This window comes from Streptomyces sp. NPDC049954 (genome assembly GCF_040656295.1).
In the GTDB taxonomy this organism is placed as follows: domain Bacteria; phylum Actinomycetota; class Actinomycetes; order Streptomycetales; family Streptomycetaceae; genus Streptomyces.
Map to the genome: position 1 here is coordinate 56,805 of NZ_JBFALS010000011.1, position 171,222 is coordinate 228,026.

Here is a 171,222-nt window from a genome sequence, read left to right on the forward strand (position 1 = left end):
CAGGGCGGCGGCGGTGATCAGGGCGAACGCGGCGGCCCGCCGCCGGGCACCCGGGGTCGTCGTCAGATGAGCGCGCATGGGCGTCGGTGCTCCAGAGGGATCGGGAATCGGGGAAGAGCGAAGGGCAGCGGCGAAGGAGGGGAGGGGATCGCGCGTGAAGGCAGGAAGGACTGAGGACTGAGGACGGAAGAACTGGGGACGGAAGAGCTGGGGCGTGCTGAAGGCGAGGCGTGCGGAAGGAGTCGACGCCGGTCGAAGGCGCGAGGAGGTACCCCACCGGCGGGTGGGGCGGACGGGTGGAAGCAGCCGCGGCAGTGCTCGCGGAAGCGGTCGCGAATCAGCGCGTCAGGCGCGGAGGGCGCGGGCAGCGCGGAGATCGCGGAGAGGAAGGAAAAGGGAGCGCCGGGACCGGCCGCGCCAGAGGCGGCGCGGGTGGATCAACAACAGGCCGCGCGGGCGCCGGGCAGGCGACAGGAGGCCGACCACACGCGACCGAAGTCGATGTGGGACCGCGTGACGAGCCGCTGCCGCAGATGCATGCGGACCAGTGGAGCAGGCGAGCGGGGCTCCGTCAACGTTCTGAGACGGCAGGCTCAGTATGCGGACAGATGGTGGTGAGCTGCTCCGCAGCGCGATGCCCGGCCCGGTACCGGAGTGCGCCGCACCTTGTCATACAGCGTTCACACAACGGCACTTGACCGCGGTGGTGCGCCCGGCCGTACGCTCTTGGGGCGGTACGTGCTGAGGGGCGCGGGCCGCGTGAAGGCGGGACCGTGTCGCTCATCGCATCCACGGAGCCCCCGCATGTCGTCCTCCGACACACTCGTCAAAGCCTCGGCCGCGGCCGAGGAACCGCCCGGGACGCAGCCCCGCGTCGTGCCCGTCCGCAGGACCGGGCAGTGGGCCGCCGCGCTCGTCGTCCTCCTGCTGCTGGCCATGGCGGTCAACTCCGTCGTACGCAACGACGCCTTCCAGTGGGACGTCGTCGCCGACTACTTCACCACCACCGCCGTCCTGCGCGGGCTGGGCCTGACCCTGTGGCTCACCGCCGTGGTGATGGTCCTCGGCTTCGCGCTCGGCACCCTGCTGGCCCTCGGCAGACTCTCGTCCAACCCCGTGCTGTCCTGGGTGAGTTACGGCTACATCTGGTTCTTCCGCTCCACGCCGATCCTCGTGCAGCTGCTGTTCTGGTTCAACATCGGCGCCCTCTACCCCCGGCTCGGCCTCGGCATCCCCTTCGGGCCCGAGTTCCTGACCGTCAGGACCGTCGACCTGCTCGGTCCCGTCACCGTCGCGATCATCGGCCTCACCCTGCACGAGGCCGCCTACGCCGCCGAGGTCGTGCGCGGCGGACTGCTGTCCGTGGACCGGGGCCAGATCGAGGCCGCGCAGTCCCTCGGGCTGAGCCCCGGGCGCAGGCTGCGCCGGATCGTGCTCCCGCAGGCCATGCGCGCCATCGTGCCCCCGGCCGGGAACATGCTGATCGGCGCGCTCAAGGGCACCTCCATCGTCAGCGTCATCGCGGTCCAGGACCTGCTGTACTCCGTGCAGCTCGTCTACCACCGCACCTACCAGGTCATCCCGCTGCTGCTCGTCGCGACCATCTGGTACGCCCTTGTCACGACCGTGCTCAGCATCGGCCAGCACTACGTCGAGAAGCGCTACGCGCGGGGAACGGGGCGCTCGTGAGTCGCCGCAGACGCAGCCTCGTCCTCGTCGGCGCCGGCCCCCGCGCCACCGGCCTGCTGGAGCGGATAGCCGCCAACTCGCCTTCCCCATACGGGTATCCGGGGCTCGACGTGCACCTCGTGGACCCCTATCCGGCCGGTCCCGGGCGGATCTGGCGGCGCGCGCAGTCCCCGCTGCTGTGGATGAACTCCATGGCCGAGGACGTCACCCTGTTCACCGACGACAGCGTGGTGATCGAGGGGCCCGTCGTGCCCGGGCCCACGCTGCACGAATGGGCCGGGATCGAGGGCGCGGACTTCGCCGACCGGCGCACCCAGGGCGGATACCTGCGCTGGGCCTACGAGTCGGCCGTCGAGGCCCTGCCCCCCGGGATCGCCGTCCACGAGCACCGGCGGCGCGCCCTGCGGGTGACGGGACCGCGCCGCGGCGGACCGCAGGAGGTGTGGCTGGAGGGCGTCGCGCAACCGCTGACCGCCGACCTCGTCGTCCTCACCCTCGGCCACCAGGACGCCGAACCGGACGCCGAACAGCGGGCGTTGAGCGCCCACGCCCGGCGCCACGGGCTCACCTACCTGCCGCCCGACTACACCGCCGACAGCGACCTGTCCCCGCTCGCCCCCGGGGAGCCCGTCCTCGTGCGCGGCTTCGGACTCGCCTTCGTCGACCTCATGGTGCTGCTGACCGAGGGGCGCGGCGGCCGCTACGACGAGCACGGCCGCTACCTGCCCTCGGGACGCGAACCCGTCCTGTACGTCGGCTCGCGGCGCGGAGTGCCCTACCACTCGAAGATCGGCTACCAGTGGAGCGGCCAACGCCCGCCGCTGCCCCGGTTCTTCGGACCCGAGCAGACCGAGGAGCTGCGCTCCCGCCCGGTGCCGCCCGACTTCCGGCGTGACGTGTGGCCGCTCGTCGTCAAGGAACTCGGCTTCGCGCACTACCACCGGCTGTTCCGCGCGCGGCCCGGGAGCACCACCATGGACTGGGCGGACTTCGAGGAGCGGTACGCGCGCGCCGAGCCGCTCGGCCGTGAACTCGACGCCCTGGTGGCCGTCGCCGTGCCCGACCCGGCCGACCGGCTCGACCTCGACGCCCTGGACCGGCCGCTCGACGGGGTGCGCCTCGACAGCTTCGACGCGCTCCAGGAACACCTGCGCGGCCACATCGACGCGGACCTCGCGCGCCGCCACGACCCCGGGCACGGCGAGGACCTCGCGGTGTTCCTCGCGCTGCTCTCCGTCTACGGGCAGATCATGCGGCTCGGCGACATCGGCCCCTGGTGGCACGGGTTCTTCAGCTACCTCGCCTCGGGCCCGCCCGGACCGCGACTGCGGCAACTGCGGGCCCTCTCGGAGGCCGGGATCGTGCGCTTCCTCGGCGCGGACACCACCGTGACCGCCGTACCCGAGGGGTTCAGCGCGCGCTCGGCGACCGTACCGGGGCACCCGGTCACCGCCCGCGCCCTCGTCGAGGCCCGGCTGCCGCAGCCCACCGCCGACCGGGTCCGCGACCCGCTGCTGCGCGCCCTGTTCGCGGACGGCGCCGCCGCCACCTCCGACGGGCTGCTCACCGTACGGCCCGAGGACGGACGGGTGCGGTACGCCGACGGGTCAGCGCACCCCCGGCTGTTCGCGCTGGGCCCGCACACCGACGCGCGCGGCGCCGGGGCCTTCGCCCGGCCCCGTACCAACAGCCCGGCCTTCCGGCAGAACGACGCGACGGCCCGCGCCCTGCTCGACGCCTTGCGCGAGAGCGCGCACGAAAGCGGCCCCGGCGGCCCCGGCCGGGCCGCGGACCTGCCGAAAGCGCCCACCACGACCGAGAGGGAGACCACGCGATGAGCGTCACCGCAGCCACCACCGGGAGCGGCCCCGCACCCGCCGACGCGCAGGACGGCGCGGGCCCCGCGCCCCTGGTCGAGATCCGGGGCGTGCACAAGAGCTTCGGCTCCCTGGAGGTGCTGCGCGGCATCGACCTCGCCGTGCGGACCGGGGAGGTCACCGTGATCCTCGGCCCCTCCGGCTCCGGGAAGTCCACGCTGCTGCGCACCATCAACCACCTGGAGAAGGTGGACCGGGGCACCATCACGGTCGGCGGGGCGCTCGTCGGCTACCGGCGCTTTGGCGACAAGCTGTACGAACTGCGCGAGCGGGAGATCCTGCGGCAGCGCACCGCGATCGGCTTCGTGTTCCAGAACTTCCACCTCTTCCCGCACCTCACGGTCGAGGAGAACATCGTCGAGGCGCCGCTCTCCGCGCTGCGCAGGCCGCGCGCCGAGGCACACGCGAGCGCGCGGCGGCTGCTGGAGCGGGTCGGCCTCGCCGACAAGGCCGGCGCCTATCCGCGGCAGCTCTCCGGCGGCCAGCAGCAGCGCGTCGCCATCGCCCGCGCCCTCGCGCTCGAACCCCGGCTGCTGCTGTTCGACGAGCCGACCTCGGCGCTCGACCCCGAACTCGTCGGCGAGGTGCTCGACGTCATCAAGGACGTGGCCCGCCAGGGCACCACCATGATCGTCGTCACCCACGAGATCGGCTTCGCCCGGGAGGTCGCCGACACCGTGGTCTTCATGGACGAGGGCCGCGTCCTCGAACAGGGCCCGCCCGGGCAACTGCTCGACCGGCCGGCCCACGACCGCACCCGCGCGTTCCTCTCCAAGGTCCTGTGAGCCGAGTCCTGTGAGCCCGAGGTTCGCGAGAGCCGGGGCCGGCCCGCGTCGAGCCGGTGTCCCGCCCCGCCCCGAGTCCCGAGCCCGAGTCCCGAGAAAGGCCCCCCACCATGACCGTCGCACACGGCCCCGGGCGATTCCACCTCGCCGCGGCCATCGACCTGCCCGGCGCCACCCGAGCCGAGGACTTCCGGCGCCTGGCCGCCCTCGCCGAGCGGGGCGCCCTGGACTTCGTCACGCTCGGCGACTGTCTCGCCCGGCCCGGACTCGACGCCCTCGCGGTGCTGTCCCGGCTCGCGCCCCTCACCGACCGGGTGGGGCTCGTGCCGACCGTGACCACGACCCACACCGAGCCCTTCCACGTCCAGGCCGCCCTCGCGACCCTCGACTGGGTCAGCCACGGCCGGGCCGGCTGGGGCGTCGACGTGTCCACGACCGTCGCCGAGGCCCGGCTGTTCGGCCGCAGGCCCGCCGCCCCCGCCACCGCGCTGTGGCAGGAGGCGGCAGAGGTCGCCGAGGTGGCGCGACTGCTGTGGGACAGCTGGGAGGACGACGCGGAGATCCGCGACCTGTCCACCGGCCGCTTCGTGGACCGCGGGAAACTGCACTACACCGACTACGAGGGCAGCACCTTCTCGGTCCGCGGCCCCTCCATCGTCCCGCGCCCCCCGCAGGGCCATCCGGTGATCGTCGTGGACGCCACCGAGGAACTGCCCCGGCGGACCGCCGCGCGGTACGCCGACGTCGCCCTCGTCCGCGTCTCCGGGCGGGCCGAGGCCGCCACGCTGCGCCGCGAACTGCGGGAGCGGGCGGCCGAGTCGGGCCGCGACCCCGACACGCTGCGGGTCCTCGCCGCGCTCACCGTGGACCTGTGCGACGGGGAGGGGGCGGCGCGGCCAGGACACGGCGGCGGCGGGCCCCGCCCCGGACCGCGCGGGCCCTTCTACCGGGGCGGCCCCGTCGACCTCGCCGAACTCCTCGTCGACTGGCACGGCTCGGGCGCCGTCGACGGCTTCCACCTCACCCCCGCCGAACCCCTGCCCGACCTCGAACGCCTCGTCAACGGCACGGTCGCCGTGCTCCAGCACCGGGGGTTGTTCCGCACCTTCTACCCGGGCGCGACCCTGCGCGAGCACCTCGGACTCGCCCGCCCCGCCAACCTCCACGCCGGGGAGCACGCATGAGCACCGACGCGTCCGCCGAAGCACCCGCCCCCGCCGGCCGCCCCCGGCAGATCCGTCTCGCCGCGCACTTCCCCGGCGTCAACAGCACGACCGTATGGGCCGATCCGCGTTCCGGCTCACAGATCGACTTCAGCTCCTTCACCCACCTCGCGCGCACCGCGGAGCGCGGGCTGTTCGACTTCTTCTTCCTCGCCGAGGGGCTGCGGCTGCGCGAGCACAACGGCCGCATCCACGATCTCGACGTCGTCGGCCGGCCCGAGTCGATCACCGTGCTGAACGCGCTCGCCGCCGTCACCGAACGGCTCGGCCTGGCCGCGACCGTCAACACGACCTTCAACGAGCCCTACGAACTCGCCCGCCGCCTCGCCTCCCTCGACCACCTCAGCGCGGGCCGCGCCGCGTGGAACGTCGTGACCTCCTCCGACGCCTTCACCGGGGAGAACTTCCGGCGCGGCGGCTACCTCGACCGCGCCGACCGCTACACCCGCGCCGCCGAGTTCCTCGACACCGCCCGCGAACTGTGGGACGCCCCGGGCGAGAACGGCACCGGCCCCTTCGCCCACCACGGGCCGCAGTTCTCGATCGAGGGGGTGTGGCCGGTGCCCCGCTCGCCGCAGGGCCACCCTGTCGTCATCCAGGCCGGGGACTCCCCGCAGGGGCGGGAGTTCGCCGCGAGCGCCGCCGACGTCGTCTTCACCCGGCACGGCACCCTGGAGGCCGGCCGCGCCTTCCACGCCGACGTCAAGGGCCGGCTCGCCCGGTACGGCAGGCGGCCCGAGGACCTCGTGATCATGCCGGGGGTCACCTTCGTGCTCGGCGACACCGACGCCGAGGCCCAGGAGAACGCCGCCGAGATCCGCCGGCAGCAGGTCTCCCCGCAGAACGCCCTGCTCGCCCTCGAACTGGTCTGGGGCGTCGACCTCTCCTCCTACGACCCGGACGGGCCGCTGCCCGACATCGACCCGGTCCCCGACTCCGAACTGGTCCAGGGCCGGGTGCGGCACGGCGACCCCTTCGCGGTCGCCGAGAAGTGGCGCGCCCTCTCCCGCGCCAAGGGCCTGTCCATCCGGCAGACCGTCATCGAGGCATCGAGCCGGCAGTCCTTCGTCGGCACCCCCGCCACCGTCGCCGCCGCGATGCAGCGGTACGTCGACGCGGGGGCCGCCGACGGATTCATCCTCGTCCCGCACCTCACCCCCGGCGGGCTCGACCCCTTCGTGGACCGGGTCGTCCCGCTGCTCCAGGAACGCGGCGTCTTCCGCACCGCGTACACCGGCACCACCCTCCGCTCCCACCTGGGGCTGCGCGAACCCGCCGCGCGCCGCGCCCCGCGAAAGGAACCCGCGTGACCACCGAGACCCCGGCCCCCGCCGGACCGCAGACACCGCAGACATCGAAGGTGCGGGAGGCACAGGACGTCCAAGAGGTGCGGGAGGCACAGGAGGTGCAGGTGTGGCAGGAGTGGCGCGCCCGCAGGTCCGAGGCGCTCACCGCTCCCCTCGGACCGCTCTCCGTGACCGGCACCCACTGGCTCGCCGACCACCCGGACGGCCTGCTTCCGGACATTCCCGGGCGCTGGCGGCCCGCCGGGGAGAGCCTGTCCCTGACCCGCGGCACCGGCCTCACCGTCGACGGCAGGCCGTACGCGGGGGAGGCGCTGCTGAGCCCCGACACCGGGGGGCCCGCCGCCTCCCGGGTCGCCGCGGGCCGCCGCCGGCTGCTCGTCCTGCGGCGCGAGGGGGAGTGGGCGGTACGCGTCCACGACCCGGCCGCGCCCGCCCGTACCGCCTTCCCCGGACTCACCGTCAGCCCCTGGGACGCGCGCTGGAGCGTGGCCGGCCGCTTCACCCCGTACGCGTCCACCCGCACCGAGCGGGTCGCGAACGCCGACGGACGTGAACGCGGGCTCGGCCTCGGCGGTGACCTGGACTTCCGTCTGGAGGGACACGAGCACCGGCTGCGGGTCGCCGTCGAGGCGGACGGCGGGCTGTGGGCCGTGTTCGCGGACGCCACGAGCGGATCGGGCAGCTTCCGGTTCCGCTTCCTGCGCACGCCGGCCCCCGACGCCGAGGGCCGCGTCCGGGCCGACTTCAACCGCGCGGTGCTGCCACCCTGCGCCCTCGCCGATCACTTCCTGTGCCCCTTCCCGCCCGCGGGCAACACCCTTCCGATCGCCGTCGAAGCCGGGGAGCGGAACCTCGTCGAAGGGTGAACTCGCGTGCTGTGCCGGTGGGTTGACCGTTCATACCGACGGCCGAAAGCCGCCCTTGTGCGTTCACAGCGTGGTCACAGAAACTCCCGAACAGCGCTTGTCAGGGCCGCCGCCTTCCGGAACCCGGAAGGCGGCGGCCCCGGCTGCGCCTCACGGGCCCGACCCCACAGACGGGCCCCCGATTCCCCAATTGGGAGGAACCACGTGAGGATCAAGCGCACCACCCCCCGCAGCGGCGTGACGAGACGGACCCGGCTGATCGCCGTGGCCACCGGACTCGTCGCCGCGGCCGGACTCGCGATTCCCGCCGCGCAGGCCGGACAGGAGACCACGTACTCCACCGCGCAGCTCACCTCCGCGAGCGATGCCGTCCTCGCCGCCGACATCGGCGGCACCGCCTGGAACATCGACCCGAAGACCAAGAAGCTCCAGGTCACCGTCGACAGCACCGTCAGCCAGGCCGAGATCCAGAAGATCAAGGACGCGGCCGGGGCCAACGCGGGCGCCCTGACCATCGAGCGCACCCCCGGCACCTTCAGCAAGCTCATCTCCGGCGGCGACGCCATCTACGCCACCTCCTGGCGCTGCTCCCTTGGCTTCAACGTCCGCAGCGGCAGCACCTACTACTTCCTGACCGCCGGTCACTGCACCGACGGCGCGGGCACCTGGTGGTCCAACTCCGGGCACACCACCACCCTCGGCACCACCGCCGGATCCAGCTTCCCCGGCAACGACTACGGACTGGTGCGCTACACCAACAACTCCGTCGCCAAGGACGGGACCGTCGGCAGCGTGGACATCACGAGCGCCGCGAACGCCACCGTCGGGATGAGCGTGACCCGGCGCGGTTCCACCACCGGTATCCACAGCGGCACCGTCTCCGCCCTCAACGCGACGGTGAACTACGGGGCCGACGGCGTCGTCAGCGGGCTCATCCGCACCAACGTGTGCGCCGAGCCCGGCGACTCCGGCGGCCCGCTGTACTCCGGCAACAAGGCGATCGGCCTGACCTCGGGCGGCAGCGGCGACTGCTCCTCGGGCGGTACGACGTACTTCCAGCCGGTCACCGAGGCGCTGAGCGCGTACGGCGTCAGCATCTACTGACACCGGCCCCGCCCGCGCGGGGTGCCGGTGGCTGTCCGCGGCGGCCACCGGCACCCCCGCACCCGAGCCTCAGACGCCCGCGCCGCCGGGCCCCCGGTGCCGCTCCGCCCCCGGGCGGCTGTGCTCGCACATCATCCGCAGCGCCTCCTCCACGCCCATCGACACGGGCCGCCGGTCCTCGCGCGGCCGCAGGCTGACCCCGCCGCTGCGCGCCTCCTGCTCGCCGAGGACCGCGACGTACGGCGCGAGGCGGGCCGCGCGGACCCGGGCGCCGAGGCTGCCCCGGTCGGCGAGGACCGGCTCCGCGCGCAGGCCCGCCGCGCGAGCACGCCGTACGAACTCCCCGGCGAGCGCCTCCTGGGACGCCGACACCGGCAGGACCCGGACCTGGACCGGGGCCAGCCACGCGGGGAACGCGCCCCCGTGCACCTCGACCAGGTGGGCCACCACCCGCTCCAGACTGCCGAGGACGCTGCGGTGGATCATCACCGGCCGCCGCCGTGAACCGTCCGGCGCCACATAGCGCAGACCGAAGCGCGCGGGCTGGTGGAAGTCGGCCTGCACGGTGGAGAGAGTCGACTCCCGGCCCGCCGGGTCCGCGATCTGCACATCGATCTTCGGCCCGTAGAACGCGGCCTCCCCGGCCACCGCCTCGTACAGCAGGCCGGAGCGCTCCAGCGCCTCGGTGAGCACCGCGACCGACCGCTCCCACAACGCCGGCTCGGCCACGTACTTCCCGCCCTCGCCCGGCAGCGACAGCCGGTAGCGGGCCGCCCGCAGGCCCAGCGCCGCGTACGCCTCGCGGATCAGCCCCAGCGCGGCGTCCACCTCCCCGGCGATCTGCTCCGGGGCGCAGAACACGTGCGCGTCGTTGAGCCCGATCGCGCGCACCCGGGTCAGCCCGCCCAGCACCCCCGAGGGCTCGGAGCGGAACATGCCGCCCAACTCGGCGAGGCGCAGCGGCAGTTCGCGGTGGCTGCGGACGCGGGAGCGGTAGATCAGCGCGTGGTGCGGGCACAGGCTCGGGCGCAGCACGAACTGCTCCCCGCCCAGCTCCATGGGCGGGAACATGTCCTCGCTGTAGTGCGCCCAGTGCCCCGAGCACTCGTACAGCTCCCGTTTGCCGAGCACGGGGGAGTACACGTGGCGGTAGCCGGCCCGCACTTCGAGACCGCGTACGTACTCCTCCAGGGTGTGGCGCAGGGTGGCCCCGTCCGGCAGCCAGTACGGCAGACCGGAGCCGAGCAGCGGATCGGTGCCGAACAGCTCCAGCTCACGCCCGAGCCTGCGGTGGTCGGGCAGGGCGGTCGCAGGCGGGGTGTGCAGGGGTGAGGCGTTCACGGGCGGGCTCCTCCGGTTCGGGTGAGGAGCGGGTGACCGCACGGAAAAGCCCCGGGGCACCCGCCCCGGGGCTTCGCTTCAGATCAGCGGTCAGCGCGCCGGGACACTCTCCGGCGTCGTCGTGATCATGGCAGCGCGCTTCATGCCGGGACCGTAGCAAGGGGGGTCGCGGGAGGGCATCCGGTTTTCCGGGCCCGGGAAGCGGTCGGCGCGGGCTCCGGGCCCGCGTCCCCCAGCCGTCCGCAGGTCCTTCACGGGGCCTTTGCTTCTGCTCATGCCGTTGGCACGCCGGTCACGGAGCCCTCGCGGCGCCAGGGGCGAGAACGGGCCAGGTCTGCTCCTCACGTGCGGTCACCCGGCAGGGGCTCAGGGCTCCGTTCCCGCTTTGCTCCGTGAACGGAGCAGGTGTGACCGGCGGCCACGGCCCAGGGCGGAGGCATTCGCTCCGTTCGAAGGCGAGGCCGGATCTCGACCTTGTGTGCGGCTGTGAGCCCTCGCAATAGTGGGCGTCACACGTTGGCATGAACGCGGCTTTTCCTGCGCCATGGCGACGTGTGCGAACGCCTTCCGGTCCCGGCCCCCCACAGCGGCCGGGACCAACCCCCCACAGGAGGACGTGAAATGACGCACCGACGGACCACCGGGCGGCGTGCCGCCATCGCCGGCACGGGAGTGGCCGCACTGCTCGCGGCCGGTTTCACCTTCCAGACCGCGAACGCGACGGAGGCGACCCCCACCGCCGCTCCGCACACCCTCACCGCACCGAAGGCCGAAAAGCTCGCCTCGACCCTCACCGGACACCTCGGCAAGGAAGCGGCGGGAACCTACTACGACGCACGGGCCAAGCAGCTCGTCGTCAACGTCACGAGCGACGAGGCCGCGCAGACGGCCCGCGCCGCCGGGGCCAAGGCGAGAGTCGTCCAGCACACCCTGGCCGAGCTGAAGTCCGCGCGTTCGGCCGTGGCCGAGCAGACCACCGCGATACCCGGCACCGCCTGGGGCGTGGACCCGGTCTCCAACAAGGTCGTCGTCACCGCCGACCGCACCGTCAAGGGCGCGAAGCTCGCCAAGCTGACGGCGGCCGTGGAGAAGCTCGGCTCGAAGGCCACGCTCAAGCAGAGCAAGGGAGCGTTCAAGCCCTTCATCTCCGGCGGGGACGCCATCAACGGCTCCGGCGGACGCTGCTCCCTCGGCTTCAACGTGACGGTCGGCGGCGCGCCCGCCTTCCTCACCGCGGGCCACTGCACCGAGGCCATCGACAACTGGACCGACGCGAACGGCAACGCGCTGGGCAGCAACGCGGTCTCCGAGTTCCCGGGCAACGACTTCGGTCTCGTCAAGTACAGCTCAAGCGTCTCGCACCCGAGCGAGGTGGACCTGTACAACGGCAGCAGCCAGCAGATCACCGGCGCGGCCAACGCCCAGGTCGGCCAGACCGTCACCCGCTCCGGTTCCACCACCGGCGTGCACGACGGCAAGGTCACCGGCCTGAACCAGACCGTGAACTACGGCGGCGGCGACATCGTGGAGGGCCTGATCCAGACCACCGTGTGCGCCGAGCCCGGCGACAGCGGCGGCTCGCTCTTCGCGGGCTCCAGCGCGGTCGGCCTCACCTCCGGCGGCAGCGGTGACTGCTCCTCGGGCGGCGAGACCTTCTTCCAGCCGGTGACCGAGGCGCTCTCCGCCACCGGCGCCCAGATCGGCTGACCCGGCTCCCCGTGCCCCGGAGCTGAACCCGGACGTCCCGGCCCCCGTACCCCGGGGACCGGGACGTTCCGCGTGCGGCGGGGAAGCGGGGGGAGTGGCGGGAAGGGGAGCGGGCTCAGGAGGCCGTGGCCCCGGTGCCGGGCCCCGCCGGGCCCGGCCCTTCCGGCCCCGGCTCTCCCCGTCCCGGCCCCTCCGGCACCGGCCGCCGCACCCCGTAATGGCGTCCCGCCGAAGTGCCCCGGCCGCGGAAGGCGGTGCCGAGGAGGGTGACCAGGGCGCCGCCCGCGGCCCACGCGGACAGCACCAGCAGCGGCCCGGTGAGGGCGTTGCCGCGGAAGTACGCGATCGAGCGGGCCGACCAGGTCCCGGCGCCCGGGGGCAGGGCCGGCCCGATCGCGCGCCAGAAGTCCGGCAGCAGCGGCGCCGGGAAGGCACCGCCCGCGCTCGGGTTGCCCCCGACCACGACGAGCAGGATCGCCAGGCCGATGCCGACGATCCCGAAGACCGTCTGCAGGGCCAGGGTCGTCGCGCCCACCGCGAACACGACGAGGGCGCCCAGCCCCCACAGCCCGAACACGCTCCCGGGCAGCGCGCCGAGGACGGGGCCGACGATCACCGCGCCGACGATCCCCGAGACCACGGCGTACAGGGCCGTCACCGCGAGCCGGATCACGGCCCGCGCGCGGTTGGCGGGCCGGGCGCCCGCGCTGATCGCGAGGATCGCGGCGCACAGGTAGCCGCCCACGCACCAGCCGACCACGAGATAGAACGAGGACAGCCCGTCCGCGTCCCCGGGATCGGCCGGAGCGACGTCCTCGACGGCCATGAGCCGGTCGTGGGAGCGCACCAGTTCCCCGAAGATCTCCTGGATCACCCGGGTCTCGGTGGCCCCCTGCCCGGTCGCGACGAGCAGCCGGTCGCGTTCCCCGCGCGGATCGACCAGCAGGGCCGCGTCGACGTCCCGGTTCAGCATCTGGTGCCGGGCGGCGGACTCGTCGGCGAGGACCCGGGGGGAGAACGGTCTGCCCGGCAGCCGTTCGATCCGGCGGGCGCTCTGCTGCGCGATCCGCTCGTCCTGGGCGACCAGCGCCACCTTGATGTCCGTGGGAACGGGGTGGTGCAGGGCCCCCACGTAGGAGGCGATGAACAGGAGCTGGAGCGCGAGGACGCCGAGAACGAGCAGTGCGGCACGCGGGGTGACCGCACTCCTCACCTCGTCCCGGAAGCGTCCGGACGGCGCGTCGGCGGTCTGCGTCATAGCCACCACGCTCCGTGTTCCGCCCCGTTCCCGCAGGTGGGCGGGGTCCGAATGGCGTAGCGGCGCTCTCGCCGGGCCACGGGCCACCCCCGCACCCGCTAATCGTACGAGCGTTCGAAAGTGGTCTATGGTGGTGGTGAGGGGGTGGGAACGACTGGTCCGAGGAGGTACGGAGATGACGCTTTCTCCGCACCCCGAGGGCGCGGGCGCTTGCGCCGTGGACCCGCCGGGGAACGGGGCCGCACGCCCCCAGCCCTTCACCCACCTGCACACCGTCTCGGGCTACTCGCTGCGCTACGGCGCCTCGCACCCCGAGACGCTCGCCGCCCGCGCCGCGCGGCGCGGCATGGACGCGGTGGCCCTCACCGACCGCGACACCCTCGCCGGCTCCGTACGGTTCGCCAAGGCGTGCGCGAAGGAGGGGGTGCGGCCCCTGTTCGGCGTGGACCTCGCGGTGGCCGAACCGGCGCCCGCTGGGCCGCGCGGACCCGTGGCGGCACGGCGGCGCACCCCCGTGCGCGGCGGAGCCTTCCTCGACGAGTCCGCGCCCCGGGTGACCTTTCTCGCCCGCGACGGGGCGCGCGGCTGGGCCACGCTGTGCCGGCTGATCACCGCCGCCCACGCCGGGGAGGGGACGCCGCTGCTGCCGTGGGAGGAGAACCACGGGGAGGGCGTCACCGTCCTGCTCGGCCCCGCCTCCGACGTGGGCCGCGCCCTCGCCGCGGGCCGCCCCGACCGCGCCGCCCGGCTGCTCGTGCCCTGGCGCGAGCGGTACGGGGACGCCCTGCGCCTCGAAGCCGTCCACCACGGCCGCACCGGGACCGGACCGGGCTCGCTGCGCCTGGCCGCCCGCACCGTGGGCTTCGCCGCCGAGCAGCGGGTACGGCCCGTGCTCACCAACGCCGTGCGCTACGCCGACCCGGGCCAGGGGCAGATCGCCGACGTCCTGGACGCGGCCCGCAGGCTCGTACCGATCGACCCGCGCGGGGAACTCGACAGCGGGGAGCGCTGGCTCAAGGACGGCGACCGGATGCTGCATGAGGCCGGACGGATCGTGACGGCCGCCGGCCTCCCGCCGCACACCGCCCACCAGCTGCTGGAACAGACCCGCCGCACCGCCGCCGAATGCCTCGTCGACCCCGAGGACGACCTCGGCATCGGCTCCGTCCGCTTCCCCGAGGCCCACCTCGTCGGCGCGGGCCGCCGCACCGCCCAGCGCACCCTGGCCTCCCGCGCGGTCGCCGGGATGGTCCGGCGCGGCTACGACCGGGGCCCGAGGGCGGACGAGTACTGGGAGCGCACGCGCCACGAGCTGGACATCATCGCCCACCACGACTTCGCCTCGTACTTCCTCACCGTCGCCCAGGTCGTCGACGACGTGCGGGGCCTGGGCATCCGGGTCGCGGCGCGCGGTTCGGGCGCCGGCTCCCTGGTCAACCACCTCATCGGCATCGCGCACGCCGACCCGCTGGAGCACGGGCTGCTCATGGAGCGCTTCCTGTCCAAGCGGCGCCCGGTGCTGCCCGACATCGACATCGACGTCGAGTCGGCCCGCCGGATCGAGGTCTACCGCGCGATCCTCGACCGCTTCGGCCCCGAACGCGTCGCGACCGTCGCGATGCCCGAGACCTACCGCGTGCGGCACGCGATCCGCGACGTGGGCGCCGCCCTGTCCATGGACCCGGCCGACATCGACCGCATCGCCAAGGCGTTCCCGCACATCCGGGCCAGGGACGCGCGCGCCGCGATGGACGAACTCCCGGAGCTGGCCGAGATCGCCGGGGAGCGCGAGAAGTACGCGAAGTTCTGGGAACTGGTCGAGGGGCTCGACGCGCTGCCGCGCGGGATCGCGATGCACCCGTGCGGGGTCCTGCTCTCGGACGCCTCGCTGCTCTCGCGTACGCCCGTCGTGCCCACGAGCGGCGAGGGGCTGCCGATGGCCCAGTTCGACAAGGAGGACGTCGAGGACCTCGGCCTGCTCAAACTGGACGTGCTGGGCGTGCGGATGCAGTCCGCGATGGCCCACGCGGTCGCCGAGATCGGCCGCGCCACCGGAAGCCCGCCGGACATCGACGCGATCCCGGAGGGCGACCCGAGGACGTACCGGCTCATCCAGTCCACCGAGACGCTGGGCTGTTTCCAGATCGAGTCGCCCGGCCAGCGCGACCTGGTCGGCCGGCTCCAGCCCGCCACCTTCCACGACCTGGTCGTGGACATCTCCCTGTTCCGGCCCGGACCGGTCGCCGCCGACATGGTGCGCCCCTTCATCGAGGCCCGGCACGGCCGCGCCCCGGTCCGCTTCCCGCACCCCGACCTCGAAGGGCCGCTCGCCGACACCTACGGGGTGGTCGTCTTCCACGAGCAGATCATCGACCTCGTGGACATCATGACCGGCTGCGGCCGGGACGAGGCCGACCGGGTGCGGCGCGGGCTGTCCGACCCCGAGTCGCAGGGCCGCATCCGCTTCTGGTTCGCCCAACGGGCCGCCGCGCGCGGCTACGACGCGGACACGGTCACCCGCACCTGGGAGATCGTGGAGGCCTTCGGCTCCTACGGCTTCTGCAAGGCGCACGCCGTCGCGTTCGCGGTGCCCACCTACCAGTCCGCCTGGCTCAAGGCCCACCATCCGGCCGCCTTCTACGCGGGTCTGCTCACCCACGACCCCGGGATGTACCCCAAACGACTGCTGCTCGCGGACGCCCGCAGGCGCGGGGTGCCGATCCTGCCGCTGGACGTGAACCGGTCGGCGGTCGCCCACCGTATCGAACTGGTGTCCGGCCAATCTGGCCGCGCGGGCGGCGAACAGGAGCGGGACGCGCCTGACGGGCGGAACCGGAAAGCGGCCGACGACCGGAAGAGCGCCACCGGCGGCCGGGAACGGTGGGGGGTGCGGCTCGGCCTCGCCGACGTGCACGGAATGAGCGAGGCCGAGGCCGAACGCCTCGTCGCCGCCCAGCCGTTCACCTCGCTGCTCGACTTCTGGCAGCGCGCCCGCCCCTCGAAACCCGTCGCCGAACGCCTCGCCCAGGTCGGCGCGCTCGACGCCTTCGGCGGCAACCGCCGCGATCTGCTGCTGCACCTGACCGAACTGCACCGCATGGGCCGGGGCGCCGCCTCGCACGGCGCCCAGCTCCCGCTGTCCGGCGGCCGCCGCACCGCGCCCGCCGGGCTGCCCGACCTCGACGAGACCGAACGGCTCAGCGCCGAACTCGGCGTCCTCGGCATGGACACCTCCCGCCACCTCATGGGCGACCACCAGAAGTTCCTCGACGAACTCGGCGTGGTCTCCGCGCGCCGCCTGCGCGAGGTCCCGCACGGCACGACGGTCCTGGTCGCGGGCGCGAAGGCGGCCACCCAGACCCCGCCCATCCGCTCCGGCAAACGCGTCGTCTTCACGACGCTGGACGACGGCAGCGGACTCGTCGACATCGCCTTCTTCGACGACAGCCACGAACGCTGCGCGCACACCGTCTTCCACTCCTGGCTGCTGCTCGTGCGCGGCACCGTGCAACGCCGGGGCCCGCGCAGCTTCAGCGTCGTCGGCACCGCCGCCTGGAACCTCGCCGAACTCCTCGAACTGCGCGCCGAGGGCGGGCTCGCCGCGGTCTGCGCCAGACTCGCCGAACCCCTCGCCGAGACACCGGGGGAGCCCCCCTCGGCGGCCCGCCGCATCACCCTGCCCACCGGCTTCGAGCTCAACCCGTGGGCCGACCTCAAACCGGCGGGCGCCGACACCGCCGCGACCGGCCGCACCCTGGCCGGCGGAAAACTGTGGCACCAGAGCCAGGGGAGCGCCGGATGAGGGCCCCCACCAGGGGGTGCCCGCGATGACGGTGATCTGTGTACGGTTCCGGCTCGCCCCCGAGACCGAGGCCGCCCTGCCCGCGCTGCTCGCCACCGTCGAGGGCATCACCCCCCTCGTCCAGGCGCTGCCCCCCGACACCGCGCTCGCCGACGTGCGCGGCGCCCACCGCTACTTCGGCCGGGACGCCGGCGAACTCGCCGCGCTCGTCCGGCTGCGCGCGCTCGCCCTGCACGGCGTGGAATGCGCGATCGGCCTCGGCCCCACCCCGCTGATCGCCCGGATGGCGGCCCGCGAGGCACGGACCGGCGCCACCGTGACCGTCACCGAGGACGGCCTCGCCGCCTACCTCGCCCGCAAACCCGTCGCCGCCCTCCCCGGCGTCGGCGCCGCCACCGCCCGCGCGCTGTGCTCCTACGGCCTCGACTCGGTGGACCGGGTCGCCGCCGCGCCTCTCGGCACCCTCCAGCGCATCCTCGGCGCCCGCGCCGGACGCGAGGTGCGCACCCGCGCCCACGGCATCGACCCCACCCCCGTCACCCCGAACGCCCTCGCCCGCTCGACCGGCGCGCACCGCGCCTTCGACCGCGACGAGACCGACCCCTTCCGGCACCGCCGCGCCCTGCTCTCCCTCACCGGGGAACTCGGCACCCGGCTGCGCGAGGAGGGCCAGGTATGCGCCTGTCTGACCCTCACCGTCCGCTACGCCGACCGCACCACGACCACCCGCTCCCGCAGACTTCCCGAGGCGAGCGCGCACACCGCCGACCTGACCACCGCCGCGTACGCCCTGTACGAGGCGCTCGGCCTGCAACGCGCCCGGGTCCGCGGCCTCGCCCTGCGCGCCGAGGGCCTCGGCCCCGCCGAACGCGCCGCCCACCAGCTCACCTTCGACCCCGCCGACGACAAGGCCCGCCGCATCGAGGCCGCCGCCGACCGGGCCCGCGCCCGCTTCGGCCCCGACGCGATCGTCCCGGGAACCCTCGCGGCCTGAGCGCGCCCGGACCGCGCGAGCCCCGAGAGAACGGGCAGGCCCCGCGTCGCGCGAACACCGGGTAGAACAGAACACATGAGCCCCACCGTCCGCCTCGCCACCCCCGCCGACGTCCCCGCGATCCGCGAGGTCACCGAGGCCGCCTACCGCCGCTACCGCGACCGCGTCCCCGTCGTCCCCGCCCCCGTCGAGGCCGACCACGCGGCCGAGGTGGCGGCGGGCCACGTGTGGCTCACCGGCGAACCGGTCGCCGCGGTCCTCGTCCTCGTCCCGCACCCCGGCCACCTGCTCCTGGAGAGCGTCGCCGTCCACCCCGACCACGCGGGCCGTGGCCTCGGCACCGCCCTGATCACGTACGCCGAGGACCACGCCCGCGCCCTCGGCCTCCCCGAGGTCCGGCTCTACACGAACGCCCTCATGCACGAGAACCAGCGCCTCTACCCCCGGCTCGGCTACGAGGTGACGGAGCGCCGGGTGGACGGCCCCTACGACCGGGTCCACTACCGGAAGGCGGTGTGAGGGACCGTTCCGGTGTGCCGGGGCCGGAGACCGGGCCTCCGGCAGGAGGAACCGGCTCGGGCGCCGGTTTCGCTCGTTGTCCTGGAAGGGCGCACATCTGATTGCCTGTGAACGGAGAGCGTGCCGCTCCGCACCGGAACAGCTCTTCCGTTCAGATGTGCTGTTCACCACCGGTCACCCGAGGTCAGGCCGTGCCCGATCCCCCCGAACCGCGCATTTCCCGGCCCGGCGGCGCGCCGCTCACTTAATCACTAGCGGTCAGCCATGGAAAACACTGCGAATTCAGGGCACCATAAGGGGGTCCGCGCCTTTAGTGACCTGTGTCACGCCCGCCGGGCACAGTGCGCGGGTACTGGCCGGTAGCCTTGTTACGCGCGCGCAGCACGAAGGCCCCACCCTTGCGCCTGGCCAAGGTTTGAGGTGGAGCCTCCGTGTCCCAGCAACACCGCGGTGCGCAGCGATCCCCGACCTGTCAGGTCGGGGATTTCGCGTTACAGGGGCCAGACGCCGCGCACGATCCGGTAGATCGCGTAGGCCGGCCCCAGCCAGCGCGCCCAGCGGTACGGGTCACGCCTGCTGCAACAACGACAGTGCCCCTCCGGCGCATCGGCCATCGGTGACCACCTCCTTCGTCCGGGACCCACGACTGTCGTGGTCCTCCGGAAAGGCGCGAAAGCCTGGGGCCCGAGAGGTGGTGGGTAGAGATTACCGGCACCGCGCGCCGGGGCGGGATGCGTGGCCGGGCTCTCCTCGTTCCCCCGTTCCGGCACTCGGTGCCAGGGGTCAGGTGCGTAGCTTTTGAAGGGACCTTACGTAATCCGGCGGATTCAGCTGATCAGCGAAGATGTCCTGATCGATCATGTGCCTGAGTGCCTGTCCGGCACCCAGGTCCGTGGGTGTGCGTCAACGCCCGTGTGATTCATGGCACTTGTGATGCGGTCACCGAACCATGACGTAGCGCTACCATCCCATGCCGTCAGCATATGCCTTCGGTTTCCCTGCGGCTCGGGGCCCTTGAGGCCGGTCGGCTCTCCCCGCCGCCCCGGCCCCCGCGAGGCTTCTCACCCGGGCTGAAGCACGCTGAGCGCACGCCGTCACGAAGGGGGCGCACGTCCTCCTGTCCTTTCCTCCCGTCACCGAGCCGCGCTCGAAGTCGCGGTGTCAGTGGCGGGTGGCACGATCTCGGGAGAGCACCGGTCCGGCACGAGAAACGACGGAGAGCACCCCGCATGACGGCATGTGAAGCGACGGGCGCCGAGCGCGGCACGGGCACACCGGAAGGCACGCCTCCCGCCACCGCCCCGGCCCCCGGCACCGACTGGGACCACCGCACCGACTGGGACCACCGCACCGACTGGGACGCCGTCGCCGACACCTTCGACGAGGAGGCCGATCACGGGCTGCGTGATCCCGAGGTGCGGGCCGCGTGGGCCGGGCGGATGGGGCGCTGGCTGCCCGAGGCGCCCGGCGACGTGCTCGACCTCGGCTGCGGTACCGGAAGTCTCGCGCTGCTCGCCGCCGAGGCGGGGCACCGGGTGACGGCGGTCGACCGCTCCTCGCGCATGGCCGGGCGGGCCCGCGCCAAACTCACGGAGGGCGGGTATGCCGGGGCCCGCGTCCTGACCGGCGACGCCGAACACCCGCCGTTCGCACCCCGCTCCTTCGACGTCGTCCTCGTCCGGCACCTGCTGTGGGTCCTGCCCGATCCGGCCGCCGCGCTGCGCCGCTGGTGCGCGCTGCTGCGCCCCGGCGGCCGGCTCGTCCTGGTCGAGGGCTTCTGGAACGGCACCGGAATCCCCGCCGCCCGGCTCACCGCCCTGCTCGCCCCGCTCAGCGAACGCGTCCACACCGAATCCCTCAGCGAGGACACCCGGTTGTGGGGCCGCCCGGTGGACGACGAGCGGTACGCGGCACTCGCCGTGCCCGCGCCCGTGCGCCGGCACCAGGAGATCGTCGACGTCCACCTCGTGCTGCGGCGCGGGGACGAGGTCCTGCTCGCCCGCCGCGCGAACACCGGGTACGCGGACGGCCTCCTGCACGCACCCTCCGGTCACGTCGAGGACGGCGAGGACGTCCTGGAGGCGATGGTGCGCGAGGCGGCGGAGGAGGTGGGCCTGCGGCTGTGCCCCGAGGACCTGCGGGTCGCGACCGTCATGCAGCACGCCGCGCCCTCCGGCGCCCCGCGCATCGGCTGGTTCTTCGAAGCGGAGTACGGCGCCGGCGGGGAACCCTTCAACGCGGAGCCGCACAAGTGCTCCCAACTGGACTGGTATCCGCTGTCCGGCCTTCCGCACGATCTGGTCGCCTACTGCAGGGCCGGTCTCCTCGCCTACCGCGAAGGCCACCGCTTCGTCCTCCACCGCCACGAACCGGCCGACCCGATCGCCGCCGACCCGGCGGTGCCGGACCGGGCCAGGGTGCTGCCGGAGACGACTGTCGCGAGGGGTGCGGCCTGGCGGGGCGGGCGGTAGGGTCGGCGCCCGTGGAACGCAAGAGCCGGCGGACCTCCCGCGTCCTCCTGATCGACGAACGCGAGCGCCTTCTCCTGTTGTGCGGACGGGACCCGCGCCGACCGGGTGCGCGATGGTGGTTCACCGTCGGCGGCGGCCTGGAAGGGGCCGAGGACTACCCCCGGGCGGCGGTGCGCGAGATACAGGAGGAGACAGCACTCGGCCTCCCCGTCACGCGGCTGAGCCCGCCCGTCTGGACCCGGCAGACCGTCTTCAGCGTCGACGGCCAGGGGTTCGACCAGTACGAGGAGTACCGCCTCGTCCGCGTCACCCGGGAAGAGGTGGACACCGTCAGGATCGACCCGGCGGAAGCCCGCTACGGCCACCGGTGGTGGACGGTCGGGGAACTGGCCACGACCGCCGAGACCGTCCGCCCCAGACACCTGGCCGCCCACCTGGCCGACCTGCTGGAAACCGGCGGGCCCGGCCCGCGCCCCCTGCACCTGGGCGACTTCGACGAGGACACCGACCCCGACGAGTAGGCCGCGCGCCGGCCGCGTGCCGGCCGCGCCACGCGCCCCGCCAGGCCTCGTGGCTCAGCCCCCCACCAGCCCCCGCAGTCCCGCCGGGCCCCGCTCACGGGCCAGTTCCTCCAGGTGGCCGAGGGCGCGCAGGGCCTCGCCGGCCGCCTCCGGGTCGCGTCCCGGCAGGCCGCTCCCGGCGAACTCGTCCTCGTCCAGGCGCAGTACGCGTGTCCCGTCGGCCGAGACCCACAGGTCGAGTTCCAGGTCCTCGACCACGAGCTCCGGGCCCGTCAGACGGGCGGGGCGCGTCATGTCGCAGTACCAGCCCTTGAGCCGGCCGTCCGCCGCCCGGACCTCCTTCGCCGCGTACCAGGCGGAGCGCCAGTAGTGCTCGGTGAACACGTCGCCCGGCTCGAAGCGGACGAAGCCGAAGTCGCGCACCCCGGGGGAGGACCACGGGGCGCGCACCGTGATGTGCTCCCCGTCGTCCGACAGCCACCGCGCCCGGTACCGCTTCTTGGTGCGGCCCGCCTTGGTGAGCACCACGGTCACCTCGGTGAGGCCGCCGGGCTCAGCCGAGTGCGTGGACATGGCGCACCTCCGTCGCGGCGATCTCGTAGCCGAGCCGGCGGTTGATCGCGAGCATCGGGCCGTTCTCCGTGTCGTTGCCCGTGAACGCCTCCGTCAGCCCCGCCGCCCTCGCCCGGTGCAGCGCCGTGGTCTTCGCGAGCCTCGCGAGGCCCCGGCCCCGGTAGGCGCGCAGCGTTCCCGTCATCGCCGAGGAGTACCGGCTCACCCGGTCGCAGTGCGCGGCGCTGAACGCGGCGGGCACCCCGTCCACGACGGCCACCGTGGTCAGGTCCCGGTCGAACAGCGGATGGTTCCAGGTGTGCTCCAGCCAGTCCGCGTAGTCGTCCAGCTCCGCGCCGACGTCGCTCGGCTCGTCCCCGGTGCACTCGGCGTCCAGCAGGAACAGCGGACGCGGGTCCCCGGCGAAGGCGGCGGCGGGCAACAGGGCGACGTTGTCCGGCACTTCGCCCACCTCCGGCAGCCCCGCCGTCAGGTCCAGGCGCAGGAAGTGCGCGGAACGCGAGGGCGTGTAGCCGAAGGAGGCCGCGAAGGCCCGGTTGCCCGGCCCCTCCAGCACCCAGGAGTAGACGGACCTGCCGCCCACCTCGGCGAGGTGCTTCTCCGCCTCCCGTACGAGCGCCGAGCCCACGCCCCGGCGTACGTGCTCCGGATGGACGTAGACGTTGCAGAAGGCGGCGCCCGGAGTGGGGCTCTCGTGGGCCAGACCCACCTGGGCCCGCCCGAGCACCAGCCCCTCCTCGTCCTGGGCGAGCAGGAGACGGAAGCGCTGCGCCCCGGGGGCACGGGTGACGGACCACCTGATGGCCTCGGGGGTGGTCAGCAGGGGCGGAACGGCGGCCCGCAGGACAGCGGTCACCCCCTCGGCGTCGGTGGGGGAGGCGGGGTCGAGATCACGTACGGAAAAGGAAGGAGTCATCGCCGGGAAAGTACCGGACGTGTGCCGACGGGCGCCCGTTCTTTTTCCTCGCCCTCTCCTGCTCGTCCCGCCCGCGTCGCGCCCCGCGTGCGGGACAATCACCGCGTGAACCTGAAGATCGACATCGACCATGACGCCGCCCTCGCGCCGTACGAGCAGGTGCGGGCCGGGATCTCCGGACAGGCGCTGTCCGGCGCGCTGCCCACGGGCTACAAGCTGCCCACGGTCCGGGGCCTGGCCCAGGAACTCGGTCTGGCCGCCAACACCGTCGCCAAGGCCTACCGGGCGCTGGAGAGCGACGGGGTGATCGAGACACGGGGCCGCAACGGCACCTTCGTCGCCGCGGCCGGGGACGCCGCCCGGCAGGAAGCCGCCCAGGCCGCCGCCGCGTACGCCGAACGGGCCCGGCGCCTCGGCCTCGACGCGGCGGCGGCCCGCACGGCCGTCGAGGACGCGCTACGGGCCGCCTACGGCAACTGAGCCCGACTGGAGGGGACTTGGGGGCTGTGACGCACAGGGCTCACAGGGCTCACAGATAGAGTCCCGCGTCCGCGCCCTCCCGCGCCCCCGGTACGGAGGCCGGGCCGGAGCCGCGGCGCAGGGCGTACAGCTCGGCGAGCGTCGCCCCCTCCCGGCCCACCCGGTGCTCGGTCTCCGGGACCGCGCCGTCCAGCCACTCCAGGGACTCGGAGCGGGTCAGCGGGCCCACCTCGATCCGCGCGAGGCAGCGGCCGGGACGGACCACGGCCGGGTGCAGCCGCTCCAGGTCCTCGTTGGTCGTGACCCCGACCAGGACGTTGCGGCCCTGCCCGAGCAGCCCGTCCGTGAGGTTCAGCAGCCGCGAGAGGGCCTGGCCCGCCGCGTGCTTGGCCTCGCCGCGGATCAGCTCGTCGCAGTCCTCCAGGAGCAGCAGCCGCCACCGGCCGCCCGCCCCGTCGTCCTCCCCGATCGCGATGTCCATGAGATAGCCGATGTCGTTGAACAGCCGCTCCGGGTCGAGGACGCAGTCCACCTGGCACCAGTCCCGCCAGGAACGGGCCAGCGTGCGCAGCGCCGAGGTCTTCCCGGTGCCCGGCGGGCCGTGCAGCAGGAGCAGCCGCCCCGAGATGTCCTCGGGCGTCAGCTTCATCAGCGAGTCCATCGCGTCCGCGACCGGCGCCGTGTAGTTCTCCCGCACCTGCTCCCAGGTGCCCGCCGAGATCTGCCGGGTCGTACGGTGCGGGCCCCGGCGCGGCGACAGGTGCCAGAAGCCCATCGTGACGTTCTCGGGCTTGGGCTCCGGCTCGTCCTCGACGTCCTTGACGGCCGAGGCGACCACCGTCTGAGCGAGTTCGGCGCTGGTCGCGGTGACCGTGACATCGGCGCCCCGGCTCCACCGCGAGGCCAGCAGCGTCCAGCCCGCGCCCTCCGCGAGGACCGCGCTGCGGTCGTCGTCCTTCGCGCTGCGCAGCACTCTCGCCTCCGGAGGCAGCAGACTCGCCTCCCTCTTCACGCGTTCCACGTGGCGGCTCACCGAGAAGGGCTGCTCTCCCGTCGCGAAACGGCCCAGGAACAACGCGTCGACGACGTCCGTCGGGGAATCGCTGTCGTCGACGTGGAGCCGGACCGGGAGGCTGGCGTACGGGTTCTCGGACATGCCGCCATGATCCGGCACGGGATGCTCCCGCGCACCCTTTTTCCACCGTCGCCCCGTTTCGGCGAACACCACGCGCTGATGAGGAGCCCCCCAGAGCGGTCGTCAACTTCGAGGCGCAAAAGGGGTTCCCTGGTTCGGGTGAACATGCGGGTGTGCCTCCACTCGGCCCGCGCTCCACCGCGGCCCGGTGGGCGCCGGCCACCACGGCGTACGGGGGGCCCAGGCCGGCAAGGCGTCGCGCGCGGGCCCCGGTTCAGGTGCAGGTGGGCCGATCGGAGCCGCCCTCGCGGCAGTTGAAACCCGGCTCCGGTGAAACTTTCCGCCCGGTAACTTCTTGGCATGGACACTCCCGCCACCCTCCGGGCGGTGGTACCACAGTCCTGGCAGAAATCCTGCTAAGGGAGGTTCCATGAGATTGTCCCGTTTCACGGCATACATGTCCTCGCTCCTGCTCGCCGCCACCGCCTCGATCGCCGGGGCGGGACTCGCGAACGCCGCCGAACAAGCAGCGCCCACCGGCTATGTGGCTCTCGGCGACTCCTACTCCTCCGGCGTCGGCTCCGGCTCCTACGACAGTGCGAGCGGTGACTGCAAGCGCAGCAGCAAGGCGTACCCCGCCCTCTGGGCCGCCGCGCACTCGCCGTCGAGCTTCAGCTTCACGGCCTGCTCCGGGGCCGTGACCAGTGATGTGCTGGCCAAGCAGCTCGCGCCCCTGTCCGCCTCCACCGGCACCGTCAGCATCAGCATCGGCGGCAACGACGCCGGGTTCGCCGACGTCATGACGACCTGTGTGCTCCAGTCCACGGACACCTGCGTGGCGCGGGTCGACACCGCGCGGAACTACGTCAACTCGACGCTGCCCGCCAACCTCGACAAGGTCTACGACGCGATCCACGCCAAGGCCCCGCAGGCCCGCGTGGTCGTCCTCGGCTACCCGCGCTTCTACCAGCTCGCCGGCAGCTGCATCGCGGGGCTGAGCGAGACCGAGCGCTCCGCGATCAACAACGCCTCCGACCTGATGAACAGCGTCATCGCCAAACGCGCCGCCGACCACGGATTCGCCTTCGGGGACGTGCGCACGACCTTCGCCGGGCACGAGATCTGCTCGGGCGACTCGTGGCTGCACAGCCTCGACCTGCTCAACGTCGGCGAGTCCTACCACCCGAAGCCGGCCGGGCAGTCCGGCGGCTACCTCCCGGTCTTCACCGCCGCCGCCCGCTGACCCCCGCCCGGCCGGCCCGACCGCCTCGGCGGACTTCGGGCCGACCGGGTCCCGCGGTCCCTCCGTGACGCGCGGTGCGCGCGTCACGGGAGGCGGAACGAGACCGCTTGCCCCAAGTTGCCCCACTCGCCCCGTAATGCTCCGCACTTCGTGAGTAGTCGTCAACCTCCTTACGGGGTAGGTAAATCCTGTGATGCGGATGCACGGGTGTCACACGAGGACGATAGGGTTACTCTGCCCGGGGCCGGGTGCCTGTCGTACGGGTGGGGAGTGAAATGGAACAGATAACGGTCCGCAGCAGGCCGCGAGTGCCTGCGATCACCTGCGGAAGCAGTGCGAGCAGTTCGCGTCTCGACCGCCATCTCGCGGTGCTCGGCGGTCCTGCCGTCGCCCAGCGTGACGTGGCCGAGGCGACCTCGCTGATGCGCGAGGTCACCGCACGCGTGCCGGCGCCGCCGGCCAACGCGACGAACAGCAGGGCGCGTCTGCGCAGAGTGTCGCTGTTCGCCCCGTTGAAGCGTCTGCGCAGGACACTCTTCGGCGGTCACTGACCGCGGCGGACCCGGTCCGCCGCGGTCCCTCCCCGCTCCCTCGTCCCTGCCTCCGGTCCGCCCGCGGCCGGGCCCGCGTCCGCCTCCCCACGGACGTCGGTGGCCCCTGCGGGCGTACCGCCGTACCGCGAGCGGTACGCACACCCCGAGCGGCAGCCCCGACCACGCGAGACTCCCCGCCACCGGATGCGCCACCGGCCAGGCCGCGTCCGTCGGCACCGGCGCGTCTCCGCACAGTTCGCGTACAGCTGTCGTCAGCGCCCTCACAGCAGGGCGAACTGCCCCTCCGGCCCCTCCTCCAGGTGGTCCAGGACGGAGGCCGGCCTGCGCGCCGCCGCCGGGGCCGGCAGCACCCCGGCCGCCCGCAACCGCTCCACGCCCAGCGTGGGCCCCTGCTCGGCGGCCAGCGCCGCGCACCCCTCACGGGCCTCGGCCACCAGGGTCAGAACGGTGATCAGCTCCAGTAGTCGCGAGGTCCAGGACTGGGGCCACTCGGCCGGGCCGAGCGCCGCCAGCCCGCCGGTCGCCTCCGAAGTCCCCTGCCCGGTGCCCGCCGGGAGCCGCTGCGCGAACCACCGTTCGATCACCCGCTCCCCGCGGAAGCGGAACTCCCAGGCCGCCCGGGACACCGGGGAGACCACGCCGGTCGCGCCGACCCGCAAGGTCTCGTCCTCCGGGCCGAAGGACAGCGGGGGTACGGGGCCGCGCCCGGTCAGGGGCAGGGCCTGACGCACGTACGGGCGTCTGCCGCCGGGCAGCCGGGGACGCTCCGCCCCGCCCGCCCCGCGCGTGAGCGCCGCGTGCAGCCCACGGCCCAGCGCCACGCCCCGCTCCCACACCCGCGCCCCGTCCGGCAGCGGCACCGCGAGAGAGCTCCGCGCGGGTCGCGCGGCGGCGAGCGCCCAGGCCGCGAAGTCCCGCTCCGTCACCGCCGCCCCGTACTGCTGGGACAGGAACGCCAGCAGCCCGGGCGCGAGGTTCGGTTCCGCGCCGCCCGGCCTGCGGTAGAGGGGACGTACCCGGGCCGGGCGGTCCTCGCCGAAGGGCAGCCGTCCGCTCACCGTCAACGCGGGGAAGTCGCCCTCGGCGGACCGGCCGCGCTCCACCAGGAACCACTGGTGGGCGTCGGCGACCCGCCACAGCTCCGGCCGTGGCGCGTCCAGCAGCCGGTGATCGGGCAGCAGGAACCACTCGTCGAAGGGGCCGTGCGCCACTCGGACCGGCTCGGGGCACGGGCCGTTCTCCCTGGCCAGCCGGGCCGTACCCGCCGGACCGCCGGGCAACTGCGGTACGGCGGTGTGCAGTCCCCGCGCCCGGCTCGGCACCAGCAGCCGCTCGCGCTCCGCGGGCCCGGCCGCCGTGAACGCGGACCACCGCGCGCGCAGGCCGGCCTCGTCGGCCGACAACGGCCAGTCCCGGCCGGCTCGCGGCGCCGCCACCGACCACGGCATCAGCTCGTCGAGGAGGGGACCTGCTTCTTCGCTCACCCCAGCATCGTAGGCAGCGCACGGCGCCGGGCCCAGAGGTCGCGGCGGCGGCGAGCGGCGGCGGGGGAGCGGACGGACGGGGGCGGGCGCCCCCTGGTGCCGGAAAACTAACGCCGCTAGTTTGGTGGTGGGTGACGAGGCCGTTCCCCGGCGGTCCCGCGCCGTCCGTGCCCGGTCCGGGCGGCCGGCGCGCGGTGCGCGTGCGGCGGGCGGCGGCCGGTTCGCCCGCCGTTCACCTCAAGCGACGTCGGGAGTCAGATCGTGGTCCGAGCAGCCGTTCTTTCCGCCGTGGGTGCCCCGCTGGAGATCCGCGACATCGACCTGCCCGCGCCGGGGTCCGGGCGGGTGCGGGTCCGGCTCGCCGCGGCCGGGGTGTGCCACTCGGACCTCTCGCTGTCCAACGGGACCCTGCGCGTCCCGCTGCCCGCCGTACTCGGCCACGAGGGTTCGGGAACGGTCCTCGCGGTCGGCGAGGGCGTCACCCGGGCCGCGCCCGGCGACCAGGTGATCCTCAACTGGGCCCCCTCGTGCGGCCATTGCCACCCCTGTTCGATCGGTGAGGTGTGGCTGTGCGAGCAGGCGCTGACCGGGGCCGCGGCCGTTCACGCGCACGCCGCCGACGGAACGGAACTGCACCCCGGGCTGAACGTCGCCGCCTTCGCCGAGGAGACCGTGGTCGCCGAGAACTGCGTACTGCCCGCCCCGGAGGGCGTCCCCCTCGACCAGGCCGCGCTGCTGGGCTGCGCGGTGCTCACCGGTTACGGCGCGGTGCACCACTCGGCGCGGGTCCGGGCGGGGGAGTCCGTCGCGGTGTTCGGCGCGGGCGGGGTCGGGCTCGCCGCGCTCCAGTCGGCGCGGATCGCCGGCGCGCGGACGGTCGTCGCCGTGGACGCGTCCCCCGCCAAGGAGGAACTGGCCAGGAAGGCCGGCGCCACCGAGTTCGTGCTCGCCTCCGAGACGACCGCGAAGGACGTACGGCGGCTGACCGGTGGCCGGGGCGCGGACGTCGCCGTCGAGTGCGTGGGCCGGGCCGCGACCATCCGCGCCGCCTGGGAGTCGACGCGCCGCGGCGGCCGCACCACGGTCGTCGGCATCGGCCCCGTCACCGAGCGGGTGAGCTTCAACGCGCTGGAGATCTTCCACTGGGGCCGCACCCTGAGCGGCTGCGTCTACGGGAACAGCGACCCGGCGGCGGACGTCCCGGTGCTCGGCGAGCACATTCGGGCCGGCCGCCTCGACCTGGGGACGCTGGTGACCGGCCGGATCGGACTCGACGGCATCCCGGACGCCTTCGAGGAGATGACGGCGGGACGCGGCGGACGCGCCCTGGTGGTCTTTCCCCAGGGGTGACCCGGGGGCGGCCTCCTCCCGGGGCGCGCCAGGTGGCGCCGGGCGGGCCTTCCGCGGCGGCCCCGGGCTCCCTCCCCGGGTGCGCCGGGCCCCGGCCCTCGGCTCGGGCCCCCTCTCGCGGGCCCCGGCCCTCGGCTCGGGCCCCCTCTCGCGTCCGGTCCCGGTCGCGGCACCCGCCCGTCGGGCCGCCGCCCCTTCAGCCCCGTGCCGCCCCGGCCTCGGCCGCGAGGGCCGCGTACTGCTTCTCCAGTCCGTCCAGGAGCGCCCGCAGCCCGGTCTCGAAGGCGCGCTCGTCCACCGCGCTCCCGCGCTCCGCGAGCAGGTGTGCCTGGCCCAGATGCGGATAGTCGGCCGGATCGTAGGCCCGCGCGTCGTCGACGAAGCCGCCCGCGAAGGAACCGAGCGCGGCGCCCAGGACGTACCAGCGCAGGACCGCGCCGATCGAGGTGGCCTGGGCGGGCGGCCAGCCGGCCGTCGTCATCGCGCCGAACACCGCGTCCGCCAGGCGCAGCGCGGCCGGCCGGCGGCCCGGTCCGCGCGCGAGCACCGGGACGATGTGCGGATGCCGGGCGAGGGCCGCGCGGTAGGACAGCGCCCAGTCGTGCAGCGCCCCGCGCCAGTCCCCGGCCCGCTCGGAGCCCTCCTCGAACATCGACAGGTCGACCTGCGCGCTCACCGCGTCCGCGACCGCCTCCAGGATCTCGTCCTTGGTGCGGAAGTGGTTGTAGAGGGAGGGTCCGCTCACCCCGAGTTCGGCCGCGAGCCGGCGCGTCGAGACAGCACCGAGCCCTTCGGCGTCCACGAGCGCGCACGCGGTCTCCACGATGCGGCCGGTGCTCAGCAGGGGCTTGCGCGGTCGGGCCATGCGGCACATAGTAGAGCCGTCCAGTAAAACTAGCACTGCTAATTAACGGGCCGTCCGACCTGAGGGGGCGGGCGGCGCGGGTACCGGGGAGTGTCCCGTCATGAACCTTGAGCTGAGTGAGGAGCAGTCGGCCGTGCGCCGGCTCGCGAAGGACTTCGTGGACCGCGAGATCGTCCCGCACGTGACCGCCTGGGACCGCGCCGAGAGCGTGGACCGCTCGGTCGTCGGAAAACTCGGCGAGCTGGGCTTCCTCGGACTGACCATCGACGAGGAGTACGGCGGCTCGGGCGGCGACCACCTCGCGTACTGCCTGGTGACGGAGGAGCTGGGGCGGGCCGACTCCTCGGTGCGCGGGATCGTCTCGGTCTCCCTCGGACTGGTCGCGAAGACGATCGCCGCGTGGGGGGACGAGGAGCAGAAGCGGCGCTGGCTGCCCGGTCTCACCTCGGGCGGACAGCTCGGCTGCTTCGGGCTCACCGAACCCGGTACCGGCTCCGACGCGGGCAACCTGTCCACCCGCGCGGTGCGGGACGGCGGCGACTGGCTGCTGAGCGGCACCAAGATGTTCATCACCAACGGCACCTGGGCCGACCTCGCCCTCGTGTTCGCCCGCACGGGAGGGGCGCCCGGCCACAAGGGGGTCTCCGCCTTCCTCGTCCCGGCCGACAGCCCCGGCTTCGGCCGCCGGACCCTGCACGGGAAGCTGGGCCTGCGCGGACAGGCCACCGCCGAACTCGTCCTGGAGGACGTCCGGGTGCCCGGCTCGGCGATGCTCGGTCCCGAGGGGAAGGGTTTCTCCGTCGCCATGTCGGCGCTCGCGAAGGGCCGTATGTCGGTCGCGGCCGGCTGCGTGGGGATCGCCCAGGCCGCCCTGGACGCCGCCGTCGGCTACGCGAAGGAGCGCGAGCAGTTCGGCAAGCCGATCGCCCGCCACCAGCTCGTCCAGGAACTCCTCGCCGACATCGACGTGGACGTGGACGCCGCCCGGCTGCTGACCTGGCGCGTCGCCGACCTCATCGACCGGGGTGAACCCTTCGCCGTCGCCTCCTCCAAGGCCAAGCTGTTCGCCTCCGAGGCCGCCGTCCGGGCCGCCAACAACGCGCTCCAGGTCTTCGGCGGCTACGGGTACATCGACGAGTACCCGGTCGGCAAGCTCCTGCGGGACGCCCGTGTCATGACGCTGTACGAGGGCACGAGCCAGATCCAGAAACTCGTCATCGGCCGTGAGCTGACCGGGGTCTCGGCCTTCTGAGAGCAGCCCCCGGCCGAACGGTCCACGCCCGTCGGCCGCGGCCGCCCGTGCTCGGCGGGTGCGGGCCGACGGCGTCCGGCCCGGGCGGCCGGGGCGCGGGGAGTTGTGGAAGCAGGTGCCGAGCGGCGCGGCCACGGTGTCCGGCGCCGCTCGCGGATCGGAGCGGCGGATCTCGACGGTGTGCGGACCGGCCGCTCCGAGCGGTTGGGCGGTGGATCTCGGCGATGGCGCGGGGCCCGGCGTGCTTGGCCTCCCGTGTGGTGACCGACGACGGCCTCGGCCTCGGTGCTGTGCGCTTCCCGGAGGTCACCTCGTCGGCGCGGGTCGCCGCAAGGCCCGGCGTGCCCCGGCCTCCCGTGTGGTCGCCGGATGGTCCGGCGCGCTACGCGGGGTCCCAGGGCGGACGAGTACGGGGAGTGGACGCGTCAGGAGCACGTACTCCTCGCCTGTTTTCGCATCCGCTCCCTCAAGGCGGTGGCCAACTGCTCCTTGCGCTCGAAACGGCGGTGGATCGAAGCGGCCGAAGACACCGGCGCTCCGCGACGCCCGCTCCTCCGCGACGCCCGTGATCGTCATTTCCTCCGGGCCGCCCGAACCAGTGAGTTCCCCGACCGCCCGCAGTACCGAGGCGAGTTCACCGGCGGGACGACGGTGCTGGAGGCGCGGGGCCTGACGGCCGGCGAGTTCCTGGCCTGGATGGAGACCGCCTTCGCCGACGAGGACGTCCTGCTCGCCGCGCACCCCGAGCGCTACGCGATGGTCGACCAGCCCGACGGTTCGGTCCGCGTGGTGGAGAACATCGGCCCCCACGTCTGCTCCTTCCTCATGGGAGGCTGGGGCGCGGGAGAGACGGCCTGGGCGGCGGACGCCGCGGAACTCCTGCCGGAACCGGATGTTCCGCACGAGCGGGCCTCCAACCTCTCGCTGGACGACGGCACGGTCGTCGGCCGGGTCCTGACCCAGTTCGGCGACACCGGCGAGGGCTTCTCCTGCCGCCTGACGGTCTACCTGCCCGCCTCGTGCCCCGACGGGATCCTGGACCACCCCCGCAGGCGCGCGTGCGGGGGATCTGAGTACGGCCTGAGTACGGGGACGGATGGGCGCCGCCCGGTGCGGCGCCCATCCTCTCCCTATGAGTGAGACACCCGTCAAGAGCCGGCCCACCGGGGCGTACTACGGCCAGGCCGTCGCCTCCTTCGCCATCGCCCTCGGGGCCTCCGTGCTCGGCATCGCCCGGCTGGACGCGGACGCCTGGGTCCGGGGCTTCCTGGGCATCGCCGTGCTGTTCCTCGTGACCTCGGCCTTCACCCTGGCCAAGGTGATCCGGGACCGCGAGGAGGCCGGGCAGATCATCAGCCGCGTCGACCAGGCGCGCCTCGACAAGCTGCTCGCCGCCCACGATCCCTACGCCAACGGCCCCGGAACGCTCTGACCTCCTGGCCGGCTCCCGGCCCCCGCGCCTCGTCCCGCACGCCCACGTCTAAGCGCTCGCTCAGTTTTGGGGATAGGGTGTCCGTCCGGTGACACGCGGACGGCGGAAGGGGCGAGCGATGAGCGCGGTGGAGCGGTCTGCGGACGAGGCGGGGAACCCGGGCGGGGGCCCCGGGGCCGATACGGAGGAGCCCTGGGGCGAGGTCGCGCCCGAGGCCGCGCGGCGGCTGCTGGTCGCAGCCGTCGAGGCCTTCGCCGAGCGCGGCTACCACGCGACCACCACCCGTGACATCGCGAGCCGGGCCGGGATGAGCCCGGCCGCGCTCTACATCCACTACCGGACCAAGGAGGAGCTGCTGCACCGCATCAGCCGGGTGGGCCACGACAAGGCCCTGTCCGTGCTGAGCGAGGCCGCCGACTCCCCGGGGGACGTCTCGGCGCGTCTGTCCGCGGCGGTCCGCTCCTTCGTCCGCTGGCACGCCGAGCACCACACGACGGCCCGCGTCGTGCAGTACGAGCTGGACGCGCTCGGCGAGGAACACCGCACGGAGATCGTCGGGCTGCGCCGCCGCACCGAGGCGGTCGTCCGGGACGTCATCGAGGACGGAGTGCGCTCGGGCGACTTCGACGTGCCCGACGTCCCCGGCACGACCCTCGCGGTCCTCTCGCTCTGCATCGACGTGGCCCGCTGGTTCAACGCCTCGGGCCGCCGCACCCCCGACGAGGTCGGCGCACTGTACGCCGGGCTCGTGCTGCGGATGGTGGGGGCGGCGGCGGAAGGCGCCTGAGACCGGCGGCGGGCAGGCGTGACGGTTCGCCGGCGCGGGCGGGCTCGGGCAGGTGCGGGTCCCGGCGTCAGCCGGCGGACAGCGGATGCGGGCGGGAGCCGCTCACGGGCAGCGGGTGCCGATCCGAGCGACTCCGCCGCCCGCAGCCCGGCGGCACAGTCGGTGGGGGTTCACAGATAGAAGCGGCTCACCGACTCCGCGACGCACACCGGCTTCTCGCCGCCCTCGCGCTCCACCGTGAAGGCCATCGCGACCTGCACCCCGCCCGGCACGTCCGTCACCTCGCTGATCCGGGCCGTCGACCGCAGTCGTGAGCCCACCGGGACCGGGGCGGGGAAGCGCACCTTGTTGGTGCCGTAGTTCACGCCCATCTTCACGCCCTCGACGGCCAGGAGCTGCGGGGCGAACAGCGGGAGCAGCGACAGCGTCAGGTAGCCGTGCGCGATCGTCGTCCCGAAGGGGCCCTCCTTCGCCTTCTCCGGGTCCACGTGAATCCACTGGTGGTCCCCGGTGGCCTCCGCGAACAGGTCGATGCGCCGCTGGTCGATCTCGGTCCAGTCGGTGTACCCGAGCTGCTCCCCGACCGCCCCGCGCAGCTCCTCCACCGAGGAGAAGACCTTCGGCTCCGCCATGACAACCGCCTCTCCGGGGACAGGTCCCCGTCTTTCGTCCGGGCATTTCTAAGCGCTTGCTCAGCATTGCCCGCCGGTGTTCCGCTGTCAACGGACGGCCCCGCGAACGAACGGTTAGGGTCGGTCGCGTGCCGCAGATTCCGAACACCGTGCATGAGCTGACCGTCGGGCAGGTGTCGGCCCGCAGTGGGGCCGCCGTGTCCGCCCTGCACTTCTACGAGGCCAAGGGCCTGATCAGCAGCCGCCGCACCTCCGGCAACCAGCGCCGCTACGGCAGGGACGCGCTGCGCCGCGTCGCGTTCATCCGGGCCGCGCAGCGAGTGGGCATCCCGCTGGCCACGATCCGCGAGGCGCTGTCCGAACTGCCCGAGGAGCGCACGCCCACCCGGGAGGACTGGGCCCGGCTCTCCGAGGTGTGGCGCACCGAGCTCGACCAGCGCATCAAGCAGTTGCACCGGCTGCGCGACCACCTGACGGACTGCATCGGCTGCGGCTGCCTGTCGCTGGAGACCTGTGTCCTGTCCAACCCGGACGACGTCTTCGGGGACCGGCTCGTCGGCTCCCGGCTCATGGCCGCCGGGCGCGAGGCCGAGAGCTGACCTCGCCCCCGGCCGGCGAAAGGCGTGGACAACTCCTTTCGCACACCGCAGGGTTGGCGCACAGGCGCGTCCCTGCCCCGAGCGGCGCCCAAGGCGGGGGCCAATGGCGGCCAACCGCACGGCGGACCGAGGACGGACCGGCACGCGGACACGTACCGGGGGAGGAGCAGGGCGCAGCGCCGGCGGGCCCCGCCTCCGCCCGCGCCCGGCGGGCCCCCTCGCGAAAGGGCTGTACCGGACGGCCGAGGCGCCGGCCTTCCTGCTGGAACTCGCCGCGCTCGCCGCCCTGTCCTGGTGGGGAGCGAAGCGGGACCCCGCGGCGCTCGGCGTGCCCCTCGCCCTTCTCCTCCCGCTCCTGGCGGCGACCGTGTCGGGCGCTTTCGCGGCGCCCCGCGCGCGGGGCCCGCTTCCGCTCGCCGGGCTTCTCGCCGTGAAGGCCCTCGCGCACGGCGCCGCGACGCCCGCCCTGGCCCTCGTCGGCCGCCGGTCGCCTGCCGGCGGGACGCGAACGCCCCCTCCCCGCGCCGGCTCGCGGGCGGCGCGGGCGCGGGCACCGGCACCGAGGGGGGGGCGCTGGGCGACGGCTGAAGGGCCGATGCCGGCAAGGCCCGTACGGAGGTGATCGGCCGGGCCGGGGGCACAGGAACCACGAGAACGGGCACAGTGCCCGTGACCGCCCGCGGGGACACGTGGCCCCGGCGCCGACCCACGTCACCGCGCTCACTCACGTATCAGCGCTCACCCACGGTCCCGGCGCCGGCGCACGCCTCGACGACCGGCACGGTGTGAGAACGACCGACGACAGGAGTCACCCATGGCGAACGCCCCGCTCCCGTTCACCCTCTCCGGCGTGGTGCTCGACTGCCCCGACCCCCGGGAACTGGCCGGTTTCTACGAGCGGCTGCTCGGCTGGCCCCGGGTCCAGGACGAGGAGGGCTGGGCGAAGATCGTGCCCCGTCAGGGCGGCACCGGGATCTCCTTCCAGGCCGAGGCGCACTTCACCGCCCCGGTGTGGCCCGCCGCGCCGGGCGCCCAGCAGATGCAGGTGCACCTGGACTTCGAGGTCGCCGACCTGGCCGCCGCCGTCGCGCACGCCGTGGACTGCGGGGCCAGGCTCGCCTCGTACCAGCCCCAGGACGACTGCCAGGTGCTGCTCGACCCGGTCGGCCACCCGTTCTGCGTGTTCCTGCCGGGAGCCTGAGCGGGGGACCGCCCCGGCCCGCGCGCGCCCACCGCGAACGGCCCACCAGGGCGCGGCGGCCCGGAGGGACCGGCCTCTGGGGCTCCGGGTCTCCGGGCCGGGGCGCGGGCCACCGCCGTACCCGCGCGGACTCACACGCCGACGAGTGCCCGGCCGTCGCGCCGGGCCCGCCGTACCGCCTCCTCCGTGAGGACCGGACGCGGTACGGCGATCCCGCAGCGCACGCACAGCGCCGCCGAGGACGGTTCGTGGTCCAGGCCCTCGTGCCACCGCAGCGACTCACCGGCGCACACCGGGCAGCACCTGCCCGGCGCGCGCTCCAGCGCGCGGATGAGGCGGCGCAGCACTTCGGCGAGCGGCATACCGGGATGGACGCCGGGGTCCTCGCACCAGGCCACCCCGAAACCGCCCCAGGTCATCCGGTGCCAGTCGTCCACGGCGGCGGGCCGGCGCAGCCCGTCGTGCTTCTCGCGCCGCCTGCGCTGGGCGAACTCGCTCTCGTAGCGCAGCCAGACCTCCCTGGCCTCCTCCAACTCCTCCAGCGCGCCCAGCAGCCGCCAGGGCTGCGGAGCGCGGTCCTGCGGGCCGAAGCCCCAGCGGGCGCACAAATGGTCCCAGGTCGCCCGGTGCCCGTACGGGGCGAACCTCTCCAGGCACTTGCGCAGCGAGTACCGCCGCAGTGCCAGATCGTTGCGCGGATCGCGCGCCTGTCTCGCGAGACTCCGGAATCCGGCCATCAGCCCTGCACCTCCGTCACCCGTACCCGGCATCGTCCAAGGGACGTCGCCGGATAGACGTATCGGCCCCCGGTTCGGCTCCATCGCCTGCACGGCAGCGGCCCCCGGCAGGGGTACGGCGGAGGCGAAAACCAGGTCCTCCGGGGTCTTCTGCCCGGGCGCTACCGGCGGTAACGTCCCGCTCACCGTCGTCGGGAGGAGCAAGAATGCGAAAGCCGCCACCCCCGTACCGGCCGCCCTGTCCACCGCATGCGCACCACCGTCCGTGCCACCGCCCGCACCACCGCCTTCGTCGCCACAGCCGTCCTCGCGCTCACCGCGGGCCTGATGTCCCCGGGGCGACCCTCGCCGAGATCCTGGCCCACCAGGTTCTCGGCACCCAGCCCCAGCACGCCGAGGACCAGCTCGGTCCCTACGACGCCCTTTCCTCCGGCTACCCCTCCCTCACCGATGCACGGCTCGGAGATTTCTTCGACGACGCCTCCTTCGGAGTGAGTGCGGCGCAGACGGGGTCCGTCACGAAGCCGCGCGGGGACGTCACGATCACCCGGGACAAGCAGTACGGCATCCCGCACATCAAGGGCACCACGCGCTACGGAACCGAGTTCGGCGCCGGTTACGCGGCGGGCCAGGACCGGCTGTGGCTCATCGACCTGTTCCGGCACATCGGACGCGGCGAGCTGACCTCCTTCGCGGGCGGCGCCCTCGCCAACCAGGGCCTGGAACAGGAGTTCTGGCCGCAGGCCCCGTACACCGAGGACGACCTCCAGAAGCAGGTCGAGTACATCCGCTCCCACAACGGGGAGCGCGGCAAACAGGCGATGGACGACGCCCAGGCGTACATCGACGGCCTCAACTCCTACCGGGACAAGGCCAAGAAGGGCCGCTACTTCCCCGGGGAGTACGACCTCACCGGGGAAGATCGACCCCGTCACCAACGCCGGGGACATCGAGCCCTTCGAGGTCACCGACATGATCGCGCCGGCCTCCGTGGGAACTGTGCGACCCCGACGGTGCCGCACCGTCCAAGGACGCCACGTACTACCGCTACCACGGCACCTGCAAGCCGATGGAGAAGCTGGAACGCGTCAACTCCTGGAAGCCGACGCTCGCCGACTCCACGGCCAAGGGCTCCTACCGCATGCAGGTGTACCGCACCGAGTACGGCGTCGTGACCCACCGCGCGACCGTCGAGGGGAAGCCGGTCGCCTACACGGCGCTGCGCTCCACCTACCGCCACGAGGCCGACTCGATCGTCGGCTTCCAGATGCTCAACGACCCCGGCTACGTGAGCGACGCGAAGAGCTTCCAGCAGGCCGCGCAGCACATCAGCTGCGCCTTCAACTGGTTCTACGCGGACTCCAGGGACATCGCCTACTACAACAGCGGCGCCAGCCCGCGGCGTCCCGCCGACGTGGACCCCTCGCTGCCACTCAGGGCCGAGCCCGCCAACGAGTGGCAGGACTTCGACCCCACCGACAACACCTCCGCGCGGACCCCGCCCGAACAGCACCCGCAGTCGGTCGGCCAGGACTACTACGTCTCCTGGAACAACAAGCAGGCCAAGGGCTACACGGCCGCCGACTTCAGCCTCGGCGCCGTGCACCGCGCCGACCTGCTCGACGACCGCGTCAAGAAGCTCGTCGCGCAGGGCGGAGTGACCCGCGCCGCCCTGACCCGGGCCATGGCCGACGCCGCCGTCACCGACCTGCGCGGCGAACAGGTCCTGCCGGAACTGATCGAGGTGCTGCGCAGCGCACCCGTCACCGACCCCGCCCAGGCCGCCGCCCTGCAGCAACTGGAGTCCTGGCAGGCCGACGGAGCCCGGCGCAAGGAGACCTCGAAGGGCTCGAAGACCTACGCGCACTCCGAGGCCGTACGGCTCATGGACGCGTGGTGCCCGCGCCTGGTCGAGGCCGAGTTCCGGCCGGGACTCGGCGACGCGCTGTACTCCTCGCTGACCGCGCAGCTCACTGTCGACGAATCGCCCTCGGCCGGTCACGGGCCGACCGGGGCACACGCCGGCTCCGCCTTCCAGTACGGCTGGTGGGGATATGTCGACAAGGATCTGCGCAAGGTGCTCGGACAGCCCGTCAAGGGCGCCCTCGGCGCGGACTACTGCGGCGCCGGGGACCTGTCCGCCTGCCGCGCCACCCTCCTGAAGACCCTCGGCGAGGCCGCCGCCGTCCCGGCCGACGCGGTCTACCCCGGCGACGACACCTGCCGGGCCGGCGACCAGTGGTGCTCCGACGCGATCGTGCACCGCGCTCTCGGCGGCATCACGCACCAGCCCTTCCAGTGGCAGAACCGCCCCACGTACCAGCAGGTAGTGGAGTTCCCGCAGCACCGGTAGGGGCCAGAGGGCGGGGGCGCGTCGCGGCGGCGCGCCCCCGCGCCTTCACCCCAGTGCGCGTTCCCGGGTCTCCGGAAGCGCCAGGACGCACAGCAGCGAGACGACCGCCATCGCTGACACGTACCAGCCCACCGAGGCCGAGCCGAAGGCGCTCTGCAGGCGGGTGGCGACGAGCGGGGCCACCGCACCGCCGAGGACCCCGCCCAGGTTGTACGCGAACGAGGCCCCCGAGTACCGCACCCGCGCCCCGAACAGCTCCGGCAGATAGGCGCCCATCGGGCCGTACACGACGCCCATGCAGAACAACGCCCCGCCCAGGGCCAGCGCCACGAGCAGCGGCCGGCCGGTGTCCAGCAGCGGGAACAGCACGAGACCCCACACCGCGGCGAGCGCCGAACCCGCCAGCACCAGGCGCCTGCGGCCCGCCCCGTCGGAGCGGGTCGCCGCGATCCAGGTCCCGGCCGCCAGGAACAGGCAGGCCACGAGGGAGGCGACGAGCATCGTGTTGCGCGGGATGCCCAGCGTGCCCGTGCCGTAGGACAGGCAGTACGTCGTCGCCGTGTAGAAGAGGCCGTAGGCGACGACCATGCCGCCCGCGCCCAGCAGGATCTCCCTCGGGTGCCTGCGGAACACCTCCAGGGCGGGGGCGCGGCTCGCCTCCTGGTCCGCCATGACCTTCGCGAACACCGGGGTCTCGCTGATCCGCAGCCGGACGAACAGGCCCACCGCGACCAGCAGGAAGGACAGCAGGAAGGGCACGCGCCAGCCCCAGGCCCTGAACGCCTCGTCGTCGAGCGTCGCCGACAGCGCCCAGAAGATCCCGGTCGCCGCGAAGAAGCCTACGGAAGGCCCGAGTTGGGGGAAAGCGGCGAACAGCCCCCGCCGGCCGCGCGGGGCGTGCTCCACCGCGAGCAGGGCCGCCCCGCCCCACTCCCCGCCCAGGCCCACGCCCTGCAGGAAACGCAGCAGGACCAGCAGCACGGGTGCCCACACGCCGAGCGTGCCGTAGCCGGGCAGCAGCCCCACGCAGGCCGTGGACAGGCCCATCAGCAGCAGCGAGGCCACGAGCACCGACTTGCGGCCCACCCGGTCCCCGAAGTGCCCGAAGACCAGGGAGCCCAGCGGCCGCGCCACGAAGGCCACCGCGTACGTCGAGAACGAGGCGAGCGTCGCGTTGACCGGTGAAAGGGTCGGGAAGAAGGCCGCGTTGAGCGCGAGCGCCGCCGCCGTCCCGTACACGTAGAAGTCGTAGAACTCGATGGCCGTCCCGATGAAGCTCGCGACGGCCACCCGGCGCAGGCTCTCCTGGTGACCCCCGTCCTGCCGCTCCCCGGCGGCCGGGGCCCCGACGGCAGGAGTCCCGGCCGACGGAGCCCCGACGGCAGGAGCCTCGGCGGCGGGGGATGCTGAGGTGATCTCGTCCTTGAACACGTCCGCACTGTCCCGGTGCGTGCACAGGGCAGTCAATCACCGGGACGAGTGATCCCACATCGTGAGCCGCACGATCGGAAGCCGTGTGCGAAAGCCCGACTCACCGGTACAGCAGGTACTTTTCCCGCGTACGGCGGAAGGCGGACAGCTCCGCGCGCCACGCGCCCGTCACCCGGTCCAGGTCCGCGCCCGCGTCGATCAGGGTGCGCACCGAGGTGGAACCGGTCAGTTTGTCGATCCAGTCGTCCTCGCGCCAGGCGAAGCCGCTCCACACCCTCCGCGCCGTCACCAGCAGCCCGATGCCGGTGCGTACCGGGTCGAACGCGGCCCGGTCGTGCACGTGGATCTGCACGCCGCCCACGGTCTTGTCGGCGAACTTCGAGAAGGTCGGTGCGAAGTACGCCTCCCGGAAGTGCACGCCCGGCAGCCCCAGCGCCTCGGCCGCCGCCGCCCACCGGCCGTCGATCCCCTCGGCGCCCAGGAGTTCGAAGGGGCGCGTGGTACCGCGGCCCTCCGAGAGGTTGGTGCCCTCGAACAGACAGGTGCCGGGGTAGACGAGCGCGGTGTCCGGGGTCGGCATGTTCGGGCTCGGCGGCACCCACGGCAGCCCCGAGGCGTCGAAGAAGTCCGCGCGCCGCCAGCCCGACATGAGCACCGTCTCCAGCTCCACGGGCTTCGCCAGGAACTCGCCGTTGAACAGCAGCGCCAGTTCCGCGACCGTCATGCCGTGCTGCTGGGCGATCGGTTTGCGCCCCACGAAGGTCGCGAACTCCTCGTGCAGTACCGGGCCGAGGGCCGCGCGCCCGGTCACCGGGTTCGGCCGGTCCAGCACCACGAACCGCTTCCCGGCCAGCGCCGCCGCCTCCATGCAGTCGTACAGCGTCCAGATGTACGTGTAGAAGCGGGCGCCCGCGTCCTGGATGTCGAAGACGACCGTGTCCACGCCGGAGGCGGTGAAGACGTCCGCGAGCTCCTGACCCGACTTCAGGTACGTGTCGTAGACCGGCAGCCCGGTCGCCGGGTCCTCGCTTCTGCCCTCGGAACCGCCCGCCTGCGCCGTGCCGCGGAAGCCGTGCTCGGGGCCGAACACGGCCTTGAGGTCCACCCGGTCGTCGGCGTGCAGGACGTCGACGATGTGCCGCAACTCCCGCGTCACCCCGGTCGGGTTGGTCACGATCCCGAGCGCGCGCCCCGCGAGCCGGCGGTAGCCCTCGGCGGCCAGCCGCTCGAAACCGGTGCGCAGCGCACCGCGGCCCGGGTCCCCGCCCCCGCCGTGGCCGCTCGCCGAGGCCGGGGCGAGGCTCCCGGCGGCGAGCGCGCCCGCCGCCCCGGTCGCCGCGAGCAGCCCTCTCCTGGACAGGTTCATGTGGTGCCCTCCGTGATCGCGGACGCTGTCATGGCCACGCACGCTAGCGCTCGGACCCCGCGAGGGGAACGAGGCGTACGGGACGCGTGGGCCACAAGAGGCGGGGCACGCGGAGGGGCCGCGGCGGGACGGCGCGGCCGAAAAGGCCATGTCCGACCCCTTTCCCGACCACATACCGACTGGTTAGTCTGCCAGGGCAGTCGTCGAGTCGAAGGAGACCGATGGTGGAATCCGTGCAGGGTGCGGCCGTGGTCGTGACCGGTGCCGGCAACGGGATCGGGGCGGCGCTCGCCCGCCGGTTCGCCGCCGAGGGGGCCCGGGTCGTGGTCAACGACCGGGACGCCGCCCGAGCCCACGAGGTCGCCCGGGAGATCGGGGCGCGGGCCGTCCCCGGTGACGCCTCGCGGATCGTGGAGGAGGCCCGCGCCGCGCTCGGCGGGCACGTCGACATCTACTGCGCCAACGCCGGACTCGGCTCCGAGGGCAGCGAGGCCGCCCCCGAACAGGTGTGGGCCGACGCGTGGGACGTCAACGTCATGGCCCATGTCCGCGCCGCCCACCTCCTGCTCCCGGACTGGCTGGAGCGCGGCGCCGGGCGCTTCGTGTCGACCGTGTCGGCCGCAGGACTGCTCACCATGATCGGCGCCGCCCCCTACAGCGTCACCAAGCACGGCGCTCACGCCTTCGCCGAATGGCTCTCGCTCACCTACCGGCACCGGGGGCTGAAGGTCCACGCGATCTGCCCGCAGGGCGTACGCACCGCGATGCTCGACGCGGCCGGCAGTGCGGGGGAACTCGTACTCGCGCCCACCGCCGTCGAACCCGAGGACGTCGCCGAGGCCCTGTTCGCCGGGATGGCCGAGGACCGCTTCCTGATCCTCCCGCACCCCGAGGCCGCCGCGTACTACCGCGCCCGCGCCGAGGACCCCGACCGGTGGCTGACCGGAATGAACCACCTCCAGCAGAAATGGGAGGGCACGCAGTGAACGCCCCGCACCCCGCACAGACCCCTGCCCCGACCGCGCCGGGCTCGCCCGCCCGGCCCTCGGCGGACGCTTCCGCCGCGTCCTCCCTCTACGCGGCCAAACCGTGGCTGGGTCTGCTCAACGACGCCCAGCGGGCCCCCGTCGAGCCGCCCGTCAGCGTCGTGCACGCCTTCCGGGCGCAGGCCGCGGCCCACCCCGGGCGCACCGCCCTCGCCTACTTCGACGGCCGCCTCGACTACGCCCGGGCAGACGCGCTGTCCGACGCGGTCGCCGGACGGCTCGCCGCCCGCGGCACGGGCCCCGGCGACCGGGTCGCCCTCATGCTCCAGAACACCCCGCACTTCGTCCTGGCCCTGCTCGGCGCGTGGAAGGCGGGCGCCGTCGTCGTCCCCGTCAACCCCATGTACACGAGTGGCGAGGTGCGGCACGTCCTGGCCGACGCCGAGGCCGGCGCCCTGATCTGCTCCGGCCGGGCCTGGGAGAAGTACCTGCGCGAAGCCGTCGAGGGCACCACCGTCCACACGGTGTTCACGGCCGAGGAACACGGCTTCCAGACCCGGGACGACCCGCGCGTCCTCGGCTTCCCGCGCGGCGGGCGGCCCGCGGACACCGAGGACCTGGAGGAGGTCGCCCGGGCCGGGCACCCCGCCCCCGCCGTACCGCTGCCCGCCTCCGGCGACACCGCCCTCATCAGCTACACCTCCGGCACCAGCGGCACCCCCAAGGGCGCGACCAACACCCACGGGAACATCGCCTACAACGCCGAACGCCAACGCACCGGCTCGGGCATCGCCGAGGGGGCCTGCTACTTCGCGCTCGCCCCGCTGTTCCACATCACCGGCATGGTGTGCGAACTCGGCGCCTGCCTCCTCAACGGCGGCACCCTGGCCCTCGCGTACCGCTTCGAGGCGGGCGCCGTGCTCGACGCCTTCGCCGAGCACCGTCCCGCCTACACCGTCGGCCCCGCCACCGCGTTCATGGCGCTCGCCGCGCGCCCCGAGGCCACGCCGGAGCACTTCGCCTCCTTCCGCCTCATCTCCTCCGGCGGCGCCCCGCTGCCGCCGGCCCTGGTCGACACCTTCCAGGCCGGATTCGGCCCCTACCTGCACAACGGGTACGGGCTCACCGAGTGCACCGCGCCCTGCGCCTCCGTCCCGCCGGGGCTGCGCGCCCCCGTGGACGAGGCCTCGGGGACGCTCGCCGTCGGCGTCCCCGGACCGGACACCGTCGTACGGATCGTGGACGACGAGGGCCGGGACGTGCCCTTCGGCGAGCAGGGCGAGATCGTCGTGCGCGGCCCCCAGGTCGTGCCCGGCTACTGGCGCCGCCCCGAGGCCACCGCCGAGTCCTTCCCGGACGGCGAACTGCGCACCGGGGACATCGGGATCATGGACGCCGAGGGCTGGCTCTACGTCGTGGACCGCAAGAAGGACATGATCAACGCCTCCGGCTTCAAGGTGTGGCCCCGCGAGGTCGAGGACGTCCTCTACGGCCACCCCGCCGTACGCGAGGCGGCCGTGGTCGGCGTCCCCGACTCCTACCGGGGCGAGTCGGTCAAGGCGTACGTGAGCCTGCGCGAGGAGGGCGCCGCGAGCGCCGAGGACCTCGTCGCCCACTGCAAGGAACGGCTCGCCGCCTACAAGTATCCCCGGCACATCGAGATCCTGCCCGAGCTGCCCAAGACGACGAGTGGGAAGATCCTGCGACGGGAACTGCGTTCCCGTACCAGCTGACGCGCGGCGGACGACCGGCCGGCGCGCCGGCTCGCGGAGGCTGACCCGAACGACCGGAAAGGCAGGTGGCGGCAGTGCCCAGGACGACGGACGGGGACGGCACACCCGTGCCCCAGCGGCTGCTGGCCGCCGCCACCCACCTCTTCGCCGAGCAGGGCTACGACCGCACCTCCGTTCAGGAGATCGTCGAGGCCGCCGGGGTCACCAAAGGCGCCCTCTACCACTACTTCGGCTCCAAGGAGGACCTGCTCCAGGAGGTGTACGCCCGCGTGCTGCGCCTCCAGCAGGAGCGCCTCGACGCCTACGCCGGCTCCGCCGAACCGGTCGGGGAGCGGCTGCGCGCCGCCGCCGCCGACGTCGTCGTCACCACGATCGACAACCTCGACGACGCGGCGATCTTCTTCCGCTCGATGCACCACCTGAGCCCGGAGAAGAACAAGGAGGTGCGCGCCGAACGCCGCCGCTACCACGAGCGGTTCCGGGCGCTGATCGAGGAGGGCCAGCGCCAGGGCGTCTTCTCGGCCGCGACCCCCGCCGACCTCGTGGTCGACTACCACTTCGGCTCGGTCCACCACCTGTCCACGTGGTACCGCCCCGAGGGCCCGCTCACCCCGCAGGAGGTCGCCGACCACCTCGCCGACCTGCTGCTGAGAGCACTGCGGCCCTGAACGCGAACGACCCCCGGGGCCCGGCCCCGGGGATCGCCCCCATGTGCGGCGCAGTCACAGGTACTTCTTCAGTTCCCGCCGGGCCAGCGAGCGCTGGTGCACCTCGTCGGGGCCGTCCGCGAGCCGCAGCGTGCGCGCCGCCGCCCACAGTTCGGCGAGCGGGAAGTCCTGACTGACCCCGCCCGCGCCGTGCAGCTGCACCGCCTTGTCGAGGATGTCCACGACCGTGCGCGGCGTCGCGATCTTGATGGCCTGGATCTCGGTGTGCGCGCCCTTGTTGCCGACCGTGTCCATGAGCCACGCGGTCTTCAGCACGAGCAGCCGCAACTGCTCCACCGCCACCCGGGAGTCCGCGATCCACTCCTGGACGACGCCCTGCTGACCGAGCGGTCTGCCGAAGGCCGTACGCGAGACGGCGCGCCGCGCCATCAGCTCGATCGCCCGCTCCGCCATGCCGATCAGCCGCATGCAGTGGTGGATGCGGCCCGGGCCCAGCCGGGCCTGCGCGATGGCGAAACCGCCGCCCTCCTCGCCCACGAGGTGCGAGACCGGGACCCGCACGTGGTCGAAGACGACCTCGGCGTGCCCGCCGTGCGTGTGGTCCTCGAAGCCGTACACCCGCATCGCCCGCCGCACCTCGACACCGGGGGCCTCGCGCGGCACGAGCACCATCGACTGCTGGCGGCGCGGGTCGGCGCCCGCGGGGTCGGTCTTGCCCATCACGATGAAGACCGCGCAGTCCGGGTTCATCGCCCCGGAGATGTACCACTTGCGGCCCGTCACGACGTAGTCGTCGCCGTCCCGCTCGATGCGCGTCTCGATGTTCGTCGCGTCCGAGGAGGCCACGTCGGGCTCCGTCATCGCGAAGGCCGAGCGGATCTCGCCCGCGAGCAGCGGCTCCAGCCAGCGCTCGCGCTGCCGCTCGTCACCGAACTGCGCGAGCAACTCCATGTTCCCGGTGTCCGGGGCCGCGCAGTTCGTCGCGATCGGCGCGAGATGCGGGCTGCGGCCGGTGATCTCGGCGAGCGGCGCGTACTGGAGGTTGCTCAGCCCCGCCCCGTACCGGGCGTCCGGCAGGAACAGGTTCCACAGCCCCCGCCGGCGCGCCTCGGCCTTCAGCTCGTCGACGATCGCGGGGGTCCGCCACGGCGAGTCGAGGGCCGCGCGCTGCCCCGGCTCGACCTGCTCCGCGGGGTACACCTGCTCGTCCATGAAGGCGAGCAGCCTCGCGCGCAGCTCCTCGGTGCGCGCGTCGAAGGCGAAATCCATGGGTCAGCCCTCCTTCAGGGTCGCAAGGCCGTGCTCGACGAAGACGGGAACGAGGTCCCCCATGCGGTCGAAGCCCGCGCCGACGGTCTGCCCGAGGGTGTACCGGTAGTGGATGCCCTCCAGGATCACGGCGAGCTTGAACCACGCGAAGGCCGTGTACCAGGACACCGCCGACACGTCGCGGCCCGAACGTGCCGCGTACCGCTCGATCAGCTCGGCGGGCGAGGGGTGCCCGGGGGCCGCCGCGCTCGTGCTGATCGGCGAACCGGGCAGTTCCAGCGGGACGCTGTACATCGACAGCAGCCCGAGGTCGGTCAGCGGGTCGCCGAGCGTCGACATCTCCCAGTCCAGTACGGCCGTGATCGCGCCGTCCTCGCCGACCAGCGCGTTGTCGAGACGGAAGTCGCCGTGCACGACGGTGGGCGCGGGGGAGGCGGGCAGCCGTGCGGCCAGCCCCTCCTGGAGCGCGTCGACGCCGGCCAGCACCCGGCTGCGGGAGGCGTCGAGCTGCTTGCCCCAGCGGCGCAACTGCCGCTCCAGGAAACCCTCCGGCCGCCCGAAGTCCCCGAGGCTCGCGGCCCGCGGGTCCACCGCGTGCAGGTCCACGAGCGTGTCGACGAGCGAGAGGACGGTGGCCCGGGTGCGTTCGGGGCCGAGCGAGGCGAGCTGTTCGGCGGTGCGCAACGGCGTCCCGTCCACGAAGTCCATGACGTAGAAGGGGGCGCCCAGCACCTCGGTGTCCTCGCACAGCAGGACCGTGCCCGGCACCGGCACGGCCGTCTCCGCGAGCGCCGTCATCACCCGGTGCTCGCGGAGCATGTCGTGGGCGGTCGCCAGGACGTGCCCCAGCGGCGGTCTGCGCACCACCCAGCGGCCGGTGCCGTCCGTCACCGCGTACGTCAGGTTGGACCGGCCGCCCTCGATGAGCCGGGCCGACAGCGGCCCGGCCACCAGACCGGGGCGCTCCCGGTCCAGATGCTCCCGCAGACGCACCGGGTCCAGTCCCGGCGGATGCTCCCCACTCATGCGCGACTCCCTCGATCGGCGCGGCGCCCGTGCGCGTACGGGCCCGCAAGAGCATCATGCCGACCAGTCGGTATGTCGTCCAGGGGGCCGCACGGGACCGGGCCGTGAAACGCCCCACGCCCGGTGGCCGCGCCCGGCTCCCCGCCCGGCCCGCCGCTCAGCTCCCGTCGGCCGGGCGGCCCAGCAGCGCGCCGAGCCGGCCGGCCTGCGCGCGCACCGCGCCCTGCGGATTCCTGGGCCGTTTCGGATCGTCCTGCGCGAGCAGCAGCAGCCACACCAGCGCGACGAGCCTGCGGCACTCCAGCAGCCGAAGCCGCTCCCCCCGGTCCAGCGCGACCAGCGAGCAGAACGCCTCCGCGTCGAATTCCGTGTCCCGCTCCACCCAGGAGCCGACGTGCTCGGTGATCTCGGCGAGTTCGTAGGCCAGGTCGCTGCGCCCCGACTCCTCGAAGTCGACGATCCGCACCCGCTCGCCGTCCCACAGGAAGTTCGCGAGGTTCCCGTCACCCTGCCCGAGGACCGGCCGCAGACCCGCCTGTTCCGCGAGGTCCGGCCACGGCCGCTCCAGCCAGCGCATCCCCTCCGCGAGCACCTCGGCGACCTCCGGTTCGCGCAGGGCGGCCGGGCGCCGCGCGTGCCACTGGTGAATGCGCGCGGTGACCTCGGTGCGCGCCGAACGCCGCTCGGGAAGCGCGATGACGGCCCGCTCGGGTACGCAGCCCAGCAGCCGGGTCACCGACTCGGCGAGCGCCGCCGTCTGCCGCGGCCCCACCCGGGTACCCCGCAGCGGGGCGCCGGGGACCCTGCTCATCACGAGGAACGGGTCGGGGTCGTCCGGGTCGAAGCGCAGCGGGCGCGGAGCGAGTCCGGGCGCGTGCCGCTCCAGCAGGCGCAGGGCCCGCCACTCCCGCTCCGGGCCGCCCGGGTGCGGATGCCGATAGCGTTTGCCGACCTCCTCCTGTCCGAGTCTCAGTTCGTGCGTGTGCCAGCGCGGCGCGGATCTCCGGGTCAGTACCGTCACGGGATCAGAGGATCACGGCGGCGGCGCACAGCGCCATAGCGAGGACGCACCCCACGCACACCGCCGCGCTCACGGCGGTCAGGGCCGACGGGCGGCGCGCCGTGAGGGCCCGCGCCCGGTACTGGGCGAGTGCGAGGAAACCCAGCCAGGCCAGCGCGCAGCCGCCCGCCGCGTACGATCCGCCCCCGGCGAGCGCCGACTTGAGCGCGAGCACGGCCGCGACCGAACAGGACAGGCTCGTGCGGCGCCAGGCCAGCCGGGTGCGCTCCGGCTGAAGGCCCGGGTCGCGGACCCCGGCCGGGCCGCTCATCCCGCCCAGCCGAACAGCACGATCACCACCATGGCGACCGCGACGGCGGCCACCACGAGGCTCAGCAGCACCGGGAACCGCGTCACCGGAAGGTCCTCGCCGCGCCGCATCGCCCGCTCGCAGCGCACCCAGTGGTTGACGGCGCGCAGCGCGCACAGCACCCCGCTCGCGATGAGCGCGAGCGCGAGCCCCGCCCGCCAGGCCCACCGCAGGTCCGGCAGGAACTGGTCGACGGCGAAGCCCCCGCCGATCAGCGCGAGCGCCGTGCGCACCCAGGCCAGGAAGGTGCGCTCGTTGGCCAGCGAGAAGCGGTAGTCCGGGGTGTCGCCCTCCTCGGCGATCCGCGCCGGGGCGAACCAGCGGGCGAGCGACCGGCCGGGGGACTGCGCCCGCGCGGCGGAGGCGGCCCCGTCTCCCGGCTGCGCTCCGTCTCCCGGCTGCGCCCCGCCCCCGGGCTCAGACGGCACCGTGTCCGCCTTCCCCGGCCGCCGCCTCGCGGTGCGCGCGCAGCCGGTGGTAGGCGGCGAGGCCGTCCGGCACCCAGTCCCAGGAGCCGAGCAGTCCGTCCACCTCGGCCTCGGGCAGGAAGTCGTACCAGTCGATCTCCTCCGGCTGCGGCCGCACGGGCCGGGTGCAGCGCACCTCGTACACCGCCGACCACCAGGACCGCGCGGGCCGCTCGCCGGGCGCGGCCGGCTCCTCGTACAGGAAGCGGAACAGGGGCACGGGCCGGTCGAGACCGGACACGCCCAGTTCCTCCTCGGCCTCGCGCAGCGCCGCCTCGTCGTAGCTCTCCCCGGCCCCGACCACGCCGCCGACGAACATGTCGTACATCGAGGGGTACGCGAGCTTGACCGGGGTGCGGCGGTGCACGAACAGCCGGCCCTCCCCGTCCCGGACCTGGACGAAGGCGCAGCGGTGCCGCAGCCCGCGCGCGTACGCCTCACCGCGGCGGGCCTGTGCCACCACCCGGTCCCGGTCGTCGACGATGTCGAGCAGTTCGTCAGCGGGGTTCGCAGTCATGCCGTCATCCAATCACCGCCCCTCCCCGCTGCCCGGAGCCCGGTGGGCCGGGCGGCGCGGTGTCGGGTCTCAGCCCGCCCGCAGGTCCTTCCTGGCGTGCGGCGGGGAGGAGCCCGAGGGCATCGCGGGGTGCCGGCCCAGCAGGACGATGCCCAGGACGATCGCGGCGAGCCCGACGGCCTGCCAGGCCAGGGCGCCCGTGTCCATGCGCAGTTGGTCGCCGAGGAAACCGACCCCGCACACGATCCCGGCCAGCGGCTGGGTCGCGGACAGGGCCGGCAGGGAGTTGCGCAGCGGGCCCGCCTCGAAGGCGCTCTGCACGAGGATCAGCCCGGAGACCCCGAGTACCAGCACCACGTACGGCTCCCAGGTGCTCAGCAGCGCCCCCCAGCCGCCCGAGCCGAAGTACTCGCCGCTGACCCGGGTCAGCGCGTCCTGCACGCCGTAGAGGAGACCCGCGCCCGTGGCCAGCAGGGCGGGGGCCGCCGTGAGCCGGGAGCGGCTCGCGAACGCGGCGAGCAGCAGGGCGAGGCCCAGCATGATGCCGATGATGAGCCAGCGGCGCAGCGGATCGGTGATCGCGTCCCCGCCGCGCGCCTGCCCCGCGAGGATGAACGCGGTCACCCCGCCGGTCAGCAGCGCGAGGCCGCCCCAGCCCTGCCGGCCGAGCGGCTGACCGGTCTGCCAGCGCGACAGGGCCATCGCGAACAGCAGGTTCGTCGCGAGCAGCGGCTCCACGAGGGAGATCTCGCCGTCGCCCAGGGCCAGCGCGCTGAGCACCATGCCGACGACCATCAGCCCGAGCCCGGCCAGCCAGCGCGGTTTGCGCATCAGGTCCAGCAGGATGCGCGGCGAGAGGAAGTCGTTGAGCGGGGCGTGGCGCGCGGCGTTCTGCTGGAAGACGAAGCCCGTGCCGAGGCAGAACGCCGCGGTCACGGCCAGGACGACAACCAGTACCGACACGGAGCGCACCTCAAGACCTGGCGGGGGGCGGCTACTGGGCAGACGATATCGTCCCGGCGACCCGCCTGCCCTCCGACTACCCGCCATCGGCAGGTTGACGCGGCATCGCCGGGTGCCCAAGATCTGACGCACCGGTAACCCGTTCGATTCCTGACAGGAACGTGAGTCCATGGCCTACGACGCAGACGTCATCGTGATCGGCGCGGGGCTCGCCGGGCTCGCGGCCACCGCCGAGCTGGCGGACGCCGGTCGCCGGGTGATCCTGCTGGACCAGGAGCCGGAACAGGCCCTGGGCGGCCAGGCCCACTGGTCCTTCGGCGGACTCTTCTTCGTGGACTCGCCCGAACAGCGACGGCTGCGCATCAGGGACAGCCACGCCCTCGCGCTCCAGGACTGGATGGGCACCGCCGGTTTCGACCGTGCGGAGGACTACTGGCCGCGCCGCTGGGCCGAGGCGTACGTCGACTTCGCGGCCGGTGAGAAACGTGCCTGGCTGCACCGGCAGGGCGTCCGCTTCTTCCCCGTCGTGGGCTGGGCCGAACGGGGCGGCTACGACGCGGGCGGACACGGCAACTCCGTCCCGCGCTTCCACATCACCTGGGGCACCGGACCCGGACTGCTCGCCCCCTTCGAGCGCCGCGTGCGGGCCGCCGCGGAACGGGGCCTGGTCACCTTCCGCTTCCGGCACCGGGTCACCGGCCTGACGCGCAGCGCCGGCGCCGTGGACACGGTGAGCGGGGAGATCCTCGAAGCCTCCGGGGTCGCGCGCGGGGCGGCCAGCAGCCGGACCGTGACCGGCACCTTCGCACTGCGCGCCCAGGCGGTGATCGTGACCTCGGGCGGCATCGGCGGCAACCACGACCTCGTCCGGCGGTACTGGCCGAAGCGGCTGGGCGAGCCGCCCGCGAAGCTGCTGTCCGGGGTGCCCGCGCACGTGGACGGCCACATGCTCCAGGTCGCCCAGGACGCGGGCGGCCGCCTCGTCAACGGCGACCGGATGTGGCACTACACCGAGGGCATCGAGAACTGGAACCCGATCTGGAACCGGCACGGCATCCGCATCCTGCCCGGGCCCTCCTCGCTGTGGCTGGACGCCGAGGGCAAGCGGCTGCCCGTCCCCCTGTTCCCCGGCTTCGACACGCTCGGCACCCTCGAACACATCACGCGCACCGGGTACCCGTACACCTGGTTCGTGCTGAACCAGCGGATCATCGGCAAGGAGTTCACCCTCTCCGGCTCCGAGCAGAACCCCGACCTCACGGGCAAGTCGGTGCGCGGGGTGATCGACCGGGCCCGTTCCGAGGTGCCCGGGCCGGTGCGGGCCTTCATGGAGCGGGGCGCCGACTTCGTCGTGGAGAAGGAGCTGGGCGCCCTCGTACGCGGTATGAACGCGCTCACCGACCAGCCCCTCATCGAGGAGGAGGCCCTGCGCCGGGTCCTGGTCGAACGCGACCGGGAGGTGGCCAACCCCTTCACCAAGGACCTCCAGATCACCGCGATCCGGGGGGCCCGCAAGTTCCTCGGCGACCGGATCGTCCGCGCGGCGGCCCCGCACCGGATCCTCGACCCGAAGGCGGGCCCGCTCGTCGCGGTCCGGCTCAACATCCTGACCCGCAAGTCCCTCGGCGGACTGGAGACGGACCTGTCCGCGCGGGTGCTGACCGAGTCGGGCGAGCCCCTGCCCGGGGTCTACGCGGCCGGGGAGGCGGCCGGTTTCGGCGGCGGCGGCGTCCACGGCTACCGCTCCCTGGAGGGGACCTTCCTCGGCGGCTGCCTGTTCTCCGGGCGTACGGCCGGGCGAGCGGCGGCCGAGGCGCTCGGCTGAGCCCCGCGTCGCGGCGGCCGAGGCGCCCGCTGAGCCCCACGCAGAGCCCCACGCACGGACGGCGGCGCCCCCGGGAGTCCGGGAGGCGCCGCCGTCCGTGCGCGGGGTCCGTGTCGCTAGACGACCAGCGACAGGAGCAGGACCATCACGATGCCCATGACGGACAGGATCGTCTCCATGAACGACCAGGTCTTGACGGTCTGCCCGACATCGAGTCCGAAGTAGCCCTTGACCAGCCAGAAGCCCGCGTCGTTGACGTGGCTGAAGAACAGCGAGCCGGCGCCGATCGCGAGCACCATGAGCGCGGTGTGCGAGGTCGACATGCCGTCGGCGAGCCCCGAGGCGAGACCGGCGGCGGACACCGTCGCGACGGTCGCAGAACCGGTCGCCAGGCGGATGATCACGGCGATCAGCCAGGCCAGCAGCAGCGCCGGGACCGACCAGTTCTTCGAGATGTCGAGGATCATGTCGCCGACGCCCCCGTCCACCAGGACCTGCTTGAAACCGCCGCCTGCGGCCACGATGAGCAGCACGCCCGCGATCGGGGCGAGCGAGGTCTCGACGGTCGTGTTGATGCGGTCCCGGGTGAAGCCGGCCGCGCGGCCCAGCGTGAACAGGCCCACGAGCACGGCGACCAGCAGGGCGAACATCGGATTGCCGATGACGTCGAACACGCGCTGGGTGAGGTCGGCCGGGTCGTCGACGATGATGTCGACGAGCGCCTTCACGAGCATCAGGACGACCGGCAGCAGCAGCGTCGAGACGGTCGCGAGGAAACCGGGGGTCTTCTCCAGGTCGTCACTCGCGCGCTGCGGCGTCATCTTCTCGGGCGCCCGCACGTCGACCCAGCGGGCCGCGTACCGCGAGAACAGCGGGCCGGCCACGATCACCGAGGGGATCGCGACGACGATGCCGAGGGCCAGGGTGATGCCGAGGTTCGCGTCCAGCGCGTCCACCGCGACCAGCGGGCCGGGGTGCGGGGGGATCAGGCCGTGCATGACGGACAGACCGGCCAGCGCCGGGATGCCGATGCGCATGAGGGAGTAGTTGCCGCGCTTGGCGACCATCAGCACGACCGGGATCAGCAGCACGATGCCGACCTCGAAGAAGATCGGCAGCCCGATCACGGCGGCGATCAGGACCATCGCCCAGGGCATGGCCTTGCCGCTCGCCTTCGCGAGGATGGTGTCGACGATCCGGTCGGCGCCGCCCGAGTCGGCGAGCAGCTTGCCGAGGATCGAGCCGAGCGCGATGAGCACACCCGTGCTCGCCACCGTGGAGCCGAGCCCCGTGGTGAAGCTCGTGATGGTCTTGTCGAGCGGGGCGCCCGCGACGGCGCCCAGCACGAGTGCGCCGATCGTCAGGGACAGGAACGCGTGAAGCTTGAACTTCGCGATGAGGACGACGATGACGGCTATGCCGAGGACGACGGCTATGCCGAGCTGTGCGTTGCCCGCCGAGGTGATCGGCTCGGGGTCCGCTGCCAGCAACTCGACGCTGAGACTGGTCACGGTCTCTTCCTAAGGGTGGGGTGGAGAAGGGGGAGTGGGGGAGCGGACGGCCCTTGGGGGGAGAGCCGTCCCGGGGCACGGGGGCCGGGGCGCGGCGGCCCGCTGAGCGCGGGCCGTGGCGCCGCTCGGCTACGGGGCGCTCGCCTCGGGGGAGGGCAGGGCACGCAGCGCTTCCAGCGCGCGGTCCGCGATCTCCTCCGGGCCACCGCTCACGTCGACCTCGACCCCGAGCTCGTCGGGGCCCAGCGGCTGGAGCGTCGCGAACTGCGAGTCGAGCAGCTTGGCCGGCATGAAGTGGCCCTGCCGGTGGGACATGCGGCTCTCGATGAGGGCGCGGTCCCCGGTGAGGTGGACGAAGACGGCCCCGGGGGCCTCGGCGCGCAGCCGGTCCCGGTAGGAGCGCTTGAGCGCGGAGGAGCTGACGACGCCGCCGAGCCCCGCCCGGCTGTGCGCCCAGCGGCCGATGGCGTCCAGCCACGGCCACCGGTCGGCGTCCTCCAGCGGGGTCCCGGCGCTCATCTTGGCGATGTTGGCCGGGGGATGAAAGTCGTCGCCCTCGGCGTAGGGAACGCCGAGCCGTTCCGCCAGGAGCGGGCCGATGGTGGTCTTGCCGGTACCGGCCACACCCATGACCACGACGACATGGGGGGTTCTCATCTCTGCCTCGCTGTCTTTTCGCTGTCTTCGTCGACATCGGTTTGTCACGCCACTGAAACTCATTACGTCAGACTTATTCAAGGGAGTGTGACGTAAAAGTCGTATCTTTCGCAGATGCAGACCGCACCGTACCCTGACGCCATGACCACTCAGGGTGGGGGCCTGCACGCCCGCGTTCTCGACAGCCTCGGGCCTGCCATCACCTGTGGCGCCTACCCACCGGGGAGCGTTCTGCGCACCGATGAACTGGCCCAGCGCTTCGAGGTGTCCCGCTCCGTGATCCGCGAGGCCGTCCGCGTCCTGGAGTCCATGCACCTCGTGGAATCCCGCCGCAGGGTCGGCGTGACGGTGCGCGCGAGCGAGGAGTGGAACCTCTACGACCCCCAGGTCATCCGCTGGCGCCTGGCCGGAACCGACCGCTCGCGGCAACTGCGCTCGCTGACCGTCCTGCGCTCGGCCGTCGAACCGGTCGCCGCCGGGCTCACGGCGCGCCGGGCCACCGCGGAGCAGTGCGCGCGGCTCACCGAGGCCGCGCTCGGCATGGTCGCCACCTCGCGCGGGCAGCAGCTGGAGGCGTACCTCGTGCACGACGTCGCCTTCCACCGCATCGTGCTGAGCGCCTCGGGCAACGAGATGTTCGCGCGCCTGGGCGACGTGGTCGCGGAGATCCTCACCGGCCGCACCGAGCACCAGGTGATGTTCCTGGACCCCGATCCGCCCGCCGTCACCCTGCACGTCCAGGTCGCCGAGGCGGTCCGGATGCGGGACGAGGCACGGGCCGAGGCGCTGACCCGGGAGATCACCGTGGGCGCCCTGCACGAACTCGACATCCTGGCCCCCTGAACACCACGCCCGGTGTGCCTGGCCGCACGAGCGGTGGGCCCAGCCCCACTCCCCGGCCGATCCGGCCGCAGTGGACCGCCGCCGGGTGCACTGTGGACCCACCGAGCCGTACCGGTCCGCACAGGCGGTCCCCGGCAGCTCGGAGTGGGCCGGAGCGAGAAGGAGTGGTCATGCGTCAGCCGGTGTCGTGGGCGACCGGTGTCCCCCGGGGGTTCCTCCGGGCCTGTGCGGTGGTGGCCGTGAGCTTGCCGGTCCCGGCCGTGTGGGCCGCCGCCGTGGCGCTGGGCGTGTGGTGGGGCGCGGCGAACCCGTGGTCGTGGCTCGCGCCGCTCGTGCTCGTGTGCACCGGCACGCTCGCCCTCTCCCGCCCGGTGTGCCGGACCGTCCGACGGCTCGTCAGCGGATGGACGGGTACTGCCCTCGCGCCCGGCCACCGGGAGGCCGGTCCGGTCACCCGGATGTCCACCGGGTACTGGTGGAACGGCTTCGGCTACGAACGCAGCAGGCGCGACGCCCTCATGGACCAGAAGTGGCGGGTGCGGTGGCGCGACCCCGCGGTGCCGCGCGATCTGCGCTTCACCGTGATCCTGCCGCTCACCGCGGGCCCGGTCGCGGCCCTCCCGCCCGCCTCGCTCGCCGGGGCGGTCCTCGCCCTCGCCCGGAGCTCCCCGCTCTGGCGCCTGTCGGGGGTGCTCGCTCTCCTGGTGGCGATCGCCACGGCACCGTACGCCTGGCGCTGTCTGAAGCCGGTGGCCGTCCGCTTCCTGCGCCCCTCGCCCGCCATGCTGCTCGCCGACCGGGTCGGTGAACTCACCGCCCAGCGCGCCGACTCGACCGCCGCGCAGGCCGCCGAGATCCGCCGGATCGAACGCGATCTGCACGACGGGGCGCAGGCCCGGCTGGTCGGCCTCGGCCTGTCCCTGGCGATCGCCGAGAAACTCATGGAGAGCGACCCCGAACAGGCCAGGGCCCTGATGCGTCAGGCGCGGGCCGGGGCCGCCGGCTCGCTGACCGAGCTGCGGGAACTGGTGGCCGGGATCAGCCCGTCGGTGCTGAACGAACGCGGACTCGTCGACGCCGTGCGCGCGCTCGCCCTGGACAGCCCGCTCGACGTCGCCGTCCGCGCCGAGGGGGTGCCGGCGCTGGACCCGCCGGTCGAGTCCGCCCTGTACTTCGCGGTCGCCGAACTCCTGACCAACGCAGCCAAGCACGCCCGCGCCACAGGAGCCCTCGTCCGGCTGGCTGTTGAGGACACCGATATCGTCGTGGAGGTCGGGGACGACGGCCGGGGCGGCGCCGCCGAGCGTCCCGACGGCGGGCTCGCGGGGCTGCGCCGCCGCCTCGCGGTCTTCGACGGGACCGTGGAGATCACCAGCCCGGAAGGTGGTCCGACCCTCGTGAGAATGGTGCTGCCGTGCGTGTCGTCGTAGCCGAGGACCTCTATCTCCTGCGCGAGGGCATGGTGCGCCTGCTCCAGGCGTACGGCCACGAGGTGGTCGCGACGGCCGGCACCGGGCCCGAGACGCTCGACGCGCTGCTGACACACCGTCCGGACGTCTCCGTGGTCGACGTGCGGATGCCGCCCGGCCAGTCGGACGAGGGCCTGCGCGCGGCGCTCGCCGCCCGCCGGGCACAGCCGGGACTGCCGGTCCTGATCCTGTCCCAGCACGTCGAACAGCTCTACGCCCGCGAACTCCTCGCCGACGGGACGGGCGGCGTCGGCTACCTCCTCAAGGAGAGCGTGTTCGACGGCGACCAGTTCTTCGACGCGCTGGAGCGGGTGGCCGGGGGCGGAACCGCCATGGACCCGGCCGTCATCGCGAAACTGCTCACCAGCGGCGGGCCCCCGCAGCGAGGCGCGGGCCTCGGACGGCTCACCGAACGCGAACACGCGGTGCTCGGCCTCATGGCGGAGGGACTGTCCAACCAGGCCATCGGCCGGCGCCTCTTCCTCAGCGAGTCCACCGTCGGCAAGTACACGACCTCGATGTTCGGCAAACTCGGCATCACCGACCACGACGACACCAACCGCCGCGTCCTCGCCGTCCTCGCCTACCTGAACGCGGCCTGAGCGCCGGACGCTCTCAGCCCAGGAACTCCCCGTCCACGTACACCCAGTCGCCGTCCACCCGCGTGAACCGGCTGCGCTCGTGCAGCGTGCCCGGCTCCCGGCCGTCGAGGTAGTGGGCCCGGTAGGTCACGGTGCCGTCCTGGTGGAAGGCGCTCCCGCGCTCCGTCCCCTCGATCTCCAGCCCCGTCCAGCGGGTGCCCTGGCCGGTGTCCACCCGGGCGGGGCGCGTGCCGGGATGCCAGGTGCGCAGCAGGTACGCCTCGTCGCGCACCGCGAAGGCGCTGTAGCGCGAGCGCATCAGGGCCTCGGCGGTCGGCGCGGCGGCCTGCCCGGAGTGGAACCGGCCGCAGTGTCCGGCGTACGGGGCGTCGGGCGCCCCGCACGGGCACGCGGAGGGCGCGGCGGGAGCGGGAAGGGGGCGGGGGGTTCTGCGACGGGCCATGGGCCCATTGTGCCGTCAGGCGTTCCTGAGCCAGTCGCCGTACCTGGTCGGCGCGATGCGCGCGTCCGGGCCCGCGGTCAGCACCGCGCCGGGAACGGCGGAGAACAGGCCCGCCCCGTCGTCGGTGACCACCGTGCGGCCGTCCGGCCTGGCCGCGAGCGTGAAGCGCCCCAGCTCGTCCAGCGGGAACACCTCGGGGCCCGCGACATCGAGAGTGGACCGGGTGGGGCCGCCCAGGGCCGTCTCCACAAGCGCGTCGACCACGTCGGCGGCCGCGATCGGCTGGAGCGGGGTGGAGGGCAGACGCACGACCTCGCCCTCGGTCGTGTACGACATGACGCTCTCCACGAACTCGAAGAACTGCGTCGCCCGCACGATCGACCAGGGCGTGGGCCCCTGCTTGAGGACCTGCTCCTGCACGGTCTTCGCCCGGTAGTAGTCCAGGCCGGGGACCTGGTCCACGCCGACGATCGACAGGACCAGCTGGTGGCGCACCCCGGCCTCCAGGCCCGCGTCCAGGACATGCCCCATGGACGTGCGGAAGAACTCCACGGAGGCCGCGTCGAAGGTCGGCGAGTTCGTCAGGTTGACGCACACGTCGGCGCCCTCCAGATCGGGCAGCAGCCCCGCGCCCGTCAGGACGTCGGTACCCGTGGCCCGCGCCAGCGCCACCGCGTCGTGACCGCCCGCCCGCAGATGGGCGACGACCTTCGTGCCGATCAGACCGGTACCGCCGACGACCGCGATCTTCATGTCCGAACTCCTTCGCCGTGCTGCGGGCCCCCGAACGGCCTTCGGCCGCGCGGGCCCCTTCCCCGGCCACGCTAGACGCTCAGCCCCGTATCGGTACGGTCTGTCCCGGCGTGCCCCGTAGCGGCTGCTGCCGGGCCCTCGCCGCCCACCGCTCGGGGCCGGCGCTCACCACCGTTCCGGCGTCGTCACGTTCCACGCCGAGACGACCGGCCGTCCGTGTTCCGTCCCCAGCCGGCTCACCGAACCGGTGTCCAGCCGGAACAGCGCGCCCGAGGCCACGTCCAGACCGAGCCGACGCGCAGTGAGGGCCCGCAGGAAGTGCGCGTGCCCGACCAGGACCACGTCGCCGCCGCGCCCGTCGAGGTCGGCGTCGCGCAGCGCCCGGTCCACCTTCGCGAGGACGCGGTCGGCCCGGTCGCTGACCTGCTGCGGGGACTCGCCCGGATGCTCCGGCGAGCCCTGGGCCACCCCGTCGTGCCACAGGTCCCAATCCGGCCGCTGCTGGTGGATCTCCACCGTCGTGATCCCCTCGTACGCCCCGTAGTCCCACTCGACCAGATCCGGGTCGGTGAAGGTGGGGCTCAGCCCCGCCAGCTCCGCCGTCCGCGCCGCCCGCTTCATCGGACTCGTCACCGTCAGCGACACGCGCCGCGAGGCCAGCAGGGGAGCGACGGCCTGCGCCTGCTCCTCACCCACCGACGTCAGCGGCAGCTCCGTCCAGCTGGTGTGCTTCATGGTCCGGCTCCAGCTCGTCTCGCCGTGCCGCACCAGAATCAGCTCACCCATCACCGTCTCCTCACAGGTCGCGGGCCGCACGCCCGCACCTCCACCCTGCCACGCGGGGCCCCACCGGCGGCCTCCCGGACACTCCACCCGCATGATGGTCGGGTGATCAGTGTCCTGTTCGCCGTACTCACCGCCGTCAGCAACGGATCCGCCTCCGTCCTGCAACGACGGGCCGCCGCGACCGTGCCCGACAGTGACGCTCTGCGGCTGTCGCTCATCGGGAAACTCCTGCGGCAGAAGGTGTGGCTCGCGGGAATCGGCATGGTGCTGGTCGCCGCCGTGTGCCAGGCCGTCGCCCTCGCCACCGGCCCCATCGCCGTCGTCCAGCCGATCTTCGTCGTCGAACTGCCCGCGACGCTGCTGCTGGCCGCGCACATGTTCCGGGTCGGGCTCCCGGTGAAGATCTGGGCCGGGGCCGCCGCGGTCACCGCGGGGCTCGCGCTCGGCATGGGCAGCGCCGCGCCCTCCGGCGGCACCGAACAGGTCCACGGCCTCGTGTGGGTGCCCGCCCTGATCGCCACGGCCGTGTTCGAGGCGGTGCTGATCTTCCTGTCCCTCGGTATCCGCGGCAATCTCCGGGCCGCCCTGCTCGGCCTCGCCGCGGCGTGCGCCTACGCCCTGACCGCCGCCCTCATGAAGGACGCCCTCGCCCGGCTGGAGGACGGCGGCGGGATCGGCGCCCTGTTCGCGTCCTGGCAGCTGTACGGGACGGCGGTGGCCGGCGTCGGCGCGCTGTTCCTGTTGCAGAACGCGCTCCAGGCCGGCTCGCTCGCAGCCTCCCAGCCGATGCTGACCCTCGGCGACGCGCTCATCAGCATCGCCTACGGGGTCTTCCTCTTCGACGAACACCTGCGCACCGGCTGGTGGCTGGTCCCCGAACTGCTCTCCGTCGCGCTGATCGCCGCCGGAGTCGTCGAACTCGCCCGCTCCCCGCTCGCGGCGGGCAGCCCACCGCCGAAGAAGAGGACGCGGGCGACGTAGGGCCCGCCTCGCGGCAGCCCCGCCCCACCCGCGCCCCCGCCCTACCTGACTCGCTCCAGCAGGCCGTCCGCGAGATCCCCCGCGACCTGCTCGCGCAGCCGGAAGTGCACCTTCTTGCCGGTCGAGGTCACCGGCAGGGCGTCCACGAACCGGTAGGCGCGCGGCCGCTTGTAGGCCGCGAGCATCGGATGCGCCCTGGCGTGCTTCTCGCAGTCCTGGACCGTCAGCGAGGGGTCCTTGCGCACGACGTACGCGGTCACCAGCTGCCCCCACTCGGGGTCGGGCGCGCCCACGACGGCCGAGTCGGCGATCCCGGGATGCTCGTTGAGCACCTCCTCGACCTGCACCGGGTGCACGTTCTCGCCGCCCGAGAGGATCATGTCGTCCCGCCGGCCCACGATCGTCACGTACTCGTCGGCGTCCCAGGTCGCCAGGTCCCCGATGTAGAGCCAGCCGTCCCGGAAGTTCTCCGCCTGCTCCTCGGGCCGCCCGACGTAGCCGTAGCCCGACTTCGGGGAGCGCACGATGACCTCGCCGACCTCCTGGCCGTCCTTCGCCACCAGCTCCCCGGGCGCCGCGCGCCGCCCCTCGTACACCTTCACCACGGCCACGTCGTCGTCCGTGCAGGCGCGGCCCGCGCTGCCCGCGTGCTCCGGCAGGTCCGCGGGGCGCAGGAAGGTGTTCCAGAACGCCTCCGTCGTCCCGTAGCCGTTGAAGATCGCCGGGGTCAGCGTCTCCTGGTAGCGCAGACAGGCCGCGCGGTCCAGCGGGGCGCCCATCGTCACGATGCCGCGCAGCGAGGACAGGTCGCGGGGCGCGTGCTCCTGCGCGTCGGCCAGCCGCTCCAGGTTGGTGGGCGCCCCGATCAGGAAGGTGATCCGCCGCTCCTGCACGAGGTCCAGCACCACGTCCGCGTCGAAGTGCCGCAGCGGCACCACCTCGCCGCCCACGTAGAACACCGGGTTCGGACCGCCCGAGTACAGTCCGCCCCGGTGGAACCACGGCGACATGTTGAGGGTCCGGTCCTGCGGCGACAGCGGGAAGTGCATGATCACGTCGTGTGCCGACAGCACCTCGACCGCGTTGTTGAGCGGCACCCCCTTCGGCATCCCCGTCGTTCCCGAGGTGTACAGCCGGGTCGTCTCCGCGTAGATCCCGCCCGTGGGGGCGGCCGGCAGCGGCTGCCCCGCACCCCGCTCGGCGAGCTGCACGAAAGGCACCGAGGAGGCGAGCGGATGGTCCCCGTCCTGCCCCGAGGACACGTGGACCACGAGTTTCGGCGCGTGCCCCGCGAGCTTCAGCGCCTGCCCCGCCGACTCGGCGACCGAGGTGTCGTACACGAAGACCGCGGGCCGGCCGGTGTCCAGCACGTGCGCCGTCTCACCGGGCGCGAGGCGGAAGTTGACCGGCGAGCCGACCGCGCCCAGCCGCTGCGTGGCGAGGTAGAGCAGCGCGAACTCCGGTCCGTTGAACAGCTGGTAGGCGACGAGATCGCCGGGGCCGACCCCCGAGGCGGCGAGACCGGCGGCCAGCCGCTCGACCTCCGCGCCCAGTTCGGCGTAGGTCCAACTGCGGCCCGTGGCCGGGTCGGACAGCGCGACCGAGCGCGCGTAGCGGTGCGTGTTGCGCTCGAACCCGGCCCAGTACGTGAACCGTTGCTCGAAGACGTCCCGGAAGGCGGAGGCGTCGTAGGCGGGGGTGGTGTTCATATCCGTATCTCCATGGTGGCTTCGGCCTCAGACGGCTCTCAGCACGGCGACGCAGTTCTGCCCGCCGAAGCCGAAGGCGTTGACGGCGGCCGCGCGTACGTCGGTCTTGCGGGCGGTGTGCGGCACGTAGTCGAGGTCGCACTCCTCGCCCGGGGTGTCCAGGTTGATGGTGGGCGGCACGACACCGTCCCGGATGGCGAGCGCCGCGACCATCGCGGACAGCGCGCCGGCCGCCCCGATGAGGTGTCCCACCATCGACTTCGGCGAACTCACCGCGAGGTCGTAGGCGTGCGCCCCGTACACCTCGCGGATCGCCTTCGTCTCCGTCAGGTCGTTGATCCGGGTGCTCGTGCCGTGCGCGCAGATGTAGTCCACGTCGCTCGCCTCCGTACCCGTCGAGACCAGCGCCCGGCGCATCGCCGACACCGCCCCCGCCCCCGTCGGATCGGGCGCGCTCACATGGAAGGCGTCCGAGGTCAGCGCCCCGCCCGCGACCTCCGCGTAGGCCCGCGCCCCGCGCGCCGCCGCGTGCTCTGCGGACTCCAGGACGCAGACGACGGCGCCCTCGCCGAACACGAAGCCGTCCCGGTCCGCGTCGAAGGGGCGGCTGGCCCGCGCCGGGTCGTCGTTGCGCTTCGAGAGGGCGCCCATGTTCGACAGCCCCTGGAACATGACCCGGGTGATCGCCGAGTCCGTCCCGCCCGCGAGGACCACGTCGGCCTCCCCGGACAGGATCAGCCGGCGCGCCTCCAGCAGGGCGTAGACGCCGCTCGCACAGGCCAGCGCGCTCGCCGTGACCGGACCGCGCACCCCCAGGTCGATCGCGACCTCGCAGGCCGGCATGTTCGGGATGACCGAGGACACGAAGTACGGCGAGATGGTGCGCGGATCGGCGTGCAACTGGTCCACGGCCCTCTCCACGCCGTCCATCCCGGCGACCGCGTTGTTCAGGACGACGCCGACCCGCTCCGCGTCCACGCCGCCCCCGGCCGCGCCGACCGTGAGCGAGGCGTCCGCGACCGCCTCCCTGGCCGCCGCGACCGCGAGCTGCGAGAAGCGCGCGGAGCGCCGCTCCCGCTTGCGGTCCAGCAGCGCCGACGGATCGAAGCCCTTCACCTCACCGGCGATCGTGGTGGGCAGCCCCACCGCGTCGAAGCGCGAGATCGGGGCGATGCCCGACCTGCCCGCGAGGAGCGCCTGCCAGGTGCTCTCCCGGTCGTTGCCGACCGGGGTGAGCGCGCCGAACCCCGTCACCACGACTTGTTGATTGCTCTGCACGGAACTCCTCCTGCTCGCCCCGGACCGGTGCCCGGGGCGTGATCGAAAACCTTTGCCGTGCGCGCGAGGCCGGGCCGGGCGCGCGAAACGGCTAACCGCCCACGGGCACCCGGTGCCGCGCGAGCAGCCGGTGCGCGGCCCGCAAGCCCTCGGCGGTCGCGCGCACCGCGTTGAGCGCCTCGGTGCCGGCCGCCCCGCCCGCCGCCTCGAACGGCACCCCGGCCCGCTCCAGCAGCTCCGCCACGTCCCGCTCCGGCTCCTGACCGGAGGCGAGCACCACATGGTCGGCCGCGACCAGTTCGACGGCGCCCTCCGCGTCGCGCACCACGACCCCTTCGCGGGTGATCTCCTCGTACGAGATCCCGGTCAGCAGCCGCACCCCGGCCGCGCGCAGCTCCCCCATCACGACCCAGCGGGTACTGGGCCCGATGCCCCGGCCCACGCGCCCGCCCCGCCGCATGAGGGTGACCTCGCGGACGGGGCCGCGCGCGGGAGGCGGGGCGAGCGCCACCCCGCCGCCCGCCGTCAGCGGGTGCGAGGACAGGAACCGCTCCGGGGTGGCCTTCGCGTCGGGGCGAGCGGTCAGCAGATGCGCGAGGTCCACCGCGATGCCGCCCCCGCCGATCACCGCGACCCGGGAACCGAGGGCCTGCGGATCGGCGAAGGCCTGGTGGTAGTCGAGGACGTGCGGCAGCGCGAGCCCCGGCAGCTCGGGCCGCCGCGCGAGCACCCCGGTGGCCAGGACCACCCCGTCCAGGGAGCGGAGCAAGGGCACGTCCCGGTGTCCGATCCGGTGCCCGAGGCGCACCTCCACCCCCAGCTCGGCCAGTTCGCGCACATGGTGACGGACCGTCTCGCCGAACTCGGCCTTGCCCGGTACCAGCGCGGCCAGCCGGAACTGCCCGCCCACCTCCTGCCGCGCCTCGAACACCTCGACCCGCTGGCCCAGGCGCGCCAGGGTCCGCGCCGCCTCAAGTCCCGCGGGACCCGCCCCGATCACCGCGTACCGGCCGCGCCGGACCGGCGAGGGCAGCAGCGCGGGGAACTCGCTCTCGTGGCCACTGCGCGGATTGACCAGGCAGGACACCCGCTCACTGCCGAAGGACCGGTCGATGCACGCCTCGTTGCACGCGATGCACAGATCCACCGCCTCGGTGCGCCCCGCCCGGGACTTCGCCACGATCTGCGGGTCGGCGAGGAAGGGCCGGGCCAGCGCCACGAAGTCGACCTCGCCGCCCGCCAGCACCTCCTCGACCTGCGCGAGCCGGTTGAAGCGGTTCGAGGCGATCACCGGCAACGCGGGGTGGCCGGCCGCGCGCAGCGCCCGCTTCACGTCCTTCGCGTACCCGGCCCAGGCCCCGGCCGGCACCTGCGCCTGCACCGTGGGCACCGGCGACTCGTGCCAGCCGATCCCCACCGCGAGGGCGTCGACCCCGGCCTCCGCGAGGGCCACGGCGAGCGCCGCCGTGTCCTTCGCGGGGGTGCCGTCCTCGACCAGGTCGGCACCCGACATCCGGAACAGCACCGGGAACCCGGGACCCACCGCCTCCCGTACGGCGGTGGCCACCGCGACCGGGAAACGGCGCCGCCGCTCGGCGTCCCCGCCCCACTCGTCGGTACGCCGGTTGGTGAGCGGCGCCGTGAACTGGTTGATCAGATAGCCTTCGGAGCCCATCACCTCGACCGCGTCGAAGCCCAGCTCCCGGGCGACACACGCGGCCCGCGCGAAGTCCTCGACGGTGGCGCGGACCTGGCCCGCGGTCAGCTCCCTGGGCGTCGACCGCGCGAACCGGCTGTGGACCGCCGAGGGCGCGAAGGGCGGCCCGCCGTCGGTGCCCGCCGCCCCCGGCAGGGCGTAGCGCCCCGCGTGGAAGAGCTGGAGCGCGATCGTGCCGCCCGCCTCGTGCACCGCCGCCGCCGTACGCGACAGCGCCGCCCGGTGCCCCGGATCGTCCACGATCCCGTACGAGGGACCGCCCGCACCGGCCGCGCTCACCGCCGTCCCGCCGGTCACCAGCAGGGCGGCGCCGCCCCGTGCGCGCTCCGCGTAGAACGCGGCCAGCGCCTCGCCGCCGTCGTCGAGCGTTTCGAGGTTGAGGTGCATGGCGCCCATGACGACGCGGTGCGGCAGGACGAGCCCACCGATCGCGCCGGGGCAGAAGACGTGGTCGAACACGGTCGGGTCCTCTCCTCGGGTCCGAAGGGATCAGGGATGGCCCGCCAGGAACCCGCGGTGCCGGACGGGGAGCGGGCCGGCGACAGTGCGTGCATGGCGCCGCGCGGCAGGCGCCAGTTTGAAGACAGGCCCTAAGGGCTGTCCCGCGATTCCTGGCGGGCGCACGACGACAGCTACGGCACCTCGCCGCGTTGTCGAAACGCCCGAATGCATCCGGTATGCGGGCGCTTCTCCGCCTTGCGATGCACCGCATCTGACGCCGTGCGCTGGTCCACCAGGAATTGCGGGACAGCCCTTAGCGGGTGGGGCGCGGCGGCAACTGCAGCTCCGGGCCCGCGTCGGCGAAGAACGGCGGCGCGACGACGCTCAGCCCGCCGTCCACCACGAGGGTCTGCCCGGTGATGTACCCGGCGCCCTCGCCCAGCAGGAAGGCGATCGTGTCGGCCATCTCCTGGACGGTGCCCGGACGGCGGGCCGGAATCCGGTCCAGGACGCCCTGCATGTCGGGCATGCCCTCGACGTTGTAGAAGTACTCCAGCGAGTCCGAGTCGATCAGCCCGCCGTTGACCGCGTTCACGTTGATGCCGTACGGCGCGAACTCCACCGCCATGTACCGCACCCACGCCTCGATCGCGGCCTTCATCGCGCCGAGCGTCGCGTACGTCGGGTAGGCGCGGACCGAACCGTACGAGGACAGCGCGACGATCCGCCCGCCCCGGTCCATGAGTTTCACGGCCTCCTGCGCGCCGAGCACGAAGGGCCGCAGGTTCATCGCGTAGGAGCGGTCGAGGTGGTGCGGGCCGAGGTCCACGATGTTCTTGAAGGCGCTGGCCGCGGCGTTGGACACGAAGTCGTCCAGGCGCCCGCAGCGCCGCGCCACCTCGTCGAACAGCGCCTTGACGCCCTCGGTGCTCTCGACGTCGGCCTGTACCGCGAAGCCCTTGCCGCCCGCCTCCTCGACGTCGGCGACCGTCTTCTCCGCGAGGTCCTGGTTCTTCTTGTAGTTGACGACGACGGTGCCGCCCTGCCGGGCCAGCGTCAGCGCGAGCTGCCGGCCGATGCCCCGGGAGGCCCCGGTGATCAGCGAGACGCGTTCGCCCGCCTGCTGGGTGGAGTGCTCAGTGCTCATGGGAGCCGTACCTCAATCTGCTGCTTCAGTGCGGGATGTTCAGTGGGCGTTCTCGACGGCGGGCGTACGGCGCAGCACCTCGCGGAAGACCACGGCCTTCTGCACCTCGTTGGTGCCCTCCTCGAAACGCTGGGCGCGCGCGTCCCGGTAGACCCGCTCGATCTTCTGGGACTTCCAGTAGCCCAGACCGCCGTGGATCTGGAGCGCCTTGTCGGTGACGTTCGTCAGCATCGTCACGGCGTGCATCTTCGCCATCGAGGACTGCATCGACGCGTCCTCGGCGCCCTGCTCGAAACGGCGCGCCGCGTGCAGCACGAGCTGCTTGGCGGCCTCGATGTCGGCGGCGTTCTCGGCGAGCATGAACTGGATGGCCTGCCGCCCGGTCAGCGCCTTGCCGAAGGTCACCCGGTTCCTCGCGTAGTCCACGGCCAGCTGCTGCGCCCGTTCGGCGAGCCCCACGCAGCTCATCGCGACCGAGATCCGCGAGGGCGTCAGGAAGCCGCCGAGGAACACCTCCAGCCCCTCGCCCTCGGCGCCGAGCCGGTGGTCGACCGGGACGGGGGTGCGCTCGAAGGTCAGCGAGGCGTGGTCGGTGCCCGTGACGCCCATCGTGTGCGAGGTGTCCTCGACCGTGACGCCCTCGGCGTTCCTCGGCACGAGCAGCGCCACCGTGCCCTCGTGCCCCGTGCTGCCCTCGACCCGCGCCGCCAGCAGGAAGTAGTCGCAGCGCACCCCGAAGGTGATCAGGTGCTTGCGGCCCGACAGGTAGTACGTGTCGCCCTCGCGCACCACGGACGTCGTGATGTCCGCGCCCGTGCCGTTGCCCGGCTCGGTCAGCGTGAAGGCGATCTTGATCTCGCCGGTGACCGAGGGGATCACGAAACGCTTGCGCTGCTCCTCGGTGGCGTGCCCGTCCATGGCCCGCCAGATCCCGTTCACGACGTGCACGATCATCCGGACCGATCCGTGGGAGCGGGAGAAGATCTCCATCAGCTCCATCCAGCGGGAGAACGCGAGCCCGTGCCCGCCGTACTCCACCGGGGCGGCGATCCGCAGGAAGCCCAGCTCGTTCAGCTCGGCCCACAGCGCCTCGGGCACCTCGCCGGTCTCCTCGATGCGCTCCGCCCAGCGCTCGCCGGGACCCTCCACCCACCGCGCGACCCGGGTGCGGAGCCGGTCGAAGGACTGATCGTCACTCATGTGCTGCCTCTGTCTTCCGTCTTCCGTGTGGTGATGGCGGTGTACGGCCTCGCCGCACGCCACCGGACGCGACCGCGCCGCCGGGGCGGGCGGACAGCGGCCCGAGGCCCCGCCCACCCGCCCCGGCGCCGCTCACGCCTCCTGCGGACGCAGCGCTCTCGCCCGCTCCCGCAGTGCGAACTTCTGCACCTTGCCGACCGGGTTGCGCGGCAGGACACCGACCGGCTCCAGCCGCTCCGGCCAGTACTGCTTCGCCACCTGGTGCTCGTCGAGATACGCCCGCATGTCCGCGAAGGACAGCGCGGCGCCGTCGGCGAACACCACGAACGCGCAGGCCCGTTCACCGAGCCGGGGATCGGGCATCGCCACGACCGCGACGTCCTCCACCGCCGGATGCGCGAACAGCAACTGCTCGATCTCCGCGACCGGGACCTTCTCCCCGCCCCGGTTGATGACGTCCTTGACCCGCCCGGTGATCCGCAGATACCCCGAGGAGTCGATCGTCGCGAGGTCACCGGTGCGGTACCAGCCGTCCTCGGTGAACACCTCCGCCGTCAGATCCGGCCGGTCCAGATACCCGTCGAACACCGTCGGCGAGCGGATCTCGTAGTTCCCCTCGACCCCGGCGGGCAGCACCCGCCCCTGGTCGTCGGTGACCCGCAGCTCGATGCCCTCCAGCGCCCGGCCGTCCGAGCCCCAGCGCTGCGCCGGCTCGTCGCCCGGCGCCGACAGCGCGCCCAGACAGGTCTCGGTCGTCCCGAAGGCCCCGCACACGTCGGCACCCAGCACCCGCCCGGCCCGCTCCGCGAGCCCGCGCGGCACCGTCGCCCCGGTCGCGACGAAGATCCGCAGTTCGCGCGGCACCTGCCCGCCCTCCTCGACCGCCCTGACGAGGTCGGACAGGAACGGCGTCGCCGCCTGCACGAAGGTCGCGCCGTGCGCGTTGAGCGACTCCAGCGCCCGCTTCGCGTCCCACTCCGACTGCACGATCTGCGGCACGCCCAGCACCAGCGCGAGCGTCATCCCGTAGAGGAAACCGGTCTGGTGGGCGAGCGGGGAGGGCACCCAGATCGCGTCCCCGGCGCTCAGTCCCAGGTGACGCACCTCCATCGAGACGGCCCGCACCAGGTTCCGAGAGGACTGGGTGACGCCCTTCGGCTCCCCGGTCGTCCCGGAGGTGAACAGCAGCTGCGCCGTCATCTCCGGCGTCGGCACGACGGCGTCCAGCGCCGCGCGGTCGATCTCCGTCCCGGCGAGCGCCTTCTCCCAGTCGTGCAGTGCGGGACCGCCCGCGACCTCCTCGGGCAGCAGCGCGGGGCCGCCCTCCTCGGACAGCACGACGAGCTGCTCCAGAGCGCCCCGGTCCTCCGCGTCCAGCCCGAGCACCTCCTCGGCAGGGCGCCGCGAACGGTACCGGTCGGCGACGACCAGGACCCGCGCCTTCGAGCGGCGCAGCACGAAGCCGATCTCCCGCTCCCGGAAGAACGGGATGACCGGACAGCACACCGCCCCGACCCGCAGCGCGGCCAGCGAGAGCACCACGAACTCGACGCGGTTGGGCAACTGGTAGGCGACGTTCTCACCCGGCCGCACGCCCAGGCGCAGCAGCAGCGCGGCGGTCCGCTCGACCCGCTCGTGCAGCTCCCGCCAGGTCACCGTCTCGTCGTGACCGGGCCGTACGTCGACCACGGCGGTGTCGTGCGGGCGGCTCCGAGCCCGCCGGCGCAGCCACTGGGGCAGCGTGACCCGGGCCGCGAGCTCCGGCTTCGCCACCCCCCGCTCCAGCCGCCGCCCGGCCGCCCGCCCCGAGGGCGCCGGCCCGTCCTCGACGCTCATCGGCACCCCGAGGGTGTTCATCGCGTCGAGGAAGGTCGGGTACGAGATGCGGTAGGCGTTCGGATAGGTGAGCGTCGAGTGGCCCCGCGCCCGCGAGGAGGCCACGGCCAGCGACATGAGGACGCGGTGGTCGTTGAAGGAGGACAGCTTCGCGCCGACCAGCCCCTCCACCCCCCGCACCCGCAGCGCGTCCCCGTCCAGCTCCAGGTCCCCGCCCATCGCGTTGAGCTGGAGCATCGCGGCGGCCCGGTCCGACTCCTTGAGCCGGGTGTGCGCGATGTTGTGGAACACCGACTCGCCGTACGCGAAGGAACCCAGCGTCGAGAGGATCGGCAGCATGTCGGGCACGTCCCGGCAGTCCACCGAGACCCCCTTCAGCTCCGGCCGGTCCTGCCGGACGCGCACTCCGCCCGCCGCCTCGTCCAGCTCCATCGGCACGCCCATGGCCCGCGCGATGTCCAGGAAGTGGAACTCGGGGTGGTCGGCGGGGCCGCCCTCCAGCCGGTTCATGCCCTTGAGCAGGACGTCGGAGGGGTGCAGGGCGGCCGCGGCGATCCCGAAGGCCGCCGAGCCGATGTCCGGGGGCAGCGTCAGCTCGGTCGCCACCGCCGACTGACCGGGTCGTACGTCGAAGCGGCGCCAGTTCCCGGACACGGTGACGTCGAGACCGAACTGCCTCATCATCGCGACGGTCAGCTCCAGGTACGAGCGTTCGTTCAGCTCGCCCTCCACCTCGATGGTGGTGGGCCCGGTCGCGAAGGGCGCGAGCAGGATCAGCCCCGAGATCCACTGCGACAGGGTGCCGGCGATCCGCACGTGCCCGCCGCCGGGCCGGTGGTCCTGGACGTGCACCGGAGGGCAGTCGTCCGCGGAGTCCAGCCGGACGCCCATCTGGCGCAGCGCGTCCAGCAGGGGGCCCACCGGACGGCGCCGGAAGTACTTCTGGCCGGTCACCGTGACGGGACGGTCCGACAGCGAGGCCAGGCCGATCATGAAGTAGAGCGTGGTGCCGGAGGAACCGGCGGAGACGGCCGCGCGGCGCGGACGGTAGCGACCGCCCAGACCGTGCACGACGAAGGTGTCACCCTCCGTGGTGATCTTCACCCCCAGTCCGCGCAGCAACTGCACGGTGTACTGGACATGCCGGGCGTCCGACAGCCCGTGGACACGGCTGACCCCCTCGGCGAGCGAGGCGAGGATCAGCGCGCGATGCGCGTGGTACTTGGAGTTGGGGACGAGAACTTCACCGCTGAGCTGGTGCTGAATCCCTTTGACAAGAAGGTGCATGGGTCGTGCTACTCCCTGGCCATGGGCGGGCACACCGGACCGCGAGCAGGCTCACGCCGACCCCGCGGCCGCCCCGGGCCCCACGGGGCCGGGCAGCACGAACAGGGCCCCGGGGCATGCCGTGGCTCGATGATGGAACCGTCCGCAAGACGGCAGTGGTTACGTTATGGAAGCAAGGCCCGGCAGGCGTGCGACGCCGCCGCAGGAAGCGGCGCATGGCCCGTTCGGGGGACCGACTGGCCGACAGCCGGCTTCAGTAGGAGAGGAGGAGCGCCGCCAGGGGCGCTCCGGGGGCTAATCGGTACGCGCGCGCTGCGACATCCGACGACGCCTGGAAGTACAGATCGGACGGCTGTCATGGCACGGGGCCGCAAGGAGGCCCGTCGGTCGTGGCAGTAGCCGAGGTGCGCTCGTGGACCCAAGGCAGGGCCGCACGGGAAAGAGCGTCCGGATGACGAGCCCGCGCGGGGCGCGGCCGGTACGGCGCGCCCTCGGTTCACGTTGCTCAGTCACCTGAGCTTTATATCAATGTCCGATGCATCTATGCGGCCGGGGGTCTCTGAGTGAGACGGGGAGCGCCTGGGGAGCGCCGGACGACCGCGGCGGACCACATGAAAAAGACCCCAGATCGCTGATCTGGGGTCTTCGAGCGGAACGCTCTGGTGTCCGAGGGGGGACTTGAACCCCCACGCCCGATAAAGGGCACTAGCACCTCAAGCTAGCGCGTCTGCCATTCCGCCACCCGGACAAGGTGTCTGCCGCCTGGCCGGTGGCCTTGGCGACGTGGAAAACCATAGCAAACATTTCGGGGGCCCCGATCACCCGCCCGGTCCGTGTGAACGGTGCGTGACGTGGGGTGGGCGGCCTTTGGGTCCGGGGGAGGGGCGCGCGAGGATAGGGGCAACCACACGAGCGACCGCGGAGGAACAAGCGTGAGCGAGCCGAGCACAGGCAGGGCCGTCTCCGGTCAGGACGAGGTCGTCGATCTCTGCCGCGACCTGATCCGGATCGACACCAGTAACTACGGCGACCACTCCGGGCCCGGTGAGCGCGCCGCCGCCGAGTACGTCGCCGAGAAGCTGGCCGAGGTCGGCCTCGAACCGAAGATCTTCGAATCCCACCCGGGCCGCGCCTCCACGGTCGCCAGGATCGAGGGCGAGGACCGCTCGCGGCCCGCCCTGCTCATCCACGGGCACACCGACGTCGTCCCGGCCAACGCCGCGGACTGGACGCACGACCCCTTCTCCGGGGAGGTCGCCGACGGCTGCGTGTGGGGACGCGGGGCCGTCGACATGAAGGACATGGACGCGATGACCCTCGCGGTCGTCCGCGACCGGCTGCGCACCGGCCGCAAGCCCCCGCGCGACGTCGTCCTCGCCTTCCTCGCCGACGAGGAGGCGGGCGGCACCTGGGGCGCGCGGCACCTCGTGGACAAGCACCCCGAGCTGTTCGAGGGCGTCACCGAGGCGATCGGCGAGGTCGGCGGCTTCTCCTTCACCGTCAACGAGCAGCTGCGGCTCTACCTCGTGGAGACGGCCCAGAAGGGCATGCACTGGATGAAGCTCACCGTGGACGGCACCGCCGGACACGGGTCGATGATCCACAAGGACAACGCGATCACCGAACTGTCCGAGGCCGTGGGCCGCCTGGGCCGGTACGAGTTCCCCATCCGGGTCACCAAGACCCTGCGCCACTTCCTGGACGAACTCGGCGACGCCCTCGGCACCGAACTCGACCCCGAGGACATGGACGGCACCCTCGCCAAGCTCGGCGGCATCGCCAAGCTCATCGGCGCCTCCCTCAAGAACACCGCCAACCCGACCCAGCTCGGCGCCGGCTACAAGGTCAACGTCATCCCGGGCGAGGCCACCGCCCACGTCGACGCCCGCTTCCTGCCCGGGTACGAGCAGGAGTTCCTGGCCGATCTCGACCGCGTCCTCGGCCCGCGCGTGCGCCGCGAGGACGTGCACGCCGACAAGGCCCTGGAGACGAGCTTCGACGGCGCCCTCGTCGACGCGATGCAGATCGCGCTGCGCGCCGAGGACCCGATCGCGAAGGCCGTGCCGTACATGCTCTCGGCGGGCACCGACGCGAAGTCCTTCGACGACCTCGGCATCCGCTGCTTCGGCTTCGCCCCGCTCCAGCTGCCGCCGGAGCTGGACTTCGCCGGGATGTTCCACGGGGTGGACGAGCGGGTACCGGTGGACGGGCTGAAGTTCGGCGTCCGCGTCCTCGACCGCTTCCTCGACGCCTCCTGAACACGCGCCGCCGCCCGGGTGCGGGCGGCTGAGCCTTCGCAGTCGCCGGTCAGCGGGCGGGCCGCACACTTCGGTGGGCGACCCGCCCGCTGTCGCGTACCCGCCCGCTGTCGCGTACCCGCCCGCTGTTCCGCGTTATTCGTCCACCTGTGCGCTCGACACCGGTACGAGTGAATGGTCCGGTCAGGTCGTAGCTCGATTACTCCCTCTTCGTTACTGGTGTGCGGTCCGCGGCTGGGATCGCATGTCCAACTAGGAGGAAACATGATCAAGAAGATCGTCGCCACGGTCGCCGCCACGGGCGGTCTCGTTCTCGCGGGTGCGGGCCTCGCCGCCGCCGACGCGGGCGCCCAGGGTGCCGCTGTCGGCTCCCCCGGTGTGCTCTCCGGCAACGTCGTCCAGGTCCCCGTGCACGTGCCGGTGAACATCTGCGGCAACACGGTCAACGTGATCGGCCTGCTGAACCCGGCCTTCGGCAACACCTGCGTCAACGCCTGACGTTGTTCCACAGCCCCCAGAGGGCTGACATTCCAGCGGCCCCGGAGTGCGCGCCATGTGCTCCGGGGCCGCCGGTCTCAACAGGCGCACGCGCAACGGGCCGTGCGCACTCCGGAGAAGGTTAAAAAGGCAGGGAATTGCTATGCGACAGGTCACGCGTAAAGGCCTGATCACTGTGGCGGCCGCGTCCGGCGTACTCGCCGTGACCGGCGGCTACGCGCACGCCGACTCGGGTGCGCAGGGTGCCGCCGTGGGCTCACCCGGCGTCCTCTCGGGCAACCTCGTGCAGGCCCCGGTCGACGTTCCGGTCAACGTCTGCGGCAACACCGTGGACGTCGTCGGTCTGCTCAACCCGGTGTTCGGCAACGGCTGCGCCAACACCTCGGCCGACCGCCACCAGGCGGACGACGGGCACCACACCGGCAACAAGGGCGGCGGCCACCACGGCGGCGGCTACGGCGAGGAGCGCGGCTCCGGCGGCGGTCACAGCTGGGGCGGCGGCGCCCACGCGGGCGGCGCGGCCGTCGGCTCCCCCGGGATCGGTTCGGGCAACCAGGCCCAGGTCCCGGTCGACGTCCCCGTGAACGCCTGCGGGAACAGCATCTCGGTCATCGGCCTGCTCAACCCGGCCTTCGGCAACAACTGCGCCAACGTGGAGACCCCGGCCCCGCCGCGTCACGAGACGCCGAAGCCGCCCAAGCCGGAGAAGCCGCCGGTCACCCCTGAGACGCCGAGCACCCCGAAGCCGCCGGCCGAGCACGTGGTCCCCAAGGCCCCCGAGCACCCGGTCGTGCCGGTCGCGGTCAAGGCCCCCAAGCCGCAGGCGCAGCTCGCCGAGACCGGCAGCGAGCTGCCGATCGGCGCTGCGGGCGCCGCCGCCGCGGGCCTGCTGCTCGCGGGCGCCCTCGTCTACCGCAAGGCCCGCGCCGGCGCCTGAGCCGCCGCGGTACACCGCACGCCGAGGGGCCCCGCGACACTCGCGGGGCCCCTTTCCGGCCGGTCACCCGTACGCGGGGCTCAGCCCGCGCGGCACCGGCTCACCACGTCGCTCTCGGCTGACGGATGATCCGGCGGCGCAACCGCACTCTGCGGCTGCCGTCCGGGTGCAGTCTCAGTCGGTCCAGTTCCCAGTGTCCGTACTCTGCGTGGTCTGTGAGCAGACGGGTCGTGTCCTTGCGGCTGACGCCCCGCGGCACGTACACGTCGACGAATTCGTATTCCGGCATCGCATCTATTGTGCGGGCAGCGGCCCGGTACGGATAGCGTCTGCTCTATGTCTGATGCTGAGCAGCCCCCGGTTGCCGAGGTACGCGCCGCCGCCGAGGCGGTCAAGGCCGCGCTCGACCGCCACCTGGCGGCGGTGGAGAACCGGTCGGGCGAGGACGATCCGGCCGTCTACCAGGCGTTCAACGAACTGGCCGCCGCCTCCGAGACGTACGACGAGCTGCTGTACGAGCGCTTCGACGAAGTCACCCCCTTCGAGATCCCCGGCCCCGAGGACTCCCTCCCGCCGTACACCGGGCCCGAGGAACCGCACGCCCTGAGCGTCCTCATCCGGCGGGACTACACGGTGAACCGGCCCGATCTCCTGCTGACCCAGGCCCAGCGGGTCGCCGACCTCGATCCGAGCGCCCCCGGATCGGGGGTGCACGCCGCCCTCGGCGTGCTGTTCGGCGAGTACGAGCCCGACGAGGTCGCCTCCCGGCACAAGGAGTTCGGCCTGGAGGAGGGCGATTCGACGCTGTGGGTGGCGGCGGGCGGGGAACCGGCCGAACCGGGGGAGTGGCTCGACGCCCCCTTCGAACAGGCCGATCCGCAGCAGGTGATCTGCCGCTTCGACGTGAGCGCCGTCTTCGACGACGACCCCGAGGACGATTTCGAACCCTCGCACCGGCCCGGACTGCGCTCCAGCCGCCGGTACGCCGACGAGGTGGACGCCGCTGGGGACGAGGAGGAGCTGGAGGCCCTCGACGCCGACAGCTGACGCGGCCGGTACCTCGCGCACGGTCGCCCGCCGGGCGGGCCTTCACGGCCCGTCCGGCGGGCGTCTGCTGGTCGGGGCGCCCGCTGATCCGGGGGACCGTGGTGCCCGTGCGGGTCAGTCGGCCGCCGGCTGCGCCTGTTCCCGCAGCAGCGCGGCCAGGCGGGTCGTGCGCTCCTTCGCCGGGGCCCCGGCCACCGCGCGGCCCAGCGCCTCGCCCACGCCCTGCACGACCGACAGGTGGCGGGCCGCCCGGCCGAAGGCGGTGTAGACCCAGGGGCGGGTCAGCGCGGGCGTCGCGTCGCCGGGCAGCACGGCCACGACCGCGGGCCAGCGGTGTCCCGCCGACTGGTGCGCGGTGATCGCCCAGCCGTGCCGTACCCGCCCCGCGACCTCCTCCCTGGGCACGTGCACCGGCAGCCCCTCGCACTCCAGGCGCAGCCCGGCCTCGTCGGCGCCCACCACCCGGCCCAGCGCCGTACGGCCCGGCACCGGCGAGTACGCCACCCGGTCCCCGGGGTCGAAGCCCGCGAAGCGGCCGGGACCGGGGTTCAGCCGCTCCTTGAGCGCCGCGTTGAGCACCCGCGTACCGGCCGCCCCGCCGTGACCCGGCACGAGCACCTGGGTCTCCTCGGCGGGCACCCCGATCGCGCGGGGCACCGAGTCGCACACGAGCTGCACCGTGCGGTGCACGGCCTCCCCGGGATCGCGCACCGGCACCATGACCAGCTCCCGGCCGGGCGCGTCCACCTCGCTCAGCTCGCCCACCCCGATCCCCGAGACCAGTTCACCGAGCGGACCGGGATCGGGGGTGCGGGAGACGACGAGCGGCGCCCGGCGCAGCGCGAGCAGATCGGCGAAGACCCGCCCGGGCCCCGCCGACCACAGCACGCCCGGATCGCCGCTCAGCACCAGCCGGGCCCCGTCCGGGACCGACTCGGCGAGCAGCGCCGCGTTCTCCACGTCGAGCTGCGGGGCGTCCAGGACGACGAGCAGGTCCAGCGCGAACTGCCCCTCCGCGTCCCGCCCCGGGCCCTGTGCGCCCGAGAGCAGGCCCGCGACGGTGAGCGCGGGCTCCTTCGCGCCGAGGTCGGCCGCGAGCCGCTGGCGGCCCTGGGCGGTGTGGGCCGCCGCGTACGCCCGCAGGCCGAGGGCCCGGGCCGCCGTGACCAGCCGTGCGGGCTCGGCGCGGGCGCTCTCCCCGCCGGAGTGCAGGACCAGGGCGTGGGCGGCCGCGGCCCGGATCAGCTCACCGGCCGTGGAGCCCGCCGCCTGCGCGGCCGGAGCCCAGCCGGCCTCCTCCTCGGCCTCCGCCTTCGGTACGCAGCCCGCGATGCGGCCGAGCGCGTCCGCGAGGGACTCCTCCGCCATGGCGTACCGCTCCAGCCCCACCAGGACCCGCACGGGCCGCTGCGCGGGCTCCTCGCCCTCCTCCGGGGCGGGGGAGGGCGCGGGCGCCGCCTCCAGGGCGTCCTGGAACAGCAGGAGATCGCCCTCGGCTACGGCCGCGTGCACGGCCTCCTCCGGTTCGGGCACGCGCGCCGCGGACAGCTGGGAGACGAGCGCCGACAGGTCGAGCGCGGTGTGCCCGAGCAGGGCCGACTGCTCCAGCAGCCGGACGCACAGGGCACGCCCGCGCCGGGCGTCGCCCGGGTCGCACTCCTCGCCGAGCAGCGCGCGGGCGAAGCCGTCCGCCTGCTCCGGCCGCACGCCGGGCAACCGCAGCAACTGCCACGGGTCCTCACGCAGGACCTGCCCGGCGCCCTCGCCGAGGACGCGCACGGCCGGGCCCGCGAGAGCGGCGGGCGCGGAGCCCTCCGCCAGGACCTCGCCGGTGGCCGCCACGGCGGACTCGGCCGCAGGCGGGGCGGCCACCGGCTGCTCGGCGCGTGGCCGCGCCGGCGCGGGGGCCGAGCGGCGCGGGGCGGGCGTCTCGCGCGGGGCGTCGAAGGTCGGCGGGGGAGTGGCGCCGCTCTCCACGGCGCGCACGGCCGCGAGCAGTTCGGCGGCGGTGCCGGTCAGCTTGGTCCCGGCCTCCACCGGGGCGGCGCGCGCCGCCTTGCGTTCCTCGATCCGCTGCCGCTCGGCGCGCTGGGCGGCCAGTTCCGCCTCCGCCTCGGACAGGTGCTGTGCGGCCCCCGCACCGTCGGTGGCGGGCCTCGCGCCCTGCTCGCCCGGTTCCCCGGCCGCTCCGACGGGTGCCGCGTCCTCCGGGGCCTCGGGGGCGGCGGGGGCCGCGGGCTCCTGAGCGCCGGGCTCCTCGGTCTCCTCGGCGGGTGCCGGCTCCGTACTCACAGCGTGCTCCAGTCCTGATCGGGATAGCGGTGCACGGGCGCCGACACGTCGTCGAGCGCCTGGCAGATCTCGTCAGGAAGACTAAGGGCCTCCACTGACAGGACCTCCGTCAGCTGCCGCGCGGTCCGGGCGCCGACGAGCGGCGCGACGACCCCGGGCCGGTCCCGCACCCAGGCCAGCGCCACCTGGAGCGGGGTGGTCGCGAGACCGTCGGCGGCCGTGCGCACCGCGTCCACGATGCGGCTCGCCGCCTCGTCCAGGTACGGCGCGACGAAGCCCGCCATCGCCCCGGAGGCCCCGCGCGAGCCCGCGGGCATGCCGTCCCGGTACTTGCCGGTCAGCACGCCCCGGCCCAGCGGCGAGGAGGGCAGCAGTCCCACGCCCAGGTCCCGCGCGGCGGGCAGCACCTCGCGCTCCACCCCGCGCTGGAGCAGCGAGTACTCCATCTGCGTACTGGCCAGCCGGGTCCGGCTGCCGCCGCCCGCGAGCTGCCAGGTCGCGGCCTTGGCGAGCTGCCAGCCGCTGAAGTTGGAGACGCCCGCGTACCGGGCACGGCCGGAGCTGACCGCCAGGTCGAGCGCCTGGAGGGTCTCCTCCAGCGGGGTCTGCGCGTCGAACGCGTGCACCTGCCACAGGTCGACGTAGTCGGTGCCCAGCCGCTGGAGCGAGGCGTCGAGCGCGGCCAGCAGGTGCCCGCGCGAGCCGTTGAAGCGCCGGTCGGGGTCCGGGACGCTGCCCGCCTTGGTGGCGATGACCAGGTCCCGGCGCGGCACGAGCCCTTCCACGAGCTGCCCGAGCAGGTACTCGGCCTCCCCGTCCCCGTACACGTCCGCGGTGTCCACGAGGGAGCCGCCGGCCTCCCAGAACACCTTGAGCGAGGCGGCGGCCTCGTGCTCGTCGGTGTCCCGGCCCCAGCCGAGGGTGCCGAGACCTATCCGGGACACGCGCAGGCCGGTGCGGCCGAGATGCCTCTGCTCCATGAAGGCTGAGGTTACTGGCCACACGTCAGTTCGTGGGGTGGTCCGCGCGGGGAAAGGAAGGTCACGTCCCCGGTCCGGGCCTGTCCCTGTCGGAGCCCGTCCGTGCGCGCTAGAGTCCCCCGGAAGCAACGTTACTGATCAGTAAGGGGTGTGGACCATGCAGCTCGGGATCAATCTCGGCTACTGGGGCGCCGGTATGGACGCGGACAACCTGGCCGTGGCCCAGGAGGCCGACCGGCTCGGCTACGCGGTCTGCTGGGCCGCCGAGGCGTACGGCTCGGACGCGCCGACCGTCCTGTCCTGGGTGGCCGCGAAGACCGAGCGCATCGACGTGGGCTCCGCGATCCTCCAGATCCCGGCCCGCCAGCCCGCGATGACCGCGATGACCGCCGCGACCCTCGACTCCCTCTCCGGCGGCCGCTTCCGGCTCGGCCTCGGCGTCTCCGGACCGCAGGTCTCCGAGGGCTGGTACGGCGTGAAGTTCGACAAGCCGCTCGCCCGCACCCGCGAGTACGTCGAGATCGTGCGCCGCGCCATGAGCCGCGAGCGCCTCAGCTACGAGGGCGCGCACTGGACCCTGCCGCTGCCCGACGGCCCCGGCAAGCCCCTCAAGCTCACCGTGCACCCGCAGCGCGAGCACATCCCGCTGTACGTCGCGGCGATCGGCCCGAAGAACCTGGAGCAGACCGGCGAGATCGCCGACGGCGCCCTGCTCATCTTCCCGGCCGCCGAACACCTGGAGGAGACCGCGCTGCGGCACATCCGGGCGGGCCGCGAGAAGGCCGGGCTCACCATGGACGGCTTCGACGTCGTGCCCACCGTGCCGATCGCGGTCGGCGAGGACGTCGACGCGCTCGCCGACACCTTCCGCCCCTACACCGCCCTGTACGTCGGCGGCATGGGCAGCCGCAAGCAGAACTTCTACAACCAGCTCGCGCGGCGCATGGGCTACGAGAAGGAGGCCGCCGAGATCCAGGACAAGTACCTGGCCGGCGACAAGGACGGCGCCGCCGCCGCCGTCCCGCGCAGCCTCATCGACTCCACGACCCTGCTCGGCTCCGTCGACCGGATCGCCGACCGCATGCGGGCCTACGCCGAGGCCGGCGTCACGACCCTCACGCTGTCGCCCGCCGGATTCACCCTCGACGAGCGGATCGCCGCGCTGCGGGCCGGGACCGAGGCGGCGGAGCGCGCCGGCCTCGGCTGAGCCGGACGCGGACGGCCGCTCCCCCTGCCGTCCCGCACCTGCCCCTCCCCGGCCGGGTCGCCCGTTCGGCCCAGCCGGGGGCCGCTCCTGTTGCCGCCCGCCCCGGCCGCCCGTTGACTGCACAGGTGCGAGCAGTGCCGGCGAGTGGAGGTGGCAGCGATGCTTTCGGCCAGGAGTCTCTTCGAAGAGATCATCGACAACGACGAGACCTACCAGTTGTTCTGCTCCGTCGCCGCCAGCGGCGAGGCGCAGGGCGGCTGGGAGAACGGGCGGATCGCCGCCCTGCTCCCCGAGAGCATGCGGCACCTCGCGCCGAAGGTCGCGCGGCACGGCGCCGACGAGGACAAGCACGGCCGGATCTTCCACGGACTGCTGCGCCGGCGCGGACTGAGCGCCGTCGAGGTCCCCCCGGAGACCGACTACACGATGCTCCTGGAGCGGTCCGGCATCGGCCTCGCGCACGACAAGCTCCGGCGCGAGGAGCCGCTCGACGAGGCCGACATCGTCACCTACCTCGCCCACAGCCGCGTCACCGAACAGCGCGCCTCCGACCAGATGGACATGTTGCGCCGCTGCTTCGCCGACCACGCCGAGGTCGGCAACGCCGTGCGCATCATCTCCGGCGACGAGGACAACCACCTCGCGTACTGCCACGAGGAACTGCTGCGGCTGGCCGGCGAGGGCCACGGCCGTACCATCCAGCGCACCCTGCGCGACTGCGCCCGCTCGGAGAACCGGGTCTACCGCGACGTGAGCCTCGCCGTCATGGCGCACATGGGCCGCCTCCTCGGCTGGCCGCGTTCCAAGGCCGCCGTGCTGGCCGGCGCGATCCACGCCTCCTACGCCTACGAGCGCACCCACGGCTGGCGCCGCATGGTCACCCTGCGGATGCCCGAACGCCGCGACGCCCTCGGCGGGCCCGCCACACCGGAACCCGAGTTCGCCTGAGCCCGGTGCGCCGCGCGGCGGGCCTACAACCAGCCCCGCCGCTTGAACTGCCGGTAGAGCCCGAACTCCAGCACCACCATGAGCGCGATCACCGCCGGGTAGGCCCACACCCAGTGCAGTTCCGGCATGTGGTCGAAGTTCATCCCGTAGACCCCGGCGATCATGGTCGGCACCGCCGCCATCGCCGCCCACGCGGAGATCTTGCGCATGTCGTCGTTCTGCCGCACGCCCATCTGCGCCAGATGCGCGGACAGTATGTCCGACACCAGCCGGTCCAGGCCCTCCACCGACTCGTTCACCCGGGTCAGGTGGTCGCTCACGTCCCGGAAGAAGGGCCGCACCTCGTCGTTCACGAACGGCACCGCCGCAGCGAACGGGCCGGTGCCCGCGAGCCGCAGCATCGGCATCGCGAGCGGCCCCGTCGCCCGGCGGAACTCCAGGATCTGCCGCTTGAACGTGTAGATCCTGGAGGCCGTGTTGTTCGAGGGCGCCCCGTCCGGCGAGAACACCGCCGTCTCCAGCTCCTCCAGGTCCGTCTGGAGTTCCTCGGCGACCTCCAGGTAGTGGTCCACCACCTGGTCCGCGATCGAGTACAGGACCGCCGTCGGCCCGTGCCGCAGCATGTCCTGGTCCGATTCCAGGCCCTTGCGCAGGTCCGCTATCGGCGTCCCGTCGCCGTGCCGCACCGTCACCACGAAGGAGTCCCCGAGGAACAGCATCAGCTCTCCCGAGGAGACGGTGTCGCTGTCCGGCTCGTAACTCACCGGCTTGAGCACGACGAACAGCGAGTCGTCGTACACCTCCATCTTGGGCCGCTGGTGCGCCTTGAGGGCGTCCTCCACCGCGAGCGGGTGCAGCCGGAACTCCTCGCTGACCTTCTCGAACTCCTCCCCGGTCGGCTCGTGCAGCCCGATCCACACGAAGGAGTCGCCGGCCGCGCGCGCCGCGTCCAGCGCGTCCGACAGGTCGTCCGGTCCCTCGGTGCGCTTGCCGTCCCGGTAGATGCCACAGTCCACGATCACGAAGCCGATTGTTCCCCAGTACCGGGAGCACACACGTACAGCCGTCCGGCGGCCACGCCCTACGCTGGGCCGTATGCCCACCCTGATCCTCGTCCGGCACGGACGCTCCACCGCCAACACGGCCGGCCTGCTGGCCGGCTGGACCCCCGGCGTCGCCCTCGACGACCGGGGACGCGAGCAGGCCGCCGCCCTGCCCGCGCGGCTCGCGGGGCTGCCGCTGGCCGCCGCCGTCAGCAGCCCCCTCCAGCGCTGCGAGGAGACGCTCGCCCCGCTCCTCGCAGACCGGCCCGAGCTGCCCCTGCACACCGAGGAGCGCGTCGGCGAGTGCCACTACGGGGACTGGACGGGGCGCAAACTCAGCGAACTGAACGACCAGCCCCTCATGGAGGTCGTCCAGAACCACCCCTCCGCGGCCGCCTTCCCCGGTGGCGAGTCGATGCGCGCCATGGCCGCGCGCTCAGCGGAGGCGGTACGCGAGTGGAACACCCGGATCGCGGACGAGCACGGCGAGCAGGCCGCGTACGTCCTGTGCTCCCACGGCGACATCATCAAGTCCCTCGTCGCGGACGCCCTCGGCCTCCACCTCGACCAGTTCCAGCGGATCTCCGTCGAGCCCTGCTCGGTGACCGTCATCCGCTACACCCGGCTGCGGCCCTTCCTGGTGCGGCTCGGCGACACCGGTTCCCTCGCCTCCCTCGCGCCCCGGCCCGCGTCCGGCGGCGGGAGCGGCGACGAGGGCCGGGCCACGGTCGGCGGCGGCGCGGGCGCATCGTGATCGTCACCCGCAGTAGGGTTGGCCCCACCAACCCGCCGCACCGGTTGGTGCACTCGAATCCGACGATCCCAACGATTCCAATGGAGAACAGGACGTGTCCCGTCAGGTGTTCCTCTACGACCCGCCGGAACGCTTCGTAGCCGGTACGGTCGGGCTCCCCGGGCGCCGTACCTTCTTCCTTCAGGCTTCGGCCGGAGGCCGGGTCACCAGCGTCGCCCTGGAGAAGACCCAGGTGGCGGCGCTCGCCGAGCGGATGGACGAGCTGCTGGACGAGGTCGTGCGGCGCAGCGGCGGCAACGCCGCGGTCCCGGCCGTCGCCCCGTCCGAGATCGCCGACTCCGCGCCTCTCGACAACCCGGTCGAGGAGGAGTTCCGTGTCGGCACCATGGCACTGGCCTGGGACGGCGACGAACAGCGCATGATCATCGAGGCGCAGGCCCTCGTCGAGCTCGACGCCGAGTCCGAGGACGACCTCGCCGCCGCCGAGGAGCAGTTGCTCCAGGACGACGAGAACGGCCCGCCCATGCTGCGGGTGCGGCTCAGCGGTGCGCAGGCCAGGGCCTTCGCCAAACGGGCCCTCGACGTCGTCAACGCCGGCCGCCCGCCCTGCCCGCTGTGCAGCCTCCCGCTCGACCCGGAAGGACACGTATGCCCGCGCCAGAACGGATACCGCCGGTCGGCGTGAGCGATCCGCTGCGGGAACTGCTGACCGAGGGGGAGCTGACCGTACGCGGCCAGATCCGCGAGGCGTCCAACGCGGTGCTGCTGTGCGAGGCGAGCCTCGACGGCCGCACGGCCTCGTGCGTCTACAAGCCGGTGGCCGGGGAACGCCCGCTGTGGGACTTCCCCGACGGCAACCTGGCCCGCCGCGAGGTCGCCGCCTACGAGGTCTCCGAGGCCCTCGGCTGGGGCCTGGTCCCGCTCACCGTGCTGCGCGAGGGCCCGTACGGCGAGGGCATGTGCCAGCTGTGGATCGACGCGAGCGAGGTGGACGGGGAGGACGGGGCGCTGCTGGCCCTCGTGGAGGCCGAGGAGCCCGAGGAGGGCTGGAAGGCCATCGGGTTCGCCGAGGTCGAGGAGGACCGCACCGCGCTCCTCGTCCACCGTGACGATGCCAGGCTGCGCCGTCTCGCCGTGCTCGACGCCGTCATCAACAACGCCGACCGCAAGGGCGGCCACCTGCTGCCCGCGCCGGACGGACGGCTCTACGGCATCGACCACGGAGTGACCTTTCACACGGACGACAAACTGCGCACCCTGCTGTGGGGCTGGGCCGGTCTCCCGCTGCCGGACGAGGCGACCGGGGCGCTGCGCGGACTCGGCGAGGCGCTGGACGGCCCGCTGGCCGGACGGCTCGCGGAGTTGCTGACACCGGACGAGGTGGCGGCCCTGCGGGCCCGGGTGCGGACCCTGCTCGCCACGGGCACCCACCCGGAGCCGAGCGGCCAGTGGCCCGCGATCCCCTGGCCCCCGGTCTGAGCGGGCTCGCCAGCGGCGAGTGAGCCGAAGGGCGCGTGGGTGTCGAGAGAGCCGCCGCGCGCAGGCCCGACGAAGGAGGGCCGAGCACGCCGGGGGGCTCGACACCCACTGAAGCGCCCGGAGGCGAACCGAGCCGCAGAAAAAGAGTGCGTGCGCACCTCCGGTGGATGTGTGGAGCGCGGGCCGGTTACGCTCATGACATGCATGCCTGGCCCGCTTCCGAGGTCCCCGCCCTGCCCGGTACGGGCCGCGACCTCCGCATCCACGACACCGCGACCGGGGGGCTCGTCACCCTGACCCCCGGCCCTGTCGCCCGTATCTACGTGTGCGGCATCACGCCGTACGACGCGACCCACATGGGGCACGCGGCGACCTACAACGCGTTCGACCTCGTGCAGCGCGTGTGGCTCGACACCCAGCGCCAGGTGCACTACGTCCAGAACGTGACCGATGTCGACGATCCGCTGCTGGAGCGGGCCGTGCGGGACGGCATCGACTGGACCGGTCTCGCCGAGCGGGAGACCGCCCTGTTCCGCGAGGACATGACGGCTCTGCGGATGCTCCCGCCGAAGCACTACATCGGGGCGGTCGAGGCCATACCCGGGATCGTCCCGCTGGTGGAGCGGCTGCGTGAACTCGGCGCGGCCTACGAGCTGGAGGGCGACATCTACTTCTCGGTCGCCTCCGACCAGCACTTCGGCGAGGTCTCCGGCCTGGACGCCGAGGCGATGCGTCTGCTGTCCGCCGAGCGGGGCGGCGACCCCGAACGACCCGGCAAGAAGAACCCGCTCGACCCGATGCTGTGGATGGCCGCCCGCGAGGGCGAACCGAGCTGGGACGGCGGCAGTCTCGGCGCGGGCCGGCCCGGCTGGCACATCGAGTGTGTCGCCATCGCCCTCGACCACCTCGGCATGGGCTTCGACGTGCAGGGCGGCGGCTCCGACCTCGCCTTCCCGCACCACGAGATGGGTGCCTCGCACGCCCAGGCCCTCACCGGTGAGCACCCCTTCGCGAAGTCCTACGTGCACGCCGGGATGGTGGGCCTGGACGGCGAGAAGATGTCGAAGTCGAAGGGCAACCTGGTCTTCGTCTCCCGGCTGCGCCAGTCCGGGGTGGACCCGGCGGCGATCCGGCTCGCGCTTCTCGCCCATCACTACCGTGCCGACTGGGAGTGGACCGACGCCGGGCTCCAGGAGGCCGTGGACCGGCTCGCCCGCTGGCGGGCCGCCGTCTCCCGCCCCGACGGCCCGTCCGCCGACGCCCTCGTCGAGGAGGTCCGCGAGGCGCTCGCCGAGGACCTCGACTCCCCAAAGGCGCTGCTCGCCGTGGACCGCTGGGCCGAGACACAGCAGTCCACCGGCGGTACCGACGAGGGTGCTCCCGGGCTCGTCTCGCGCACTGTCGACGCGCTGCTGGGCGTGGCCCTCTGACCTGCCGTACGGCGCCGCACGGTCCCGTGCGGCGCTGAGCACGACCGAGGGGCGGGGTGCCGGGCACCCCGCCCCTCGGTGATGACGTCCCGCGCCGTCGCCCTGTTCCCAGAGGTGTGGCTCCGCGGTCTCAGCTGTGCCGTTCAGTCCGCTACGGGACCGCCCGGCTCGCCGTCCTCGCCCTTGTTCCCGCTGTCCTTGGGCTCGGTGTTTTCGGTGTGCTCGGTGTTCTGGTCGCTGTGGCCCTGGTCCGCTCCCTCGCCGTCCCGGGGCTTCTTGTCCTCGCCTTCGCCTTCGCCTTCGTCAGCGGGGTCGGACGGCGGTGTGGGCTCGCGGCCGGTCGTGGGGCGCGGCGGCTTCGGCGGCCGGGTGCGGTCCGCTCCGGCCGGCGGGGTGTCGCGCAGGAAGGGCGCCGTGTCGCCGCCCTCCGTGGCGTGCCCGCCCGCCGACTGCCCCGGCTCCCGGCGCCGCAGATACCGCTCGAACTCCCGGGCGATGGCCTCGCCGGAAGCCTCCGGAAGCTCCGCGGTGTCCCGCGCCTCCTCCAGCGACTGCACGTACTCGGCGACCTCGCTGTCCTCCGCGGCCAGTTGATCGACGCCCAGCTGCCAGGCGCGCGCGTCCTCGGGCAGCTCCCCGAGCGGGATGCGCAGGTCGACCAGGTCCTCCAGGCGGTTGAGCAGGGCCAGCGTGGCCTTCGGGTTGGGGGGCTGCGACACGTAGTGCGGCACCGCGGCCCACAGGCTCACGGCCGGTACGCCCGCGTGGGTGCACGCCTCCTGGAGGATCCCGACGATGCCCGTGGGGCCCTCGTACTTCGACTCCTCCAGGTCCATGGTGCGGGCCAGGTCGGGATCGGAGGTGACGCCGCTGACGGGCACCGGCCGGGTGTGCGGGGTGTCGCCGAGCAGGGCGCCCAGCACCACGACCAGTTCCACGCCCAGCTCGTGCGCGAAGCCCAGCAGTTCGTTGCAGAACGAACGCCAGCGCATCGAGGGCTCGATGCCGCGCACCAGCACCAGGTCGCGCGGACGCTCCCCGCCGACCCGCACCACCGAGAGCCGGGTCGTGGGCCAGGTGACCTTGCGGGTCCCGCCCTCCACGAACACCGTCGGCCGGTTGACCTGGAAGTCGTAGTAGTCCTCGGCGTCGAGCGCCGCGAACACCTCGCCCTTCCACTCCTTCTCCAGATGCGCGACCGCAGAAGAGGCGGCGTCGCCGGCGTCGTTCCAGCCTTCGAACGCGGCCACCATGACGGGGTCGATCAGCTCGGGTACCCCTTCGAGCTCGATCACCCGGCGCCTCCTTCGGACGTTTCCTTGCGTACGCCCCAACCTTACGGCTTCGGCGGGGGGCCTCCGCAGCCCCCTCGCAGGGAGAATGCCGGATCACTGCCCCGTCCGCGAGGGCTTACTCCTGTGCCGGGCGGGGTGATCCGCGCGCTGTCGCGGCGGGGCGGACACCGGGGTGCCGACCGGCCGTCGACGGCACGCCGTGACCTCCCCTCACCCCTCCTCGTCCGGCGCCCACAACGTGCTCGGCGCCTCGCGCCGCAGAACGGGCGCGATGTCCCGGGCGAAGCGCTCCAGGGTCTCGATCTGCTCCGGGCGCCCGAGGCCGTACCCGTCCACGCTGATCGACTGGAGGTCGTGCCCGTAGGCGGAGTGGAAGCCGAGGACCTTGTCGATGATCTGCTGCGGGGAGCCGATGAGCTGCGGGCCGTTCTCGATGGCGTCCTCGATCGTGCGGAAGGGGGTGTTGTAGCCGGCCTTCCCGGCCAGATGCGGTTTGAAGCCCTGCCGGACGCTCGCCTCGTACGCCTCCCGGTAGCGGGCCACCGCCTGTTCGTGGGTGTCCGCGATGAGCAGTCCGCCCGAACCCGCCGCCACCCGGGCGCGCGCCGGGTCGTGCCCGTACGCCTCGAAGCGTTCGCGGTAGTGGGCGACGAGCCGCGCGTAGGCGGCGCGCGGCTGGATCGCGTTCGCGGTGAACAGGGGGTCCCCGTGTTTCGCGGCGAGTTCCGGCGATTCGAGGCTGGTCGCCGAACCGTGCCAGATCCGGGGGAGCCCGGCGTACGGTCTCGGGACGGTCGTGACGCCCTTCAGCGCGGGGCGGAACTCGCCCTCCCAGTCCACGCCCTCCTCGGTCCACAGGCGGCGCAGCAACTCGTACTTCTCCCGCTGGAGATCCCACTGCCGCGCCTCGTCGAGGCCGAACAGGTCGAAGTGGCCGGCTTCCGCGCCCTTGCCGACGACGAGTTCGACCCGGCCCCGGGAGATCTGGTCGAGCGTCGCGAAGTCCTCGGCGACCCGCACCGGGTCGAGGATCGCGACGACCGTGACCCCGGTCAGCAGCCGGATGCGGGAGGTGCGCGCGGCGAGCGCGCCGAGGACCACGGCGGGACCGGAGGACAGGAAGGCGCCCGCGTGCCGCTCGCCCACGGCGAAGGCGTCGAAGCCGAGACGCTCCGCCGCCTCACCGAGCGCGAGGACGTCCTCGAAACGGTCGGCGGGGGAGCGCAGTTCACCGGTGAGCGGATGCGGGGCGTGCTGGATGAGGCTGAGCACCTGAAACTTCATACCGACCACTGTCGTCGCGCAGTGTTGCGGCACTGTGGCGGCCGTGTGGCACCGTCGCCGGGCGAGCGGCCGGGTCCGTGCGGACGGACAAGCCGGGCGCCGGTAGCGGACAGCCGGGCACGGGTAAGGGGCGCCCACCAGGTGGTGCGCCCCTTACCCGGATGGAGTGTCGGTCAGTTCTTCCGCTCCGACAGGACCTTCGCGACCCGCTCGCGCAGCGCGTCGTCGGCCAGGCCCCGGATGGTGAGCGTGGTCCGGCGGCGCAGCACGTCGTCGGGGGTCTGCGCCCACTCGCGGTCACGGGCGTAGACGACCTGGGCCCAGATCTCGGGCGCCTCGGGGCTGAGGCGCTCGGCCAGCTCCGGGTTCTCGTTGGCGAGCCGCGCGATGTCGAAGGCCAGCGAGCCGTAGTGCGTCGCGAGGTGGTGCGCGGTGTCCTGCGCCATGCGCGGTCCGTTCGCGTCCCCGTCCATGAGCAGCCGGTGCTCCACGGCGTGCGGGTTGGCGACACCGGGCAGCGGCAGCTTGCTCGGCAGGTCCGAGACCGGCTCGATGCCCTCGCCCAGCGGGTGGCCCGGCAGCGAGGCGAGCTTGTTCATGACGGTGCGCCCGATGTGCCGGAATGTCGTCCACTTGCCGCCCGCCACCGACAGCATCCCGCCGCTGCCCTCGGAGACCACCGTCTCCCGCTTGGCCTTGGAGGTGTCGCCGGGGCCGCCCGGCAGCACCCGCAGGCCCGCGTACGAGTAGGTGATCAGGTCGCGCGAGAGCTGTTCGTCGCGGACTGAGAAGGCGGCCTCGTCGAGGATCTGCGTGACGTCCTTCTCGTTGACCGCGACATCGGCCGGGTCGCCTTCGTACTCCTCGTCGGTGGTCCCCAGTACCAGCATGTCCTCCCAGGGCAGGGCGAACGTGATGCGGTACTTGTCGATGGGCGTCGCGAGGGCCGCCTTCCACGGGGCGTTGCGCTTGAGGACGAGGTGCGCGCCCTTGGACAGCCGGATGGAGGGCGCCGCGTGCGGGTTCTCCAGCCGCCGCAGGTGGTCCACCCACGGGCCCGTCGCGTTCAGGACCAGGCGCGCGTTCACCCCGAACTCGGTGCCGTCGAGGCCGTCGCGCAGCTCGGCCCCTGTGACCCGGGTGCCCGTGAAGCGCAGCCCGGTGACCTCCGCGTGGTTGAGGACGACGGCGCCCGACTCGACGGCCGCGCGCACCGTCATGATCGCCATCCGCGAGTCGTTCATCTGGTCGTCGCCGTAGACCGCGACGGCCTTCAGGTTCTCGGTGCGCAGCTCGGGCACGTCCTGCACCGCCTTGGCGGGGCTCAGCAGGTGGCCGACGCCGTCCCCGAACGCGGAGAGCGCCGAGTACGCGAAGACGCCGGCCCCGAGCTTCGCCGCGCCGTGCGGCCCGCCCTTGTACACCGGGAGATAGAAGGTGAGCGGGTTCGCCAGGTGCGGGGCGACCTGGCGGGAGACGGCGCGTCGCTCGAAGTGGTTCTCCGCGACGAGCTTGACCGCGCCGGTCTGCAGGTAGCGCAGTCCGCCGTGCAGCAGCTTGGAGGAGGCCGAGGAGGTGGCGCCGGCGAAGTCGCCGGCGTCCACCAGGGCCACCCGCAGCCCGGTCTGCGCGGCGTGCCAGGCGGTGGAGATGCCCAGGATGCCGCCGCCGATCACCAGGAGGTCGTACGTCGCCCTGTTGAGCTGTTCCCGGGTTTCGGCGCGGCTCGGGTCCGAGCCGACGGCCGGATGGGTCCCGAGACTCGGGACGTGCTGGAGGGTGGTCATGTCGTGCTCCTCGTCAACTGTTGAGGCCGCTGGCTCAGCTCTCGTCCAGCCAGCCCATCGTGCGCTGAACGGCCTTCAGCCAGTTCTTGTACTCACGGTCACGGACCTCGTCGTCCATGTGCGGTGTCCACTCGGCGGCGCGGCGCCAGTTGGCGCGCAGCGTCTCGGTGTCCGGCCAGAAGCCGACCGCGAGGCCCGCGGCGTACGCGGCCCCCAGACAGGTCGTCTCGGCGACCATCGGCCGCACCACCGGTGCGTCCAGGACGTCCGCGAGGGTCTGCATGAGCAGGTTGTTCGAGGTCATGCCGCCGTCCACCTTGAGGGCGGTCAGCTCGACCCCGGAGTCCTTGGTCATGGCGTCCGCGATCTCCCGGGTCTGCCACGCGGTGGCCTCCAGGACGGCGCGGGCGATGTGCGCCTTGGTGACGTACCGGGTGAGCCCGGTGATGACTCCGCGCGCGTCGGGCCGCCAGTAGGGCGCGAACAGGCCGGAGAAGGCCGGGACGAAGTAGGCGCCCCCGTTGTCGTCCACGGAGGAGGCCAGCGTCTCGATCTCGGCGGCCGAGTTGATGATCCCCATCTGGTCGCGCATCCACTGCACGAGGGAACCGGTCACGGCGATCGAGCCCTCCAGCGCGAACACCGGGGGCTTGTCGCCGATGCGGTAGCCGACCGTGGTCAGCAGACCGCTGTAGGAGTTGATCGCCTTCTCGCCGGTGTTGATCAGCATGAAGGTGCCGGTGCCGTACGTGGACTTGGCCTCGCCCTCGGCGAAGCAGGTCTGCCCGAACAGCGCGGCCTGCTGGTCGCCCAGCGCCGAGGCCACCGGGACCCCGCCGAGCAGGTCGCCGAGCGGGCCGCCGGTCACCTCGCCGTACACCTCGGCGGAGGAACGGATCTCCGGCAGCATGTTCATCGGCACGCCGATGGAGGCGCAGATCTTGTCGTTCCACGTCAGCTCGCGCAGGTTCATCAGCAGCGTCCTGGAGGCGTTGGTCACGTCGGTGACGTGCACTCCGCCCCGCGCGCCGCCGGTCAGGTTCCAGATGACCCACGAGTCCATCGTGCCGAACAGCAGCTCGCCGCGGTCGGCGCGCTCCTGGAGACCGTCGACGTTGTCGAGCAGCCAGCGGACCTTGGGGCCGGCGAAGTACGAGGACAGCGGCAGCCCCGTCTCGCGGCGGAAGCGGTCCTGGCCGACGTTGCGGCCCAGCTCCTTGCAGAGCGCGTCGGTACGCGTGTCCTGCCAGACGATGGCGTGGTGCACGGGCTCGCCCGTCGCCTTGTCCCACACCAGGGTCGTCTCGCGCTGGTTGGTGATGCCGATCGCCTTGACGTCGTTCTTCGTGATGCCGGCCTTGCGGATGGCGCCGGCCACCACTTCCTGGACGTTGGTCCAGATCTCGGCGGCGTCGTGCTCGACCCAGCCGGGCTTCGGGAAGAACTGCTCGTGCTCCTTCTGGTCGACGGCGACGATGCGTCCGTCGCTGTCGAAGACGATGCAGCGGCTGGAGGTCGTGCCCTGGTCGATCGCGGCGATGAACGGTCCGCTGCCGTGGCTGCTGGTCGTGTTGCTCACTGTGCGCTCCTGGAAAAGTCGTGACGGCCGGGTCGCGTCGGCCCGGTCCCGGGAAGCCGCCGCCGGTGGGGCGGCCGCGCCCTCAGGCGAAGCAGAGCCGGTACAGACCGCCCGCGGCGGCGGCGCCGATCAGCGGGCCGACGATCGGCACCCAGGCGTACGTCCAGTCGGAGCCGCCCTTGTTCTTCAGCGGCAGTACCGCGTGGATGATGCGCGGACCGAGGTCACGTACCGGGTTGATCGCGTAGCCCGTGGGCCCGCCGAGCGACAGGCCGATGCCGACCACGACGAGGGCGGTGATGAGCACGCCCAGCGTGCCCAGGCCGTTGCCGTCGTCGTTGAGGCCCTGCGTCAGGATCGCGATGACCAGGACGAAGGTCGCGATGATCTCCGTCATGACGTTCTGGACCATGTTCCGGATCTCCGGGCCGGTCGAGAACACGCCGAGCACGGGACCGGCCTTCGGGGCCTCGTCCACGTCGACCAGTCCCTCGTCGCCGAGGTCCTTGCCGGGGTTCGGCGGACCGACGATCTCGGGGTCGCTCAGGTGGTCCTTGAACTGCCCGTAGTAGGCGAGCCACACGAGGACCGCGCCGATCATCGCGCCCAGCAGCTGCGAGCCCATGTAGAGCGGCACGTCGCTCCACTTGGTGCCGCCCTGAATGGCGAGACCGAGGGTCACGGCGGGGTTGAGGTGCGCACCTGAGGGCCCGGACGCCAGATAGGCGCCGGTGAGGACCGCGAAGCCCCAGCCGAACGCGATGGCGACCCAGCCGGCCTCGAAGGCCTTGGAACGCTTGAAAGTGATGGCGGCGCACACACCGCCACCGAGGAGGACCAGTACGGCGGTACCTATGGTCTCGCCGAAGAAAATATCGGAGCTGGACACCCGCGACTCCTTTGTCCTTCGTCCAGGGGATGACGACCCACCCTTGCCCTCGGGTGGCTCGCAGCCTCCAATGAGAGGGGGCGAACGAATTAGCCGGCCCGTGGCACTGTCGCCACCCTAACGCTGTTTTCCGTTAAGCGTTCGACAATGCCGACCGGTGACCGGAAGTTTTCTCCTCCCGGGAGTGCCCGTCAAGCCTTTGGCGGAGCGGATCACGGACGCCGCGACCCCCTCAGTGTGTTTCCCCGCACACCGCCCCGCGACCCGGGCGCCGCCGACCGTACGAAGCCGCAGGTCGGAACGGTTCCCCGGGAACGAGGACGCACACCTGGTCGCGCGCACGCGACAGGGCGCGGCCCGCGGCCACGCCCTCTGCCCGCCGGCGCCCGGTTCTCCCGGGCACTCAGAACCGGCTGGCCCCCAGGTCGCGCGAGACCGCCCGCGCGCAGTCGCGGACGGCGGCGACCAGCTCGGGGCGCAGCTCACCGGACGGGCACAGCCGCTCCACCGCGCCGGTCACGGCTATCGCCCCCACCGGCAGCCCCCTGCGGTCGTGGATCGGAGCGGCCACCGAGGTCACGCCCTCCCACGTCTCCTCCAGGTCGGCGGCCCAGCCGCGGGCCCGCACCAGGCCGAGGACCTCCTCGAACGCGGCCGGCTCGACGACGGTGCGCGGGGTGAACTGCTTGCGCTCGCTCTCCAGTGCCTCGCTGTGCGCCACCGGGTCGTACGCGCACAGCACCTTCCCCAGACCGGTCGAGTGCAGCGGCTGCATCGCCCCCACCTCCAGCACCTGACGGCTGTCGTCGGGCCGGAAGACGTGGTGGACGATCAGCACCCCCCGCAGGTGCAGCACGCCCAGGTGCACGCTCTCCCCGCTGGAGCGGGCCAGGTCGTCGGTCCACACCAGGGCCCGCGCCCGCAGCTCGTGCACGTCCAGGTAGCTGTTGCCCAGGCGCAGCAGCTCCGCGCCGAGCTGGTAGCGGCCCGAGGCGGGGTCCTGCTCGACGAAGCCCTCGGACTGGAGGGTGCGCAGAATGCCGTGCGCGGTGCCCTTGGCCAGCCCCAGCGTCGCCGCGATGTCCGACAGCCCCAGCCGCCGCTCCCCGCCCGCCAGGAGCCGCAGCATGGCCGCGGCCCGTTCCAGCGACTGGATGTTCTTCGCCATCGCCCGGCCTTTCTTCGTGTCGAGTGAGCCGTGCCGCCCTCGGCCCGCCCGCGCCCATGATCCCGCACGGACGGTTCCCCGGGGCCCGCCGCCGAACCGGTCCCAGGACCTTCACCCGTTCGGCGATGCTGAACAGTATTGGTCAATGCCGAAGGGCGTGTCACCCCATCGCGAGCATTCGGGCCGAAAACCCACGCCCGGCCGGCCCCGCCCCGTCCGGCCTGCCCCGCCCGCGTCCGGTCGGTCCGGAGGCCAAGTACGAGGCCGCCGCGCCCGCTCCCACCCGCGCCGACACCCGTGCCCGGCCCGGCGCCCGTCGTCCCGCCGGGAGCGTCGCCGTCCGCGCGGCGGGCGTGAAACGAAGCCGCGGACGTCCGCACGCTGGGACGCTACGGCGTCCCGGAGCGCCTCCCGGTTACGCTGGCCCGGTGCGCCGCCCGGACGGGCGGCGCAAAGCCGACAGCCGTCGCACTCCAGGGAGCAGACCCATGGCCTCGTCGCCTACCCCTTCCGCTGACAGCCGCACCCGTACCGCCGCCCTGCGCGAGGCGCTCGCCTCCCGGGTGGTGGTGGCCGACGGGGCGATGGGCACGATGCTCCAGGCCCAGGACCCGACCCTGGAGGACTTCCAGGACCTTGAGGGCTGCAACGAGATCCTGAACGTCACCCGCCCCGACATCGTGCGCTCCGTGCACGAGGAGTACTTCTCGGTCGGTGTGGACTGCGTGGAGACCAACACCTTCGGGGCCAACCACTCGGCCCTGGGCGAGTACGACATCCCCGAGCGCATCCACGAGCTGTCCGAGGCCGGAGCGCGTATCGCCCGCGAGGTCGCCGACGAGTTCGGCGCCGCCGACGGCCGTCAGCGGTGGGTGCTCGGCTCGATGGGGCCCGGGACCAAGCTCCCCACCCTCGGTCACCTGCCCTACGCCCCGCTGCGCGACGGCTTCCAGCGCAACGCCGAGGGCCTGATCTCCGGCGGCGCCGACGCGCTGATCGTCGAGACCACCCAGGACCTGCTGCAGACCAAGGCCGCCCTGCTCGGCGCCCGCCGCGCGATGGAGGCCCTGGGCGCCGAGGTCCCCCTGATCTGCTCCCTCGCCTTCGAGACCACCGGCACCATGCTGCTCGGCTCCGAGATCGGCGCCGCGCTCACCGCCCTCGAACCCCTCGGCGTCGACCTCATCGGCCTCAACTGCTCGACCGGGCCCGCCGAGATGAACGAGCACCTGCGCTACCTCGCCCGGCACTCCCGCATCCCGCTGATGTGTATGCCCAACGCCGGTCTGCCCGTCCTCACCAAGGACGGCGCGCACTTCCCGCTCACCGCGCCCGAGATGGCCGACGCGCAGGAGAACTTCGTCCGCGACTACGGGCTGTCCCTGGTCGGCGGCTGCTGCGGCTCCACCCCCGAGCACCTGCGCCAGGTCGTCGAGCGCGTGCGGGACATGACCCCGCCCGAGCGCACCCCGCACCCCGAGCCCGGCGCCTCCTCCCTCTACCAGACCGTCCCCTTCCGTCAGGACACCGCGTACCTGGCGATCGGCGAGCGCACCAACGCCAACGGTTCGAAGAAGTTCCGTGAGGCCATGCTGGAGGGCCGCTGGGACGACTGTGTCGAGATGGCCCGCGAGCAGATCCGCGAGGGCGCGCACATGCTCGACCTGTGCGTCGACTACGTGGGACGGGACGGGGTCGCCGACATGAGGGAACTGGCGGGGCGCTTCGCGACCGCCTCGACCCTGCCGATCGTCCTGGACTCCACCGAACTGCCCGTCCTGGAGGCGGGCCTTGAGCACCTGGGCGGCCGCGCGGTCATCAACTCCGTCAACTACGAGGACGGCGACGGCCCCGAGTCCCGCTTCACCAAGGTCACCCGGCTGGCCGCCGAGCACGGCGCCGCGCTCATCGCGCTGACCATCGACGAGGAGGGCCAGGCCCGCACCGTCGCGCACAAGGTCGCCGTCGCCGAGCGCCTGATCGCCGACCTCACCGGCGTCTGGGGCATCCACGAGTGCGACATCCTCATCGACTGCCTGACCTTCACCATCTGCACCGGTCAGGAGGAGTCCCGCAAGGACGGCATCGCCACGATCGAGGCGATCAGGGAGCTCAAGCGCCGCCACCCCGAGGTGCAGACCACCCTCGGCCTGTCCAACATCTCCTTCGGCCTCAACCCGGCCGCCCGCGTCGTGCTCAACTCGGTGTTCCTCGACGAGTGCGTCAAGGCGGGCCTGGACTCCGCGATCGTGCACGCCAGCAAGATCCTGCCGATCGCCCGCCTGGAGGAGGAACAGGTCGCCACCGCCCTCGACCTGATCTACGACCGCCGTGCCGAGGGCTACGACCCGCTCCAGAAGCTCATGGAGCTGTTCGAGGGCGCCACGACCAAGTCCCTCAAGGCCGGCAAGGCCGAGGAGCTGGCCGCCCTGCCGCTGAACGAGCGGCTGGAGCGCCGCATCATCGACGGCGAGAAGAACGGCCTGGAGGCCGACCTCGACGCCGCCCTCCAGGAACGTCCCGCCCTCGACATCGTCAACGAGACCCTGCTGGAGGGCATGAAGGTCGTCGGTGAACTCTTCGGCTCCGGGCAGATGCAGCTGCCCTTCGTGCTCCAGTCCGCCGAGGTCATGAAGACCGCGGTCGCCCATCTGGAACCGCACATGGAGAAGTCGGACGCCGAGGGCAAGGGCACCATCGTGCTCGCCACGGTGCGCGGCGACGTCCACGACATCGGCAAGAACCTCGTCGACATCATCCTGTCGAACAACGGCTACAACGTCGTCAACCTCGGCATCAAGCAGCCCGTCTCCGCGATCCTCGACGCGGCCAGGGAACACCGGGCCGACGTCATCGGCATGTCCGGACTCCTCGTCAAGTCCACCGTGATCATGAAGGAGAACCTCCAGGAGCTCAACCAGCGCAAGATGGCCGCCGACTACCCCGTCATCCTCGGCGGCGCCGCCCTCACCCGGGCCTACGTGGAGCAGGACCTCCACGAGATCTACGAGGGCGAGGTCCGCTACGCCCGCGACGCCTTCGAGGGACTGCGCCTCATGGACGCCCTCATCGGCGTCAAGCGCGGAGTCCCCGGGGCCGCGCTGCCCGAGCTGAAGCAGCGCCGGGTACGGCCCGCCGCGAGCGTCCTCGCGGAACCGGTCGAGGAGGACCTGCCGGCCCGCTCCGACGTCGCCGTCGACAATCCCGTACCCACCCCGCCGTTCTGGGGCACCCGCGTCATCAAGGGCATCCAGCAGAAGGAGTACGCCTCCTGGCTGGACGAGGGCGCCCTGTTCAAGGGCCAGTGGGGCCTCAAGCAGGCGCGCACCGGCGACGGGCCCGACTACGAGGAACTGGTGGAGAGCGAGGGCCGTCCCAGGCTGCGCGGCTGGCTCGACCGGCTCCAGCGCGACAACCTCCTGGAAGCCGCCGTCGTCTACGGCTACTTCCCCTGCGTCTCCAAGGGCGAGGACCTCATCATCCTCGGCGAGGACGGCTCCGAGCGCACCCGCTTCACCTTCCCCCGCCAGCGCCGCGGCCGGCGCCTGTGCCTGGCCGACTACTTCCGCCCCGAGGAGTCCGGTGAGACCGACGTCGTCGGCCTCCAGGTCGTCACCGTCGGCTCGCGCATCGGCGGGGCGACCGCCGAACTCTTCGAGGCCAACGCCTACCGCGACTACCTCGAACTGCACGGGCTGTCCGTCCAGCTCGCCGAGGCCCTCGCCGAGTACTGGCACGCCCGGGTCCGCTCCGAACTCGGCTTCGCGGGGGAGGACCCCGCCGACGTCGAGGACATGTTCGCCCTCAAGTACCGCGGCGCCCGCTTCTCCCTCGGCTACGGCGCCTGCCCCAACCTGGAGGACCGCGCCAAGATCGCGGACCTGCTGCGTCCCGAGCGCATCGGCGTCGAACTCTCCGAGGAGTTCCAGCTCCACCCCGAGCAGTCCACCGACGCCATCGTCATCCACCACCCCGAGGCGAAGTACTTCAACGCGCGGTAGGAACACGAGGGCGGCGCACCCCGCGGCCGGTCCGGTCGGCCCCCGACCGGACCGGCCGCGCCTGCGGACCGCTCGTGCGGCGCCGTACCCGCGTGCGCGCACAGCGCCACGGTGGTGTCCTATTCGACAGGCATCGCACCCTTTCCCGACGTACACTGATCGGCCCTGACCGCCGATACCGGAGGTACGCCGGATGACCAGCACCGTTCCCCCGCCCGGCACCCTCACGAGGGAGTCCGCTCCCGGTCTGCACGCCGTCCTGCTGGACATGGACGGCACCCTGCTCGACACCGAGGGCTTCTGGTGGGAGGCCGAGGTCCAGGTCTTCGCGCGGCTCGGGCACCGCCTCGACGAGGCATGGCGCGACATCGTGGTCGGCGGGCCGATGAGCCGCAGCGCCGGCTACCTCATCCAGGCCACCGGCGCGGCGATCGAGCTCGCCGAGTTGAGCGTCCTGCTCAACGACGCCTTCGAGGAGCGGATCGCCGACCGGCTGCCGCTCATGCCGGGAGCGGCCCGGCTGCTCGCCGAACTGCACGCCCAGGCGATCCCCACCGCCCTCGTCTCGGCCTCCCACCGCCGCATCATCGACCGCGCGCTGCTCTCCCTCGGGGCCCACCACTTCGCCCACACGATCGCCGGTGACGAGGTCGAGCGCACGAAGCCGCACCCCGACCCGTACCTGCTGGCGGCGGCCCGGCTCGGCGTGGACCCGGCCCGCTGCGCGGTCATCGAGGACACCGCGACCGGGGTGGCCTCCGCCGAGGCGGCCGGCTGCCTCGTCGTCGCGGTGCCCTCGGTGGCACCCATCGCGATGGCCCCGCGCCGCACCGTCGTCCCCAGCCTGGAACACGTCGACCTGCGCTTCCTGCGGGGCCTCCTGACGGGCTGACAGCCCCGGTACCGACCCTTCCGGTCACCCTGTTCCGACCCCGGCCGCGGCCTCTTCGCCGCGGCCGGGGTCGGAACAGTCGTGTGCCGTGTCCGCGCTCCGGGACGTCGTACCGGAATGCGGACGCGAGCGTTCCGCGCGCCGTTCCCCTTCCGGACTGCGGCAAGGAGCGGCCGAAAAGCTTCACGCATTGCCCTGATTCGACCGCTATGAGGTGAGCTTTATCACGCTGCCCGCAGCTCGACAGTCGATACGCTCTGTGCCTCTGTCCGATAACCGGTGCGCTTCGCGGCGCCTTTGTATCCCGATTTGCTGATCCATTGACCGAAAACGCACCGCCCCCGCGAATCGATCCGCTCACCGTCCGTGTCTCTGCGTGATGCCCCCTCGGTCCGGGCGCCCCCGGGCCCGCGGAAGAACCGGCTGCGCGGCCCATTAATCTCAACGCGGGAAACTTTGGCGTTACTTCTCGCACAACCGGGCCGGCCAGCCTCTGCCTGCCGGGTGGCCGGGATCGACAGCTCTGGAGAACTACGAGCATGAACCGCAAGACCTGGGTACTGCCGGTGACCGTCGGCATACTCGCTCCCGTGCTCGCCGGCTGCGGCGGCTCCGACAGTGGTGGCGGCGGTGGCAAGCCGATCGTCGTCGGGACGACCGACGCCTACGAGAAGAACGCCGACGTCCCGGCCCCCCTCGACCCGGCCTACGCCTACGACGCCTCCCTGTGGAACGTCCTGCGCCAGACCGTGCAGTCCCTCGTGCGCGTCCCCAAGGGCGGCGGCGAACCGGAGCCGGACGCGGCCAAGAGCTGCAAGTTCGAAGGCGGCGGCGGGCTGGTCTACACCTGCCAGATGCGCGACGGGCTCCAGTTCCCCGACGGCACCGCGATCACCTCGAAGGACGTCGAGTACTCGATCCAGCGCTCCCTCGACATCGAGAGCGACAGCGGTGTGGTCGGTCTGCTCGCCGGGATCAAGTCGATGGAGACGCCCAACGACAAGACGATCACCTTCCGTCTCAGCAGCGCCGACGCGACCCTGCCCTACAAGCTGGCCACGCCCGCCGCCGGCATCGTGGAGCGCAAGTTCTACGACCCGAAGAAGCTGCGCAACGGCTTCGTGCTCGACGGCTCCGGCCCCTACACCATGAAGGCCGAGACCAAGGGCGACGCGATGACCAAGGTCGTCTTCACGCGCAACCCGAAGTACAAGGGCAGCCTCACCGTCAAGAACGACAAGGTCGAGCTCAAGCCGTTCGCGTCCGCGCAGGCCATGGGTAAAGCCCTGGTGCGCGGCGACGTCGACGTCATCAACGGGAAGTTCGACCCCAAGCAGGTCCAGCAGTTCACCGACGACCCGCCCGAGCACGTGCAGTTCCTGGAGATGCAGGGCCTGGAGACGCACTACATCATCTTCGACACCGCCAACCCGGTGACGAACAAGCCGGTGCGCCAGGCCGTCTCCCAGGTCATCGACCGGGGCGAGATAGCCAGCAAGGTGTACGCCCCCACCGCCGAGCCGCTGTACTCCCTCGTGCCCGCCTCCATCTCCGGGCACACCAACTCCTTCTTCAACAAGTACGGCGACCCCGACGTGGCCAAGGCCAGGGCCATCCTGGAGAAGGCCGGCGTCAGCACCCCGGTGAAGTTCGACATGTACTACTCCGAGGAGCACTACGGCCCCGCCAACAAGCAGGAGTACGAGCTGATCCAGAAGCAGCTCAACAGCAGCGGGCTGTTCGACGTGACCCTCAAGGACGTCGCCTCCTGGACCAAGTACCGCACCGACGGCCAGAAGGGCAAGTACGCGGCCTACGCGATGGCCTGGGCCCCCGACTTCCCCGACGCCGACAACTATGTGGCGCCCTTCCTCGACAAGGACAACTTCCTCGCCTCGCCGTACAACAACGGCGAGATCCGCAACACCCTCATCCCGCGCTCGCGCCGCGCCTCGGACCGGGCGGACGCCACCGCCGACCTGGAGAAGATCCAGGACCTCGTCGCCGACGACGTCCCCGTCGTCCCGATGTGGCAGGGCAAGCAGTACGTCGGCGCCCGCGACGACATCACCGGCGCCGAATGGTCCCTCAGCACCTCGACCGACCTGCAGTTGTGGGAGCTGGGGCGGGGCGTCAGCGGCTGACGGCCGCGAGGTCCGCCCGGCGTCCGCGCCGGCGGCCCCGCTCCCCGCGGGGGACCGCATCGCACCACTCGGTCTCGGTTCCCGGTCCGCACACCCGTATATCGTGTGAAGAATCTCACGCGTCATGGTGTCGACAGTCGGCGGTGCCTGTGCAGGCACCGCCGCTTCGGCGTTCCCGGGAACGTCCATGTGTCCCGTTTCATGAAGCGGTGCCAGAAACCTTCCCCCGGGCCCGCGACGCCCCGCCGCACTCCGGTCTCCCTCCGTGATGAGCAGCCGACTCCCCATCGTCCAGAGCCCCGTGACCTCGCGCACTAACCTTCGACGCGAGGACCACGGCGTGACCTCTCAACGCAGCTCCTGGCGGCCCCCTCCCCCCATGCCTGCCGGACGCTCGGGATCGACAGCTCTGGAGAACTACCAGCATGAACCGCAAGACTTGGGTGCTGCCGTCCGTCATCGGCCTGCTCGCACCCGTGCTCGCAGGCTGCGGTGGCCTCGGCAGTGGTGACAGCGACAACAAGCCGATCATCGTCGGGACCGGTGACGTCTTCACCGTCACCAAGAAGGTGCCCGCTCCCTTCGACCCCGCCTACGCCTACGACATCGGCTCCTGGAACCTGTTGCGGCAGACCGTCCAGTCCCTCATGCGCATCCCGCGCGGCGGCGGCGAACCCGAGGCCGAGGCGGCCCAGGAGTGCTCGTTCACCGACTCCGGGATGCAGCGCTACGTGTGCAAGCTGCGCGACGGGCTCAAGTTCGCCGACGGCGACCCCATCACGTCCAAAGAGTTCAAGTACTCGATCCAACGGGTCGTCAACATCAAGGCGGACAGCGGTGTCCGGGGTCTGCTGACCAACATCCAGACCATCCAGACCCCCAGTGCCCGCGAGATCGTGTTCCTCCTGAAGGCCCCGGACGCGACCTTCCCCTACAAGCTCGCCACGCCCACCGCGGCGGCCGTCAACCCCAAGCTGTACCCGCCCAGGAAGCTGCGCACCGGCTTCGCGCTGGACGGATCGGGCCCCTACACCCTCAAGGCGGAGACCAAGGGCCAGGTCCTCACGAAGGCCGTCTTCAGCCGCAACCCGAACTACAAGGGCGGGCTGAAGCTGGAGAACGACAAGGTCGAACTGCGGCCCTTCACGGACCCGGAGAAGATGGGCGACGCCCTCACCGACGGCACCATCGACGTGATCGCCAAGGGCCTGTCGACCAAGCAGACCGAGGACCTCCAGAGCAAGCCGCCGGAGCACGTCAACATCACGGAGATGCCCGGCCTGGAGATCCGCTATCTCGCCTTCGACACCGACGACGCCGCCGTCACCAAGCCCGTACGCAGGGCCATCGCCCAGCTCGTCGACCGCGGCCAGATAGTCACCCAGGTCTACGGGACCTCCGCCGAACCGCTGTACTCCCTCGTGCCGGCCCGGATCGCGGGGCACACCAACTCGTTCTTCAACCTCTACGGCGCCCCCAGCGTCGACAAGGCCCGCAAGATCCTCACGGACGCCGGGATCAGCACCCCCGTCAAGCTCACCCTGCACTACACGACCGACCACTACGGGCCCCGCACCAAGGGCGAGTTCGCCGTCCTGGAGAAGCAGCTCAACGACAGCGGCCTCTTCCAGGCCGACGTCAAGAGCGCCCCCTGGGACGTCTTCCGCACCGACGAGATCGCGGGCAAGTACAAGGCCTACGGGATGGGCTGGTTCCCCGACTTCCCCGACCCCGACAACTTCGTCGCGCCCTTCCTCGACATCCCCAACTTCCCCAACTCGCCCTACAACAACGACACCATCGTCAAGAAACTGCTGCCCGACTCCCGGCGCGAGGCCGACCGCCTCGGCGCCAACGCCGACAGCCTGGAGAAGATCCAGGACATTGTCGCCGACGACGTGCCCTACCTCCCGCTGTGGCAGGGAAAGCAGTACGTCGCCACCCGCGACGACATCACCGGCGCCGAATGGGCGCTCAGCACCTCCTCGATCCTCCAGCTCTGGGAGCTGGGCCGCGGCGTCGGCGGCTGACCCCCCGACCGCACGAGCGACGGCCGTCCGCCTCACCCCGTCCGGGGGAGGCGGACGGCCGTCGCCGTCTCACCGCGAAGCAGGCTCACTGCGCCCCGGGCCGCACCAGACCGCTCTCGTACGCGTACACCGCCGCCTGCACCCGGTCCCGCAGCCCCAGCTTCGTCAGCACATGACCGACGTGCGTCTTCACCGTCGTCTCGCTCACGAACAGGTCCGCCGCGATCTCCGCGTTCGACAGGCCGCGCGCCACCAGCTTCAGCACGTCCATCTCCCGCTCCGTCAGCGTGTGCAGCGTGTCCGGCGCCGCCTCCTCGCCCGAGGGCAGATGCTCCGCGTACTTGTCCAGCAGACGCCGCGTGATGCTCGGTGCCAGCATCGCCTCACCCGCGGCCACCACCCGGATCGCCTGCACCAGCTCGTGCGCCGGTGCGTCCTTCAGCAGGAAACCGCTCGCCCCCGCCCGCAGCGCCTCCACCACGTACTCGTCGAGATCGAAGGTCGTCAGCACCAGCACCTTCGCCGGACCGTCCCGGCCCTCCCCGGTGATCTGCCGCGTCGCCTCCACCCCGTCCATCCGCGGCATCCGGATGTCCATCAGCACCACGTCCGGCTGCAGCGCCCGCACCTGGTCCAGCGCCTGCACCCCGTCACCGGCCTCACCCACGACCGCGACGTCCTGCTCCGCCTCCAGGATCATGCGGAAGCCGGTGCGCAACAGCGGCTGGTCATCGACCAGTAGGACACGAATCGCCACGTGAGTCTCCTTCGCTCGTCCCGGGCCATTCTGCCCTGCCGCCCCCGGGCCGCCCCGGCCGCCCGTCGCCCTGCCGCACCTCAGGAAGCGGCCACCCGCACCGGCAGCGGATACGGCGGGGGAGTCCCGCCGAACTCCGGGCACACCGCACGGTGGTCGCACCAGCCGCACAACTTCGTCGGCCGCGGCCGCCAGTCACCCGAGGCCGTCGCCTCCTCGATCGCCGCCCACAGGGCGTGCAGCTTCCGCTCCACCCGCTCCAGGTCCTCGACCACCGGATCGTAGGTCCGCACCTCACCACTGCCCAGGTACACCAGCTGAAGCCGGCGCGGCAGGACCCCCTTCAGACGCCACACCACCAGCGCGTAGAACTTCATCTGGAACAGAGCGCCCTCCGCGAACTGCGGACGCGGCGCCTTCCCCGTCTTGTAGTCGACGATCCGCACCTCGCCCGTGGGCGCGACGTCCACCCGGTCGATGATCCCGCGCAGCCGCAACCCCGACTCCAGCTCCGCCTCCACGAACAGCTCCCGCTCGGCCGGCTCCAGACGCGTCGGGTCCTCCAGCGAGAACCACCGCTCCACGAGCCGCTCCGCCTCACCCAGCCACCGCTCCAGCCGCTCCGCCCCGGAAGCTCCGGAAGACTCCCCGGAAGCCACCGGCGCCGACGCGTCCGCTTGCGCGCCGTCCTGCGCGGCCGCGTCCGCGAACAGCTCCGCCAGCTCCGGACGCGCCTGCCGCAGACGATCCCACTGGCCCGGCACCAGCGCCCGCGCCCGCGGCGCCGTCCGCTCCGCCGCCGGGACATCGAAAAGGCGCTCCAGCACGGCGTGCACCAGCGTCCCCCGCGTCGCCGCCTCACTCGGCCGCTCCGGCAACCGGTCGATCACCCGGAACCGGTACAGCAGAGGACACTGCATGAAGTCACTCGCCCGAGACGGCGACAGCGAGGAAGGGGGCGCCGCGGGCCGCGCCCCCGCGGAACCCTCCGGCCCCCGCGCACCCGAGGACCCCCCGGTCACCGCCGCCCCCGTACCGTCCACCGACTCCACCGCACTGCTGTCCATGACGACAGACCCTACGACCCGCCACCGACAAGCAGGCGCATACCATCGACGCAGACCCCCTCGCCCTGCATGATCGTGGTCAGCGCCCCGGCCACCACGGCCCATCCAGCGCGAGGAAGACGCTCCAACGAGGGGATCGACTCACCGTGGACGAACGCGGCGACAGCGGGCAGCCGCACTCCGGCGAAGGCCCCCGCGAAGGAGCCCCGCGCGACCAGGACACCAGGCCCCCCGCCCCGCCCGGCAGCCGCCCGCCCCGCAAACCCCGAGAACCCGGCAGCGGCATCCTCGTCGGCCGTCCCTTCGGCGTCCCCGTCTACGTCGCCCCCAGCTGGTTCCTCGTCGCCGCCCTCATCACCTGGGTCTTCGGCGGACAGCTCGACCGCGTCCTGCCCGAACTCGGCGCCGTCCGCTACCTCGTCTCCCTCTTCTTCGCCCTCGCCTTCTACGCCTCCGTCCTCGTCCACGAACTCGCCCACACCGTCGCCGCCCTCCGCTTCGGCCTCCCCGTACGCCGCATCCAGCTCCAGTTCTTCGGCGGCGTCTCCGAGATCGAGAAGGAGAGCGAGACCCCCGGCCGCGAATTCGTCCTCGCCTTCGTCGGCCCCCTCCTCTCCCTCGTCCTCGCCGCCGTCTTCTACGGCACCGTCTACCTCGTCGAACCCGGCACCGTCCCCGGCGTCCTCCTCGCCGGGCTCATGATCTCCAACCTCATCGTCGCCGTCTTCAACCTCCTGCCCGGCCTCCCCCTCGACGGCGGCCGCATGCTCCGCGCCGTCGTCTGGAAAATCACCGGCACCCCCATGAGCGGCACCGTCGCCGCCGCCTGGGTCGGCCGCGCCCTCGCCGTCGCCGTCCTCATCGGCCTCCCCCTGCTCACCCAGACCGACGTCCTCGGCGAGGCCCCCGAGAACACCGGCGGCATGGACACCGTCTTCGACGCCCTGCTCGCCGCCATCCTCGCCGCGATCATCTGGACCGGCGCCGGCAACAGCCTCCGCATGGCGCGGCTGCGCGAACACCTCCCCGAACTGCGCGCCCGCACCCTCACCCGCCGCGCCGTCCCCGTCGAGGGCGCCACCCCCCTCTCCGAGGCCCTGCGCCGCGCCAACGAAGCCGGAGCCCGCGCCCTGGTCCTCGTCGACACCCACGGCACCCCCCACGGCATCGTCCGCGAGAGCGCCATCGTCACCGTCCCCGAACACCGTCGTCCCTGGGTCGCCGTCAGCACCCTCGCCCAGGACCTCACCGACGGCATGCGGGTCCCCGCCGACCTCGCCGGAGAGCCCCTCCTCGACACCCTCCGCGCCACCCCCGCCAGCGAGTACCTCGTCGTCGAGGACACCGGGGAGATCTACGGCGTGCTCTCCGCCGCCGACGTCGAGCGCGCCTTCGTCAAGGCCATGGCCCGCCCCAGCTGAGCCACCGGCCCGCCCCCTCGCCCCCGGCCCACCGCTGGTCCGCGGCCCTCCGGGCGACAGGTAGGCTTGCGCCATGTCCGAACCGACCGGTGCCGCCCGCCGACGTGGGCCCTTCAAGGTCGGGGACCAGGTCCAGCTCACCGATCCCAAAGGCCGCCACTACACCTTCACGCTCGAAGCAGGGAAGAACTTCCACACCCACAAGGGTTCCTTCCCGCACGACGAGCTGATCGGCGCCCCCGAGGGAAGCGTTGTCCGTACCACGGGAAACGTCGCCTACCTGGCGCTGCGCCCCCTGCTCCCCGACTACGTCCTGTCCATGCCCCGCGGCGCCGCCGTGGTCTACCCGAAGGACGCGGGACAGATCCTGTCCTTCGCCGACATCTTCGCCGGCGCCCGCGTCGTCGAGGCGGGAGTCGGCTCCGGCTCGCTCAGCGCCTTCCTGCTGCGCGCCATCGGCGACCAGGGCATGCTGCACAGCTACGAGCGCCGCGAGGACTTCGCCGAGATCGCCCGCGGCAACGTGGAGCGCTACTTCGGCGGCCCGCACCCCGCGTGGCAGCTCACCGTCGGCGACCTCCAGGACAACATCAGCGACACCGACGTCGACCGCGTCGTCCTCGACATGCTCGCCCCCTGGGAATGCCTCGACGGCGTCTCCAAGGCCCTCGTCCCCGGCGGCATCCTGTGCTGCTACGTGGCCACCACCACGCAGCTCAGCCGCACCGTCGAGGCGATCCGCGAGATCGGCTGCTTCGCCGAACCCCAGCCCTGGGAATCCATGGTCCGCAACTGGCACGTGGAGGGCCTCGCCGTCCGCCCCGACCACCGCATGATCGGCCACACCGGATTCCTCGTCACCGCCCGCCGCCTGGCCGACGGAGTCGAACCCCCCATGCGCCGCCGCCGCCCCGCCAAGGGCGCCTACGGCGACGACTACGACGGCCCCAACGCGGGCGGCGGAACCCCCGCCGGCCGCGACTGAGCCGCGCCGCCCACCCGCACGACACCGCACCGCGTACCACCGCGGCACCGCACCGCGCCCGCACCCCGGCCCGCCGTCCACGGCCCCCGGGGGAGCGGGCGCCGTCGCATCCGCCGCCCCACCCCCTTCTCCGCGGACCCCACTGTTTCCGGACTCTGTGACATGTGACACCATGCCACCCACTCCACCGGCACAGCCCTTACGGGAGAAACGCCCTCGTGCAGCACTCCGCCGTCCCGGAACTCGCCCACACCCGCACCAGCCCCGTGCACTGGGTGGCCACCGCCGCGGCCCTCGCCGCCGTCGTCGCCCTCTCCTCGTTCCTCCAGCCCGACGCCGCGAGCGCCACCGCGAGACACCCCCGCCCCGCCCCCTCGCACGCGCCCGCCGCCCGCCCGGTCCCCGCCCCCGACCCGGACCGCGCCGACTACCCGCTCGACTGCCCGGCGCCCCCCGGCGAACAGTCCGCGAAGCCCCGCGTCACCGACCGCGCCGAAGGGGACCTCGACGGGGACGGCACCCCGGAGACCGTCGCCGTCGTCCAGTGCCCGGCGGGTTCGGGCAGCCCCCCGAACGGCGTCTACGTCCTCACCCGCACCTCCGCCGGGAACGCCGCGCCCCGCGTCGTCGCGACTCTCCTGGACCCCAAGGAGCAGCGCGCCGTCGAGGACCTGCGCATCGACGGCAGGACCGTCGCCGCCACCCTCCTCGGCTACTCCACCCTCGACATCCCGCGCTGCTGCCCGGACGTCAAGGACAGGACCCACTGGAACTGGCGGAGCGGGACCTTCCTGCGCTCCGCGGGCGAGACCGACACCGCCCACACCGTCTGACCCCACCTGTTCGGTCCGCCGCAGCACAGGTACGACGGAGGGCCGGGTTCCGCCGCAACGCGAAACCCGGCCCTCCGTCGTACCCCGTGACGGCGTGGCCCCTCAGGACGCCTCCGCCTGCGGGCCGAACACCTCCACCCGGTCCGCGACCCGCCGCACGTGGATGCACTCGCCCGGGCACTCCTTCGCCGAGTCCGTCACATCGCGCAACAAGGGCAACGGGACCCGGGTCACCGCCCCCGGCTCCTGCAACAACTCGTCGTCCGCGCTCTTCACATACGCCAGACCGTCGATGTCCAGCTCGAAGACCTCAGGCGCGTACTGCACGCAGATCCCGTCGCCCGTACACAGATCCTGGTCGATCCAGACCTCCAGCGGATCATGCTCCCCGGTGCCGGACCCGGCCTCCTGCCGCACGGTCATCTCTTCCCTGCCGTTCCTGCGTCGAGCGGCCCGCCCACCTAGTGGTACCTCCACCGCCGGAACCAAGTCCGGCCAGCGCTGACGGGTGTTGAACACCTCGACGATACAACCGGCCGCTTTCGAATCATGATGGGTGGGTATTCCCCACGGGAGAGGGAGAGCGCAAGGGTGAAGATCGGACACACCCCACGGTCTTTTTGATCTAGGGGTTTCAATCGACACCCGTCCAGGTAGGGTCTGGAAGCGTCCAGCTCCCCTTGGAGGAGGTGAGGACCGTGGCAGCCCACGACGACGACATGAACCGCGGCATCCGACCGGGCCGAGGGTCCGAGGACCCGGCCGCCCAGGTCGCCTATCTTGAGCAGGAGATCGCCGTCCTGCGGCGCAAGCTCGCCGACTCTCCGCGTCATACGAGGATTCTTGAAGATCGGATCGTCGAACTTCAGACCAACTTGGCCGGTGTGTCCGCACAGAACGAACGACTGGCGAACACCCTTCGCGAGGCCCGCGACCAAATCGTGGCCCTCAAAGAAGAAGTGGACCGCCTCGCACAGCCCCCCGCCGGATTCGGTGTCTTCCTCGCGGCGAACGAGGACGAGACCGTCGACATCTTCACCGGCGGGCGCAAACTCCGCGTCAACGTCAGCCCCGGCATCGACACCGCCGAGCTGAAACGCGGCCAGGAAGTCATGCTCAACGAAGCGCTCAACGTGGTCGAGGCCATGCAGTTCGAGCGTGCCGGGGACATCGTCACCCTCAAGGAAATCCTTGAGGACGGCGAACGCGCCCTGGTCGTCGGGCACACCGACGAAGAACGAGTGGTCCGCCTCGCCGAACCGCTCCTCGACGTCACCATCCGGGCCGGCGACGCACTGCTCCTCGAACCCCGCTCCGGGTACGTCTACGAAGTCGTCCCCAAGAGCGAGGTCGAGGAACTCGTCCTCGAAGAGGTCCCGGACATCGGCTACGAGCAGATCGGTGGCCTGGGCAACCAGATCGAGCTGATCCGCGACGCGGTCGAACTGCCCTACCTCTATCCGGACCTCTTCAAGGAGCACGAGCTGCGCCCGCCCAAGGGCGTCCTGCTCTACGGGCCCCCCGGCTGCGGAAAGACGCTCATCGCCAAGGCCGTGGCCAACTCCCTGGCCAAGAAGGTGGCAGAAGTCACCGGACAGGCCGCGGGCAAGAGCTACTTCCTCAACATCAAGGGTCCCGAGCTCCTCAACAAGTACGTCGGTGAGACCGAGCGGCACATCCGCCTCGTCTTCCAGCGAGCCCGCGAGAAGGCGAGCGAGGGCACCCCCGTCATCGTCTTCTTCGACGAGATGGAATCCCTCTTCCGCACTCGTGGCTCCGGCGTCAGCTCGGACGTGGAGAACACCATCGTCCCCCAGCTGCTCGCCGAGATCGACGGCGTGGAGGGCCTGGAGAACGTCATCGTCATCGGCGCCTCCAACCGCGAGGACATGATCGACCCGGCCATCCTGCGCCCCGGCCGGCTCGACGTGAAGATCAAGATCGAACGTCCCGACGCCGAAGCGGCCAAGGACATCTTCGCGAAATACCTCACCTCCCGCCTTCCGCTGCACGGCGACGACCTCGTGGAACACGGCAGCGACCGTGCCGCCACGGTTTCCGGAATGATCCAGTCCGTCGTCGAGCAGATGTACGCCGAATCCGAGGAGAACCGCTTCCTCGAAGTCACGTACGCCAACGGCGACAAGGAAGTCCTCTATTTCAAGGACTTCAACTCCGGCGCCATGATCGAGAACATCGTCGGCCGCGCCAAGAAAATGGCCATCAAGGCATTCCTGGAGCAGAACCAGAAGGGGCTGCGCGTCTCCCATCTCCTCCAGGCCTGCGTGGACGAGTTCAAGGAGAACGAGGACCTGCCCAACACCACCAACCCGGACGACTGGGCCCGCATCTCCGGAAAGAAGGGGGAGCGGATCGTCTACATCCGCACCCTCGTCACCGGAAAGCAAGGCGCGGACACCGGCCGCTCCATCGACACAGTGGCGAACACCGGGCAGTACCTGTAAAGCGCACAGGAGGCTGCGGGGCTCCCACACGGGCCCCCGCAGCCTCCTGCTTTACCGAAAGAGGCCCGAGTGGAGCAAAGACGGCAATGATCTCCCCACCAGCGCACAGGCGTTCTAGGCTCTGCGGTACCACCGAGCAGCGCGGCGCGGGGACGCGCACCGCACGCGCACCGGAACACGAGCGGTACTTGAGCGCCCTCCCCGGCCGGGGAAGGCGCCGGGCAAGGAGGGCCGCATGACCGTACGGCGAGTAATGGGCATCGAGACGGAGTACGGGATCTCCGTCCCCGGCCACCCGAACGCCAATGCCATGCTCACCTCGTCCCAGATCGTCAACGCCTACGCCGCGGCGATGCACCGGGCCAGGCGGGCCCGCTGGGACTTCGAGGAGGAGAATCCGCTGCGGGACGCACGGGGCTTCGACCTCGCCCGCGAGAGCGCCGACTCCAGCCAGCTCACCGACGAGGACATCGGCCTCGCCAACGTCATCCTCACCAACGGCGCCCGTCTCTACGTGGACCACGCCCACCCCGAGTACAGCTCCCCGGAGATCACCAACCCCCGGGACGCCGTGCTGTGGGACAAGGCCGGCGAACGCATCATGGCCGAGGCCGCCCAGCGCGCCGCCGAGGTGCCCGGCTCCCACCCCATCCACCTGTACAAGAACAACACCGACAACAAGGGCGCCTCCTACGGCACCCACGAGAACTACCTGATGAGCCGGGACACCCCGTTCTCGGACATCGTCCGCCACCTCACGCCGTTCTTCATCTCCCGCCAGGTCGTCACCGGCGCGGGACGGGTCGGCATCGGGCAGGACGGCCGTGAGCACGGCTTCCAGCTCAGCCAGCGGGCCGACTACTTCGAGGTCGAGGTCGGCCTGGAGACGACGCTCAAACGGCCCATCATCAACACCCGCGACGAACCGCACTCCGACGCGGAGAAGTACCGCCGCCTGCACGTCATCATCGGGGACGCCAACCTCTCGGAGATCTCCACCTACCTCAAGCTCGGCACCACCTCCCTGGTCCTCGCGATGATCGAGGACGGCTTCATCGCCGTCGACCTCGCCGTCGACCAGCCGGTGCGCACCCTGCACGAGGTCTCGCACGACCCGGGCCTGCAGTACCTCGTCACCCTGCGCAGCGGCCGCACCCTCACCGCCGTGCAGCTCCAGATGGAGTACTTCGAGCTGGCCCGCAAGTACGTGGACGAGCGCTACGGCAGCGATGCCGACGAACAAACCAAGGACGTGCTGCTGCGCTGGGAGGACACCCTCAACCGGCTGGAGCGCGACCCCATGAGCCTCTCGCGCGAACTGGACTGGGTCGCGAAGCGGGAACTCATGGAGGGCTACCGGCGCCGGGACGGCGTGGACTGGGACGCCGCCCGACTGCATCTCGTCGACCTCCAGTACGCCGACGTACGGCCCGACAAGGGCCTCTACAACCGGCTCGTCGAGCGGGGCCGCATGGAGCGCATCCTGACCGAGGACGAGGTCTCCCGGGCGGTCCTGGGCCCGCCCGAGGATACGCGCGCGTACTTCCGCGGACGCTGCCTCGAACAGTACGCGGACGATGTGGCCGCCGCCTCCTGGGACTCGGTGATCTTCGATCTGCCCGGCCAGGACTCGCTCCAGCGGGTGCCGACCCTGGAACCCCTGCGTGGTACACGGGCCCACGTGAAGGAACTGCTGGACCGGTGCCGGACGGCCGAGGACCTGGTTCGTGTGCTCTCCGGCGGCTGAAAGGGGCCGGGAAGGGGAAACATCGGAGGGTCCCCCTACGTTGACGAACCACGGGGCCGATTCCCGGTCCCGCTTGTAGGGTCTGATCTTGTAAGTCACATCGAGCGGGGCGAACCGAGCGGGGTGAGGTAGATGGCGACCAAGGACACCGACGGCGGACAGCAGAAGGCGACGCGTTCCACCGAGGAGGTCGAGGAGCAGGCGCAGGACGCCCAGGCTTCCGAGGACCTCAAGGAGCGCCAGGAGAAACTGAGCGACGACGTCGACTCGGTCCTGGACGAGATCGACGACGTCCTCGAGGAGAACGCGGAGGACTTCGTTCGGTCATTCGTCCAAAAGGGCGGCGAGTAGTCCAGGAATGTCCGAACTGCATCAAGTGGAGCGATGCACGGGATGCAAGCGGACCCTGGATCAGGCGATATTCGCTGCCGACAGGCCAACCCCCGACGGCCCGCGGGCGTACTGCCGGAGGTGCTCAGCCGAGTACCGCCGCGAGCGCCGGGCCGCCGGGGCCGCGCGGTACGGGACAAAATTCCCGTACCGCGCGGGCATGAGCGCGGCCCCCGGTGCGAACCGGCCGAGCCGGGCGGAAGTGGGGAAGCCGTCCCCGCCGCGAGCAGGGCTCCGGCCGGCCGGACACGGAACGGCTGACCGCCTCCCCGGCCGGTGTCCGCCGCATCTTTCTCTCTTTTCTCTCTCGTCCTGCGGTCCACGTGGATCACTGCCCCAAGACGGGTAGGGTCCGTCACGTATACCGTGCTTCAACTGCAATTCGGCCATCGGCACGTTGGGAGCGATCCCGACACCGTTCGTCGGGCAGCCGCTTATCTGGAGGGAAACCCGTGGAAGCCAACACTCGTAGCACCGGGCGTCTACCAGCTGCCTTCCTGACCCCCGGTTCCTCCTCGTTCATGGACTTCCTGTCCGAGCACCAGCCCGAGATCCTGCCGGGCAACCGTCAGCTGCCGGTGGTCCAGGGCGCTCTCGAGGCGCCGCACGGCACGACGATCGTCGCGCTGACCTTCGAGGGTGGTGTCGTCCTCGCCGGTGACCGGCGCGCGACGATGGGGAACGTCATCGCGCAGCGCGACATCGAGAAGGTCTTCCCGGCCGACGAGTACTCGGCGGTCGGCATCGCCGGCACCGCGGGTCTGGCCGTGGAGATGGTGAAGCTCTTCCAGCTGGAACTGGAGCACTTCGAGAAGGTCGAGGGGGCGCAGCTCTCCCTGGAGGGAAAGGCGAACCGTCTGTCCACGATGATCCGGGGCAACCTGGGGATGGCCATGCAGGGCCTGGCCGTGGTGCCCCTGTTCGCCGGCTTCGACGTGGACCGTTCCAAGGGGCGCATCTTCTCGTACGACGTCACCGGCGGCCGTTCCGAGGAGCACGGGTACGCGGCCACCGGCTCCGGCTCGGTCTTCGCGCGGGGCGCGCTCAAGAAGCTGTACCGCAACGGCCTGACGGAGCAACAGGCGACGACGCTGGTCGCGCAGGCCCTGTACGACGCGGCCGACGACGACTCGGCGACCGGCGGGCCGGATCTCGCGCGCCGGATCTACCCGATCATCACGGTCATCACGGACGAGGGTTTCCGGCGGCTGGCCGAGACGGAGTCCTCGGAGATCGTCCGGCAGATCCACGAGCGCCGTATGGAGCAGCCCGACGGCCCGCGGGCCGAGATCCTCTGAGCCCCGCCATGCACTCTTCCTCGACAGAAAGGGACGGTTAGCCGGTGTCCACGCCGTTCTACGTCTCACCTCAGCAGGCGATGGCCGACCGGGCGGAGTACGCCCGCAAAGGCATCGCCCGTGGCCGGAGCCTCGTGGTGCTCCAGTTCGCCGACGGCATCGTGTTCGTCGGTGAGAACCCGTCCCGTGCCCTGCACAAGTTCAGCGAGATCTACGACCGGATCGGCTTCGCGGCCGCCGGGAAGTACAACGAGTACGAGAACCTGCGGATCGGCGGGGTCCGTTACGCGGATCTGCGGGGTTACACCTACGACCGCGACGACGTGACGGCGCGTGGGCTGGCCAACGTCTACGCACAGACGCTCGGCACGATCTTCTCAAGTGCGGCGGAGAAGCCGTACGAGGTGGAGCTGGTGGTCGCGGAGGTCGGGGAGACCCCCGAGGGCGATCAGATCTACCGGCTGCCGCATGACGGTTCGATCGTCGACGAGCACGGCTCGGTCGCGGTGGGCGGCAGTTCCGAGCAGATCAGCACCTATCTCGATCAGCGGCATCGGGAGGGGATGACGCTGGCCGAGGCGCTCGAACTCGCGGTGCAGGCCCTCGCGCGGGATGCGAACGGCAGCGAGCGGGAGATCCCGGCGGAGCGCCTGGAGGTCGCGGTGCTGGACCGCACGCGGCCGCAGAAGCGCAAGTTCCGGCGGATCACCGGGACGCATCTGGCGCGTCTGCTGGAGGGCGGCGCGTCCTCGGGTGCGGACGCGGAGGACGCGTCGGACACCGGTGACGAGGCGGAGGACCCGGGTTCTTCGCAGGAGTAGCGCACCGTGGTGTGAAGCCCCTGGTCTCCGTGGTGGAGGCCGGGGGCTTCCTCGTGTCCCGGCGCGCGGCGGCAACGCCGGGTTCAGGCGGCCGGCGGGGCGGTGCTGCCCCGGGGCACGAGGGCGACGGGGAGCGCGGCGGTGTCGGGGGCGGTGCCGTCGAGGAGGGCGAGGAGGGCGGCCATGCCGCGGGCGCCGAACTCCTCGGCGGGCAGTGAGACGGTGGTGAGTTCGGGGTCGAGGGCGGTGGCGAGGGTGAGGTCGTCGAAACCGGTCACGGACAGGTCGTGGGGGACGGAGAGGCCGAGGCGGCGGGCGGCCTTGCAGGCTCCGGCGGCCATGACGTCGTCGTCGCAGACGACGGCGGTGGGGCGCGGGCCCGCGGGCCCGTCGAGGGCCTGTTCGGCGGCGGCGCGGGCGGCTTCGACGGACAGGGCGGCGCGGGCGGTGCGGAGGGTGGTTCCGGGCCGGCCGCGCAGCAGGTCCCCGAGGGCCTCGGCGCGGCGGTGGAAGGTCCAGGAGCCGACGTCGGCCGCGAGATGCAGGAAGTGGCGGTGGCCGAGCCCGAGGAGATGGCCGGCGATCTGACGCATGCCGTCGGTGAGGTCGAGGTTGACGGTGGCGGTCGCGGGGCGGGCGTCCGGGTCCGAGTCGAGCATCACGACGGGGAGGGCGTCGCCGTGGATGGCGCCGAGGACGTCCGCGGCCATGGAGGAGGCGATGACCCCGTCCAGGGCGGCGCGGGCGGAGGGGAAGGGGTCGCGGGCGGGGCCGACGCCGTCGGGGGAGGGGTACAGGACGAGCCCGAAGTCGTGCCGGGCGGCGAGGCGGGCGGCCCCGGTGTAGACGCCGGCGAAGAACTCGTTGGTGAGCGCCGGGACGACCAGGAGCGCCGTGCGGGTGCGGCCCAGGCGCAGGTTGCGGGCGGCGAGATTGGGGCGGTAGCCGAGGTCGGCCGCGGCAGCGCGGATGCGGTCGGCGGTGGCTTCGGCGACTCTGCCGTGCCATTTGTCGCCGAGCACGAGCGAGACGGCGGCCTGCGAGACCCCGGCGGCACGGGCCACGTCCTTGCTGGTGGGGCGGGGGGCGGGGGCGGAGCCGGTCGGCACGGGGTTTCCTTCGAGGGCGGGTACGGGGCGGTGGCCCAGGGGGTGTCCGGGTCGGCGGGGTGGACCGGCCGTCCCGGCTCATGGTACGTATGACCTGCGAAGTTATACGTAACACTTGATCCGGTCGAAGCAGGCGGAGAGGGGCGGGCGGTCATGGCGAGTGGGTACGCGGGGGTGCTGCGCTCCCCGTATGCCGCGCGGCTGCTGGTGGGGACGCTGGTGGGGCGGCTGCCGAACGGGACGGCGCACCTCGCGATCGTGCTGTTCGTCCGGGAGCAGGGTGGCGGCTACGCGTCGGCGGGGGCGCTGGCGGCGGTGTACGGGCTGGCGACCGCCGTGGGACAGCCGCTGCTGGGGCGGGCGGTGGACCTGCGGGGGCAACCGGCCGTGCAGCTGCCGGCCTCGGTGCTCGCGGCGCTGGGCATGGCGGGCTTCGTGGGGGCCGGGACCGGGACACCGTGGGCGGCGTATCCGCTCGTGGCGCTCGCGGGACTGTGCACGCCGCCGCTGGAGGGCGGACTGCGGGCGCTGTGGCCCAGCGTGCTGAAGCGGCCGGAGCGGGTGCAGGTCGCGTACGCGATGGACGCCGTGGCGCAGGAGGTCATGTTCACTGTGGGGCCGCTGCTGGTGACCCTGCTGGTGTCCCTGTGGTCGGCGGGGGCCGCGCTGCTGGTCGTGAACGCCATCGGGGTGCTGGGCGCGCTGTCGGTCGTGGTGTCCGCGCCCTCGCGGGCCTGGCGCGGTGCGGAGCGGGAGGCGCACTGGCTGGGCGCGCTGCGCTCGCGCGGTCTGCTGGTCCTGCTCGGGTCGTTCCTCTTCGTCGGGGTCGCGCTGGGCTCGATCACGGTGGCGGCGCTGGCGTACGCGGACGACCAGGGCCGGGAGGCGGTGTACGGCTGGCTGATGGCGGCGCTGGGGCTGGGGGCCCTGGTGGGCGGCACCGTGTACGGGGCGCGGCGGTGGGCGGGGGCCGCCGAGCGGCGGTTGCCGGTGCTGGTGGGGTTGCTGGCGCTGGGCTATCTGCCGTTGGTGTGGATGCCGGGGCCGGTGGCGATGACGGGGCTCGCCGCGCTGGCCGGGGTGTTCCTGGCGCCGTCGCTGGCGTGCGTGTTCGTCGTGGTGGACCGTCAGGCTCCGGCGGGCACGGTGACGGAGGCGTTCTCCTGGCTGGTGACGGCGTTCGGGGTGGGTGCGGCGCTGGGATCCGGGGTGGCGGGCCCGGCTCTGGAGTGGGGCGGTACGCGGGCGGGCTTCGCGGTGGCCGGGTGCGGGGGAGTCGCGGCGCTGCTGGTGCTGTGCGCGGCGGGACGGGTGCTCGTGGCGGGTCGTCCGGTGCCGGTGGCGGGTGCGCCGGGGGTGGCGGGGCCTGCCGGGGGAGTGGGACAGGGCGGGGCGTGAGGGGCCGGTCGCGGTGTCCGGTCGGGGGCGGAAAGAGGGTTGGGCCGGTGGCGTGGGGGGAAGACGTGGCTGGTCCGGTGGGGGTGGCCGGGGAAAATGATCGAAACGGTCCGGGCCAAGCCGGTTTCAGCGAGGGGGTTCGGGCGTAATGTTCAGTCATGGACCGCCGCATTTTCGGGCTGGAGAACGAGTACGGCGTCACGTGCACGTTCCGGGGACAGCGCCGTCTGTCGCCGGACGAGGTGGCGCGTTACCTCTTCCGCCGTGTTGTGTCATGGGGCCGCAGTAGCAATGTCTTTCTGCGGAACGGCGCCCGCCTCTACCTCGACGTGGGTTCGCATCCGGAATACGCGACTCCCGAATGCGACAACATCACCGAACTGGTGACTCACGACAAGGCGGGCGAGCGCATCCTGGAAGGGCTGCTCGTCGACGCGGAGCGTCGTCTGCACGAGGAGGGAATCGCAGGCGACGTCTATCTGTTCAAGAACAACACCGACTCCGCGGGCAACTCGTACGGCTGCCACGAGAACTATCTGGTGGCGCGGCACGGGGAGTTCTCGCGGCTGGCCGACATCCTCATCCCGTTCCTGGTCACGCGGCAGTTGCTGTGCGGTGCGGGGAAGGTGCTGCAGACCCCGCGCGGTGCGGTGTTCTGTGTGAGCCAGCGGGCCGAGCACATCTGGGAGGGCGTCAGTTCCGCGACGACGCGCTCCCGTCCGATCATCAACACCCGGGACGAGCCGCACGCGGACGCGGAGCGGTACCGGCGTCTGCACGTGATCGTGGGCGACTCCAACATGTCGGAGACGACCATGCTGCTCAAGGTCGGGGCGACCGACCTCGTGCTGCGCATGATCGAGGCGGGCACGGTGATGCGTGACCTGACGCTGGAGAACCCGATCCGGGCGATCCGTGAGGTCAGCCACGACATAACTGGCCGGCGCAAGGTGCGGCTGGCGAGCGGCCGGGAGGCCTCGGCGCTGGAGGTGCAGCGCGAGTACTACGAGAAGGCCGTGGACTTCTGCGAGCGTCGTGGTATCCGTACTGGCACGGTCGAGCAGGTCCTCGAACTGTGGGGCCGGGCGCTGGACGCGATCGAGGCGGAGGATCTCGACCGGATCGGCACCGAGATCGACTGGGTCATGAAGTACAAGCTGATTGAGCGGTACCGGGCCAAGCACAACATGACCATGTCGAATCCGCGGGTGGCGCAGATAGACCTCGCCTATCACGACATCCACCGTCGGCGCGGGCTCTACTACCTGCTCGAGAAGAAGGGGCAGGCCACCCGGATCTGCAACGACCTGCGGATCTTCGAGGGCAAGTCCGTGCCGCCGCAGACGACAAGGGCCCGGTTGAGGGGCGATTTCATCCGGCGGGCGCAGGAACAGCGCAGGGATTTCACGGTCGACTGGGTGCATCTCAAGCTCAATGACCAGGCGCAGCGCACCGTGCTGTGCAAGGACCCGTTCCGTTCGGTGGACGACCGGGTGGAGAAGCTGATCGCCGGAATGTGACCGGTTGTCGTCCGCTGATGAGGGGCGACAGGGAGTGGGCCCCGCGTGTCACGCGGGGCCCTTTTCCGCGCGTTCTCCGTTTCCGGCGCACAGCGGCCGGAACGGGCGGGGCCGAAGGGGGCGGAAGGGGCACGGCCCCGGGCGCCAGTACCGGACGATGCAGAAAGTGGGGTACGCGGTTCGTGGTCTGCGGTGGCGAAGGGCCTAGAGTGACGGGACCGGTATCCATAACACTCTGGGGATCTTGTGCAACGCCGACTCGCAGCCCTGCTCATCGTGCCCGCCCTGGCGCTTGCCGCGACCGCCTGCGGGGGTGACGACGACTCCAAGGACAAGGCGGACAAGGCCAGCAGTTCGCCCTCGGCGGAGGCCACTCCCAAGACGCCGCAGCCGGTGACCTCGGCCTCTCCGATGCCGACGGTCTCGGGTGCGGACGGGAAGGCGGCGAAGATCACGCTGCCCAAGGGCAGCCCCAGCGACAAGTTCGTGGTGCACACCGAGTCCGAGGGCACCGGCAAGACGGTGCGCGAGGGCGACATGGTGTCCTTCGACTTCACCGGCAAGATCTGGAAGGGCGCCAAGGACTTCGGCTCGACCTACCAGCAGGGCGGTCAGCCGCAGGTCATCGCGGCGGGCTCGAAGTCGATCATCCCGGCCTTCTCGAAGGCGCTGGCCGGTCACAAGGAGGGCAGCCGGGTCCTGGTGGTGGCCCCGCCGGCCGCCGCCTTCGGCGCCCAGGGCAACCAGCAGGCGGGGGTCGCTCCCGACGACACGCTGGTGTTCGCGATCGACATCAACAAGATCGTGCCCACCACGAAGGTCGAGGGCAGCCAGGCCTCGATCCCGAAGGACCTGCCGCAGGTCAAGGTCGACGAGAAGACGACCCGCGCCGACATCGCGGTGCCGAAGAACGACCCGCCGAAGAAGCTCACCGAGAAGGTGCTGATCAACGGCAAGGGCCCGGAGATCAAGACCGGCCAGAACGTGATCATGAACTACAGCGGCGCGGCCTGGAAGATCAACGAGGGCAAGGCCAAGGCCACCCTGTTCGACACCGCGGCCAACCGGGGCGAGCCCTTCGTCACCCCGATCGGCAAGGGCGCCGTGATCCCGGGCTGGGACAAGGGTCTGGTCGGCAAGCACGTCGGCGACCGCGTGATGCTCGTGATCCCGCCGGAGCAGGCGTACAAGGACCAGGCGCAGGGCGAGGCGCTCCCCGCCAACTCGACCCTGGTCTTCGTCGTGGACATTCTCGGCGCGGTGTAACACTAGGACCTTGTCTTTACGGGCGGGGCGCTTCGAGGAGCGCCCCGCCTACCGCCAACACTGGAGCAACTACGTGAGCATCGAGAAGCCCGAGATCGACTTCCCCGGCGGCGAGCCCCCGGCGGACCTGGAGATCAAGGACATCTGGGAGGGCGACGGACCCGAGGCCAAGGCCGGGGACACCGTGCGCGTCCATTACGTGGGCGTCGCCTTCTCCACCGGTGAGGAGTTCGACGCGAGCTGGAACCGGGGCGCTCCGCTCGCCTTCCAGCTCGGTGTCGGCCAGGTCATCGAGGGCTGGGACAAGGGCGTGCAGGGCATGAAGGTCGGCGGCCGTCGCCAGCTCACCATCCCGGCGCACCTCGCCTACGGCGACCGCGGCGCGGGCGGCCGGATCAAGCCCGGCGAGACCCTCATCTTCGTCTGCGACCTGGTGAGCGTCTGAGCGTCCGGCGCGGCGGCCCTCCCGGCCGCGCGTGACCGGAAGTGATCAGTGGAGGGCCCGTGCCGTACGGCACGGGCCCTCGGCTTTCTTCCGGCAGGCCGGGAGCGGTACGGTCGACGGCCTAGCGAACATCAGGAAAGGGCGTCGATGGCGATTGCCAAGGCCGAGCGGCTGATGAACCTCGCGCTGTGCCTGCTGGGCACGCGCCGTCCGCTCAGCAAGCGGGAGCTGCGGGGGTCCATCGAGGCGTACCTGGAGGCCAGCTCGGAGGACGCCTTCAACCGCATGTTCGAGCGGGACAAGGACGATCTGCGGGAACTGGGCCTGGTCATCGAGACCGTCGACAACCTGGACGGGGAGACGGGCTACCGGGCCGGCCGGGACAGCAACCGGCTGCCGCCCGTCACGCTGGATGCCGAGGAGGCCGCCGCGCTGGGCCTGGCCGCGAAGGTGTGGCAGCAGGCGCGGCTCGCGGGAGCGGCCAGCGGAGCCCTGCAGAAACTGCGCGCCGCGGGTCTGCCGGAGACCGTCGACCCGTACGGGACGCACAGCGCCCTGGAACCCCGTATCCCGGTGCACGAGGCGGCCTTCGAACCGCTCATGCTGGCCTGCAGGGACCGGCGTCCCGTCGTCTTCGACTACCGCAAGTCCACCGCTCCGCGGCCCGAGACGCGGCAGGTCGAGCCCTGGGCCCTGGAGTGCTGGCGCGGCCACTGGTACCTCGCGGGCTTCGACCGGGACCGGGGCGCCGAACGGGTCTTCCGGCTCTCGCGCATCACCGGCCGGGTCAAGACCCGCTCGGGTGCCTTCTTTGCCGAGATCCCCTCGGTGGTGACGGTCCGTGAGACGGTCGCGGCCTGGGCCGGGGAGGGCGCCGACCGCAGCGCCTTCATCCGGCTGCGCTCCGGCTCCGGCTACCCGCTGCGCGCCAAGGCGATCTCGGTGCAGGACCGCGGCGACGGCTGGGACGAGCTGGAGATCCCCTACGGGCACGGACTGGACGCCTGGCTCGTGGAGTTCGGCCCCGACGTGGTCGTACTGGAACCCGCCGAGCTGCGGGCCGACGTCATCGACCGGCTGCGCGCCGTGGCCCAGGGCTGAGGGAGAGGCAAGCACATGGCCACGAACGCCATCGACCAGACCCGCCGGATGCTGTCCCTCGTGACGTATCTGCGCGAGCGCCCCGGCGCGTACGTCACGGACGTCGCGCGGGCCTTCGGGATCACCGAGGACGAGCTGATCTCCGACCTCGACGTGCTGCCGCTGTGCGGGACGAGCTTCCGGGGCGGCGACCTGCTCGACATCGACACCGACGGTGAGCGCATCTGGTGGCACAACCCCGACGACGTGGCCGCCCCGCTGCGGCTGGCCGCCGACGAGGCGACGGCGCTGCTGGTGGCGGCGCGGGCGGTGACCACCCTGCCCGGGCTGCGGGAGAGCGACCGTCAGGCCCTGCTGCGGGCGACCGCGAAGCTGGAGGCCGCCGCGGGCGACACCGCGGGCGCCAGTTCCCGGCTGTCGGTGACCTTCGAGTCGGAGGGCGGGGTGTTCGCCGAGGTGGACCGGGCGATCTCCGAGCGGCGCCGGCTGTGGCTGCGCTACTACTCCCCGGCGCGCGACGAGCTGACCGAGCGCGAGGTCGACCCGATCCGGCTGTTCGCCGTGGGCCACACCTACATGGAGGCGTGGTGCCGGCTCTCCGAGGACCGGCGCACCTTCCGGCTCGACCGGGTCGCCGAGATCAAGATTCTCGACGAGCCCTCCGCCCCGCCCGAAATGGAACTGCGCGACCTGTCGGAAGGGCTCGTGCAGCCCGCCGCGGACGACCCCGAAGTGGTGGTCGAGGTGGGCCCGGGCGGCCGCTGGGTCGCCGAGTACTACCCGCACGACAGCGCCGTGGAGCTGCCCGGCGGCGGACTGCGCATCACCCTGCGCACCCCCGACCCGGCCTCCCTGCGGCGCCTCGCGCTGCGGCTGGGCGCCGAGGGCCGGATCGTCGCCCCGCAGGAACTCGCGGTCAGCGCGCGGGCGGCCGCCGAGGAGGCGCTCGCCGCCTACGCGGACCGGAACTGACGATGGGGGGCCCGGCCGGCGCGGGGACCGCTATCGTCTGGGCAGGCAGCGAGGGGAGGCCCGGACGATGACGCGAGAGACACCGACGGCGTGCGCGCAGAGCGGGGCGGAGGTCACGGGGCCGGTGATGTTCCGGGCCGGCTGCCCGGATTGCCGCGCCCGCTTCGAACTCGCGGCGCACGCCATCCGGCTGGCGATCGGCGGCAGCAGGAAGACCACCTTCTACTCCTTCACCTGCCCCGAGTGCGACAGCGCGGTCCGCAAGCCGGCGGGGGAACGCATTGTGGAACTGCTCACAGACGGCGGCGTACGCACCCTGCGTCTGCACTCCACCGTCTGAACGCCGACGGGCCCGGGGGCGGGCGGACCGGGGCCCTCCGGAGGCACTAGGCTCGGCTCATGCCGTCGCTCTCCACGATGTCCTGGGCCATGATCGCCGTCGTGCTCGGCTTCTGCGGACTGGCCGTCCTCGGTGTGCTGGCCGTGCGGGTCTACGTGGAGGTGCGCCGCCTCGGCGCTCAGGTGGCACGGACCTCACAGCGCGTCAGCACCGCCGCGCAGGACCTGGAGCGGGCCGCCACGGCGATGGCCCGGACGGGTGCGAACGCCCCGGGCGGGCCCCGTGTGACGTCTGTTGACTGACGTAGCCTGTCAATTTGCCGGGTCCCCCAGGTACGCTGCTTGACGCGGCCCGGAGCGAGGCGCGAGCCGCTGAACCGGGAGTACACCCAGGGATTGCCCAGCCTTTACCCCTGAGCGCTACGATCGCGGCACCATGAAGGTGGACATTTGTCCTACTCATGGTGCAGCCCCCATCCCCGCCGCCTCGGTGAGAAGGTAGTACGCCTATGTTCGGAAAGATCGGCGCCCCCGAGATCATCCTCATTCTCGTCGTAGTCGTCCTGCTGTTCGGCGCGAAGAAGCTTCCCGACATGGCTCGTTCGCTCGGCAAGTCGGCCCGCATCCTCAAGAGCGAGGCCAAGGCGATGAAGTCCGAGGGCAAGCAGGACGAGGCCGCGCCCGCCGACCCGCCCGCCGACCAGGTCTCGCAGCGCACCATCCAGGCTTCCCCCGGCGACGTGACCAGCTCGCGACCGGTCGCCGAGCCTTCGGACACGAGCAAGCGCTGACGCGGGGCCGGCGACGGCCGGCCCTGCCGCACGAGATGAGGACGTGGGTTGCTGAAGCCTGCCCGCACAAAAAGGGAGAAGGACCCCGAGGGGCGCATGCCGCTCGTGGATCACCTGCGTGAGCTGCGCAACCGGCTCGCGAAAGCCGTTCTGGCGATCGTGGCCGTGGCGATCCTCGCTGCCTTCTTCTACACGGACATCATCGACTTCCTCACGGGGCCGATCCTCAAGTCCGTCGGCTGCGGGGACACGTTCTCCGAGTTGGCCAAGACCAAGGAAACCCCTTGCGCCCACATCGTGCTGAGCGGGCTGCTCGCACCGTTCACCCTGGCGCTCAAGGTGTCCCTCACGGTGGGTGTGGTCGTCGCCTCGCCGATCTGGCTGTACCAGCTGTGGGGGTTCGTCGCCCCCGGCCTGCACCGGAGCGAGAAGAAGTACGCCCGGTCCTTCGTCGGTGTGGGGGTGCCGCTCTTCCTGCTGGGCGCGTTCCTCGCCTACCGGATGCTGCCCACCATGGCGCGCGTCCTGCTCGGCCTGACGCCCGCCAACGCCGAGAACCTGCTCCCGCTGGACGATCTGCTGAACCTGATCACCCGCATGGTGCTGGTCTTCGGTATCTCGTTCGAGCTGCCCCTGCTGCTGGTCATGCTCAACCTCACCGGCATCCTCACGGGCAAGAGGATGCTCAGCTGGTGGCGGGCCATGATCATGGGCATCACGGTCTTCGCCGCGGTGGCGACCCCCAGCACGGACCCGATCAGCATGCTGACCCTGGCCGCTCCGATCTGGGTGCTCTACTTCGGTGCCACCGCCTTCTCCCTGATCCACGACCGGCGCAAGGCCGTCCGCGAGGCGCAGGGGCCGGGCGACGACGAGGCCTCCGAACTGGACCTCACTCCTGAGGACATCGGGGAGATGGAGCCCGTCTCCACCCCGCGCGCCCTCCCCGAGCAGTCCGGCGGGGACCGGGACCGGATCAACGGATACGACGACGTGACCTGAGCCGGTCCCGGCTCCAGTAGGGTCGGGCCGTGACCAGCGAGATCACCCTCTTCGTCAACCCCACCGCGGGACGCGGCCGGGGCGCCCACGCGGCGCAGCCGGCCGCTTCCGCGTTCCGGGCCGCCGGCTTCCAGGTCCGTACGATCGTCGGCGCGGACGCCGAGGACGCGTTGCGCCGCGCCCGGGAGGCCGTGGCCGAAGGGACGGACGCCCTGGTCGCCGTCGGCGGCGACGGGCTCACCGCCCTCGCGCTGCGGGCGGTCGCCGGGACCCGGACCCCGCTCGGCGTCGTCGCGGTCGGCAGCGGCAACGACTTCGGGCGCTCCCTGGGGCTGCCGGTGCGCGCCCCCGCCGAGGCCGCGCGGATCGTCGCGCGCGCCCTCACGGAGGGCCGGTACCGCGAGCTGGACCTCGGCCGGATCGGCGAGCGCTGGTACGGCACCGTCCTGGCCACCGGCTTCGACTCCCGGGTCAACGACCGGGGCAACCGGATGCGGCTGCCGCTCGGCCGCTTCCGCTACGACCTCGCGATCCTCGCCGAACTGGCCGCCTTCGAGCCGGTGCGCTACCGCATGCGCCTGGACGACGGGCCGGTCCGGGAAGTGGACGCGACGCTCATAGCCGTCGGCAACAGCACCTCCTACGGGGGCGGCATGCGGATCTGCGCCGACGCCCGCCTCGACGACGGCCTCTTCGACATCACCGTCGTCGGCCCGTGCAGCCGCACCACCCTGCTGAAGGTCTTCCCGCGCGTCTACCGGGGCACCCACCTCGGCCACCCGGTGGTCACCACCCACCGCGCCGCTCGTGTCGAACTCGACGCGCCCGGTCTCACCGGCTACGCCGACGGGGAGCCGCTCGGCCCCCTGCCGCTGACCGCGCGGTGCGTCCCCGCGGCCGTACGGCTGCTCGCGCCGTAGGGGGCGTCCACCGGACAGTCGATCATGATTAATGATCGTGCTCTGTCGGTGTCGGCCGGTAGGCTCGAACGCACGATGACAGAGGATCTCTCCCCGGCGGAGCGGTACGCGGCGGCCCGTAGGCGCGCCGCGGACCAGGCCACCGCGCTCGGTGCCTTCCGCGAGATGTACGAGTTCGGTCTCGACCCCTTCCAGATCGAGGCCTGCCAGGCCCTCGAATCGGGCAAGGGCGTCCTGGTGGCGGCGCCCACCGGATCGGGCAAGACGATCGTGGGCGAGTTCGCCGTCCACCTCGCCCTGCTCCAGGGCAAGAAGTGTTTCTACACCACCCCGATCAAGGCGCTCTCCAACCAGAAGTTCGGCGACCTCGCCCAGCGCTACGGCGCGGACCGCGTCGGGCTGCTCACCGGAGACAACAGCGTCAACGCGGACGCCCCGATCGTCGTCATGACGACCGAGGTGCTGCGCAACATGCTGTACGCCGGCTCGCAGGCCCTCTCCGGTCTCGGCTACGTGGTCATGGACGAGGTGCACTACCTCTCCGACCGCTTCCGGGGCGCCGTGTGGGAGGAGGTGATCATCCATCTCCCGCCCTCGGTGACCCTCGTGTCGCTCTCCGCGACCGTGTCCAACGCCGAGGAGTTCGGCGACTGGCTGGACACCGTACGCGGGGACACCCGGGTGATCGTCTCCGAGCACCGGCCCGTCCCCCTCTTCCAGCACGTTCTCGCCGGACGGCGGATCTACGACCTCTTCGAGGAGGGCAGCGGCCGTAAACGCGCGGTCAACCCCGACCTGAGCCGCATGGCCAGGATGGAGGCCAGCCGCCCCGGATACGGCGGCGGAGGCAGGCGCAGGGGCCGGGAGGCCGACCGGGAGCGGGAGCGTCGCCAGCGCAGCCGGGTGTGGACCCCGGGCCGCCCCGAGGTCATCGACCGGCTCGACGCCGAAGGGCTGCTGCCCGCGATCACCTTCATCTTCAGCCGGGCCGCCTGCGAGGCCGCCGTCCAGCAGTGCCTGGCCGCGGGGCTGCGGCTCAACGACGAGGCGGCCCGGCTCACCGTCCGCGAGATCGTCGAGGAACGCACCTCCTCCATCCCGCCCGAGGACCTGCACGTGCTCGGGTACTTCGAGTGGCTGGAGGGCCTGGAGCGCGGCATCGCCGCCCACCACGCGGGAATGCTGCCGACCTTCAAGGAGGTCGTCGAGGAGCTGTTCGTGCGGGGCCTGGTCAAGGCCGTGTTCGCGACCGAGACCCTCGCGCTCGGCATCAACATGCCCGCCCGTTCCGTGGTCCTGGAGAAGCTCGTCAAGTGGAACGGCGAGCAGCACGCCGACATCACCCCCGGCGAGTACACCCAGCTCACCGGGCGGGCCGGCCGACGCGGCATCGACATCGAGGGCCACGCCGTCGTGCTGTGGCAGCGCGGAATGAACCCCGACCACCTCGCGGGCCTCGCCGGTACCCGCACCTACCCGCTGCGCTCCAGCTTCCGCCCCTCGTACAACATGGCGGTCAATCTCGTCCAGCAGTTCGGCAGGCACCGCTCCCGGGAGCTCCTGGAGACCTCCTTCGCGCAGTTCCAGGCCGACCGTTCCGTCGTGGGCATCTCCCGCGAGGTGCAGCGCAACGAGGAGGGGCTGGCGGGCTACCAGGAGTCCATGACCTGCCACCTCGGGGACTTCGAGGAGTACTCGCGGCTGCGCCGGCAGCTCAAGGACCGCGAGACCGAGCTGGCCAAGCAGGGCGCTGCCCAGCGCCGGGCCGCTGCCGCCGCCTCGCTGGAGAAGCTGCGGCCCGGGGACGTCATCCACGTGCCCACCGGCAAGTACGCGGGCCTCGCCCTGGTCCTCGACCCCGGGACGCCGGCCGGCCGCACCGGCGGCGGCCACCACCGCGGCTTCGAGCAGTTCGACGGGCCGCGTCCCCTCGTCCTGACCGCGGAACGCCAGGTCAAGCGGCTGGCCGGGATGGACTTCCCGGTGCCCGTCGAGGCGCTGGACCGGATGCGGGTACCCAAGTCCTTCAACGCGCGCAGTCCGCAGTCCCGCAGGGACCTCGCCTCCGCGCTGCGCACCAAGGCCGGGCACCTCGTGCCCGAGCGGCACCGCAAGGGCCGCGCGGCCGCCGCCGACGACCGCGAGATCGCCCGGCTGCGCACCGAGATCCGCGCCCACCCCTGCCACGGCTGCGCCGAACGCGAGGACCACGCCCGCTGGGCCGAGCGCTACCACCGGCTGCTGCGCGACACCCGGCAGCTGGAGCGGCGCATCGAGGGCCGGACCAACACCATCGCCCGCACCTTCGACCGGATCGTCGCCCTGCTGACCGAGCTGGACTACCTGCGCGGCAACGAGGTCACCGAGCACGGCCGGCGACTGGCCCGGCTCTACGGGGAGCTGGACCTGCTGTCCGCGGAGTGCCTGCGCGAACGGGTCTGGGAGGGGCTGAGCCCGGCCGAACTGGCCGCCTGCGTCTCCGCCCTGGTCTACGAGTCCCGCTCCGGGGACGACGCGGTCACTCCCAAGGTGCCCTCCGGCAAGGCCACCGCCGCGCTCCAGGAGATGGTGCGGATCTGGGGCCGGCTCGACGCGGTCGAGGAGGACTTCGGCATCAGCCAGACCGAGGGCGTCGGCCAGCGCGAGCCCGACCTCGGCTTCGCCTGGGCCGCGTACCGCTGGGCCTCCGGCACCGGGCTGGACGAGGTGCTGCGCGAGGCCGAGATGCCCGCCGGGGACTTCGTCCGCTGGACCAAGCAGGTCATCGACGTGCTCGGGCAGATCGCCGCCGCCGCGCCCAGCGGCGGTGACAGCACCGTCCCGAAGAACGCGCGCAAGGCGGTGGACGCCGTACTGCGCGGGGTCGTCGCCTACACCTCCGTGGGCTGAGGCGCCGCGCCGCGCGTGCGGAGAAAAGGGGCCGCCGAGAAGTAGGCGGCGGCGAGAGGGAATGCGTCCTTCCGGTTACCGGGGGGCGCATTCCCTTTTTCGTGCGCCCCCTGCCCTCAAGGGCTTCGGTGGCCGTCGGCGGGAAACTCGATTATCTGTTCGCCAAGGGGACCGAATGGGGGATGGGGGCGGTCCTGACCTGCGGACTTGCCTTCATTTTCGGCATGCGCGCGATTGTTCGAATTTCTGTGTGGCGTATAAATGGGCTCGATTCTAGGGCTTCCCGGAATCCCGAGGGTGATGCTTGCGGAATATGACACAGGGATCATTCCGTCGCACTAGGCTCGCCCGCATCGCGTCGGCTGAGGAAAGCCGTGACGCGCCCCACGTCCGTACCTGACTCCAGGGCGTGCCATCCCCCCCGTCAACTGTGCAGAGGGCCTTACATGGTGAGTGTTCAATCGCCCCCCCGGGGCCGGCCGGCCCCCCTGCTCCGCGTGTCGCTGACCGTCCTGCTTCTCGCGGTGGCCACGACGGCCGCCGCGCTGGGCGTGACCGAGTCCGCTCGTGTGCCCGTCATCTGCTGCGGCGTCCTCGCCGCCCTGCTCGCGCTGAGCCTCACCGCCGAGGTCCTGCGCGGCCACCGGGCGCAGGAGCACCTGGCGCGCGCCCACATCCAGGAGAAGGCCGCGCTGGAGCGGCGGGTCGCCGAGTACGACGCCGAGACCTACCGGATGGCCAACGAGGTCATGCCGGTCGCGCTGGAGCTGACGCTGCGCGGCCACCGGGCCACCGTCACCGAGAACAAGGTGCTGGCCGCCCAGCGCTTCGCCAATCTGCCCACCCCGCAGCGGCACATGCTGCGCGTGTTCCTCGACGCCATCGACGAGGGCGAGAACGTGCGCTCCGGCATCCGGTTCGCGTTCATCAGCACCACCCGGCGCATCCAGGCCATCGCGCACACCCTCGCCGCCGAACTGCGGGAGATGGAGGAGGACCACGGGCGCAACCCCGAGGTCTTCGACGACCTCCTGCGCATCGACCACTGCAACTCGCTGATCACCCGCTACGCCGACAACCTCGCGACCATCGGCGGCGGCCGTCCCAGCCGCCAGTGGGCCGAGCCCGTACCGCTGTTCAGCCTGCTGCGCGGATCGATGTCGCGCATCAACGACTTCCCCAGGATCGAGCTGGAGAACATCCCCGACATCCCCATCAAGGGGACCATGGTCGAGCCGATCCTCCAGGCCGCGGCCGAACTCATGGACAACGGCGCCCGCTACTCGCCGCCCGCCGCCAAGGTGCACGTCACCGCGCTGCGGGTCCGGGCCGGAATCGCCATCTCGGTGGAGGACGCGGGAGCGCCCTTCGACGAGGAGCTCCAGCAGCGCGCCATGCGCGTCTTCGCCCACTCGGCCACCGGCCGCGACCTCGGCGAGTACAAGGGGGAGCCGCGCACCGGCATGTCGGTGCTCGGCCGGCTGTGCCGCCTGTACCGCATGACCCTGGAACTGCGCTCCTCCGCCTACGGGGGGCTGCGCGCCATCCTCATGGTTCCCGAGCACATGATCGAGGGCATCGACTACGTCGCTCCCGGCCGGGCGCACGGCATCGGCGCGACCGCCGTCCCGCGCTACGACGAGAACGGCGAGCTGATCAAGGAGCGCCGGCGCAAGGGCAAGCCCGAGGGCCGTCGGCTGGCCGGGCCCCCGCTGCGCGACGCGGACGGCGAGCCCATCAGGGAAGCCGAGATGCCCACCTTCACCGAGCGGACGGCGGAGGGACTCCCGCAGCGCCGCCGCCGCAGCGAACACGTCTTCGCGCCCCAGGACGCGAGCGAGATCGACCCCTTCGCTCCGGCGCAGCGCAGTCCCTGGGAGAAGAAGACCGCCCCGGACCCCTTCGGCAGGGACGAGCCGGAGCCGGAACAGCAACTCCCCGGCCTCGCCCTGGAGGCGTTCCTGGCCGGAGTGAACGGGACCGAGCAGTCCGAGCGACAGCCCGGTACGGCCGGCCGCAGCGAAGTCGGCCGCGACGACATCGACGAGGGGGATCACCGGTGATCCAGCGCGATTTCGACTGGATGCTCAAAGAACTCTCCGACAGCCTGCCCGGGGTGCACCAGATCGTGGTGCTCTCCGCGGACGGGCTGCGGGTGGCACGGTACGGGGGGGAACCCGACGCGGCCGACCGGATCGCCGCCGCCTGCGCGGGCCTGCAGAGCCTGGCCAGCGCGGTCAGCCAGGAGATCCCGCGCAGCGACGGCACGATGCGCATGGTGATGATCGAGGTCGACGGCGGCCACTTCTACCTCATGTCGGCGGGCACCGGGGCCTATCTCGCGGTGCTCACCGACGTGCGGGCCGAGGCCGGTCTCGTCGGTCACCACATGCGCGATCTGGTGGCCCGGATCGGCCCCCACCTCGCCAGTCCGCCCCGCCGACGCGGGGCACCGAGCCTATGACCACACCCCCGCAGCGCAGACGGCGCACGCCCGAGGCCCCGGCCGAGCGGCCCGATCAGCCGCCCGACCAGGAGCAGGACTCCACGCCCGGCAGGCTCTACGCCATCACGGCCGGGCACGAGGGCGGGCGCGGCGCACTCGACCTGGTCACACTGATCGTCGCCCGGGGCACCCCGCCGCCCGCCCTGCAGCCGGAACTCGTCTCCGTACTGCAGCTGTGCGGGGCCCCGCTCTCGGTCGCCGAACTGTCGGCGTATCTGAAGCTCCCGTTCAGCGTCGTGACCGTTCTCCTGACCGAACTCCACTCGCTCGGGCTCGTCCAGGCTCGGCAGCACACCGTGCGGCCCGCCCAGCCCGACCGTTCCCTCCTCGAAGCGGTGATGCATGGACTTCAACGGCTCTGAGACCGAGACCCTCCCCGGGCCCCGGAGCGAGGACATCCTGCCCGAGACGGCCACCTCGGCCGTGAAGATCGTCATCGTCGGGGGCTTCGGGGTCGGCAAGACCACGATGGTCGGTTCGGTCAGTGAGATCAGGCCGCTGACCACCGAGGAGACGATGTCGCAGGCGAGCATCGGCGTCGACAGCCTGCGCCGGTCCACCAACAAGACGGACACGACCGTCGCGATGGACTTCGGCCGCATCAGCGTCAGCGAGCAGATGGTCCTCTACCTGTTCGGCACCCCCGGTCAGGAACGCTTCTGGTTCCTGTGGAACGGCCTGTTCGAGGGGGCGCTCGGCGGGGTCGTCCTCGTCGACACCCGGCGCCTTGAGTCGAGCTTCGACGTCATGGGCCGGCTGGAGGAGAGCGGGGTGCCGTTCGTGGTCGCCGTCAACTGCTTCCCGGGCGCACCGGAGTACACCGCGGACACGCTGCGGGCGGCCCTCGACCTGCCCGCGGCGGTCCCCATCATCATGTGCGACGCCCGCAAACGCCGCTCCAGCCGGGACGTCCTGCTGACGCTCATGCGCTACCTGTACGCGATGGCCGGCGCCTCCCACTGAGCGAGCCCGGCGCCGACGACCACCACCCGCAGCCACGAACCCGGAGCCAACCACCGTGACCACCGACCTCCCCTTCAGTACGGCGGGCGCCGGAGCACCGCCCCCCGGCTGCCCCGCCCACGACAGCTCCTTCGGGCCCGGCGGACTGCGCCGCATCCACGGGCCCGAGGCCGCGCGGGACCAGCGCGGCTTCTACGAGGCGCTGCGCCGCGAGCACGGGCCCGTCGCGCCGATCCTGCTGCACGACGACGTACCGGCCTGGCTCGTGCTCGGCCACGCCGAGAACGTCCACGTCGTCACGCACCCCGAGGAGTTCTCCGTGGACTCCCGGCACTGGGTCCCGCTCAAGGAGGGCAGGGTACGGCCCGACCACCCCATGGCGCCGATCTTCACCTGGCAGCCGGTCTGCGCCTTCGTCGAGGGCCCCGAGCACAAGCGGCTGCGCGGAGCGGTCACCGACAGCCTGGTGGGCGCCGACGGCCGGGGGGTGCGCAGGCTCATCCAGGACTCCACGATCCTGCTGGTCAACGAGTTCTGCGAGGACGGGCACGGGGACATCGTGTCCGACTTCGCCACCCGCCTGCCGATGATGGTGATGCTCGGCCTGCTCGGTCTGCCCGAGGCGTACGACGACCGGCTGGTCCAGGCGGCCCAGGACCTGATCAAGGGCACCGAGACCGCCAACGCGAGCAACGAGTACCTCATGGTGATCCTGCGCCGGCACGTGGAGCGCCGCATCGCCGAACCCGCCGAGGACTTCACCGGCCGGCTGCTGGCCCACCCCTCGGGGCTGACCGCGCAGGAGGTCGCCGAGCACCTGCGCATCGTGCTCATCGCGGCCTACGAGACCACCGCCAACCTCATCGCCAACGCGGCCCGGATCGCTCTCACCGACCGGCGGGTGCGGACCCGGCTCGGGGCCGGGCAGATGACGCTCCAGGACGCCACCGAGCAAGCCCTGTGGGACGAACCGCCGTTCAGCGCGCTGCTCGGCCGCTACGCCGTGGGCGACACCGAGCTGGGCGGTCAGCGCATCCGCAGGGGCGACGCGGTGATGCTGGGGTTCGCGGCCGCCAACACCGACCCCGCCATCCGGCCCGACCTCAAGGCGAACCTGCGGGGCAACCGCGCGCACCTCGCCTTCGGCGGCGGACCGCACGCCTGTCCCGGTGCGGACCTCGGCCGCAGCATCGCCGACCTGGGCATCGACGAGTTGTTCACCCGGCTGTCCGACGCGCAACTGGCCGTGGAACCGGAGGACCTGCGCTGGTCGGGCTCCATCCTCGCGCGCCACCTGGTCGAGGTGCCGGTCCGGTTCGCGCCCAAACCGCAGGTGGACCCGAGGACGGTGGACGCGAGCGGCGCACCCCGGCAGCCCGACGACATCGACTGGCTGCTGAGCGACGACGGCGCCTCCCTCTTCCGTCCGGCGGGCCGCTCCAGTGTGCTGCCCGAACCGGCTCCGGAGCCCGCGCCGTCGTGGGGGCTCCCGGTGCGGGGCCCGGGCCTGCTGGATCCGGCGCCGAAGCCGAAGCCGAAGCCGAAGCCGGCGCCGGAGCCGGCGCCGGAGCCGGAGCCGGCGCCGGAGCCCGGGCAGGTCCTGGCGCCGGAAGAGGAACCCGAGTTCGTGCCCGTGTCCGAACTGCTGACCGCCGAGGAGGAGCCCTCGTCCGGGGACCACCCTGCCTCGCGTACCGGGGAGTTGGGGGCATCGCCGCACGGCGCCGCCCCCTCCGTCCCGGTCGCCGAGGTGCCCCGTCCGCGTGGTGTGCTCGGCCGGCTGCGGAGCTGGTTCGGAGCGGGGTGACGGACCTCAGCCGGTGGCCTCCGCGCCGGTGGCCCACTGTTGGTGATCCGTCCAGGCGAGCAGCGTGCGCCGGCTCTCGAAAGCGCGTGCCTCACCCGTCACCGGGTCGGTGAACTCCAGTACCCGGGAGAGCAGTTGCAGCGGGCGCCGGTAGTCGTCCGGGGCGGGGTCGCGCACCTCGGGGTAGACCGGGTCGCCGAGCAGGGGCAGGCCCAGGGCGTTCATGTGCACCCGCAGCTGGTGCGTGCGGCCGGTGCGGGGCAGCAGACGGTAGCGGCCCAGGGCCCCGGTCCCGGCCGCACCGGCCCCCAACGGGCCGGTTGCCGCGCGGTGTTCCAGGAGTTCGATCTCCGTGACGGCGTTGGGCTCGCCCGGCAGCTCCCGCGCGGCGATCACCCCGCGGTCCTTGACGATGCGGCTGCGCGCGGTGTGCGGCAGCGCGAGCGCCGGATCGTGGGGCGCGACCGCCTCGTACTCCTTGTGCACCCGCCGCTCGGCGAACAGCTTCTGGTACGCGCCGCGTTCGCCCGGCTCCACGGTGAACAGCACGAGCCCGGCGGTGAGCCGGTCCAGGCGGTGGGCGGGGGAGAGATCCGGCAGGCCGAGGCGGCGGCGCAGCCGGGCCAGGGCCGTCTCGGTGATGTGGCTGCCGCGCGGTGTGGTCGCGAGGAAGTGCGGTTTGTCGGCCACCACGAGGTGCTCGTCGCGGTGCACCACTTCGATCCCGAAGGGCACGGCCGCCTCGGGGGCCCGCTCCCGGTGGAACCACACCGAGCCGCCCGGCAGGTAGGCGGTGCCCGGACCCACCGGCCGGCCGTCGGCCGTGACGACCTCGCCGCCGCGCAACATGGCCTCGACCTCGTGGGCCGGAACCGGCAGACGTTCCACGAGGTGGTCGAGGACGGTGGGCCACCGCGGCTCGGCCGGCAGCCGCAGCCGTACCGCGTCGATGCCCTCGCGCTGGGGCAGGGGCGAGGGGACTCGGCGGGACCTGCGACTCATGGGGCCAGCGTACGGGCGTGCGCGACCCCGCCCGCCCACGAGCAGGCCCGGGGCGGCCCGGCCGTGGCTCAGGCGGCCGGCTGCTGCTCCTGCTCGGACTCCACCTGGGCGTTCCACTCGCGCTTGGACGCCTGCCAGCCGTCCTCGTTGTGGCCCAGGCGCCAGTAGCCGGAGATCGACAGCCGCTCGCGCGGGATCTCGCGCTCGACCCGCAGATGGCGGCGCAGTTCCTTCACGAAGCCGGCCTCGCCGTGCACGAAGGCCTCGACGTCCGCGGAGGGGAAGTCCAGCTCGCGCACCGCCTCCACCAGAGCCTCGCCGACCGGCCGTTCGCCGCGGTGCAGCCAGGTGACGCGCACCCCGTCGGGCGCCTCGGTCTTCTGTTCCTCCTCGGGGCCGGAGACCTCCACGAAGGCGTGCACGACCGCCCCGGCCGGCATGGCCTCCAGCGCCGCGCCGATCGCGGGCAGCGCGCTCTCGTCACCGGCCAGCAGGTGCCATCCCGCCTCGGCCCGGGGCCCGTAGCCGCCGCCGGGACCGGCGAAGTGCAGCACGTCTCCGGGCCGGGCCCGCGCCGCCCAGGGGCCGGCCAGGCCCTCGTCGCCGTGGACCACGAAGTCGATGGTCAGCTCCCGGGCCCCGGCGTCCCAGTGCCGCACCGAGTACGTGCGGGTGGCGGGCCACTGCTCGCGGGGCAGCTGCGCGCGGACCGCCGCGAGGTCGAAGGGCTCGGGGTAGACGGCGCCCTCGGCGGGGAACAGCAGTTTGACGTAGTGGTCGGTGAACTCGCCCGCCGAGAAGGCGGACAGCCCCTCGCCGCCGAACACCACCCGCTGCATGTGCGGGGTGAGCCGTTCGGTGCGCAGGACCTGCGCGGAGTGCGTCGTCGGTGCCTTGCGTACCGGCCGTTCAGCCATGCGGACTCCCTGCTCGATGTACTTAGGTAACCCTAAGCTAACACCATGCGGGGCTCAGGCGGCGAGGGTGCGCAGCAAGCGGTCCAGGGAGCCCCCCAGGCCCCAGCGGTCGGCGAGTGCCATGAGCAGTTCGGCGTCGCGCGGCTCGTCGGGCAGGGCCGCCTCGAAGCCGGCCGGCACCGGCAGGTCCCGGGCGACGTGGACGACGGCCGGCGCGACCCGCAGATAGGGCCTGGCCTCGTCCAGGCGGCGGCGCTGGGCCGGGGTCAGCGCGGAGCGCGGATCGTCCACGGCCGCCATGATCCCGGCCAGGTCCCCGTGGGCGGTGAGCAGTTTCGTCGCCGTCTTCTCCCCGACACCCGGCACCCCCGGCAGTCCGTCGCTCGGGTCGCCGCGCAGGACGGCCAGATCGGCGTAGCCCGGGCCGTCCACGCCGTACTTCTCGCGCAGCAGCGCCTCGTCCGTCTCCTGGAGGCTGCCGACGCCCTTCAGGGGGTACAGGACCCGCACCCCGCGGGCGTCGTCCACCAACTGGAAGAGGTCCCGGTCGCCGGTCACGATGTCCACCGGGCCCGCCGCCCGGGTCGCGAGGGTGCCGATCACGTCGTCGGCCTCGTACTCCGGCACGCCGAGCCGGGCGATGCCGAGGGCGTCGAGCACCGCCTCGATCACCGGGACCTGCGGGCTGAGGGTGTCGGGGACCTCTTCGGTGTCCGGGCCGGACGGGCTGGTTTCGGCCACCCGGTGGGCTTTGTAGGTGGGGATCAGCTCCACCCGCCACTGGGGCCGCCAGTCCGCGTCCATGCAGGCCACCAGGGCGTCGGGGCGGTGGTCCTGAACCAGCCGGGCGATGAAGTCGAGCAGTCCGCGCACCGCGTTGACCGGCGTCCCGTCAGGGGCGCGCACCGATTCCGGGACGCCGAAGTAGGCGCGGAAGTAGAGCGAGGCGGTGTCCAGGAGCATGAGCCGGGGAGTTCGCTGCGTCACCCGCGCATCATGCCCCATGCCGCCGACAGCGCCCGTGGAACGACCCCCGGGCGCGGTGGCCGAAAGGCTCCGGGGCGGAGGCCGGGGCGGGTGTGGCGGCATAGCACACACCACAAAATCGCTCCGCGCAAGCATTTTGGCCGATGATGGGATTGTGACCTGAGTCACTCTTCTGTTTGCTTCGGTTAAGCATGGGCAGCAGCGCACCCGGAGCCGACCCGGCGCGTCTTATTCCTGATCAGCCTCGGGTGAGCGGATGAATCCGCAGCGCTCCACTGGCCCGCCCGCGGGGGTGGCGGGCCATTTTCCGTTCGACCCGAGAGGTTTATGTGGCCAGGCTGCAAGCCGAGAACCTGTTCAAGGTGTTCGGCAGACAACCCGAGGACGCGGTGCGTCGCCTCAATGAGGGCGCAGACCGCGAGCAACTCCGTGCCGAGGGCACCACTGCCGCGGTGATCGACGCCTCCTTCAGCGTGGAGGAGGGGCAGATCTTCGTCGTCATGGGGCTGTCCGGTTCCGGTAAGTCGACGCTGCTGCGCATGCTCAACGGACTGCTGGAGCCGACCGCCGGACATGTCCGTTTCGACGGTCAGGACCTGACCCAGCTGTCCGCCGCCGGGATGCGGGACGTGCGCGCCAAGAAGATCAGCATGGTCTTCCAGCACTTCGCGCTGTTCCCGCACCGCAGCGTGCTGGAGAACGCCGGCTACGGGCTGGAGGTGCAGGGCGTGCCGCGCGCCGAACGCGAGAAGCGGGCGACCGAGGCGCTCGAACTCGCGGGCCTCAAGGGATGGGAGAAGTCCTGGCCCGACGAGCTGTCCGGCGGTATGCAGCAGCGTGTCGGGCTCGCCCGCGCGCTCGCCACCGACGCCGACCTGCTCCTGATGGACGAGTCCTTCAGCGCTCTCGACCCGCTGATCCGGCGCGACATGCAGGACCAGCTCATCGAGCTCCAGAAGCGCCTGAAGAAGACCATCGTCTTCATCACCCACGACCTCAACGAGGCCATGCGCCTGGGCGACAGCATCGCCGTCATGCGCGACGGCCGGATCGTGCAGACCGGGACGGCCGAGGACATCCTCGTCACCCCGGCCAACGAGTACGTCGCCGCCTTCACCCAGGACGTGGACCGCTCCCGGGTGCTGACGGCCGGCGCCATCATGGCCGAGGTCGGCACCGCGCTCGGCGGCAAGGCCCCCGACGGCCGGGAGCTGCGCACCGCGCAGGACCTGCTGGCCGCCACCCCCGCCACGGTGCGCGACACCACGCCGATCATCGACCTGTTCGCACCCAGCTCCACCAGCCCGGTCCCCGTCGCCGTCACCGACGCCTCGGGGGACCTCGTCGGCGTCGTCCCGCGCGACCGGCTGCTCGCCGTGCTCGGCGAGCCGATGACCCCGGCCGAGAGCGACCCGGCCCCGGAGGACGCGATCGCCGACCGGGGCGAGAGCGGCGCGGGGAAGGTGATCGCCGGTGCCTAGGCTTCCGCTCGGAGACTGGGTCGACAGCATCGTCGACTGGCTCCAGACCAACCTGTCCTGGCTCTTCGACTTCGCCTCGACGGTGTCCAAGGGCATGTACGACGGCGTCAACGCCGTGCTCACCGCCCCCGAACCGCTGCTGCTCGCGGGCATCCTCGCGATCATCGCCTTCTGGCTGCGGGGGCTGACGGCGGGGGTGCTCGCCTTCGTCGGGTTCGCCCTGATCGACTCGCTGGAACTGTGGGAACCGGCGATGAACAGCTTCTCGCTGGTCATCGTCGCCACCGTGATCGCGCTGGTGATCGGGGTCCCGCTCGGTATCTGGACGGCGCGCTCCAGCAGAGCCAGCGCCGTGGTGCGGCCCGTACTGGACTTCACCCAGACGATGCCGGCGATGGTCTACCTGATCCCGGCGATCTTCTTCTTCGGCCTCGGCGTGCCCTCGGGCATCGTGGCCACGATCATCTTCGGGTTCGCCCCGGCCGTCCGCATGACCGAACTCGGCATCCGGCAGGTCGACAAGGAACTGGTCGAGGCGGCCGACGCCTTCGGGACCACCCCGCGCAACACGCTGCTGCGCGTCCAGCTCCCGCTGGCCCTGCCGACCATCATGGCCGGTGTCAACCAGGTCATCATGCTGAACCTGTCCATGGTCGTCATCGCGGGCATGGTCGGCGCCGGGGGCCTGGGCGGATCGGTCTACCAGGCCATCGGCAACGTCGACATCGGTCTCGGTTCCGAGGCGGGCGTCTCCATCGTGGTCCTCGCGATCTTCCTGGACCGCATCGTGGCCGCGCTCGGTGAGCAGATCTCCCCGATCGGCCGCCGCACCGCCGCGCGCCTGCGCGCCATGCAGGGCCTGAAGATCTGGACGTACCGTCCGCAGCCGACCGTCGCGGTCGTCGGCGTCGTCGTCCTCGCGCTCGTCGCCGGTGGCATGGGTGTGTTCGGCGGATCGGGCGACAGCAAGACCGTCGACGCGACGAACGTCGGCAAGGGCAAGACGATCAGCATGGGCTACATCCCGTGGGACGAGGGCGTCGCCTCCACCTTCCTGTGGAAGGAGATCCTGGAGCAGCGCGGGTTCAAGGTCGACGCGAAGCAGTACGAGGCCGGCGCGCTGTACACCGGGATGGCCAACGGGCAGGTCGACTTCGAGACCGACTCCTGGCTGCCCACCACGCACGCGCAGTACTGGAAGAAGTACGGCGACAAGCTGGAGGACCTCGGCTCCTGGTACGGCCCGACCTCCCTGGAGATCGCGGTGCCCTCGTACGTCAAGGGCGTCAAGACCCTGGACGACCTGAAGGGCAAGGAGTCCCAGTTCAAGAACCGGATCGTGGGCATCGAGCCCTCGGCCGGTGAGATGGGGCTGCTGAAGAACAAGGTCGTGAAGGACTACGGCCTGTCGAAGTACAAGGTCGTGGACGGTTCGACGCCGGGGATGCTGGCGGAGCTGGACCGGGCGTACAAGAAGAAGGAGCCCATCGCGGTCACCCTGTGGTCGCCGCACTGGGCGTACGACAAGTACGACCTGACCAAGCTGAAGGACACGAAGAACAGCTGGGGCAAGGGCGACACCGTCCACTCCCTGGCGCGCAAGGGCTTCTCGAAGGACAACCCCGAGGTCGGTCAGTGGCTGAAGGACTTCAAGCTCGACGAGAAGCAGCTGACCAGTCTTGAGGCGGCCATCCAGGACGCGGGCAAGGGTAAGCAGCAGGAGGCCGTGCGCACCTGGCTGAAGGACAACCCGGGCCTGGTCGACAAGCTCGCCCCGGTGCAGAGCCAGTCCGCGGACGTCGGCCACGGCGACACCGTGAGCATGGGTTACATCCCGTGGGACGAGGGCGTGGCCTCCACCTTCCTGTGGAAGGAGATCCTGGAGCGCCGCGGGTTCAAGGTCGACGCGAAGCAGTACGAGGCCGGGGCGCTGTACACCGGTATGGCGGGCGGGCAGGTCGACTTCGAGACCGACTCCTGGCTGCCGACGACCCATGCCCAGTACTGGAAGAAGTACGGGGACAGACTTGAGGACATGGGGTCCTGGTACGGCCAGACCTCCCTGGAGGTCGCGGTGCCCTCGTACGTCAAGGGCGTCAAGACCCTGGACGACCTGAAGGGCAAGGAGTCCCAGTTCAAGAACCGGATCGTCGGCATCGAGCCGGGCGCCGGTGAGATGGGGTTGCTCAAGGACAAGGTCGTGAAGGACTACGGCCTGTCCAAGTACAAGGTCGTGGACGGCTCGACGCCCGCGATGCTCGCCGAGCTCAACCGGGCGTACAAGGCGAAGGAGCCCATCGCGGTCACCCTGTGGTCGCCGCACTGGGCGTACGACAAGTACGACCTGACCAAGCTCAAGGACACCAAGGGTTCCTTCGGCAAGGGCGACGCCGTCCACACGCTGGCGCGCAAGGGCTTCTCCAAGGACCAGCCCGAGGTCGCGAAGTGGCTGAAGGACTTCAAGCTCAGCGAGAAGCAGCTGACCAGTCTTGAGGCGGCCATCCAGGACGCGGGCAAGGGCAAGCAGCAGGAGGCCGTGCGCACCTGGCTGAAGGACAACCCGGGCCTGGTCGACAAGCTCGCCCCCGTCAAGGGCGGCAGCACCGCGAAGAGCGTCTCGAAGAACTCCGACGGCAAGGACGAGCGCACCCGGCCGCTGAACGTGGCCTGGTTCCCCTGGGAAGAGGACATCGCCGCCACCTACCTCTGGAAGCACGTCCTGGAGGAGCGCGGCTACAAGATGAACCTCAAGCAGTTCGAGGTCGGCCCGATGTACGCCGCCATGGCGCGCGGGCAGCTCGACGCGCAGTTCGACGGCTGGCTGCCCTACACCCAGAAGAACTACTGGGACAAGTACGGCAGCAAGCTCACGAAGGTGGGGGAGTGGTACTCGCCGACCTCCCTGGAGATCGCCGTGCCCTCCTACGTCAAGGACGTCAAGTCCCTGGAGGACCTGAAGGGCAAGGGCGGCGAGTTCAAGGGCCGTGTGGTCGGCATCGAGCCGGGCACCGCGACCATGGACATCCTGAAGAACAAGGTGCTCCCGTCCTACGGCCTCGACAAGGAGTACAAGGTCGTCGACGGCTCCACCCCCGGCATGCTGTCCGAGCTGAAGCGGGCGTACGCCAAGAAGGAGCCGATCGCGGTCATGCTGTGGTCGCCGCACTGGGCGTACAACCAGTACGACCTGACCAAGCTCAAGGACCCCAAGGGCTCCTTCGGCAAGGGCGACCGCATCACCACCGTCGCCTCCAAGCAGTTCCCGAAGCAGTACCCGCAGCTCACCGAGTGGCTCAAGGACTTCAAGATGAGCGACACCGAGCTGTCCGGGCTGGAGAACGAACTGCACAAGTTCGGCACCGGGCACGAGGAGGACGCCGTCGACGCCTGGGTCGAGAAGCACCCGGGCATCGTCGACAAGATGGCCCCGCAGTAAGCGGCCGGGCTCTGCGGCGGTGACCTGCCGCCGGTGACCCACCCGCCCGGAAAGGGGCGGACTCCGTCAGCCGGAGTCCGCCCCTTTCGCGTGGCCGCCGTCAGTCGGCCGGGCTGACCGAGACGTTGTCGAAGGAGGCCGCCGTGCCGAAGGCCCGCACTCCGTCGGCGCCGCGCGTGTAGACGCGAGGCATGTTTCACAAGGCCGGCGCGGCACGGAATGCTGCGGCTGATGGGCGGGTTGGGCTGTCGTACGCCCGGCGGTCCCCGGTTCACTCCCAGTGGATGCGGGAGCTGTGGATGACGTTGTCGTCGGTCCAGGTGACGAGCAGGGTCTCGCCCGACTCGTCGTACTCCGGGTGCGGGGCGATGCAGTACCGCACCCCGCCGCAGGTGTCCCCCGGGCAGGTGGAGGCCACGGTGAAGGGCTCGGTCCAGGGGCCCTCCAGGGCGGGCGCGGTCATCACCATGATGTCGGTGTAACCGACGTTGGCGCCGGCCACGAACATCCAGGTGTTGTAGTGGTTGCTCCAGAACGCGTTGGACTGCCCCAGCTCGTCGTGCGAGAACAGGGCCAGATCCGCCGAGAGCTTGACGGTGCCGAGGTCCCCGCTCAGCGTGAAGCGCCTGCTGGTCCAGGACTTCTGGGACTGGTCCCAGTACTCGTAGGCCGAGACGTCCGTCGCCCGGTCGGCCGCCGCTCGTGCCAGGTACACGTGGTGGCCGAAGGACTCGGGGCCGTAGCCGTAGACGTAGACCTTGCCGTCCCGGGGATCGAGCGTGACGCCCACGTCGCCCCAGTGCGGCTCGGACGGGCCCCAGGTGGTGTCGCTCGTGCGGACCGCGAGTGCGCCGGAGTCGTCGGCGGTCACGGTCGCGACGCCCGCGCCCACCAGGCCCTGGCCGTCGCTGCCGCGGTCGTTCTTGAGGTACCAGACCAGCCCGCGACCGGGGGCGTACTCGACGACGTTGGTGCCGCCCATGCCGTAGCGGCTCAGCCCCCCGGCATCGTTCTCGGCGTCGTTGAGGGGGATCCACTCGTCGGGGTTGCCCGAGTCGTCGAGGCGGTGGTGCACGCGCAGCGGGTCGTCCTTGTCGCCCAGGGCGACGCTGTCGGAGGCGGTCAGGGCCCAGCCTCCGGTGCCGTCGGGCACGAGGGTGTCCCCGTACGTCCACACGGACCGGCCGCTCACCACACCGGAGAAGCCGAGGTCCAGGGCGAGGTCACGACCGTAGTTCTGCGGTCCCAGGTACTCCGTACCGGCTGCCTTCGGCGGGAGGGTCCCCGGGCCCGTCGACTGTCCCGGGGCCGGGTAGACGAAAACCCCGGCGGCGGCTCGTGGGGCCGTGTCCCCTTCGGCTTCGGCCGCCTGGGCGGAGCGGGGCCACAGGCTCGCCGCGGCCGGGACTGCCGCCGCCCCGGCCGCGAGACCGAGGAAGCGGCGCCGGTGCATGGACGTCATGGTGAGGTCCTTCCTGGAGGTGGGGGTGGTGCAGGAAGACGGCAGGGGTGGTGCGCGGAGCTGCCGGGACGGCCCGGGAGGTGGCAGGGAAGTCCTGGCGGAAGGCGGCCGGGCGCGGACCCGGCTCGCGAACCCACGGCCGGCGGTCCGGACCTGCCGGGCGCGTGCGAGTGGCGGGTCCGGTGTCCGGTGGGGGAGAGCCTTCCCGGAGCCGGGGGAGGCCGGGCAGGCTTTTTTGAACCGGTTGAAATCCCGGCGCGGCCCAGTGTTACGGCGGTGTCTCTCCGGTGTCAACAGACCGGGCAGGCTTATCGGGTCTGCAACGGGCTTGTGCAGCGCCGGAGTTGAAGGAGCATGCGCAGAGGGCGCGGCCCCGTCCGGGTCGGCGCCGTGTGCGCGCTCAGAGTTCCGGGGCGGGCCCCGCCGATCGGCCCGCCTCCAGCCGTGAGGCCGGTAGGCTGTGCACCGGGGGGCGTTGGCCGTCGACCACGTGGAGCAGGGCCTCCGCCGAGCGTCGGCCCCAGGCGACGACATCGTGCACGACCCCGGTCAGGGAGGGGTGCGCGAGATCGCCCAACTGGCTGCGGTCCAGGCTGAGTACGGACAGGTCCTCCGGGACGCGCAGACCAGCGTCCCGGGCCACGCCGATGCCCGCCCCCGCCATCAGGTCGTTGTCGTAGACGATCGCGGTGGGCGGCTGCGGCAGGTCCAGCAGACGGCTCGTGGCCCGGTGACCACTCATCGCCGTGAAATCGCCCCGGACCCGCCCGTACGGGGTGAGGTCCAGCTCGCGCACGGCCCGGTCGAAGGCCCGGGCGCGGTGGCGGCTGTGGACGTACTGACCCGAGCCCCCGACGTGGGCGATCCGCCGGTGGCCCAGCGCGACCAGGTGGCGCACCGCCTCCCGCACCCCCGCCTCGTCGTCCGGACTCACCGAGGGCAGCGCGCAGGTGCCCACCGGCCTGCCGACCGCGACGGCGGGCAACCCCAGTTGGCCGACCAGCCCGAAGCGGGCGTCCTTCGGGCGCAGATCGGTCAACAGGACCCCGTCGGCGCGGTGATGGGCCATGAAGCGGTAGGCGTCCTCCTCCTCGCCCGGGGCGTCCCCGATGATCCGCAGGACCAGGGCGTACTCGCGGTGGCGCAGGGCCACCTCGACCCCCGCGACGAAGCGCGAGAAGAACGGGTCGAGGGCGAAGACCTCCGGATCGCGGGAGATGACCAGGCCGATCGCGGAGGTGCGGGCCATGGACAGCCCGCGCGCCTGGGGGGAGGGCCGCCAGCCCAGTTGCCTGGCCGCCTCCATGACGCGCTCCCGCGTGAGCTGGGCCGGCCCGGGGCGCCCGGAGAGGATGAGGGAGACGGTCGCCTTGGAGACACCGGCGCGCTGCGCGACGTCGTTGATCGTCACCGCCGAACGGCTCCGGCGAGCACCTCCCTCGGACATCGGGCCTCCCTGAGCGGAAAAATCTCTTCGGTACCGGGCGTTGACAGCCCTCCCGGCGGTGGTTCAGATTAGCACCGCACGTTATTGAACCGGTTTAATAAAGCCAGGAGTTGACGATGCGTTCAGCTGTCCGGCCTCACTCCTCGGGAGTCAGGGGTCTCGCCCTGGTGGCCGCCTCGGTCGCCGCACTGCTCGCCCTCCCGTCGGCCCCCGCCCTCGCGGCCGGCCCCCGCGAGGCGGCCGCCCCCTCCCCGGCCGCGCACGGGCAGGCCCCGGACGGGGCGCGCGTGGTCTCCGCGGTGCAGGTGGGGGAACGCCAGACGGATCTCACCATCGACTCCCCCGCGCTGCGTGGCACCGCCAAAGTGCGGCTGCTGACCCCCGAGGGCTGGGAGCGGCGCACCCCCGGGCAGCGCTGGCCGACCCTGTGGCTGCTGCACGGGTGCTGCAACGACTACACGAGCTGGACGAAGGACCTGGACGTCGCCTCGGTGGCCCAATTGCGCCACGTACTGGTCGTGATGCCCGAGGCCGGGGCCGCCGGGTTCTACAGCGACTGGCGTCAACTGCCCGGTGCCCAGGCGCCCGCCTGGGAGAGCTTCCACCTGCGCGAAGTGCTGCCGCTGCTCCGGGAGGGCTACGGGGCCGGCTCGCGGCAGGCGGTCGCCGGTCTGTCCATGGGCGGCTTCGGCGCGCTCTCCTACACCGCCCGGCATCCCGGCCTGTTCCGGTCCGCCGCCTCCTACAGCGGGGTGACCGACACGCTGCGCACCCCCGCCGACAGTGACTTCGTGCAGGGGCTGGTCACCTCGGCCGGTGCCGCGCCCGAAGCCCTGTGGGGCGACCCGGACCGGGACCGGAAGGTGTGGGCGGCCCACAACCCCGCCGATCTCGCCCCCGCCCTGGCCGGCACCCCGCTGTTCGTCTCCAGCGGCGACGGGACGGCCGGCCCCTACGACACCCCCGGGACCACCGACGCGACCGAGCGCCTGCTGCACGAGGAGAACGTCTCCCTCCTGGCCGCCCTGCGCACCGCCCACGCCCGGCACCTGCACGCCGACCTCTACGGCCCCGGCACCCACACCAACCCTTACTGGCGCAGGGAGTTCCTGCGCTCCCTGCCGATGCTCCTGACCTCCGTGGGCGTCCCGGCCCACGGCTGAACGGCTCCCCGTCCGGACGCCGGGAACGCACACGGCGCCGCTCCGGCCGGCACACGCCGCCCACCACGTACCACGTACCACGAGGCACCCTTCCGTACCCGCACCCGCACCGTTCTCCTCCGGAGGAAAGCCCATGTCCCACCAGCAGCCCACCGGCTTCTCCCGTCGTCGGCTCATGGCCGGCGCGGCCGCCGGTACCGCTCTCGCCGTCACCGGTCAGCTGGCCGCTTCCGCCACGGCCGAGGCCGCCGCCCCCGCAGGCGGCCACGCCACCGGCGACGCCCCTCGTCAAGTGGCGGGCCGCAAGGGGCTGTTCCTCCCGAAGAACCCGCCGACCCGGGCCGTCCTCGTGTACGACGTCAGCCAGGACATCGCGGCCCAGGACTGGGAGGCCAAGGAGGCGCTGCTCGCGAGCGTCGCGCTCCAGGGCCTGATCAACCGGACCGGTTCGGTCAAGGTGTACTTCACGCACACCCCGCAGGAGCACTACTGGAAGCCCTTCGCCGCCGATGTCGCGGCGCTGGAGGACGGCCTGATCCCGGCCGGGCACAGCACGCCCCGGCTGGACCGCTCCAAGAAGTACCCGGTGCTCAGCCACCTGGCCGCCACCTACCTGAACGGTCACACCAAGGGAGCGGTCCGCTACCCCGCCCTGTCGGACAAAGTGGTCGACGGGGCCGTGACCGCCGCCGTGACCGCCGCGGGCCAGCTCGACCTGGTGCCGCTGTCTCCGGCCGTCGAGGCGTACCTGAAGGCCGAAGGGCACCGGATCACGGTCCGCGAGGACACCACCACGCTCTCTGACAACGTTGTCGCCTACCACTGGGCGAAGGACCGGTTCCTGGGCGAGCACACCAACCGCTCCTTCGTCGGGCAGCACTCCTTCACCGCCTTCGGCGGCGGCGTCGACGACCAGGTCCCGGTGCTGTACGACTACTTCGTCTCGCACCGCGCCTTCGTCTTCAGCCTCGACGCCAACGACCCCGAGCAGGCCGCGCTCATCCCCGACCTCCTCAACCCCGGCAACTTCCCCGTGGGCACCCCGGTGATCGGGCTGCCGGTCGACGAGGGCGCCGGTCTGCGGGCGATGCAGGAGGCCGGTTACTTCTTCACCATCGCCAACACCCCCAACACCACGGTGACCAGCTCCTTCGAGGCCCGTCCCGCGCCGGTGCCCGCCGCCCGGCCGGCGAAGCCGCGCACGGACGGCGTCTACGTGGCCTTCTACGCCACCGACGGCGACTCGGTGGGCTTCTCCACCAACTACCACTACGAGTGGTGGCGCAAGGCGGGGAAGAACCCCGTGCCGATCGCCTGGTCCTTCAACCCCCAGCTCGTCGACCTCTACCCGACCATGCTGCGCTGGCGCAGCCGGCACAACGCGGGCGGCGCCTACGAGCTCGTCGCCGACTTCAACGACGGCGGCGCCCCCGTGCCGCAGGACGCGCGCACGGCCTGGTCGGACCGGTTCCGGGCGTACCTCGACGAGGCGGGTTCCGCGCTGCGCACCGTCAACTACTTCTACCTGGAGGGCACCGAGGGCGGGGACCAGGTGAGCGAGGCCGTCGGCCGCGACCTGGTGCTGCGCAAGTACTGCGGTGTCGTGCCCGGCGACGCGAGGACCGGCGCGTACACCCTGCGCGACGGAGCGCTCCTGACCATCGACCTCCAGGGCAGGACCCAGGCGGACGCGACCGTCGAGAACATCGAGGCCGCGGTGCGCGAGGCCGTGGCGGCGACCCCCGAGGGGGAGCCCTGCTTCGCCGCCGTGTGCGTGGGGGACGGGCGGTTCCAGGACATCCCCGCCAACGTCGCCACCGTGGCCGAGGCCTTGCTCGCCCAGCCGGACGGCCGGCACGTCGAGTTCGTCACCCCCTCCGTCCTGGCCGCCACCTGGCGCGCCCACCACGACCGGGACTGATCGGCCCGGCCCGGGCGTCACGTGACCCCACCACTTCCCGGGCGCCTCGGCGAGAGGCGCCCCGTACCCACGGCACCACAGCGAGGTTCGATGCACCCCAGTCAGCCCACGGCCCCCACCGGGCCCTTCGCCCTGCGCCGGCTCGGCGTCCTGATGCGTCCCGAACCGGGCCTCGCCCAGGAGGAGTGGGGGGTGCTCAACCCCGGGGCCGCCCGCGGCCCGGACGGGACGCTCCACTTGTTCCCCCGGCTGGTCGCGGCCGGCAACCGGTCCGCCATCGGCCGGGCCGTCGTCGTCCACGACGCGTCGGGCGATCCGGTCTCCGTGCGGCGCCTCGGCCTCGCCCTGTCCCCGCAGGAGGAGTGGGAGCGCAGTGGGGACCGTCTCGCCGGGGTGGAGGACCCCCGGGTGACCCGGCTCGCGGAGGCCGGGCTCTGGGTCATGACGTACACCGCGCTCGGGCCCTTCGGCCCGCGCGCCGCCCTCGCGGTCTCCACCGATCTGGAGAGCTGGCGGCGCCTGGGCCCGGTCTCCTTCCGCTACGAGCCCGAACTCGGCGCCGACTTCAACCTGTACCCCAACAAGGACCTCGCGTTCTTCCCCGAACCGGTGACCGCGCCGGACGGCAGCCGCTGCTTCGCCATGCTGCACCGCCCGTTCTACGACCTGTGGTCGGTCGTACCGCAGGCGCCCACCGTCCTGCCCCGGGGGATCACCGACGACCGGCCGTCGATCTGGGTGTCCTACGTGCCGGTCGAGGAGGTGCTCGCCGACCCGCGCTGCCTCGCGCGGCTCGGTCAGCACCGCGTCGTGGCCCACCCGCTCCACGACTGGGAGCGGACGAAGATCGGCGCGGGCCCCGCCCCGCTGCGGGTGCCCGAGGGCTGGCTCCTGGTCCACCACGGGGTGACCGGCCCCAAGAGCTACGACTGGCCCCAGCCGGGCGTCTGTTACCGGGCGGGGGCGATGCTGCTGGACGCGCGGGACGTCACCCGGGTCCTGTGGCGCTCCCCGGTCCCGCTCCTGGAGCCGGAGGAGCCGGAGGAGACCGAGGGCATCGTGCCCCGGGTGGTCTTCCCCACCGCCCTCGACGAGCGGCCCGACGGCGAGGTCGACGTCTTCTACGGAATGGCCGACGACAAGATCGGCGTCGCGCGGCTGTCCCGTACGACCGCGCCGCTGCCCACGGAGGTGCGGCCGTGACCCGGCGCCCCGGGACCGCTCGCCGGCTCCTGTTCCCCCTGCTCGCGACGGCCCTCGCCCTGGGCGGTCTCACCGCCTGCGGCTCCTCCACCGGAGCGACCGTCACCTCCGGACTGACCTCCCGCGGGCCGGTCACCGTATGGGCCGGACCGCTGCCCAGCGAGGTGAGCTGGACGCAGAAGGTGGCCGCGCGGTGGAACCGCGCCCATCCCCGGGAGAAGGTCACGGTCACCGCGCTGCCCGCGAGCCGGTCCACGGAGGAGGTGCTGACCGCCGCCATCACCGCGGGCAACACCGCCTGCCTGGTCAACAACACCTCGCCCGCGGCCGTACCGGACTTCCGCAGGATGGGCGGACTGGTCCCGCTCGACTCGTTCCCGGGCGCCGCCGACGCGATCGAGAAGCGGGTGGGCGCCGGGGCCGCGCAGTACCGCTCGCAGGACGGCCACTACTACCAGTTCCCGTGGAAACAGAACCCGGCGATGCTCTACTACAACAAGAAGGTCTTCCGGGACGCCGGACTGGACCCGGACGATCCCGGCCTCGAAACCTGGGACGGCTTCCTCAAGGCCGCGCGGGCGGTGCGCGAGGCCGGGGCCGCCCAGGCGGCCGTGTGGCCGCCGCCCACCGGGGAGTGGTACAACGCCTGGTTCGACTTCTACGCCTTCTCCACCGCGCAGACCGGGCAGCGGCTCGTCGAGCACGGCACACCCACCTTCACCTCGAAGGACGGGCTCGCGGTCGCCGGACTCTGGCGCGAGCTGTACGCCGAGAAGCTCGCCCCCGTCGAGGGCTACCCGGGCAGCGACGCCTTCGCCGACGGCAAGGCCGCCATGGCGGTGTGGGGCAGCGACCTGCTGCCCTCCTACCGGAGCGCGAAACTCGACTACGGCGTGGTGCCGGTACCCACCCGGGACGGCAGTGTCCTGGGCCGGACCCCGAGCTTCAGCAACGAGAAGTCCTGGGGCCTGTTCAGCGCGTGCCGCAACAAGGCGACCGCCTGGTCCTTCCTCGACTGGGCCACCTCGCCCGCCCACGACGAACAACTCCTGGAGGAGACCGGGGAACTGCCGGTGCGCGCGGGGCTCGGCGAGCGGTACGCCGCGTTCTTCACCCGGCACCCGGAGCTGAAGCCCTTCGCCGAACAGGCCCGGCACACCGTAGAGGTGCCCGACGTCGTCGCGGGCGTCGACGTGTGGACGGCGTTCCGCGCGGCCTGGCAGACGTCCGTGGTCTTCCGCAAGACCTCCGTGGAGTCCGCGTTCCGCAAGGCCGCGGACCAGGTCGGGGAGATCACCGGCCCATGACCACCGCACTCCCCGCCCCCTGCGGGCCCGCCACTCCAAGGAGGCCGGCATGTCCGCCGCCCCGATGACCCTGCCGCGAGCACGCCGCCGGGGCCCGCGCGCCCTGGCGGGACGTCACCCCGTGGGCGTCCTCATGGTCCTGCCCTTCCTCGCCTATGTCGGCGTCGTGTACGCCTATCCCTTCGGCTACGCCGTCTGGATGGCGCTGCACGACTACTTCTTCACGGCGCCGGGGGCCGAGGTCGCCCAGCCCTTCACGGGCCTGTCGACCTTCCGCACCGTCTTCTCCGACGGCGCGCTGTGGTCCTCCCTCGGGCACCTCGGCGTCTTCCTCGCCCTCAGCCTTCCGCTGACCCTGGTGGTCTCACTGGCCCTGGCCCTCGCGCTGCGCGGCAGCCGCCTGCGCGGACTGCTCTCGGCGCTGTTCTACCTGCCGTACGCCTCCTCCTCGGTCGCGGTGATCTGCGCCTGGATCGCCCTGCTGTCGGGGGACGGCGTGCTGAGCGGCCTGCTCGGCGGCGCGGCCCCCGAGCCCTCGTGGCTGGTCAACTCCGGCTGGGCGATGCCCGTCATCGCGCTCTTCGTCAGCTGGAAGATGATGGGCTTCCACATCCTGACCTACCTCGCCGCGCTCCAGAACGTACCCGGAGAGCTGTACGAGGCGGCGACCGTGGACGGCGCCGGACGCTGGCGCACCCTGTGGACGGTGACCGTCCCCGGGGTGCGTCCCGCGACCACCCTGATCGTCGTGCTGTCCCTGGTGACCAGCGCCAACCTGTTCACCGAGCCCTACCTGCTGACCGGCTCCGGCGGGCCGGACGGCGCGAGTTCGACGCCCCTGCTGCTGATCTACCAGAAGGGCGTCGAGCAGTCGCACCCCGGACAGGCCGCCGCGATCGGCATCGTGCTGACCGTGGTCGTCGTCCTCGTGTCGCTCGTCGCCGGAACACTGATGGAACGAGGCGAGCGATGAACTCCGTGACCACGAGAGTGCGGGGTGTCCCGGAGACCGCGGAACGCGGCGCGAGCCTGCCCCGCGCGGGGAAAGCCGCCGCGACCGGAGCGGCGGGGCCGCGCGAACGACGGGGCGCGGCGCGGCTGTTGCTGGGCACCGCGGCCGTCGTCCTGGTCTTCCCCTTCCTCTACATGGTGCTGCTGTCCCTCCAGCGCACCTCCGACCTCGGCCCCGGCGGGCTGCTGCCGCGACCGGGCAACCTGACGTTCGACAACTACGCGGCGATGGCGCGCGCCATCGACGTGTGGCACGCGCTCGGCAACTCCCTGGTGTTCACCGCGGGAGCGGTGCTCGCCACCGTGGTCATCGGCCTCCCGGCCGGATACGCGCTCGCCCGGCTGTCCTTCCGGGGCCGCGCGGTGACCTTCACCGTGCTGCTGTCGATCCTCGTGGTGCCCTTCGTCCTGCTGATGATCCCGATGTACGTCATCACCGTGCGGGACTTCCGGCTCGCCGACAGCTACCTGGGCATGGTGCTGCCCTACGCGGTCAACCCCCTCGCGGTGTACCTGTTCCGGCAGTTCTTCCGCCGGCTGCCGGCCGAGGTGTTCGAGGCGGCCCGGCTCGACGGGGCCTCCGAGACGAGGACGCTGTGGCGGGTCGCGGTGCCGCTCGCCCGCCCCGCCATCCTCAGCGCCGTCCTGGTGACCTGCATCGTGCCCTGGAACGAGTTCCTGTGGCCCTTCCTGGTCGCCAAGAACGCGAGCATGCAGCCCATGGCCGTCGGCCTGGCCGGCTTCGTCAGCACCCTGCGCTACCAGGGGCTGGCCAACGGCTTCGGCGTGATGATGGCCGGCGCCGTGGTCCTCGTCCTGCCGGTGATCGTGCTGGTGGCGGTCTTCCTGCGCTGGTTCGTGCAGGTCGACCTCGGATCGGGCAGCAAGGGCTGAGCAGCGGGGGCCGACCCGCCGCGACGACGTGTCGACAGACGCCGCCGAGGGACCCGCACGGGCCCCCGGCGGTGCGAAGCAGGACAAGAAATGAAGAAGCGAGGAGCACGGACATGAGCCCGGAAACACAACGTGGTGGCGCCCGGATCACGCGCAAGACCTTCCTGCGGGGGCTGGCGGCCACCGGGGTGGCGGCGGGTCTCGCCCAGTCGCCCCTGACGGTCGGCGCCGCGCGCGCCGCCACCCCGCGGCAGGCGGCGGACGGGGACCTCACCCGGCACGTCAACCCCTTCGTGGGCACCGAACCCCAGGAAGGCACCCCGAGCGTCTTCGGCGGGCCCATGGCGGGCAACACCTTCCCCGGCGCCGACCTGCCCTTCGGCATGGTCCAGTGGGGCCCCGACACCGTGAAGAAGCAGCCGGGCGGCTACTCCTGGTCCGACCCGCACATCAAGGGCTTCAGCCTCACCCACGTCTCCGGCGGAGGCTGCGACTCCCTCGGGGACTTCCCGTTCATGCCGCACGTCGGCGCGGTGACCGACTCCCCGGCCACCTCGCCCGAGCGGTACGCCTCCGCGTTCTCGCACGACCGGGAGTCGGCCTCACCCGGCTACTACGGGGTCACGCTGGACAGCGGCGCCGAGGCCGAGTTCACGGTCACCAGGCGCAGCGGGACGGGACGCTTCACGTATCCGGCGGGGAAGACCGCGACCCTGCTGGTCGACGTCTCCGGATCGGCCGCCGGAGTGCGCGCGGCCGAGGTGCGCGTGGGCCGCGACACCCTCAGCGGCTGGGCCGAGAGCGGAATGTTCTGCGGAGCCGACAACACCTACCGGGTCTACTTCTGGGCCGAGTCCGACCAGCCCTTCGCGAGCTTCGGCACCTGGACCGGGGACACCGTCCGGCACGGCTCCACCCACGCGACCAGCACGGGAAAACCGGCAGCGGACAAGGACGGCGCGGGCGCGAGCGCGTGCGAGCCGGTGGCCGCCGGGGCCGGCTGCGGCGCCTTCGTCACCTTCGCCGGAAGCTCCGCGCACCTGCGCGTCGGCATCTCCTTCACCAGCGTCGACAACGCGCGCGAGAACCTGCGCGCGGAGAACCGGGGTGGCTTCGAGCGGCTGCGGGAGCAGGCAAGGGCCGAATGGAACCGCCGGCTCGGCACGATCCGCGTCGAGGGCGGCACCCCCGAGGAGCTGGGCACCTTCTACACGGCGCTCTACCACTCCTTCCTGCACCCGAACCTGTTCTCCGACGTGAGCGGCGAGTACCCCGGCTTCGACGGCAAGGTCCACAAGGCCCGGCCCGGACACGAGCAGTACGCCAACTACTCCGGGTGGGACATCTACCGCTCGCAGATCCAGCTCCTCGCCCTGCTCGCGCCGCGCGAGACCAGCGACATGATGCAGTCGATGGTCAACGACTACGCGCAGGGCGGCCAACTGCCCAAGTGGTCCCTGGCCAACGCCGAGACGTACATCATGGTCGGCGACCCGGCCGCGCCCGTCTTCGCCGACGCCTACGCCTTCGGGGCCCGCGACTTCGACACGCACGCCGCCCTCGCCGCCCTCGTCGAGCAGGCCACGAAGCCCAACGGCATCCGGCCGGGCATCGAGGACTACCAGCGGCTGGGCTACGTACCCGCCGACCGGAAGTACGAGAACAACTTCTACGGCGCCCCCTCGACCTCGCTGGAGTACAACACGGCCGACTTCGCCGTCGCCGAACTCGCCCGGCAACTCGGTGACGGCAGGACCTGGCGCACCTTCATGAAGCGCTCCCAGTACTGGCAGAACCTCTTCGACCCGGACACCGGCTACATCCGGCCCCGCAACGCGGACGGCTCCTTCGTCGCCGACTTCGACCCGGCCAGCGGCGCGAACTTCGTCGAGGGCAACGCGACCCAGTACACCTGGATGGTCCCCTTCAACGCCGAGGGCCTGTTCGACGCGCTCGGCGGGAAGGCCGCCGCGCGGGGGAGGCTCGACACCTTCTTCACCGAGCTGAACGCCGGTCTCGACAAGCCGTACGCGTGGCTGGGCAACGAGCCGAACCTCCAGGTCCCCTGGCTCTACAGCTACGCCGGGGCGCCGTACCGCACCCAGGAGGTGGTACGCCGGGCGATGACCGAGCTGTACACCACCGAACCGGGCGGACTGCCGGGCAACGACGACCTGGGCACCATGAGCGCGTGGTACGTGTGGGCCGCGCTCGGCATGTTCCCGCAGGTGCCCGGCCGCGCCGAGGTGGTGCTCGCCAGTCCGCTGTTCCGCCGGATCACGGTGCGCGCGGGCGCCGGACAGGTCATCGAGATCAAGGCCCCGCGGGCCTCGCGGGACACCCCCTACGTCCACCGGCTGAGCGTCGACGGACGCACCAGCACCAAGCCCTGGCTGCCCGCCTCCTTCCTCCTCGGGGGAGGCCGGCTGGACTACACGCTCGCCCCGACGGCGGACGAACGCTGGGGCAGCGATCCCCGTGACGCGCCGCCCTCCTTCCGCCAGGGGGAGGTGAAGAAGCCGCTCGGCGGCTGAGCCGGAACCCGCCGCCGGTCGCCGGGGCGTCCCGGCGACCGGCCGGGCGGGACGCACCGTCCGGGCCGCGCGCCACCGGGCCCCGCCTCGGCACGCGGGCCGCGCGCCACCGGGCCCCGCGTGCCGAGCCGCCTCGTACCGCACTTCCCGCCCCGGCCCCACGCGGCACAGAACCTGCGTAGGCTTCACTCATCCCCCTCGGGGAGCCGCGGGCAGGAGGGAGCACCAGCGATGGACGAGAAGGAAGCACCACGGGTCGGCAACGCCGTACGGCGCCGTCGGCGCGCCCTCGACCTGACCCTCGCCGTCGTCGCCCGCCGCTCCGGCCTCTCGGTGCCCTTCCTGAGCCAGGTCGAGAACGAGCGCGCCCGCCCCTCGCTGCGCTCGCTGCGCTTGGTCGCCGAGGCGCTGGAGACCACCACCGGGGAACTGCTCGCCGCCGCCGATCCCGCCCACACCGTGGACGTGGTCCGCTCCGACGACGACACCGGGCTCATGGCCCCCGACCCCGCCGTACGGCCCCTGGTGCGCGGACAGCACCAGATGCAGGCCATGGAGTACTGCGGGGACCACGACCCCGGCCGCGAGTTCCAGTACCGCAACGACACCCTGCTCTATGTCGCCGACGGAGCCGCCGAGGCCGAGGCGGAGGGCCGCGTGCACCAGCTGGGCGCGGGCGACACCCTCTACCTCAGCGGCGGTGTGCGGCACCGCTGGCGGGCCACCGAACCCGACACCCGGTTGCTCGTGGTGGCCGTCGGCGACCACATCGAGGCGACCGAGGCGCCGCCCAGGTGAGTGCGGCCCGCACCGCCCGGCCCCCGCGCGTCGTCTCCCTCGTGCCCTCGCTCACCGAGGCCGTCGCCGAGACCGCGCCCGGGCTGCTCGTCGCCGCCACCGACTGGTGCACCCACCCGGCCGCCCTGGACGTCGCCCGCGTCGGCGGCACCAAGAACCCGGACACCGCGCGGATCACCGCCCTGCGGCCCGATCTGGTCCTCGCCAACGAGGAGGAGAACCGGCCCGCCGACCTCGACGCCCTGCGTGCCGAGGGCACCGAGGTCCTCGTCACCCACGTCCGCGACCTCCCGCAGGCCCTCGCCGAACTCGACCGCGTCCTCGCCGCGTGCGGGAGCGGCCGTCCGCGCTGGCTCGACGAGGCCGCGAGCGCGTGGGAGTCGCCCCCCGCCCTGCCCGCACCGGTGCGCGCCGTCGTCCCCGTATGGCGCAGGCCCTGGATGGTGCTCGGCCGGGACACCTTCGCCGGAGACCTCCTCGACCGGCTCGGTGTGCGCAACGTGCACGCCGGGCACACCGAGCGCTACCCCCGCCTCGCACCGGACGGACTGGAGCGCGGCGCACCGGGGCTCGTGGTCCTGCCCGACGAGCCCTACCGCTTCACGGCGAGCGACGGGCCCGAGTCCTTCTCCGTGCCCGCCGCCCTCGTCAGCGGCCGCGACCTCACGTGGTACGGCCCCTCGCTCGGGCCCGCCGCGCACCGGCTGGGGCGGGCGCTGCGCCGTCCCCTCGCACCCAGGGCCTGAGCGTCCCGTAGGCCGCCGCGCACCACGCCACCACGAGGAACCCGTACAGGGCGGCGGCGCCCCACCGGTAGACGTCCAGACCGGTGAGCGCCGCGAGCCCGGTCGCCCCCGTCACACAGGTCCCGACCGGGAAGGTGAACGCCCACCACGTCGGCGCCGGCCGCAGCCCCCCGCGCAGCGCCCGCAGCACCAGCGCCCCCGCGAGCGCCAGCCACAGCAGCGCGAAGCCGAGCACCGGGACGCCGTACAGCACCCCGAAGGCCGTGAAGCCCGCCGCGAAGGGCGCCGGAAGCGTCCCCCGGGCGACCGCGCCGAACGCACCGGCCGCCGTCGTGGACTGCCCGAGCGGACCCAGGACCAGGAACAGCGAGGGGGTCAGCGCGAGCGGCCAGGGCCCGCCCGCCAGCAGCCGCCCCACGATCAGCGGCAGCAGCGCGAGCGTCGCCAGCAGCGACATGCCGAACAGCGCGAGACAGCCGTACAGCAGGGTGGCGCGCGCCGCGACGGAGGAGAGGTGGGGCGCGAGCTGCGGGCCCAGCGAGGCGGACACCATCGGGCACACCAGAGGCAGCAGCCACACCGGCGAGACGTCACCGATCCGCGCCCTGCGGCCCACCGCCATGAGCAGCGGGACGCCCACCGCGATCACCAGGCCCAGCCCCGTCCCCACCGCGAACAGCGCCCAGCCCATCGCCGTCGACACGTCCGGGCCGAGCACCGCGCGGCCCCCGTGCAGCGTCGCCGCGCCCACCGCGAGGAAGGCCATCGGCAGACATCCGTAGAACGGGGCCGTCGCCGGGTCCCGCAGCGCCTCCCGGGCCCGGTCCGGGTACCGGTTCCAGTGCGCGGCGCGCGCCGCGAGCAGGACGAGCAGCGTCAGGACCGACAGGGCCCACAGCCCCTCGCACAGGCCGCCGAGCCCCGGCACCCCGACCGGCAGCGCGGAACCGGCCGTGGAGAGGATCGCCGTCCCCATGACCGCCGCGTAGTGGTTCGGGCCGAGACCCCGCAGCCGGGAAACGGGAGCGGACAGGGCGGGGGCGGCACCGGTACGGGGTGGGGCGAGGACGGTCATGCCCCCAGCCTTTCGCGGCCCACCCCCCTCCCACCAGGGACGATGCGGCTATGAGGGCATAAGCTGGACTGATGACCGAGGCGCAGCGCAGGACCGGGGACGGGACGGGAGACGCGCGGCGCGGGCCAGGGAGCCCGGCGGCCGAGGGCGCCGCGCCACCCCACACGGCCCCCGTCGCGGGGCCCCTCTCGCACCGCGTCCCCGACCTCGGCGCGCTCGAACTGCTCCTGGCCGTCGCCCGGCTCGGCAGCCTCGGCCGGGCCGCCCGCGAACTCGGCATCAGCCAGCCCGCCGCGAGCGGCCGGGTCCGCGCCCTCGAACAGCGTCTCGGCGTCGACCTGGTGGACCGCTCCCCGCGCGGCTCACGGCTCACCGACACCGGAGTCCTCGTCTGCGGCTGGGCCCGCCGCGTCATCGAGGCCGCCGAAGCCTTCGACGCGGGCGCGCAGGCGCTGCGCACCCGCAGGGACTCGCGGCTGCGGGTCGCCGCGAGCATGACGGTCGGCGAGTACCTGCTGCCCGACTGGCTCGTGGCGCTGCGCCGGCTGCGCCCCGGCACCGCCGTGTCGCTGCGCGCGGGCAACTCCCGCGCCGTGGTCGAGGAACTCCTCGCCGGGGAGGCCGACCTCGGGTTCGTGGAGGGGCTCGCCGCGCCCGCCGGGGTCGACTCGGCCGTCGTCGCCCGCGACCGGCTGCTCGTCCTCGTCGATCCCGGCCACCCCTGGGCGCTGCTGCGCGAGGGGCTGGACCCGGCCGAACTGGCCCGCACCCCGCTGATCCTGCGCGAGGAGGGATCGGGGACCCGCCAGGTACTCGACGCCGCCCTCGTCCCGTACGGCGGGCTCGCCGCGCCCCTGCTGGAACTCTCCTCGACCACGGCCGTGAAGTCGGCCGCCCTCAGCGGGGCGGGCCCCGCCGTCCTGAGCGAACTGGCCGTCGGCGAGGAGCTGGTGGCCCGCCGGCTCGTCCCCGTACCGGTGCGCGGCACCCCGCTGGACCGCGCGCTGCGCGCCGTCTGGCGCAAGGGCCACCGCCCGGCCGGTCCCGCCCGCGACCTGCTGGGGCTGACGAGGCGGGGCTGAGGGGCGTGCTGGGTCCCCTGCGGCGGGGCGGGGCACCGGCAAATCGGTTGCGGCGCACGAGGCACCGGCAGAGCATGGTGGCCCGTGACCCCTTCTGACACCGCGCCCCCTTCGACGCCCCGCCCCGTCGCCCTGGTGACCGGCGTGGGCCGCAGCGTCGGGATCGGCGCGGGCATCGCGATCCGGCTCGCCGCCGCTGGCTGGGACATCGCCTTCACGTACTGGAGCCCCTACGACGCCCGCATGACCTGGGGGGCCGAGGAACGAGCGGGGGAGAGAATCGCCGCCGAACTCGGGCGGCACGGCGCCGCCACCGTCGGGATCGAGGCGGACCTCGCCGACCCCGAGGTCCCCGAACGCGTCCTCGACGAGGCGGAACGCCGGCTCGGCGGGATCACGGCCCTCGTCATGTGCCACGCCGAATCGGTCGACTCCGGACTGCTCGACACGACCGTCGAGAGCTTCGACCGCCACTTCGCGGTCAACGCGCGCGCCACCTGGCTGCTGATCCGCGCGTTCGGCCTGCGCTTCGGCGGCGCCCTGGGCACCGGACGGATCATCGCCCTCACGAGCGACCACACCGTCCACAACCTGCCGTACGGGGCGAGCAAGGGGGCGCTGGACCGCATCACCCTCGCCGCGGCCCACGAGTTCGCCCATCTCGGTGTGAGCGCCAACGTGATCAACCCCGGCCCGGTGGACACCGGCTGGATCCCGGAGGAACTGCGGCGGCAGCTGGTGCACGACACCCCGCTGGGCCGCCTCGGCACCCCCGAGGACGCCGCCCGCCTCGTCGAGTTCCTGTGCTCACCGGAGGGGCAGTGGGTCAACGGCCAGTTGCTGAAGAGCAACGGGGGACTCGCGTAGGGGAACGGGGCGGGCTCAGCGCGCCCGGACCCGCTGCGGTCCCGCCTCCCGCTCCGGCCCGCCCGCCGCCTCCGCGAACCCGCCCGCCGCCTCCACGAAGCCGCGCGCCACCCGCACGTCCGTGCCCATCTCCGGGTGCCACTGGACGCCGAGCACCCATGGCTGACCGGGCAGTTCCAGGGCCTCCACGGTGCCGTCCCGCGCGTGCGCGCCGATCACCAGGCCGGTGCCGAGCCGGTCGGCCGACTGGTGGTGGTGGACGGGGACCTCCACGGGCTCCGGGACGAGCGCCGCGTACCGCGTGCCGGGCGCCGGGGTCACCGGATGCGTGCCGAAGACGCCGTGGCCGCCGCCGTGTCCCTCGATGTGCTGGCGCAGGGTGCCGCCCAGCGCCACATTGAGCAGCTGCATGCCCCGGCAGATGCCGAACAGCGGGGTGCCGGAGGCCAGGGCCGCCTCGATCAGGGCCAGTTCCCACGCGTCCCGTTCGGGGGCGGCCGGTCCGCAGCGCGGATGGCGCCGGGCGCCGTAGCGCGCCGGGTCGACGTCCGCGCCGCCCGCGATCACCACCCCGTCCAGCCGCGCCACCGTCGAAGCGGCCCGTTCCGGTACGTCCGGCGGCAGCAGCGTCGTGAGGGCGCCCGCCGAGCGCAGCAGCTCCGGGTACCCCGTCGGCAGCAGGGCAGCGGGCAGCCGCCACTCGCCCCAGGCGGCCTCCGCCTCCCAGTACGTGCTGATGCCGATGAACGGGATGAACGGACCGGGCACCACGGACCACCTCTCCGTACGGGCCGCCGCCGTCCGGACTCCTGCGGACCGGCCGGCCATCGCGAACTGGCGCGAGACGCGCACGCGACAGGAGGAACCCCGAGGACACGGCACGACGCAAAGGTATGCTGCCACACCATTGCCGAGCGGCAGGCGTGAATGCGCGGGCCCGGTGGCCCGGTGGCCAGAGGCCGTGCCCGCAACGGGCGGCCGCTCAGGACAGGAAGCCGCGCAGGAGCGCCGCCGTGCCGGCGCAGTGCTCCCGCATCGTCTCGCCCGCCGCCCGTTCGTCCCCCGCGAGCAGCGCCGCGACCAGCGCCTCGTGCTGGCGCTGCGCGTGCTCCAGGCTGCGCACCAGCAGCGGGATGCAGTCCAGCAGTTCGTTGACCGTCGCCCGCACCGCCGCGTACCGCGCGGCCAGCGTCGGGGAGCCCGACAACTCGGCGATCGTCAGGTGCAGCAGCGTGTCCTGACTGCGGTACTCGGGCAGCGGGGCGTCGCCCGTGGCCGCCAGCGCCGCGCGCAGCCGTCCGTCGTGGCCCTCGTCGCGCCGCCTGCGGGCGCACAACCGCGCGGCGCCCACCTCCAGGACCTCGCGGAAGTCGAGGACGTCCGCCAGGTCCACAGCCTCCACCCGGCGCCGCAACCGCGCGCGCGCCGCCGCCTCCTGCGAGGCGTACGGCCTCGGCAGCACGAAGGTGCCCCCGTACCGGCCGCGCCGCGAGCGCACCAGGCCCTCCGCGTGCAGGACCCGCAGCACCTCCCGCAGAGTCGCCCGGGAGACGCCCAGCCGCACGGCCAGCTCCCGCTCGGGAGGCAGTCGCCGCCCGGCCGGGACGAGGCCGAGCCGTACGACCTGGAGGATCTGCTCCAGCGCCTCCTCGAAACCGTTCCCGCCCCGCACCGGGCGCAGCAGCAACGGGTCCCGCGCGGCCGCCTCCGGGGCCCGGCCCGCCGCCGCTGAGCCGCCCTGACCACCCGTCTCCTCCCGCACGGTCGCGCCCCCTTCCCCCTAATGGTCGCCCGCCATACCTTAGAGCCTCCGGCTGACCGAAGGAGCACCTCCCGTGGCGGACCGCACACCCCCCTTGAACGTCGACGAGCTGCATCTGCTCGTCCGTGCCGGGGACATCGACACCGTCGTCCTCGCCTTCCCCGACATGCAGGGCCGGCTCCAGGGCAAGCGGTTCGCGGCCGGCTTCTTCCTCGACGAGGTGCTGCGGCACGGCAGCGAGGGCTGCGACTACCTGCTCGCCGTCGACGTCGAGATGAACACCGTGGACGGATACGCCAGTTCGTCCTGGGAGCGGGGCTACGGCGACCTCGTCATGCGCCCCGACCTCACCACCCTGCGCCGCGTCCCCTGGCACCCCGGCACCGCGCTCCTGCTCGCCGACCTCGAAACCGGGGACGGCGAACCGGTCCCCGTCGCACCCCGCCAGATCCTGCGCCGCCAGCTCGACCGCCTCGCGCGGCGCGGACTGACCGCGCGCGCGGGCACCGAGCTGGAGTTCATCGTCTTCAAGGACACCTACGAACAGGCCTGGGACCTCGGCTACCGGGGCCTGACCCCCGCCAACCAGTACAACGTCGACTACTCGGTCCTCGGCACCGGCCGCGTCGAACCGCTGCTGCGCCGCATCCGCAACGACATGGCGGGCGCCGGGCTCACCGTCGAGTCCGCGAAGGGCGAGTGTAATCCGGGCCAGCACGAGATCGTCTTCCGCTACGACGAGGCGCTCACCACGTGCGACCACCACAGCCTCTACAAGACCGGGGCCAAGGAGATCGCCGCGCAGGAGGGCTGCTCGCTCACCTTCATGGCCAAGTACGACGAGCGCGAGGGCAACTCCTGCCACATCCACCTCTCGCTCGCCGACCCGGACGGCACCCCGCTCATGGCGGGGGAGGCGGCGGACGGCATGTCCCCGCTCATGCGGCACTTCCTCGCCGGGCAGCTCACCGCGCTGCGGGACTTCGCGCTCCTGTACGCGCCCACCGTCAACGCCTACAAACGGTTCCGGGCCGGCTCCTTCGCGCCGACGGCCGTCGCCTGGGGCCGGGACAACCGCACCTGCGCCCTGCGGGTCGTCGGACACGGCCCCTCGCTGCGCTTCGAGAACCGTCTGCCGGGCGGGGAAGTCAACCCGTATCTCGCCGTCGCCGGGCTGGTCGCGGCCGGGCTGTACGGAGTGGAGCACGCACTCGAACTCCCCGCTCCCTGCGGGGGAAACGCCTACGACGGCGACTACCCGCAGGTGCCGGGGACCCTGCGGGAGGCCGCCGAGCTGTGGTCCGCGAGCCCGCTCGCCCGGGAGGCCTTCGGGCAGGATGTCGTCGACCACTACGCGAACATGGCCCGCGTCGAACTCGACGCCTTCGACGCGGCGGTCACCGACTGGGAACTGCGCCGCTCCTTCGAACGGCTCTGAGCCCGCCGCGAGCGAACGGCCCCGGGCCCACCCGCGCCGGGACCGGCCCGGGCCGTCGTCAACCACACTGGAGGACAGGCACGTTGAACGAGATCGCGCCGTACGGGGACGACCCCGGCTCGCTGACCGTCCTCGACCCCGCCACCGAGAAGGTGTTGAGCACCGTGCCCGCCGCGAGCGCCGAGGACGTCGACCGCGCGGTGCGCCGCGCCGCCCGCGCCCAGCGCGGCTGGGCGGCGCTGGCCCCCGCCGACCGGGCCCGGCTGCTGCGCCGCTTCGCCGCCGTCGTCGACGCCCACGTCGAGGAACTGGCGCGGCTGGAGGTCTCCGAGGCCGGGCACACCCTCGGCAACGCCCGCTGGGAGGCGGGCAACGTCCGCGACCTGCTGGAGTACTGCGCCGGGGGAGTGGAACGCCTCAACGGACGGCAGATCCCGGTGGCCGGCGGGGTCGACGTCACCTTCCTCGAACCGCTCGGCGTGGTCGGCGTCATCGCGCCCTGGAACTTCCCGATGCCGATCGCCGGCTGGGGCACCGCCCCCGCCCTCGCCGCCGGCAACGCGGTGCTGCTCAAACCCGCCGAGACCACCCCGCTCACCGCCCTGCGCCTGGCCGAACTCGCGCGCGAGGCCGGGCTGCCCGAGGACCTCTTCCAGGTACTGCCCGGCACCGGCCCGGTCGCCGGCGAGGCCCTCGTACGCCACCCGGGCGTCGCCAAGATCGTGTTCACCGGGTCCAGCCGCGTCGGACGGCGCGTCATGGCGCTGTGCGCCGAACAGGTCAAGCCCGTCACGCTCGAACTCGGCGGCAAGAGCCCCAACGTGGTCTTCGCCGACGCGGACCTGGAGGCCGCCGCGGCCGGCACCCCGATGTCCTTCCTGGACAACGCGGGACAGGACTGCTGCGCCCGCACCCGGATCCTCGTGCAGCGCTCCGCCTACGACCGCTTCCTGTCCCTGCTGGTGCCCGCGCTGCGCTCCGTCGTCGTCGGAGACCCCGCCGACGAGGCCACCCAGATGGGCCCGCTCATCTCCGCCCGCCAGCGCGAACGGGTGCGCTCCTACGTGAGCGAGGACCTGAGCCTCGTCCGCGGCTCCTGCCCCGGGGGGCCCGGCTTCTGGTACCCGCCGACCCTGGTCACCGACATCTCCCCCGAGGCCCCGGTCGCCGTCGAGGAGGTCTTCGGCCCGGTCGCCGTCGTCCTGCCCTTCGAGGACGAACAGGAGGCGGTACGGCTCGCCAACGCCACTCCGTACGGGCTCTCCGGATCGGTGTGGACCCGGGACGTCGGCCGCGCCCTGCGCGTGTCGCGGGGCATCGCCGCCGGGAACCTCTCCGTCAACTCGCACAGCAGCGTGCGCTACGCGACCCCCTTCGGCGGCTACCGGCTCTCCGGCCTCGGCCGTGAACTGGGCCCCGACGCGCTCACCGCGTTCACCGAGACCAAGAACGTCTTCATCGCCACGGAAGGCTGACGCCCATGACCAGCACCCCGCCGCCCTCCGACCCCGCCGAGGAGCAGCCCGTCTGCCGCCGCCTCGTGGGCCGTACCGCCGTCGTCACCGGCGCCGGCAGCGGAATCGGCCTCGCGAGCGTGCGCCGCCTCGCCTCCGAGGGCGCCCACGTCGTGTGCGCCGACATCGACGGCGACAGCGGAAAGGCGGCGGCCGAGGAGGTCGACGGCACCTTCGTCCGCGTCGACGTGACCGCCCCCGAACAGGTGGACGCCCTGTTCCGGACCGCCTTCGACACCTACGGCAGCGTCGACATCGCCTTCAACAACGCCGGTATCTCCCCGCCCGAGGACGACTCCATCCTCGACACCGGACTCGACGCCTGGCGCCGCGTCCAGGAGGTCAACCTCACCTCCGTCTACCTGTGCTGCAAGGCCGCCCTGCCCTACATGCGCCAGCAGCGGCGCGGCTCGGTCATCAACACCGCCTCCTTCGTCGCGCGGATGGGCGCGGCCACCAGCCAGATCTCGTACACCGCCTCCAAGGGCGGGGTCCTCGCGCTGTCCCGCGAACTCGGCGTGCAGTTCGCCCGCGAGGGCATCCGGGTCAACGCGCTGTGCCCGGGCCCCGTCAACACCCCCCTGCTGCGGGAGCTGTTCGCGAAGGACCCGGAGCGTGCCGCGCGCCGCCTCGTGCACATCCCGCTCGGGCGCTTCGCCGAGGCGACCGAGGTCGCCGCCGCCGTCGCCTTCCTCGCGAGCGACGACTCCTCGTTCGTCAACGCCACCGACTTCCTCGTCGACGGCGGAATCTCGGGCGCGTACGTGACCCCTCTGTAAACGCAAGATGTACGGTGCATGACACCGAGGTCGGGGGCGTCCGCGCGCGTACCGCGGGCGCCGCCGTACCCCGGGCTCCGCCTGCCGTCGGACAGATCGGACCCCCCATGCGCACCCGTCCGTTGCTCGCCTCCCTGTGCTCCCTAGGGATCGCCGCCGCGGCCCTCGTCGGCGCCGCCCCCGCCCAGGCCGCGGGGACCGCGGCCGCCGCGCGCGGCACGCACTGCCCCCAGCTCTCCCGCCAACTGCCCTGGTACGGGCACAACCGCGAGGCCCTCCAGCAGGTCATCGACGAACGCGGCACCTGCTCCCGCCCCCAGCTGGGCGGATACGGAGAGGACCGCCCCGTCGCCGCCTTCGACTGGGACAACACCGTCTCCAAGAACGACATCACCGACGCGACGATCGCCTGGTCGCTGCGGCACGACAAGATCCTGCGCCCGCGCAGCTGGAAGGCGACCAGCGCCTGGCTCACCGACGCCGCCGACCGCGCCCTCACCGAGGCCTGCGGAACCGACCGGCCCGTCGGCGCGCCGCTGCCCACCTCGACCCGCCCCGACTGCGCCGACGAGATCTTCGAGATCCGCAGCGCGGCGAAGACCATGAGCGGCGAGGAGGCCTTCGCCGGCCGGTGGAACCACCGGCGCACCGTCCCCGAGTACGCGTGGGTCCCGCAGCTCTTCGCCGGGCACACCCCCGCCGAACTCACCGACTACACCCGCAGGGCACGCGCCGAGGCCCTCGCCGCCCCCGTCGGCAGCGAACAGAAGGTCGGCACCCACACCCTCCCCGCGTACGTCCGCTACTACCCGCAGCAGCGCGACCTGATCCGCACCCTGCAACGCGCCGGCTTCGACGTGTACGTCGTCTCGGCCGGCTCCGAACCCGTCACCGAGGTGTGGTCCGCGGGCGTCGGCATCGACAAGAAGCACACCATCGCCATCCGCAGCCTCCTCGACCACCGCGGCCGCATCACCACCTGGAACGAGGGCTGCGGGGACCGGCCCGACAGCCGGGGCGGCGACATCCCCTACATCGACGGCAAACGCTGCTGGATCAACCAGGAGATCTTCGGAGTCCACGGCAAGCACGCCTGGGACCGGCAGGACGCGGCGCACCGCATCGCGATCGGCGGCGGGGACGCCGACACCGACGTCACCTTCGTCGGCGACGCCACGGGCGCCCACCTCGTCCTGAACCGGAACAAGAACGAGATCATGTGCCGCGCCTACGACAACGGCGACGGCCGCTGGCTCGTCAACCCCATGTTCATCGAGCCGCTGCCCCGAAAGAAGGGCGCCTACCCGTGCGCCACGACCGGCCGCACCGAGGAGGACGGCACGGCGGGACCGGTGCGGCGTGCGGACGGCTCGGTCGTCCCGGATCAGCTCGACACCGTGTACGGCCCCCAGGCCGCGTCCTAGGGTTGCCGCATGAGCACGCCTCCCGCACCGCCCGGCTGGTACCCCGATCCCGGGGCGGCGCACGCCGAGCGCTGGTGGGACGGTACGGCCTGGACCGCCCAGGTGCGGCGGGCGGGCGGCGTACCCGAGCTGCCCGACCCGGTCGAGGCGGCGTACGGCACGGGCTTCGGGCCGCCCGGCTCCGGGGACACACCCCCCGGGCCCGGGCGGCGGCCGCTGCGCGGGCGTGTCGTCGCGGTGACCCTCGTCGGCGCCGTGCTCGCCGCCGCGATCGTCACCGGCGTCGCCGCCCTCGGGACCGGGGACGACCCGGAGATCAGGGTCACCGACCCCGGCGCGGGCCCCGGCGCCCCGCACACGCCGACGAGCGCCCCCGCCCCCTCGCCGAGCGGCGACCCGCACCTGCTCGTCGACGAGCTGAACAACATCTCCGTCCCGGTGCCCGAGGGCTGGAAGAAGGCCGACGACGTGCACGGACTGCCCACCATGGTCACCGAGAAGCGCTACCCGTGCCCCGGCGCCACCGCGTACTGCGACCAGGGCCGCGTCAGCACCACCACCGCCCGCGAGGACAGCGCGGGCGACAACAGTCCGCGGGCGGCGGCCGAGGCCGACATCGAGGACACCGCCGCACGTGCCTACGACCGGGACGGCGCCGGCGGCCGCCCCTTCGACGGCATGACCGGACACCGCCGGGTCGCCGCCGGCTCCGTCCAAGTGGCCGGACGCCAGGGCTGGTTCGTCCGCTGGCGGGTCAGTACGAAGACGGGGCCGGGCGGTTGGGTCCAGTCGCTGGCCTTCCCGGCACCGACCGACGCCGGTGCCGTCGCCGTGGTCCGCTTCACCCTCGACACCGGGCCGGGCACGCCCCCCGTCTCCCTCATGGACACCGTGACGCGCGGCATCAGGCCGCTCGCGCAGGGCCAATGACCCCGCGTCACAGGAAGGTGCGCCCCTCGCCCCGGTAGGTCGGCACCGTCGCCGTCACCTCGTCCCCCGACACCAGGCGCAGACGGTCGAAACGCTCGCACAACTCGCCCGCCTTCGCATGCCGGAACCACACCCGGTCCCCGATCAGCAGATCGTCGGCGACCGCGCCCAGCAGCGGCGTCTGCACCTCGCCCGGCCCCTCCTGCGGGTCATAGGCCAGCCCCTCCGGCAGATACGGCACCGGAAGCCGGTCCCGGCCCGGCGCACCGGAAGCGGGGTACCCGCCACCCAGCACCGTCACCACGCCCACCCCCGGCCTGCGCACCACCGGCATCGCGAACAGCGCCGCGGGACGGCCCGTGAACGAGGTGTAGTTGTCGAACAGGTGCGGCACGTACAGCCCCGAGCCCGCCGCGATCTCCGTCACCGCCGACTCCGCCGCCGTGTGCTGCACACTGCCCGTACCACCGCCGTTGACGAACTCCAGGCCGGGCACCACCGAACGGACCGCGCGCACCACCTCCGCGCGCCGCACCACGAGTTCCCTGCGCGCCGTCGCCTGCATCAGCCGCACCGCGCGCGAACGCAGCGGACTGCCCGCCACCCGGTCGCCCACACCCGCGACATGGCCCTCGTACGCCATCAGGCCGACCAGCCGGAACCCCGGGGTCCGCGCGACGGCCCGCGCCAGCTCCGCGACCTGCCCGGGGGAGCGCAGCGGGGAGCGACGCGCGCCGAACCTCAGCCGGCCGCCCAGCAGCCGCAGCGAGGTGTCCAGCTCCAGGCACACCCGGATCTCCTCGCGGCCCCCGTCCCGCGCGGCGTCGATCAGCCGCAACTGCGCCGGATCGTCCACCATCACGGTCACGGCGGCGGCGAGCTTCGGGTCGGCGGCCAGCTCCGCGTACCCGGCCCGGTCCGCGGAGGGGTAGGCCAGCAGCACGTCCTCGAAGCCGGAGCGGGCCAGCCACAGGGACTCCGCGAGCGTGAACGACATGATCCCCGCGAAACCCTCCCGCGCCAGGACCCGTTCGAGCAGCGCACGGCAGCGTACGGACTTGCTCGCCACCCGGACCGGCTTGCCCCCGGCCCGCCGCACCAGATCGGCGGCGTTGGCGTCGAAGGCGTCCAGATCCACGACGGCGAGCGGGGCGTCGAGGTGCGCGGTGGCCCGGTCGAAACGGGCGCGGTCGGCGGCACGGGCAGTCATGACCGCAGCCTGCCAGACGGTCCTACCGATGGGTAGGGGGATGTTCCGGGCAGAAGGCCGCGAGCTGCCCGAGCAGTCCCCCCGGCCCCGCCGCAGCCCGTAAAGTGTCCGCACACCGGAGCGCGAACACGCCTGCCCCAAGGGACCGGTGGCGTCGGCGAACGGAAGGAGCGGGGGAGCGCATGAGCACGGACGCGCCGCGCCGCCCACCCGCCGCGCCCCCCGCCCCACCGGTCCCGCCCCGGCCGCAGCAGCCCCCTCGGCCCGCCGCCCGGCCGTCTGGTGACGCCGTGGCGGGAAACGCGGCCGCGGAAGAGACCGAGGGGGCCCTCCCCGGGCGGCCTCCCGCTCCCGGCCCGGTCCACGCCCACCCGCCCCGCCCCGCCGCACCACCGCGCCCGGTCAGGCCCCCGCGCGTGCCCTTGCCGCGCCTGAGCCCGCCCAAGGCCCCGACCGCACAGACGACTTCCGGGCCCGGCACACCGCCGCCGACCCCGCCTCCGCCCCGGGAGCCGCACCAGGACGTCGCCGCGGGACAGCCCGCCCGGCGGCTGCCCGGCACCGTCGACCTGCGCCCGGGACCGCACACCGGGGCCCCCTTCGTCCGTGTCGACCGGCCCGAGCACTACGACGACACCACCACCCGGCTGCGCCCCGTCGGCCGGCGGGTACGCCCCGGGACCCTCGCCGCGGCGACCTGCGCCGTGCTCGGACTCGGCCTCATCGGCGGTGCGCTCGCGGGCAGTTGGCTGCGCGACGAGCAGCAGGAACCGGCCCCGCCCAGCGCGTACGAGGCGGCCGCCGAGCTGTGGCACAGCACCCCCGTCGACACCCTCTTCCCGCGCGTCGTCCAGGGCAGGGGCGCCGGGCCCGGCGGGGCCGACCGCACCTGGAACCGGATCGCCGTCGCCCCCGACAGCGGCTGCGCCGACGCCTTCGACCCGCTGCTGCGCAAGGCGCTGGCCCCGGTCGGCTGCCTGCGCCTGCTGCGCGCCACCTACACCGACGCGACCCGCAGCCACGTCACCACCGTCGGCCTGCTGTTCACCAAGGGCGACAGTGCCGCCATGAAGGCGCTGCACGCCCGCTTCACCACCGAGGGCCTCGACCGCCGCACCGACCTGCTGCCCCTCCCGTACGCCCGCGCCGGCACCCCCGCCGCCGGGTTCGGGCCCGCCCAGCGCGCGAGCTGGACCCTCACGGTCCGCACCGACCTGCCTCTCGTGGTCTACGCCGTGTCGGGCTTCGCCGACGCGCGCCCCTTCCCCACGCCCGTACCCGCGGCCCTCGCCACGAAGGCCGGGGCCGGCTCCACCGTCGCCCAGGCCGGGCTCGGCCACGACGCGCAGGGCCTCGCCGACCACCTCGCCCGAGGCGTCCGCGCCGCCGCCCCCACCCCCTCGGAGCCCGCGCCATGACCCCCCGCACCCCCCGGCGGGTGTCCCGCGCCCTGCTCGCCGGCGGCGCCGCCACCGCCCTCGCCCTGCTGCCCGCGACCGCCGCCCGCGCCGACGGCATAAGAGCTCAGCAGTGGGGCCTGGAAGCCCTGCACACCGAGCAGATCTGGCCCACCACCAAGGGGCGCGGCGTCACCGTCGCCGTCCTGGACACCGGGGTGGACGACAGCCACCCCGACCTGGAGGGCAACGTCCTGGCCGGCAAGGACCTCGTCGGCTTCGGCGCCTCCCGGGGACAGGACCACTGGGCCGAGCACGGCAGCGCCATGGCCGGGATCATCGCCGCCCACGGCCACGGGCCCGACAGCGCGGACGGCGTCATGGGCGTCGCCCCGGAGGCCAGAATCCTCCCGGTCCGGGTGATCCTGGAGGACGAGGACCCGCAGCGCCCCAAGGCCGGGCGCACCCGGGGCGACGCGCTCGCCGAGGGCATCCGGTGGGCCGCCGACCACGGGGCCGACGTCATCAACCTCTCGCTCGGCGACGACAGCGCCTCGGCCCGCCCGCAGGCCGCGCAGGACGCCGCCGTCCAGTACGCCCTGAAGAAGAACGTCGTGGTCGTCGCCTCCGCCGGGAACGGCGGCGAGAAGGGCGACCACGTGTCCTACCCGGCCGCCTACCCCGGGGTCGTCGCGGTCACCGCCGTCGACCGCTACGGCGAGCGCGCCCCCTTCTCCACCCGCCGCTGGTACGCGACCGTCAGCGCGCCCGGCGACGACGTCGTGACCCTCAACCCGGACCGCCGCTACTACGAGGGCTGGGGCACGAGCGCCGCCGCCGCCTTCGCCTCCGGGGCCGTCGCCCTCCTGCGCTCCGCCCACCCCGGGCTCCCGCCCGACCAGGTCAAGGACCTCCTGGAGGACACCGCCGCCGACCCGCCGGGCACCGGCAGGGACGACGCGCGCGGCTTCGGCACCATCGACCCGGCCGCCGCGCTCAAGGCCGCCGCCCGGGTGCGGCCCGAGAGCACGCACCTGGCCGCGTACGGCGAGAAGTACTTCGGCGGCGGACCGACCCCGCCGGCCGCCCCGCCCCGGCGCCGTCCCGACTGGGCGGCACCGGCGGCCGGCGCCGCGGGCGGCCTGCTGCTGCTCGCGGCGGCGGCGCTGTGGCGCGGACTGCCCGGACGCCCGCGGGCCGGACGCCCGGCCGTGCGCTGAGGCCGCCGCGCGGGGCCGCGCCGCCGTCGCTAAGGGCTGTCCCGCGATTCCTGGCGGGCGCACGACGACAGCTACGGCACCTCGCCGCGTTGTCGAAACGCCCGAATGCATCCGGTATGCGGGC

At 72.7% G+C, this 171,222-nt stretch carries 145 protein-coding genes, 1 tRNA gene and 2 pseudogenes (1 of these 148 cut by a window edge); 92 read left to right on the forward strand and 56 right to left on the reverse strand.

The features are described from left to right. Positions 1–78, reverse strand: the beginning of a protein-coding gene (locus AB0J21_RS24550; RefSeq protein WP_363148244.1) for an ABC transporter substrate-binding protein. It extends 903 nt beyond the left edge of the window; 78 of the gene's 981 nt are visible here — the first part of the coding sequence; the start codon lies at positions 76–78; its stop codon lies beyond the left edge, outside the window. Between the two features lie 726 nt (positions 79–804). On the opposite strand from AB0J21_RS24550, the gene AB0J21_RS24555 reads away from it, so the two are divergent. From AB0J21_RS24555 to AB0J21_RS24585, 7 genes are all read left to right on the forward strand, one after another. Beyond that, entirely contained in the window at positions 805–1,689 is an 885-nt protein-coding gene (locus AB0J21_RS24555) for an amino acid ABC transporter permease (RefSeq protein ID WP_363148245.1), read from the forward strand. Next, entirely contained in the window at positions 1,686–3,527 is a 1,842-nt protein-coding gene (locus AB0J21_RS24560; RefSeq protein WP_363148246.1) for an FAD/NAD(P)-binding protein, read from the forward strand. Before AB0J21_RS24555 ends, AB0J21_RS24560 begins: the two co-directional genes overlap by 4 nt. Further along, a complete protein-coding gene (locus AB0J21_RS24565; RefSeq protein ID WP_363148247.1) occupies positions 3,524–4,351 on the forward strand; it encodes an amino acid ABC transporter ATP-binding protein in 828 nt (275 codons plus the stop codon). The genes AB0J21_RS24560 and AB0J21_RS24565 overlap by 4 nt, the downstream gene beginning before the upstream one ends. Positions 4,352–4,461: 110 nt before the next feature. Beyond that, a complete protein-coding gene (locus AB0J21_RS24570; protein WP_363148248.1) occupies positions 4,462–5,535 on the forward strand; it encodes an LLM class flavin-dependent oxidoreductase in 1,074 nt (357 codons plus the stop codon). Beyond that, the gene (locus AB0J21_RS24575; RefSeq protein WP_363148249.1) at positions 5,532–6,884 is read left to right on the forward strand and encodes an NtaA/DmoA family FMN-dependent monooxygenase; all 1,353 of its coding nucleotides are present in this window, start codon (positions 5,532–5,534) and stop codon (positions 6,882–6,884) included. The genes AB0J21_RS24570 and AB0J21_RS24575 overlap by 4 nt, the downstream gene beginning before the upstream one ends. 77 nt (positions 6,885–6,961) lie before the next feature. Continuing rightward, positions 6,962–7,747, forward strand: coding sequence for a DUF1684 domain-containing protein (locus tag AB0J21_RS24580; protein WP_363148383.1), 786 nt, complete (start codon positions 6,962–6,964; stop codon positions 7,745–7,747). Positions 7,748–7,951: 204 nt separating this feature from the next. Next, a complete protein-coding gene (locus AB0J21_RS24585; RefSeq protein ID WP_363148250.1) occupies positions 7,952–8,851 on the forward strand; it encodes a S1 family peptidase in 900 nt (299 codons plus the stop codon). A gap of 69 nt (positions 8,852–8,920) precedes the next feature. Here AB0J21_RS24585 and thrS read toward each other — a convergent pair whose 3' ends face one another. Beyond that, positions 8,921–10,153: a threonine--tRNA ligase gene (gene thrS / locus AB0J21_RS24590; protein ID WP_363148384.1), complete on the reverse strand. Its 1,233-nt coding sequence runs from the start codon at positions 10,151–10,153 to the stop codon at positions 8,921–8,923. A 660-nt stretch (positions 10,154–10,813) separates the two neighbouring features. Between thrS and AB0J21_RS24595 the strand changes: the two genes are divergently transcribed. Further along, positions 10,814–11,899 (forward strand): S1 family peptidase, encoded by a 1,086-nt coding sequence (locus AB0J21_RS24595; RefSeq protein ID WP_363148251.1) that lies wholly within the window; start codon positions 10,814–10,816, stop codon positions 11,897–11,899. A gap of 115 nt (positions 11,900–12,014) precedes the next feature. On the opposite strand, the gene AB0J21_RS24600 is transcribed toward AB0J21_RS24595, so the two are convergent. Further along, positions 12,015–13,157, reverse strand: a complete 1,143-nt coding sequence (locus AB0J21_RS24600) for a DUF3533 domain-containing protein (protein WP_363148252.1) — start codon at positions 13,155–13,157, stop codon at positions 12,015–12,017. Positions 13,158–13,332: 175 nt separating this feature from the next. Here AB0J21_RS24600 and AB0J21_RS24605 point away from each other — a divergent pair, with 175 nt between their 5' ends. The 3 genes from AB0J21_RS24605 (at position 13,333) to AB0J21_RS24615 (ending at position 18,472) form a co-directional block, all read left to right on the forward strand. Next, a complete protein-coding gene (locus tag AB0J21_RS24605) occupies positions 13,333–16,959 on the forward strand; it encodes a DNA polymerase III subunit alpha (protein WP_363148253.1) in 3,627 nt (1,208 codons plus the stop codon). Positions 16,960–16,984: 25 nt separating this feature from the next. Next, positions 16,985–17,953 carry a hypothetical protein gene (locus AB0J21_RS24610; protein ID WP_363148254.1) on the forward strand — a complete coding sequence of 323 codons (969 nt, stop codon included), beginning with the start codon at positions 16,985–16,987 and terminating at the stop codon, positions 17,951–17,953. A gap of 75 nt (positions 17,954–18,028) precedes the next feature. Next, positions 18,029–18,472 (forward strand): GNAT family N-acetyltransferase, encoded by a 444-nt coding sequence (locus tag AB0J21_RS24615; protein WP_363148255.1) that lies wholly within the window; start codon positions 18,029–18,031, stop codon positions 18,470–18,472. Between the two features lie 491 nt (positions 18,473–18,963). Here AB0J21_RS24615 and AB0J21_RS24620 read toward each other — a convergent pair whose 3' ends face one another. Further along, the gene (locus AB0J21_RS24620) at positions 18,964–19,086 is read right to left on the reverse strand and encodes a hypothetical protein (protein ID WP_363148256.1); all 123 of its coding nucleotides are present in this window, start codon (positions 19,084–19,086) and stop codon (positions 18,964–18,966) included. A gap of 615 nt (positions 19,087–19,701) precedes the next feature. Here AB0J21_RS24620 and AB0J21_RS24625 point away from each other — a divergent pair. Together AB0J21_RS24625 and AB0J21_RS24630 are read left to right on the forward strand one after the other, a co-directional pair. Continuing rightward, complete coding sequence (locus AB0J21_RS24625) at positions 19,702–20,943, forward strand: methyltransferase domain-containing protein (protein WP_363148257.1); 1,242 nt, start codon at positions 19,702–19,704, stop codon at positions 20,941–20,943. 11 nt (positions 20,944–20,954) lie between these two features. Beyond that, complete coding sequence (locus AB0J21_RS24630) at positions 20,955–21,464, forward strand: NUDIX domain-containing protein (protein WP_363148258.1); 510 nt, start codon at positions 20,955–20,957, stop codon at positions 21,462–21,464. A gap of 54 nt (positions 21,465–21,518) precedes the next feature. On the opposite strand, the gene AB0J21_RS24635 is transcribed toward AB0J21_RS24630, so the two are convergent. After that, positions 21,519–22,037: a DUF402 domain-containing protein gene (locus AB0J21_RS24635; protein ID WP_363148259.1), complete on the reverse strand. Its 519-nt coding sequence runs from the start codon at positions 22,035–22,037 to the stop codon at positions 21,519–21,521. Further along, a complete protein-coding gene (locus AB0J21_RS24640) occupies positions 22,018–22,953 on the reverse strand; it encodes a GNAT family N-acetyltransferase (protein ID WP_363148260.1) in 936 nt (311 codons plus the stop codon). Before AB0J21_RS24640 ends, AB0J21_RS24635 begins: the two co-directional genes overlap by 20 nt. Positions 22,954–23,058: 105 nt before the next feature. Between AB0J21_RS24640 and AB0J21_RS24645 the strand changes: the two genes are divergently transcribed. Continuing rightward, positions 23,059–23,433, forward strand: coding sequence for a GntR family transcriptional regulator (locus tag AB0J21_RS24645; RefSeq protein WP_363148261.1), 375 nt, complete (start codon positions 23,059–23,061; stop codon positions 23,431–23,433). Between the two features lie 49 nt (positions 23,434–23,482). Here AB0J21_RS24645 and AB0J21_RS24650 read toward each other — a convergent pair whose 3' ends face one another. After that, complete coding sequence (locus tag AB0J21_RS24650) at positions 23,483–24,589, reverse strand: DUF5925 domain-containing protein (RefSeq protein WP_363148262.1); 1,107 nt, start codon at positions 24,587–24,589, stop codon at positions 23,483–23,485. Between the two features lie 409 nt (positions 24,590–24,998). On the opposite strand from AB0J21_RS24650, the gene AB0J21_RS24655 reads away from it, so the two are divergent. Then, positions 24,999–25,811 carry an SGNH/GDSL hydrolase family protein gene (locus AB0J21_RS24655; RefSeq protein ID WP_363148263.1) on the forward strand — a complete coding sequence of 271 codons (813 nt, stop codon included), beginning with the start codon at positions 24,999–25,001 and terminating at the stop codon, positions 25,809–25,811. A gap of 275 nt (positions 25,812–26,086) precedes the next feature. Beyond that, the gene (locus AB0J21_RS24660) at positions 26,087–26,362 is read left to right on the forward strand and encodes a hypothetical protein (protein WP_363148264.1); all 276 of its coding nucleotides are present in this window, start codon (positions 26,087–26,089) and stop codon (positions 26,360–26,362) included. A 108-nt stretch (positions 26,363–26,470) separates the two neighbouring features. Here the strand turns inward: AB0J21_RS24660 and AB0J21_RS24665 are convergent. After that, positions 26,471–26,629 (reverse strand): annotated as a pseudogene (locus AB0J21_RS24665) (ABC transporter permease); the annotation flags it as partial. Next, positions 26,626–27,849, reverse strand: coding sequence for a type ISP restriction/modification enzyme (locus AB0J21_RS24670; RefSeq protein WP_363148265.1), 1,224 nt, complete (start codon positions 27,847–27,849; stop codon positions 26,626–26,628). The gene AB0J21_RS24670 and the pseudogene AB0J21_RS24665, both read right to left, overlap by 4 nt. Positions 27,850–28,110: 261 nt before the next feature. Here AB0J21_RS24670 and AB0J21_RS24675 point away from each other — a divergent pair, with 261 nt between their 5' ends. Further along, positions 28,111–29,199 carry a Zn-dependent alcohol dehydrogenase gene (locus AB0J21_RS24675; protein ID WP_363148266.1) on the forward strand — a complete coding sequence of 363 codons (1,089 nt, stop codon included), beginning with the start codon at positions 28,111–28,113 and terminating at the stop codon, positions 29,197–29,199. A gap of 196 nt (positions 29,200–29,395) precedes the next feature. Here AB0J21_RS24675 and AB0J21_RS24680 read toward each other — a convergent pair whose 3' ends face one another. After that, the gene (locus AB0J21_RS24680) at positions 29,396–30,064 is read right to left on the reverse strand and encodes a TetR/AcrR family transcriptional regulator (RefSeq protein ID WP_363148267.1); all 669 of its coding nucleotides are present in this window, start codon (positions 30,062–30,064) and stop codon (positions 29,396–29,398) included. A gap of 100 nt (positions 30,065–30,164) precedes the next feature. On the opposite strand from AB0J21_RS24680, the gene AB0J21_RS24685 reads away from it, so the two are divergent. The 4 genes from AB0J21_RS24685 (at position 30,165) to AB0J21_RS24700 (ending at position 33,535) form a co-directional block, all read left to right on the forward strand. Further along, on the forward strand, positions 30,165–31,316 hold the full coding sequence (locus AB0J21_RS24685) for an acyl-CoA dehydrogenase family protein (protein ID WP_363148268.1): 1,152 nt from the start codon (positions 30,165–30,167) through the stop codon (positions 31,314–31,316). A 369-nt stretch (positions 31,317–31,685) separates the two neighbouring features. Next, positions 31,686–32,456, forward strand: a complete 771-nt coding sequence (locus AB0J21_RS24690; RefSeq protein WP_363148269.1) for a hypothetical protein — start codon at positions 31,686–31,688, stop codon at positions 32,454–32,456. Continuing rightward, positions 32,449–32,748: a YiaA/YiaB family inner membrane protein gene (locus AB0J21_RS24695; protein WP_363148270.1), complete on the forward strand. Its 300-nt coding sequence runs from the start codon at positions 32,449–32,451 to the stop codon at positions 32,746–32,748. The genes AB0J21_RS24690 and AB0J21_RS24695 overlap by 8 nt, the downstream gene beginning before the upstream one ends. A 118-nt stretch (positions 32,749–32,866) precedes the next feature. After that, complete coding sequence (locus AB0J21_RS24700) at positions 32,867–33,535, forward strand: TetR/AcrR family transcriptional regulator (RefSeq protein ID WP_363148271.1); 669 nt, start codon at positions 32,867–32,869, stop codon at positions 33,533–33,535. A gap of 170 nt (positions 33,536–33,705) precedes the next feature. Here AB0J21_RS24700 and AB0J21_RS24705 read toward each other — a convergent pair whose 3' ends face one another. After that, complete coding sequence (locus tag AB0J21_RS24705) at positions 33,706–34,167, reverse strand: MaoC family dehydratase (RefSeq protein ID WP_363148272.1); 462 nt, start codon at positions 34,165–34,167, stop codon at positions 33,706–33,708. Positions 34,168–34,295: 128 nt separating this feature from the next. Between AB0J21_RS24705 and soxR the strand changes: the two genes are divergently transcribed. The 3 genes from soxR (at position 34,296) to AB0J21_RS24720 (ending at position 35,967) form a co-directional block, all read left to right on the forward strand. Continuing rightward, positions 34,296–34,766 (forward strand): redox-sensitive transcriptional activator SoxR, encoded by a 471-nt coding sequence (gene soxR / locus AB0J21_RS24710; protein ID WP_363148273.1) that lies wholly within the window; start codon positions 34,296–34,298, stop codon positions 34,764–34,766. A gap of 103 nt (positions 34,767–34,869) precedes the next feature. Continuing rightward, positions 34,870–35,388, forward strand: a complete 519-nt coding sequence (locus AB0J21_RS24715; protein WP_363148274.1) for a DUF2568 domain-containing protein — start codon at positions 34,870–34,872, stop codon at positions 35,386–35,388. A gap of 192 nt (positions 35,389–35,580) precedes the next feature. After that, complete coding sequence (locus AB0J21_RS24720) at positions 35,581–35,967, forward strand: VOC family protein (protein WP_363148275.1); 387 nt, start codon at positions 35,581–35,583, stop codon at positions 35,965–35,967. A 131-nt stretch (positions 35,968–36,098) separates the two neighbouring features. On the opposite strand, the gene AB0J21_RS24725 is transcribed toward AB0J21_RS24720, so the two are convergent. Next, positions 36,099–36,704 (reverse strand): hypothetical protein, encoded by a 606-nt coding sequence (locus AB0J21_RS24725; protein ID WP_363148276.1) that lies wholly within the window; start codon positions 36,702–36,704, stop codon positions 36,099–36,101. Between the two features lie 327 nt (positions 36,705–37,031). Between AB0J21_RS24725 and AB0J21_RS24730 the strand changes: the two are divergent. After that, a pseudogene (locus tag AB0J21_RS24730) lies at positions 37,032–39,057 on the forward strand (penicillin acylase family protein). A 45-nt stretch (positions 39,058–39,102) separates the two neighbouring features. Here the strand turns inward: AB0J21_RS24730 and AB0J21_RS24735 are convergent. Together AB0J21_RS24735 and AB0J21_RS24740 are read right to left on the reverse strand one after the other, a co-directional pair. Beyond that, positions 39,103–40,356, reverse strand: a complete 1,254-nt coding sequence (locus AB0J21_RS24735; protein ID WP_363148385.1) for an MFS transporter — start codon at positions 40,354–40,356, stop codon at positions 39,103–39,105. 232 nt (positions 40,357–40,588) lie between these two features. Beyond that, complete coding sequence (locus AB0J21_RS24740) at positions 40,589–41,854, reverse strand: DUF1343 domain-containing protein (protein WP_363148277.1); 1,266 nt, start codon at positions 41,852–41,854, stop codon at positions 40,589–40,591. A 221-nt stretch (positions 41,855–42,075) separates the two neighbouring features. Here AB0J21_RS24740 and AB0J21_RS24745 point away from each other — a divergent pair, with 221 nt between their 5' ends. The 3 genes from AB0J21_RS24745 (at position 42,076) to AB0J21_RS24755 (ending at position 45,241) form a co-directional block, all read left to right on the forward strand. Further along, the gene (locus AB0J21_RS24745; protein ID WP_363148278.1) at positions 42,076–42,840 is read left to right on the forward strand and encodes an SDR family oxidoreductase; all 765 of its coding nucleotides are present in this window, start codon (positions 42,076–42,078) and stop codon (positions 42,838–42,840) included. Continuing rightward, complete coding sequence (locus AB0J21_RS24750; RefSeq protein WP_363148279.1) at positions 42,822–44,573, forward strand: AMP-binding protein; 1,752 nt, start codon at positions 42,822–42,824, stop codon at positions 44,571–44,573. The genes AB0J21_RS24745 and AB0J21_RS24750 overlap by 19 nt, the downstream gene beginning before the upstream one ends. Positions 44,574–44,647: 74 nt before the next feature. Continuing rightward, on the forward strand, positions 44,648–45,241 hold the full coding sequence (locus AB0J21_RS24755; RefSeq protein ID WP_363148280.1) for a TetR/AcrR family transcriptional regulator: 594 nt from the start codon (positions 44,648–44,650) through the stop codon (positions 45,239–45,241). Positions 45,242–45,295: 54 nt separating this feature from the next. On the opposite strand, the gene AB0J21_RS24760 is transcribed toward AB0J21_RS24755, so the two are convergent. The 7 genes from AB0J21_RS24760 to AB0J21_RS24790 all read right to left on the reverse strand — a co-directional run bounded on the left by AB0J21_RS24760 (position 45,296) and on the right by AB0J21_RS24790 (position 50,853). Further along, positions 45,296–46,510: an acyl-CoA dehydrogenase family protein gene (locus AB0J21_RS24760; protein WP_363148281.1), complete on the reverse strand. Its 1,215-nt coding sequence runs from the start codon at positions 46,508–46,510 to the stop codon at positions 45,296–45,298. Positions 46,511–46,513: 3 nt separating this feature from the next. Then, complete coding sequence (locus AB0J21_RS24765; protein ID WP_363148282.1) at positions 46,514–47,536, reverse strand: phosphotransferase family protein; 1,023 nt, start codon at positions 47,534–47,536, stop codon at positions 46,514–46,516. 157 nt (positions 47,537–47,693) lie between these two features. Next, positions 47,694–48,557, reverse strand: coding sequence for an aminoglycoside phosphotransferase family protein (locus AB0J21_RS24770; protein WP_363148283.1), 864 nt, complete (start codon positions 48,555–48,557; stop codon positions 47,694–47,696). A gap of 4 nt (positions 48,558–48,561) precedes the next feature. Then, positions 48,562–48,867 (reverse strand): DUF202 domain-containing protein, encoded by a 306-nt coding sequence (locus tag AB0J21_RS24775; protein WP_363148284.1) that lies wholly within the window; start codon positions 48,865–48,867, stop codon positions 48,562–48,564. Further along, the gene (locus AB0J21_RS24780) at positions 48,864–49,208 is read right to left on the reverse strand and encodes a DUF202 domain-containing protein (RefSeq protein ID WP_363148386.1); all 345 of its coding nucleotides are present in this window, start codon (positions 49,206–49,208) and stop codon (positions 48,864–48,866) included. The genes AB0J21_RS24775 and AB0J21_RS24780 overlap by 4 nt, the downstream gene beginning before the upstream one ends. Before the next feature lie 115 nt (positions 49,209–49,323). Then, positions 49,324–49,890: an NUDIX domain-containing protein gene (locus tag AB0J21_RS24785; protein ID WP_363148285.1), complete on the reverse strand. Its 567-nt coding sequence runs from the start codon at positions 49,888–49,890 to the stop codon at positions 49,324–49,326. A 69-nt stretch (positions 49,891–49,959) separates the two neighbouring features. Further along, the gene (locus AB0J21_RS24790; protein ID WP_363148286.1) at positions 49,960–50,853 is read right to left on the reverse strand and encodes a DMT family transporter; all 894 of its coding nucleotides are present in this window, start codon (positions 50,851–50,853) and stop codon (positions 49,960–49,962) included. A gap of 169 nt (positions 50,854–51,022) precedes the next feature. Here AB0J21_RS24790 and AB0J21_RS24795 point away from each other — a divergent pair, with 169 nt between their 5' ends. Then, positions 51,023–52,678: an FAD-binding dehydrogenase gene (locus tag AB0J21_RS24795; protein WP_363148287.1), complete on the forward strand. Its 1,656-nt coding sequence runs from the start codon at positions 51,023–51,025 to the stop codon at positions 52,676–52,678. A 116-nt stretch (positions 52,679–52,794) separates the two neighbouring features. Here AB0J21_RS24795 and AB0J21_RS24800 read toward each other — a convergent pair whose 3' ends face one another. After that, entirely contained in the window at positions 52,795–54,189 is a 1,395-nt protein-coding gene (locus AB0J21_RS24800) for a gluconate:H+ symporter (RefSeq protein ID WP_363148288.1), read from the reverse strand. A 129-nt stretch (positions 54,190–54,318) separates the two neighbouring features. Next, on the reverse strand, positions 54,319–54,846 hold the full coding sequence (locus AB0J21_RS24805; protein ID WP_363148289.1) for a gluconokinase: 528 nt from the start codon (positions 54,844–54,846) through the stop codon (positions 54,319–54,321). A 141-nt stretch (positions 54,847–54,987) separates the two neighbouring features. On the opposite strand from AB0J21_RS24805, the gene AB0J21_RS24810 reads away from it, so the two are divergent. The 3 genes from AB0J21_RS24810 (at position 54,988) to AB0J21_RS24820 (ending at position 57,760) form a co-directional block, all read left to right on the forward strand. After that, entirely contained in the window at positions 54,988–55,689 is a 702-nt protein-coding gene (locus AB0J21_RS24810) for an FCD domain-containing protein (RefSeq protein ID WP_363148290.1), read from the forward strand. Positions 55,690–55,859: 170 nt separating this feature from the next. Next, positions 55,860–57,119 (forward strand): sensor histidine kinase, encoded by a 1,260-nt coding sequence (locus AB0J21_RS24815; RefSeq protein WP_363148291.1) that lies wholly within the window; start codon positions 55,860–55,862, stop codon positions 57,117–57,119. Then, positions 57,104–57,760, forward strand: coding sequence for a response regulator transcription factor (locus AB0J21_RS24820; protein WP_363148292.1), 657 nt, complete (start codon positions 57,104–57,106; stop codon positions 57,758–57,760). The genes AB0J21_RS24815 and AB0J21_RS24820 overlap by 16 nt, the downstream gene beginning before the upstream one ends. A 13-nt stretch (positions 57,761–57,773) precedes the next feature. Here AB0J21_RS24820 and AB0J21_RS24825 read toward each other — a convergent pair whose 3' ends face one another. The 3 genes from AB0J21_RS24825 to AB0J21_RS24835 form a co-directional block, all read right to left on the reverse strand. Next, positions 57,774–58,202 (reverse strand): YchJ family metal-binding protein, encoded by a 429-nt coding sequence (locus AB0J21_RS24825; protein ID WP_363148293.1) that lies wholly within the window; start codon positions 58,200–58,202, stop codon positions 57,774–57,776. Positions 58,203–58,217: 15 nt separating this feature from the next. After that, entirely contained in the window at positions 58,218–58,955 is a 738-nt protein-coding gene (locus AB0J21_RS24830) for an SDR family oxidoreductase (protein WP_363148294.1), read from the reverse strand. Positions 58,956–59,120: 165 nt separating this feature from the next. Continuing rightward, on the reverse strand, positions 59,121–59,741 hold the full coding sequence (locus AB0J21_RS24835; RefSeq protein WP_363148295.1) for a histidine phosphatase family protein: 621 nt from the start codon (positions 59,739–59,741) through the stop codon (positions 59,121–59,123). Positions 59,742–59,843: 102 nt separating this feature from the next. Here AB0J21_RS24835 and AB0J21_RS24840 point away from each other — a divergent pair, with 102 nt between their 5' ends. Beyond that, complete coding sequence (locus AB0J21_RS24840; protein WP_363148296.1) at positions 59,844–60,722, forward strand: DMT family transporter; 879 nt, start codon at positions 59,844–59,846, stop codon at positions 60,720–60,722. 41 nt (positions 60,723–60,763) lie between these two features. Here the strand turns inward: AB0J21_RS24840 and AB0J21_RS24845 are convergent, their stop codons facing one another. The 7 genes from AB0J21_RS24845 to AB0J21_RS24875 form a co-directional block, all read right to left on the reverse strand. Continuing rightward, on the reverse strand, positions 60,764–62,431 hold the full coding sequence (locus AB0J21_RS24845) for an AMP-binding protein (RefSeq protein ID WP_363148297.1): 1,668 nt from the start codon (positions 62,429–62,431) through the stop codon (positions 60,764–60,766). 27 nt (positions 62,432–62,458) lie between these two features. Next, a complete protein-coding gene (fabF, locus tag AB0J21_RS24850) occupies positions 62,459–63,709 on the reverse strand; it encodes a beta-ketoacyl-ACP synthase II (protein WP_363148298.1) in 1,251 nt (416 codons plus the stop codon). A gap of 91 nt (positions 63,710–63,800) precedes the next feature. Next, entirely contained in the window at positions 63,801–65,885 is a 2,085-nt protein-coding gene (locus tag AB0J21_RS24855; protein ID WP_363148299.1) for an FAD-dependent oxidoreductase, read from the reverse strand. A gap of 295 nt (positions 65,886–66,180) precedes the next feature. After that, positions 66,181–67,014 (reverse strand): SDR family oxidoreductase, encoded by an 834-nt coding sequence (locus tag AB0J21_RS24860; RefSeq protein WP_363148300.1) that lies wholly within the window; start codon positions 67,012–67,014, stop codon positions 66,181–66,183. 39 nt (positions 67,015–67,053) lie between these two features. Next, entirely contained in the window at positions 67,054–68,214 is a 1,161-nt protein-coding gene (locus AB0J21_RS24865; RefSeq protein WP_363148301.1) for an acyl-CoA dehydrogenase family protein, read from the reverse strand. 132 nt (positions 68,215–68,346) lie between these two features. Beyond that, complete coding sequence (aroA, locus tag AB0J21_RS24870) at positions 68,347–71,337, reverse strand: 3-phosphoshikimate 1-carboxyvinyltransferase (RefSeq protein ID WP_363148302.1); 2,991 nt, start codon at positions 71,335–71,337, stop codon at positions 68,347–68,349. Positions 71,338–71,997: 660 nt separating this feature from the next. Beyond that, a tRNA-Leu gene (locus AB0J21_RS24875) sits at positions 71,998–72,085 on the reverse strand. A 184-nt stretch (positions 72,086–72,269) separates the two neighbouring features. Here AB0J21_RS24875 and AB0J21_RS24880 point away from each other — a divergent pair. From AB0J21_RS24880 to AB0J21_RS24890, 3 genes are all read left to right on the forward strand, one after another. After that, positions 72,270–73,595, forward strand: coding sequence for a M20/M25/M40 family metallo-hydrolase (locus tag AB0J21_RS24880; RefSeq protein WP_363148303.1), 1,326 nt, complete (start codon positions 72,270–72,272; stop codon positions 73,593–73,595). Positions 73,596–73,859: 264 nt separating this feature from the next. After that, positions 73,860–74,093, forward strand: a complete 234-nt coding sequence (locus AB0J21_RS24885) for a chaplin (RefSeq protein ID WP_363148304.1) — start codon at positions 73,860–73,862, stop codon at positions 74,091–74,093. Between the two features lie 142 nt (positions 74,094–74,235). Then, positions 74,236–75,030, forward strand: coding sequence for a chaplin (locus AB0J21_RS24890; protein WP_363148305.1), 795 nt, complete (start codon positions 74,236–74,238; stop codon positions 75,028–75,030). Between the two features lie 100 nt (positions 75,031–75,130). Here the strand turns inward: AB0J21_RS24890 and AB0J21_RS24895 are convergent, their stop codons facing one another. After that, positions 75,131–75,319 (reverse strand): DUF5703 family protein, encoded by a 189-nt coding sequence (locus tag AB0J21_RS24895; protein WP_009063724.1) that lies wholly within the window; start codon positions 75,317–75,319, stop codon positions 75,131–75,133. Between the two features lie 47 nt (positions 75,320–75,366). Here AB0J21_RS24895 and AB0J21_RS24900 point away from each other — a divergent pair, with 47 nt between their 5' ends. Further along, on the forward strand, positions 75,367–76,077 hold the full coding sequence (locus tag AB0J21_RS24900) for a hypothetical protein (RefSeq protein WP_363148306.1): 711 nt from the start codon (positions 75,367–75,369) through the stop codon (positions 76,075–76,077). Between the two features lie 114 nt (positions 76,078–76,191). Here the strand turns inward: AB0J21_RS24900 and AB0J21_RS24905 are convergent, their stop codons facing one another. Beyond that, on the reverse strand, positions 76,192–78,369 hold the full coding sequence (locus AB0J21_RS24905) for an AAA family ATPase (protein WP_363148307.1): 2,178 nt from the start codon (positions 78,367–78,369) through the stop codon (positions 76,192–76,194). Further along, the gene (locus tag AB0J21_RS24910; RefSeq protein WP_363148308.1) at positions 78,366–79,349 is read right to left on the reverse strand and encodes an aldo/keto reductase; all 984 of its coding nucleotides are present in this window, start codon (positions 79,347–79,349) and stop codon (positions 78,366–78,368) included. Before AB0J21_RS24910 ends, AB0J21_RS24905 begins: the two co-directional genes overlap by 4 nt. A gap of 157 nt (positions 79,350–79,506) precedes the next feature. Here AB0J21_RS24910 and AB0J21_RS24915 point away from each other — a divergent pair, with 157 nt between their 5' ends. After that, positions 79,507–80,556: an LLM class F420-dependent oxidoreductase gene (locus AB0J21_RS24915; RefSeq protein WP_363148309.1), complete on the forward strand. Its 1,050-nt coding sequence runs from the start codon at positions 79,507–79,509 to the stop codon at positions 80,554–80,556. 159 nt (positions 80,557–80,715) lie between these two features. After that, positions 80,716–81,504 (forward strand): ferritin-like domain-containing protein, encoded by a 789-nt coding sequence (locus AB0J21_RS24920; protein ID WP_363148310.1) that lies wholly within the window; start codon positions 80,716–80,718, stop codon positions 81,502–81,504. 23 nt (positions 81,505–81,527) lie between these two features. Here AB0J21_RS24920 and corA read toward each other — a convergent pair whose 3' ends face one another. Further along, entirely contained in the window at positions 81,528–82,526 is a 999-nt protein-coding gene (gene corA, locus AB0J21_RS24925; protein ID WP_363148311.1) for a magnesium/cobalt transporter CorA, read from the reverse strand. A 73-nt stretch (positions 82,527–82,599) separates the two neighbouring features. Between corA and AB0J21_RS24930 the strand changes: the two genes are divergently transcribed. The 4 genes from AB0J21_RS24930 (at position 82,600) to mshC (ending at position 86,210) form a co-directional block, all read left to right on the forward strand. Then, positions 82,600–83,301 (forward strand): histidine phosphatase family protein, encoded by a 702-nt coding sequence (locus tag AB0J21_RS24930; RefSeq protein WP_363148312.1) that lies wholly within the window; start codon positions 82,600–82,602, stop codon positions 83,299–83,301. A 94-nt stretch (positions 83,302–83,395) separates the two neighbouring features. Continuing rightward, positions 83,396–83,986: a DUF3090 domain-containing protein gene (locus tag AB0J21_RS24935; RefSeq protein ID WP_363148313.1), complete on the forward strand. Its 591-nt coding sequence runs from the start codon at positions 83,396–83,398 to the stop codon at positions 83,984–83,986. After that, entirely contained in the window at positions 83,950–84,780 is an 831-nt protein-coding gene (locus AB0J21_RS24940) for an SCO1664 family protein (RefSeq protein WP_363148314.1), read from the forward strand. Before AB0J21_RS24935 ends, AB0J21_RS24940 begins: the two co-directional genes overlap by 37 nt. A gap of 200 nt (positions 84,781–84,980) precedes the next feature. After that, complete coding sequence (mshC, locus tag AB0J21_RS24945) at positions 84,981–86,210, forward strand: cysteine--1-D-myo-inosityl 2-amino-2-deoxy-alpha-D-glucopyranoside ligase (protein ID WP_363148315.1); 1,230 nt, start codon at positions 84,981–84,983, stop codon at positions 86,208–86,210. Positions 86,211–86,353: 143 nt separating this feature from the next. Here the strand turns inward: mshC and AB0J21_RS24950 are convergent, their stop codons facing one another. The 6 genes from AB0J21_RS24950 to AB0J21_RS24975 all read right to left on the reverse strand — a co-directional run bounded on the left by AB0J21_RS24950 (position 86,354) and on the right by AB0J21_RS24975 (position 94,212). Beyond that, on the reverse strand, positions 86,354–87,505 hold the full coding sequence (locus AB0J21_RS24950) for a PAC2 family protein (protein WP_363148316.1): 1,152 nt from the start codon (positions 87,503–87,505) through the stop codon (positions 86,354–86,356). A gap of 210 nt (positions 87,506–87,715) precedes the next feature. After that, complete coding sequence (locus AB0J21_RS24955; protein ID WP_363148317.1) at positions 87,716–88,789, reverse strand: LLM class flavin-dependent oxidoreductase; 1,074 nt, start codon at positions 88,787–88,789, stop codon at positions 87,716–87,718. 173 nt (positions 88,790–88,962) lie between these two features. Further along, positions 88,963–90,576: an FAD-dependent oxidoreductase gene (locus AB0J21_RS24960; RefSeq protein ID WP_363148318.1), complete on the reverse strand. Its 1,614-nt coding sequence runs from the start codon at positions 90,574–90,576 to the stop codon at positions 88,963–88,965. A gap of 34 nt (positions 90,577–90,610) precedes the next feature. After that, a complete protein-coding gene (gene glpK, locus AB0J21_RS24965; protein WP_363148319.1) occupies positions 90,611–92,155 on the reverse strand; it encodes a glycerol kinase GlpK in 1,545 nt (514 codons plus the stop codon). 82 nt (positions 92,156–92,237) lie between these two features. Further along, a complete protein-coding gene (locus AB0J21_RS24970; RefSeq protein WP_363148320.1) occupies positions 92,238–93,044 on the reverse strand; it encodes an MIP/aquaporin family protein in 807 nt (268 codons plus the stop codon). A gap of 403 nt (positions 93,045–93,447) precedes the next feature. After that, on the reverse strand, positions 93,448–94,212 hold the full coding sequence (locus AB0J21_RS24975) for an IclR family transcriptional regulator (protein WP_363148321.1): 765 nt from the start codon (positions 94,210–94,212) through the stop codon (positions 93,448–93,450). Between the two features lie 488 nt (positions 94,213–94,700). On the opposite strand from AB0J21_RS24975, the gene metH reads away from it, so the two are divergent. The 4 genes from metH to AB0J21_RS24995 all read left to right on the forward strand — a co-directional run bounded on the left by metH (position 94,701) and on the right by AB0J21_RS24995 (position 103,279). After that, the gene (gene metH, locus AB0J21_RS24980; RefSeq protein WP_363148322.1) at positions 94,701–98,213 is read left to right on the forward strand and encodes a methionine synthase; all 3,513 of its coding nucleotides are present in this window, start codon (positions 94,701–94,703) and stop codon (positions 98,211–98,213) included. 193 nt (positions 98,214–98,406) lie between these two features. Continuing rightward, a complete protein-coding gene (locus AB0J21_RS24985; protein WP_363148323.1) occupies positions 98,407–99,105 on the forward strand; it encodes an HAD family phosphatase in 699 nt (232 codons plus the stop codon). A gap of 539 nt (positions 99,106–99,644) precedes the next feature. Beyond that, positions 99,645–101,249 (forward strand): ABC transporter substrate-binding protein, encoded by a 1,605-nt coding sequence (locus tag AB0J21_RS24990; protein ID WP_363148324.1) that lies wholly within the window; start codon positions 99,645–99,647, stop codon positions 101,247–101,249. A 425-nt stretch (positions 101,250–101,674) separates the two neighbouring features. Next, positions 101,675–103,279: an ABC transporter substrate-binding protein gene (locus AB0J21_RS24995; protein ID WP_363148325.1), complete on the forward strand. Its 1,605-nt coding sequence runs from the start codon at positions 101,675–101,677 to the stop codon at positions 103,277–103,279. Between the two features lie 85 nt (positions 103,280–103,364). On the opposite strand, the gene AB0J21_RS25000 is transcribed toward AB0J21_RS24995, so the two are convergent. Together AB0J21_RS25000 and AB0J21_RS25005 are read right to left on the reverse strand one after the other, a co-directional pair. Next, on the reverse strand, positions 103,365–104,036 hold the full coding sequence (locus tag AB0J21_RS25000) for a response regulator transcription factor (RefSeq protein WP_363148326.1): 672 nt from the start codon (positions 104,034–104,036) through the stop codon (positions 103,365–103,367). Positions 104,037–104,116: 80 nt separating this feature from the next. Further along, positions 104,117–105,103: a PD-(D/E)XK nuclease family protein gene (locus AB0J21_RS25005; RefSeq protein ID WP_363148327.1), complete on the reverse strand. Its 987-nt coding sequence runs from the start codon at positions 105,101–105,103 to the stop codon at positions 104,117–104,119. Positions 105,104–105,168: 65 nt separating this feature from the next. Between AB0J21_RS25005 and AB0J21_RS25010 the strand changes: the two genes are divergently transcribed. The 3 genes from AB0J21_RS25010 (at position 105,169) to AB0J21_RS25020 (ending at position 108,342) form a co-directional block, all read left to right on the forward strand. Continuing rightward, a complete protein-coding gene (locus tag AB0J21_RS25010) occupies positions 105,169–106,524 on the forward strand; it encodes a site-2 protease family protein (RefSeq protein ID WP_363148387.1) in 1,356 nt (451 codons plus the stop codon). 73 nt (positions 106,525–106,597) lie between these two features. Then, the gene (locus tag AB0J21_RS25015; RefSeq protein ID WP_363148328.1) at positions 106,598–107,509 is read left to right on the forward strand and encodes a tRNA (adenine-N1)-methyltransferase; all 912 of its coding nucleotides are present in this window, start codon (positions 106,598–106,600) and stop codon (positions 107,507–107,509) included. A 218-nt stretch (positions 107,510–107,727) separates the two neighbouring features. Then, entirely contained in the window at positions 107,728–108,342 is a 615-nt protein-coding gene (locus tag AB0J21_RS25020) for a hypothetical protein (RefSeq protein ID WP_363148329.1), read from the forward strand. Between the two features lie 102 nt (positions 108,343–108,444). Here the strand turns inward: AB0J21_RS25020 and AB0J21_RS25025 are convergent, their stop codons facing one another. Beyond that, entirely contained in the window at positions 108,445–108,765 is a 321-nt protein-coding gene (locus AB0J21_RS25025) for a ferredoxin (protein ID WP_363148330.1), read from the reverse strand. A 275-nt stretch (positions 108,766–109,040) separates the two neighbouring features. Here AB0J21_RS25025 and arc point away from each other — a divergent pair, with 275 nt between their 5' ends. The 5 genes from arc to prcA all read left to right on the forward strand — a co-directional run bounded on the left by arc (position 109,041) and on the right by prcA (position 115,063). Then, complete coding sequence (gene arc / locus AB0J21_RS25030) at positions 109,041–110,807, forward strand: proteasome ATPase (RefSeq protein ID WP_363148331.1); 1,767 nt, start codon at positions 109,041–109,043, stop codon at positions 110,805–110,807. Between the two features lie 235 nt (positions 110,808–111,042). Next, entirely contained in the window at positions 111,043–112,554 is a 1,512-nt protein-coding gene (gene dop, locus AB0J21_RS25035; protein ID WP_363148332.1) for a depupylase/deamidase Dop, read from the forward strand. A 132-nt stretch (positions 112,555–112,686) separates the two neighbouring features. Beyond that, positions 112,687–112,905 (forward strand): ubiquitin-like protein Pup, encoded by a 219-nt coding sequence (locus AB0J21_RS25040; RefSeq protein WP_363148333.1) that lies wholly within the window; start codon positions 112,687–112,689, stop codon positions 112,903–112,905. Positions 112,906–113,396: 491 nt separating this feature from the next. Then, positions 113,397–114,242 (forward strand): proteasome subunit beta, encoded by an 846-nt coding sequence (prcB, locus tag AB0J21_RS25045; RefSeq protein ID WP_363148334.1) that lies wholly within the window; start codon positions 113,397–113,399, stop codon positions 114,240–114,242. 44 nt (positions 114,243–114,286) lie between these two features. Next, entirely contained in the window at positions 114,287–115,063 is a 777-nt protein-coding gene (gene prcA, locus AB0J21_RS25050; protein ID WP_363148335.1) for a proteasome subunit alpha, read from the forward strand. 83 nt (positions 115,064–115,146) lie between these two features. On the opposite strand, the gene AB0J21_RS25055 is transcribed toward prcA, so the two are convergent. Next, positions 115,147–116,172 carry a LacI family DNA-binding transcriptional regulator gene (locus tag AB0J21_RS25055; protein WP_363148336.1) on the reverse strand — a complete coding sequence of 342 codons (1,026 nt, stop codon included), beginning with the start codon at positions 116,170–116,172 and terminating at the stop codon, positions 115,147–115,149. 153 nt (positions 116,173–116,325) lie between these two features. Here AB0J21_RS25055 and AB0J21_RS25060 point away from each other — a divergent pair, with 153 nt between their 5' ends. The 17 genes from AB0J21_RS25060 (at position 116,326) to AB0J21_RS25140 (ending at position 134,091) form a co-directional block, all read left to right on the forward strand. Then, the gene (locus AB0J21_RS25060) at positions 116,326–117,570 is read left to right on the forward strand and encodes an MFS transporter (protein ID WP_363148337.1); all 1,245 of its coding nucleotides are present in this window, start codon (positions 116,326–116,328) and stop codon (positions 117,568–117,570) included. 158 nt (positions 117,571–117,728) lie between these two features. Beyond that, positions 117,729–119,090: a Pup--protein ligase gene (pafA, locus tag AB0J21_RS25065; protein WP_363148338.1), complete on the forward strand. Its 1,362-nt coding sequence runs from the start codon at positions 117,729–117,731 to the stop codon at positions 119,088–119,090. A gap of 246 nt (positions 119,091–119,336) precedes the next feature. After that, the gene (locus tag AB0J21_RS25070) at positions 119,337–120,356 is read left to right on the forward strand and encodes an FKBP-type peptidyl-prolyl cis-trans isomerase (protein ID WP_363148339.1); all 1,020 of its coding nucleotides are present in this window, start codon (positions 119,337–119,339) and stop codon (positions 120,354–120,356) included. A 73-nt stretch (positions 120,357–120,429) separates the two neighbouring features. Further along, on the forward strand, positions 120,430–120,801 hold the full coding sequence (locus AB0J21_RS25075) for an FKBP-type peptidyl-prolyl cis-trans isomerase (protein ID WP_363148388.1): 372 nt from the start codon (positions 120,430–120,432) through the stop codon (positions 120,799–120,801). A gap of 147 nt (positions 120,802–120,948) precedes the next feature. Then, entirely contained in the window at positions 120,949–121,902 is a 954-nt protein-coding gene (locus AB0J21_RS25080; protein WP_363148340.1) for a WYL domain-containing protein, read from the forward strand. Positions 121,903–121,917: 15 nt separating this feature from the next. Further along, positions 121,918–122,874: a WYL domain-containing protein gene (locus AB0J21_RS25085; protein ID WP_363148341.1), complete on the forward strand. Its 957-nt coding sequence runs from the start codon at positions 121,918–121,920 to the stop codon at positions 122,872–122,874. A gap of 67 nt (positions 122,875–122,941) precedes the next feature. After that, a complete protein-coding gene (locus AB0J21_RS25090; RefSeq protein WP_363148342.1) occupies positions 122,942–123,214 on the forward strand; it encodes a hypothetical protein in 273 nt (90 codons plus the stop codon). Between the two features lie 77 nt (positions 123,215–123,291). After that, the gene (locus AB0J21_RS25095; protein ID WP_363148389.1) at positions 123,292–123,516 is read left to right on the forward strand and encodes a hypothetical protein; all 225 of its coding nucleotides are present in this window, start codon (positions 123,292–123,294) and stop codon (positions 123,514–123,516) included. A gap of 206 nt (positions 123,517–123,722) precedes the next feature. Next, complete coding sequence (tatA, locus tag AB0J21_RS25100; protein WP_363148343.1) at positions 123,723–124,004, forward strand: Sec-independent protein translocase subunit TatA; 282 nt, start codon at positions 123,723–123,725, stop codon at positions 124,002–124,004. 48 nt (positions 124,005–124,052) lie between these two features. Then, positions 124,053–125,006 (forward strand): twin-arginine translocase subunit TatC, encoded by a 954-nt coding sequence (gene tatC, locus AB0J21_RS25105; RefSeq protein WP_363148344.1) that lies wholly within the window; start codon positions 124,053–124,055, stop codon positions 125,004–125,006. Between the two features lie 29 nt (positions 125,007–125,035). Next, the gene (locus tag AB0J21_RS25110) at positions 125,036–125,926 is read left to right on the forward strand and encodes a diacylglycerol kinase (RefSeq protein ID WP_363148345.1); all 891 of its coding nucleotides are present in this window, start codon (positions 125,036–125,038) and stop codon (positions 125,924–125,926) included. A 75-nt stretch (positions 125,927–126,001) separates the two neighbouring features. Next, positions 126,002–128,815 carry a DEAD/DEAH box helicase gene (locus AB0J21_RS25115; RefSeq protein WP_363148346.1) on the forward strand — a complete coding sequence of 938 codons (2,814 nt, stop codon included), beginning with the start codon at positions 126,002–126,004 and terminating at the stop codon, positions 128,813–128,815. Between the two features lie 497 nt (positions 128,816–129,312). Beyond that, entirely contained in the window at positions 129,313–130,878 is a 1,566-nt protein-coding gene (locus AB0J21_RS25120; protein WP_363148347.1) for an ATP-binding protein, read from the forward strand. Then, a complete protein-coding gene (locus AB0J21_RS25125) occupies positions 130,875–131,279 on the forward strand; it encodes a roadblock/LC7 domain-containing protein (protein WP_363148348.1) in 405 nt (134 codons plus the stop codon). The genes AB0J21_RS25120 and AB0J21_RS25125 overlap by 4 nt, the downstream gene beginning before the upstream one ends. Next, positions 131,276–131,683 (forward strand): DUF742 domain-containing protein, encoded by a 408-nt coding sequence (locus tag AB0J21_RS25130; protein ID WP_363148349.1) that lies wholly within the window; start codon positions 131,276–131,278, stop codon positions 131,681–131,683. The genes AB0J21_RS25125 and AB0J21_RS25130 overlap by 4 nt, the downstream gene beginning before the upstream one ends. Next, entirely contained in the window at positions 131,664–132,284 is a 621-nt protein-coding gene (locus tag AB0J21_RS25135; RefSeq protein WP_363148350.1) for an ATP/GTP-binding protein, read from the forward strand. The genes AB0J21_RS25130 and AB0J21_RS25135 overlap by 20 nt, the downstream gene beginning before the upstream one ends. 55 nt (positions 132,285–132,339) lie before the next feature. Next, positions 132,340–134,091 carry a cytochrome P450 gene (locus AB0J21_RS25140; protein ID WP_363148351.1) on the forward strand — a complete coding sequence of 584 codons (1,752 nt, stop codon included), beginning with the start codon at positions 132,340–132,342 and terminating at the stop codon, positions 134,089–134,091. A 6-nt stretch (positions 134,092–134,097) separates the two neighbouring features. Here the strand turns inward: AB0J21_RS25140 and AB0J21_RS25145 are convergent, their stop codons facing one another. From AB0J21_RS25145 to AB0J21_RS25155, 3 genes are all read right to left on the reverse strand, one after another. Further along, positions 134,098–135,093, reverse strand: a complete 996-nt coding sequence (locus AB0J21_RS25145; RefSeq protein WP_363148352.1) for a pseudouridine synthase — start codon at positions 135,091–135,093, stop codon at positions 134,098–134,100. A gap of 68 nt (positions 135,094–135,161) precedes the next feature. Further along, positions 135,162–136,010, reverse strand: coding sequence for a siderophore-interacting protein (locus AB0J21_RS25150; protein WP_363148353.1), 849 nt, complete (start codon positions 136,008–136,010; stop codon positions 135,162–135,164). A 54-nt stretch (positions 136,011–136,064) separates the two neighbouring features. Then, entirely contained in the window at positions 136,065–136,973 is a 909-nt protein-coding gene (locus AB0J21_RS25155) for a 5'-3' exonuclease (RefSeq protein WP_363148390.1), read from the reverse strand. Between the two features lie 353 nt (positions 136,974–137,326). On the opposite strand from AB0J21_RS25155, the gene AB0J21_RS25160 reads away from it, so the two are divergent. Together AB0J21_RS25160 and AB0J21_RS25165 are read left to right on the forward strand one after the other, a co-directional pair. Continuing rightward, positions 137,327–138,478: a glycine betaine/L-proline ABC transporter ATP-binding protein gene (locus AB0J21_RS25160; RefSeq protein WP_363148354.1), complete on the forward strand. Its 1,152-nt coding sequence runs from the start codon at positions 137,327–137,329 to the stop codon at positions 138,476–138,478. Next, a complete protein-coding gene (locus tag AB0J21_RS25165; RefSeq protein WP_363148355.1) occupies positions 138,471–141,914 on the forward strand; it encodes an ABC transporter permease/substrate binding protein in 3,444 nt (1,147 codons plus the stop codon). The genes AB0J21_RS25160 and AB0J21_RS25165 overlap by 8 nt, the downstream gene beginning before the upstream one ends. A gap of 271 nt (positions 141,915–142,185) precedes the next feature. Here AB0J21_RS25165 and AB0J21_RS25170 read toward each other — a convergent pair whose 3' ends face one another. Together AB0J21_RS25170 and AB0J21_RS25175 are read right to left on the reverse strand one after the other, a co-directional pair. Beyond that, on the reverse strand, positions 142,186–143,376 hold the full coding sequence (locus tag AB0J21_RS25170; RefSeq protein ID WP_363148356.1) for a DUF4185 domain-containing protein: 1,191 nt from the start codon (positions 143,374–143,376) through the stop codon (positions 142,186–142,188). A 400-nt stretch (positions 143,377–143,776) separates the two neighbouring features. Continuing rightward, positions 143,777–144,787, reverse strand: coding sequence for a LacI family DNA-binding transcriptional regulator (locus tag AB0J21_RS25175; protein WP_363148357.1), 1,011 nt, complete (start codon positions 144,785–144,787; stop codon positions 143,777–143,779). A 152-nt stretch (positions 144,788–144,939) separates the two neighbouring features. Between AB0J21_RS25175 and AB0J21_RS25180 the strand changes: the two genes are divergently transcribed. The 9 genes from AB0J21_RS25180 to AB0J21_RS25220 all read left to right on the forward strand — a co-directional run bounded on the left by AB0J21_RS25180 (position 144,940) and on the right by AB0J21_RS25220 (position 156,400). Then, positions 144,940–145,986, forward strand: coding sequence for an alpha/beta hydrolase family protein (locus AB0J21_RS25180; RefSeq protein WP_363148358.1), 1,047 nt, complete (start codon positions 144,940–144,942; stop codon positions 145,984–145,986). Between the two features lie 133 nt (positions 145,987–146,119). Beyond that, the gene (locus AB0J21_RS25185) at positions 146,120–147,907 is read left to right on the forward strand and encodes a hypothetical protein (RefSeq protein WP_363148359.1); all 1,788 of its coding nucleotides are present in this window, start codon (positions 146,120–146,122) and stop codon (positions 147,905–147,907) included. 90 nt (positions 147,908–147,997) lie between these two features. Beyond that, positions 147,998–149,110: a glycosidase gene (locus AB0J21_RS25190; RefSeq protein ID WP_363148360.1), complete on the forward strand. Its 1,113-nt coding sequence runs from the start codon at positions 147,998–148,000 to the stop codon at positions 149,108–149,110. Then, positions 149,107–150,417, forward strand: a complete 1,311-nt coding sequence (locus tag AB0J21_RS25195) for a sugar ABC transporter substrate-binding protein (RefSeq protein WP_363148361.1) — start codon at positions 149,107–149,109, stop codon at positions 150,415–150,417. Before AB0J21_RS25190 ends, AB0J21_RS25195 begins: the two co-directional genes overlap by 4 nt. 49 nt (positions 150,418–150,466) lie before the next feature. Beyond that, the gene (locus tag AB0J21_RS25200; protein ID WP_363148362.1) at positions 150,467–151,390 is read left to right on the forward strand and encodes a sugar ABC transporter permease; all 924 of its coding nucleotides are present in this window, start codon (positions 150,467–150,469) and stop codon (positions 151,388–151,390) included. Further along, on the forward strand, positions 151,387–152,322 hold the full coding sequence (locus AB0J21_RS25205; RefSeq protein WP_363148363.1) for a carbohydrate ABC transporter permease: 936 nt from the start codon (positions 151,387–151,389) through the stop codon (positions 152,320–152,322). Before AB0J21_RS25200 ends, AB0J21_RS25205 begins: the two co-directional genes overlap by 4 nt. A gap of 113 nt (positions 152,323–152,435) precedes the next feature. Further along, entirely contained in the window at positions 152,436–154,856 is a 2,421-nt protein-coding gene (locus tag AB0J21_RS25210) for a GH92 family glycosyl hydrolase (RefSeq protein WP_363148364.1), read from the forward strand. A gap of 231 nt (positions 154,857–155,087) precedes the next feature. Next, complete coding sequence (locus tag AB0J21_RS25215) at positions 155,088–155,654, forward strand: XRE family transcriptional regulator (RefSeq protein WP_363148365.1); 567 nt, start codon at positions 155,088–155,090, stop codon at positions 155,652–155,654. Continuing rightward, on the forward strand, positions 155,651–156,400 hold the full coding sequence (locus AB0J21_RS25220) for a helical backbone metal receptor (RefSeq protein ID WP_363148366.1): 750 nt from the start codon (positions 155,651–155,653) through the stop codon (positions 156,398–156,400). Before AB0J21_RS25215 ends, AB0J21_RS25220 begins: the two co-directional genes overlap by 4 nt. Here AB0J21_RS25220 and AB0J21_RS25225 read toward each other — a convergent pair. Continuing rightward, a complete protein-coding gene (locus AB0J21_RS25225) occupies positions 156,318–157,475 on the reverse strand; it encodes a TDT family transporter (RefSeq protein WP_363148367.1) in 1,158 nt (385 codons plus the stop codon). The genes AB0J21_RS25220 and AB0J21_RS25225 overlap by 83 nt on opposite strands. Positions 157,476–157,546: 71 nt before the next feature. Between AB0J21_RS25225 and AB0J21_RS25230 the strand changes: the two genes are divergently transcribed. Then, a complete protein-coding gene (locus tag AB0J21_RS25230; protein WP_363148368.1) occupies positions 157,547–158,557 on the forward strand; it encodes a LysR family transcriptional regulator in 1,011 nt (336 codons plus the stop codon). Positions 158,558–158,641: 84 nt separating this feature from the next. Continuing rightward, positions 158,642–159,424, forward strand: a complete 783-nt coding sequence (locus tag AB0J21_RS25235; RefSeq protein WP_363148369.1) for an SDR family oxidoreductase — start codon at positions 158,642–158,644, stop codon at positions 159,422–159,424. A 15-nt stretch (positions 159,425–159,439) separates the two neighbouring features. Here the strand turns inward: AB0J21_RS25235 and AB0J21_RS25240 are convergent, their stop codons facing one another. Continuing rightward, positions 159,440–160,192, reverse strand: a complete 753-nt coding sequence (locus AB0J21_RS25240; protein ID WP_363148370.1) for a gamma-glutamyl-gamma-aminobutyrate hydrolase family protein — start codon at positions 160,190–160,192, stop codon at positions 159,440–159,442. Positions 160,193–160,406: 214 nt separating this feature from the next. Beyond that, complete coding sequence (locus AB0J21_RS25245) at positions 160,407–161,111, reverse strand: FCD domain-containing protein (protein WP_363148391.1); 705 nt, start codon at positions 161,109–161,111, stop codon at positions 160,407–160,409. Positions 161,112–161,259: 148 nt separating this feature from the next. Here AB0J21_RS25245 and AB0J21_RS25250 point away from each other — a divergent pair, with 148 nt between their 5' ends. The 5 genes from AB0J21_RS25250 (at position 161,260) to AB0J21_RS25270 (ending at position 167,271) form a co-directional block, all read left to right on the forward strand. After that, complete coding sequence (locus AB0J21_RS25250; RefSeq protein WP_363148371.1) at positions 161,260–162,624, forward strand: glutamine synthetase family protein; 1,365 nt, start codon at positions 161,260–161,262, stop codon at positions 162,622–162,624. Between the two features lie 83 nt (positions 162,625–162,707). Next, positions 162,708–164,099: an aldehyde dehydrogenase family protein gene (locus AB0J21_RS25255; RefSeq protein WP_363148372.1), complete on the forward strand. Its 1,392-nt coding sequence runs from the start codon at positions 162,708–162,710 to the stop codon at positions 164,097–164,099. Between the two features lie 5 nt (positions 164,100–164,104). Next, the gene (locus tag AB0J21_RS25260; RefSeq protein WP_363148373.1) at positions 164,105–164,917 is read left to right on the forward strand and encodes a 3-oxoacyl-ACP reductase; all 813 of its coding nucleotides are present in this window, start codon (positions 164,105–164,107) and stop codon (positions 164,915–164,917) included. 107 nt (positions 164,918–165,024) lie between these two features. Beyond that, complete coding sequence (locus AB0J21_RS25265) at positions 165,025–166,341, forward strand: HAD family hydrolase (protein ID WP_363148374.1); 1,317 nt, start codon at positions 165,025–165,027, stop codon at positions 166,339–166,341. 9 nt (positions 166,342–166,350) lie between these two features. Then, positions 166,351–167,271 (forward strand): DUF2510 domain-containing protein, encoded by a 921-nt coding sequence (locus AB0J21_RS25270; RefSeq protein WP_363148375.1) that lies wholly within the window; start codon positions 166,351–166,353, stop codon positions 167,269–167,271. Positions 167,272–167,278: 7 nt separating this feature from the next. Here the strand turns inward: AB0J21_RS25270 and AB0J21_RS25275 are convergent, their stop codons facing one another. Beyond that, entirely contained in the window at positions 167,279–168,481 is a 1,203-nt protein-coding gene (locus AB0J21_RS25275; protein ID WP_363148376.1) for an amino acid deaminase/aldolase, read from the reverse strand. A gap of 416 nt (positions 168,482–168,897) precedes the next feature. Between AB0J21_RS25275 and AB0J21_RS25280 the strand changes: the two genes are divergently transcribed. Continuing rightward, a complete protein-coding gene (locus AB0J21_RS25280) occupies positions 168,898–169,899 on the forward strand; it encodes a hypothetical protein (RefSeq protein ID WP_363148377.1) in 1,002 nt (333 codons plus the stop codon). Next, complete coding sequence (gene mycP / locus AB0J21_RS25285; RefSeq protein ID WP_363148378.1) at positions 169,896–171,098, forward strand: type VII secretion-associated serine protease mycosin; 1,203 nt, start codon at positions 169,896–169,898, stop codon at positions 171,096–171,098. Before AB0J21_RS25280 ends, mycP begins: the two co-directional genes overlap by 4 nt. The last annotated feature ends 124 nt before the right edge of the window (positions 171,099–171,222 follow it).

Bases quoted from the DNA above. Each gene is read 5' to 3' on its own strand.
- AB0J21_RS24555 (WP_363148245.1), top strand. From the start codon at position 805: ATGTCGTCCTCCGACACACTCGTCAAAGCCTCGGCCGCGGCCGAGGAA.
- AB0J21_RS24565 (WP_363148247.1), top strand. From the start codon at position 3,524: ATGAGCGTCACCGCAGCCACCACCGGGAGCGGCCCCGCACCCGCCGAC.
- AB0J21_RS24570 (WP_363148248.1), top strand. From the start codon at position 4,462: ATGACCGTCGCACACGGCCCCGGGCGATTCCACCTCGCCGCGGCCATC.
- AB0J21_RS24575 (WP_363148249.1), top strand. From the start codon at position 5,532: ATGAGCACCGACGCGTCCGCCGAAGCACCCGCCCCCGCCGGCCGCCCC.
- AB0J21_RS24595 (WP_363148251.1), top strand. From the start codon at position 10,814: ATGACGCACCGACGGACCACCGGGCGGCGTGCCGCCATCGCCGGCACG.
- AB0J21_RS24600 (WP_363148252.1), bottom strand. From the start codon at position 13,157: ATGACGCAGACCGCCGACGCGCCGTCCGGACGCTTCCGGGACGAGGTG.
- AB0J21_RS24605 (WP_363148253.1), top strand. From the start codon at position 13,333: ATGACGCTTTCTCCGCACCCCGAGGGCGCGGGCGCTTGCGCCGTGGAC.
- AB0J21_RS24610 (WP_363148254.1), top strand. From the start codon at position 16,985: ATGACGGTGATCTGTGTACGGTTCCGGCTCGCCCCCGAGACCGAGGCC.
- AB0J21_RS24615 (WP_363148255.1), top strand. From the start codon at position 18,029: ATGAGCCCCACCGTCCGCCTCGCCACCCCCGCCGACGTCCCCGCGATC.
- AB0J21_RS24620 (WP_363148256.1), bottom strand. From the start codon at position 19,086: ATGGCCGATGCGCCGGAGGGGCACTGTCGTTGTTGCAGCAGGCGTGAC.
- AB0J21_RS24625 (WP_363148257.1), top strand. From the start codon at position 19,702: ATGACGGCATGTGAAGCGACGGGCGCCGAGCGCGGCACGGGCACACCG.
- AB0J21_RS24635 (WP_363148259.1), bottom strand. From the start codon at position 22,037: ATGTCCACGCACTCGGCTGAGCCCGGCGGCCTCACCGAGGTGACCGTG.
- AB0J21_RS24640 (WP_363148260.1), bottom strand. From the start codon at position 22,953: ATGACTCCTTCCTTTTCCGTACGTGATCTCGACCCCGCCTCCCCCACC.
- AB0J21_RS24650 (WP_363148262.1), bottom strand. From the start codon at position 24,589: ATGTCCGAGAACCCGTACGCCAGCCTCCCGGTCCGGCTCCACGTCGAC.
- AB0J21_RS24655 (WP_363148263.1), top strand. From the start codon at position 24,999: ATGAGATTGTCCCGTTTCACGGCATACATGTCCTCGCTCCTGCTCGCC.
- AB0J21_RS24660 (WP_363148264.1), top strand. From the start codon at position 26,087: ATGGAACAGATAACGGTCCGCAGCAGGCCGCGAGTGCCTGCGATCACC.
- AB0J21_RS24680 (WP_363148267.1), bottom strand. From the start codon at position 30,064: ATGGCCCGACCGCGCAAGCCCCTGCTGAGCACCGGCCGCATCGTGGAG.
- AB0J21_RS24685 (WP_363148268.1), top strand. From the start codon at position 30,165: ATGAACCTTGAGCTGAGTGAGGAGCAGTCGGCCGTGCGCCGGCTCGCG.
- AB0J21_RS24690 (WP_363148269.1), top strand. From the start codon at position 31,686: ATGGTCCGGCGCGCTACGCGGGGTCCCAGGGCGGACGAGTACGGGGAG.
- AB0J21_RS24695 (WP_363148270.1), top strand. From the start codon at position 32,449: ATGAGTGAGACACCCGTCAAGAGCCGGCCCACCGGGGCGTACTACGGC.
- AB0J21_RS24700 (WP_363148271.1), top strand. From the start codon at position 32,867: ATGAGCGCGGTGGAGCGGTCTGCGGACGAGGCGGGGAACCCGGGCGGG.
- AB0J21_RS24705 (WP_363148272.1), bottom strand. From the start codon at position 34,167: ATGGCGGAGCCGAAGGTCTTCTCCTCGGTGGAGGAGCTGCGCGGGGCG.
- AB0J21_RS24715 (WP_363148274.1), top strand. From the start codon at position 34,870: ATGGCGGCCAACCGCACGGCGGACCGAGGACGGACCGGCACGCGGACA.
- AB0J21_RS24720 (WP_363148275.1), top strand. From the start codon at position 35,581: ATGGCGAACGCCCCGCTCCCGTTCACCCTCTCCGGCGTGGTGCTCGAC.
- AB0J21_RS24725 (WP_363148276.1), bottom strand. From the start codon at position 36,704: ATGGCCGGATTCCGGAGTCTCGCGAGACAGGCGCGCGATCCGCGCAAC.
- AB0J21_RS24740 (WP_363148277.1), bottom strand. From the start codon at position 41,854: ATGAACCTGTCCAGGAGAGGGCTGCTCGCGGCGACCGGGGCGGCGGGC.
- AB0J21_RS24745 (WP_363148278.1), top strand. From the start codon at position 42,076: ATGGTGGAATCCGTGCAGGGTGCGGCCGTGGTCGTGACCGGTGCCGGC.
- AB0J21_RS24750 (WP_363148279.1), top strand. From the start codon at position 42,822: ATGGGAGGGCACGCAGTGAACGCCCCGCACCCCGCACAGACCCCTGCC.
- AB0J21_RS24760 (WP_363148281.1), bottom strand. From the start codon at position 46,510: ATGGATTTCGCCTTCGACGCGCGCACCGAGGAGCTGCGCGCGAGGCTG.
- AB0J21_RS24765 (WP_363148282.1), bottom strand. From the start codon at position 47,536: ATGAGTGGGGAGCATCCGCCGGGACTGGACCCGGTGCGTCTGCGGGAG.
- AB0J21_RS24775 (WP_363148284.1), bottom strand. From the start codon at position 48,867: ATGAGCGGCCCGGCCGGGGTCCGCGACCCGGGCCTTCAGCCGGAGCGC.
- AB0J21_RS24785 (WP_363148285.1), bottom strand. From the start codon at position 49,890: ATGACTGCGAACCCCGCTGACGAACTGCTCGACATCGTCGACGACCGG.
- AB0J21_RS24795 (WP_363148287.1), top strand. From the start codon at position 51,023: ATGGCCTACGACGCAGACGTCATCGTGATCGGCGCGGGGCTCGCCGGG.
- AB0J21_RS24805 (WP_363148289.1), bottom strand. From the start codon at position 54,846: ATGAGAACCCCCCATGTCGTCGTGGTCATGGGTGTGGCCGGTACCGGC.
- AB0J21_RS24810 (WP_363148290.1), top strand. From the start codon at position 54,988: ATGACCACTCAGGGTGGGGGCCTGCACGCCCGCGTTCTCGACAGCCTC.
- AB0J21_RS24815 (WP_363148291.1), top strand. From the start codon at position 55,860: ATGCGTCAGCCGGTGTCGTGGGCGACCGGTGTCCCCCGGGGGTTCCTC.
- AB0J21_RS24825 (WP_363148293.1), bottom strand. From the start codon at position 58,202: ATGGCCCGTCGCAGAACCCCCCGCCCCCTTCCCGCTCCCGCCGCGCCC.
- AB0J21_RS24830 (WP_363148294.1), bottom strand. From the start codon at position 58,955: ATGAAGATCGCGGTCGTCGGCGGTACCGGTCTGATCGGCACGAAGGTC.
- AB0J21_RS24835 (WP_363148295.1), bottom strand. From the start codon at position 59,741: ATGGGTGAGCTGATTCTGGTGCGGCACGGCGAGACGAGCTGGAGCCGG.
- AB0J21_RS24845 (WP_363148297.1), bottom strand. From the start codon at position 62,431: ATGAACACCACCCCCGCCTACGACGCCTCCGCCTTCCGGGACGTCTTC.
- AB0J21_RS24860 (WP_363148300.1), bottom strand. From the start codon at position 67,014: ATGAGCACTGAGCACTCCACCCAGCAGGCGGGCGAACGCGTCTCGCTG.
- AB0J21_RS24865 (WP_363148301.1), bottom strand. From the start codon at position 68,214: ATGAGTGACGATCAGTCCTTCGACCGGCTCCGCACCCGGGTCGCGCGG.
- aroA (WP_363148302.1), bottom strand. From the start codon at position 71,337: ATGCACCTTCTTGTCAAAGGGATTCAGCACCAGCTCAGCGGTGAAGTT.
- AB0J21_RS24885 (WP_363148304.1), top strand. From the start codon at position 73,860: ATGATCAAGAAGATCGTCGCCACGGTCGCCGCCACGGGCGGTCTCGTT.
- AB0J21_RS24890 (WP_363148305.1), top strand. From the start codon at position 74,236: ATGCGACAGGTCACGCGTAAAGGCCTGATCACTGTGGCGGCCGCGTCC.
- AB0J21_RS24895 (WP_009063724.1), bottom strand. From the start codon at position 75,319: ATGCCGGAATACGAATTCGTCGACGTGTACGTGCCGCGGGGCGTCAGC.
- AB0J21_RS24900 (WP_363148306.1), top strand. From the start codon at position 75,367: ATGTCTGATGCTGAGCAGCCCCCGGTTGCCGAGGTACGCGCCGCCGCC.
- AB0J21_RS24910 (WP_363148308.1), bottom strand. From the start codon at position 79,349: ATGGAGCAGAGGCATCTCGGCCGCACCGGCCTGCGCGTGTCCCGGATA.
- AB0J21_RS24915 (WP_363148309.1), top strand. From the start codon at position 79,507: ATGCAGCTCGGGATCAATCTCGGCTACTGGGGCGCCGGTATGGACGCG.
- AB0J21_RS24920 (WP_363148310.1), top strand. From the start codon at position 80,716: ATGCTTTCGGCCAGGAGTCTCTTCGAAGAGATCATCGACAACGACGAG.
- AB0J21_RS24930 (WP_363148312.1), top strand. From the start codon at position 82,600: ATGCCCACCCTGATCCTCGTCCGGCACGGACGCTCCACCGCCAACACG.
- AB0J21_RS24940 (WP_363148314.1), top strand. From the start codon at position 83,950: ATGCCCGCGCCAGAACGGATACCGCCGGTCGGCGTGAGCGATCCGCTG.
- mshC (WP_363148315.1), top strand. From the start codon at position 84,981: ATGCATGCCTGGCCCGCTTCCGAGGTCCCCGCCCTGCCCGGTACGGGC.
- AB0J21_RS24955 (WP_363148317.1), bottom strand. From the start codon at position 88,789: ATGAAGTTTCAGGTGCTCAGCCTCATCCAGCACGCCCCGCATCCGCTC.
- AB0J21_RS24960 (WP_363148318.1), bottom strand. From the start codon at position 90,576: ATGACCACCCTCCAGCACGTCCCGAGTCTCGGGACCCATCCGGCCGTC.
- AB0J21_RS24975 (WP_363148321.1), bottom strand. From the start codon at position 94,212: ATGGCGAAGAACATCCAGTCGCTGGAACGGGCCGCGGCCATGCTGCGG.
- metH (WP_363148322.1), top strand. From the start codon at position 94,701: ATGGCCTCGTCGCCTACCCCTTCCGCTGACAGCCGCACCCGTACCGCC.
- AB0J21_RS24985 (WP_363148323.1), top strand. From the start codon at position 98,407: ATGACCAGCACCGTTCCCCCGCCCGGCACCCTCACGAGGGAGTCCGCT.
- AB0J21_RS24990 (WP_363148324.1), top strand. From the start codon at position 99,645: ATGAACCGCAAGACCTGGGTACTGCCGGTGACCGTCGGCATACTCGCT.
- AB0J21_RS24995 (WP_363148325.1), top strand. From the start codon at position 101,675: ATGAACCGCAAGACTTGGGTGCTGCCGTCCGTCATCGGCCTGCTCGCA.
- AB0J21_RS25005 (WP_363148327.1), bottom strand. From the start codon at position 105,103: ATGGACAGCAGTGCGGTGGAGTCGGTGGACGGTACGGGGGCGGCGGTG.
- AB0J21_RS25015 (WP_363148328.1), top strand. From the start codon at position 106,598: ATGTCCGAACCGACCGGTGCCGCCCGCCGACGTGGGCCCTTCAAGGTC.
- AB0J21_RS25025 (WP_363148330.1), bottom strand. From the start codon at position 108,765: ATGACCGTGCGGCAGGAGGCCGGGTCCGGCACCGGGGAGCATGATCCG.
- dop (WP_363148332.1), top strand. From the start codon at position 111,043: ATGACCGTACGGCGAGTAATGGGCATCGAGACGGAGTACGGGATCTCC.
- AB0J21_RS25040 (WP_363148333.1), top strand. From the start codon at position 112,687: ATGGCGACCAAGGACACCGACGGCGGACAGCAGAAGGCGACGCGTTCC.
- AB0J21_RS25060 (WP_363148337.1), top strand. From the start codon at position 116,326: ATGGCGAGTGGGTACGCGGGGGTGCTGCGCTCCCCGTATGCCGCGCGG.
- pafA (WP_363148338.1), top strand. From the start codon at position 117,729: ATGGACCGCCGCATTTTCGGGCTGGAGAACGAGTACGGCGTCACGTGC.
- AB0J21_RS25080 (WP_363148340.1), top strand. From the start codon at position 120,949: ATGGCGATTGCCAAGGCCGAGCGGCTGATGAACCTCGCGCTGTGCCTG.
- AB0J21_RS25085 (WP_363148341.1), top strand. From the start codon at position 121,918: ATGGCCACGAACGCCATCGACCAGACCCGCCGGATGCTGTCCCTCGTG.
- AB0J21_RS25090 (WP_363148342.1), top strand. From the start codon at position 122,942: ATGACGCGAGAGACACCGACGGCGTGCGCGCAGAGCGGGGCGGAGGTC.
- AB0J21_RS25095 (WP_363148389.1), top strand. From the start codon at position 123,292: ATGTCCTGGGCCATGATCGCCGTCGTGCTCGGCTTCTGCGGACTGGCC.
- tatA (WP_363148343.1), top strand. From the start codon at position 123,723: ATGTTCGGAAAGATCGGCGCCCCCGAGATCATCCTCATTCTCGTCGTA.
- AB0J21_RS25115 (WP_363148346.1), top strand. From the start codon at position 126,002: ATGACAGAGGATCTCTCCCCGGCGGAGCGGTACGCGGCGGCCCGTAGG.
- AB0J21_RS25130 (WP_363148349.1), top strand. From the start codon at position 131,276: ATGACCACACCCCCGCAGCGCAGACGGCGCACGCCCGAGGCCCCGGCC.
- AB0J21_RS25135 (WP_363148350.1), top strand. From the start codon at position 131,664: ATGGACTTCAACGGCTCTGAGACCGAGACCCTCCCCGGGCCCCGGAGC.
- AB0J21_RS25145 (WP_363148352.1), bottom strand. From the start codon at position 135,093: ATGAGTCGCAGGTCCCGCCGAGTCCCCTCGCCCCTGCCCCAGCGCGAG.
- AB0J21_RS25150 (WP_363148353.1), bottom strand. From the start codon at position 136,010: ATGGCTGAACGGCCGGTACGCAAGGCACCGACGACGCACTCCGCGCAG.
- AB0J21_RS25155 (WP_363148390.1), bottom strand. From the start codon at position 136,973: ATGCTCCTGGACACCGCCTCGCTCTACTTCCGCGCCTACTTCGGCGTC.
- AB0J21_RS25170 (WP_363148356.1), bottom strand. From the start codon at position 143,376: ATGACGTCCATGCACCGGCGCCGCTTCCTCGGTCTCGCGGCCGGGGCG.
- AB0J21_RS25180 (WP_363148358.1), top strand. From the start codon at position 144,940: ATGCGTTCAGCTGTCCGGCCTCACTCCTCGGGAGTCAGGGGTCTCGCC.
- AB0J21_RS25185 (WP_363148359.1), top strand. From the start codon at position 146,120: ATGTCCCACCAGCAGCCCACCGGCTTCTCCCGTCGTCGGCTCATGGCC.
- AB0J21_RS25190 (WP_363148360.1), top strand. From the start codon at position 147,998: ATGCACCCCAGTCAGCCCACGGCCCCCACCGGGCCCTTCGCCCTGCGC.
- AB0J21_RS25200 (WP_363148362.1), top strand. From the start codon at position 150,467: ATGTCCGCCGCCCCGATGACCCTGCCGCGAGCACGCCGCCGGGGCCCG.
- AB0J21_RS25205 (WP_363148363.1), top strand. From the start codon at position 151,387: ATGAACTCCGTGACCACGAGAGTGCGGGGTGTCCCGGAGACCGCGGAA.
- AB0J21_RS25210 (WP_363148364.1), top strand. From the start codon at position 152,436: ATGAGCCCGGAAACACAACGTGGTGGCGCCCGGATCACGCGCAAGACC.
- AB0J21_RS25215 (WP_363148365.1), top strand. From the start codon at position 155,088: ATGGACGAGAAGGAAGCACCACGGGTCGGCAACGCCGTACGGCGCCGT.
- AB0J21_RS25225 (WP_363148367.1), bottom strand. From the start codon at position 157,475: ATGACCGTCCTCGCCCCACCCCGTACCGGTGCCGCCCCCGCCCTGTCC.
- AB0J21_RS25230 (WP_363148368.1), top strand. From the start codon at position 157,547: ATGACCGAGGCGCAGCGCAGGACCGGGGACGGGACGGGAGACGCGCGG.
- AB0J21_RS25260 (WP_363148373.1), top strand. From the start codon at position 164,105: ATGACCAGCACCCCGCCGCCCTCCGACCCCGCCGAGGAGCAGCCCGTC.
- AB0J21_RS25265 (WP_363148374.1), top strand. From the start codon at position 165,025: ATGCGCACCCGTCCGTTGCTCGCCTCCCTGTGCTCCCTAGGGATCGCC.
- AB0J21_RS25270 (WP_363148375.1), top strand. From the start codon at position 166,351: ATGAGCACGCCTCCCGCACCGCCCGGCTGGTACCCCGATCCCGGGGCG.
- AB0J21_RS25275 (WP_363148376.1), bottom strand. From the start codon at position 168,481: ATGACTGCCCGTGCCGCCGACCGCGCCCGTTTCGACCGGGCCACCGCG.
- mycP (WP_363148378.1), top strand. From the start codon at position 169,896: ATGACCCCCCGCACCCCCCGGCGGGTGTCCCGCGCCCTGCTCGCCGGC.